The sequence below is a fragment of the Streptomyces sp. NPDC088350 genome (genome assembly GCF_044753545.1).
GTDB lineage: Bacteria > Actinomycetota > Actinomycetes > Streptomycetales > Streptomycetaceae > Streptomyces.
The window spans coordinates 57672-249190 of the sequence record NZ_JBIVNL010000002.1 but is presented as its reverse complement, the minus strand read 5'-3'; the positions used below and the strand labels follow the sequence as shown (position 1 = coordinate 249190).

Sequence of the window (191519 nt, the reverse complement as noted above, 5' to 3'; positions counted from 1 at the left end):
CCTCGGGAAATGTGACACTCAGGGCCGCGAGTGTCACATTTCCCGAGGAACACCCCCGCCCCGGCCCGGCTTGTTCAGCCGGCCTGCACCAGCGGCTCCTTCGTGAACAGCGCGCCCAGCCGCGGCGCGTTGACCTTGCGGTCCGCCAGTCGCAGGGCCTCCCAGACCGTGACCTGGTTGGCCGTGAGGACCGGCTTGCCCAGTTCCTTCTCCAGGTCCGTGAGGTGGGCCGCCGTGTGCAGGGACGTGTCGGGCAGGAGGACCGCCTCGATGTCCGGGCCGTCCACGGACCGGGCCAGCGCCAGCACCTCGTCCCGACCCCACGTGCCGACCTCCGCCGCGGTGAGGACGCCGGAGGCGCGCACCACGGCCGGTTCCACTCCCCCGGCCCGCAGGAAGTCGGCGAAGAGTGCCGCCACGTCGTCCGGATACGTCGCTCCTACGGCCACCCGGCGCACCCCGAGCTCCTTCGCCGCGTGGACGAAGGCGAAGGACGTCGACGAGGCGGGCAGACCGGCCGCCCGCGCCAGGGCGCGCACCTGGTCGCGGGCGCCCTCCCAGCCGTGGACGAAGCCGCCGCTGGCGCAGGCCCAGACCACCGCGTCCGCGCCGGACAGGCGCAGCTGCTCGACGCCCGCCGCGAGCCGCTCGGGGGAGCCCATCTCGCGCAGGGCGTCGACCCGGTGCGCGTCCTCGCCGATGTCCGTGTGGACGAGGTCGAGGCGGACGTCGCTGCCGAGGAGCTGTTCGATGCGCGGGTAGTCGTCCTCGGCGGAGTGGCCCGGGTAGAGGAATCCGAGTGCGGTCATGACCAGCCTTCCTGGTGTTCTTCCGGCGGTACCGGTCCCCGGCGGCGCGCCGATTCGTCGAGCGGCGCCTGCCAGGGGCCTCACGGCACGCGTACCCGGCCTGCGCGGCGCCTCCCACATCGTGACCTGGTTGGCCGATACCACCGGCATGCGCGGTTCCGCCGCCGGCCGGGGGGCGGGGGCTGTCGCGTTCAGCGTGCGGGCCGCGTCGTGCGGGCATCCGTGTTGACGGAGGTGGGTTCGAGTGCGAGCGTGGTCAATCCGCGCATGTCAGACGGCCGTACCCCTGTTGTTTCCCGCGAGAAACGGCTCCGCATGACCGCAACTCCCGCTGCCCTGCCCACCGTTCTCGTCCTGGACGCCGACCCGCTCCCCCGGCTCGGGAAGCTCACCGGGCGGATACGGATCGCGCACGCCGACGAGACGACACTCGCGGATCAACTGCCTTTCGCCGACGTCCTGTTGGTGTGGGACTTCACCTCGCACGCGGTACGCGCCGCCTGGCCCGGCGCGGGCCCGCGCCCGCGCTGGGTGCACACGGCCAGCGCGGGTGTGGACCACCTGCTGTGCCCCGAACTCGCCGCCTGCGACACGGTGGTGACGAACGCGCGCGGTGTCTTCGACCAGCCGGTCGCGGAGTACGTCGCCGCCCTCGTCCTCGCGATGGCCAAGGACCTGCCTAGGACGCTGGACCTCCAGCGGGAGCGGACCTGGCGGCACCGCGAGGCACAGCGCGTGGCCGGAACCCGCGCCTGTGTCGTCGGCTCCGGGCCGATCGGGCGGGCGATCGTCCGTACCCTCAAGGCACTTGGCGTGACGACCGCGCTCGTCGGCCGCACCCCGCGCACCGGTATCCACGGCCCCGGCGAACTCGACCGGCTGATGGCCCGCGCCGACTGGGTGATCTCGGCGGCACCGCTCACCGACGACACACGCGGCATGTTCGACGCCCGCCGGTTCGGCTGCATGCAGCCCTCGGCGCGGTTCATCAACGTGGGCCGGGGACAACTCGTCGTGGAGGAGGCACTGGTGGAGGCCCTCACCAAGCACTGGATCGCGGGCGCAGCACTGGACGTCTTCGAGGCCGAACCCCTCACTCCCGACAGCCCGTTGTGGCAGGTTCCGGGGCTGATCGTCTCCCCGCACATGAGCGGTGACACGGTCGGCTGGCGGGACGAACTCGGCGCGCAGTTCGTGGCGGCGTACGAGAGATGGGAGGCGGGCAAACCGCTGCCGAACGTGGTCGACAAGAAGCGCGGGTACGTACCGGGGCACTGAACTCCCCACTCTGGAGGGCCGGATGACGACCGCACTCACCGAGCTGACCGCCGTGGAACTCCTCGACGGCTACCGCAGAAGGGAGTTCGGTCCCGTCGAGGCGACCCGCGCGACCCTGGAACGGGCCGAGGAGATCCAGCCCGCCGTGAACGCGTTCGTACGGCTCGACGCGGACGGCGCGTTGGCGCGGGCGGCCGAGTCCGCGGAACGCTGGCGGCGCGGGGAGCCGGCCGGACTCCTGGACGGGGTGCCGGTCACGGTCAAGGACATCCTGCTCCAGCGCGGCACACCGACCCTGCGCGGCTCCAAGACCATTGCCGAACAGGGCAGTTGGGACGAGGACGCACCCTCCGTGGCCCGACTGCGCGAGCACGGCGCGGTGTTCATCGGCAGGACGACGACCCCGGAGTTCGGCTGGAAGGGCGTCACGGACTCCCCGCTGTCCGGGATCACCCGCAACCCGCACGATCCCGCGCGCACGGCGGGCGGTTCAAGTGGCGGCAGCGCGGCGGCCGTTGCCCTGGGCGCGGGCCCGTTGTCGCTCGGCACCGACGGCGGCGGCAGTGTCCGTATCCCCGCGTCCTTCTGCGGGATCTTCGGACTGAAGCCGACGTACGGCAGGGTGCCCGTGTACCCGGCCAGCGCGTTCGGCACGCTGTCGCACGTGGGCCCGATGACCCGGGACGCGGCGGACGCGGCGCTGCTGCTGGACGTGATCGGCGTACCGGACGCCCGCGACTGGTCGGCCCTCGACCGCCCGCCGGTCTCCTTCACGGAGGAGCTCAGAAAAGGCGTGCGGGGCCTGCGCGTCGCGTACTCGCCCTCCCTCGGCGGGCAGGTCGCCGTACGTCCGGCCGTCGCGGCGGCGGTACGGCGGGGCGTGGAACGGCTGGCCGCACTCGGCGCGTACGTCGAGGAGACCGACCCCGACTTCACGGACCCGGTGGAGGCCTTCCACACCCTGTGGTTCAGCGGAGCCGCCCACGTGACGCGGAAACTCGCGCCGCAGCAACGGGAGTTGCTCGACCCGGGGCTGCGGGAGATCCGCGCGACGGGGGCGGGTTTCTCGGCGCTGGACTATCTGGCGGCGGTGGACGTCCGCGCGGAACTCGGCCGCAGGATGGGCCTGTTCCACGAGCGCTACGACCTCCTCGTCACGCCGACCCTCCCGATCACCGCGTTCGAGGCGGGAGTCGAGGTACCGAAGGGCTCCGGGCTCCGCCGCTGGACCGGCTGGACCCCGTTCACGTACCCCTTCAACCTGACCCAGCAGCCCGCCGCCACCGTCCCGGTGGGGAACGACGGGGACGGCCTGCCGATCGGGATGCAGATCGTGGGGGCGCGACACCGGGACGATCTGGTGCTGCGGGCGGCGCACGCGCTGTTCGGGGCCGAGACCTCGATCTGAACCTGCCGGTGCGCCGGACCTGAGCCCGCCGGAGCGGATCTTCGGCGATCCTGAACATCAACGGACCCGGGAATTTCTCGGCGCAATTCTTTGACATTTATTCAACTACGGCAAGTGAACGGTCGAACACCCAAGGTCCACGTCCCGTGACATGTCATTGGCATATGCCAAAGGGTCGGCGTCGCAGCTGGGAGGGCATCGGGCGGGCCACAATCTCGCCAACAGCCGCTCCACATCGGCCGTTTGCCGGTTATCGTGGAGGGGATTCGCTGTCCGGTATCACGGCCCAAAAAGCGAGCGCAGGGAGAAACACCGTGGCGCTGATGCACGAGCCGACCGCTCCCCACCATTCGGCACAGGACGCCCTCCGTGTCCTGGAGACAGTGTCAGCCCACTCCACCGGTGTGACCGACACCGAACTCGCCCGCCGCACCGGCGTCGGCGCCGAGCGCCTCACCGCACTGCTGCGGATGCTGCGCCGCGAGGGCTACGTCGAGCAGCTCGCCGACGGCGCCTACGTCACCGGCGAGGCCCTGAGCCGCCTCGGCTCCGCGGTCGGCCGCGAGCTGGCGGTGCGCGAGCAGATCCAGCGGACCCTCGACCGGCTGCGCGACTCCCTGGGCGCGGCGGTCTACGTCAGCCGGTACGTCGACGGCGAGGTCACGATCACCCAGTACGCGGCCGGGCCCGCCACCCCGGCGGTCAACGAGTGGGTCGACTTCCGCGTCTCCGCGCACGCCACCGCGCTCGGCAAGAGCCTGCTGGGCCAGCTCGACCACGACGGCCGGCGCGACCATCTCTCCCGGCACAAGATGGCCCGCCTCACCTCGCGCACCATCACCAGTGACAAGGTGCTCCTCACCCGTCTGGAGACCCAGCCGCCGACCGTCCCCCACCTCGACCTCCAGGAGTACGCGGTGGGTACGGTCTGCGCGGCCGTCCCGATCACGGCCGGTTCCTCGGTGGGCTGCCTGGCCCTCTCCCTCCCGGTCGAACACGCCCACCGGCTCCGCCAAGCGGCGGACACACTGAACCGCGGAGCGGGACCCGTGCTTCTCTCACTGGCCATCTGAAGGCTGGTTCGAAGCACCCCTCCGGACCAGGTAGTATTTTCTCGTCGCCCTCCGCGAGACACCGATCCAGCGGAAGGCGTGAGTCATGCGCCGCTAGCTCAGTTGGTTAGAGCAGCTGACTCTTAATCAGCGGGTCCGGGGTTCGAGTCCCTGGCGGCGCACAGTTGACGACCAAGGGCACCCTTCTCTTCGGGAGGGTGCCCTTGGTCGTTTTCCGGGCCGGATGCTAGCGAGGGGCTAACGGCGTCGTCATCCGGCTGCACGGCGGGTGGTTGGGGAACGAGCGCGGCAGCGGCTTCAGCAGCCTGGCGGGCGATCTCCGGCAGTACCGAGGTGTAGGTGTCGGCCGTGATCTGGATCGTCGAGTGTCTGAGCATGGCGGAGACCACTTTCATTTCGGCTCCGGCGGCGAGCGCCAGGGTGGCTGCCAGATGCCGCAGGTCTTGCAGACGGACCGGCGGCAGATAACCGGGGTGCGGATACGGCCGGAGCGGATGCTCGGGAAAGAGTTGGTACCAGACGTGTGGGTCGACGGTGCCGTTGGCCTTGAGCCCGCGTACGCGCTGGAAGCCGGTTACCGCCCGCCGTGTCAGCGGCCCGAAGAACCCGTCCACTGGGAGTCCGAGCGTTGCCTGCACATCCTCAACGGCCGGGCCGGTGTCTCCTTCGCGAAGAGTGTTGGCCCGCTTGATCGTCCGGACGAAGTGGCGGCTGACGTAATCGGGATGCAGCGGCTTGCCGATCTCGGTGGTAAACACAAAGTGGCTGTCGGTCCAAGCGGGCCCCAGCAACTCCCGTTCCTCCAGCTGCCGTTGCCGGTGCGCCCGCAGCACCGTGACGGTCATCGAATCCAGCGCGACGATGCCGTCGCTGTCGTCCTTGGGCCGGGTGACGGCGGTCTCCCAGCCCACCTGCACGATCTGCTGGACGATGGCGAGCGCACCTGCGTCCAAGTCCACGTCCGGCCACCGCAGCCCGATGCCCTCACCCCGGCGCGGCCCTCGGAAGACCAACAGGTGGTAATAGGCGTAGAGCCGGTCGGCCGTCATGAGGCCGAGAAAGGAGCCGGTCTGCTCGGGCGTCCAGACGGCGACCTTCGGGCGCCTGCCGGAGGCCATCCAGTCGATGACGCGTGGAGCGGTCCAGACGACGGCCTTCGGTCGCGACGCATTCTCGACCTCGACCGCCAGTGCGGGGTTGTCGATGATGCGGCGCTGGCGGACGGCTACGTTGAGCGCTGCCCGGAGCGTGGCATGGATGCGTTGAAGTGTTGCCGGGCCGATCGGTCGTGGAGTGGTGGCGGCACTGGCCACGATGGCGTCGCACGCGGTCCGAATCTGGGCCGGCCGGAGCTTCTCCAGGGGGATGTCGCCGAGCTGAGGCTTGAGATAGCGCCGGATGAAACCCTCATACGAACGGCGGGTGTTGGCCGCCAACTTGCGCTTGCCACCCATCCATTCATCCAGCCACTCGCCGGTGGTCTGCTCCATCGTGAGCGAGACGCCTGCGCCGAAACGTCGGCGTACGTCGGCGTAGTCCGGCAGCTGCTGATAGCGGCGGTAGTGGTCACGGATGGAGGAAACGATCTCCAGCCGACCCGCGTCGTCGTCCGTGCTGGGTATCTCCAGGAGCTGGATAGCCTGCCGCAATTCGGCGACCGCGAGGGTCTGGCTGGCAAAGCCACCACGGGTGATCTGTTGTCGTCCATGTTCCCGGCGGCCCGCGTCGGACAGTGGCACATCGACGACGTAGGACCAGGTGCCGTGCTTCTTCGGACAGGCCAGGCGCTTACCGGCCCCGTTGTAGCGGGCCGGACACTTGCAGCGCTTGTAGGTGGTGCCTTGCATGACGCACGCCTTACCTTGCGGTCTGCTCGTCGTCGGGATGAGCCGCACGCAGATCGTGTTCCAGCTCGGTCAGCAACTCCCGGGTGATGTGGCCTCGCAGGGTGGCCAGTTGCCCCTTGGCTGCCTCGGGCCGACGCTTGTGGAGTCGTAGGTCTCGCTCTTGCGACAAGGTCCGGTCCCACCGTTGCAACGCCACGAGATTGACCCACTCTGGCGACGTTCCGATCTTGCGGGCTACATGCCGTTCGGCCTCGCCGACGCTGGCCACCGCCCGTTCCACCAGGGCACGGTCTGCCCGCCCAGACAGCTGAACCTCCGCCAGGAAGTCAGCCGTCCGATTGGCCAGCGCCAGCGACTCGGTGATCTCAACCGCCCGTGCGGGCACGGCCTGTACGGCAGTCGTATCGCCGGACAGCAACACCTTCACCGCGCCGACCGTGAGCCGCACGCCAGGTGACAGCTCGACGAGGTCATCCGGCGCTCCGGCTACAAAGTCGGCCGGCGGCACCTCGAACGCGAGGGCCAGCAACAGCACTTCCTCCAGCGCTATACGGCGAGCCCCCACTTCCGCCTGCGCGACAGTCCCTCGAATCCAGGTCGTCAGACCATGCTGCTGAAGCAGCGCGGCAGCCTCTTCCTGCTTCAGGCCACGGGCTTTCCTGATGTCTCGCAGCCCAGCTCCGAGTACCTGCCGCAGCGTGTGTGGCGTCTGTTCCATGAGGTCACCTCTGGGAGGAAGATGCCTCAACGGTACGTCCTGGTCTGCTCATGAACAAGAGCGGTTGAATTGTAACAAACTAGGGCAGATCATCTGCTCTCAGAACAGAGCACACCACCGCAGGTGAGGTGAGCCGCATGGTCGGCATGACCCGGGCCGAGCTGCTGGAACTACCGGTCGTCATCGACCTCGTCACTGCGGCCCGCGCCTTGGGCATCGGCCGCACACGGGCCTTTGAGCTGGTTCGCCGCGGCGAGTTTCCGGTGCCCGTACTGCGCTTCGGGACGACTTGGCGGGTACCGACTGCGCCGCTCTTGCATCTTCTCGGGCTCACCGCGGCCGAGGCATGAAAGATCAAATGGAGTGGAGCATCACCCTGACTCGGATGGGCCTAAGGTGTGTGGCCTATGGGCGGGAGTAGATTTGCGGGGCCTTCGAGGTCTCGCCTTACCCTCAGCCTTATCAAACTCAAGTATGTACCAACGGTCTGTCCTCACGGGGAAAATACGCAACTCCCTACCAACCGGCCCAGAAAGGGTCTTGAGCGATGCCGAATTCCACCTAGTCAGCGCTGGCTGACTTGCTCTCACCCGGGCCCATCCACACCGATAAGCTGCGGCCCTGACTCTATCTGAATTAAGGGCAACAGTTTCATCATCCCAAGTCAGCCTAAATTTCAGTGACGCGAAGGGACTCCAGCAGAACGTCCGCGGATCTTGGCTGATATAGGGTTGATAGCCACCCGGCAGCTCTCGAAATTCAAGCTGCACCCCTACCTTCCGCTTGCGAAACCACCCCACAGGAGGCAGAAGCTTGAAGACGATATCAACCGCACCATCGCCACCGGGCTCCTGGTTGCTAATCTCCGATATCTCATAGGTCCCATCTTGCGGGTTGAGCTTGGAGCAGTTCGCCAGCGCGATGCGGCTTGCCCCTGTCCACTGCATCGGGATTTCACAGGCAGTCAGACTCTTCGTGCGACTCCGAATAGTGAACTCAACCGTGTAACGCTGTCGGGTCCCTCGGCTATAGATATAGAGATGATTAACTCGCTTAACGATCGTGAAACCCTCGTGCCAGTTTTCGAGCAAGGCGACAACGAAGCCCGCCCCCAAGGTTACGACGGCAATGGCGCCAGCACCGAATAGAAAACCATCTATCGAGCGATCGGCGAGCCATTTTCCCGCTACGGCTAGCGTTAGCGCCCAAAGTGCGACTTGCGTAGCGAGCTGCGATGTGGCGGACGCAAGCAGGAACTTGAGCAGTCGCATAGCCCAGCGCAGCATGACGGCACTCTCCCTCTAGAGGGTTCAGAAGACCCCAAAAAAAAGGGGCCACTAGGCCCCCATGATTTCGCTAAAATTAGCCGTCCTTCATTCGCCGAGCCCTCCTTTCTTTAGACTTTAACAAGTCCCAGGAGATTAGCCAAGGTTACTTGCGAGCTATGAGGCTCCTTGAGAGATAAGGAGGGTCATGGCGCGGCCTGCTTGGGTCAAGCGCGTCAGAAATAATTCTGCTCCGGTTCACTGCCGGACGCGACTCGGGGCACTGGCAAGCAAGGCCGGGAGCCTACGTACTTCCGGCCCCCGTCCTGTTGGCGCGCTCTTGCGGGCCAGATGAGGAGTACGTAGACAAGGACCTGGAAGAGATGGGTTCAGCCGCAGACCACGAGTCTGGCTGACCGAACCCATCTCGACGAACCTCCAGCCGCGTCTCTATGCGCTGCACGGCCTCCACTCGTCGGCGTACTCAGGACACCAGCGGTAGTAGCTGTCATCGAAGTTGCGGCTGGTCGTCGCCCGGCCGTGTTGAGGCTGCCATCCCCTCCAGTGGCGGGTGTTGCACCGGTTACAGAGTGGTGCGCGAACAAAGCCGTGCGTGTGGCAGTGATCCCAGACGCTGGCCCGCGCGGTCATGCAACTCGCACACATGAACTGCGCCGCAGTCGGCCAGTTTCGTCGGCCAGCGCGGTCAACGCGGTACCGGACGCCGACGAGCTTGCCGTCGTAGACCACCGCGTTCGCATCGCTGCCTCTCGGGCCGTAAACGACCGCGGTACGAGTGCACTCACCATGATCGGCCACCACCACATCTCCGACCCGCTCGAACCAGCCGGCGGCATCCTGTCCGTGGTGGGCTCCCAAGCACGAGCACTGGCATTCAACGCCGGTGGCCTCCAGGCAGGCCCTCGTACACTGCGACAGCTTCGACATGTCGCGCCAGAGCACGACGTACCCGTATCGATCGATCACCGCTGTCACCAACCGCACCAGACAGCTCCGGGGCAGAGTCCACCGGTCATCTTCGAACTTGGGCGAGCGGATGCCCACCGTCACATGCAGCCAGCTGCGATTGCCCTTTCGAGGCGGGATCTTCGCGATGACCTCGCCATGCAACGGGAGCCACACCATCGCCACTGGCCCGATGCCAGGGTCGGTGACGACGTGTCCATCGACGATTCGAACCGGTAAGTCGGCCCTCATGGATCTACGGTGACATGGACATTGACACTCGGGAAGCCCTCCTCCGAGCAACAGAGCATCGGTCTAGACCCAGACCTCGTGCTCGTTGCGGTAGTGCGGCCAGGGCTGCCCAACCCGACGAGCGGCGAGCAGGTGCTTCATGCCGGCGATCCACGAGCCCGGCTGGATGAGCTCGATCATGTAGCGATCCAGTTCGGAGTGGCCCATCTGCAACGTCCAGCCCGGAGTCATCGTCAGGCCTCCGCGCAGGGGCACGGCGCGGAGCTGCTCCTGGTGATGAATCTCCATGACCACGCCGCCCGGCTTCAGGTCGGCTTTCCCCGGCGGACGAGTCCAATGAGCATCGAGGCCGGCGACCTGGAGCAGGTCGGCCAGGGCTGGCCCGGAGGTCTCAACGGTCATCACCGCGTAGTCGCCGATCAACCGGGCACAGGCCACAGGGTGCAACGGATAGTTCGCCCACGGCACCCGCAGCGGATTGCGAGCCGTGTCGTCCATGGTGGTGAAGTGGACGTTGTGGTCCTCTCGGCCAGTCGCGATGCCAGTGCTCGCTAGCACTGCACCCACAGCCTGTTGAAGTCGCTCGTTGAACTGTGCGGAGGATAGGCCCTGTTGAACACATCCGTATTGGTCAATGACGTACAGGGCTCGCCTGCCGGGCACAGCAGTGGCATGGACGCCTTCAGCCGCGGCTCGCTCCAAGGCGTCACGCATTACATCGAGGTGTGTCCGCAGTGTCAGGTCCAGGTCGTACAGAAGCTCTGAGGCGTTGTTCCCCGGCAGCGGACCACCCTCCAGCACCGCGGCCATGGCCTGGTTGACCCGCCGGATCTGGGCGCTCTTGCGCGCCGCAGGGTTCGTCTTGATCTCTTCGGTTCGTGGAGGATTGACGCCATCCCAGACCGTGATGTCGCCGATGCGTAGGCAGTTGGTCAGGTCATGCAGGAGCACGAAGGAGCCGTTCTTCTTGAAAACCTCCGCAACACGATCAAGCTCAGCCTGCAACCCAACCTTGCCGACCATCGGACCGGCCGGATCGTTGCGGCACAGGGCGAGAATGAATGGGCGGTGGAAGCCGAAGACCCGCCAGGCCAACGCATCGCCCACTGAACGCAGTTGGCGACCCAGCCGCTCGCATACGTCATGCTCGAACCGCCACGTCGCCACGTCACCAAGGTCACGGCCCGACCGAGGCTCAGGGGCCTCTGGGTGCGGCGACTTCCTCCTCTGCACCCGGTCCGCTGCACGCTTGAACTCCTTACGGTCCTTCTCCACCTCCAGCAGACGGTCGAGCAAGTCCTGCTGGAAGGCGACACCAGCCTCCTCCGTCGTGCAGTCCCGCAGCTGCTGGATGAGCATGGCCAGGACAGGTTGCATCTCCTAGTGCCGCGGGTGCGCCAACATGTCGTCGGGATCGTAGAAGTCGGCGCCGAACAGGCTTCTCATGCCACAAGTGTGGCGACCAGCGAGCCTTTGCGCTCCGATTTTTCTGGCTTCAGCGGAAGTGCCCTCTACCCGGTCCGGCAAGATCAAGAAAGATCACGCTCTACCAGAGCTTCACCACTGCTCCACCACTACAAGCGCCTGGCCGTGCGCTGGGAACGTCGAACCGAACTCCACGACGCCTTCCTTTCATTGGCCTATAGTCTCATCTGCTGGAGGCACCTGAAGAAGACCCGCTCGTGATCCTTTTACGAGCCTATACTGAGCTGCCGCTTGTCAAGCTGGAAGAAACCCTCGCCGGTCGATGAGCACGCGGCACTCATGAGTCGCTTGCGTCCTCACGTCCTCGATCTCGTGACTCACGCGGAAGAGCCTGCTCTGCTGGCGTGGAATCCCGCTGGCGATGCTGTAGCGCCCACAGTGCTGTGCCCACAGTGAATGCCGCCACGAATGCATTGCCCACCGCAGGAATCCCCAACGACAGAACTCCCGATGACACACCCAGAAGAATTGCCGCATATTTGGCCCACATCCTGCGATCTCGCCGCCTGCTCATCCACGCCCCCTGATCGGACACCACCACCGGAGCAGGTCTGCCGCCGGTGCGGTGATTGTCGCGCCAGGACGGTACAGGGTGTCAAAATTCGAACTGTACAGTTGGGTCTCGGAATCGTACGGTCGCGCATCGACATGAAGCTGTCCAACTGTCGCAAGGCGACGCTTCGGCAGGTGGGACGCGCTAGCCTCACCTCATGAGCGATGAGTCAGAAAACTCTGATAGCCCAGACACGGTCGAAGTTGGGCGGGAAGAATTCAGGGCTAATCACAAAGAATTCTTCGACAGGGTTCAGCGCACTAGTGAAATTCTGCATGTAACGTATCGTGGCAAGCGAGTTAACGCTGTAATCAGTGCAAGTGAAGCCGAGTTGCTCGCCACGTTCAAGGGTCCCGCGCCCATGCCTCGGCCTGGCGATGTCAAGGCGGCTGCACTGCTTCTTACTGGTGCGCTTGAGGGCAACGAATCAGTGATTGATGGATTCAGCGAAATGAATCCGAGCGGAAATAATCTTGCGGGGGGAATCGCTACGCTGCTGGGAGTGCTCTATTATCCTATTGCGGCGCAAGATCTTGGCGGACGATTCATGATCGTAAAGAAGAGAGGAAAGCGTACACCCAGCTTGGCAACGATTACAGACCTAGTGATGTCGCAGCTCACGAGCGAAACCAGCGAGGTCTACGCGCTTCCTTTCATCGCGGGCGGAATGTGGGCCCTGCAAACCGGGGACGAAAATGAACCGGCACAATGGCGCAATAGTCTTGGTGTCCCCCTCCTGCCGGGCGAAATCAAACTCTGGTTCTCTGTGCTTTATCGTGTGGCCGGCATTGTTCGTGATGGCCTCGCCGCCGAACTTGGTCCTGACCATGTACTCAATGTGATCAGCGATGCAGGTGAGCATTTCGGGAATATGCCTCGGGAGTCGTAGCTTGCCGTCCCTGTCCTACTTTCGTGGTTGATGGCGCTTGAGGTCTTTTTGTGATCAGTGGCGTCTTGACCACCACAAGATCCTGTTACGAGCTCTAATAGGTGGGCGGATCCATTGCCCAGCAGTTTCGGATTCGGGATGGCAACTGGCAGTCCACCGCTATCCCTGCTTGGCCAACTCCACGAATGCAGTCCAGGCGGCTGGCTGAACAGCCAAGATTCCGCGGTTGCGTGCCTTCGTGTCCCGCACCATCACCTTCGTCGGACTGTTGTCGGCCACTTCAATGCAGTTCTCGGTCCCGGTGTAGGTGCTGGTACGCCAGTTCGGGGCTACAGGCTGCATGGTGCTCTCCTAGTCGCTCGGCATCTGATCGAAGTGTTGGCTGGCGGTGAGGATGAGGTCGCGGACGGCGGTGCCGTAGACCGCTGACTGCTTCAAAAGAGCGAAGGCCTTGGTGTACAGCTCGATCTCTCGGGGCTGCGTGACCGAGAACTCCGCCGAGTAGGTCTCAACGAGGACGAGCTTGTCGTCGAACATCGAGAAGGAGTTGCCGGGCCAGATACCGATGGAGGCGGAGCGCGGGATGATGCCCAGGCTCAGCCGGGGCAGTCGCATCACCGCGAGCAGCCGGTCGAGCTGCCCCTTCATCACCTCTGGTCCTCCGAAGTTCGTGTAGAGCGCCTGTTCGCCGAGCACGACGTTGAAGATTCGGTTGCCTCGGTACAGGTACTGCTGTCGTTCCAGCCGCTTGGCGGTGGCGGCTTCCGCGTCGTCGGGAATCTCGTAGTAGTCGACGACCTGGCGGAAGGTCTCGGCCGCGTACTCCGCGGTCTGGAGGGTTCCCCACACCAGCGTTGGATGCCAGATGCGGAAGACCCTGGTCTTGGCGTAGACCGGCAGGGCTTTCTTCTGTCGCTGCTCCGCGCCGGTCTGAAGCTGCCGGCGCCACTCAAGCCATAGCTCATCGATGTGCCGCACCGTGGCGATCAGGTCGGCCATGTGCTCTTGCCGGTTGGTCGTGGTGCACCAGGTGCGGATGTCGTCTTCGCTGGGGTTCTGCTTGCCGTTCTCCAGGCGGGAGACCTTGGACTCCGCCCACCCGGTGGCCACGGCGAATGCCCGGCCGCTCGCGAATCCCGCGTCCTTGCGGAATCCGCGCAGCCGGGCACCCAGTGCCTCTCGTGCTTCTTGTGCTTGGTTGCTCACTGATGGGTCAGGGCTTGTACTCGGCGTGTGGGATGGCGTCGGCCCAGAGGAGGTCGCGCACCCGGATGCATGCCGCCACGGTGTCAGGGTCCTCGACGATCTCTGACCCGAGGACACGGCCCTCCGGATCGAAGTGGCCGACCGCAAGGAGACGATCGTCGTACAGCCACCAGTCGTTGCCGTCCAGGGGGAAGGCGATGGCCTCGGGCACCTGGTGTCGCGGTAGCCATCGGATGTCCTCGCCGGCCTCGATGTTGAGGTGGGTCAGTGAGTGCTCCCATCCGACGTACTCGGAGTGCGGCTCCGTGATCACTCGGACCCGTCGCACCGTCTTGCCTTCAGCCATGACGCGCTTCATCAGCGTCATCCACGGATCGAGCCACACGTAGTCGTCGGGCTCGCCTCGCTGCCACCTGGCGTACGGCGTGTCTTCGACGGGAGACCCGTAGTCGTCCCGCAGCTCCAGGTGGAAGGCATCACGCTCGAAGCTGCGGAACAGCTCGTCACGCTGTGCGGGGGTGATCAGGTCCACTGCTCTCCTCCAGTAGGGCCATGATCGAGGACTTGGGGACCTCGATGCAGGTCTCATAGTCGGGCATGCGCATCTGGCTCAGGGCTTCAGGATCGTGCATTTCCGGGCCTTGGAGTACGCATGTTCCCTGTTCCGTGACGAGCATGATCGGGGCGGTGAACTTCCTGATCTCGCCGGACAGTTGGCCGTCCTTGGTCAGGTGCTCGAACAGCTCGGTCGGCACCTCTACCGCGGTCTGTCCTTCCGGCACGTCGAGCTGCATGAGCAGGTCGTTGGCGAAGACCTTCCAGCCTTGGATGACGTAGCTGTCCTGGTCACTGGCGTACAGGGTGGGGCTGTCTCCGGGGGTGGAGTTCTTACCAAGGAACCGTAGCTTCATGGTTGCTCTCCCGTCCGCTGTCTTGCGCAGGTTTGCGCGACACGTCGATCGTCGAGGAGCCGTTCGAGCCCGTCAATCGACTTGCTGCAAACTCGCGCAATCTCCTTGGGAGTTGGGTGCTGGTCGCTCTACGTTCGTTCTCGAACCCAAGTCCGTGCAGGCGGCATCGAGGGGAGAAGCGTGGTGGCGAGCGTGACCGAGGAACCCGAGGCCGGCGTCGACAACTTGCCCATCGATGTCGAGCTGATCTCGGACATAACCGATGGCGTGCTGAAGATGGAGCTGAACACGTCGACCCGTGAGGACATCGACTTCAAGACGACCAGAGTCGTCGGTCTCCTGAGCCTGCTCCTGGCCGAAGACCTGGGCGCCGATGACGATGACGAAGTCATGGACCTGTTCCGCCAGGCGTACAAGCTGCTGGAGCTGACCAACCGTCCCGGCAGACGGGCGCCGAGCTTCACGGCCTTCTTCTTCATGCGCGACGTAGCCAACCTCACCCGGCGCCTGCTGTGGGTCTACGTCGAGAAGAACGGCGGGGTACCCCACCGTGACTGACAACAAGCGGCCTGGCGTCGGAGACGAGGTCGAGTACAAACCCGGATGCCGAGCGATCGTGACGGACGTCAGCCGTGGTGTACCCGTCCTCCGGGCCCCTGCTCGTTCCGAGTGGCTGGCCGACAATCCCGACCAGCTCGTTGTAACGCGGACTCGGCAGGAGCGCATCGAGGCCGGAGCATGACCTGTCGCCAGTGGGTCAGGGGCACCTGTCTGCTCTGTCGTCGCTCCGATCAGCCCGTCATTTTCATCGGCCCGGTCGAGGTAGGCGGCCTATCGGCCCCGGTATTCGCTTGCGGTGACTGCTGCGAGTGGTGTCGCCACGTCGTCCGCTCCTACCACCAGCGGTTGGACGCGCGTCCTGCCATGTAGCTCCCACCCCAGCTCGGTTCCCCCGTGCGAGCTGGGGTGGGGCTCAACCCCAGGAGGTATCGGATGCACCAGCTGATCGTCAGCCCGTTCCTGGATGGCCACCTGGCCGTCCGACCGGGAAGCCCCACTTGCGTGCGGCTGCCGGCCGAGCACTACGAGGAGGTACGGCGGAGCACCAGTTCCAACACCTGTGTGCCGGACTGGCTGGTGGAAACCGCAGCCGAAGCCTGGGGTCTCGATCTCGACGGTCAGGCTGCCGGACAGGTTCTCCTGGTACGTGAGCCGACCAAACTCGGGTTCGCGCGGGCGAGTTGGGAAATCAACCTCTACTGCAACTTCGGCTGCAAGCACTGCTACCTGGGCGAACGCCCGCTGGCCGGACTGAGCTGGGACGAGAAGGTCAAGCTCATCGACATCTTCCGCGACTCAGGGGTCCTTTGGCTCCAGATCACGGGTGGCGAGCCAACGGTCGATCCCGACTTCGAGGGTGCCTACCGATACGCATACCGCCAGGGCATGATGCTCACGGTTTCCACCAACGCCTCGCGTCTGTGGAAACCCGAGGTGTTGCGGCTGTTCCGGGACTGCCCGCCGTATCGCGTCGTCGTCAGCATGTACGGCGCGACGGAGGAGTCCTTCGACGAACTGACCCAGCGCAAGGGCGCGTGGAAGAACTTCCAGCGAGGCATGGCCGCCGCTCGAAATGCCGGCCTGCCGCTGCGAGTGTCCGTCGTGGTCACAGAGGACAACGCCCACGAGGTCGACGCCATGGTGGACCTGGTGAAGAGCTGGGGCCTGGACCATCACGTCTACACCAACATGCAGCCGACCTTCTCGGGCACGGGTGAGCCGCTGCTCGTCCAGTCGACGGAATTCCTTCGCAAGCGGCCGGTCTTCCAGGGCTGCAACGCGGGCGTGACCTTCTTCCACGCCGACCCTCACGCCATGGTCTCGATCTGCAAGATCGGCCGCGACGACCAGATCAACCTCATGACCGAGGGGATCGACGGCCTTCGCCGACTCGGAGGGATCTCCGATCGGCTCATGCTTCGCACCGGTGGCTGCACGGGCTGCTCGATCTCCGGCTCATGCCGGGTATGTCGACCGCTCGCCAAGGTCTACCAGGAGGCGAAGGCACCGCTGAACACCTACTGCCAGCACGGAGACACCAAGGAGATGGTGCACTCATGAGTCCCGTACCCGTCACGATACAGACCAGCCGCCCACCGGCTATCCGCCCGGCTCTGCCCACCACCCTCGTCGCCACCACGGCACTCGCCATCGAGCCCGACGCCGACGCCCTGATGGAGGGCAGCGCCTGCTCCTGCGCGGCCGGCGACGACAACCCGAACTGACCGAACGTATCGGGTCACAGGTGCTCAGGCCTCGGCGAATCTGCGTCGGGGCCTGAGCCTTCGAGCACGAGATGAGTACCCTGAGCACATGCGATTCCGCTGGGACTGGCTACGTCCAGTGGTGTCGGCGCCCTACGTGCCGACGATCGGACCGGTACACCCGTCCGTCCTCACCGAAGACCTGTTCACGGACACCCTGATCGCGGCCTCCACCGACCGCTGGTTCCTGCGCTACGACAAGGACATCCGCTGGTCCGACAGCAAAGACGAGACCGTTCTCGTCGAGGGCATCGCTCACCGGCCTGGTGAGACGTTGATTCCCACGCTGTCCCGGCGAGGCTCTGGCATGGTCAAGGTCCACCTCTACGGCATCGAGCCTGACAGCGCCTTTTCCGCCACCGAGCTGGCTCAGAAACTGGCCGCCGAGCACGGCATAGGCAAGGCACGGATCGTGCGTTTCCTCGGCCCCGAAGCACCAGATGGGCGCGGTACGCGCATCCAACTCCAGGACTTCAGGGCGACCATCCGGCCAGCACCCAACGGCCCCGTACGCCCTTTCAATGAGTGGCCGGCGGAGGTACGAGGCACCTTCGCCGCCTTCGCCGAGCAGATGATCGCTGACGGCTTCGCCTTCCTCTACGAGCAGATGCAGGCCGGGACCGTCGGTCCAGTTCTCACCACTGTCCTGGACGGCAAGGTGGCCGGCGCCATCGGCCCTATGGAGATCCGGCCTGACGCGATCGGCACCCCTCAGTTGATGCCGCAGTACTTCGGCGTCCTCCAGGAGTATCGCGGCAAGGGACTGGGACGGCTGCTGTGGCGAGCCGCAATGCACTGGGGCCAGAGCAACGGAGCCGCCTACCAACTCCTTCAAACGGAGGTCGGCGGCGCTTCAGACCGCCTCTGCCAGTCCGAAAGACTAACGTCGCTCGGCTTCACCTACTGGCAGACGGCTTGACCTTGCTATCGCGGTCTCCTGCCCTACAGTGGAACAGGAATGACCACCTACGTGTCGAATTAAGTTCCACCGACTCGCTGGAAAGTCCTAGCGCATCCTTGCGCGCCTTGATTTTCTGGAAATTTTCAACTGCTTCCTCAAGTATGGCCGGATTAGAAGATCCGCGCGCCAGCCCGTACTTTTGGTCGAGAAGTTCACCATAAATTCTGCCATACTCTCCACAGAGGGCTAGCATTTCTCCATTTCGTTGACGCCAATCCAGTATGCTCGGCACCGACACGAGAAGCGCCGAGATCAAGGAGACGACCGAAACCATTATCTGGGCCACGAGCTCAGGACTCTGAGAAATTACAGCCCATGCAGACATGGCTGTAATCGCGCTCAGAACTCCGGACGCCACATTGAAGAGGCGTATCTTCCTGGTGAGCCTTGCTGTTTCCCTTGACATTCGAGTAGCCCAGCGACTGGCACTCTCTATGCACTGCTCAAGACGCTCTGGCGTGACTGGCATGACATAATCCCGCGATAGGGCTCAACACCTCAGAGAGGGACATGATTCTGCACGCTAGAGCGGCAGGTGGAGCGGGCCGTCATGTTCGGCCAGCTGCTTCCCATAGAAAGAGAAACGCTGGTGCGTTCCATCGGAGAACACCAGGTCTAGGAAATAGTTAAAGCGCCAGGTGTCATCCCCATTCGCCTGGATCTTCACCGTGGTCGTGGCACCTGGTATCTGTGATTTCAGCACCCCTCCCTGCACACTCAGGCCGAACGGCCCATTGTCTGTGTGGTCGTCGAACTTCCCAATGATGTTATCGACCTTGGCGAACTCGTCCGGCAGCTTTTCGATCGTGATCGTCAGTATCGTGTCGTGATCCTTGTCGTCATCGTTCGTATGGAACGAACCCAAGGCGCTCACGAGGAAAGGCTCCGTGCCCTGCGACATTTCTTTCGCCAACCTCTCAACTTGCGGCGATCTTTTCGATAGTCGATACGCCGGATGCCTCCGTAGTATCGCTCAGCCGAGCCCTAGTCAAGCAGGTATGCCTGGCTCCGCTTACAGGGGCAAGCGAGGACCCAGCAAGGGATCGCGGCACAGTACAGAAGACCCCAATACCAGCATGTTCACCGGCAAAGAAAGTCACCGAAGCAGGGAGCTCGGCGATCTATCCATCCGCGACAGATCGCTATTGGATTTGGAACGTAATCGAAAATATTCAGTCGAGAATGCAGCCGAAATGCGCAGAAAGTTTCGAAACTTCTATGTGCGGTTTCTCATCCGCACCAAATGCGACTCGGGACCCAACCGCCGCTGCGGGCCCGCAGCGCCTGAGGCAGTCCATCTCCCCATGTCTGGCACCAATGGTTCCCCGCGCGGAAGAAGCAACACTCGATCTCGGCCTTCCGTCCCCGAGCGCAGCGGCCCACTCCCTCCTTGCTGTCGCGGCTCCAAGATCACCTGCTCTTGACGCCTCGTCACAAACGCTCGTGATCGCGGTGGCCGGTTCTCTTGCAGGTACCCGGCGCCCTGTTGACCATGGTCAGCGCATCAAACGATCAAGAAGTGCAGCTGGCATGACCGGGTTGCTTGCTGAGCGGCACGCGTCGGATATGTACCGCTACAACTCTCTAGTCGCGCAGCTTGAAGCGCCTTCCTGGCACGACACCTCGGAAGACGCTGGCCAATTTCGAGTCAGCCGATCCAATCCGCAGTCTTGACGGCAAGGCAAGCCCCCTGCGGTGGCAAAGTAAGCTCCTTCAAACTATTAGACTCATCACAGCCCAGCTGGAAAGAGGAAATTTATATGGTCCAGCGCACCGTAACCATCTTCACTGACGATCTGACGGACACCGAGGGTGAGGACATCGCTACGCACACTTTCAGCCTCGATGGTGTCAGCTACGAAATCGACCTCAATCCTGACAGCCACCAGCTGCTGCTGGACGCTCTGGCACCCTTCCTCAAGGTCGGTCGCAAGTCGGGCAGCGCACCGCGTCGCCGCGCCGGCAGCAAGCGGGCCGATGGCCCGGACCCCATTAAGGTGCGCGAATGGGCCAAGAGCCAGGGTCTTGAGGTCAACGCCCGCGGCCGAGTGCCGCGGGACGTGATCGAGAAGTACGAAGCTGCCCACTGATCGCGGGACTGTATCTAGCGAGCCGACCTTATCTTCGAGGCACACCCGAAGGCCTGTAAGTACTTCGTGCTTCAAAATGGTTGTCGGCGTCAGCAGTTGTGGCTGCCGCCGACTCCGCGGTTCTTCGTTCGGACACATAGGACATCTTTGGTTACGGCGCCTCCCGAGAGGCTATGACCGTGCTACTGCCGACAGTCGCCTCACTACCCAAGTAAGCGATGGCGGCGGTCATCCCGCTTCCACGGAAGGCGGGACTAAGCGCCGGTGGCCTTCCTGCTCTGCGGACCGCGAGTCCTTGATCAACATGTCGTAGTCAAAGTGCCCAGCGAGCCGGTCCATGCTGCGGTTGCGACGAATCAATAGCTGAAGGCTACCGGAATTCCGAAAAAGGAAATATGACCTGTTAGGTCACAGGTGATTCGGCATATTTCCCAGAACTTCGCGCCTCGGATTCGATTACATCAAACCATGCAACGAAATGCTGCACCCGTTCCGCATTATGCTCCCCAGAATCGACGCTGATCACCTCCACTCCCCCTTGCGGTGAAGCAAACTCCAGATTCGATGGCATGCACGTCGAGTAGAATAGCGTGTCCTCGTCCACTAGCAGCGCATGCCAAGTGGGTCTATGATCATAGAGATAAAGCGCCAGAGAGCTGTCATGCTCAGCGAGTTCAGCCGCTTGGCTGGAACCAAATCGCGAAATCTTCTCTTTCGTGGATCTTATTTGATCGCGATCTGGACTGTTGGGTCGTTGGCATATATCACCATCTGGATCGAGAAGCGCAAGCTCCACACTCAGCGCCCCTTTTTCGCCGAGCCTGCCGCCTAGCATACTCAGAAGAATATTTTGCGAGAATGGCCAGCCAGCTTCATGCGTGACGCCAATCCATCTGATCTTTACTTTCTTTCCGCGACGGAGCCTCATTTCAATTTCCTCGGATATGTGAGGAAGCGCTCGCTGGAATGTCGGGTACCAAGTCGGCGTTTTTCTGGCGCTAATCTTCTCGTCAATTTCAAAGAGTACTTGTAGAACCAGGGCAATCAGCGCCAACACGGCAGTAAGCTGAATTGCGGAATAGCCCACTACACTTGCCACCGTTATTACTATGAACAGAACCCACGCGACAGGCCTACGCCGCTGAAAATAGAGGAAACGTACCTGAGCTGGAATCCGCTTCATCATAGAGTCCCTTCCACACCGCTGCTGGGGCTACACGTTGATTCTGTCGCATCTACAGGCCGTCGGCGATCCCAGAGAGCAATGATTCTACTCCGGGGCGCTGCCTCCAATCACGCCAACTGGCGGTCCCGAGCGCACAGGGACGACATGACTCACGGCACGCTTATGCTCGATTTGATGCAACAAGATCGATGCGGGCTCCTCTACGTAGGCTCCTATACTGCGGGTGCCGAGATCAAGGAATACCTGTTGGAACGTGCTCGGAGCAGCCCTAACAATGCTCCCAGCGAACGTCGTAGTCATAGTTCGATGCAGATAACCGATGAGGATGCGAACCAAGGGGGGGGACGCAACAAGACCTCAGCCAAGGCATCGGCATCAGAAAGCATGACCTGATCCGTAACCGCAATGCCGCTTGCGACAGGACGATGACCCGCGGCTTCGGTGGTGGCGCCGGAGGAGGTGGCGGAGGCGCTGTCTCTACGTTGATACGGACCGGCACCACCACTACGAGATCATCAACCATGATCCGGAGCCGATCGCTGCGGAGACCAAGCGCATCGTGAGCTGACAGCGGTCGGACTCGAAGCCGCAGCCTCACTGCTGAGACGTCGCGATACGGCTGCGGCTCATCCCACCTGCCAGCAGTCGCCGCAGTCCTTCAGCACCCATGCGTAACGGATGGTCGAGTTGTCGCTGAGCTTCACTGTGACGACCTGGTCGCGCGTCTCGCCGACGGCGACGGACCCAAAGTCCACAACCTCGGGATCGAGGACGATGACTCGCGGCTGCGGAGTCGGCGGTGGAGTCGGCTCGTGGTGTTGCTCGTCCTTCGCGTTGCCTGCCGTCCGGCGGTCGAGGGCGTAGGCAGCCCGCTCGCCGGGGTCCCTCAGCGTCTCGTACGCCAGGTGGAGCAGGACCATCTCCTCGTGGGCCGCCAGCGCATCTTCGGGCGGACGACCGTCAGGGTGGGTCTGTCGCATGCGGGCGCGGAAGGCCTTGCGGATGGCGGCCGGGTTCGCATCATGGAAAGCCCAAGCACGGCGTACAGGTCAATCGACGAGGTCTCCATTACGACACTCGTGCCTGCCGTGCTAGCGCCGGGCTAACGGCGCCGCCGGACGATCCTGAACTGCCCCGAATGAAGCCGGTAGCGGCAGATACCTGCTGACCTGCGAGAACGAACGATTCCGAACTCATTCGGCATCATCCGGCTCATCGTCCGGCTGACTCTTAATCAGCGGGTCCGGGGTTCGAGTCCCTGGCGGCGCACAGTTGACGACCAAGGGCACCCTTCTCTTCGGGAGGGTGCCCTTGGTCGTTTCATGTCCGCCGGTGCTTGGCGGTGAGGACGTGCAGGTGGCCCTCGCCGAGGAAGCACAGAACGGCTCTTGACGTAAATTTGTCGTATTCAGCGCGTCAACGATGAATCGCCGGATATTCGATCATTTGACCTCGTACTGTGGCGCCATGCCGAACGACATCAGCGACAAAGGGTCGGCACGAGGCGTGCCGCCGCTCCGGCTCAATCCTCTGGACGGCTCTCTCGGCGGGGTACTGCATCAGTACCCGCAGCTCGCCGAGGGCATGGCGGCGAGCCGCATGGCGGCCGCCACGCATTTCGGGGACAGACTGCTCGGCCTGGTCAAGGACCCGTCCTTCGACATCGCGACGTTGCTCGTGCCAGGCCTTCCGGGGCAGTTGACGGGGGCCCTGGTGCAGCCGAACGGGCGGCCCGCAGCGCAGGTGCAGGTGACGATCAGCAAACCGTTCGCCAGCGGTCCGGGGCCGGGCACCTGCGTCACCGGCGCTGACGGCGCGTTCACCGTGTCGGTCCCCGCACAGGTCCGCACCGGGCAGGCGACCGGGTCGCTCACCCTCGCCGTCACCGGGGCCACCCGGACGGTGCCGGTGACGGTGGAACTCGCCGCCCTGACCGCGTCGGGCGCGGCCGGCGCGCTGACGCTCCCGGAGCGCGTCGATCCGCTGCCGATGTCGGTCATCTCGCAACTCGGCCAGATCGTGAGCCGGCTCGACATGCCGGCCGCCGGCACGGCCGGCCACGATGACGCCGCGTCAGCGCCGACAGTGACCCTCGGTGCCGATGTGTGCCAGCAGATCTTCCGCAGCGACCTGTCGATGGACCGCTTCCCGTACGCGATGCTCGTCCGGCTGGTCGAGCCGCGTCCCAGCATGGGCTCGACCGGCATCCGGCTGGAGCTCGGGGGCCGCACGGTGGAGATCTCGGCCGCGTTCCTGGAAGCGATGGGCGATACCAGCCACCCGTACCGGTTCGCCGAGCGCCTGCCCGTGGACCAGCCGATCAGCGTGGACGCCTTCCGTGGCGGCGCGGCCGGAATCGCCCAGGACACCGGCACCTTCGCCTGCACCGTGCCGGTCGCCGGATCGCTGGGCCTCGGCTACATGGTGCACCTGGCGCAGCGGTGGACGCCCAAGGGCCTGGCCCTCGGTGACCTCGTGTACTCCCTTCCGCTGGCCCCGGGCGAGCAGCAGCGCGTCGCGGTCGTGGACCGGCGGGCGACCACCTCGGTGTTCGAGTCGGAGCGGCTGGACGTCGCGGAGCAGCAGACCTTCAACGAGCGCGACGATTCGTCCACCCGCGCCACGTTCGCCTCCGGCATGAACGAGAGCGCGTCGGGCGGCAGCCACTTCAGCACTGAGGCGCACTCGTCCTCGTGGGGCGCGGCGGGCGGCATCGGCTTCGCGCTCGGGCCCGTGGTGATCGGCGGCGGCGCAGCGGGCGGCGGCGGCAGTGCGACCACCTCAGGGGACGCCAACAACTGGATGAGCGGGGTGCGCAGCTATACCTCCGACGCCGCTCAGTGCTCGCACGCGGCGGTGGAGCGCTCGGCCGCCGCCCGGCGCAGCGCACAGCGGACGAGCATGCGGCTGGCGTCGGCCGCCGAACGCACCGAAGTCGTCACCAAGGTGGTCACCAACCACAACAAGACGCGGGCGCTGACCATGCAGTACTGGGAAGTGCTGCGGATGTTCGACGTCCGGTCCACGGTGGACGGCGTCACGCTGGTCTGCTTCGTGCCGCTCGACCCGGTCCGGTTCCTGCCGCCGGGCGAGCCGGTCACGCTGGCCGACGCGGCCGTGGACCGGGCCTCGGTGCTGCGCCGCTACAGTCGGCTGCTGGCCCACGTCGACACGCTGCGGCGCGTCGTCGACACGCCGTACCGCAAGGGTCTGGCGCTGCTGGAGGAGTTCGCGTCCGACCCGCGGGCGACGGTGCAGTCCCCGGCCGATGTCGCCGCCGACGTGGTGACCGTGTTCGTCGACGGCACCTTCCTGCCCAACGAGGACGTCTGGGTGACCCTGCTCGCCACCGGCGGCCGGCGGATCGGTCCCTACCCGATGCCCACCGGAGCGCCGATCGAGCCGATCCCGACCCGCCAGAGCGATCCGGCGCACGCCCTGGCCTCCGAGGCGGAGCTGCTCGGATACCTGCGGGAGCGGCGCGCCGGGCAGCCCGCCGTGATCGAGCGGGGCATCGTGCTGCCCGACTGGCTGCCCCGCACCGACCTGGTCGGGGTGGAACTGAGCCGGCAGTTCCGCCCGTTGCACTACCGCTTCCCGGGCGAGGCGACGGTGGAAGCCACCACGCTGAGCGGTCTCTTCGGCGCAGCCGCCGCTGCCACGATGATCGACAAGCTCGGCGAAGGACTGCCGTCCCGGGACGTGACGTTCAGCGCGGAACAGCTCGAACAGGAGGTCGGCGGGCCGCGGCTGCGCCGGGTCAAGGCCGCCCTGGTCGACCCGTCCGAGAACATCGGCAACGTGGTGCCGGCCGAGAAGCTGTATCTGAACGACTACCTCGGCGACCTGGTGCTGTCCACCGCGCCGGAGCCGTTCGCCGCCCGCCAACTCCCGCCGGAGCTGCGGTACTCGGCCCTGCTCGAAATCGAGAAGGTGCTCCAGCACGTCATCCCGCGGACGGTCACCTACTCCAAGGCGGTGTGGATGTCGCTCACCCCGGAGGAGCGGGTGATGATGCTGGAGGGATACACCGTGGGCGTGGCCGGCGGGGTCGAGGACGACACCGGATCCATCCCGCTGCTGGCCTGTGTCGCCAACCAGGTGCTCGGCTTCTACGGCAACTGCATGGTGCTGCCGTTCATGATCCCGGCGGAGCTGGTGGCCAAGCGTGCGGCGGTCGACGGGGTCGCGTTCACCACCGCGACGGTCCAGGAGGCGCTGACGAGGTACCACACCACCGGCTTCGCCCCGCCGGTGTCGACGATCGCGCTGCCCACGCACGGCGTGCTCGGCGAAGCGGTACTCGGCCACTGCCCGTCCGCGGAGCGGATCGACCTGACCCGCTTCTGGAACTGGCAGGACTCGCCAGCCGACACCGCGCCGGTGATCGCCGACACCCCCGTACCGTCGTCGTCGCTGACCGCCGGACTGCAGGCCCCGAACACACTGACCGGGCTGAACCCGATCATCACCAACTTCAGCAACGCCGGCCCCACCACGGACACCAGCCTGCTGCAGGCCCTGATCAAGGCCGGCGCGGACGCCAAGGGCTTCGACGTCAACGCCCTGACCGGCTCGACCGCGCTGGCGGGCCTGCTCAAGGACACCCTGACCACGGCGGAATCGGCCCGCAAGGACGCGCTCGCCGGAGCGCAGGCGATGGCCGGCAAGGCGATGGACAAGGCCACGGAGCTCGCCAAGGCCAAGCTGGAGGCCGGGAAGGAGAAGACGGCCGAGGGGAAGAGCGGCGGCGGGAAGGGCGGCGGCACAGGCGGCGGCGCCGTGACGGTCACCGCCGTGGCCCCCGCGCACGGCAAGGCCGGCACGGCCATCGCCATCACCGGCACCGGATTCACCGGCGCCACCGGGGTGCAGGTCGGCACCGGCGCGCTGGTCGACCTCAAGGTCGTCGACGCCACCCGGATCGAAGGCAAGGTCCCGGCGATCACGCCGGGAGCCGTCGACGTCATCGTCACCACGCCCGCGGGCAGCAGCGCCGCGTCGCCCAAATCCCGCTTCACCGTGGACGCCTGAGAGGATCCGCATGTCCCAGCCCACCCCCGCCACGCCGGCGGCCACCGCCGAGGACCGGGCGCTGGACGCGCTGGTCAACGTCATCCAGACAGCGGCGAGCCCGGCCGCACAGGAGGCCCAGCTGCTCCTGTTGCGCCGGCTCGCGTTGGAGGGCGACGTGATCCCGTCCCGCGCGCCGGCGCCACTGAACATCACCCAGACCGCCGGGCTGTTCAACCTCCTGGAGGACCTGGGTCAACGCACCACCGCGCTACAGGCGTTGAGCTCGGTCCTCGGCGTCGCGGGCCCCGCGGTGGCGCCGCCCCAGGGCAGCCGCCTGCTCACCTTCACCGCGCTGGCCAACGACCGGCCGGCCGGCGCCGCCGGGCCGACCGCGCCGACGACGGTACCGGTGCGCGCGGACCTGGTCGCGGGTCTGCAGACGGTGCTGGCCGCGGTGCACCAGGTCGGCGCGGTCCTGCCGCTGTGGGCCAGCCCCGCCCTGCCGGCGCTTTCCGACGCGACCGATCCGCTGGAGGCCTGCGGTCGGCAGCTGCGGGTCCTGCCGACCGCGGCACTGGCCGACCCGACCACCGACTCGATCGTGCTCGGCCGGGAGATCGGCGGCGTGGCAACCGGGTACGACCTGTTCGCCCGGCCCGACCCCGGCAACCCGGCGACCGCCGCGCTGCCCGAGCGGGACATGGAGGGCGCGGTGCTGGCGCCGGGTCCGACGCCGATGACGGTCCACCTCGGCCTGGTCCGGCTGCTGCCGCTGCGCCCGCTCCTCGGCGCGGCCGGCTGGGTCACCACACCTGCCGCGGCGCTGCCGACCGGGCCGGCCGACCTGGGCTGGAGCCGTATGGTGAACCTCTCCGGACTGCTGCCGGGCGTCAGCCGGCTCGGGGCCGAACTGGACCTGGTGCGGTATCCCGGCGAGGTGGACGGCACCCCGTTCGCCGCGAAGACCGACTGGGTCTGGAACGGCACCGAGTTCACCGCGCCCGGGGCCTGAGCGTGGACCGCACCAAGGCCACCGACTACGCGAAGAGCTTCTGGTTCCGGCCGACGGACGACCACCTCGTGTGGACGAAGAGCGAGGCGATCGACGTCCGGCAGCGCAAGACCGAACTGTTGGCGCGTCATGTGATCAAGCCGGACTGGGAACCGGTGTTCCTGCGCAACGTGGTCACCGACGTGAGTACCGGCACCAGCGGCCCGGCCGACGGGCTGTACTACGTCGCGCCCGCCCACGTCGGTCTGCACTTCCGCGAGTCCGACGTCCCGCCGAGCGATCGGTTCCTCGCGCAGAACTGGTTCGGCACCGCCGGGGTGCCCGGCAGCCCCGGCGGGCTCAACGACTGCACCACCTATATCTCGCACTGCCTCGCGGCCGGCGGCGTGTCGGGACTCGGCCCGGCCCACCCCGGTGGGGTGTGGCCCACCCGCGACCCGGCCCAGCTGTACCGGCTGAAGGACCGGCCCGCCACCGAGGTGAAGCTCATCGTCGACATGGCCCCGAAGGCGGCGACCGAGGCCGTCTTCGCCGCCCTGTCCCACGTCATCAAGCCCGGTGACGTACTGACCTTCGCCGCCGCTGGCCGCCAGGAACACGCCGGGATGCTCGTCACGGTCGACACGGCGACCGGGGACGCCAGGATGACCTGCCACTCCACCATGGACCACCCGGACCTCGGCGCCGGCGAGGGCACCTGGCAGGTCCGCACCGTCGGCTCCGAGCACCCGTTCGTCAGCCTGCTGCACTTCAGCGCGGACGACCCGCCGCCTGGCACGCTCACCGGCCTGGCCGGCTGGTGGACCGTCATCTGGCGGGGCGCCACCTTCTTCTACTTCCTGACCGCGGCCGGCACCTGCTTCTGGGCCCGCACCAAACCCACCTCGTCGGCGGCTCCGACGAAGTCCGACGGCTGGGGCCACTGGTACGCAGGAAAGGGTCCGGGCGAGGTCGTGATCGTCTGGACCACCGGCACGGTCGACCAGTTCACCCTGGACGCGGCCGGCACCGGTTTCGCCGGCACCGAGTCCGGCGACGGACTCACCGGCACGAAAGGTCTGTGACCAGGATCCCGGCAAGGCGGGACAGGTGCCGTTGCGCCGGGACTCCAGAACCGCGGGACAAGGAACACATGGCTGCCCGAGATGCAGAACAGCCGCAGCCCGGCACAGCGGTAGCGGTAGGCACTGCCCTTCGTGACGATCCGTGACGTCTTTCAGGGCTCGGCGTCCTCCGGAGTCAGTCGTCGGTAGGCGGCCTCGCCCGGTGGCCGCCACCACACCGGATCGGCGCAGCGCACCCCCTCCCGCCTCAGCCCCGCCCGGTGGATCTTGTTCGTCGCCGTCACCGGCATCCGCTGCGCCACCCGTACGAACCGGGGTGCCATCTTCGTTCCCAGGTCCGGCTGGGCCAGCAGGAACTCCGCGAAGGTGAGCGGGTCGAAGTGTCCGGCGATCGTCGCCATGACCTGGTCGCCGGTCACCGGGTCCGGTACCGCGTACACCGCCACCGCGTCGGCGCCCTCGTAGCGGGCGAGGATGTTCTCGATCATCGCGGCGGCCAGGTTCTCGCTGTCGACGCGGAGGCGGTCGTCGGTGCGGCCGGCGAAGTAGAGGTAGCCGTCGGTGTCGCGGTAGAAGAGGTCGCCGGTCCAGTACCAGCCCGCCCTGAGCCGCTCGGCGTCCGCCTCCGGGTTGCGCCAGTAGCCCTCGAAGGGGTTGGCGCCGCGGTTCACCAACTCCCCTATCGCCTCTTCCCCGTTGAGCAGCCGCCCGGCCGAGTCGAAGGCCGCCGCCGGGCACTCCGCGCACGTCTCGGGATCGACTACGGCGAGACCGGGCGCCGCCCGTCCGACCGCCCCGGCCGGTGTCCCCGGCGACCACTGCACCGCCGCCCCGCCCTCCGAGGACCCGTACCCCTCCACCAGCCGCACCCCGAACCGCCGCTCGAACGCCGCCGCGTCCACCGCCCCCGCCTCCGTGCCGAAGCCCATGCGCAGCGGGTTGTCCCGGTCGCCGGCGCGCTCCTCGGTGGCCAGGATGTACTGCACGGCACGGCCGACGTAGGTGAAGTACGTGGCGCCGTAGGTCCTTACGTCGTCCAGGAAGCGTGAGGCCGAGAACCTGCGGCGCAGTGCCACCCCCGCGCCGGCCGCCAGCGCCGGTGCCCAGTCGGCGATCACCGCGTTGCCGTGGAACATCGGCATGCAGATGTAGTGCACGTCGTCGCGCAGGACACCGAAGCTGCCGGCCAGTGAGTCGCCGGCGGCGGCCAGGCGGCCCTGGGTGCAGATCGCGGCCTTCGGGGCGCCGGTGGAACCGGAGGTGAAGTAGAGCAGGATGCGGTCGTCGGGGGTGGCGTGGGTGAAGGCGGAAGGGTGCGCGTCCGCGTAGGGGGCGAGGAGGTCGTCGTAGGCCTGGGTGTCCGTCACCAGGAGGCGTACGCCGGGGAGTTGGAGGTCGTCGAGGAGGGGGAGGTGGGTGCGTTCGGTGACGAGGATCCGGCACTCGGTGTGCAGGATGTCGCGGGCCAGTTCGGGGCCGCGGCGGGTGGGGTTGATACCGGCGACGGCCGCGCCGGCGAGGGCCGCCGCGCTCAACCACAGGGGATATTCAGAGGTGTTGTCGAGCAGGACGCCGACGTGAGGTGCGGTGCCGGGTGGTAACAGGTCGGTCAGCAGGGCCGCCCTGGCCGCGGCACCGGCCGCCACCTCGTGGTGGGTGAGCACCCGGTGCTCGCACCACAGGCCGGGGCGGTGGTCGCCCCACCGTGCCCGCACGAGTTCCGCGACGGTCGTACGCCTCCTGGACTCCATGGAGGCGCACGGTAGTTGACGTACCGTCAGATGGGGAGCCTACGGGCTCATGAAGTCGCCCGCAGTCGAGAACGCCTCGTGGGTCACGACGATGAACCCGACGCAGAAGGCGATGAACACGCCGAAGAAAGCCAGCGCGGCGCCGGTCCTCGCCAGGAGCTTCCCGCGCGCCGGGGCCTCGGCGGTGGCCCGCTCGGGGTGGTCCGCCGTGTAGTACACGGTGACGATGTCGCCCTCCAGGACCGTCCCCGGCCCGCCCCGCTCCTCGAAGCGGACGGTACGGCCCTCGCGCGTCGTGAACTCGTAGACGTGGTTCAGCCGCGTCGTCACCGACGTGTCCCCGCTGCCGCCGCTGGTCGTCGTGTACGTCCGCAGACAGCGGGCCTCGGCCGTGAGCCCGCTGCTCCAGGCCCTGTTCGCCGCCCGCGCGCGGCGGATCACCCCGACCGCGGCGAACAGCAGCACGGCGATGATGAGCACAGGTATGACGTAGAACAGCGCATCCATGGTGTCCCCCGAGGTCAAGTACCGCTTGGTGGGGGGAACCTACCCCCGGGGGACGCCGGACTGTCTCAAGAAAGGCTCAGAAAGTGACGTCCGAGCAGGCGTAGAACGCGTTGGCCGTGTCCGCGATCGTCCACACCGCGACGATCACGTGGTGGCCGGTGAGGCCGGACGGGAGGGTGCCGCTGTGGGAGAGGGTGGCCGGGGGGCGCTGACCGTTGTAGGGGACGGTGAGGAACGGGGTGGTGTTGAGGTCCGAGCGGGCGAGGTTGTGGGTCTGGTTCCAACCCGGCTTGGTGACGTAGTACTTGAAGTCCGTGGTGGCGTGCATGGCCGTGAACTGCCAGCGGAAGGTGTACGACTGACCACCCGTCACCTTCGTCGTCGGCCACGCGGCGCCGGACGGGGTCTTCGGTGCGCCGAGTGGGGCGAAGCGGCTGATCCCGCCGTTGCAGATCTGGCCGTCGGCGGGGCCGGCCCCCGGGAAGCCCTTGGGGCCCTCGACGCTCTGCGGCTCGTACTGGATGTCGCCGCAGTTGGTCACCGTGCCGTTGGCGCAGAGCTTCTGCCTGCTGATGGGGAGGTCGGTGTAGCCGTGGCCGCTCGCGGCGCCGGACGAGAGCACGAGGGCCCCGGCCGTGGTGAGCCCGAGCACGGCGGCGTACCACTTGGTCTTTTTGCGCATGCTGCCGCTCCTGGAGAACGTGTGGGGAGTTCCGTGAGCCGTGCAGGTCTAGACCAAGTCCCAGATTATTGCCCCTACTTGACTGTGTCCATACCGGTCACGGACCTCGTCACGGCGCGGCCTCTCCCCGTCCCGAGCAGAACGCGACCGTCAAGTCCTTCACCAGTACCTTGCGTTCGTAGTCGTCCAGTTCCACCAGCCCCCGCATGGTCAGCCGCGTCACCGTGTCCTCCACGGAGTCGACCACCGACGTGAGCATCGTCGCCCGCTGCTGCGCGTCCAGCGTGGCGATACGGCGGCGGGTCATCGCGGCGGCGACCTCCGGGGCGTACTCGACGCGCACCGGCCGTACCGAGAACACCTCGATGCCGACCGGCGCCGCGTCCGCCGCGACCAGCCGGCTCAGCGCGTCGACGGCCAGGTCGGCCGCGCCCTTCACGCCGCCGCCCGGCTGCTCCACCGGCACCCGGGCCAGCGCCGCCTCCACGCACTCGCGCAGATACGTCTCGTGGTCCTCGACCCCGAGCGTGGCCCGCGCGGTGTCCCGCACCCGCCACACCACCAGGACGACGACCCGCAGCGCGACCCCGTTCGCGTCCGCCGCCGGCATCGGCTCGCTGCGCCAGTGCCGCAGCCGTACGTCGACGCGGCGGCGCAGCAGCAGCGGGTTGACCCACATCAGCCCGGTGCGCCGGACGGTCCCCCGGTAGCGGCCGAACAGGCCGAGCACCCAGGCCCGTCCGGTACGGCCCCGGGCAAGACCGCCGAAGCCGAACAGCCCGAGCGTGCCCGCCCCCGCGTACGCGGCCCACTGCGCGGGACCGAGTCCGGCACCGGCGTAGAACGGCAGTCGTAGCGCATGGGTCGCGAGCGGGGGCAGGAGGCCCGCCCACCACGAGGTGGCGAGGCAGCCGGCCAGGCCGCAGGTGCCGGCGAGCACGCCCGCCGTGCCGGGCAGCACCCGGGCGGGCCGCTCGACGAGGTCGGGGTCGACCTCCGGTGCCGGGCGCGGCTTGGCCGGGACCGGGCGGCGGAAGCGGGGCTGTTCGCCGGTGCCCTGGCGGCGCGCGACGACGGCGGGCTTCAGCGGCACCGACACCGGGTCCGGGTCGTCGCGGAACAGCAGGTGGACGGGGATCTCGGTGGTCGCCTCGTTCTGGATGAGCCGCGCGGGACGGGTCTGCCCCTCGGGCGGCCCGACGGGTTCCTCGTTCTCGGGCGTCTGTGATGTGGTCGTCGTACTCATGGTTGCCTCCAGCCTCCGCGCCAGATGCGTCACAACGGGTGGGGACGAGCGGGGTGACGAGCGGGGTGACGAGCGGGGTTACGAGAAGAGGCGGCGCCAGGTCTCCGGGCCCGGGTAGCCGTCCGCCGCGCCGCCCCGCCAGCCCTGGGCGCGCTGGAAGGCCTCGACGTTGCGCCGGTCCGGCTCGCCCCAGCGGGGTCCGGGGCCGGTCGTGTAGTGCGTGCCGAAACCCTTCTTGACCAGCTGCTTTCCCAGCTGGGTGACGTACTCGTTGGTCTCGCCGGGGCGGAACACGCCCCGGCCCGGGTAGCCGGGGACGCCGTGCGAGGCGGGGGCGGGCGGGCCCGCCGCTCCCACGACCGGGCCGCCGATGTTCTTGCCCTTGCCGGTGACGAGCAGTTCCCAGGTCCGCGGTCCCGGCAGGCCGTCCGCGTCCGGGCCGGTCCAGCCCTGGGCCAGCTGGAACGCCTGGGTGGCCCGGCGGTCCGTGTCCGACCAGACCGGGCCCGGACCCGCGGTGTAGTAGGCGCCCGCGCCCCGGGCGACGAGCATGGTGCCGAGCTGGGTGACGTACTTGTTGTCGGCGCCGGGGCCGAAAGACGCCGCTCCCGGATACGGCGTCTTCGCCGTGACCGCGCCGGCCGGGGTCACCGGCCGCACCGGGTCGGCCGTCGGCGGCAGCTGCGCCGCGCTCTCGGTCAGGCCCTTGTAGCGGTAGGGGACGTAGTTGTCGGAGTGGCTCCAGTACGCGTACGGCGTGGACTGGCGGCGGGCGTGCGAGGGGGTCTCCTCCAGGGCGATGTAGTAGGTGTGCGTGTAGTCGGCCCAGCCGCCGAAAATGACGACGTGCGAGCCTTTCTCGGGGTTCGCGGGATTGTGGAACAGCAGAATGTCGCCGGGCTCCAGTTCCTCCTTGGGAATACGCACCCCGTACTGGTCGAGACTTCCGGTCCATTCGTTCCCCGGCAGGCCCCAGGCCATCGAGACGAACCCCGAGCAGTCCTGCCGGTAACCGTCGGACCAGTACGCGTCCATGCTGTACGGCACCTGCGCCGCGATCCAGGTCTTGGCCCGGTTGATGATCTGGGCGCGGGTGGTCGCGGGCGCCTTGAGCGCGCCGGCCGGCTTCGCCGGTTTCCCGGCCGGGCCGTGCAGCGGGGCCTTGCCGCCCTGCGGGGTGGCGGGCTCGTCACCCGTGTCACCTGCGGGGACGCCGGGGCGGGCCGGGGCGTGGGGGGTGGCCGCGGCCGGTACGGCGTGCCCGGCGGCGAGGGCGGCGGACGCGGCGGCGGCCACGACGACGACCCGCTGGGCGGTGGGGTGGCCGCCGGTGCGGCCGGTCGGGGAATGGGTCGGGGAGCGCCGCCGGTAAACGCATCCCGGGCAGTCGCAATCGCTCGCGGGATCGAATTCCTCGAATACCGGAGTCTCCATGCGACGCCCCTCACACTCCAGGTGGAAATATCCGCGTTCGTGCACGTCCGCCAGTTTCTCAACTGTCTTCCGGACTCGCATGTTGACGGTCCGAATGATGTACACCGGGCCACCGGGGCCCGTCCGGGGGTGGTCAGGAGCACCCCTCCGCGTCCGGTAGAGTTGTGCAGGTCAGCAGGCGCCGCTAGCTCAGTTGGTTAGAGCAGCTGACTCTTAATCAGCGGGTCCGGGGTTCGAGTCCCTGGCGGCGCACGCTAGCGATGGCGAGGCATGTTCGCGGAAAGCGCGAACCGGCCTCGCCATCGTCGTTCTACGCGGCTTCGCCGCGCGCAGTGGGGGCTCCGCCACCCACACCCCCTTGCCCCGGCACCTCAGCAACGGTGAGCGGGGGCTTTTTGCGTGGGCGGAACACAGCTCTCCCCCGTTTGGCCGGATACCCTCTGGCCATGGCAGCCCGTGACCTCCAGGAGCGGATCAAGAAGCTCATCCTCGACCGTCGGCTGCCCTCCGGGGCCCCGCTGCCGACCGAGCCCGAGCTGATGGTGTTCCTCGGCGCCAGCCGGAACTCGGTGCGCGAGGCCCTCAAGGCGCTGCAGGCGATGGGGATCGTCGAGATCCGGCACGGGTTCGGGACGTACGTCGGCCCGATGTCGCTCGCGCCGATGGTCGAGGGGCTCGCGTTCCGTACCGTCGTCGGGCACTACCGGGGCGAGGACAGCCTGCTGCAGCTGCTCGAACTGCGGGAGGCGGTGGAGTCGGGGCTCGTCGCCCGGCTCGCGGGGCGGCTGCCCGAGCGGGACCTCGTCGAACTGGACGCACTGGTGGGCCGGATGGAGCGGGAGGCCGCCGAGGGTGCCGGACTCGCGGCCACCGACCGGGCCTTCCACGCCACCCTGTACCGGGGGCTGGACAACGCACTGCTGAGCGAGGTCCTGGAAGCCTTCTGGGACGCCTTCCACCGCGTCCGCGCCGACCTCGCGGCCGGCCCGCAGGACCCCGGGGTCACCTGCCGCCAGCACCGGGAGATCCTCGACGCGGTCCGGTCCGGGGACGCGAAACGCGCCGAGAGCGCCATAAGGGAACACTTCGACAACGTGCGCACAAGGTTGTCCACAACGACTCCACATGATCCCCACACGCGCCCCAATGAACGCGTATGACCGGTAAACAGCGCGTTTCGTGTCTTGCGATCAAGCTGAACGCCGTAGAACCCTGGTTTTGAAGATGCTGCCGATACACGGCAGTTGAGGGGGTACGGAACCGGTTGCACCGTTTCGCGGGGAGGAGGGGCCCCGCCGGGAAACGGATGTCGAGGGGGGCATCCTGCAACCGGACGGTCGCAGTCGCATGTCTCTGTGAGTGGACTGTGCGGTGACTGTGGCCACCACTGACACGCCCGTCGTGAGTCGAGGGGGACCCTGACGGGCGGCCGAGACAAACAGACACGCGCTCTTCCTGCGTGTGGGGGGATGACTCATGACGTCGACGCCGACGGGCGCCCGACAGGGCTTCGACCCGTCACAAACCACCGAACTCAGAGTCCCGGGCCACCGGACCGGCGGTTTCCGCCGGATCAAGAACTCGCTTCCGAGATACGACTACGAGCACTACAGCCGCCTGGCGGGACCCCTCACACAGCCCGACCCGGACAAGCCGTACAAGGTCCAGTACCGGTCGCTGCTGTCGCAGGAGACGCACCGCGTACGCGCCGCGCTCATGCTGAGTGCGGCGCCGCTGCTGTCCCTGGTGCTGCTGGGCTGGCTGATGCAGCCCGAGCACTGGACCCAACGCGACTATCCCGCCTACCCGTTCCTGCCGGCGCTGGACATCGTGATGCTGGTCTCGATCGGGCTGATCGAGTTCTTCCGCTGCATGAACGTGCTGTCCAACGCGCACGCCACGCTGGTCGCCCGCGACCCGATCCCGGTGGTGCCCGAGACCGGCACGAGAGTCGCGTTCATCACGACGTTCGTGCCCGGCAAGGAACCCCTGGAGATGGTCACCAAGACCCTGGAGGCGGCCGTACGGCTGCGGCACCGGGGTCTTCTGCACGTGTGGCTCCTGGACGAGGGCGACGACCCCGAGGTCAAGGCCGTGTGCGGGCGGCTCGGCGTGCACCACTTCACCCGCAAGGGAGTCGAGAAGTGGAACCGGCCCAAGGGACCGAACCGCGCGAAGACCAAGCACGGCAACTACAACGCCTGGCTGGAGGCGCACGGCGGCGAGTACGACTACTTCGCCTCCGTCGACACCGACCACGTGCCGCTGCCCAACTACCTGGAGCGGATGCTCGGTTACTTCCGCGACCCGGACGTCGGCTTCGTCATCGGCCCACAGGTGTACGGCAATTACGACACCCCGGTCACCAAGGCCGCCGAGTCGCAGCAGTTCCTCTTCCACGCCCTGATCCAGCGCGCCGGCAACCGCTACGGCTCACCGATGTTCGTCGGCACGTCGAACGCCGTACGGATCAAGGCACTTCAGCAGATCGGCGGCCTGTACGACTCGATCACCGAGGACATGGCCACCGGCTTCGAGATGCACCGGGCGAAGAACCCGGCCACGGGGAGGAAGTGGCGGTCGGTCTACACGCCGGACGTGCTCGCGGTCGGCGAAGGACCCAGCGCCTGGACGGACTTCTTCACGCAGCAACTCCGGTGGTCGCGCGGGACGTACGAGACCATCCTCAAGCAGTACTGGAAGGGCTTCTTCTCCATGCCGCCGGGGAAGTTCTTCAACTACACGATGATGATCATCTTCTACCCGATGTCCGCGCTCAACTGGATACTGGCCGCGCTGAGTTGCTCGTTGTTCCTGGGCCTGGGCGCCTCGGGTGTGAACATCGACCCGACGGTGTGGCTGATGCTCTACGGCAACGCGTCCGCGCTGCAGATCGGGCTCTACATCTGGAACCGGCGGCACAACGTCTCCCCGCACGAGCCGGAGGGGTCGGGCGGGGTCGCCGGCATGGTGATGTCGGCGCTGTCGGCGCCGATCTACGCCCGCTCGCTGATGGACGCCGTACTGCGGCGCAAGAGCAAGTTCGTGGTCACGCCCAAGGGCGACTCGACCAGCCCCGACACGCTGTTCGGGACGTTCCGGGTGCACTGGTTCTTCATCCTGATCTTCGGCGGCTCGCTGCTGGCCGGGTTCGAGAACGGGCACTCCCATCCGGCGATGATCACCTGGGCCGCGTTCGCCCTGCTGATCACCGCGTCGCCGATCTTCGCCTGGCGGTACATGCTGCGGCAGGAGCGGAAGAAGCCTCCCGTCGTCCCCACCGTCCCGCAGCAGAAGCCCAGTTGGACGCCGGGCAGTGGCGAACAGACCATGCAGATCGCGCTGGGCGGGACGGGGGGTCGTAAGGAATGAAGGAAGCCGGCCGGCGCCGTGCCCGTCGACTCGCGATCAGCACGGTGGTCGTACTGGCCCTGGCCGGGATGAACGGGCCCTGGCTGTACAGATTCGGGACCGAGAGATACCACCAGTACGTCATCAACAAGCCCGAGTACAAAGCCGAGAACGGGCACTGGGACATCATCAGCTTCCCGAAGGAGTACCGGCAGGACACCATCCACGCGGTACTTCTGCACACCGGGAAAGTGCTGCTCGTGGCGGGTTCGGGGAACAACCAGGACAACTTCAACGCCAAGAGGTTCGAGTCGCGGATCTGGGACCCCGTCAAGGGCACCATCAAGAAGATCCCCACCCCGGCCGACCTGTTCTGCACCGGCCACACCCAGCTCGCCAACGGCAACATCCTCATCGCGGGCGGCACCAAGAAGTACGAGAAACTGAAGGGTGACGTCAAGAAGGCCGGCGGCGTCATGATCCTGTACAACGAGAACCCCGACAAGCCGATGACACTGCCCCAGGGCACGAGGTTCACCGGCAAGGCGAACGGCAAGACCTTCGTGTCCACCGACTCGGCGCTGATCCCGCGCGCGACCAAGGTGTTCGACACGAAGACCGGCAGGTTCCTGCGGAACAACCCCGGTTACGCCCGGGTCGTCGTCGAGGCGCCGAAGGAGGGCACCACGTACGAGACCGGCACGCAGGACAACTACAGCATCCAGGGGTTGACCGGCGCCGACGAGCGCAACACCTACGGCATCGGCAACAAGTTCGGCCTGGACAAGCGGGACTTCGAGGGGATCAAGAACGCGTACGAGTTCGATCCGGTCGCCGGGAAGTACATCAAGGTCGATCCGATGAACGAGGCCCGCTGGTATCCGACCCTGACGACGCTGAGCGATGGGAAGGTGCTCAGTGTTTCCGGGCTCGACGACATCGGGCAGTTGGTGCCGGGGAAGAACGAGATCTTCGACCCGGCGACCAAGAAGTGGACGTACACGAAGACGAAGCGGCAGTTCCCGACGTATCCGGCGCTGTTCCTGATGGAGAACGGGAAGCTGTTCTACTCGGGGTCCAACGCGGGGTACGGGCCGGACAACGTGGGGCGTGATCCTGGTATCTGGGACGTCGACACCAATCAGTTCACCAAGGTGCCGGGGCTCAGTGATCCGAACATGCTGGAGACCTCGGCGACCGTGCTGTTGCCTCCGGCGCAGGACGAGAAGTACATGGTGATCGGGGGTGGCGGGGTCGGTGAGTCGAAGCTGTCGACCGCCAGGACCCGGCTGGTCGATCTGAAGGACGCCGACCCCAAGTTCGTGGACGGGCCCTCGTTGGAGAAGGGGACGCGGTATCCGCAGACGTCGATCCTGCCCGATGACACGGTGCTGGTGTCGGGTGGGTCCGAGGACTATCGGGGGCGCGGTGACTCCGACATCCTTCAGGCTCGGCTCTATCACCCGGACACGAACAGTTTTGAGGAGGTCGCCGATCCGCTGGTGGGGCGGAACTATCACTCCGGGTCGATTCTGTTGCCGGACGGGCGGGTGATGTTCTTCGGGTCCAATCCGTTGTACGCGGACAGGGCGAACACGAAGCCGGGGGTTTTTGAGCAGCGGATCGAGATTTATACGCCGCCGTATCTGTACCGGGATTCTCGTCCGGATCTTTCCGGGGGGCCGGAGTCGATTGCCCGGGGGGCTTCGGGGACGTTCATCTCGCAGCACGCTTCTTCTGTCAAGAAGGTGCGGCTGATTCGGCCCAGTGCGTCCACGCATGTCACGGATGTTGATCAGCGGTCCATTGCGCTGGACTTCACGACGGCCGGGAACAAGATCACGGTAACTGTGCCGAAGGATCGGAATCTGGTGCAGTCGGGGTGGTACATGCTGTTTGTGGATGACGATCAGGGGACGCCTAGTAAGGCGGTGTGGGTGAAGGTGCCGTAGCGGTTGTGTTTTGACCGCGGGTGCGTGGGGGCTGGTCGCGCAGTTCCCCGCGCCCCTAAAAGAAGGGCGTTGGGGTGAGCGCTAGTTGGAAGATTTGGCCAGCTTCAGTGCGTAACTCGCCCACCACTGGCCCGCCTTCGGGCCGCCCTTGCACTCGCCGTCTGATTCTCCTGGGCGTTTGATCCAGAGGTAGGCATCCACCAAGGGGTCTGCCGTTTTTGTGGTCGGGGTTTCGCCCAGGGACCTGCCCGGGGGGTTGCACCAGTTCTCGTTGGCGGCTCCGGCCGTATACGGTCCGTTGCCGTTGCGGCTGGTGTCGATGACGAAGTGTTTGTTGCCGACCTTCGACGAGAGCTGTTTGCCGTAGGCGATGGAGTCCTGGGTGGAGTAGAAGTTGGAGACGTTCACCGCGAAGCCGTCGGCCTTGGCGATGCCCGCTCGCTGGAGGGGCTGGTAGATCTCATCGGGGTGGCCCCAGCCGGCGTTTCCGGCGTCGAGGTAGACCTTCGTGTTCTTGAGGGACTTGAGCTTGCCGATGGCGTAGTTCAGGAGGTCGTAGCGCTCGGCCTGGTACTGGGCGGGGGTGCAGCCGTCCACGAGGTGGAGCAGGGCGTCGGGTTCGAGGATCACCGTGGCGGAGCGGTCGGCGATGCCCTGCGCCACGGCGTCGATCCAGGTGCGGTAGGAGTCGCCGTCGCCCGCGCCGCCCTGGGAGTACTGGCCGCAGTCGCGGTGCGGGATGTCGTAGAGGACCAGGAGGGCGGTGCGGCCGGCCTGGTCGGCGGCCTCGGTGAAGCCCTGGGCCTCCGCCTTCGGGTTCTCGGCGCCGATCCACTCGCCGGTGGGCTGCTCGGCGATCTTTCGGATCTGTTCCGCGTCGGCGGTCCTGCCCGCCTTGGCGTAGGCGGCGACCTGCCGGGCCGCGTTGGTGTCGGGATTGACCCAGATCGGGTCGGCGCCCTTGGACTGCTGGGTGATCTTCGCGTTCACGTCGGGCTTCTTGCCCCCGCCCCCCGAGGAGGAGCACCCCGCGACGAGCAGTGCCGCCCCCACGACCAGCGCCGACGCCCGTGTGCCGAAGGGAACCGGGGTCCCCTGGCTGCCGTACATCCAACTCCCCCTTGGCTGTACCGATCCAAGGCTCAATCGTGACATACGTGGCGTGCCGCCCACGAGGACACCCGGGGTGTTGTCGGCGGGCTGTTACACCCACGGCCGGCGGGGGACGTGGACGATGCCGAACCGAGGACTTCATAGAACCGTTAACTACCAGGGCATATGACAGGGAGCTACCACATCGGGACATGGCGTCATTCGCCCTCTAGGCCGGGGCGCTCATCCGTTCTACAGTCGTCTCCGATGGGCCCCAGTCTCCGGCCGGTCACACCCTTCACCACTGGGATTCCCATGCCTCCCGCGCCGTCCGCCGGGCTACTCCCGCAGCCCGTGCGCGCGCGGTCGAGGACCAGCCCGGTCGGCGGCTTCCGGGGGGAGCGGGTCGTCGGCCGGGCAAGGTGGTGTCAGAGACCGGTTCCGGTGAGGTAGGCGGACACGACGACGTTCGCCGTGTAGCTGCGGCTGGCGCGGTCGAAGGTGCCGCCGCAGGTGATGAGGCGCAGTTCGGCGCGGCCCGACTGCCGGACGCCGTAGGCCTGTTGGGCGTCGAAGTGGTCGCGGGTCAGGACGCGTACGTCGTCGACGGTGAACTCGGCGACCTTGCCGTCGTCGCGGATGACGCGGATGGTCTGGCCGGGGCGCAGCGTGCTGAGCTTGTAGAAGACGGCGGGGCGGGTCTCGGTGTCGACGTGCCCTACCATCAGCGCGGTTCCGGCCGCTCCCGGGCGCACCCCGCTTCCGTACCAGCCGACGACGCCGGCCTGGTCGAACGGCGGGGGGTCGATCGCGCCCTGCGCGTCGAGCGGGCGGGCCACCACCGGTGCCTGGACGGCCAGTTGGGGGATGTCGACGCGCTGGGGCAGCGCGTTCCCCAACGGCTTGGCGGCGGGCGGCAGTTCGGCCTCCGGGGGCCGTCCCACGGCCGCCACGTCGCCGGTCGTCGGCGCGGACATGCCCTGCCGTATGTCGGTCAGGTCCTGCCCCCACAGCCAGAGCCCGAGCAGCAGCACGGCCCAGGCCACCCCGGTCAGCAGCCGTCCGGTGCCGGAGGCGCGCTCGTGCTCGGCGGGCCGGTCGTGATCGAACATGGGCGGTCAGTCCGCCCTGCGGCTCCGGCGGGCGCCGCGCAGCGCCACGGCCGCCGCGGCGACACCGGCCAGCAACAGCCCGACGACCGCGTGCCCGGTACCGGGCCCGGCCGCACGGGCGTCCACGGCCGCGAGGTGCGCGGTGCCGCCACCGCCCGCGTGGACGGGGGCGACGGGCGAGGCGGGGGCGGCGGGAGCGGTGGGGGCGGTGGGGGACTCCGACGGCGACTGGGACGCGTTTCCTACGACCTTGATCGCGCCCTTCACCGTCACGCTCCCGCAGGTGATCCTCACGTCGTAGTCGCCCGGTTCCAGCGTGCCGCGGACCCGGGTCTCGCCGGCGAGGGTGCCGGCCGCGCCGGCCAGTCTGGCGTCAGCGACGAACGCGTCCGACGCCGCCGTGCCCGTCGTACCGGCGCAGCCGCTGATCCGCAGGGCGACATCGGCGCCGGGGGCCGGGGAGGCGGGGGTCACCGAGACTTCGCCTCCGTCCGCCGCGTACGCCGTCGGGGTGAGCGCCGCGAAGATCGCCGCGGTCGCACAGAGAGTGACTTTCAGTGAGCCCATCGTGAACCTCCAGATATCTGGAGACTCCTCCTCGCGGCGGACGCCCGCATCCTCAGCCGGGGCCGACTGCTCCGTATGGGGGAGGTGAAACCCGATGTGCATAGCATGGTGGCCTCACATGCCCGCGTACCGCAGGAGTGCCCACCCATGACCGAGCGCAAGCCCATCGAATCGTGGCTCACCGACATGGACGGGGTGCTGATGCACGAGGGCGTCCCGGTGCCCGGCGCGGACGCGTTCATCAAGAAGCTCCGCGAAACGGGACGTCCGTTCCTGGTCCTCACCAACAACTCGATCTACACCGCACGCGACCTCCACGCCCGGCTGAGCCGGATCGGCCTGGACGTGCCGGTGGAGAACATCTGGACCTCGGCCCTGGCCACCGCCGCCTTCCTGGACAACCAGCACCCGGGCGGCACCGCCTACGTGATCGGCGAGGCCGGCCTGACGACGGCACTGCACGACGCCGGTTACGTGCTGACCGACTCCGACCCCGACTTCGTGATCCTGGGCGAGACCCGGACCTACTCCTTCGAGGCCCTGACGAAGGCGATCCGGCTGATCAACGACGGGGCCCGGTTCATCGCCACCAACCCCGACAACACCGGCCCCTCCCCCGAGGGCGCCCTCCCCGCGACCGGCTCGGTCGCCGCCCTGATCACCAAGGCCACCGGCAAGGAGCCGTACTTCGTCGGCAAGCCGAACCCCCTGATGATGCGCAGCGCGCTGAACACCATCGGGGCGCACTCGGAGACGAGCGCCATGATCGGCGACCGCATGGACACCGACGTACTGGCCGGGCTGGAGGCGGGCATGACGACCTTCCTCGTGCTGACCGGCCTGACGGCCAAGGCCGACCTCGACCGCTATCCCTACCGGCCGACGAAGGTCGTGGACTCCATCGCGGACATCGTCGACCTCGTCTGAGGCGTCGACTCCGCGAGCAGCACGGGTAGTTCGGCGACCGAGGCGAGGACGTGTGTCGCGCCCGCGCCACTCAGCGCGTCGCGCCGGTGTGCCCCCGTGAGCACACCGGCGACCAGGCCCGCCCCGGCGCGGACGCCGCTGAGCATGTCGTACGAGGTGTCTCCGACGACGGCCATCTGTCCTACGGCGTCCGCGGCACCCGTCCGCAGGAACGCGGTGAGCGCCATGTCCGGGTACGGGCGTCCCCGGCCGCCGGCGTCGGCGGGGCAGAGGGTGAGGTGGGCGAGGTCCTGCCAGCCGAGGGCGGCCAGGATCGCGTCCTGGGTGGTGCGGGCGAAGCCCGTCGTCAACACCACTGTGCGGCCTTGGGACTTGAGGGTCTCGATGGTTTCGCGGGCGCCGGGGAGGGCGGTGACCCGGCCACCGTCGACGAGGTCCGCGTAGGCCGACTCGAAGGCCCTGTTGGCCTGTTGGGCCTTCGCTTCCCCGCCGAACAGGTGGCGGAAGACGGAGATCTTGGACTCGCCCATGGTGGCGCGGACGTGGTCGAGCATCGCGTCGGGGTCCGCGCCCAGGTGTCGGGCGGCAGCCCTGAACGCCTCCTCGACGAGGCCGTCGTCGGCGACGGTGGTGCCTGCCATGTCCAGAACGACGAGGCGGATCTGCTGGTTCATCGATTGCTCACCAATTCAGTTCGTTCGCGGTGGTTTCGGCGATCGCCGGGGAGCAGGTCATGCCGCGTCCGCCGGGCCCGGTGACCAACCACACGCCGTCGCGCACCTGTTGGCGGTGGACGACGTGGGCGGGGTCGGCGCACTGCGCGTACACGCCGGCCCAGCGGCGGCGGATCCTCGGGAGGAGGCGGCCGAGGAGCGACTCGACGACCTCGGTGAGGTGGTCGTAGGGGTCCTCGTCGGTGTCGAAGGCGAAGGGGTGCTCGTACTCGTGGGTGTCGCCGATGGTCAGGCAGCCGTCGGCGCGCTGCACCATGAGGAGTTGCATGGCGTGGGCGGCGGCTGTCGGCAACTGCGGCTGGTGTGCGTCGAGTTGGTCGAGGGCGGGGCCGCGGTAGGCGGGGTAGTAGCGGAAGCTGTCCGCGTCGGCGACCGAGGTGGGGAGCGGTTCGCCGAGGGGGTCGGTCTGCATCATCTGCAACCGGACGCGGCGGACGGGCAGTTCGGGCCCGGCGAGTTCGCGGACGAGTCCCCCGAGCCAGGCGCCCGTGCACAGGATCACCGTGTCGGACGCGTGCACGTCCCCGTGGTCGTCGCGTACCGCGCGCTCGCCGACGACCTCGCGGACCTCGCGCCCCGGCAGGAAGGTGTAGCGCGGGGACCTCGACAGCTCGGCGCGCAGGGCGAGTTGGGCGGTGCGGGGTTCGACGGCCGCGTCCCGTTCGCAGTACAGGGCGGCGGTGAAGTCGCCGCGCAGGGCGGGGTTGACGGCGCGGGTCTCGGCGGGGGTGAGGAGTTCGTAGCCCCGGGCGGCGGAGTCCTCGCGGGCCACGGCGGCCTCGGCGACGGCGAGTTCGCGCGGCCCGCGCACGGGGGTCAGCGAGCCGTTGGCCCGGAAGCCGAGCCCGGGGACACGGGTGCCGATCTCCTCCCACAACTCCCTTGCCCGCAGGGCGGTTTGGAGTTCCTCTCCGCCCGCGCGGCCACTCACCCAGATCTGCCCGAAGTTGCGCAGCGACGCGCCGCGGGCCTCCGTCTCGCGCTCGATCTGTACGACCTCGTGGCCGCGTTCCACTGCCTGCCAGGCGTGCATGGTGCCCACCACGCCGCCTCCGACGACTGTCACTCTCACGACCCGAGCCTGACCGGCGGGCACACGTTTGGGCTAGACCCGTTATTGATTCGTTATATGACTAAGGACTCTTCAGGTGGCTGGTGAACGAGAAGCGGTCGCCCCGGTACAGGCCCCGCACCCGTTCCAGCGGGCGCCCCTCCGTGTCCCGCGAGACGCGGTGGATCAGCAGCATCGGCAGGGCGGGCGGGGTGCCGATGAGGAGGGCCTCGCGCGGGGTGGCGAGCACCGTCTCGATGCGCTCGTCGGCGTCGCCGAAGCGGATGCCCCGGGCGTCGAGGTAGCCGTAGAAGGAGGAGTCGGGCTCGAAGTCCGTGTCCAGGTGCGGGAGTCGGGCGACGGAGACGTAGGTGCTTTCGAGGCCGACCCGCTCGTCGTCGGCGAGCAGGACGCGCTCCAGGTGCCAGACGGGTTCGCCGCGGGTCAGTCCGGTCTCGGCGGCGAGCGCGTCGGAGCAGGGCACGCGGTCGAGGGTGACGAGGCTGCGGCCCGGGGTGCGCCCCTGCCGTCGTACGCCCTCGGTGTAACTGGCCAGGGACAGCGGCTGCTCCAGCTTGGGCCCCGCGACGACCGTGCCCCGCCCCTGCCGACGCAGCCTGCCCTCCAGCACGAGTTCGCGCAGCGCCTGCCGTACGGTCTCGCGGGCGACCTCGTACCGCTCGGAGAGGTCGCGCTCGGTGGGGATCGGGCTGCCCTCCCCCAACTCGTCGACGAGCGCGGCGATTTGGGCCTTCACCGCGTAGTACTTGGGGATACGGCCGTGCTCCGGGATGCCGGAGCGGACGGGGGCGCCGGGGGCCTGGTCGTCGGGATGGTCCACGCGGAGATCGTCGCAGAAACGGCGGCCCGGCGTTATCGGCGCCTCCGGGCCACCAGCAGGGCGCCGGTGGTGACGAGCAGGGCGGACGCGGCGGCGAGGACGAGGTGTTCGGAGCCGATTCCGGTGCGGGCGAGTTCGTCGGTGAACGAGAGGTCCTCGGTGGGCGCGGTGGCGGCGGGAGCGGGGGCCGTAGGGGAGGTGGCGGGGGTGGTGTCTCCCGGGTCGGCCGGTTCGACGTCGAAGCGGTAGTCGTTCGACTGGCCGACCCAGTCCCCGTCGTCGGCATGGCGTTGTACGACGGCGGCGTCGGCGGTGATCTCGTTCGCCACGGCGTCCGGGGCGAGCGCGAGGCGCACCTTCACCGTGAGGGTCCTGCCGGGGTCGACGGTGAAGCCCGGGAAGCCGTCGTCGAAGGCGCCGACGAGTTCGGCCTCGTCGGTCCTGTCGAACCGGACGGGGTGCGGGCGCGGGCGGGTGCCGTCGTAGAAGTCGAGTCTGGGCTGGGACGGTTTCAGGGTGCGCTGCCGGTCGACGAGGACGACGACCGGGTGGATCGCGGTGCAGCGGCGGGCGGTGGTGTTGGTGAGGTCGAGATACCAGGTGCCGTAGCCGCCGCCGGCCTGGTAGGAGTCGGGGCCGTCGTGGATGCGGGTGGTGAGGGGGAAGGTGCGGGCGTCGGGGGCGGCGCAGGTGGGGGTGGTGTCCGCCGCGTGGGCCGGTGTCGTCGCCATGAGGAGGAGGAGGGGGGCGGCTGCGGCGAGGCAGAGGGACTGGGGCGTCAGGGGCGTACGCGGTCGGATGCGCGGTCTCAGGTGCAGTCGCATAAGCACATGAGCGTGCCGGAGGTGGGGGCCGTGGGCGGGTGACGTGGCCGGAGGGGTGCCTCGAACGGGCGCGGGACCGACCCCCTTCGGCGGAAATGTGACACATCGGGGTGCGAGTGTCACATTTCTCCCGACGCCTACCCGTCCGCCCTCCCGAACAGCGGCCCCAGCAGCAGCTGCGCCGCCCCCTCCGCGACGCCCCGCGCCCCGCCGGAGGCGACCCGTACGGGTACGGCGGCCTCGCGGGCGCCCTCGCGCCGCGCGCGTTCGCCGAGGACGGCGGCGACTCCGTGCACGAAGGGTTCCGGGTCGGCGGCGACGGTACGGCCGCCCAGCAGCACGAGGTCGATGTCGAGCAGGCCCACGAGGTTCGCGGCGCCCGCACCGAGCACCCGCGCCGCCTCGTCCAGATCACCACGCGCCACGGCGGCCAGGCACAGGGCCTCGATACAGCCCCGGTTCCCGCAGTCGCAGGGCGGCCCGTCCAGCTGGATCACCTGATGCCCGAACTCACCGGCCCCGGTCCGCGCGCCCCGGTGCACACCCCCACCGATCACCAGCCCGGCACCGAGCCCCGTCCCCAGATGCAGATAGGCGAACGACCCGCCCTCCCCGCCGACAGCCAGCCCGAGCGCGGCGGCGTTCGTGTCCTTGTCGACGACGACGGGCACCCCGAGCCGCCGCGCGAGCGCGTCCCGCAGCGGGAACCCGTCCCACTCGGGGAAGCCTGTGACGCGGTGCAGGACGCCGTGGGCGTGGTCGAGGGGGCCGGGGAGGGCTACGCCCACGCCGAGGAAGCCCCCGGCCACCATCCCCTCGACCTCCCGGGCCACCGCCTCCACCACCACGCCCGCCCCCGCCCCTAGATCCAGCGCAGCGCCCCGCTCCCCCACCACCGCCCCCGTGAGGTCCACCAGCACCACCCGCAACTCGTCCCGGTCCAGGTGCACCCCCACCGCGTGCCCCGCCTCCGGTACCAGGCGCAGTACCGTGCGCGGTTTGCCGCCGGTGGAGGCGCGGCGGCCGGCCTCCGCGGCGAGGCCGGACTCCCGCAGCCGGGCGGTGATCTTGCTGACGGCCTGGGGGGTGAGGCCGGTGCGGTCCGCGAGTTCGAGGCGGCTGATCCCGTCCGCGCCGGCCGTCCGCAGCAGGTCGAGGACCAGCGCGGTGTTGTGACTGCGCAGGGCGAGCAGATTCACGCCCACCACACCCGCCGCACCCACCGCCGCACCCGCCGTAGTTCCGTTCCCGGTCCCGCCCCGCGCATTGTTCACACCCCCATTGTCCCCACCACTTGCACTTTGGCAACAGCGTTGCGAAAGTGGACGGCATGACTGGACGCACCACTCGCACACCCCTCCGCGTCGGCCTCGTCGGCTACGGCCTCGCAGGCTCCGTCTTCCACGCCCCGCTGATCACCGCGACCGAGGGCCTCGCGCTCGACACGGTCGTCACCTCGAACCCGGAGCGGCGGGAACAGGCCCGCGCCGAGTTCCCCGACGTCCGTATCGCCGCGTCCCCGGACGAGCTCTTCGACCGGGCCGCCACCGACAAGGACGGCCTGGACCTGATCGTCATCGCGTCCCCGAACAGGACACACGTCCCGCTCGCGACCACCGCCCTGAAGGCCGGCCTCCCGGTCGTCGTGGACAAGCCGATCGCCGGCACCGCCGCCGAGGCCCGTGACCTCGCCGCGCTCGCCGAGGAGCACTCCCTCCTCCTCTCGGTCTTCCAGAACCGCCGCTGGGACAACGACTTCCTGACCCTCCGCAAGCTCATCGCCGAGGGCGAGCTGGGCGACGTATGGCGTTTCGAGTCCCGGTTCGAGCGCTGGCGTCCGCAGCCCAAGGGCGGCTGGCGCGAGTCCGGCGACCCGGCGGAGATCGGAGGTCTGCTCTACGACCTCGGCAGCCACGTCGTGGACCAGGCGCTCACCCTCTTCGGCCCCGCGGCCTCCGTGTACGCCGAGTCGGACATCCGCCGCCCGGGCGCGGAGACGGACGACGACACGTTCTTCGCGATCACCCACACGAACGGCGTCCGCTCGCACCTGTACGTCTCCGCGACCACCGCCCAACTCGGCCCGCGCTTCCGCGTGTTGGGCTCCAAGGCGGGCTATGTGAAGTACGGCCTCGACCCCCAGGAGGCGGACCTGCGCGACGGCAGGCGCCCCGGCACGGAGAAGGAGTGGGGCCAGGAGCCCGAATCCCTCTACGGCCGGATCGGCTCCGGAGAGTCCCCCCTCACCGGCGCCGGCCGTCCCGAACCGACCCTCCCCGGCGACTACCCCGCGTACTACGCGGCCGTCGCCGCCGCCCTCCGTGACGGCGCCCCCAACCCGGTGACCGCCCTGGAGGCAGCCGCCACCCTCGACGTACTGGAAGCCGCGCGCCGCAGCGCCCGCGACGGAGTGACGGTGACCCTGTGACCCAGCACAAGCCCTCGATCACGCAGCGGATCGCCCCGGAGATCACCCCGACGGTGGAGGAACTGGAGGCGCAGGAACGCCACTTGGTGTTCCAGCACTTCACCTACGACGACGCCTGGGAGCTGGGTTCGCTCCTCGTGGAGATGGCCCGCGAACGCCAGGCGCCGGTCGCCATCGACATCCGCCGCGCCGGTCAGCAGCTGTTCCACGCGGCACTGCCGGGCTCCTCCCCCGACAACGACGCGTGGATCGACCGCAAGCGCAAGGTCGTCGAGCGTTTCGGCGCGGCCTCCTACCTGGTCGGCACCCGCTTCCGCGCGAAGGGCAGCACCTTCGAGGACTCCTCCCGGCTCGACCCGGACGAGTACGCGGCGCACGGCGGCTCGTTCCCGATCAGGGTCGAGGGTGTGGGGGTGATCGGCACGGTGACGGTGAGCGGGCTGCCGCAGTTGCAGGACCACCGGTTCGTGGTCGAGGCGCTGGAGCAGTTCCTGGGCGACGACCGGAAGTGACCGGCACCCGGAATCAACCCGGAACTCCGGCCGGTTGAGACTGCCGACACGTCCGACACCGGAGGGATCGGGATCGATGAGCAGTGCCCTGAAAGAGACGGTCGGCCGGTACGGCATCTGGAGCGTGGGTCTGCGCTCGGAAGATCCGTCCCGGCGCGGCGAGTTGGCGGAGGCGGCGGCCGAGCTGGAGCAACTCGGTTACGGCGCGGTCTGGTTGGGCGGCAGCACCACCGTCCGCCACGCCGTACCGCTCGTCGGCGCGACCTCGCGGCTCGCCGTCGGGACCAGCATCCAGAGCATCTGGCAGTACCCGGCGGCCGAGACCGCGGCGGCATTCGCGGAGCTGGAGGCGGCCCACCCCGGCCGCTTCCTGCTGGGTCTCGGGGTGGCCCACGCCCAGAACACGGCCGAGTACCGCCGCCCGTACTCCGCCCTGGCCGCCTACCTGAACGCCCTGGACACGGCCGGAGTACCCGCCGGACGCCGTCTCCTCGCCGCGCTGGGCCCGAGGACGCTGGAACTGGCCCGGGACCACGCGGCGGGCTCGGTCCCGTACCTGGTCACCCCGGAACACACGGCCCAGTCCCGCGAAGTCCTCGGCGAAACCCCTTTGCTGGCCCCGGAGTTGAAGGTGGTCCTGGAAACGGACCCCGCCCGCGCCCGCACCCTGGCCCGCGCGGCCCTCGCCCCCTACCTCGCCCTCCCGAACTACACCAACAACTTCCTGCGCACCGGCTTCACCGAGACCGACCTCACGGACGGCGGCAGCGACCGGCTGGTCGACGCGGTGTTCGCGTGGGGCGAGGAGAAGCGGATCCGGTCCAGGATCGACGAGTTCCTCACCGCGGGCGCGGACCACGTGGCGCTCCAGGTGATCGACGGCGCCTCCCTCGACACGCTGCCGCGCGAGGCGTGGCGTCGGCTGGCGTCCCTACTGGCCCTGGACGCCCCCGCCCAGTAGCCATTCCCGGAGGCTCGGGGCACTGTCCAGGAGCCGGCCGGCGCGCATGCCCTCGTCACGCGAGGTCACGCGCGCCAGCGCGGCGAAGTCGTCCGGCGTCACGTCCAGCAGGCTCCTCACACGGTCTCCCGCACACAGCGTGAGGAGCAGCTCGCACCGCAACTGGCGTGGGGCGACGGGGTGTTCGTGCAGGCGGTGCCACAGGGCCGGCCACAGGTAGTGGGTCCCGTCGGGTGCCGCGTTGGCCCGCACCCACCCCGGGTCCAGCCGCTGGCTGAAGCCGAACCCGCAGGCCCGTTCCTCCAGCCCGAGCAGCATGGCCGTGTCGAGGACCTTCAGCTCCCGGAGTACCGGCTCGTCCGAGTTCATCGGCCCATGCTCCCCGACAAACGGTCCTAGGCGTCCTTCAACTCCTGTCGCTGACGCCCCAGTCCGGAGATCTCCAGCTCCACGACGTCCCCGGCCCGCAGGAACGGCTTCGGCTCGGGCTGCCCCATCGCGACACCCGCCGGCGTACCGGTGTTGATGACGTCCCCGGGGTACAGCGTCATGAACTGGCTGACGTAGCGCACCACTTCGGCCACCGGGAAGATCTGCTCGGCGGTGGTCCCGTCCTGCTTCAACTCGCCGTTCACCCACAGCTTCAACGACAGGCCCTGCGGATCCGGCACCTCGTCCGCCGTCACCAGCCACGGCCCCAGCGGGTTGAACGTCTCGCAGTTCTTCCCCTTGTCCCAGGTCCCGCCCCGCTCGATCTGGAACTCCCGCTCGGACACGTCGTGCGCGACCGCGTATCCGGCGACATGCGCGAGCGCCTCCTCGTGGGAGGACAGGTAACGGGCGGTACGTCCGATGACCACCGCCAGTTCGACCTCCCAGTCGGTCTTCACGGAGGCGCGCGGCACCAGCACGGTGTCGTACGGCCCGACGACCGTGTCCGCGGCCTTGAAGAAGATGACCGGCTCGGCGGGCGGCTCGGCGCCGGTCTCGCGGGCGTGGTCGTGGTAGTTCAGCCCGATGCACACGATCTTGCCGATCCGTGCCAGCGGCGGCCCGACCCGCAGCCCGTCGGCGTCCAGCGCGGGCAGTTCCCCGGCATCGGCCGCGGCGCGGATCCGGCCGAGCGCGGCGGTGTCGGCGAGCAGCGGCCCGTCGATGTCCGGGACGATCCCGGACAGGTCCCGCAGGGTTCCCTCGGCGTCGAGCAGCGCGGGCCGCTCCGCCCCCGCCGTACCGACTCGCAGCAGCTTCATCTTCACCATCTCCATCGATCGCGCGGGCCGTCGACCGATGGGTGCAGCCATCGGAGGACTGGTCGATCCTCCAAGCTCAAGGTCCAGTCCGCAATACCCGGTTCACGGACTGGACCGTGAACTCACCGACCCTTACCGACCCCTACCGTCCCCTACCGCACCGGCGGCGACGCCTGCTCGATCTCGATCGGCCGCAGCAGTCGCTTCGGCTTGAGCAGGGCCCGGCTGACCGGGTCCGCCGGGTCCGGGTCGGCGCCGGGGCCCGGTTCCATGAGGACGTCCGCGACGGGGACGACGAACGAGCAGGCGGGGCACTCGCCGTACGGCCCGAGTTCGGTGCCGCAGTCGGCGTGCCGGAAGTAGCGCAGCTGGGGTTCGCCGAACTGTTCGCGGCCCCAGCGGCCGAGGGAGCGCAGCGTCGGAAACAGGGCGACGGCGCGGTCCGTCGGCACGTACTCCTCGCGCGGCGGCGACTCCTGGTACCGGCGCTTTTCCAGGATGCCCTCGGCGGTGAGCGCCTGGAGGCGGGCGGCGAGGACCGCGCGCGGGATGCCGAGGTGGACGAGGAAGTCGTTGTAGCGCCGTACGCCGTAGAGGGCGTCCCGGACGACGAGCAGCGTCCAGCGCTCGCCGACCACCTCCAGCGCGCGGGCGATCGAGCACTCCTGTGTCGCGTAGTCCTTGCCCAGTGCCATGCCGTCCACCTTAGCCATTTCCCGACCCAAGGTTCAATGAACGAACCTACGGTGTTACAGTACTCCCCATGACTAGGTTCAGTGAACGAACCCTCGCCGGGGTTCCCGGGAAACACGAGGTCACCGTGGCGGGCGCGGCGCACCCCCGCGCCACCCTCGCCCTGACCAGCGCGGCCACCGCCGTGGCGCTGATGACGTACACCGCGCCGATGGTCACGCTGCCCGACATCGCCGCCGCCCTGCACACCCCGCTCTCCGCCCAGGCCTGGCTCCTGAACGGCACCCCGCTGGGCCTCGCCGCGCTGCTCCTGGTCGCCGGCAGCCTCGCCGACGACTACGGCCGCCGCCGCATCTTCCTGGCCGGCACCTTCGCCCTCGGCATCACCACGGCGCTCTCCGCGCTCACCTCCTCGACCCTGCTGTTCACCCTGACCCGCATCGCGCAGGGCGCGGCCAGCGCGGCGCTCCTCGCCAGCAGCCTGGGCCTGATCGTGCACGCGTTCCCGACCCCGCGCGGACGCCTGCACGCGACCGGCGTCTGGGGCGCGTTCGTCAGCGGTGGCATAGCGCTCGGCCCGCTGGTGGCGGGCGCGATGCCCGACTGGCGGGTGGCCTACGGCGTGCTCGGCGCCGCCGCGATCGTCGTGGCCGCCCTCGGCGTCCGTACGTTGTCCGAGTCCCGCGCGCCACGAGGCGGACGCCCCGACCTGGCCGGAGCGGTCACCTTCGGGCTGGCCCTGGTCGCCCTCGTGGCCGCCCTCACGCTGGGCCGCGACGGCTGGCTGCGCGCCCCGGTGGGCCTGCTGTTGCTGGCGGCCGTGCTGCTCGTCGGCGTCTTCGCGCTGGTGGAGCGCCGGGGCGCGACCCCGATGATCGACCTCGGCCTGCTGCGCCACCGCCCCTTCCTGGCCTCCTCGGCGGGCGGCCTGTTCACGGGCCTCGCGGTGATCGGCCTGTTCAGCTTCCTGCCGGCGCTGTTGCAGAAGACGCTGGGCCTGTCCGCGATGGACACGGCGTGGCTGTTCCTCCTCTGGTCGGGCCTGTCCTTCGCGGTCGCCCTCCAGGCCCGCCGCCTCGCCGGCCGCGTCCCGCCCCGGCACCAACTCGCCCTGGGATTCCTGCTGCACGCGGCCGGCGTCCTGACCATGCTCGGCGCGCTGGACTCCGGTTCCTGGCCACGACTGCTGCCGGGACTGGTGATCGCGGGCGTGGGCAGCGGTCTGCTGAACGCCGCGCTGCCGCTGCTGTCCGTGGAGTCGGTACCGGCGGCGCGGGCCGCGATGGGCTCCGGCGCGCAGCAGACCTTCCGCTACATCGGCTCGTGCGCCGGGGTCGCGCTGACGATCGCGATCGCCACGTCGGCCGGGAGCGGTCCGGCACACGGCGCGGACATCGCGATGGTGGTGTCGGCGGCCCTCGCGGTGCTGGCCGCGGTGAGTGTGGTGGTGCTGCGGGAGCGGGCGTGAGCGTTCACCGGGGGTGAGTGGAGGTCAGGGTGCCCCACACCGCCATGCGGTACCTGGACGTGAACTCCGGGGTGCAGGTGGTGAGGGTGATGTAGTAGCCGGGTCGGCTGTAGCCGTAGGCGGGCCTGACGATCGACCGCGGGATCGGCCGGATGACACCCGAGTCCGCGGCGGAGGTCCGTGGCAGGATCTTGTCGATCGTGTACGTGAAGGTGGCCGTGCTCGTCTCGACCTGGACGGTGTCCTTGAGGCGTAGCCGCGGGAGATACCGGAACGGCTCGCCGTGGGTGTTGCGGTGCCCGGCGAGCGCGAAGTTCCCTTCCTGGCCCGGCTGTTGGGTGCCCGGGTAGTGGCCGACGTACCCCTTGTTGAGCACGTTCCGCTTGCTGACGCCTTCCGCGATGGGGACGCGGAGGTGGAGGCGGGGGATGGTGAGGATGGCGTAGGCCTGGGAGAGGTTGGGGCTGACGGTGTTCGCGGTCGTGTTCCGGCCCACTGAACTGCCGCCGCTGGTCCCCGCGTTGGCCGATGGAGCATCGCCGGTATCCCCGCTCGCGACCCCCGGTGTGGGTGTCGATGTCGCCCATTGCCGTTCCAGGGCCTGTACTTGATGCTCGGCGCCTCGACGGGCCTCACGGTTGGTCCACCACAGTTGCTGGACGACGAGGAGCAGCAGGACGACCCCGGCGGTGACGAGGAACTCGCCGCCGGTCCACAGGGCGCGTCGGCGCAGCGCACGGCGCCGACGGCTGCGGTGCTGCACGACGGGGACCCGCATGGGCCGCACGATAGGGGCCGGTTCCTCAAGTCACCAGAGCCATGACTGCGAGCCATGACTCCCGTTGGCGGCGGGGGCGCCCGTTCGATCCTTCGTACACGGGTTTTAGAAAGGGGTGTCACAACCCTCGACAACCTCACGTACCACACCCGATGCTTCCTCATGGCACGAGCCGGGGGGGATGGCCGACGCCGGTGGGACGACCGGCGGTTGAGCGAATCGGGAGTAGAGATGATCCGACGCAGAACCCTGCTGGCCGCGGCGGGCGGTGGTCTCCTCGGCACCGCCCTGGCGACCGGCACCGCACGGGCCGACGCGACGATCGCGGTCACCCCGGGGACGACGTACGGCACATGGGAGGGCTGGGGCACCTCGCTGGCCTGGTGGGCGAACGTCTTCGGCGCCCGGGACGACTTCGCCGACATCTTCTTCACCACCAAGTCGACGACGTACAACGGCACTTCGCTTCCCGGCCTGGGCCTGAACATCGCCCGCTACAACCTCGGCGCGTGCAGCTGGAACACGGTGAGCGGCGAGTCGATGGTCGCCTCCGCCAACATCCCCGCGTTCAAGCAGATCGAGGGCTACTGGCAGGACTGGAACAACGAGGACCCCACGTCCTCGGCGTGGAAGTGGACGGCGGACGCGACCCAGCGCGCGATGCTGGTGAAGGCGACGGCACGCGGGGCCACGACCGAGCTCTTCGCCAACTCCCCGATGTGGTGGATGTGCCTGAACCACAACCCGTCGGGCGCGTCGGGCGGCGGCAACAACCTCCAGTCCTGGAACTACCGCCAGCACGCCTCCCACTTGGCCTCCGTCGCCCTCTACGCGAAGAACAACTGGGGAGTGAACTTCGCGACGGTCGAGGCCTTCAACGAACCCTCGTCGAGCTGGTGGACGGCGACCGGCACGCAGGAGGGCTGCCACATGGACTCGACGGTCCAGGCGGCCGTACTCCCGTACGTACGCAGCGAGTTGGACACCCGAGGCCTGACAAGCACGAAGATCTCGGCCTCGGACGAGACGAGTTACGACCTCGCGCGGACGACCTGGAGCGCCTTCTCGTCCACGACGAAGGGCTACGTCAACCGCGTCAACGTCCACGGCTACCAGGGCTCGGGCGGCCGTAGGGACCTGCTCTACACGGACGTGGTGACAACGGCGGGCAAGGCCCTCTGGAACTCCGAGACGGGCGACAGCGACGCCACGGGCCTCACGATGGCGAGCAACCTGCTCTACGACTTCCGCTGGCTGCACCCCACGGCGTGGACGTACTGGCAGGTCATGGACCCGAGTTCGGGCTGGGCGATGATCGCGTACGACCAGAGCACGCTCACCGCCGGCGCGGTGCAGACGAAGTACTACGTGATGGCCCAGTTCAGCCGCCACATCCGCCCCGGCATGACGATCCTCGACACCGGCGTGAGCTACGCGGCGGCGGGCTACGACGCGTCGGCGAAGCGGCTGGTGATCGTGGCGGCGAACACGGGCTCGTCCTCCACGAAACTCACCTTCGACCTCTCCAAGTTCACGACGGTGGCGGGCGGCACGAGCGGCCTGGTCCCGCGCTGGAACACGGTGACGGGCGGCGGGGGCGACCTGTACACCGCCCACTCGGACACGTACCTGAGCGGCAAGACGGTGAGCGCGACGTTCGCGGCGGGGGCGGTGCAGACGTTGCAGATCGACGGAGTGGTGATCTGACCGCTCAACTCGGAGGCAGCGGTGGGCGGTTGGGCCTACTCGCGCTGGCGCTCGGCGGTTTCGGAATCGGTCTGACCGAGTTCGTGATCGCCGGGCTGTTGCCGCAGGTGAGCCGCGGCCTGGACGTGTCCACGGCCGCGGCGGGCTGGCTGATCTCCGGCTACGCGCTGACGGTCGCGGTGGGCGCGACAGGGGTGACGGCGGCGACGGCGGCGCTGCCTCAAAAGCCGGTCCTGGTAGGCCTGTTGGCCCTGTTCGTGGCCGGCAACCTGCTGTCCGCGATCGCACCGAACTACCCGACGATGCTCCTGGGCCGCGTCGAGGCGGCCCTCTGCCACGGCTCGTTCTTCGGCATCGGCTCCCTAGTCGCCCGGGCAGTGGCTGTGATGTTCGCCGGTTAGACGGTGGCGAACGTGCTGGGAGTCCCCTTCGGCGCACTCGTAGGCGAACGGTGGGGCTGGCGCGCGACGTTCTGGTCGATCACGGCGATCGGTTCGGTGGCGCTGGTGGCCGTCGCCGTACTGGTGCCCGGGTGGGCGGGAGAGGCGGGAGAGGCGGGAGACAGGGCGGCCGACCTCCGCTCGCAACTGCGCGGGGGGGCGTACCGCTGGCGGCCAGCGCGAATGTCTCCGGGTAGAGGTGAGGCGGCCGTAGAGGCGAGGCGGCCGTAAAAGAGAGGCGGCCGTAAAAGAGAGGCGGCCGTAGAGGTGAGGCGGCCGTAGAACTGCGGGAATCCGGAAAGCCACCCGGTGTTTTCCACGCGGCGGCCCTCCGGAAGCCCCCGCGCCGCTCCCCCACCGCACTCTCACCGGCCGACCTGCGCTTATCTCTCCCCTTGCCTCCATCTGCGTCGGCATCGGCAGTACCGTGTCGTTCATGCGCCCCGACACGCCCGCCGAGAACGTCGACCACGCCGCCGAAGCGGCCCGCCTGGAGCGGACCGCCGCCCTGTACCCCGAGGACGCCGAGGCCCTGCTCCTCCAGGCCGCGGCCCACCTGGAGCTGGCCGGCGACCGCCCCGCCGCCACCGCGCTCTACGACCGCCTGCTGTCGTCACCGGACGACCTGGAAACTCCTCACCTGGTACGAGCCCTCAAGGCCTCGAACCTCTGGGAGTACGGCCACGAGGCGGAAGCCAGGGCCATCATCGACGGGGTACGGACGGAGTCCCCTCGCGATCCCGCGCCCTGGGTGATCGTCGCGGAGTCCCTGGAGTCCCACGACGAGTTGGAGGCGGCGCAGGAGACGTTCACGGAGGGGGTGACTCTGCTCCTGACGGACGTACCCGAACCCCCTTACTCCACCCACCCGTTGCTGTTCGGCCGACACCGGGTACGGCGCATGCTGGGCGTGTCGCACGACGAGTGGGACACGCTGGCGGACACGTTGCACTCGTCCCACTCATCCCCTTCGTCGCCGGTGTCGTTGGACGAACTGCACGACCCGAAGAGGGTGTGGTCACTCGGGTCCGACAACCCGGCGGAACTCGAGGCCGAGATCTCGCGGCTGCGGGCGGAACTGGGCGCGTATCGGGAGGCGTTGTCCCGGCCGTTCCCGGTGGCTGTACTGCACTGGCCGGAGGGAGAGTTGGCCGAACTGGTGGGGGCGTATCCCTCGCTGGCCGTGGAATACCCCTCGCACGAGGAGCACCTGGCGACGATAGAGGGGTCGCTTCGGGAGCTGGCGGCCAGCGGTACGCCGAACCTTGGGATCGTTACCGGGACTGTGCCGTCTTATGAGGCGTTCGCTGCGTCGGAGGGGGCTTCGCCGGGGGATGTTGATTTGTTGCCGCAGTATGCGACGACACTTGCGGCTCGGGGGCGGGCTGTGGTGTGGCCGCCGCAGCGGGGGGCTAGTTGTTGGTGTGGGTCGGGGCGGGCTTATGGGGAGTGTCACGGGGGCTGACGATGTTCGGCGGGCGAGCTACCTCGGCGACGACAGCGAGCGGGTTGATCTGGCCGGTGCACCTTCAGGACGACTTGCTGGCCGAGATGTGGAGCTATCACGCCAGCTGAAGAGCCGGAAGACAGCCCAGCAGGACGTCAGTCAGTGCCCGAGCCACGGCCACCGGAACCTGAGTATCAGCGTCAATGTCAGTGCCTCTTGATAGAACTGCTGCATCATCCATCTGCATGTTCAACGGGGGAACAGGGGTCATGTCTCCGAGTCAAAGCAATGCGTCCGCTCCATCCACTGGGCTCTACGAACAGCTCATCACGCTGCGCTTTGAACAACGGCTGAAGGAGCTCGCCCGTCTCGGATGGCACCCCGTGAGCGACCTGGTGGGTCCAGAATCCGTGCCTCACGTCCTTGCTCGGCACGTTTCGGGAACCGTACGACACGTCCTGCAAAACCTGCCAGCCGAGGAGCGGGTATACGCGGCGAACCACATCCTGGAGTCCATCAGCACTCTTGAAGGCGCCCAGGAGTGGGTGGACCTAGTGGCTGATGGCCCTCGACAACTCCTCGCGCTGACTCGGCAAGAGGCGCCCGGCGTCTTCGCTGTGCGCCCTGGTATCCCCCTCTCGGACACCGCTCTCATCACCAACTCGCCGGAGGACCCAAGCCTCGGCTTCGAGTTGCGCGCTGAGCTCGCCACCGCTGACCATGTCGACCTGCTCTGCGCCTTCGTGAAGTGGCACGGCCTGCGCATCATCGAACAGTCCCTGCAAGCGGCTCGCAACAGGGACGTACCGATACGTGTCATCACGACGACCTACATCGGCGCCACCGAGCGGCGCGCACTTGACCGGCTGGTGCGGGAGTTCAACGCCGAGGTCAAGGTCAACTACGAGACGCGATCGACGCGACTGCACGCCAAAGCATGGCTGTTCCGCCGCAAGAGCGGCTACGACACCGCATACGTCGGCAGTTCCAACCTCTCCAAGGCCGCGCTTCTCGATGGCTTGGAGTGGAATGTCCGACTGTCTTCCATTGCCACACCAGACGTCTTGCGGAAGTTCGAGGCAACCTTCGAGGCGTACTGGAACGACCCGTCCTTCGAAACGTACGACCCCGACGCTGATGGAGAACGACTCCAGGAAGCCCTGGCCATCGCAGGAGGCACCTCTTCAACGGCCACTACAGACCGCGGGATCACGCTGTCCGGCCTTGAGGTACGTCCGTATCCACATCAACGCGACATGCTGGAGCGGCTGGAAGTCAAGCGGGAAGTGCATGGCATACACCGGAATCTACTGGTCGCGGCGACAGGTACCGGCAAGACGGTGATGGCTGCACTCGACTACAAGCAGCTGCGGAAAAAACACGGCCGCGACTTGCGGCTGCTGTTCGTCGCGCACCGCAAGGAGATCTTGCAGCAGTCGTTGCGGACCTACCAAGACGTCTTGATGGACGCGAACTTCGGGGAGTCACTACACAGCGGTGAGATCCCGGAGCGCTGGACGCATGTGTTCGCCAGCGTCCAGTCGCTGAACGCACGAGCACTCGACCGTCTCGCCCGTGATCATTTCGACGTGATCGTGATCGACGAGTTCCATCACGGAACCTCACCGACGTACCGGAAGATCCTTGACCACTTCCAGCCGCTTGAGTTGCTCGGGCTCACCGCGACTCCCGAGCGCATGGATGGCAAGAACATCCAGGACGAGTTCTTCGACGGTCGTATCGCCGCCGAGATGCGACTGTGGGAAGCACTGGAGAACGAACTCCTGAGCCCCTTCCACTACTTCGGGATCAGCGACACCACTGACCTGAGCACAGTGGAGTGGAAGCGCGGGGCGTATGACGCAAGCGCTTTGAGTAACGTACTGACGGGGAACACGGCACGAGCGCTGCTGGTCGTGAAGGCCGTCCGGGACAAGGTCACTGATCCTGGGACCATGCGGGCACTGGGTTTCTGCGTCTCGGTTGCGCACGCGCACTTCATGGCCGACTCCTTCAGAACGGCCGGCCTGAATGCCGTTGCCCTATCCGGGGAGTCTTCCGCCCAAGAGCGCGGACAGGCCCTGGCAGACCTCAGGTCGGGGGTACTGCAAGTGATCTTCTCGGTCGACCTCTTCAACGAAGGGCTCGACATCCCCGACGTGGATACGTTGCTCCTCTTGCGCCCTACCTCCAGCGCCACCGTCTTCCTTCAGCAACTCGGCCGAGGCCTTCGCCGCACCGAGGACAAGGCCGTGCTTACCGTGCTGGACTTCATCGGTCAGCACCGGAAGGAGTTCCGCTTCGAGAACCAGTTCCGGGCACTCACGAACCTCACCCGAAAGCGGCTCCTGGACAACATCGAGCATGACTTCCCGCGGCTGCCGTCCGGCTGCGAGATCCTCCTTGAGGAGAAGGCAAAGAAAACCATCATCGCCAACATCAAGGACCAGATCGGCGTCAACGTCACGGCACTGGCCCGTGAGGTCGCCGACTACGCCGAGCCGAAGCTCAGCCGGTACCTGCACGAGAGCGGTCGCGAGCTGAAGGAGCTCTACCGAGGCAACGGCAACTCCTGGACCGGATTGCTGCGCCGCTCCGGCCTTCTGCAGGGTGAGCCGCCGGAAGGCGAAGCGGCCCTCCTCAAGCGCGTGTCCGCCTTCCTCCACGTAGACGATCCGCTGCGGGTAGCCGCATACACGCGGATGCTGACGGACGACGCTCCTTCTTACGGCGAACTCAACGAGCAGGGCCAGGCCTACGCCCGCATGCTCTTCTTCCAGTTGTGGCCGCTAGGTGGCGTCACCCGAAAGGGCTTCGCAGACTACGACGCCGGATTCACAACTCTGCGTGAGCAGCACGCGGTTCGCAGCGAGGTGCGCCAGGTTCTGGAGTACAACTTTGCCCACACGGAACACGTCCCGATCCCGCTGCTGGGCGTTGGCGGACAGAGCGGCATTCCACTGACCGTGCATGCCTCGTACAGCCGCGAAGAGATCCTCCCTGCCCTTGGCCAGTCCTACATCGGTGGCTTCATGCCAGGCGACTTCCGCGAGGGCGTGAAGTGGTGTGAGTCGATCAAGACCGACGCACTCCTCATCACTCTGGAGAAGGACGAGAAGGACTTCTCTCCGCAAACCCGCTACCACGACTACGCGTTGAGCGAGGCTCTCTTCCACTGGGAGTCCCAGAATCAGACGTCGGAAACGTCTCCCACAGGCCTGCGCTATCAGAATCACGTAGCCGAGGGCAGTCACGTCCTGCTCTTCGTGCGCCGCTACAAGAGCACTGACATCGGGGGCGCCCAACCGTGGATGCTGCTCGGCCCTGCCGAGTTCGACGACCACACCGGGAGCAAGCCGATGGCGATCAAGTGGAAGTTGAAGCACGGGCTCCCGGCGGACGTCTGGACGTACTCCGCGATTGCTGCTGGGTGACGGCGCTCAGCTAATCGCCCACGAGACCGAGCTCAGCCTCGAAACGCATCTGAGCTCGATCCAGGGCCTCTTCCGGGTCATGGCCATGCACCCGAAGCCAGTGCAGAAGATCAGAGATGGCATCGATCGCCACTGCCTCCGTCGCTGCCAACCCAAGCCGGCTTGCGCGTCCACTACTGCAGTGCCCGTCGGATGCGTTCAGACCAGTGGCGAACTCGCACCACGTCACCTTCCGGTCAGCGAGGAGCTGAACACCCCAACGGTCAGTGACGGCCGTTACGAGAGCCATACCCCGCCCAGTTTCCGCATCGTCGGTCGCGCCCACGAGCGTCGGCAGGGCGCGCGTATCAGGGTCGTGGACCTCGATGCGCAGGCGAGTGCCGTTCATAGAGACGCCGAGGGTGGTCGGGGTACCTGCGCCCACGTGAGTGATCACATTGGAGACGAGCTCGCTGACGCAGAGCTGGACCTCGACGGTCAGTTCTTGCAGCCCCCAGATCCTCAGGTGGATCCGTAACACCCGCCGCAGCGCTGCCACTTCCTCAGGCTCCGCCAGAAACGGGAGTTCCCAGGCCTTCCTCGGCGTGCACGTAGTGCAGTCCATGTCCCAACCCCTCCACCTGCACGGCAGGTCTCGATGGGTAACTACCTTCACACTGAGGATTGCACTGGAACTCTCAAAATGGAACTCTCATTTTGCGTGAGAAGGAGCGCGCATCGGCATCGCGCGCCCCCGGCGCGCGCTGTCTTGCCGCCAGACTCGAACAACCAGCACGATCTGATAGATCGACATGAAGGGTTGGAAGCATGACAGTTGGACCCACCACGCGAAGGCGCCAGTTGGGCGCAGACCTGCGCCGACTCCGCGAATCCAAAGGCCTGACCCTGGAGGAGGCAGGTGCTCGCGTCGGCATCTCAAAGGCAACGCTGAGTCGCTATGAGACGAAGGAGGGGACGGTCAAGTGGCCGGCCGTTGACGCCCTTTCCCGCGTATACGGAGCCTCCGACGCAGAACGCCTCGCCCTCGTCGAGCTGGCCAAGGGCGCCAAGATCCAAGGCTGGTGGCGATCACTCGCCGACCCCATCCCTGACTCCATGAACCTCATGCTCACACTTGAGGACGAGGTCGTGCGCGAAGATCACTACGCGTGCATGTACATTCCCGGGCTTCTCCAGACGCGCGCCTACGCCGAAGCAGTGCACCGAGCCTCAGAAGTGGAGTGCCCGGAGCGCGAAGTGCAGCATATGGTCGACATCCGCATGAAGCGCCAGGAGCTACTCGACCGAGACGAACCACCGCGCATCTGGTGCGTGATCGACGAAGCGGCGCTCCGTCGCCAGGTCGGCGGGCGCGAGGTCATGCGAGAACAACTCGGACACCTACTTACCCTGGCTGAGCGCCCTCATGTCACTGTTCAAGTACTCCCCTTCTCAAAGGGCGCACACGCAGCGGCAGTCGGCAGCTTCGCCATCCTGCGAGGTCCAACACCGGATCTGGACGTGGCGTACGTGGACCTGCTCAGCGGCGGCCTCTTCATGGAGAAGCCCCAGGAGTTGGGGCGTTATAGGTTGGCGTTCGAGTACCTCAGCGCACAGGCACTCGATTTTGAGTCCTCCACGGACATCGTCCACCGCATAAGCAAGGAGTCCTGATGTCAGTGCCCTCGACGCACCAGTGGTTCAAGTCCTCGTACAGCGGGGGCACCGGGACGGAGTGCGTCGAGTGCGCGCGCACAAGAGGTGGGGCTCTGATACGTGACTCGAAGAACAAGAGCGGTTCTTCGCTCACCGTCCGGAGACAGGCCTGGCGTGCGTTCACTACCGCCCTGCAGGACGGCCGGATGTCACAACTCTGAGGAACACGGCTTCAAACCGGCCTGAAGACTCACCGACTCGATCAAGGAATCCCCATGCAACCTCCGACGCAATGAGAGCCGCGCCGAAGATCGTGTCCCGACTACCCTAGTCAATTACCATTGTCAGAGAACGATCCAGAAGGTCTCGGAGCTCCGAAAGGGAATCCCTGACCGCGATCCATCTCTCCCAGGCGTCCCCGACGGACATCTGCTGATAGATCGGGCTGGGGAGGCTTTGATAAGGATACTTTCCAGCAGTCGTGGATCGGTGTGCTGCTTCACCTCGTCCCGCAGCCAAGCTTCGAAGCGCCGCAACCAAGCTTGAGCACTCCTCCCGCACCAATGCCTTACTGAATCCCAGGGGCTCAAGCAGGCGACACAGATCTTTGTCAGATATCCCATGACTGGCACCAACAACATCATCTCGGTACCAGTTACTCACTCGCCCGATCAGGGTCTTCCTGTTCAAGATGGGAACATCGTCGACGTCGGTCTGCTTCATCTTTCCGCCACCCGGTCTCATTTTCTTCACCTGAGCTGGAGAGGCATAGAAGTCGACGAAGTATCCTTGCCCTTCCAGCAGGTTTCCGATATTTCTCCGAAAATGAATGGTGAGAGCGTGCAGACAATGATGCTGCATCGCCTTATCATCATCTCTCGCCCAGCGGGCCAGATATTCCAAGCACTGGGTCTCTATGAACTCCTCCAGTTCGGAGCTACAGAGAATGAGAAATGCTCTAACTCGAACGCGGACATCGTCAAAGTACTCGTCTGACATGTCGACTGGATCGGGTGCGATTCCACCCTCGCTGGTCAACATACGCAGCTCCCGAGCAACGGCTTTGACGTTCGACTCAAGCGAGGAAACAGCTTTCCACTGAGTCACCTCAAGACACCTCAGACAGTGCGATTACACTATCCGGAAGATCTGCCTGAATTCCCGACATAACCTGGAGCCGCTGCCCCCAGGCGGTGAATCGGGTCTTCACAGCGAGCGGCGTCTTCGTCGTACTACTGACAGCGTCAATGAAGTTGCGATCCTCTTCGCAGAGGAGCTGAAACTCGGCCTTCACGTCGTCCGCGTGTTCCAACTGCCACTGCCTGATCTGCGGATTGACCAAGAAGTGAATCTGCACGTCAAAGATCGCCCTATTGAAGGAGCGCTCAAATCGGCCACGAGCGAACTTCCTGCATGCATCATCGCCAAAGATTTCACGGGCTGCTTCAATTGCGGAATCCAGTGCATCGGCCGCCTTTCGGGCCTTCGCTCCAGAATCAGAATCCCAAGTTGCCGTTTGAACCTTTGCCGTCCCATCCAGGAAATTCTTAAGATTCCCTTCGTAGGGTTGAACGCCAAAGTGAAATGCTAGGAACCTTAGAAGGAGTTCCGCATCCACCATACGGCGGTCCGGCTTACTCTTGTTCAAAAGCGCCCGCAGCGCAAGGCTAGAACCAGACCGTTCATCCACGAAGTCCATAAACTTCCCAGGGAAGAGCGCCTGCCTCAACTCTTGCGGGGAAAGCTTCAGACTACCTGAATTGAGACGATAGAAAACGGTGTACAGGAAATCCTGACTGTGCCACTTACGCAGCAAGACCGCCCGGATCGTGGCATTTTCGAACCTGACAGCCTCGACCGCGTACCCTTCCTGCATCTCGTCATAAGTTATTCCATTTAGCTTCTTGGTTTCCGTCAGACCAGTGAGCTTCAGCCGCTCCGGCAGCCACTCAATGTCGCGTGATTCAGTCGGATCCGCACAGAACTGCCGAATCGCGAGAAGGCGCTGCTTACCATCGATAACCATATATCGACCGGGCGTATTCTGATCTTCAGCTAGAACAATCTGGGGCACCGGGTAGCGTTGAACCAGTGACTCGATGTACCGGGACTTGGCGACCTTGGTCCACGCGTCTCGGCGCTGGAAGCTCGGATTGAGGTCAATGCGGCCTTTGCGCATTTGACTCACGACGGTCTCAACTGTCCAGTCAACCGTCGTCGTTGCGGCTTCGTCATCATCCCAAGTCGAGAGGTCCTGCTCGTCCTCGCCGGACTCATCGACGTATTCGTCCAAGTCAGTCATACCGGAGAGTGTATCCGCCACAGGTTTGATGTTGCCGGTGGATGATATGAAAACGCTACGCCTGCCGACCTGCAGCTCTCACCCGAGCCAACGCAACGCTCCCAGACCCTTCGGCTGGCTTCCTCTCAAGCGTGCCGCCCCCACTGCCCCCGATGAACGACATCCTCCACACCCCGCCGCCGCTCCGCGACCCGCCCACTCTGCTCGGGAACATCCTCAGCCCGGTACCCCACCGTGATCCCGCCGATCGGGTCGTACTCGTCCGGCACCCCGAACTCCGCCCGGAACGGCTGCAGATGCTCCGGCATGATGCCGAAGAAGCAGGCGCCGAGGCCTTCGTCGACCGCGGTCAGGAGCATCAGCAGGGAGGCCATTCCCGTGTCGATGTACCAGTACGGCGCGGGCCAGCGGGCCTCGGCGCGGTCCTCCCAGCCCTTGTCGGGTTCGGCGTAGCGCTCCAGGTACGCCGACTTGTGGGCCAGGGGTACTACGACCAGCGGGGCGTCCTGCATCGTCGGGGTGTTCTCGACCCTGGTGGGGACGAACGGCCAGAAGCGGGCGCGGTCGGCCGGGTCGGTCAGGGCCAGGAACGCCCAGCCCTGGGAGAAGCCGGCCGAGGGGGCTCGTAGCGCGGAGGTGAGGATGCGCTCGATCACCTCCGAGGTCAGCGGCTTGTCGGAGTAGTGGCGGATCATGCGCCTGCGACGGACCACCTCGGAGAACTCCATGTCGGCAGATCCTGCCACTAACTCCCAGAGCGCCGCGTGCTGTTGAGCTACAGGGCAGCCGTCGGCGCGCCTTCCGCCTCGCCCGACCCAGCATCGACATCACCGCCAAATGCGGCGCCCGCGAAGCGGTAGAGCAAGGTGAGTTCCTGGACGTGACAGATCTGTACGACGCCATCCGCCCGGCGCTGTCGGGATTACGCAAGCTCGGTATCCGCGTCGTCATCGCCGACAACCAGAGGCGTCGAGCACCTCCGCCCCACCACTGCTACGGTCGCGTCCATGGCGCTCTCGGTCTCCACGGGTCAGGCTGTCGACCTACGCGTACAACCGGTTGACGAGGTTCTTGCTCGCATCGAGCGGTCTCTCCAAGTGGGGCTGCTCCCGGGCACGATGGTGCGCAAGCGCCGATCTGTGGGGGCCAGAACAGACCGCGACACATGGGTGCGGATCGAGCGGCGCCTGCTCGACAAGATCTCCAACCAGGGCTGGAACGGGACGGAAAGTGCCGCCCCTCTGAAGGGCATCGCCCAGCCCGAATGGCACGGATGTGTCGTCTGGCGGGCCACGGACGAGCCGGTGTTGTGGCGAGCCGACGAAACCGAGCTCCTGCCAGGGGCTCCTGTCGGAAACGCCATCCTGAGCGAAGCCCCGGAGCTGCCGGATGACTGGTGGGAGGCGTTGAACGCGTCATTGGACGCGCTGGCGGCCCAGAGCACGAGGCGGATCGCCACACCGGACACCGACACCATCACCCAGGCCCGGGTCACCGAGTCCATCCGCGATGTTTTCTCCGACGATTTCGATACGACCATCGAGCAGTGGGTGCCGGCCCACGCGGACCTGAACTGGGCCAACATGACCGCTCCGGCGTTCAGTCTCTTCGACTGGGAGGACTGGGGTAACGCGCCGCTGGGGCTGGACTCGGCCTCGCTGTGGGCGAGTTCCCTTGCTGTCCCGGCTCTGGCCGATCGCGTATGGCACGAGCGCCGGTCCGACTTCGAGAGCCGGGACGGCAAGGTGATGACGTTGTTCGCCTGCTCGAAGATCCTCGGGCCGTACGCGCATCCGGAAGACCCTCGGCTGGAACCCGCCCGGCGTATGGCCGAACAGGTCATCAAGGAGCTTCAGACCGGCTGATCGCGTGAACGGTCCCGCAGGAGACTCCGGTACTCCTGGACCGTTCGTTCCTCGACCTCGCCGACCAGGGCGCCGACGAGTTCGCCCAGATGGGCGGGCTCATCAGTGCCCACAACCACAGTGCCGGCCCTCGGGAGGTGATAGGCGGCTATGAACGCCGCCTGCACGCGCGAGAGTTGACGGCTGTCACCGAGGAAGACACGGGGGTCGATCCTGGCCCACACCGAGTCGCTGGTACTGCCACCGAAGGGGCTCATGCCCCATACCTCGCTGTGGTCCAGGTCCCACGCCTTGATGAGGGCGTCCGCGGCGTCCAGCGTTCCGACTGCGACGAGTAGGCCGGGCGCGGACCATGAGGGTCGCTGGCCTCGGTACGGTCGAGCCCGGCTCGTTCACCGTCAGCAACCGAAGGGAACGTGCAGTGACCAGGTCGATCCCATGGCAACAACGCCTCTCCACCGGCACGGAAGACATCCAGAACGAGGTGATCGGCTGGTATCAGCGGACTCGGCACGGCAAGGCATACGTCCCCCACATGATCTGGGGCACGCTCCAGACCGAGGCGTACGCGACCGTGATCCTGCGTCGCGTCGTCGACTTCCTCGGAGTTCCGGACGACGTGGCGGCGGGAGTGGCCAAGCGCATGGAGCGACAGCAGGTGCTGTACGACGGTGAGCATCGCTATGACGTGGTCCTCGGGGAACAGGCCCTGTACACGAACGTGGGGGGCGGTCAGGTCATGCGCGAGCAACTGGAGCGGCTCCTCCGCGAGATCGACCTCCCCTCGCTCGAACTCGGGATCCTCCCTGCCACCGCCGACTTCGGCATCGTGCCCATGCCCGGGTTCAACATGCGTGAGGACCGCGTCGACTACGAACTCGTGTCCTGCGGCGTGGACATCACCGATGCCGGTGAACTGGCCCTTCACCACAAGGCGTTCGATGCCCTCGGCGGCGCGGCGCACTACGGCGACTCGGCAAGGAGTCTGATCGGCAAGGCCCTTGCCTTCTGGAGCAACGACTGATCGGCAGCGGCGCCGGCGACAGGGGGGCGGCTACCAACTCCCCGAACCCCACTGCCCGTTACGCACTTATTGCACAAGAGATCTTCACCATTTCCGACCTGGGTTCATATGATGCGGAGATCAACAGGCCCGGCCAAGGGGAGACTTGGGCGGGCCTCTCAGGTTCCTGTGGGGGTTTCATGCGTATACGCGTTGCGGCTGCTGCCGTGTCCGGTGCCGTCGTCCTGTCCGTGCTCGCGCTTCCGGTGGCCGCCCAGGCGGCGGAGCGTACAGGGGCGGCGGCGGAGATAACGTCCTTCGCCGCGAAGGCCGTTCAGCCGAGAGACTCGCTCGGCAACACCAAGTTCTCGCACGCGGTCATCAACGGCGGCAAGGACATCGTCCTCGGTACCACCGGCACGAAGACCGTCACCGTCACGTACACCGCCACCGACCAGAACGGTGTCGCGCTCACCGAGGCGTTCCTGTGGCAGGGCACGGACAGTTCGACCACGGACGGGATCACCGGTGGGCTGGGGACGGACGACGACCCCAACTGCACGGAGACGGCGACCCAGGGCACGTACACCTGCAAGGCCGTCTTCAACATCCACCCCGCCACCGACATGAAGGACAACGGGGTGGCCGGGACCTGGAAGCTGTTCCTGGGGGCCTGGGACCTGTACGCGAACGCCAGTTACAACGACGACGTCGCCACCGCCTCGATCAAGAAGGCCTCCACGCTGACCGCCGACGCGACGCCCGAGCCGGTCAAGAAGGGGAAGACCATCACGGTCACGGGCAAGCTGGCCCGCGCGAACTGGTCGACGGGCAAGTACGCGGGTTACGCGTCCCAGCCCGCGAAGCTGCAGTTCCGCAAGAAGGGCAGCAGCACCTACACCACCCTCAAGACGGTCAAGACCAACAGCACCGGCGTCCTGACGACCACCACCAAGGCCACGGTGGACGGTTACTACCGTTACGTCTTCGCCGGCACCGCGACCACCGCCGCGGCGACAGCGCCCGGCGACTTCGTCGACGTCAGGTAAGCAGTCCGGTAACGCCCCGCGTTCACGATCCGGTGCCGGGCCGCCATGCGTCACTGCGCCCGGCACCGCGCCGTTTCCTCCCGCCCGCACCGCCGAGTAAGAGATCTACGTGAACCGCCGGGAGGCCCTCCCGCCGTTCCCGATCCCATGTGTACCGTCCTCCCTTGTGTCGACCGGTGATCTTTCAACTGCCGTTCTACGCGCGAAGATTCACCCGAAGATTCACCACAATCAGCACATCGACACGTGTACACACCCGCACCCGCACCCCCTGTTCACTCCACCCCCCACTCATGGAATCCCCCACTCACGGAGGTTCACCGGATGCTCAGCCTTGTCAAGTCCACGTCACGCCGTAAACTCACCACCGCCCTCACCGTGCTCGGTCTGCTCGCCGCCGGCGCCGCCGTGCAGGCGTCCACCGTCACCCCCGCCGCCGCGGCCACCACGCACCGCGTCCTGTTCGACGACGGGCACGCCGAGGAGGCGGGCAACGCCGACTGGATCATCTCCACGAGCAAACCCGACCCGCTGGCCCAGAACTCCTCGCCGTCCTCCGACAAGGACTGGACCGGGGCGCTGTCATCGTGGGGCATCGCGCTGCAGAAGACCGGCGACTACAGCCTCAAGACCGCCACCAGCGCGCTGACCTACGGGGGTTCGTCGGCGAACGACCTGTCGAACTTCGACACGCTCGTGCTGCCCGAGCCGAACACCAAGTTCACGACCGCCGAGAAGACGGCCATCATGAAGTTCGTCCAGAACGGCGGCGGGCTGTTCATGATCTCCGACCACACCGGCGCCGACCGCAACAACGACGGCTACGACGCGGTCGAGATCCTCAACGACCTGATGACCAACAACAGCGTGGACAGCGCCGACCCGTTCGGGTTCTCGATCGACTCGCTCAACATCAGCTCGGGCTACCCGAAGGCGATCACCGACAGCAGCGACCCCGTACTGCACGGCTCCTTCGGCACCGTCACCAAGAGCCTGATCGCCAACGGCACGACGGCCACCCTCACGCCCGCCGACAACTCCGCCGTCAAGGGCCTTGTCTACCGCAGCGGTTACTCGGGCAACACCGGCGCGTTCTTCCTGACCAGCACCTACGGCAGCGGCAAGGTCGCGTTCTGGGGCGACAGTTCGCCGATCGACGACGGCACCGGCCAGTCCGGCAACACGCTCTACGACGGCTGGAACGACACCGGCGCCACCAACGCCGCCCTCGCCCTCAACGCCACGGAGTGGCTGTCCTCGTGAGGCGCTGACGTCCCACAGAACAGACGAAACGGGCGGAACATACAGAACAACAGGCGGAACAGAGCGGGTGCGGCCCCGGAACGGCGTCTCGGGTCCGCACCCGCTCTCGTCCACCGGCCCGGCCGGAGGCGACCGCCTTCCGCCACCCGCAGGCCAGTCAGAGATGCGCCCCTGCCACCAGCAGGAGAACCACCGCCGCCGCTGCCTGGACCCAGGCAGTACGGCGCAGGCCGAGCAGAGACGCGGTCGCCGCGCAGAGCGCGGCTCCGAGGGCGAGGCCGAAGCCCCAGTGGGCGAGGGTCAGGCTCGCGCGGGCGACTTCCCCGGGGTCGCCGCTGAAGCCGGACATCGCGTAGTCGAACCAGTGGAGGAACAGAAGGAAGCCCTCGGTGAGAGCCAACAGGGCGGCGGCAGTAGTGTCCGTGGCGCGCGGGACGGACACGTGCACTCGGTGGATCCGCAGGGCGGTCATGGCATCAGCCTGCGCCGCAGGGCGCATCCCGCGCATGAGTACGGATACTCAAAAGACAGGAGGCACGTCATGGCCAAGGTCCCGAGCGTTCCCAGCGCGGTGGTCGCCGCGAGCGGGCTCGTCGGTGGGTACGGCGTGGCCCGCTGGACCAGGAAGCGGCAGCTCGGCGGGGTCGTACTGGCCGTGGCCGGGGCCGCCGCCGCGCAGCAGTGGCGGCAGCAGGCGGGCGGGAAGGCCGCCGGGGCCCTCACCGCCGCGTACGTCGCCGCCTTCGCCGGGTCCCACCCGCTGGCCAAGAAGGTGGGCGCCTGGCCCGCCGTCCTCGGTGTCGCCGGCGCCGTCGCCCTCGCGTCCTGGGCGGTCGCCGACCGGCACGCGTGACTCCGTCGGTCGCGAGGGCGTCCGACTCACCCCGCGCCGGTGGCCGGGTGACGCACTCACCACCCCCCGGCACTCCCCCGGACGGTCATCGGGTACGGCTCCTCACGATCGGTGGGCGGCGCACAGCAAGCCGTCCGTCGGGTCCTCCCGGCGGGGCCTGAAGCAGCGTCCCACCGTCGCCGCGACCAGCGCCCCCGCCGCGATCACCAGCGTCGCGAAGGCCCACTCCAGTGGCTGTGCCGACTCGAACGACATGTACATCAGCACCGCCGGCGGCACCGCCACCAGCAGCAACGGCCAGGCCAGGTCGTCCCGCCGGCCGAAGTAGCCCGCCAGGCACACCAGGATCACCGCGAGCGGCACCCCACCACCGGGCGCGTCCTCCGACGCGGGCACCGTCCCCGACGGGACACACACCACGTACGCCGCCGTCGCGACCCCGGCACCGAGCACGCGGGTCAGCCAGCGCTCCGGCCAGGGGCGCGTCCGCAGGGGGCTCAGCAACTTCTCGGTCATGTGTACGAGGGTTCCCGCACCAGCAGGGGCGCGACAGAGTACGCGTACTCAGATACCCAGCCTCAACCCGAAGCCCCCGCCGAGGACCCCATCGGAAACCTCACCGGAAACCCCACCGGAAACCTCACCGAAGAACTCGCCCTACACCCCCACCACCCGCGACACCGTATAGATCAACAACCCCGCCAACGACCCCACCACCGTGCCGTTGATCCGGATGAACTGCAGGTCACGGCCGATGTTCGCCTCGATCTTCCGGGTCGTGTGCTCCGCGTCCCAGCCGGCCACCGTGTCCGTGATGAGGGAGGTGATCTCCTTGCGGTACGTCGTGACCACGTACACCGCCGCGCCCTCGACCCAGCCGTCGACCTTCGCCTGGAGCTTCGGTTCGACGGCCATCCGCGCGCCCAGCGACAGCAGCGAGGCCCGCACCCGCAGCCGTAGCTCACTGCGTTCGTCCTCGGCGGCCGACACGATCATCGAGCGTACGGACGTCCAGGCGCTGGCGATCAGGTCCTGGACCTCGCCGCGGCCCAGGACCTCGCCCTTGAGGCGCTCCACGCGCGCGCGGGTCTCCGTGTCGGACTGGAGGTCGGCGGCGAAGTCGGCGAGGAAGCGGTCCAGGGCGCCGCGGGCCGGGTGGGAGGGCATGTCGCGCATCTCGGTGACGAAGCGGAGCAGCTCCTTGTAGACGCGCTCGCCGATCCGCTTGTCGACGAACCTCGGGGTCCAGCCGGGCGCGCCGCCCTCGACCGCGTCCATGACCTGCTCGTCGTGCAGGACCAGCCAGTCGTGCGCGCGGGCGACGATCAGGTCGACGACCCGCTTGTGACCGCCGTCGGCGACGATCTTCTCGAGCGTCTTCCCTATGCCGGGCGCGATCTCCTGGGCGTCGGCACGGCGGGTGATCGCCTCGCCGACGACCGCCTGGACGTCGGAGTCCCGCAGCACCGTGAGGGCGCCCCGCAGAGCCGCCGACAGCTCGGCCGTCACCCGGTCCGCGTGGTCCGGTACGGCCAGCCAGGCGCCGAGGCGGCTGCCGATGCCGACCGCGCGCAGACGTTGCCGTACGACCTCCTCGGAGAGGAAGTTCTCGCCGACGAACTCGCCGAGCGAGACGCCCAGTTGGTCCTTCTTGGTGGGGATGATCGCGGTGTGCGGGATGGGCAGGCCGAGCGGGCGGCGGAAGAGGGCCGTGACCGCGAACCAGTCGGCCATCGCGCCGACCATGCCGGCCTCGGCCGCCGCGGCGACATAGCCCGCCCAGGGGCCGGCGCCCGAGTGCGACGCCCACTTCGCGAGGACGTACACAACCGCCACGAAGAGCAACAGGGCCAGTGCCGTCAGTTTCATCCGGCGGACGCCGCGCTGTCTCTCCTCGTCGGCCGCGCTGAACGTGGTCATCGTGCGACGGGACCCGTCACTCTCGGTCCCCGCCCCCGCTGCTGTCCGATCCATCCGCTCCACCCGTTCGCCGGTACCGTGCATATTGTCCCTTCCTGACCGACTCCCGGAACGGAACAGGAGTTCCCGCCGTCACCCGAACGGGCAAAATGGCAGGGCCCTGCCACTCACCCGAGGAGATCCGTACCGCGTGACCGAGCGACCCGCCGGGGGCACGGGGGCGTCCCCTGCCAAGCAGCGTGCCCTGCTGACCGCGATCATCACCCTGATCGCGGTCCTTTCCGCCTGCATCTACGTCGGGGCCGCCGCGGGCGACGGAAGCGGCGGCGACGACGGGAGGAACTCCTCCGGAGCACGCTCCCCGCACAACTCCGCCGCCCCCGCCTCCGCCGGTACCTGGGTCGACTCCTGGGCCGCCGCCCCGGTGGCCGGCGAGGACGGCACGGAGGAGACCGGCATGGCGGGCCGCTCGGTGCGCAACATCGTCCGCACGAGCGCCGGCGGCACGGCCGCCCGGATCACCCTGTCCAACCTCTACGGCCAAACCCCGCTCACCCTCACCCACGCCTCGATCGCCGTCGCCGCCGCCGACAACAGCTCGGCCGCGGCCGAGGGCACCATGCGCCGGCTGACCTTCGGCGGCGCGACCTCCGTCACGATCCCGGCCGGGAAGCAGGTGCTCAGCGACGCCGTCCGCCTCCAAGTCCCGCAGGGCGCCGACATGTTGGTGACCACCTACTCCCCCACCGCGTCGGGACCGGCCACCTACCACCCGTACGCACGGCAGATCTCCTACCTCGCCGACGGCGACCGCACCGAGGACGCCACCGGCACGCCGTACCGCCAACGCACCGCGATCTGGCGCTACTTGACCGCACTGGACGTCCTGAGCGACCAGGCGGACGGCACGGTCGTCGCGTTCGGCGACTCGATCACCGACGGGTCCACCTCGACGGAGAGCGCCAACCGCCGCTGGCCGGACGCCTTTTCGCAACGGCTGCGGGCGGCCGTGACCGCCGGGCAGGGCGTGCCCCGCTACAGCGTCGTCAACGAGGGCATCAGCGGCAACCAGACCCTCGCGAGCCGGTCGGGCCGCCCCGCCGAGAACCAGAGCGGCCTCGTCCGCTTCACCCGTGACGTCCTCGGCCGCCCGAACGTCAAGGTCGTCGTCATCGACCTCGGTGTCAACGACGTCCTGCACAGCGCCGACGCCGACCGCGTCCTCGCCGGCCTGCGCACCCTGGTCCGCCGGGCCCACGCCCACGGCATCAAGGTCGTCGGCGCCACCCTGATGCCCTTCGGCGGCCACCCCCGCTACTCGGCGGCCCGGGACGCCGTACGCCAGGAGATCAACGCGGGGATCAGGAGCGGCACGGTCTACGACGCCGTCGTCGACATGGACAAGGCCCTGCGCGACCCGTACGACCCGCGCAGGCTGGCCCCCGAGTACGACTGCGGCGACCACCTCCACCCCAACGACCGGGGGTACCGGACGATGGCGCACACCATCGACCTGGCGGACCTCAAGGGCGCGGTTCCGGCCCAGCTGTGATCCGGCGGAGCTGTCATCCGGCCCAGCTGTTTTCCGGCGGAGCTGTGAGCAGCCGCCGACCGCAAACCCTCAGTCCCAGTCCCGGTGTCGCCGCTCCCGCCGCTCCCGGTGCCGCTCGCGCCGCTCCTCGTGCCGTTCCCTGCGCTCCTCGTGCCGACGGCGTGTCGCCTCGCGGTGGATGTCCATGGCGTCGCGGTGGATGTCCATGGCGTCGCGATGGGCGTCGTCCAGGTCGGACAGGGCGTCGTGGCGGGAGCCGTAGAGCTCCTTCGCCGAGGAGCCGCGCTCCAGTTTCTCCTGGCGCCGCTCCTCCTTGAGGCGCTGCCGTTCCGCCCGGGTGACCTTGCGTTCCACGCCGACCCCGCCCCAGAAGGCGAAGCCCTTGACGATCACGCGCGGGGCGCCCGGGTCGCCCGGCACGCCTTCCTGGCTGTGGTCGAAGCCGCCCATGACGCCGATGCCCCGGACGACGACCTCGACGCCCGGCGGCACGACGACCTGCACACCGCCCATGATCGCGATGCAGTTGATCTCGACCTCGCGGTCCGCGAAGTTCGCCTCGCGCAGGTCGATCTCGCCGCCGCCCCAGAAGGCGAAGCCGGTGAACCGCTTCGGGACCGTCCAGCGGCCCTTGCGCTGGAACCCGGACATGATGGCCACCGCGCCGGTCGAGGACCCCTCGCCGCCGACGATCCGCCCGGCCCAACTCCCGCTGCCCACCGGCTCCTTGACCATGTTCACCGGCGGCGGGGTCACGCCGGCGGCCGGCAGGTCGCGGGTGATGGGCGTCAGTTCGCCGTACGTCCGCGCGCTGTACGTCGCCTCCAGCCGCTCCTCGAACTCCTCCATGTCGAGGCGGCCCTCCGCGAGGGCGTCGCGCAGGACCTCGGCGACTCGCTCACGGTCGGCGTCGGATGCGCGGAGCTCCGGGACTGCGTCGTCGGTCATACGGAGCAGCCTACGAGGTCGCTCCGCGCAGGGCCATGAGGGTCACTTCACGAAGAGCCATGAAGAGCCGCGAAGAACCGCGAAGAACCGCGAGCGGCTAGGAGGCCGCTTTCTCCGCCTGCTCGGCGTACATCTTCGCGATGACCGCCTCGATGTCCGGCTCGCGTACCGACAGGTCCACCATCGGGTACTCCGCCGCGATCCGCGCGACCAGCGGCGCCGCCGACTCCGACGCCGGGAACGCCAGCCACTGGCGCGGCCCCTCCACCCTCACCACCCGCGCGTCCGGCACCTCGATCGGCGGCAACTCCCGTTCCAGGTCCACCACCAGGGTCCGCTCGCTCTCCCCCGCCTCGTGCAGCCCGGTGAGCGGGCCGTCGTACATCAGGCGCCCGTGGTCGATGACCATCACACGGGAGCACAACTGCTCGATGTCCTGGAGGTCATGGGTGGTGAGGAGGACCGTGGTACCGCGCTCGGCGTTCAACTCCCGCAGGAACTCCCGTACTTTGGCCTTGGAGATGACGTCCAGGCCGATGGTCGGCTCGTCGAGGTAGAGCACCTCGGGGTCGTGCAGCAGGGCCGCCGCGATGTCGCCGCGCATCCGCTGGCCCAGGGAGAGCTGACGTACGGGGACGTCCAACAGGGCGCCCAGTTCGAGGAGTTCGACACAGCGGTCGAGGTTCTCGGCGTAACGGGCGTCGGGGATGCGGTACATGCGGTGCATCAGCTTGTACGAGTCGATCAGCGGGAGGTCCCACCACAGGGTCGTGCGCTGCCCGAACACCACGCCGATGCGGTGCGCGAGCCGGGTGCGCTCGCGGGACGGGTCGATGCCGGCCACCCGCAGCCGGCCCCCGGACGGGGTGAGGATGCCGGTGAGCATCTTGATGGTGGTCGACTTCCCGGCGCCGTTCGGACCGATGTAGCCGACCATCTCACCGCGCGCCACACCGAAGGAGATCGAGTCGACGGCGCGCACCTGCCGCCGCTCCCGTTTCATGAACCCGGTCTTCTTGCGCACGTCGAAGACCTTCTCGACGCGGTCCAGCTCGATGAACGCCTGCTCTGTCACCCTCAACTCCCAGTACTTCGGTACGACTTGAGCCCGGCGCGCCAGGCCAGCCCGGCCAGCGCGCAGCAGGCGAGCGCCACCAGCGGCGAGGCGAACTCCGCGCCCGGCGGCAGATCCAGCGGGTACGGCCGCCCCAACACATAGGACGCCGGCACCCAGTTGACGAAGGCGAGCGGCAGCATGAAGGTCACGCCCCGCACGAAGTCCTTGCCGAACACGACCGGCGGATACGACAGCAGGGTGTTGCCGCCGTAGGTGAACGCGTTCTGCACCTCGGCCGCGTCCTGCGCCAGGATCTGGAAGGCCGCGCCCGCCACGAACAGCGCCCCGAAGATCACCGCACCGCAGACCAGCATCACCGGCACCAACAGCACTTTGCCGAAAGTCCAGTTGACGTCGACGTGGAGCAGCGCGTAGCCCAGCACCAGGCCGCCCTGGGTGATCCGGCCCAGGCGGCGCAGCGCGAACCGGTCCGCGCCGATCTGGGCCAGCACCGGTGCCGGGCGGACGAGCAGGGTGTCGAAGGAGCCGTCGCGGATGCGGGCGCCGAGCACGTCCATCGAGCCGAGCACCAGGTCGGAGATGCCGAACGCGGTCGCCGACAGGCCGTACAGGAAGGCGACTTCGGGCAGTGACCAGCCGCCCAGCGAGTGGACCTGCGAGAACATCAGCAGGATCGTGACGAAGTCCAGGCCGGTCACCAGGAGGTTGCCGACCACGGTGATGACGAAGGACGTGCGGTAGGCCATGCTCGACCGGATCCACATCGCGGCGATCATGCGGTAGGCGCGCAGGCCCTCGCGCCAGCGCGGCAACTCCCCGGTGTCCACGTGCCGGTGAGGTGGCTCCCCGCCGCGACGCGACGTCTCCTCACTCCTTCGGGTCGTCTCAGCCACCCTGCACCACCACCCTCCGTGTCGCCGCCGACTGCGTCAGCCGCCCCGCCGCGAGCAGCGCCACCGCCCACACCGCCTGGAAGGCGTACGCGGGGAGCGGATCGGTCTTCCCCATCAGCACGTCCGCCGGCACCTGGATCTGCGCCGCCCACGGCAGCGCGCGCACGATGTCGCCGAGCGCGCCGGGGAACGCGTTCAGCGGGAGCACCATGCCCGAGCAGAAGATCCCCAGGATCATCATGGCCTGGTTGACGCCCGTGCCGTCCATCAGCCAGAACACGCTCATCGCCGCCAGATAGCGGATGCCGAAACTGACCAGCACCGCCAGCAGCAGCGCGACCAGGAGGGCCGCCCAGGAGGTGACGTCCGTGGGCAGCGCCATCGGGAAGAACAGCGAGCCGAAGAGGAACGGGATCACGCCCCGCCCCACCATCTGGAACAGCGCCCGCCCGAAGTCGCTTGCCAGCCACCACAGTTGGAGATCGGCCGGCCGGTACAGGTCGACGGCGATGTCGCCCGTGCGGATCCGCTCCATCAGGTCCTTCTCGAACCCGCCGCCCTGGATCGCCAGCGTCGCGTACAGACACTGCCCCAGCCACACATAGGTCACCGCCTGCGCCTGGTCGTACCCCCCGAGATGCGGCCGCTCGTCCCACAGCGCCAGATACGTGTAGACGAGGACCACACCGAACACGGTGTTGGTGAACACCCCCGCGAGCGTCGCCGCCCGATACGTCGCGTACCGTCTGAAACCCGCCGCCGCGACGGCCGCGTACAACCGCCCAGCGCCCACAGAAACCACCCTCCGCCACCTCTTGACACCGAAGCGCAGGAGCCTAGTCCGCAGGTGGTGACGCACGCCACGCATTTTCCGGGCAAGTGCGTGCCGATCGGCGGGAACGGAACGCATGGTGCGAGAGTCTTCGTCTGGGGGCGCAGAAGCGCACATGGCCGTACAGGAACGTACGCGAGGGCGTACGCGACCGTACGACGCGAAACAGGAGTCCGTGCACGACATGAGCGACCAGCCGCAGCCGCAGCAGCCGAACCAGGGCTGGGCACCGAGAGAGCCGGAAGCGGCCGCCGCACCCGAGGCGCCCAGCGGCAAGAAGCCCAAGCGGCCCAAGCGCACCGGGTGGCGCAGGATCATCCCGACCTGGCGCATGACGCTCGCCGGGGTCGTCACGCTCGTGGCGCTGCTGATCGGCGCGTTCTACCTCGGCTACTCGATGGTCAAGATCCCGCCCGCCAACGCGCTCGCCACCAAGCAGTCCAACGTGTACCTCTACGCGGACGGCTCCCAGCTCGCCCGCGACGGCGAGGTCAACCGGGAGAACGTCGGCCTCGACCAGGTCTCCTCGAACGCCCAGCACGCCGTACTGGCCGCCGAGGACCGCGACTTCTACTCCGAGTCCGCCGTCGACCCCAAGGCGATGGTCCGCGCCGGGTGGAACACCGCCACCGGCAAGGGCACCCAGTCCGGCTCCACGATCACCCAGCAGTACGTCAAGAACTACTACCTGGGCCAGGAACAGACCGTCACCCGCAAGGTGAAGGAGTTCTTCATCTCGATCAAGCTGGACCGCACGGAGTCCAAGTCCGAGATCCTGGAGGGCTACCTCAACACCAGCTACTTCGGCCGCAACGCCTACGGCATCCAGGCCGCCGCCCAGGCCTACTACGGCAAGGACGCCACCCAGCTCGACGCCGGCCGCGGCGCCTACCTCGCCGCGCTGCTGAACGCGCCGAGCGAGTACGACGTCGTGGCGCACCCGGAGAACAAGTCCGCCGCGGTGGCCCGGTGGAACTACGTCCTCGACGGCATGGTCAAGAAGGGCTGGCTCACCCAGGCGGCGCGCGCCGGCATGAAGTTCCCGATGCCGAAGGAGGCCACGGCCTCGACGAGCATGTCCGGGCAGCGCGGCTACATCGTCGGCGCGATCAAGGACTACCTCGCCACCAACAAGATCATCGACGCGGACACCCTCGAAGCCGGCGGCTACCGCATCACCACCACCCTGCAGAAGAGCAAGCAGGACGCCTTCGTGAAGGCGGTCAACGACCAGGTGATGTCCAAGCTCGACAAGAAGAACCGCAAGGTCGACAACTACGTCCGCGCGGGCGGCGCCTCGGTCGACCCCAAGACCGGCCAGATCGTCGCGATGTACGGCGGCATCGACTACGTCAAGCAGTACACGAACGGCGCCACCCGCGGCGACTTCCAGGTCGGCTCCACCTTCAAGCCCTTCGTCCTCACCTCGGCCGTCCAGAACGGCTCCCAGACCCAGGACGGCCAGACCATCACGCCCAACACCTACTACGACGGCACCAACAAGCGCCCCGTGGAAGGCTGGAGCGGCGGCTCCTACGCCCCCGAGAACGAGGACGAGGTCTCCTACGGCGACATCACCGTCCGTACGGCGACCGACAAGTCCGTCAACTCGGTGTACGCGCAGATGGCGGTGGACGTGGGCCCCGACAAGGTGAAGCAGACCGCCATCGGCCTCGGCATCCCCTCCGACACCCCCGACCTGACCGCCACCCCGTCCATCGCGCTCGGCCCGTCCACCGCGAGCGTCCTCGACATGGCGGAGGCCTACGCCACCCTCGCCAACCACGGTGAGCGGCACACGTACACGATGATCTCGAAGATCACCAAGGACGGCACGGACGAGGTCAAGCTGCCCGACCGGAAGACCACCCAGGCCGTGACCCGCGAGGCCGCCGACACCACGACCAACGTCCTGCAGAGCGTCGTCGACAACGGCACGGCGACCGCCGCCCAGGGCGCCGACCGCCCGGCCGCCGGCAAGACCGGCACGGCGGAGAAGGACACGGCGGCCTGGTTCGCCGGCTACACCCCCGACCTCGCCACGGTCGTCTCCGTCATGGGCCAGAACCCGACCACCGCCGCCCACGAGCCGCTCTACGGCGCGATGGGCCTCGCCCGCGTCAACGGCGGCGGCGCGCCCGCCGAGATCTGGGCCCAGTTCACCAAGTCCGCCCTCAAGGGCACCGAGGCGAGCGACTTCGACCTCCAGCTCCAGGACGGCGCGGAGACCGTGGCGCCCCCGAGCCTGCAGCCCAGCCGGCCGGCGACGACGAACGGCCAGAACAACGGCGGCACGACCACCACCGGCGGCCCGAACACCCAGGGCCAGACACAGGGCGGCCAGACGGGCGGCGGTACGACCACCACCGGCGGCACCACGACCACGACCGGCGGCACCACGGGCACCACGACGACCGGCGGCACGACGGGCACCACCACGACGACCGGCGGAACCACGACGACCGGCGGCACCACGGGCACGACCACGGACGGCACGACGACGACCGGCGGCACCACAGGAACCACGACCGACGGCACCACCGGCGGCACGACGACCGCGGGGACGACGGCGGGCCCGCAGAGCACGGCACGAAAGAAGGAGTGACCGGGATACACGGAAAAAAAGGGGCTGGTGACCATGGTCACCAGCCCCTTTGAGGCTTCGTAAGTGCTACTTGACGCTTCGTCCTACAGGTACAGACCCGTCGAGTCCTCGGACCCCTCGAACCGGTCGGCGGCCACCGCGTGCAGATCGCGCTCACGCATGAGGACGTAGGCGGTCCCCCGCACCTCGACCTCGGCGCGGTCCTCCGGGTCGTAGAGGACCCGGTCGCCGGGCTCCACGGTCCGCACGTTCTGCCCCACCGCAACCACGTCGGCCCAGGCCAGCCGGCGCCCCACCGCCGCCGTCGCGGGAATCAGGATCCCGCCGCCCGAACGCCGCTCGCCCTCGCTCTTGTCCTGCCGCACGAGCACACGGTCGTGCAGCATCCGGATGGGCAGCTTGTCGTGCTGGGTGCTCTGCTCGTCTCTCTTGGCGCTCACGCCACGAACCTACCTGTCCTGGACACGCCCGTACGCGGGCGGGTCGTCCACGGTTTCAGCCCTTACGGCCGTTCCGACGCCGGGACCCGAGAACGAGCAGCCCCACAACGCCGACGGCGACGAGAGCGACAGGAACGATCCGCTCGATCCTCGGCGCGCCCTCGTCGTCCACGAACTGCCCCTTGACGTCACTCACGACGCGGTTGACGGCGACGTACGCCTTCCCGAGGGTGTGATCGACACTGGACGCGACCTTGGCCTTCGCGTCACCCACGATGGTCTTCGGGTGCACCCGCACCCCGATCTCGTCGAGCGTGTCGGCCAGGACATCGCGGCGGCGCTTGATGTCCGCCTCGATCTGCGCCGGCGTTCTGGTGTCCGGCGTGTTCGACGTGTCCGCCACCGTACGGCCTCCGAAGTCTGCTGGTACTTGTGCCGCACAGTCTGTCAGCTCTCGCGCGGAGTGCACTGTCAGCACCCCCGGTTACGCTAGCGCGATGAGTGAACGACTCCAGCCCGGGGACGTTGCCCCCGCCTTCACGCTCCCCGACGCCGACGGCAACGAGGTGTCCCTCGCCGCCCACCAGGGCCGCAAGGTCATCGTCTACTTCTACCCGGCGGCCCTGACCCCCGGCTGCACCAAGCAGGCCTGCGACTTCACGGACAACCTGGAGGTGCTGGCCGGCGCGGGTTACGACGTCATCGGCATCTCCCCCGACAAGCCGGAGAAGCTCGCCAAGTTCCGCGAGAAGGAGAACCTCAAGGTCACCCTCCTCGCGGACCCCGACAAGCAGGTCCTCGACGCCTACGGGGCCTTCGGCGAGAAGAAGAACTACGGCAAGACCTACATGGGCGTGATCCGCTCCACGATCATCGTCGACGAGACCGGCAAGGTCGAACACGCGCTGTACAACGTACGGGCGACGGGCCACGTGGCGAAGATCATCAAGGACCTGGGGATCTAGGCCTCCCCTGCCCCCGTCCCCTGCCTGAACGAGATCCACACGTCAGGAGGCAGGCCGGCCCGCCCCGGCACCGGCCTGCGCTCCTCGCTCCACTCCCCCGGGGCAAGATCCTCACCGACGCGCCGCCAGAACGCGACGGCCCCCGGATTGGCGTCGACACCTCCCACTTTCTGGGACAGGCGCACCAGCGAGGACGACCAGGCAGCGTGCCTCTTCGGCGTGCCGAGAACATCCTCGTCCAGCACGACGGGAGCCGTCGGACACGAACCCATCTGTTGCGTCGGGCACTCCTGGAGGTGGGTGCACCAGAGGTGTGCGCCGAATGCGGGATCGGCCCCGAGTGGCTCGGCAAGCCCATGACGCTGGAGGTCGATCACATCAACGGGGACTGGAGTGACGACAGACGGGAGAACCTGCGGTTGCTGTGCCCAAACTGCCACGCGATCACCACCACATGGTGCAGAGGTGGGAGCCGCGATCGTAGGCATCCCCGGTAGCATGTGGTCGGGTACGCGGCCGTGGCGAAATCAGGCAGCACGCGAGGGTTTTAGGTGCCCTTGGGCGAAAGCCCGTGTGGGTTCGAATCCCACCGGCCGCACACTCGGAGGGGCTGTCCGTAAGGACAGCCCCTCCGTCGTCTCAGCCCAACAACTCCCGCACCACCGGCACCAACCCCCGAAACGCCTTCCCCCGATGAGAGATCGCGTTCTTTTCCTCCGCCGTGAGTTCCGCGCAGGTCCGTGTGTCGCCGTCCGGCTGGAGGATCGGGTCGTAGCCGAAGCCGTTCGTGCCCGTCGGGGTGTGGCGGAGGACGCCCCGCAGCTGGCCCTCGACCACGCGTTCCGTGCCGTCCGGCAGGGCCAGGGCTGCCGCGCATGCGAAGTGGGCGCCCCTGTGTTCGTCCGCGATGTCCGTGAGCTGGGCGAGGAGGAGGTCCAGGTTGGCCTTGTCGTCGCCGTGGCGGCCGGCCCAGCGGGCGGAGAAGATGCCGGGGGCGCCGTTCAGGACGTCGACGCAGAGGCCGGAGTCGTCGGCGACCGCCGGGAGGCCGGTCGCCCGGGCGAGGGCGTGGGCCTTCAGGAGCGCGTTCTCGGCGAAGGTGACGCCCGTTTCCTTGACGTCGGGGATCTCGGGGTACGACTCGGCGCCGATCAGTTCGTGGGGCAGTCCCGCGTCGGCGAGGATCGACCTCAGTTCGGTGATTTTCCCGGCGTTGCGGGTGGCGAGGATCAGGCGTGTCATGGCGTCCAGTATTCCAACCTCCGCCGCACGCCTACGAGACGTCTACGACGTGCACACCTTCGTCAACTCGCCCGCCGCGTCCGTCACCGGACTGATGTCGGGGGTGTTGTCGCCGTTCTTGACCGCCGTACGGACGTTGTCGACGGCCTTGTTCAGGTCGTCCACCGCTTTGTTGACGTCGGCGTTGTCGGTCTTGTCGCCGATCTTGTCGAGGTCCTTCTCGATGGAGTTGAGGGACTCGTCGGTCCGGGTGGGGTCGTTGGCCGCGTTCTCCACCGCCTGTTGGAGGCCGGTGACGCTGTCGGCGATGGTGTCGGCGGTCTGGACGCAGTCGATGGCCTTGTTGACGGCGTCGCAGCCGGTCGCGAGTCCGGCCGTCAGGCCGACCACCGCCACGGTGGCGGCGATGGCGGTACGGCGACGACGACTGCGTCGGCTTGCGGCCATGGTTGGGTTTCCTCCCCGTGGGGGTGGGCCTCGGCGGCCTCTCCCCGTTCCGTTTCGTATGCGTAGGGACGCGGGGGCGGGCCGCCGGGTTGCCCCTGCGGCCCGCTCCTCTTGGTGCGTCCTTGATGCGTCCTTTACCTGGCCGGACAAGCCTCTTACTTCTCCAGCGCGGCCTCAAGTGCTTTGCGCTGTACGGCGGTCAGCTCACCGCAGCCGGCGACCGCGAGGTCGAGGAGGGCGTTGAGCTCGTCGCGGGCGAAGGGCTCGGCCTCGGCGGTGCCCTGGACCTCGACGAAGCGGCCGTCGCCGGTGCAGACGACGTTCATGTCGGTCTCGGCGCGGACGTCCTCCTCGTAGCAGAGGTCCAGCAGAGGGACTCCGCCGACGATGCCGACCGAGACCGCCGACACCGTGCCGGTGAGCGGCTGGCGGCCGGCCTTGATCAGCTTCTTGCCCTGGGCCCAGGCGACGGCGTCCGCCAACGCGACGTACGCGCCGGTGATGGCCGCCGTACGGGTGCCGCCGTCGGCCTGGAGGACGTCGCAGTCGAGGACGATGGTGTTCTCGCCGAGGGCCTTGTAGTCGATGACCGCGCGGAGCGAGCGGCCGATGAGGCGGCTGATCTCGTGGGTGCGGCCACCGATCTTGCCGCGTACGGATTCGCGGTCGCCGCGGGTGTTGGTGGCGCGGGGCAGCATGGAGTACTCCGCGGTGACCCAGCCCTCGCCGCTGCCCTTGCGCCAGCGGGGGACGCCTTCGGTGACGGAGGCGGTGCAGAAGACCTTGGTGTCGCCGAAGGAGACGAGGACGGAGCCCTCGGCGTGCTTGCTCCAGCCGCGTTCGATGGTGACGGGGCGGAGCTGTTCGGGGGTTCGGCCGTCGATGCGAGACATGGCGAAGAGCCTAGTCGTAAGGCCTGCCCGCACATGGAGGAAGGGGCTCCTCCCGCCTCGGGAGGAGCCCCTTCTCCTAGCTGCGAAGCCCGTGCCTCACATCATGTCCTCGATGTCCGCCGCGATCGGGTCGGCGTCGGTGCCGATGACGACCTGGATGGCGGTGCCCATCTTGACGACGCCGTGGGCGCCGGCGGCCTTCAGGGCGGCTTCGTCGACCTTGGAGGGGTCGTGGACCTCGGTGCGCAGGCGGGTGATGCAGCCCTCGACCTCTTCGATGTTGTCGATGCCGCCCAGCCCGGCAACGATCTTCTCAGCCTTGGTGGCCATGTTCTTTCTCCCTGATCCGAACCGGTTTGTCGCAGTAACCCACAGTTGGCCCAGCTTCGCGAGCGGTCATGCCGCCCCTGTCGAATGATGAGGGGAACCACGTCGCCAACTGGTCTACACCACATTACCGAGGGGCGTCCATGAGTGCCGACAGTGCCGCCGTCAGTCCTGGGCGCACCCGCTGGGGCAACCTGTTCCAGGGGTTGCAGAAGATGGGCCGCAGTCTCCAACTCCCCATCGCCGTACTGCCGGCCGCCGGCATCCTCAACCGGCTCGGGCAGCCGGACGTGTTCGGGGCCGACGGGCTGGGGTGGACCGATGTCTCGAAGGTGATGGCGGGGGCGGGCGGCGCGCTGCTCGACGGGCAGCTCGGTCTGCCGCTGCTGTTCTGTGTGGGTGTCTCGATCGGCATGGCGAAGAAGTCGGACGGGTCGACGGCGCTGGCCGGGCTGGTCGGCTTCCTCGTGTACTACAACGTGCTGCGCCAGTTCCCGAAGGACTGCGCGGGCGGCGCGAACGCGGTGCCGGGGATCGGGTGCCAGGCCGCCGATCACACAGTCTCGGCGTTCACTTACCAGAATCCCGGGGTGTTCGGCGGGATCGTGCTGGGGCTGCTGACCGCGTTCTTCTGGGTGCGGTTCCACCGTACGAAGCTGGTGGACTGGCTCGGCTTCTTCAACGGGCGGCGACTGGTGCCGATCATCATGTCGTTCGTGGCGATCGCGGTCGCGGCGGTGGCGCTGTGGATCTGGCCGCCGATCGGCAGCGGGCTCGAGCACTTCAGCGACTGGCTGAGCGCCCGGGGTGCCGTGGGCGCGGGGGTGTTCGGTCTCGCCAACCGGGCGCTGCTGGTCGTGGGGCTGCATCAGTTCCTGAACGTGCCCATCTGGTTCCAGTTCGGCAGCTACACCAAGCCGGACGGGACGGTGGTGCACGGTGACATCAACATGTTCCTGGCGGGCGACCCGAACGCGGGGCAGTTCACCTCGGGCTTCTTCCCCATCATGATGTTCGCGCTGCCGGCGGCGGCGCTCGCGATCGCACACTGCGCGAAGCCGAGCCGCCGCAAGGAGGTCGGCGGCCTGATGCTGTCGGTCGCGCTCACGTCCTTCGTGACCGGCATCACCGAGCCCATCGAGTACTCGTTCCTGTTCATCGCGCCTCTCCTCTACGCCGTCCACGCGGTGCTGACCGGTGTGTCGATGGCGGTGACCTGGGGGCTCGGGGTGCACGACGGCTTCAGCTTCTCGGCGGGGCTCATCGACTACGCGATCAACTGGAACCTGGCGACGAAACCCTGGGCGATCATCCCGATCGGGCTGTGCTTCGCGGCGGTGTACTACGTCGTCTTCCGGTTCGCGATCACGAAGTTCGACCTGAAGACGCCGGGGCGGGAGCCGGAGGAGGAGCAGGAGGACGTCACCAAGGCCTAGGAACAGCCCGACAGCGCGGGCGAGTTGGGCCCCCGGACCATCGGTCCGGGGGCCCTTCGCGCTGCTGTTCGCCGTGTACGTCGCGTAGCGGTCCGGTCGCAGGATTCGCGGGTTCCTTTATGCGGACTTCATCTGCTACAACAGGTCTACACCACTGAGTGGTGTAGACCACCACCCGATGGAGGAAGTCTATGAGCACCGCCACCGAGCCAATGGCGGCCCCCGCAAAGAAGCGGGGATCCGGCCTTTTCCAGGGCCTCCAGAAGATCGGCCGCAGCCTCCAGCTCCCGATCGCCGTGCTTCCGGCGGCGGGCATCCTGCTCCGGTTCGGACAGACCGACATCCACGACAAGCTGCATCTGCCGGACAAGGTGACGGCGGTCTTCGCCACCGCCGGCGGCGCGATCTTCGACAACCTGCCGCTGCTGTTCTGTATAGGTGTCGCGATCGGCTTCGCCAAGAAGTCCGACGGCTCCACCGCCCTCGCGGCGCTTGTCGGCTTCCTCGTCTACAGCAATGTGCTCAAGGCCTTCCCGGTCACCGACGCGCAGATCCTGAAGGGCGCCGACGTACCGGCGACCTACAACAACCCCGGTGTCCTCGGCGGCATCATCATGGGTCTGCTCTCCGCGGTGCTGTGGCAGAAGTTCCACCGGACCAAGCTGGTGGACTGGCTCGGCTTCTTCAACGGCCGCCGACTGGTGCCGATCATCATGGCGTTCGTCGGCACGCTCATGGGTGTCTTCTTCGGCCTGATCTGGAAGCCGATCGGTGAGGGCATCTCGAACTTCGGCGAGTGGATCACCGGTCTCGGTGCCTTCGGTGCCGGTCTGTTCGGTCTGATCAACCGCGGGCTGATCCCGGTCGGCATGCACCAGTTCGTCAACTCCGTGGCCTGGTTCCAGATCGGCGACTACAAGAACTCCGCCGGTACGGTCGTCCACGGCGACCTCACCCGCTTCTTCGCCCACGACCCGACCGCCGGGCAGTTCATGTCGGGCTTCTTCCCCATCATGATGTTCGGCCTGCCGGCCGCCGCGCTCGCCATCGCGCACACCGCCCGCCCCGAGCGCCGCAAGGCCGTGACCGGCATGATGATCTCGCTCGCGCTGACGTCCTTCGTGACCGGCGTGACCGAGCCGATCGAGTTCTCGTTCATGTTCATCGCCCCGGTGCTCTACGCGATCCACGCGGTGCTGACCGCGCTGTCCATGGCGATCACCTGGGCGCTCGGCGTCCACGCGGGCTTCACCTTCTCCGCGGGCTTCATCGACTACGCCCTCAACTGGAACCTCGCCACCAAGCCCTGGCTGATCATCCCGATCGGCCTGGTGTTCGCTGCGATCTACTACACCGTCTTCCGCTTCGCGATCATCAAGTGGAACCTGCCCACCCCGGGCCGCGAGCCCGAGGAGGAACTCGAGGACCTCACCAAGGCGTGAGTCCCGTACGGCCATGACGACGGCCCCGGCACCGAGTTGGTGCCGGGGCCGTCGCGTACGTACGCCTAGATCTCGTACGACGCCCTCGGCGCCGCCAGTTCCACCGGTCCGGCGTAGACCTCGCGTGCGTCGGCGAGGTTGGTCTGGGGGTCGGTCCACGGTGGGATGTGGGTCAGCACCAGCCGCCTGACCGCCGCCCTGGTCGCCGTCTCGCCCGCCTCGCGGCCGTTGAGGTGGAGGTCGGGGATGTTCTCCTTGCCGTGCGTGAACGCGGCTTCGCAGAGGAACAGGTCGGTGTCGCGGGCGAGTTCGTCGAGGGACTCGCTGACGCCCGTGTCGCCGGAGTAGGTGAGGGACCGCCCGCCGTGCTCGACGCGGATGCCGTACGCCTCGACGGGGTGGCGGACCCGCTCGGTGTGCACGGTGAAGGGGCCGATGTCGAACGTGGACGGCTTCACCGTGTGGAAGTCGAAGACCTCGCTCATGGAGGAGGCGGTGGGGGTGTCGGCGTAGGCCGTGGTGAGGCGGTGCTCGGTGCCCTCGGGGCCGTAGACCGGGATGGGGTCGCAACGGCCGCCGTCGTGGCGGTAGTAGCGCGCGACGAAGTACGCGCACATGTCGATGCAGTGGTCGGCGTGCAGATGACTGAGGAAGATCGCGTCGAGGTCGTAGAGACCGCAGTGGCGCTGCAGCTCGCCAAGGGCGCCGTTGCCCATGTCGAGGAGCAGCCGGAAGCCGTCGGCCTCTACGAGGTAGCTCGAACAGGCCGATTCCGCGGACGGGAACGACCCCGAGCAGCCGACGACGGTGAGCTTCATAAAGCAGAAACCTCCGCTGGCGGGTAACTTCTGGAGTGGGGACACGGGGGTCGTGCGGTCCGTCGAGCGTAAGGCGCGAAAGGGCCGGTCGCTCCTCCGCCAAGGGCTGTTGTGGGGGAACTCACCTGTGGTGTCACCGGTTCGGCTGGAACCGGGGCGCGTGGGGTATGCGAGAGGGCGCGCGGCTTGGATTGCGCGCCGGTACCGTCGTCCTCATGAACACGACCTGGTGGCTCGCGCTCGCGGCGGTGATACTGCTGGCGCTCGTCGCCACGCTTGTCGACGGGTGGGGGCGGGGGTCGTCCCGACGGGTTCAGGGGGATCGGCCTCGGCCCGCTGAGATCTGGTGGGCGAACGTTCCCTACGAGGATCAGCCCGGGGCCGCCAAGGATCGGCCTTGTCTGGTGCTTGCCGTGCGCGGGCGGAAGGTGACCGTCGCGAAGATCACCAGCAAGTATCACGATGGGCGGGGCGGGGTGATTCCGTTGCCGCCGGGGGCCGTTGGCGATGCGCGGGGTCGGGCGAGCTATCTGGAGACCGACGAGTTGCGTGCGGTGCCGGTGTCTGACTTCAGGCGGCGGGTGGGGGTGGTGGACCCGGTCCTATGGGATCAGGTCCGTCACCTCACCGGCTAACGGTCGTACGTCGGGTGCGGGTCGCTGGGCGCGCGCACGCGGCGGAGCCGCAAATCGACACAACCCCGCGCCCCTAAAACCTCACCTCACGCCCAGAGTTGGCCCTGAAGGGTCTTGATCGCTTCCTCTGTTGTCGCCGCCGTGTACACGCCCGTCGACAGGTACTTCCAGCCGCCGTCCGCGACGACGAACGCGATGTCCGCGGTCTCGCCCGCCGCTACGGCCTTCTTGCCGACCCCGATTGCCGCGTGCAGGGCCGCACCCGTGGAGACGCCGGCGAAGATGCCCTCCTGCTGGAGGAGTTCGCGGGTGCGGGTGACCGCGTCGGCCGAGCCGACCGAGAAGCGGGTGGTGAGGACGGAGGCGTCGTACAGCTCGGGGACGAAGCCCTCGTCGAGGTTGCGCAGGCCGTAGACGAGGTCGTCGTAGCGCGGCTCGGCGGCGACGATCTTGACGTCCGGCTTGTGTTCGCGGAGGTAGCGGCCGACGCCCATGAGCGTGCCCGTCGTTCCCAGTCCCGCGACGAAGTGGGTGATGGACGGGAGGTCGGTGAGGATCTCCGGGCCGGTGGTGGCGTAGTGGGCGCCGGCGTTGTCCGGGTTGCCGTACTGGTAGAGCATCACCCAGTCGGGGTGTTCGGCGGACAGCTCCTTGGCCACGCGTACGGCGGTGTTGGAGCCGCCGGCCGCGGGGCTGGGGATGATCTCGGCGCCCCACATGCCGAGCAGGTCACGGCGTTCCTGCGAGGTGTTCTCGGGCATCACGCAGACCATGCGGTAGCCCTTGAGCTTCGCCGCCATGGCCAACGAGATACCCGTGTTGCCGGAGGTCGGCTCCAGGATCGTGCAGCCGGGCGTCAGGCGGCCGTCCTTCTCCGCCTGTTCGATCATGTGCAGGGCCGGGCGGTCCTTGACCGAGCCGGTCGGGTTGCGGTCCTCCAGCTTGGCCCAGATGCGGACGTCGGTGGACGGCGAGAGCCGCGGCAGGCGCACCAGAGGGGTGTTGCCCACCGCGGCCAGCGGAGAGTCGTAACGCATCGACGATCAGGCCATGCCGCCGGCCACGGCCGGCAGGATCGTGACGTTGTCGCCGTCGGTCAGCTTGGTGTTGATGCCGTCGAGGAAGCGGACGTCCTCGTCGTTCAGGTACACGTTGACGAAGCGGCGCAGTTCGCCGCCGTCCACGATGCGGGCCTGGATGCCCGCGTGCCGGGTCTCGAGGTCGGCGAAGAGCGCGGCGAGGTTCTCACCGGCACCCTCGACGGCCTTCTGGCCGTCGGTGTAGGTGCGGAGGATGGTGGGGATGCGGACCTCGATGGCCATGGCAAGGGGCTCCTGTCGGAAGCGGGAGGGGTCTGGTCTCGGTGGGCACATGCCTGACTGCCGCGGCGCACGGCCGTGCGGCGACAGCGCGCTGTCAACAGATGGCGCTGTTCAGCCTGCACAGGTCGACGTGCAGCCGCGCCACGAGCAGCATGCCCGGCGCCTTGTCGCTCACGTCGAGAAGAACCATGGGCTCATCGTATCGATTCCCGGTCCGGACCTCGGTAGGTGATCTCACATTTCGGACGAAATTCGGTCGGGGGGTGAGACGGCGCAGCTCAGGCGGACTTCACCAGCACGGTGCGTACGCGGTCAGTATGCCGCTCAGTACGCCTCTACGACCTTGACGTCCTCCTCGGTGACCTCGCCCTCCAGGATCTGGTACGAGCGGAACTGGAAGGGGCCCGCCTCGTCGCTGTCGGCGGTGGAGACGAGGACGTAGTGGGCGCCGGGTTCGTTGGCGTAGGCGATGTCGGTGCGGGAGGGGTAGGCCTCGGTCGCGGTGTGGGAGTGGTAGATGATCACCGGCTCCTCGTCGCGGTCGTCCATGTCGCGGTAGAGCTTCAGGAGGTCCTGCGAGTCGAACTCGTAGAACGTGGGCGAGCGGGCCGCGTTCAGCATCGGGACGAAGCGCTCGGGGCGGCCCTGGCCCACCGGGCCCGCGACGACTCCGCACGCCTCGTCGGGGTGGTCCGCGCGCGCGTGGGCGACGATCCGGTCGAACAGGGCCTGGGTGATGGTCAAGGTCGGCATGGTCGTCAGGATAAGCAGAAGGGCGGCCTCGTACCGAGTGGTGGTACGGGGCCGCCCGTATGCCGGGACCGCTCGGTCAGAGGACCTTCTCCAGCGCCGGTTCGCGGCGCTCCGTGACCTGCGGGTTGCGTGACTTCAGGACCAGCCAGCCGATCCACAGGGCGAAGGCCCAGCCCGCCATCACGTAGAGGCAGATGCGGGAGTCGGCGTCGTAGGCGATGAGGCCGGTGACGAAGAGGAGGAACGCGATGGCCACGTACGAGAACTTCGCGCCGCCGGGGGCCGGGAAGGACGAGGCCGGGAGGCGGCCCGCGTCGACCGCGCGGCGGTAGAGGACGTGACTGACCAGGATCATCAGCCAGGTCCAGATGCCGGCGGCGGTGGCCACCGAGGTGACGTAGCCGAAGGCCTTCTCCGGGACGACGTAGTTGAGGACGACGCCGATGCCCATGAAGGCGACGGAGATCGTGATGCCGAGTGCCGGGGTCTTCGAGGCGGACAGCCTGCTGAAGGTGCGCGGGGCCTCGCCGTTGTCCGCGAGGGTGCGGAGCATGCGGCCGGTGGAGTACATGCCGGAGTTGCAGGAGGAGAGGGCGGCCGTCAACACCACGAAGTTGACGATGCCGGCGCCCGCCGGGATGCCGATCTTCGCGAACGCCTCGACGAACGGGCTGACGCCCGGGGCGAATTCGGTCCACTTCACGACGCAGAGGATGACGGTGAGGGCGCCGACGTAGAAGAGGGCGATGCGCCACGGGAGGGTGTTGATCGCCTTGGGGAGGGTCTTCTCCGGGTTCTCGGACTCGCCCGCGGTGACGCCGACCAGTTCGACGGCGAGGTAGGCGAACATGACGCCCTGGAGGGTCATCAGGGAGGAGCCGATGCCCTTGGGGAAGAAGCCGTCGAACTGCCAGAGGTTGGCGACGGAGGCGGTGTCACCGGCGCTGCTGAAGCCGAAGGTGAGGACGCCGAGGCCGATCACGATCATGCCGATGAGGGCGGTGACCTTGACCATCGAGAACCAGAACTCGATCTCGCCGAAGAGCTTCACCGAGATCAGGTTGGCGACGAAGAGGATCACCAGGAAGGCGAGTGCTGTCACCCATTGGGAGACGGCGGGGAACCAGTAGTTGACGTAGATGGCGGCGGCCGTGAGTTCGGCCATGCCGGTGACCACCCACATCAGCCAGTACGTCCAGGCGGTGAAGTAGCCGAAGAACGGGCCGAGGAACTCGCGGGAGTACTCCGCGAAGGAACCCGACACCGGGCGGTACAGGAGCAGTTCGCCCAGTGCCCGCATGATGAAGAAGATGATGACGCCGGCCAGGGCGTACATGAAGATGAGGCTGGGACCGGCCTTGGCGATGTTCGCCCCGGCTCCCAGGAACAGCCCGACGCCGACGGCGCCGCCGATCGCGATCATCTGGACCTGACGGCTGCCGAGCCCGCGCTCGTACCCCTCCTCGGGGGCCCCGTCCGTCTCGACCTGAGCGGAGGTCATGTGTGGTGCGCCTTTCTCCGAAACCCCCCGGTGTACTGGAGCTGCCCGGCCGAGGTCCGTCGGCCGTAAGGCACACCCGGCGGGACATGGGTGGCGTCCGCCGGGTGGCCGTGAAGATCTATCACGGCGGAATGGGCGATCGACGGGGGCTTTTGTGGCGCACACCACAGGAAGAAGCGGACAAAAAGGCGCGACGGTCGGCATTCCCGACCGTCGCGGTGATGTGATCGTTATCCGGATTTGAGCGTCCTCTGAGCGAACTCCGGGCGTACTCCGAGCCAACGGAGCGGGCTCGTCGCGGTCAGCGCATCAGGGTCGTGACCAGCGTCTCCTGGAGGCCGCCCAGCCAGAGGTACGCCATCACCAGCGGCTTGCGCGAGTCCTCGTCCGGGAGGCGGTAGAGGTCGTCGGTGTCGTCCTCGTCGGTGATGTCGAGGCGGGAACCGATCGCCAGGCGCAGGTCGTTGAGCGAGCCGAGCCACTGCCGGGACTCCTCGGTGGTCAGCTTGAGGATCGCGCCGCCGTCGCCGCCGGGGGTCAGCGAGTCCAGGGTGCGGACCACCGCGAGGGCGTTCTCGCGCTTGCCGGCCCGCAGGTCGTTCTCGGTGAAGCGGCGGAACTCGGCGGAGTGCGCGAGCTTCTCCTCGGCGTCGTGCGGGGAGTCGGGTGCCTGCTCCGGGTCGGTGTACGCGTCCGGGAACAGACGCCGCAGCACCGGGTCGGAGGGCGGCTCGCTCGGGCCCTCGGCGAAGAGTTCCGCGAGGGGGTCGTCGGGGGCGTCCTCGCCCGGACCGGGGCCGATCAGCTCCAGGAGCTGGACGGCCAGCGACCGGATGATGGAGATCTCGACGTCGTCGAGGGCGACGGCGGCACCGCCGCCGCGAAGTGGTTCGAAGTGTCCTGGCATCGGGATGGGTCGCTACTTCCGGTCCTGCTGGAGGGTGGCCCACAGACCGTAGCCGTGCATGGCCTGCACGTCGCGTTCCATCTCCTCGCGGCTTCCGCTGGAGACGACGGCGCGGCCCTTGTGGTGGACGTCCATCATGAGTTTGGTGGCCTTGTCCTTGGAGTAGCCGAAGTACGTCTGGAAGACGTACGTCACATAGCTCATGAGGTTGACCGGGTCGTTGTGCACGATCGTGACCCAGGGGACGTCGGGCTCGGGTACGGCGAAGACCTCCTCCGCCGACTCGGTGCGTTCGATCTCCAGGGGTGCGGGTGACGTCACAGCGCCCATGCTGCCACCACAAGGGGGTGCCCGCACAAATGGACCCCACAAATCGTCAGAGTGACGAGATGGGAGTACGATCCATCGTCATGAACACAGCGGACCTTGGGCTGCCGGTGGACGTTCCCTCGACGGCGCTCTTCACCGACCACTACGAGCTGACGATGCTGCAGGCCGCCCTCAAGGCGGGTACGGCAGACCGGCGTTCGGTCTTCGAGTGCTTCACCCGGAGGCTGCCCGAGGGGCGTCGCTACGGCGTCGTCGCGGGCACCGGACGTGTCCTGGACGCGGTGGAGAACTTCCGTTTCGACGCGGACGTCCTCGGCTTCCTGCGCGAGCGGAACGTCGTCAACGAGGAGACCCTGGAGTGGCTCGCCGCCTACCGCTTCAGCGGTGACGTGTGGGGCTACCCGGAGGGCGAGGTGTACTTCCCGGGCTCGCCGATCATGCGGGTCGAGGGCTCCTTCGCCGAGTGCGTCCTCCTGGAGACCGTGATCCTCTCCATCCTCAACCACGACTCCGCGATCGCCGCCGCCGCCTCCCGCATGGCCTCCGCCGCCGGGGACCGCCCGCTGATCGAGATGGGCGCCCGCCGCACCCACGAACTCGCCGCCGTCGCCGCCTCCCGCGCCGCCTACGTCGGCGGTTTCGCCACCACCTCCGACCTCGCGGCCGGCTTCCGCTACGGCATCCCCACCGTCGGCACCTCCGCGCACGCCTTCACCCTGCTCCACGACAGCGAACGCGCCGCGTTCCAGGCCCAGGTGGACTCGCTGGGCCGCAACACCACGCTGCTCGTCGACACGTACGACGTCACCGAGGCCGTCCGTACGGCGGTGGAGGTCGCCGGGCCCGAACTGGGCGCCGTCCGCATCGACTCCGGCGATCTGCTGCTCGTCGCGCACCGGGTGCGGCAGCAGCTGGACGAGCTGGGCGCCGGCGACACGAAGATCATCGTGACCTCCGACCTCGACGAGTACGCCATCGCCTCGCTCGCGGCGGCGCCCGTGGACGCGTACGGCGTCGGCACCCAGCTGGTGACCGGGTCCGGGCACCCGACCTGCTCGATGGTCTACAAGCTGGTCGCCCGCGCCGAGTCCGCCGACCCGAAGGCGCCGCTGGTGCCGGTCGCGAAGAAGTCCAGCGGCGGCAAGACGTCGATCGGCGGGCGCAAGTGGGCGGCACGGCGACTGGACGGCGACGGGATCGCGGAGGCCGAGGTGATCGGCACCGGGCCGGTCCCCGCCGAACTGGCCGACCGGCAGCTGCTGGTGGAGCTGGTCAAGGGCGGAGAGGTCGTCGCCCGCGAACCGCTGGACGTCGTACGGGACCGGCATGCCGTCGCGCGGGCCAACCTGCCGTTGTCGGCGACCCAGTTGTCGCGCGGCGAGGCCGTCATTCCCACGGAGTACGTCCAGCTGCGGTCGGGTAGCTAAGTCCCGCCGGCTCAGACCCCCTAGTTAAGACCCGTACGAAAATCAGGGGTGCGCCCTCCCGCGGTGGCGCCGAAGTCCCTAGGCTCGAATCTCACTCTCCGCGAAGGAAACCACCATGCGCCGCGCCTTGATCGTCGTAGACGTGCAGAACGACTTCTGCGAGGGAGGCAGTCTCGCGGTGTCCGGGGGCGCGGATGTCGCCGCCGCCGTAACCGAGCTGATCGGGCAGGCGCCCGCCGGCTACCGGCATGTCGTGGCCACCCGCGACCACCACATCGCGCCCGGCGGGCACTTCGCCGACAACCCCGACTACGCCCACTCCTGGCCCGCGCACTGTGTCGCGGGCACGGAGGGGGTCGGGTTCCACCCCAACTTCGCGCCCGCGGTCGCCTCCGGTGCGATCGACGCGGTTTTCGACAAGGGGGCTTACGCGGCGGCGTACAGCGGGTTCGAGGGGCGGGACGAGAACGGGGTGTCGCTCGGGGACTGGTTGCGGGCGCGGGAGATCGACGAGGTGGACGTGGTCGGGATCGCCACGGACCACTGCGTGAAGGCGACCGCGTTGGACTCTGTGCGGGAGGGGTTTCGTACGCAGGTGTTGCTTGACCTCACGGCCGGGGTGGCGAAGGAGACCACCGATCGGGCGTTGGAGGAACTGCGGGCGGCGGGGGTGGAGTTGACCGGGAAGCCGGTCGTCTGAAGTAGTTCTATTTCCGCGGGCCGGTGGGGGCTGGTCGCGCAGTTCCCCGCGCCCCTTCAGGGGCGCTCTCGCTCACCGGGTGTTGCCTGCTCAGGCTCTCGCCCTCGATGTCCACGTTCGGGAGGAGCCGGTCCAGCCAAGCCGGGAGCCAGGAGATGCGGTCGCCGAGGATGGCCAGGACGGCCGGGACGAAGGCCATGCGGACGATGAACGCGTCGAAGAGGACGGCGATCGCGAGGCCGAAGCCGATCATCTTGATCATGGAGTCGCCGGCCGTGATGAAGCCCGCGAAGACCGCGATCATGATGAGGGCGGCGGCCGTCACGACCCGGGCGCTGTAGCGGAACCCGGTCGCGATCGAGGCGTGCACCGCGCTGCCGTGGACGTAGGCCTCGCGGATGCGGGAGACGAGGAAGACCTCGTAGTCCATGGCGAGGCCGAACACGATGCCCACCAGGAAGATCGGCATCAGGCTCATGATCGGGCCGGTGGTCTCCACTCCCAACAGGCTTGCGCCCCAGCCCCATTGGAAGACCGCCACCACGCAGCCGAGCGCGGCCAGCACCGAGAGCAGGAAGCCGACGGCCGCCTTGACCGGGATGACGATCGAGCGGAAGACGAGCAGGAGGAGGAGTACCGCCAGGCCCACGACCACGATCAGGTACGGGACGAGGGCGCCGCTGACCTTCTGCGCCACGTCGATGTTCAGGGCCGTGGTGCCGGTGACCTCGAAGGTCGCGCCGGGGGCCGCCGCCACGATCGCGGGACGGTCGTCACGAATGGTGTGGACGAGGTCGACGGTCTTCTGGCTGGTGGGTGCGTTCGCCGGTACGGCGGTGAACAGGGCCGCGTTTCCCGCCGGGTTGAAGCGGATCGGCGAGACGGAGACCACGCCGGGCACGGCGGCGATCCGGCGCTCGACCGTGGCCGCGGCGGCCTTGGGGTCGGTGGCCTTGGTGAGGTCGGTCACGACGGTCAGCGGGCCGTTGAAGCCGGGGCCGAAGGCCTTGGCCAGGTCGTCGTAGGCGCGGCGTTCCGTGGTCGCGGTGGACTTGGCCTCGTCGCCGGTCTGGCCCAGTTGCAGGCCCATCACGGGGAGCGCGAGGACCACCAGGCCGACGACCGTGCCGAGCAGCACCGGCCAGGGGTGGCGCAGCACGAACCCGGCCCAGCGGCTGCCCATGTTGCCGGCCACGCCCTGGATGCGCCGTCCGGTCGTCTTGTAACGGTGGGAGAGGACGGCCCGGGGCCAGAATCCGATCAGGGCGGGGACGAGGGTCAGCGCGATGAGGACGGCGATCACGACCGCGCCGGCGGCGCACAGGCCCATCTTGGTGAGGAGTGGGATGCCTACGACCGAGAGGCCGGCCAGGGCGATGACGACGGTGAGGCCCGCGAAGACCACCGCGGAACCGGCCGTGCCGACGGCGAGGCCCGCCGCCTCGTCGGTGGTGTGCCCGTTGGCCCGTTCCTCGCGGTAGCGGAAGACGACGAACACCGCGTAGTCGATGCCGCAGGCCAGACCGAGCATGGTGGCGAGCGTGCCGGTCGTCGAGGACAGGCCGAAGGCACTGGCCAGGGCCGTGATCGCGGTCATGGAGATGCCGACGCCGAAGATCGCGGTCAGCAGCGGCAGTCCGGCCGCGGCCAGCGATCCGAAGGTGATCAGCAGGACGACGGCGGCGATGCCGACGCCGATGATCTCGCCCACCCCGCCGGCCGAGGGCTGGGCGGCCAGCGCGGTGCCGCCGATCTCGACGGTCAGGCCGGCGTCGCGGGCCTGCCGGGCGGCGTTCCTGAGGTTGTTCTTGGCGGCGTCGGTGAGGTGGTTGGCCTGCACCGTGTAGGTGATCGTCGAGTACGCCGTCGACGCGTCCTTGCTGACCGCGCCCGCCTGGAAGGGGTTGACCGCGCTCGCGACCTGCGGTCCGCCGGAGACCTCGTCGACGAGCCGGACCACGGCCGCCCGGTCCTTGCCCGTGGTGACCTTCTGTCCGCCGGGGGCGACGAAGACCACGCGGGCCACGGCGCCGTCCGCCTGCGCCCCGGGGAAGCGCTGCTGGATCAGGTCGAAGGCCCGCTGGGACTCGACGCCCGGGGTGGAGAAGGTGGTGGCGGGGGCTTCGGCCGCCTTGGAGGAGGCAAAGCCGAGGGCCACGAGGATCACCACCCAGAGGATGGTCACGTACCAGCGCCGGCGGAAGGCCAGGCGCCCCAGGCGGTAGAGGACGGTAGCCACGAGGGCCTCCGGCGGTTCTAGGGTGCCCCGAGCCATCCCAGGATGGGGTGCGTCGCGGCGTACCGCCTGTCGGGGGTGCGTCGTCGGTTGTCTGCGGGCCAGGTGGGGGCTGGTCGCGCAGTTCCCCGCGCCCCTACGCAGGCGCCGCGGGCCTTCGCAACAGTGCCCTGAGCGTTGTCAGGGGCCTCGTGCCCCGTTAGGGGCGCGGGGCGTAACAATGTGCGGCTACCGCCGCGTGGGCGCGACCAGCCCCTACCGGGCCCGCAGACAAACTCACGCAGCCGCCGGGGGCCTCCGCATCAGCGACCGGATCGGATGCCACAGCTCCTGCGGCAGCTCCGGGCCGGGGATCACGACAGCGTTGTCAGGAGCAGGGGCCGTACGCCATATCAGGCCATCGGGATGGTGCAGGACAGCCGTGATCTCGTCCGGGGTCGGCGGCTCCGCGTTGCCGCGCAGGTAGACGGCCCGCATACCGAGGTTGCGGAGCCTGGTCAGGGCCCGGGCGCGGTTGCGGGCGTGGACGAGCACACGGACGCAGCCGTCGCCCTGGGCGGTGGGTCTTGGCAGGTTCAACGCCACCACGACGCTGCCTGTGGGCAGCTTGCAGAAACCTCCTGCGGACAATGCGGTCACACCCCCGGGCGGGTCGGTATCGAGGTCGGTGTCAATAAGGGAAGCACAGGACGCACCTAAACACGGATCGGCGGCGACCCGCCAGGGGGTCGCCGCCGATCCGTTTCTGACCTGCGGTTTTACCGACTACTTCACCGAAGGGCCGACCTGGAGCGTGACCGTCGAGCCGTCCAGCGGCTCCTTGACGATCTTGATCCGGGTGTTGGTGTCAGTGATCTTGACGCCGGCCGTCGGGTTCGACGTGTCGTAGTAGGTCGACTTCCCGTCGTCGAAGACGGGGACCCCGCGCTGCGACTTGATCCTGGTGGCGACGTCGGCCTTGTGCAGCGTGACCGAGTCCGTCGGGTACCAGCTGAACGGGGAGTCGTAGGCCTGGACGCGGTTGCGCATCAGCGTGCCGTCGGACCACTTCAGCTGCTTCGGGTGCGAGTCGATCGGCAGGATCAGACCCTCACCGGGGTGCTCGCTGGTGTTGTCGTCCGCCTGCGAGGTGTCCCACTTCCAGATCAACAGGCCGTTCTGGTAGGCGTAGTGCTCCACCCAGTCCGGACGGGTCGTCGAGAAGCCGAAGTTGTACGGGCCGACCTTCAACACCTTGTCGTACGACACGTATTGACGGTTCTCGGCGATGTAGTACTGCGCGTAGTCGTCCGTGAAGGACGAGCCGATGCGCGAGAAGCCCTTCGCCGTCCAGGCGGCGTCGGCGGACTCGGCGTTGTCGGAGAAGAGGGTGGCGCCGTCGGCGGTCACCGTGATCTCGTCGGCCGCGAAGCCCTTCTGCGCCACACCGCTGTCCGTCTGGTAACGGAAGCGGACGTCGATCTTCTGGCCCGCGTAGGCGTCCAGCGGGTACGTCAGCTTCTGGTACGCCGCCGCCGTGCCGGTGAGGGCCGGGTTGCCGCTGCCGTCACGCGGGATGGCGGAGCCGTCGGCCAGCGAGCCGTCGACCGGGGTCCAGCTCGTGCCGCCGTTCGTGGACACCTCGGTGTAGAGGTAGTCGAAGTCGGCCTCGATGTCGTAGTAGCCGTCCAGCGTGAGGGACGCGGCCGACTTCCCCGTCAAGTCCACTGTCCGGGAAAGGGTGTTGCTCAGGCTGTTGCCGCTGCCGCTCCACCACTGCGTGGCACCCTGCGCCGGGGTGACCACCTCGGTGGTGACCGCCTTCTGGGGCAACTGCACCACCAGCGCCTGCGCGTTCCTGGTGTTGTACTCCGCGACGCCCAGCGTGTGCTTCGACTTGGTGCCGGCCTTGGCCACGTCGTAGTCCAGCCAGCCCAGTTGGAGCTTGTCCCAGGCGTTCATGTCGCCGGGCAGGTCGCCGATGGCCTCCTTGCCGGTGCCGAGCCAGGAACCGGACGACATCAGCGTCCAGAAGCCGGTGGAGTTCTCGCCGCCCGCGGTGTCGTACTCGTCGGGCAGGCCGAGGTCGTGGCCGTACTCGTGGGCGTAGACGCCGAGTCCGCCGTTCTCCGGCTGGATGGTGTAGTCGCCGACCCAGATGCCGGTGTCGCCGACCTGGGTGCCGCCGAGCCTGTTGGTGTCCGGGCCTGTGGAGCCGGCGTCGGTGCCGAAGGCGTACCAGCGGTGGGCCCAGATCGCGTCCTCGCCCTGCGCGCCGCCGCCGGCGGACTCGTCCTCACCGGCGTGCACGATCTGGAAGTGGTCGATGTAGCCGTCGGGCTCGTTGAAGTTGCCGTCGCCGTCGTAGTCGTAGCGGTCCCACTGGTCGAACTGGGCCAGCTCCGTCTTGATCTCGGCGGCCGTGTCACCGGCGGCCTCGCGCTGGGCGACCCAGGCGTTGACGCCGTCCTGCACCGCGTACCAGGCACCGGTGGAGGCCTTGTTGGAGCCGTAACGGGCCTCGTTGTAGGGGACCTTGACCCAGTCGGTGACCTCGCCGTCGACCGAGTAGCGGCCCGAGGACTGCTTCTCGTAGTACTTCTTGAGCGACTCGGTGTTCTTGCCGGTGCCGAAGTACAGGTCCTGGAAGTGCGCCTGGTTGTAATCCGCCTGCCAGGCAGTGGAGTTGTCCGTCTTGCGGTCGGGCGCGACTATCTGGTTGTGCAGCGGGCCGACGGTGCCGCCGTAGCGGCTGTCGACCTTGTCGCCGAACTCGACCAGGATCGTGAAGATCTTGTCGGTCTTCTCCCGGCCCAGCTCGACGTACTTGCTCCTGCCGCCCTTGCTCTTGAGCTGGACGACCTGCGAGCCGTTGCGGTCCTTGACCGACGCCTTGCCGGATATGACCTGGTTCAGGGCCTCTTGGCGCTGCGCGTCCCGCGTCTTGCTCAGCGGGCCGTCGAGGTCGTGCTCCTTCTGTGCGACCGGCGCCGGGTCGTGCCGGTCCACACGGGCGGAGTTGGCCGCGGTACCGGCCTCCGCCACGGCGAACGTCGAGAACGTGGCGGTTGCCGCCGCGAGGGCCACGCCCACCGCGGCTGCTCTGAACGTCCAGGGTCTGCTGGTCACTTGAGGTCCTCCCCTGCGCACCCGACCGCGCGGAAGGGGGGTCCTGGAAGTCATGGAAGGTCCGCGCGCGGTGTACGCGTGATAGTCAAGTGACGTTATTTGACTAGAGGTTTACGAGAAAAGACAGATCTTGACTTGAGCAGGACAAGTGCACTATGTGAATCGGGGGTCCGCTTTACGGACACCCTCGGCCGACTCGGACCTCGCTCAACAGGCGCGTGCATCCGTCCACTTCGTGGACGGTATGACTCCGTGCGCCCCCCATGCTCCGGAGCCGTGTGTTAGGTCACGCTTACTGCGCGTTCCACTCGGGCATGCAGGCGAATAGAGTCGATTGGCGGAACGCCAGGAAGCGGCGGAAAGCCAGGCCGACATCCTTGTCGCACCCCCCTTTCACAGCTCCCCTCCACCTCCTAACGAGGACTCGATTGCCATGCCTCGTCCGACCGCCGCACAGCTCGCCTACGGTTCGTTCACCGTGATCTTCTCGACGCTCGCCATGCTGCTGCTGTCACAGACGAATTCGGGTCTGGGCATCGCGGTCATCGCATGCGCGGCACTCGCCCTCGGGCTGCTCGTCTCACTGACGGTGCCGCAGCCTAAGACCCGCGCCGCCGCGACGGCAGCGGCCCAGGCCGCCGTCCACACCGCACCACAGGCCGCTCCGCGGCTGGAGCGGGTGCCGGTACGGCGGGAGACCGTCTCCGCCGCCGCGGCGTCCGCGCAGCCGGTACGGGAGCGGAGCACTCCCTAGACCAAGCACAAGCCCGGGTTCGGGTTCGGGTTCAAGCTCAAGCTCAGCCACGCGAATCGGCGGGTCCGTTGACTACGGACCCGCCGATCGCTGTATGCGCCCCGGGTGATGCCCCCGGTCCCCGGTCACGTCAACGCGTGCTGACCACCACGGTCTTGGCCGCCTTGTCGTGCAGCCCCTGCTTGTACGGCTTGTCGAAGAAGCTCCAGCCGCCGCTGATCGCCGTCCAGATGCAGGCGCAGCAGAACGCGAACGGGATCCACAGCACCGCCGCGCGGATCAGGTTGGTCTGCACGGAGGGCGTCGAGCCGTTGTCGAGGTCGGCGACGCGCAGGCCCAGCCACTTCTTGCCCAGCGTCTGGCCCGACTTGGCGAGCATCACGGTGTCGTAGCCGATGTAGAGCACGGCCGCGGTGAGCGACTGCCCGAGCGACTTGGCGTAGGACATGTTGTCGGAGTTCACGTCGTACTCGTGCACCCCGAAGGCCCAGGTGAGCAGCCACACGACGATGCCGACGAGGATCATGTCGATGATCCGGGCGAGCGTGCGCCGGCCGCTGTCGGCGAGCGGGGGCATACCGGCGAGGGGGTCGGTGGGGTAGGAGCCGCCGCCGTAGGGCGGGGGCTCGCTGCCGTACGGCGGGTCGTACGGTGAGCCCGATCCCTGGCCAGGAGGGGGCTGCTTCCTGAACGGGTCGTCTTCCGGCGGCTGCTGGCCGGAGCCCGGAGGCGGTTCGGTGCTCATGGCCCGAGTCGACCGCGAACCCCGCGGCTCCGCATCCGGCGAGCGGCCGTCCGGGGTACGGAATCAGGTACCCCGGATGCCCTACACCCCTATCCCGCGACGAACGTATGTGCTGCCTTGTCGTGCCAGCACTGGCGCCACGGCCGGTCGAACAGGCACCAGGCGACCCCCACGACCCCGATACCGAGCAGTCCCGGAACGCAGTAGACCAGCCAGCGGCGCAGCGCCCCGCCGAAGCCGGGCGGCTCGTGGCTCTCGATGCCGCGCACCTCCAGACCGCACAGCTTCTTGCCCAGCGTGCGGCCCCACTTGGCGGTGGGCAGCACCTCGTAGAGAACGCCGAAGAGGAGGAGTACGGCGAGGACGATGCCCAGATAGGCGGCCGTGGTGCCGTCCAGCAGCCACACCGTCTCGGTACGGCCGGAGAGCTTGGCCGCGTCGATCTTCTCGTTGATGTGGTCGGCCGCCCTGGTGCCGAGCGGTACGGCCACCGCGCCGGTGACCGCGCCGAGCACGGCGGTGTCGACGAGCCGCGCGACCAGCCGCTTGCCGAGACCCGCGGGCCGCGCCGCCGACTGCCGCCGGGCCGCCGCCTGGAACACGTCCTCCACGGGCGGCTTCCAGGGCGCTACGGGCCCGTCCTCGTCCCCCGCCAGCCGATGCACCTGCTGCGCCCACGAGGGCTGTCCGCCGCCGGTTCCGGTGGCCATGGGCAGGGGCGCGGGCGTGGCCACGGACGCCTGCGGCGGGCCCGGCTGCGAGGGCACGCCGGGGGCGGACTGCTGAACACCGGAGAGGGCGGAGGCGGGTGCTCCGGTGCCGGTGCCCGCCTGGGCCTGTACGGCGGCACGGGCGGCTGCCGCCTTGCCGGCACCGAAGCCGGGGCCGGGGGGGTCGCTCAAGGGGGCGTTCCCGACGGGCGTTTGGCCTCCGGCACGGGAGGACTGGTCACCGGCGGAGGGCGAGGCACCGAAGCCGCCTGCGGCGGAGCCGGTTCCTACGGGGCCCTGCGCGCCGAAGCGACCGGCACCCGATCCCGATCCCGCCGATCCCGCCGAACCCTGCGAGCCGAAGCGGCCGGCAGCCGAGTCGGCTCCCCCCTGAACCTGGGAGCCGAAGCCGCCGGCGCCCGTGCCCGAACCCGCCCCGCCCTGCGCACCGAAACCCCCGGCACCTGAGCCCGAACCCGTCGAGCCCTGTGCGTCGAAGGCGCCCGCGGGCCCCGCGCCCCCGCCCTGCGCCCCCGGCGCCCCGCCCTGTTGCGGTGTGCGCGGGGGCGGGCGGCGGAAAGTCGTCGTGCCCTCGTCCGGGGTGTCCGTACCCGGGGGCGTCGGGCGGCGGAAGACGAAGGTGCCGGGGGTGGAGGGTTCGTCGGGGGAGGCGGGGGTGTCGGTGGGCACTCTCGGGTCCGGGGCGCCCCAGGAGACGCGGCGGTCCTGGTCGCCGCCGAAGCCGCTCTGGTGGGCGCGGTCCGCGCCCCAGGCCGTCGCCGGTTCGGGGCGGCTGCCGTGCTGGGCGCGCGCCGGATCCGCCCGGTTCTCCGGGGCGGGGTCCTCGTCGAAGAAGTGCGGCCCGGTCTCCTCGACGGACGGTCCCGCGCCGGGCGGCAGCCCGTCCGACGGCGCCGGGCGGCTGGTGCCCGGCACCCAGGACGCGCCGTTCCAGTACCGGACATAGCCAGGAATGGACGGGTCCGGGTAGTACCCCTCGCGGGGTCTGTCGTCACCGGGTGCCGGGGTTGGGGCGCTCATGTCCGTCGTCCCGTATCTGCTCGGAGGTCGAATGAGGGTGTCCACATCTACCAGACCCGTGCGACCACCACTGCCCGTCCCGCCGTACCCACCCCATTCCGGGCAACCTCATGCACGGATTTCACACCGTCCGAAGCCCCGCGAAGCCTCGCGGAAAAAAAGATTCCCGAACTCGCGTAATGCTTGGCGCCGCACGCCCTCTCCACTCGTACGGGCTCACCACAGGGTCCGTCGCACGAGAGGAGACACACGTCATGCACACAGTGGTAGAGCGGGAGTTGGAGCTGAAGCTCATCCTGTCGCCGGAGCGGAGCATTCCGGTGCCGGCCCGGCTCAGCTACCGCACCGACGACCCGTACGCCGTCCACATCTCCTTCCACATCAACTCCGAGCACCCCGTGCACTGGACGTTCGCCCGCGAACTGCTCGTCGAGGGCGTGTTCCGGCCGTGCGGGCACGGGGACGTGCGGGTGTGGCCGACGAAGGTGGAGGGGCGCGGTGTCATCCTGATGGCGCTGAGTTCACCCGACGGGGACGCCCTGCTCCAGGCCCCGGCGGCCCAGGTGTCGGCGTGGCTGGAACGCACCCTCCGGGTGGTCCCCCCGGGCTCTGAGGCGGAGCAGCTCGGCATCGACGACGGCCTGGCCGAGCTGCTCGCACCGACCGCGGCCGACGACCTGTGGCTGCGCGACCCGTGGCCGTCGGACGAGTCGAGGGACAGGGAGTGAGTTCCAGAAATGTGACACCGACCCCCTCAAGTGTCACATTTCTACGGGAAGGGTCTCCCGCGCCCGCGTCAGAACAGCTTGCCCGGGTTGAGGATCCCCAGCGGGTCGAAGCTCGCCTTCACCGCCCGCTGCATCTCCACGCCCACCGGGCCGATCTCGCGGGCCAGCCACTCCTTCTTCAGGACGCCGACGCCGTGTTCGCCGGTGATGGTGCCGCCGAGTTCGAGGCCGAGGGCCATGATCTCGTCGAAGGACTCGCGGGCGCGCCGGGACTCGTCGGGGTCCTGCGCGTCGAAGCAGACGGTAGGGTGCGTGTTGCCGTCGCCGGCGTGCGCGCAGACGCCGATCGTCAACCGGTACTTCTCCGCGATCCGTTCCACCCCTTCGAGCATCTCGCCGAGCCGCGACCGGGGCACGCACACGTCGTCGATCATCGTCGTGCCCTTGACCGCCTCCAGCGCCGTGAGCGACAACCGCCGCGCCTGGAGCAGCAGTTCGGACTCGGCCGCGTCCTCGGCGGGCACCACCTGCGTGGCCCCCGCGGCCTCACAGAGGGCTCCTACGGCGGCCAGGTCGGCGGCGGGGTCCAAGGTGTCGAAGGCCGCCAGCAGCAGCGCCTCCGTGCTCTCCGGCAGTCCCATGTGCGCCAGGTCGTTGACGGCCTTGACGGTCGTACGGTCCATCAGTTCGAGGAGGGACGGGACGTGCCCCTCCGCCATGATCCGGCACACGGCGTCGCAGGCCGCCGCCGCGGACCCGAACTCGGCGGCCAGGACGAGCTGTTGGGGCGGCTTCGGCTTCAGCGCCAGGATCGCCTTCACGACGATCCCGAGCGAGCCCTCGGAGCCGACGAACAGCCGGGTCAGGTCGTACCCGGCGACTCCCTTGGCCGTACGCCGGCCGGTGCTCATCAGCCGGCCGTCGGCGAGGACGACGTCCAGGCCGAGGACGTACTCGGCCGTCACCCCGTACTTCACACAGCACAGCCCGCCGGACGCCGTGCCGATGTTGCCGCCGATCGTGCACATCTCCCAGCTGGAGGGGTCGGGCGGGTAGTACAGGCCGTGTTCGTCGACCGCTCGGGAGAGGGCCGCGTTGACGACGCCCGGCTCGACGACGGCGATGCGGTCGACCGGGCTGATCTCCAGGATGCGGTCCATCTTGGTGAGGGACAGGACGATGCAGCCCTCAGAAGCGTTCGCCGCGCCCGACAGGCCGGTGCGGGCGCCCTGCGGGACGACCGGGACGCGCAGTGCGGTGGCGACGCGCATGACGTGCTGGACCTGTTCGACCGTGCGCGGCAGCACGACGACGGCGGGGGTGCCGGACGGGCAGAAGCTCGCCATGTCGTTGGCGTACGAGACGGTGACGTCCGGGTCGGTGAGGACGGCCTCGGCGGGCAGACCGGTCAGCAGCCGGTCGACGAGGGTTCCGGTGTCGTGGTCGCGAGGCGCTTCGATACGGCTCATGATCACAGCGTCGCACCCACGGCCATCGGTGTGAACCCCGTCCGCACGCGGCTTTCGGTGCCGGGATGTGGTCGTCGTACTGACGCACAGTGAGCGCCATGGAGAACGAACAGCGGAGCCCGGGCACCTCCCTGGTGGCGGAGCCGCGCAGGCGCCGCTCCCCCGTTCTGCGGCGGGTACTGATCGCCGCGGTCGCCGCGGGTGCCGTGGTCGGCGGGCTGCTGTGGCTGCTGCCCGAGGAGCCGCGCCCCGCGCCGCCGCCCGCGCCGGGACCCAAGACGCAGGCGCTGACCGCGGTGACCGCCGGGGTGCCGGCCGCGCTGCCCGACCTGGCCGCGCTGATCGGCGACCGCGAGGCCCGGGTGCGGGCCCGTCCGACGGACGCGCGGTCGTGGGCGGTGCTCGGCGTGGCCTATGTGGAGCAGGGGCGGCGGACCGGTGACGCCCTGTACTACCCGAAGGCCGACCAGGCCCTCCACACCTCGCTGAAGGTCCGCGCGAAGGGCAACGACGCGAGCGCCGTGGCGATGGACGGTCTTACGGCCCTCGCGAACGAGCGGCGGGACTTCCGGGCGGCGCGCGGCTGGGGCGAGGCCGCGGTGAAGCTGGCGCCGAAGCGGTGGACGACGTATCCGCTGCTGATCGACGCGTACACCGGACTCGGCGACTACAAGGCGACCAAGCGGACCCTGGACAAGCTGCTGGAGCTGCACTCCGGGCCCGCCGTGATGGCACGCGCCGCCGCCGTCTACCGCGACCGGGGCTGGCGCGAGGACGCCGCCGCCCAGCTCGCCGACGCGGCGGCGAAGGCCACCGCGCCCGCCGAACAGGCGGCCTGGTGGCAGCGGGCCGGTGAGCTGGCCTGGGAACGCGGGGACCGTGAGGTCGCGCTACGGCACTTCGAGGCGGCCGTACGGATCGACCCCGACCAGCGGGAGGCACTCGCCGGTGAGGGACGGGTACTGGCCGCGCTGGGCCGGACCTCCGAGGCGCTGAACGCCTACCAGGTCGCCCTCGCCAAGCAGCCGACCCCTCAATACGCCCTGGAACTCGGCGAGTTGTACGAGTCGCTGGGGCTCGGGCAGGCGGCCCGGGTGCAGTACGACACGCTGCGCGCCCTGGTGGCCAAGGACGCGGCGGGCGGGGTCGACGACGAGTTGGTGCTCGGCGCGTTCGAGGCGGACCACGGGGACGCTCGGGACGCCGTACGGCGGCTGCGGGGCGAGTGGACGCGGCAGCCGGGGATCGCGGTGGCCGACGCGCTGGGGTGGGCGCTGCACCGGGCCGGGCAGGACGAGGAGGCGCTGAAGTTCGCGTCGGTGGCGACGGACAGGGTGCACGGGGGCGGGGTGCGGGACGCGCGGTACGCGTACCACCGGGGCATGATCGAGCGGGAGTTGGAGAAGTTCGCGTCCGCGCGCCGGCATCTCCAGGAGGCGCTGCAGATCAACCCGTACTTCTCGCCACTCCAAGTGCCGCTGGCCCAGGCCGCGTTGGGGGCGCTGGGCGAGCCGCCGGACGAGCCCCTGCCCACGGACAAGGAACCTCAGGACAAGGAGCCGCAGGAGAAGGCGGGTTGAGCCTCCGTGTCACACGGCCGCCGTGCCGATCAGCGCGTTGCGGGTGACCAGTGCGGCGAGTTCGTCCTCCGTGAGTGACTCCGTGCCCTCGGGCCTGCGCGGCAGGACCATGTAGCGGGTCTCCGCGCTGGAGTCCCACACGGTGATGTCCGTGGCCGTGGGCAGTTGGAGCCCGAACTCGGCCAGCACGGACCGGGGTTCGCGCACCACGCGGGAGCGGTAGGCCTCCGACTTGTACCAGCCAGGGGACGGGCCGAGGAGCGCGAGGGGGTAGCAGGAGCAGAGGGTGCAGACGATGACGTTGTGCGTCGCGCCGGTGTTCTCGACGACCCGCAGCCGCTGGAACGAGCCGTCCATGAAGCCGAGTTCCTGAACGGCCGCCGTGCCGTCCGTCAACAGCCGCTCCCGGTAGGCCCGGTCGGTCCAGGCGCGGGCCACGACCCGTGCCCCGTTCGCCGGTGACGCGCCCGCGAGGAACGCGTCGAGCACCTCGTCGACCGCCCCGCCCGCGACGACCCCCTTCTCCTCCAGCAGGGTCTCCAGGCGCCGCACCCGCCGGGAGATCGAGGCGTCCTCGTGGTCACCGCTCATCGTCACGATCCTCTTCGCACGCTTCCAAGTAGCTTTCCCACAGGTCCAGTACGACCTGGTGGTCGCCCTCGCCCCACAGGTCCCGGGCCGCGAACCGCACCGCGTACACCTGCTCCACCGGCGCGTCCCCGCTCCCCCGCGCACTGACGTCGGCCAATTCCGCCCGCCCCTCCGGCTCGACGACGACACCGGACTTGCCGCGTGCGTAACGGGGCAGGCGGGTGTGGTGCGGCGGGTCGTGCCGGAAGGTCCGGACGCGGGTGCCGGGCGGGAAGCGGTCAGTCATCCAACTCACCCGGTGCGAGCACGCCCTTGCGTTCCAGCAGCGTGGTGAGCGCGGTGAACCAGCGTTCGTAGTACGACATCGACAGGTACGCGGCGGGCGGGATCGCCTCGATCGCGTCCCGGAACTCGTTGGTGTTGAAGATCCCCTGCCCGCGCAGGGCGTTGAACAGCCCGACGACCCGCGCCTCCCAGTCGGCGTGGAAGGGCTCCGGGTCGTCGGTGGTGTCGATGGCACCGAAGCCCTGGGTGCCGCCCACGTCGTTGATCCTGGCCATGGACGCAGCCTACGGCCGTATCCGCGGCTACGGCTTGTTACAGGTTGCCCCGCTTCTCCTGCTCCCGCTCGATCGCCTCGAACAGGGCCTTGAAGTTGCCCTTGCCGAAGCCCATGGAGCCGTGCCGCTCGATGAGTTCGAAGAACACCGTGGGACGGTCCTGGACCGGCTTGGTGAAGATCTGGAGCAGGTAGCCGTCCTCGTCGCGGTCGGCGAGGATCTTCATTTCGCGCAGGGTCTCGACGGGGACGCGGGTGTCGCCGACCCACTCGCCGAGGGTGTCGTAGTACGAGTCGGGGGTGTCGAGGAAGCGGACACCGGCCGCGCGCATGGTCCGTACCGTCCGCACGATGTCGTTGGTGTTGAGCGCGATGTGCTGGACGCCGGCGCCGCCGTAGAACTCCAGGTACTCGTCGATCTGGGACTTCTTCTTGGCGACGGCCGGCTCGTTGATCGGGAACTTGACCTTCAGGGTGCCGTCGGCGACGACCTTCGACATCAGGGCGCTGTACTCGGTCGCGATGTCGTCGCCCACGAACTCCTTCATGTTCGTGAAGCCCATGACCTTGTTGTAGAAGCCGACCCACTCGTTCATGTGGCCGAGTTCGACGTTGCCGACGCAGTGGTCGATGGCCTGGAAGGTGCGGTGGGCGGGCGCCTCGACGAGCGGGTCGGCCGGGTCGAAGCCGGGGAGGTAGGGGCCGTCGTAGTCCACGCGCTCGACGAGCGTGTGGCGGGTCTCGCCGTAGGTGGCGATCGCGGCGAGGACGACCGTGCCGTGCTCGTCCTTCAGCTCGTACGGCTCGGCGAGCGAGCGGGCGCCGTGCGCGACGGCGTAGGCGTGCGCGGCGCGCGCGTCCGGCACCTCGATGGCGAGGTCGACGACACCGTCGCCGTGCTCGGCCACATGGCGGGTGAGGAACTCGCCCCAGGGGGTGCCGGCCCTGATGACGGAGGTGAACACGAAGCGGGCGGAGCCGTTGGTGAGGACGTACGAGGCGGTCTCGCGGCTGCCGTTCTCCGGTCCGGAGTAGGCGGCCAGCGTCATGCCGAAGGCCGTGGAGTAGTAGTGCGCCGCCTGCTTGGCGTTGCCCACGGCGAAGACGACCGCGTCCATTCCCTTGACCGGGAAGGGGTCGGCCTGCCGGGCGGTGTCGGGAGTGTGGTGAGTGGTCTGCGTCATGGCCGAAGGCTCTCCCCCGCTGGCAAGGTGCGCAATAGTTCGCGTATTCGCTGGGCATTGTGTTCAGTGGTACGACCGTTTCGGCGGGCTTTCTGTACAGGATGACCACCCTCGGAGGCGGACCATGGGGATCGATCGACTCGACGGCCGGATCATCGTGCTGTTGGCCGAGGAGCCGCGGATCGGGGTGCTGGAGATGTCCCGGCGGCTCGGGGTGGCCCGGGGGACGGTGCAGGCGCGGCTGGACCGGCTTCAGTCGAATGGAGTCATCCGGGGATTCGGGCCGCAGGTCGATCCGGCGGCGCTCGGCTACCCGGTCACGGCGTTCGCGACGCTGGAGATCCGGCAGGGGCAAGGCACGGACGTACGGGCGCACTTGGCGACAGTCCCCGAGGTCCTGGAACTGCACACCACCACCGGCAGCGGGGACATGCTGTGCCGGCTGGTGGCCCGGTCGAACGCCGATCTCCAGCGGGTCATCGACCGGGTTGTCGGTTTTGATGGCATTGTCCGGGCCGCCACCGCGATCGTGATGGAGAACCCCGTTCCACTGCGGGTCATCCCGTTGGTGAAGCAGGCGGCGGAGGACCCGGAAGGGACGACGACCTGGCCGACGTAGGGGTGTGGGCATGTGAGCTTCTGGGAGTACGTGGGCAACCGGCACCAGCAGCTGCTCACCGACGCCTATCAGCACGCCAGCGCGGTCTTCCAGTGCATGGTCGTGGCCACGCTGATCGGGGTGCTGATCGGCGTCGTGACCTATCGGAGCGAGTGGGCGGGCAGCCTGGCCACCACGGCCACTTCGACCGTTCTGACCATTCCGTCGCTCGCCATGATCGGTCTGCTCATTCCGATCGTCGGTCTCGGCGTTCCGCCCACGGTGATCGCTCTGACCCTGTACGGCCTGCTGCCGATCGTCCGTAACGCGATCGTGGGCCTGCGCGGGGTCGACCCGTCCCTGGTGGACGCGGCGAAGGGCATCGGGATGTCCCGGCTGATGCGGCTGGCGCGGGTCGAACTGCCGCTGGCCTGGCCGCCGATCCTGACCGGGATCCGGGTCTCCACGCAGATGCTGATGGGCATCGCGGCCATCGCGGCGTACGCGTCCGGGCCCGGTCTCGGCAACGAGATCTTCCGCGGTATCGGCTCGCTGGGCAGCAGGAACGCCCTCAACCAGGTGCTCGCGGGCACGCTCGGGATCATCGTCCTGGCGCTGCTGTTCGACGCCGCGTACGTCCTTCTGGGACGGCTGACCATTCCCAGGGGGATCCGTGTCTGAGCCGGCCACGACGACCTCCGGTGCCTCCATCGAGCTGGAGAACCTGACCAAGAGGTATCCCGGCAGCCCGCAGCCGGCCGTCGACAGCGTCAACATGGAGATCAAGGCGGGCGAGTTGGTCGTCTTCGTCGGGCCCTCCGGCTGCGGCAAGTCCACCACGCTCAAGATGATCAACCGGCTGATCGAACCGACCGGCGGCCGGATCCGCATCGGCGGCGAGGACGTCACCGACATCGACCCGGTGAAGCTGCGCCGCAAGGTCGGCTACGCGATCCAGTCGAGCGGTCTCTTCCCGCACATGACCGTCGCCCAGAACATCGCGCTGGTGCCGAGGATGATCGGCTGGCCGAAGTCCCGGATCAGGGACCGGGTGGAGGAGATGCTCGACCTGGTCGGGCTCGACGCCGGCGAGTTCCAGGGCCGCTATCCGCGCCAGCTCTCCGGCGGGCAACAGCAACGCGTGGGCGTGGCACGGGCGTTGGCGGCGGATCCGCCGGTGCTGCTGATGGACGAGCCGTTCGGCGCGGTCGACCCGATCACCCGCGACCATCTCCAGGACGAGTTGATCAGGCTCCAGCACGAACTGCACAAGACGATCGTGTTCGTCACCCACGACTTCGACGAGGCGATCAAACTGGGCGACCGGATCGCCGTGCTGCGCGAACGCTCGCACATCGCGCAGTTCGACACCCCGGAGGCGATCCTCACCAACCCGGCGGACGACTTCGTGTCCGGGTTCGTGGGCGCCGGGGCCGCCCTCAAGCGGCTGAACCTCACCCGCGTACGGGACGTGGAGATCACCGACTATCCGACGGTGACCGTGGACGACCCGCTCCAGAACATCTTCGACAGGCTCCGGGACAGCGGCACCAACGAGATCCTGCTCCTCGACAAGCGCGGCCGGCCGTACAAGTGGCTGCGGCGCGGCGACATGATGCGCGCCAAGGGCTCGCTGGCCCGCGCGGGCACCCTGGTCAGCGACACCGTGACCCGGGACGCGACACTCCGGGACGCGTTGGAGGCCGTGCTGACGGACAACGCGGGGCGGGTCGCGGTCACCGGGCGGCGCGGCGAGTACATCGGGGTCGTCGACATGGAGACGCTGATGAACTCCGTGCACGAACTGCTGGAGGCCGACCGGCTGGAGGCGATGGAGGCACAGCACGAGCTGGTGGAGGCGCGGGCCCTCCAGACGCACGCCGAGCAGGAAGGCGCCGGAGGGGAGAAAAAGGCGTGACCACTCCCGAGCTGGACGAAGAGACGGAAGTCGAGGCACCGCCGCCCGCGACTCCCCCGAAGCGCCGGATCACCTGGCAGAAGCTGACCTTCCTGCCCGCCGCGCTGGTGGCGATCCTGCTCGCGACCTGGCTGTGGTTCGAACAGGCGCACCTGGACGCCATCTCGGAGAACGCCCTGTCCAACGGGCAGGTCTCCAAGGCCCTTTGGCAGCACGTCCAACTGACCGTGATCTCCACGTTCTTCGTGCTGGTCATCGCGATCCCGCTGGGCATCCTCCTGACCCGGGGCGCGTTCCGGAAGGCCGCCCCGGTGGCGATGACCTTCGCCAACATGGGCCAGGCGACCCCGGCGATCGGCCTGCTGGCCCTCCTGGTGATCTGGCTCGGCACCGGCGAGAGGGCGGCCCTGATCGGCATCATCATCTACGCCGTCCTGCCTGTCCTCTCCAACACCATCGCGGGCCTGGAGGCCAACGACCCCACGCTCCTCGAAGCGGCCCGAGGCATCGGCATGTCCCCACTGGGCGTCCTGGCAAGGGTGGAGCTGCCCCTCGCGGTCCCGTTGATCCTGGCCGGCGTCCGCACGGCCCTCGTCCTCAACGTCGGTACGGCGACCCTGGCGACCTTCGGCGGGGGCGGCGGCCTGGGCGTCCTGATCACCACCGGCATCACCACCCAGCGGATGCCCGTCCTGGTCCTCGGCTCGATCCTCACGGTCAGCCTCGCCCTGCTCGTGGACTGGCTGGCCTCGCTGGCCGAACTGCTGCTGCGGCCAAGGGGATTGGAGGCGGGCGCATGAGACACATCCGTCTGCCGCTGCGGCCACGGGGACGGGAGGCGGGCACGTGAAGCGGACCTGTCTGGTGACGGTCGGCGCGCTGATCGCCGTGTCCGGCTGCGGACTGACCAGCGGCTCCCCGATGGTCGACGACGTCGGCCCCGGCACGATCGGACGGGGCGAGCCCCTCAAGGGCGCCCATCTCACCGTCACCTCCAAGGAGTTCACCGAGCAGCTGATCCTCGGCGCGATGATGGGCATCGCCTTCCAGGCGGCCGGCGCGGACGTCCTCGACCGGACCGGCATCCAGGGTTCGATCGGCGCGCGGGAGGCCGTCAAGTCCGGTGACGCGGACGGGATGTACGAGTACACCGGCACCGCGTGGATCACCTACCTCGGCAACAGCAGGCCGATCACCGACCCGATGAAGCAGTGGCAGGCGGTCCGGGACGCGGACCTGAAGAACGGCCTGACCTGGCTGCCGCCCTCGGCCCTCAACAACACCTACGCCCTCGCCATGAACCAGGCCAACTTCAAGAAGTACGGCACGAAGACGCTCTCGGACGTGGCCGCGCTGACCAAGAAGGACCCGGGCGCGGTGTCGGTGTGCGTGGAGAGCGAGTTCGCCAACCGCGCGGACGGACTGCCGGGCATGGAGAAGGCGTACGGCATGGACATCCCGGCGAAGAACATCACGCAGATGGACACCGGGATCATCTACACCCAGGTGAAGAAGGGGAGTTGCACGTACGGCGAGGTCTTCACCACCGACGGGCGCATCAAGTCCATGAACCTCGCGGTGATGGCCGACGACAAGAAGTTCTTCCCCAACTACAACGCGGCGCCGGAGATCAACACGAAGGCCCTGAAGAAGTGGCCGGCGATCGCGGAGGTCCTCGACCCGGTCACGAAGAGGCTGAACAACACGGTGGCGCAGGCGCTGAACGCCAAGGTGGATGTCGACGGGGAGGATCCGCATCAGGTGGCGTTGGACTGGATGAAGGCGGAGGGGTTGGTCAAGTAACCCCGGGGGGCGGCGACTTGCCGAGCGGAAGTTGCAAAGAACCTCTTGCAACAACTTCTTTGCAACGCTATCTTTGTACGCATGCCGGAACAGCCCAACTTGCGAAAGCTCGACGCCCGCTCACTGCGTGGCATCGCGCATCCGCTGCGCATGCAGCTGCTGGACGCGCTGCGGCGCGGAGGTCCCGCCACCGCCTCCCAACTGGCCGCGAAGCTGGGCGAGTCCAGCGGAGCGACCAGCTATCACCTGCGCCAGCTCGCCGTTCACGGCTTCGTCGAAGACGCACCGGAACACGGGAAAGGGCGGGAACGCTGGTGGCGGGCGGTCGATCAGGGGCTGGTGTTCGACAGCGAGCACTTCAAGGACGCCGCCCCAGAAGTACGCGGTGCGGCTGAGCTGTTCCTGCACGAAGTCGCCAACACCCACACCCGCGAGCTGTCGACCTGGCTCGGCACCCGCGAGGACTGGCCGGACGACTGGTTCCGCTCCTCCGACATGAGCGACATGTCGCTACGGCTGACGCCCGATCTGGCCCGCGAGCTCATCGGCAAGATGCACGAACTGATCGACGGCTACCGGGACCTCGACCTCGACAAGGCCACCCCCGGTTCCGAGCAAGTGCGCATCCACACCCACCTGTTCCCCATCGAGACGGATTGAGAGGCACCACCATGAACGGCAACACCGCGCAGCTCGCCGCCTGCCACATCGCCGGCCTTCACGCCCAGGCCGACGCCCACCGCCTCGCCCTTGCCGCCAAGCCTCCGCGGGAACTCCGTACCCGCGTCGGCTGGACCCTCGTAGAACTGGGCCTGCGTCTCGCCGCGACCGCGCCGAAGCCCGCCGTCGCCTAGCAGTTCGGTACGGAACCCTTACCCGTCTCCAGCGCCTCCAGCGCACTCACCGCGCCCTTCAGCGAGGTCACCGGAACCAGTCGTAGGCCCTTGGGCAGTTCCGACTTGGCGTCCGTGCACTCGGCCTTCGGCACCAGGAACACCGTCGCACCGTCACGTCGCGCGGCCTGGGTCTTGAGGGCCACTCCCCCGACCGCGCCCACCGTGCCGTCGGTGCCGATCGTCCCCGTACCGGCGATGACGCGACCGCCCGTGAGGTCGCCCCCGTCGCCGTCGCCCTTCAGCTTGTCGATGATCCCCAGGGTGAACAGCAGCCCGGCGCTGGGGCCGCCGACATCCGCGAGCCTGAGCGTGACCTTCACCTTCTTGTCGCTGAGGTTCAGGTAGTTGAGCGCGGCGATCGTCGCGTCGTCCTGCGACTCCTGCATCTGTTCCGTGTTGTGCTGCTCGATCTCCTTGACGCTGTTGCCGCTCGGGTAGACCGAGTCGCGCGGCATGACCGCACGGTCGGTACGGAACCAGCTGTCGATCACATCGCTCAACGAGACACGCTGATCGGGTCCGGTCGCCTCGATCGTCGTCATGCGCAACTGACCGCTCGTCGTGCGCACCGGCGCCCCGGAGATCGTGATGACCGGGGTGCCCTTGTTCTCGCCGAGCACGTTCGCGGTCAGACCGGGCTGCGCCAGCGAGAACGGCAGCGGCGCGAAGCCCGCCGTGGCGAGCAGTGCCACGACGGGCAGGGCGCAGACGGCTACGGCCTGGGGGCGCGTGAGGCGAGAGAGGAGCACGGGATCAATCTAACGCGACGGTCACTTCCGGCCGGCGCCGGTCACCTCACGAACACGTCTCGCCGTGAGCGGAGCCACGAACGGAACTACGAACGGAACTGCGAACAGGACTACGAACAGGACTGCGGCCCGAACAGCGGACGGAACCACGAGCGGAGCCGTCGGTGGAACTGACGGTGAGCTGACGACGGAGCCGTCAGCGCAGCGCCTCCGCGACCTCGCGCGCCGCGTCCACGACCCTCGGCCCCACCCGCTCGGGCACCGCGTCGGCCAGCATCACGACGCCGACGCTCCCCTCGACCCCCGTGACCCCGAGCAGCGGTGCCGCGGCACCGCTCGCCCCCGCCTCCAACTCGCCCTGCGTCAAGGTGTACCCGGGCTCGTCCGCCACCCGGTGCCGGGCGGCGAGGATCGCCCGGCCCGCGGCTCCGCGGTCCAGGGGATGGCGGAAGCCGGCCCGGTAGGCCACGTGGTAGTCCGTCCAGGTCGGCTCGACCACCGCGACGGCGAGGGCGTCCGACCCGTCGACCAGGGTGAGATGAGCGGTCGCCCCGATGTCCTCGGCCAGCGACCGCAGCGCGGGCAGCGCTGCCTCCCGTACCAGCGGATGCACTTGGCGGCCGAGCCGCAGCACCCCGAGCCCGACCCGGGCCCGGCCGCCCAGATCACGGCGTACGAGTGCGTGCTGTTCGAGTGTCGCCAGCAACCGGTACACGACGGTCCGGTTGACGCCCAGTTTGTTGGATAGCTCGGTGACGGTCAGCCCGTGGTCCGTATCGGCCAGCAGTTTGAGGACGCGCAGTCCCCGGTCGAGCGTCTGAGAGGTCTCCGCGGTCACGACGCCCACTCCTTAGGTGGTGAGGTCGGCGGCCCCCTCGCGGCGGTTGCGTCACCGAGTCCCGTCAGTGACGCGCTTCAGAGGCCGCCGATCGGCAGGACGGCTCGGTGAGTCCGGGCCCAGTCGCTTCACGGCTGCGCTCCGCGGCGGCGCTGCCACGGGGCGTGTGCGTAGCGGGACAGTAGCGAAGGCGGTTCGCTGAGCGGAAGTCTCCGTCCAGAATCCGGTCACCGACTGGTATGGACCGGTCCATTTGATGCCGATATGCCCCGACCTGGGGATCACTTCATGCGGGTGGCCCACTCCTGGACCTTGGCGATGCGCTGCCGCAGCTGCCCGGCCGTGGCCTCGGCGCTCGGCGGGCCGCCACAGGTGCGGCGCAGCTCGGTGTGGATGACGCCGTGCGGTTTGCCGGTCTGGTGGACGTACGCGGAGACCATGGTGTTGAGCGACTTCCGCAGCTCCATCATCTCCTTGTGGGAGACGACGGGCCGCCGTTCGGCGGGCAGTTCCAGCAGGTCGGCCTGGTCGTCCGGCTTCTTGCGGCTGTGCGCGATCTGCCGGGCCTGCCGCTTCTGGAGCAGCATCTGCACCTGGTCGGGTTCGAGGAGCCCGGGGATGCCGAGGTAGTCCTGCTCCTCCTCGCTCCCCGGGTGCGCCTGCATGCCGAACTCGGCGCCGTCGTAGAGGACCCGGTCGAAGACGGCCTCGGACTCCAGGGCCTCGAAGGCGAACTGCTCCTGCTCGCCGGTGTCCTCGTCCTGCTCCTTGTTCGCCTCGTCCATCTCCTTCTCGGACTCGGCGTACGGGTCCTCCTCGCCCTCCTTCTTCGGCTTGTCGAGGGCGTGGTCGCGCTCGACCTCCATCTCGTTGGCGAAGGTGAGGAGGTCGGGGACGGTGGGAAGGAAGACGGAGGCGGTCTCGCCCCGGCGCCGGGACCGCACGAAACGCCCGACGGCCTGGGCGAAGAAGAGGGGGGTGGAGATGGTGGTGGCGTACACCCCGACGGCGAGCCGGGGCACGTCGACGCCCTCGGACACCATCCGCACGGCGACCATCCACCGGTCGTTGCTCGCCGCGAAGTCGTCGATGCGCTGGGAGGCACCGGTGTCGTCCGACAGGACGACGGTCGCCTTGGAGCCGGTGATCTCGCGGATCAGCTTGGCGTAGGCGCGCGCGGAGTCCTGGTCGGTGGCGATGACGAGCGCGCCGGCGTCCGGGATGCCCTTCCTGACCTCGGTGAGCCGCTGGTCGGCGGCGCGCAGCACGCTCGGCATCCACTCACCGCGCGCGTCCAGCGCCGTACGCCAGGCCTGGCTGATCGCGTCCTTGGTCATGGGCTCGCCGAGCCGCGCGGCGATCTCGTCGCCCGCCTTGGTCCGCCACCGCATGTTGCCGCTGTAGGAGAGGAAGATGACGGGCCGCACGACTCCGTCGCTGAGCGCGGAGCCGTAACCGTAGGTGTAGTCGGCGGACGACCGCCGGATCCCGTCGTTCCCTTCCTCGTACGTCACGAAGGGAATGGGATTGGTGTCGGACCGGAACGGCGTACCGGTCAGCGCGAGCCGCCGGGTGGCCGGCTCGAACGCCTCCAGACACGCCTCGCCCCACGACTTCGAGTCACCGGCATGGTGGATCTCGTCAAGAATGACCAGCGTCTTGCGCTGCTCGACGCGGTTGCGGTGCAGCATGGGCCGCACGCCGACACCGGCGTAGGTGACGGCGACACCGTCGTAGTCCTTGCCGAGCGGCCCCGCGCTGTACTCCGGGTCGAGCTTGATCCCTATGCGCGCGGCGGCTTCCGCCCACTGCTTCTTCAGGTGCTCGGTCGGCGCCACCACGGTCACCTGCTGCACGACATGGTGGTGCAGCAGCCAGGAGGCGAGGGTGAGCGCGAAGGTCGTCTTGCCGGCCCCGGGGGTCGCGACCGCGAGGAAGTCCCGCGGCTGCTCCTGGACATACCTCTCCATCGCCCCTTGCTGCCAGGCCCGCAGCTTGCTCGCGGTGCCCCAGGGGGCGCGGCCGGGGAAGGCCGGGGAGAGGTGGTGGGAGGACGTCCCGGAAGGGGCGGCTGAGGCGGAGGAGGCGGCGGTGGTAGTCACGGTCTCCGTTTGTTCGGTCGGGCGGCTCGGCTATGTCTGGTGCAGCTGTTACGTCTATGTCTGCTGCAGCTGTTACGTCGGCTACGTGGGCTACGTATGACAACCGGGCCACCCTACCGGCGGGCCGGTGGTGTCAACGTGCGGACGACGCCGGGGTGGCGGGGGATGGGACTGAGGTCACATCGCCTCGTACAGAGCCCGCAAACGCAGGGCGATCAGCCCTGCGTCCTCCAAACTGCCCGCCGCCACTTCGATGACGAGTTTGTACGCCTCATCCTGATCGACGCCCAGCATCTCCGTACCGTTGAAGTCGAGGAAGACGACTGTGGACATCCACGCCATGCGCTTGTTGCCGTCCACCAGGGGATGGTTTACGGCAAGCGACTGGAGTAGCGCCGCGGCCTTCTCGAAGAGGTCCGTGTACGCCTCGACGCCGAACATCTGAGACTGGGGACGGTGGACGGCCGAACTGAGCAGTCCCAGGTCACGAACGGCAACCTGGGTCCGCTCCCCGCAAGCCAGCTCCGCCAGGTCCAGGACCTCCTGGACCGTGAGGTACTTCACTCCTACTCCCCCAGCCTCCGCAGCAGGTCAGCGTGGCCTGCCGCGTACTTGGCCCCGAGCCGACGAACCGTAGCCCGGTCCGCCTCCTGCTCCAGATATCGGTCGATCGCCTGAAGCACTATGGCGTGCATGCTGCGCCCCTCCTCCTCGGCACGCAGCTTGAGCGCCTCCTGCTGGTCGTCGCGCAGACGAAGGTTCATAGCCATACCACGACGGTACCACCCATGGGGTCACTATGGTACCGAGATCAAGTGGCCCGCACCCGAGTACTCACCCACGCCCCCACCAACGCCACCCCCGCCATAGGCACGAACACGGCGGCGAACGCCCCCGGATGCGCCCCGCCACTCCCCGAGCCGACGGCATGCCCCACCGTGCCCCCACCCAGCGCACCGAACGCGGCCCCGCCGACGGAGAGCAGAACGACGTTGGACAGCCCGTCGGAGATCTGCAGCGCGGCGGAGTTGGAGCCGGCCTCTTCCGGCGCGGAGAGCTGAAGCAGCAGCACACTGGTGGAGGAGATCACCAGCCCCATCCCGAAACACCCGAACCCCCACGCGACGGCGACGATCCACACGGGCACGGCATGGATGAGGACACTCGGCGCCCCGGCGACGGCGGCGGCCACCAGCACCATCCCCACCGTCATCAACCGCTCCCGGTACGGCTCCACCCGCGCCCGCGCCTGCACCCACGACCCGAGCGCCCATGTCCCGCCCCCCGCCGCGAGCGAGAACCCGGCCAAGGTCGGCGACAGCCCCCGCTGGGTCACCAACATCAACGGCACGAAGGACTCGGCCGAGATGAACGACCCGGCGGCCACCCCGCGCAGCAGCACGACCGAGGGCAGCCCCCGCGCCGCCCGGTACGTCCCGCGCGGCAACAGCCCGAGCACGGCGGGCACGAGCAGGGCGACGCCCGCGGCGGCAGGGAGTACGGAGAACCACGTCAGATCCTGAGCGGCGTACTGAAAGAGCCCGGCACCGAGCGAGATCCCGAGGGCGAGCCGGATACGCCGCCGGTCGAACGACCCGGACGACTGCCGCCCCTGCCCGGACACGGGCCCGGCGGCCCGGCGCCGTATCTGCGGCAGGGCGAGCGCGAGCGGAAAGACGACAAGCACCGGAATCCCGAGGAACACCCAGCGCCATCCCAGGTGTTCGGTCACCGCCCCGGAGGCAAGCGGCCCGACGACGGACGGCACGACCCAGCTCGCGGCGAACGCGGCCATGATGGCGGGCCGCAACCGCTCGGGGTAGGCCCGCCCGACGACGACGTACAGAGCGACGATGACCAGCCCGCCCCCGAGCCCCTGCACGGCCCGCCCGACGATGAACACCCACATGACCTGAGCGGTCCCGGCCACGACCAGCCCGGCGGCGAACGCCCCGATCCCGGTGGTCAACGCCCCGAGCGGCCCCCGCCGATCCGACCACTGCCCGGCGAACACCATCCCGAACAAGCTGGTGGTGAAGTACCCGGAGAAGGCGAACGCGTACAACGCCACTCCGCCCAGCTCCCGAGCGGCGACGGGCATGGCCGTTCCAACGGCGGTGGCCTCAAAGGCGATCAGCAGAACCACGGACACGATCCCGACACTGAGCGCCCGGTGCGACCGCCCCAACACGGTGTCGCCACACTCGTCGGCCAGGTCAGGGGCGGTGTCCGTGACGCCGGTGTCACGAGGTTCGAGGACGGTCATGGAGGCCAGCGTAAGGCCCATATACCGGGTTGACCCCTGTCGGAGGTCCGTCCACCTCTGAGACCTTGGTCGTACGACCAGGGCGACGGGGGGGGTAGCGCTCCGCGTTCGTGAACGGCGTATGGCAGTCCCGTTGCATCACCCCCGGCCCCCTTGTTCCGAGCCATCGCCCGGCCCTACGGTCAACTCACCAAACACGGCCGTGTGCCCGAGTGGTTCAGGGACTCGCCTGCAAAGCGAGTTACGCGGGTTCGATTCCCGCCACGGCCTCCAAGCGCCTTGACCAGGCAAAACGAAACGGCGGCACCCCAGAGGGGGTACCGCCGTTTTGGCCGTTCGTCTCAGTTCCCGTCTCAGTTCGCCGGTACGAGAGCGCCGACCGTGCCGTCGTCATCGTCCGGCCGTTCCGTCTCGGGTTTCCAGATCAGACCGTCGACCTGTCGCGCCACGTCGGCGCGTACCGCGTCCACCATGTGCTGGTACCGCGCGGCCATGGCGGTGGTCGACCATCCCATGAGGCCCATGACGGCGCGCTCAGGTACCCCGAGGATGAGCAGAACCGTGGCGGCCGTGTGACGAGCATCGTGCAGACGCCCGTCCCGGATGTTCGCCTCTGACAGCAGATCCTTCCACTCGGTCCAGTCCCTCCGGTGGGAGGGACTGCGTCCGTGCTTGTCAGGGAACACCCAGCCGCCTTCCACCCAGTACTTTCCGGCTTCCTGCTTCTCCGCCTCTTGGGCCTTGCGGTGTGCCCGCAGTAGGTCGACGAGTTGTTCCGGGAGACCGACCGCGCGACGGCCGGCGCGCGACTTGGTGGTCGACGTCTCCGGGTTCTTGCGGCGCTTCTCCGGGCAGTACCCGGCCTTGCGTCCGCAGGGTTCCGCGCATCCGTGCGCGAACTGTGGCCGGTGCCGACTACGGCGGACCATCAGGAACCCGCCGTCAAGGTCTACGTCGTCCCACTTCAGGCCCAGCACTTCCCCCTGACGTAGTCCGAGGGCGAGCGCCACAGCCCAGCGTGCAGAGTTACGGTGCAGGTCAGCGGCCTTGAGCAAACGCTGCACCTCTTGCACACTGTAGGGCTCCACCTCGTACTCACCCACCTTCGGAGCCTTGGCCAACAGGACCGGGTTCTTCCCGAGATGGCCGCGCCGCACCGCCTCATTGAGCGCGGCGCGGAACGTGCGGTGGACCTGGTGAGCAGTCGCGGGCTTCCTGCCGCTGGCCTGCATCTTCGCGTAGAACACCTCGATGTGTTCGGGCTTGAGCCTGTCGAGCCGGTGAGCGCCCAGGCCAGGGATGAGGTGCTTCCGCACGGCCACGCCGTACCCGACCATCGTGTTGTCGTTGACCGCTAGGGGCGCCACGTTCTCGATCCAGTGCGTCAGCCACGCCTTGACCGTCCAGGGCTTGCCGGGCTTGCGCACGGTCTTGGCGTCGCGCTGCTTCTCCAACTCCCGTACGGCTTCGGTGACTTCCGGGCGGGTCTTGCGCTCGACATGGCGACGATCCGGGGTGCCGTCGTCACGTACGCCTACGGTGACGCGACCGTGCCATTTCCCGTCGTTGCCCTGGTAGATGGACGATCGGCCGTTGGACTGTCGGGTGCGCTTCTTCTCTTCCGCCACAGCGGACTCCTTCAGGTCAGGGTGAAACAGCCGGAGCACCACCCCGTGGTGGGGTGGTGCTCCGGTGAGGGATGCTTCAGGCCGCGCGCTGTTCGACGCGTCGGCGGGCGAGATAGGCGGCCGGGGCGTCGGCGGGAACTCGCCGGAGTCCACCGACCATCAGGGACTCCAGCGCTCCGGTGCGAATGAGGGCGAAGCAGGTGGTTCGGCCGATACGGAGGCACTTGGCAGCCTCTTTGACGGTCAGGAGAACGGGGACCGGGGTGTCGACCTCAACAAGCCGGACGGTGTCCACACTGGCGATGCTCATGCGGGATCTCCCTGAGACAGAAGGAGGGTGCTCGGGGGGGCTCTGAGGGGCGCTACTTCCGCTACCGCCGCTACCGCGCAGGTCAGGGGCCTGTTCGAGGTAGCGGGAAGGGGTAGCGGTAGCGGATGGGTAGCGGGGAGGTAGCGGCAACCAGGGCGGGTTGCCGCTACCTCGTTATCGCTGGTCAGGCCGCGTTTCCCATGCCGGGTAGCGGCGGTAGCGGACTTTCCGGGGGTGGGGGGCAGTAGCGGGCCCACGCGTCCCAGAGATCGGCGGCGTAGTAGCCCTTAAGGACGCTCCCGGCGGTCTTGATGTTGCGGGAGGCGATCGGCTCGTTGTCGCCGGTCATGTACTCCGAGAGCGTCTTCGACAGGCGCCGGTTGTCGAGCGGTTTGCCCTGGAGATCGGCCCACGGGGCGTCATCAAGGGCGTTGAGCCGGTCGAGGATGGCGATGGTGGGCAGGCGGTCGATGCCGACCATGACGTGATCGCGCAGGTCGGTCAGCAGCCGGACGCCAAGACTGCCCTTGTCGTTGGACTGGGACGCCGTCACCAGCGTCACGCACGCCTCGCGTGCCCGGTCGGGCCAGTCACCGCCGACCGCGTCCGCGATGGCGAGCAGAGGTTCCCACACGTCCGCCGGCCGGTCGGTGACGCCATCCGGCATGTCCGGCCACGCACCCATGACGAACCCCCGGGCATGTTCGGCCCATTGTGCGAGGCGGTCACGGAGCTTGTGCCCCTCCGCTTCGTGCAGGCGCGCCCGGAAGGCTTCCACCTTCTCGTTGCGGGCCCGCCGGCGCATGCGGATGATGACGGACCGGGTCATGATCGTGTCCGGCAGTGAGCCAAGTCCGGCGACCGCGACCCCGCAGTACGAGGGGAACGCCTGGACGGTCTGGTTGCCGCCATCTCCGATGCACCGATAGGTGACCCCGGTCCGGCGGTGTCCGGCATTGAGGAACCCGCGCAATTCCTCGTTGTCGCCGGCCTTGGGTCCGAAGACCGTGTCGATCTCGTCGAACAGGATCGTGGGCCGCCCGTTGGGGTTGGACACGGAGCGGAACAGGGCGGCGGCGGACGCGTTGACGGCCGTCATCGGTGCGGGAACGAGGGTTTCCACGACTTCCAGGGCCCGCGACTTCCCCGACCCCGGCTCCGGGGAGAGGAACGCCAGGCGGGGTGTGGAGTCGAAGCAGTCGAGCAGGTGAGCGTGTGCGTCCCACAGGGCGACGGCGACGTAGGCGGCTTCGGTGGGGAAGACGTTGAAGCGGCGGTGGAAGGCTTCCACCTCGTCCAACAGTGCGGCCCCGTCGATGGGTTGGGTCATGCGGCGGCCCTTCCTTCCTGGGGGGTGCGGAGCGGGCAGGTGTCGCGGTGGGCGGTGTGGTCGGCGATGAGCGCGTGGACGCGGGCATGGCCCACGGCGCTGCGGTCCCTGCCGCACAGGCACGTCGACCGGGCGGTCGGGGTGGCGCCGCGCGGGGCGTTGATGTGCAGCCACGCGATGGGGTACCGGCCGTCTCCGCGTGGCGGGTCAGGGCGAACAGCGGTGGGGACGCCTTCGGCGACGCCCTGCGGGGCGCCCAAGTCCGCCTGTGGCGGGGTGAGTTCGGCGGGGCGGGGGCCGGTCGGGGTGGTGGTTGTGCCTTTACCTGCGGGGCGGGGTCGGGGGGTGGTCATGCCGTTTCCCGGGGCCAGGCTGTGCGGATGGAGTAGTCCAGGGCCTTGCGGATGGTGTTGCGGCACTCGGCCGGCGAGAGTCCCGCCGACTCGCCCCCGCAGGTAAAGGCCGCTTCTACGGTGGTGCGGTCGAGGTCTCCCCAGGCCACGAACCGGCCTACGGCCCGTACGGCGCGCAGGAGTTCGGCCTGGCGTCCGCCCTGGGGCGTGGTCGCCACGGCGGTTACTTCGCGTTCCAGGGCCGTTGCCGCGTACCGGCCGGTGTCGCGGGCCGGTGTGGGCATGACAGGGGGTGTGGCGGGCTTCTGTGGGGCCGTCAGAGCCTTTTGGAGCCATTCGGGAAGGTTTGTAACGGGTGTGTCGTCCAGGACCGTGTACGGGCCGTGTGGCGTCTCGCTGCCGGGGGCGACCACCTGTCCGCCCCACGCGCGGGTGTCGATGTGGTGGGCGAGCGTGCCCGTGGTGTTGGCGAACCGGGCGGTGGGCGGGGCGGTGAAGTACAGGTGCTGTCCGCCGCTGGGGGTCCGGATGCGGCGGGTGGCGGGGACGGCTTGCCCGGCGCGCTCGCAGAGCGCCAGGAAGTTCGTCGCGCCGTCAGGCGTGCCCTCATCGTCTGTGGGTTTGAGGGTGTCGAGGTCGACGACGAGCAGGCCGGCGGGTCCGGTGGCGATGCCGACGTTGAAGGGGCCCGCACTCCAGCAGCGTTCGATGCGGGCGGGGTCGGTGGTGGCCCGCTGCTCGAACGTGCGGTGTCCGCCGGCGCAGTCGCCGGTACGGGGGCAGCGGCGCTCTCCGTGCAGGGCGGGGACCTTGCTGCGGGGACGGAGCGGGATGACGGGCCAGCCGCGTTCGGCGGCTTTCAGGGCCGCGCGCAGCAGCGCGGATCGGGCGTGGTGGGTCATGCTGGATGCCTCCAACAGGTCTGTTGTGGACTGGCTGGACAGGGGCGGCCCCGGATCTTTGGCGAGACGAGGGGGCCGCCCTTGGCACAGCTAGAAGGGCGGTTCGCTGCTGTAGCCGTCGCGGCCCCACGGGTCACGGCCGTGACGGCGGAGACGCAGCAGGCGGGGACGTCGCGGCAGGGGCAGCAGGCGCCAGCGGTGGTTCTCGTTCCAGCACCCGCAGGGCTCCCAGTCGCTTCCGGCGTACTCGCCGTCGTCGTCGCCGTAGGGGTGCTCGATGCCGCCGTCGCCCTCGCAGTTGAGGCAGTCGGGGCGGGGCGTGTCCATCAGGGCCAGTACCCGGCGGGGGTAGCCGATGACCTGAAGTCGCAGTCGCATCACAGGTGCTCCTACCGGTTGCGGTGGTCGTTGTGGGTGCGGGCGATGAGTCCGCGTGTGTGGGTGGTGGTGTGTTCCTGCCGGATCGGGCCGGTGTAGTGGTGGTGGTGCGTGTCGGGGGCGGCCTCACCCGCGCTGCGGATCAGGCGGGCGATGGCGAGGATGGGCACGGCGATCGCGGCGGGGGCGGCGCAGATCATGCCGATCACGGTGGGGTCGGCGTGCCGGGAGGCGATGAGCACGCCGATCGCGATGAGTCCGGGCGGCACGGTGGACAGTCCGGCGGTGAGCATGAGCCGGGAGGCGTCGACGGCGCGCTGGGACATGGGCGGGGTGCCGGGCTGGGTGACCGGGGGTGTGCTGCCGTAGGCGGGGAGGGGGCTGGGGTCGCGGTAGGAAGTCGGCGTCTCGGGCACGGGCCGGTAGGCGTCGGCGATGATCCGCGCGGCCTCAACGGCCGCTTCGTCGTCGGTCATCGCGGTGTCGGTCCGGCGGTGGCCGGGGGTGGTGTCGGGGTGCATGCGGAATCCCTTCCGAACACGGGTTGGGGAGGCGGACACACCCCCTTGCGGGGGTGCTGTGGAGGGGGTTTTCAGGGGCTGGCCTGGGGTGCCTCCCCGCCTCCCCGGAACGATGTTTCCGCTGATCAACGCGGGGGAGGCGGGGCGGGGAGGCGGTTGGGGAGTTCTCCCCGCCTCCCCGGCGCGGGAGGGTTCGCCTCCCCGCGATCAGGAGGCGGAAGCGGAAGCGTCTGTGTCGCGCTCTTGGAGGGCGGCGGTGATGTCGTCGCGGCGCACGACCATCCGCCCGTGCGACTTGTAGGCCTCGATGCCGTAGGACTCCAGCACGCGGCTGAGGTCACCGAACGACCAGGCGCCGTAGGCGTCCTCGCTCAGCGCGGACAGCCGCTTGATGATGTCCTGCGTGAACGCGCGCTTCCCGTCGCCGGCCACCGCGTCGATGTCGGCGAGCGGGTCACGCGTCTCGCCCCGGTCGACGGCGCGCAGGGTGGTGACTCCGTCGCGCAGGGCCTTGGCGCGGTCGGTGATGGCGTCGGCTCCGGCGTCGTCGATGAAGTGGGTGCGGACCGTGAGGGAGGACTGTCCCTTGGGGATGGCGATCCCGTCGGAGGCGACGACGAGGGTTCCCTTGTCGAGGCCCTGGCGGAGCAGGTGCGGGGCGGCGCCGCCGTTGACGGCCTTCTCCCCGAGTGCCATGACGGCCTGCGATTCGGTGCCCAGGGCGAGCGAGGCGCGGGTGTGGGCGCCCTCGCGGACCAGTTTGGGGAGGTTCTGGTCGGTGGGGTCCTGGGTGCCTTCCCACATCAGCACGTCGACCACACGGCCCTGGTTGTGGACCTTGCGCACGGCCATGAAGTAGCGGGAGGTGGCCTTGGAGCCGCCGTAGGGGCGCTTCTCGTCGTCCTTGGCCGGGCACATGAACGCCACCTGCGCCTCGTCGACGATGCCGATCAGCGGCTCGAACACTGTGGAGGGGTCGCGGCGGCGCTGTTCCAGGCGCTGTTCCATCTCCTCGACCAGGCCCTCGACCATCTCGGTCGCCGCGATCACGTCCTCGTCGGTCGGGCCCTGGATCAGGATGGTTGCCAGGCCCTCGAACATGGCCCAGTCCCCGGCACCCTTCAGGTCGGCGATCCGGAACTCGACACTCTTGTCGAGCGCGGCCCACAGAGCCAGCGCCCGCAGGGCGGCGGTCTTGCCCTGGTTGGACAGACCGGTGATGAGCAGGTGGCGCTGATACAGCGACAGCGCGGCCCCGTCCCCGCGCAGATCCTGCCCCCACGGGGCCTTGCCCTTCCTGTAGTCGGCGGTCATCGTCTCGTCGGTGACCAGCGGCGACGGCCCGATCGGCTCGTCGAGCGCCCCGGAGTCGGCGACCCACAGGCGGACGGTGCGGGCGGCTTCGGGGATGGTGATGAACACCTCGTGCTCGTGCCGGGTCAGGTTCTCGGCAAGCTTGCGGCGGCGCTGCTGCACCTCGTTCGTCGACACCCCGGAGGGCAGGGTCACGTCGACCTCGACCCCGCATCCGGCGATCCGGATCGGACCGAGCATGGACGCGCCGGCGTCGCCCATGTCCTTGATGGCGTTGCGCAGCGCGGGTACGCCGAGGTCGCGCAGGGCCTTGACGACGATGGACGGGGTGATCGGCTCCCCCTCACCCGTGCGGACGTTGGCCGGGAGTGCCCACTGGGGTGCGGCCTGTTGCTTGCTGCCCACGCTCCACAGGGCCAGCAGGGCGAACAGGGGACCGAGGACGATCGCGGTGGGCCAGACGACCTGGACGATCCGGATCAGGGTGGCGATGAACTCGATCGTGGCTTTCAGCGGGGTGATGACGTCGCGGATGTCGTGGTTGTTGAGGGCCATCACGATCCCGAGTGCGACCAGCGCCCCGACGCTCATGGCGGCGCCGACCCCGACGCCCTTGGCCGCCTCCACGGGGGAGTGGAGGAGGTCCATGCGGCGGTGGTGGCGGGCCTGGCGGAAGCGCGTGAGCCGCTCCTCCCACTCCTCCGCCGCTTCCAGGTTCCCCGCGACCTCGGCGGCGCGGATCATGCGTTCGTAGCGGGCGCCGGTCTTGCCGTCCCAGGTGCGGCGGGCCACGATCCGCCCGCCGTTGAAGGTGTAGAGGCTGTGCCGGGCCACCGCGCGGGCAGCGGAGCGGGTGGTCTCGTGGGCGGCAGCGGTCTTCACGGCCCGCCCGGAACGCACCCACAACGGGACCAGGGGCGTCGGCGGCGCGTCGGGGACCACGGTCAGGACCGTGGGCGTGACCTCCGGCTCAGCACCGGTGGGCGGGGTTTTGACGAGGTGTACGACGTTCTCGGACATGCGGGAATGGCTCCTGACTGCCCTGTGTGGGGGCGGGAGTTCGGGGAAAGGCGCGGGGGGTCAGCGCTGGTGGAGGGCGCGGTTCTCGGCACGGCTGAGCTGGGACGGCTGGGTGCGGGGGCCGTCGAGCCAGCAGAACGGGCGGATCGTGTCGGCGGCCTTGAACACGCGGATCGCCGCACCCTCGGGGGCGCCGGGCAGGGGGTGGACGCGGCCCCCTTTCAGGGAGGCGAGGATGCGGGCGCCGTGGTGCTCGCATCCGTCCGCGCCGGCGCCCGCCGTGTCCCGCACGGTCACGGCGGGCGGGCCGTCACAGGGGGTGGGGTCCTGCGGGTGGGCGGCGGGGCAACGCTGCCGGTCCACGCTCACCACCACCCCGATGCCTTCTTCGCGGCCTTTTCGCGGGCCGCTTCGGTGATCAGGCGCTGCTTCTCGCCGTGCAGGGCGGTCAGCTCCGCGTTCAGCCGGGCCGTGACCGAGGACTCGATGGAGTCCATCCGGCTCTCGGCTCCGCCCGTGCTGCGCCCCTGGTGGACGCTGCGGGCACCACTGGCCAGCGCACGCGTCATCGAGAGACGCTCACGGCCGGTCAGCGGCCACCACTCGCCGCGCCGCACTGCTTCCAGCTTGTTCGCGGTCTTCTGGATCTCTCGGTCCAGGCGGCGGATCTCGGACTTGGACACGGTCAACTCGCCTTCGGGGTAGGTGTGTTGGGGTAGGCGGACATCACGGCGTCCCGACAGCGGCGACGCGTTCGGCCAGCAGCGCATCCCGCAGCATGCGGGCGTTGGCCGGCGACGTGCGGATCGCCAGGCGGATGCCCTCGGCAGTCACCTTCGCGTCCGGCAGACCGGCCGTCGCGGTGCGCGCCGCATCGAGCAACTGCGCCGGGGTCCGCTTCGGGCGGGGCGACCGGGCGACGACGGGAACGCGACCGGTCGCCGCACGCGGGCGGGGCGACGTAGCCGCAACCGTCGTGCGCTTCGGAGTCGACCCGACCGGGTTGACCGGGGTCGATCCGATGGCGGGTACGGGCTTGAGCGGGAGAGTCGACTTCAGGAAGCCGAGCGGCACCGGATCGGGCGTCCGTACCGGGTTCACCACGGCGGAGGTGATGATCGGCGCGGGGGTCGATTCCGGCAGGTCAGCCGTAGACCGTTTCATTGCGGTCTCGGTCGATTCCTCCGCATTCGCGGCCGGGGCCGGAATCGGGTCGATGGCCGGGGCGGGCTGGTGGTGCAGGACCTTCGCGACGAGATCGGATCCGAAGTAGATCGACCCGACCGGAAGCGACGTCGCCAGCAGCACCAGGGCCCAGTTGGCGGGGTCCCAGTCGGCCAGCCGTCCCCAGTCGACCGTGGTCCCGTGCAGCGCGGGAACGAGTCCGTGGACGTAGTTGAGGACGAGGGAGGCGGCGGTGTAGGTGCCCAGCACCTTCAGCGCGAACCTGCGGTCGTCGTCGACGAGGACGAGGGCGGCGACCAGGGCCAGCGCCATCAGGCCGTCGACCACGAACGGATACAGGGTGGCGGCGGTGTGGTCCGCGCCGATCGCGTTCGCGATATCCCTGAGCGCGTTCCACGAGACGCGGAACGCCATGGCGACCACTACGACCAGCGCGAGGACGAGGGCGATACGGCCTGTGCGGTTGAGGCTCACCACAGCCACCCCCGCTTCTTCTTCGGCTGCGGGGCGGAGCCTTCCGCCTCCAGCCGCTCCCACTCGCGGGCGTCGTCCTCGCGTCCGTCGCTGCGGGCCAGCTCCGCCGCTTTCTGGTGCGGGGTCATGGCCCGCCACTGGGTGTCGGTGGCGGGACGGTAGGGCCGCGCCGGTACCGGGGCGGCGCTGCGGTCGGTCTGCTGTGCGGCCCACTGCTGTTCGGGGGTGGGCATGTCCTTGAAGCGGCGGGCCATCACGCACCGCCCCGGAACGGGGAGCCGGCCAGGACGGCCGGGGACGTGCCGGCGGTGCGGTTGGCCAGCTCCCGGCGGGCGGTGAGCAGACGGCGCTGGGCACGGCGGATGCGCTGAGAGTCCAGCTCGCTGGGGGTGCGGTCAAGGGTGATGATCTGTGCGTCGAGCAGGTCGACGTCCGCCAGGATCACGGGCATCTCGGCGTCGATCGCGTCCAGTTCCGCGTCCGTGGGCTCACGCCATTCGGCGAACGCGGTAACAACGTGCTGAACTGTGACGATGTGGTCCATTGGGTCGTGGTTCCTCTCGCAGGGTGAACGGCCCGAACAGCACCCCCGGAGGGCCAACTCCGGGGGTGCGCGCCGTTGGGGGGAAGAGCCGCACGCAGACGTGCGGCAGGGCCGCTGAGCAGCGGCCTGAGTGCCCCGGGCGGGATGCGGTCCCGCGCCCTCACGGCATGGATGCCGGGGCGGTGGTGCAAGAACGGGGTGGGCCCGGCAGCGGACGGCCGGGCCCCGTGCGACGTAGTACGGGCTGATGCCGCTGTTCAGTGGCCGCGCCCGGACGCCTCGTGTTCGGCCTCGGTCTCACTCAGCCAGGCCTTGAACGCCCTGTCCTCGCGCCCCCGGAAGAGCCGGGCGCGCTCCGTGAACCCCAGCTTCTCCGCCTGCTTCCGCTCCGCGCGAGCCGTCTCGTGCTCCTCAAGAAAACGGTCACTGCTCTTGCCGCTGCCGAACCAGGCCATGGCTGTCTCCCTCTGTGTCAGTGGTCTTCGGGTGGGTGCGGTGCGTGCCCCCGCCTGCACTTGCGGCATACGTCCGGGAACCGGACGGGGGCTGGGCCGTGGTGCCGGGGTCAGGCGTAGACGTGCCGGGCGCCGGCGGTACGCAGCGCGGTGTGCGCCACCCGGGCCCGCAGACCCGCCAACTCCAACTCGGCCTCCGGGGCGTCCCCGAGGGCCATCGCGGCATCCACCGCTTCCTGCGCCAGGGCGAGCAGCTCACGATCGGCCGTGGCCATGTGGAGCGTGTCCACCGCGCTGGTCACGGCGGAGCGGGCCGCGTAGCGGGCCTGCCGCGCCTCAGGGGTGTCGGCCAGACCGTCGCTGCGGGCGACGATCTTCAGGTACTGCTGTTCGCGGTGGCGGACCAGCGCCGCCAGCAGCTCCGGTATCGCACCGGCCAACGCCCTACGACGCTGTTCGGCCGTCGCGGCACGGGTCGTACGGGTCGTCGTCAGATGCTGCATCAGACCGGCCACGACGGTTCCCGCGAGCGTGCCCAGCACGGCAACGAGCGTTGCGAACATGCGAACTCCAAAAGAGTGAAGGTGTTCCGGCTCCCTGCCACCCCGCCCGTACGGCCGGCGCATCCAGGTGCGGGCCGGACGGGCAGGGCGGCTTGTCGGGGTGATCGGTTCAGGGGTCGGTCACCCCCACAGGTAGGGGTGCGGACCACGGGGCCGCTGAGGGAGCGGCTCCTTCGGCTTCTCGTGCTCGCCGCCGGCCATCAACGGCCACCACGCGCACGGGCGTTGTCCTCGCTGCGCTTGTTCGCCTCAGCGGCCTTGCGCGCCAGTTCGGCACGCTCCGCATCTGTCAGACTGGTGATCACAGGTGCCTCCCAATCAGGTGCCTGCGCTGCGGGTCCCGGGTCGCACCCCGGGGCCCGCTCTTGGGTTTCGGAATCAGCGGTTGCGACTCCCCGCACTCCCGGCCGTACGACCACCACGCGAAACGCGGGGCCGGACGGACGGAAGAGGCAGCCGACCGCGGCGTTGAACGCCGCGAAGCCGAGAACGGACCGGAACAAGAGGTGGTGCGGTGCCGCCGGCCAGTCCGTCACAGCGGCACCCTGGTATCTCGTCGGCTCATGCCGACCTCCCGCCAGTAGCAGGGACACGGCTTTCACCTGCGCGCCGTTGCCACGGAGCGCAGATCCCGAGCCGGTGAATCGGGTGCGTCATCGTCACTGCTCTGACGCCAGCAGGCGGCTTGCACGAAACGGTGCAGGGTGGCGTGCCGCCGACGACGTCACCCGGTCGTCTCGGGGGCGGTCTTCTCATCCCGCCACGTGCGTTGGAGCCCCGCTGTATCTCCCCACACCCGTCACCGGGTGGCGCCTGCCAGGCGCGTAGGGGGAGAGCTGCGTCCATCACGACGGTTTGCCCCCGGACCCTCGCCCTGGGCACCTGCCATGACCGCCGCTCCCGCGTCAGCCCCGCACGATCACTGTTCAGTTCTCAACCAAATCGCGCTTCCTTCGTACTCACCCCTGCGGGCTTTCCTCCGGGCGCTTCGTGGTGCAGTACCTGTTTTACAGATACTGCATAGGGGTCCGTCAAGTGCAGCGACGGGCTTTCTTGGTTTCGCACCGGGGACTTCTTGGTGCACCATCAGAATCGGTGCAGGTCGGGGGAGTTGGTTACCCCGTACGTGGACACCTCGGGGACTTCTAGCTACGGTCAAGAAGTCCCAGACGTCCCACCGGGAGAGCAGATGTCCAACGAGCGTTTGCGATCAGCCCTGTTGGCCCGTGGCATGACCGTTCAGGGGTTGGCCGAAGAGATCGACGTCAACCCGAAGACCGTGGAACGGTGGATCACCCAGGGGAAGGTGCCTTACCGGCGACACCAGTACGCCACGGCGTCGGTGCTCAAGATGGACGTGACGGCCCTGTGGGATGACACCCGGGCAGTGGACAGTGCGGCGGATCTCAGCAAGGCGGAGATCGTCACCGTCTACCCGCACCGCCACTTGGTCCCGTCCGGTCTCTGGCGCGAGATGTACGAGCGCGCTGAGAGGTACCTCGATGTCCTCGTGTACTCGGGACTGTTCCTGTCCGAGGACCCCCAGTTCCTCAGTCTCCTCCGGAAGAAGGTGGAACTCGGGGGACACATGGGGCAGACGCAGGTACGCATCCTGCTCGGAGATCCCAAGTGCGCGGCAGTGAAGCAGCGCGGTATCGACGAGGGGCACGGGATCATGGACGGCAAGATCCGCAACGCCCTGATCAATTACCGCCCACTCTTCGAGAGTCACCCGGAGATACGGTTCCGGTTGCACGAAGCCACGCTCTACAACTCCCTGTTCCGGGCGGATGACGAGATCCTGGTGAATACCCATGTCTACGGCGTCGCCGCATACATGGCACCCGTCCTCCACCTGCGGCGAATGCCCGGCGGCGGTTTGTTCGACACCTACGCCAATAGCATCGAACAGACCTGGGGAGGAGCACGCCAGGCAACAGAAGCCGACTTCAAGGGAGCCTGACCATGGGACGCATTGACCACTTCCACAACCCCGACGCCCCGCCCGCCAACTCGGTTGTGCCGTCTGTCGTGGCGTTCGCGCAGAACGCTGCGGGGGAAGTGCTACTGATCAAACGGTCCGACAACGGCCGCTGGGCACTTCCCGGCGGGGGCCACGACGCGGGCGAGTTCATCAGCGACACCGTGGTACGTGAGGTCTGGGAAGAGACCGGGATCAAGGTTGAGGTCCTCGAACTGACCGGGATCTACACCGATCCGGGGCACGTGCTCCAGTACGACGACGGCGAGGTTCGACAGCAGTTCAGCATGTGCTTCCGCGCGCGGCCGGTGGGCGGCGACGTTCGTACGAGCAGCGAAACGACTCAGGTCCGTTGGGTCGACCCAACGGACCTGTCTCAGTACGACATCCACCCCACCATGCGACTCAGGATCGAGCACGCGATGGACCGGACGCGAACCGTGCCCTACATCGGCTGACGCTTGGCGGCGGCGACGTGTTCGAGCACGCGCGACGTACTCGCCAGGATCTCCGGCTCTGCCCGGCGGATGAACGTACCGATCAAGCTGTCCGGCCCATAGCGACCGGTAATCTCGTTGATCCGGTCCACAGGGTTCGTGGGCGTGCCGTCCGGAGTCGTGTTCATGTCGCAGTAGCAGAGCGCATCGTTGAGCTGGGCACTTTCACGCGGGAACTCGCCCTCAAGTTCCTCGCGGAAGCCCCGTGCCTCCGCCTCCATCCACGCACAGGAATGGTGGGCCACCAGGTTGACGACGCGCTCGTCGGCGCCCGCGACGTCGCGGAGATATCGGGCGCCATCGAGCGGGTGAAAGCCCGTCTTGGCAAGGTCCGGTGCGTATCCGATGTCGTGCAGGACCGCAGCCGCCTCCAACAGTTCCGCGTCCGCACCGACGATGAGTGCGATGGTGCGCGCACGCTCAGCAACTCCGAGCGAATGCTTCCAACGACGCGGCAGCGGCTCGGCAAGCAGCGATTCGGCGAGCGGGTACGCCCACTCCGTCAGTCCCGTCAAAGTGAGGAACTCTCCTCTCGACTTGGCAGGGCACGCACGGTCCGGATCTTGCCCTGTCCACCTTCGGACAGCCATCCCGCAGCTTCCAGCTTCTCCAGTGCCTTGGTCGCCGTCGGACGCGAGACATCGAATCTCTCGCACAGCGCGGAGGCGCTCGGGAAGGTTGCCCCGACTTCAAGGCCGTCATCCGCGAAGACGTCAACGAGCCGTTCCGCCAGCGGCCGGCGGTCGGTCCGCTGTCCGTCCCGGATCACGCGCCAGCGTCCACCGGGAACCGGCTCCGCAGCGCCCGTCTTCGCAAGCGCTGCGAACGCCCGGAGTACCACGCCGCGCGACACCCCGTGATCACGCATGAGTTCCGCGATCGACGGCAGTTCCACCATCTTCGGGTCTGCGTCAACCTGAGCCTTGAGCGCATCCGCGATCTTCTCAAACGTCCCGCGCGGGCTCGCCTGCTGCGACACTCACCCTCCCTCGCCGTGCCCCGTCGTCACGGTCAAGCCTGCCACGTCGCGCCTCCCGCCGGGACCCGTCCCCACGGCTGAGACTTCTGGCCCATCGTTCGGTTCCTGAGCAGGCAGAATCTCCACCCCCTCCGTCTCAGTTTCCGTCTCGTTCATCGCCGTACGCGGCCGTTCAGAGCCGTTCACTCTGCCCCTCCGAATACAGGCTCCGTACGGGATTGAACGCCAGCGAACGGGTTCGGATCACGCTCTGACCAGCACGGACAAACCTGCAAAGCGAGTTACGCGGGTTCGATTCCCGCCACGGCCTCCACAGCTTGCTTGCCGACCGCACCGGCAGCTCAAGCAACCTCACCGACCCCCAAGGCGTCTTGCCGGCCATGGAGATGACGCCATGGAGATGACGAGGCTGGACGCCACGGTGACGTGGGTCGCCGTGCGCGACGCGTTGCCTTCGAGTGGTACGCCGGTCGCGGCGGCGATCACGGGGCGGTATCCGGCCGACAGCGACACCAAGTCCGGCACCTCACTGGGTGAGGAATTCTGGCTGGTCAGGCCCATGTACTTCACGACTCTGCATTTCGGTGAGGACGGGACGGAGCACCGGAACTGCTTCGTCGACTCCGACGGGATCGTCCGGCTGCCCTACGGACTCGGCGGTGCCGAGACCGTGACCCACTGGGCCGAACTGCCCACCCTGCCGGGCGGGTTGACGACGCGCGCGGTTCTCGGGGCCGACGTGCCGGCGGCTCTCCGGAGCGCCTGGAGTGCTCGGCCCGGTGCCTGAGTCATGAGCGGCTTACAGCCCACTCGCATCCCGCGTCCGCCACAGGTCCCGCAGCAGCGCTGTCTCCGCCATGTGGTGGATGAATTCCAGGTTGGCCCCCGCCAGCACAGCCACGTACGGGTCGTCGGGGTCGGAGCCGTACGGGTACTGGGAGAAGCCGACGACATCCAGCTGGTCCTCCGTCACCGTGCCGACCGCTGCTCGCCAGCGGTCGATCACCGGCCAGAAGTGTTCGAGGGTCAGGGCAGCGGAGGGGCTGAAGTCGACCATCCGCTTGGGATCGTGCCGGCGGTCGCCGAACGTCCACTCCCACGCGCCCGCGAACTGGAAGTGCAGGTGTCCCAGGCGCCACGCGATGGTCGTGATCGGGGTGTTGTCGGGTTCCGGCTCGCCGGTGTGGGCCAGGATCTGCTCGACGCGTTCGACGCTCACGCTCCAGTCGTCGGCGATCTTGGTGACGGTCATGCCGTCGGCAGCCTGGCGGGCGACCTCGGCGTACTCGCTCGCCGGGATGTCCGCCGCGCCCAGGTCGAGCACCCACTCACCCGGTCCGAACGCCCTCGGTGTCACCGCCTCGCTCCGGCGTCGGAGCGACCAGCAGTCAGGGGCCGGCTCCCACAGGTACTCCTCGTCACCGAGTCCCGTCAGCCGTACCTGGGCCATCTCCCGGGCCTTGTCGAACTGGTCCAGCAGCAGGCCCAGTCGGCCGGTCCGTGCGCCGCGCTCGGTCTCCATGTCCGGTCCCCCTCGCTCGGTGCGGTCAGGCGGACCGTAACGGCTCACCTCACTCGACGCGACCGAATTCCTCTGCGGACCGCGACCGGCCGCGTACGCGTCAGAGCACCCCGCCCGCCTCGTCCTGGAACGCCTCCGTCCAGTAGTGACGGCCGGTCATCCGGGCATCCGTCCCCGTCGGGTCCACCGTCGACAGGGTCTGGAGCATCGTGGTGGCCAACTGGTCGTACGCCTCTGCCGTCAGCTCGCCCGACAGGTCCGCGTCGATCGCCTTCTCACGGTGCAGCAGCCAGAGGGTGAAGGCGAGGGTCGAGACGTCGGTGTTGAGGGGAGCCAGGGTCGCCTCCGGCTCGCTCCAGGTCAGGATCTCGCCCGTCGCGCCGTCCACCACCAGGCTGTTGTCCTCTATCAGGTAGCCGAGGCGGATCAAGTGGTCGGCCCGGGGCGGGAGTTCCTCGGCGGGCTCGTCCTCGTAGAACTCGGAGAGCGTCGGGAGCGGGACGTCCGTGTCGAGCTGGAACAGGAACGCGTCCTCGGGCAGGCCCGTCTCGCGCAGGAAGCGGCGGGTCGGTTCGTGGGTGAGGGTCGCGGGGAAGTCGACCTCCTCGAAGCGGGCGACCGTGCCCTGGCCGAACTCCTGGTCCAGCAGGCGGGCCGGGATGTCGAGGGTCAGTCCCGAGGTCGTGCCGGGACCGGCGACCAGGGCCAGGGGGCGGATCAGTGCCGCCGCCTTCCAGAACGGGGGCACCTCGCCGGGCGTCTCCGACTCGAACACCGCGAGCAGCTGGCGTGATGCCTCCGCCGCCGTCTTCGTGCCGTGGCGGCCCTTGTAGGACGCGAACTGGCCGCGCAGGCCCTTCAGTTCGTCGGTGGTTGTGGTGAAGCGGGCAAGTGTTTCGACCGACGGGGCCAGCGGGTCGGCCTCCATCAGGTCCGGGCGGTCGTGGAAGAAGTACGTCGTCGCGATCTCGCCCGTCTCGCCGTCCAGCAGGATCGACTCCGCCTCGGCGCCGTCGGGACCCCACAGCGCGCCTATCACCAGCTGGTCCCGGAGCTCCTCCGCCAGCGGGTCGGGATCGCCCAGCGAGTCCGCCACCGTCCGCAGGCCCTCGCGACGCAGCTCCTCGAACGTCAACAGGGCGCTGTCGCCCGGCAGTCCGGGGCCGGTCAGCCAGCGGCGCGTGGACGCGTGCGTGATGTACGGATCCAGGTCGTCCTCGGTCAAGGTGATCGTGGTCGCCGTAGAACCGGCGTCGGTCCTGCTCATCGTTCCCCCGTGCATGGTTCCCCCGTGCGTGAATCATCCCCGTGCGGCACCGGTGTTCCGCTGTCGTCCCCACTGCCCAGAACACTACGCGGCACCACTGACAATGGCTCTGACCAGCGAAAACGCGGTGGAAGCGCAGCGAAAACGCCTCGCAGGGCGCGGACGGACGCGAAACGTCCGAAACATCCTCACCCCATCAGACGCTCAGACCACCCGTGAACGTTCCCGCGCCTCGGCAACCGCTCTGCCGGCGTCGCCTACTGCCCGTACTGCCCGTTCGTGACCACCGCCGCCTGCGGGCGGATCGGGAGGCGGTTCACGGGGCGGCCCGTCGCGGCGCGTACGGCGGACGCGATGGCCGCCGGGGAGGTGACCACCGGTACCGCGCTGACCGCCTTCGCCCCGAAGGGGGCGACCACGTCGCGTTCCTCGACGAGTTTCACGATGCGGATGTCGGGGGTGTCCAGGGCGGTGGGCAGGGCGTAGCCGGTGAGGTCGGGGTGGCGGATCAACCCGCGCGCGGTGCGCAGGTTTTCCGTCAACGCGATGCCCACGCCCTGGGTGACGCCGGCCTCGATGCGGGCTACCAGTTGGGTGGGGTTGAGGATGCGGCCGACGTCCTGGGCGAGGGCCAGTTCGACGACCCTCACCGAGCCCAGTTCGATGTCCACGTCGACCACCGCGCGGATCGCGCAGAACGCGAGGCCTACGAAGGCGTCGCCCTGGCCCGCCTCGTCCAGGGGTTCGGTCGGGTGCGGGCGGCACTGGGCGGTGGCCCACAGTTCCTTGCCGTCCAGGGCCTCCGTGACGGTCGTCGAGAGGACGCCGTCGTAGGAGGTGATCTTGCCGTCGGTGATCTGGAGGAGTTCGGTGGACATGCCGAACTTGTGCGCCAGGGGCTGGAGAAGTTGGGTGCGGACCATCTTGGCGGCTCGTTCGACCGCGCCGCCCGAGACCCACGTGTGGCGGCCCCGGCAGCCGGGGCCGGCCGGCGGCTGATCGGTGTCCACGGGGGCGACGTGCACCTCGTCGATGCCCAGGGTCTCCTGGACGATCTGCCGGGCCAGCGTGGTGAAGCCCTGGCCGGTCTCGACGGCCGCGCACAGCACGGTCGCGATGCCGTCGTGGACCTTCACCGTGGCCGTGGAGACCTCGTCCGCGCCCTCCGCGCCGAGCATGTGCACCATGCCGAGGCCGTAGCCGACGCCGCGGCGCACCGCGCCCGGTTCGCCCGCGCCCTCGGGGCCGCCGGGCAGCAGCCACTCGTCCTCGGGGGTGTCCTTGGGGAGCTGCGGCAGCGGGAAGTCCCGTACGGCCTGGAGGAGTTCGGCGACCGGCGCCGGGCAGGTCACCGTCTGGCCGGTCGGGAGGACGTCACCGGTGGCCATGGCGTTGCGCAGGCGCAGCTCTGCCGGGTCCATGGCGAGCTTCTTGGCGAGCTTGTCCATCTGCGCCTCGTAGGCGGCGCAGACCTGCATGGCGCCCTCGCCGCGCACGTGTCCGGAGGGCGGGTTGTTGGTGCGGACGGCCCAGCCCTCGATGAAGGCGTTCGGGACGACGTAGGGGCCGCAGGCGAAGGAGACGGCGGCGGCCAGGGCCTCCGAGGAGGTGTCGGCGTAGGCGCCCGCGTCCAGGAGCACCTGGGCCTCGACCTTGACCAGGCGGCCGTCCTCGTCGGCGTGGTGGCGGTAGCGCAGGAGCGTGGGGTGGCGGTGGGTGTGGCCGAGGAAGGACTCCTCGCGCGTGGCGGTGAGTTTGACCGGGCAGCCGGTCTTCAACGCGAGCAGTCCGAGCGGGAGTTGGAAGCCCTGGTCCTCGCGGTCGGCGGTGGCCCCGGGGACGCCGGTGACGACGACCTTGACGCGGTCGGGCTCCAGGCCGTAGCAGGCGGCTGCCGTGTCGCGGTCGGCGTGCGGGTCCGTGGAGGCGATGTACAGCTCGACGCCGCCGTCGGGGCGGGGCACGGCGAGGCCGGCCTCGGCGCCGATGGGGGCGGGGTCCTGGCGGCCGATGCGGTACAGGCCTTCCACGACGATCTCGCCGGCCGCGTCCGGGTCGCCGTGGCGCAGCGGGATGTGCCGGATCAGGTTGCCGTCGGGGTGCAGCGGCTCGGCCTCGAAGGCCTGCTCGGGGTCGGTCACCGGGTCGAGTACTTCGTACTCGACCATGATGGCGGCGGCGGCCATGCGCGCGGTGTCGGGGTGGTCGGCGGCGACCGCGGCGATGGGCTCCCCGTGGTGGCGTACGACCTCGGAGGCGAACACCGGGCGGTCGGCCTTGCCCCGTCCGTAACTGTCCCTGCCCGGCACGTCCTCGTGGGTGATGACGGCCCGTACACCCGGCATGTCGCGCGCGTGGGACGTGTCGACGGACACGATGCGCGCGTGCGGGTGCGGCGAGCGCAGGACGGCCGCCCACAGGAGGCCCTCGGCCCACAGGTCGGCCGCGTACGGGAAGGTGCCCTCGGTCTTCGCGCGGGCGTCGGCGGCCGGGAGCGAGGCGCCCAGGCCGTGGCCCGGCAGCTCCGGGGCGGGCGCGGCCTCCGTGGTCGCGGTGGCGGCTTCGTTGCTCACGCCTGACCTCCGTCCTGGCCGTACACCTGGTCCTGCGTGCGCGGCGACTCGAACGCCGACTGGTGGACACCACCGGCTCCGGGTCCCGCCTGGTGGGGAATACGCGCCTCGTCGCCGTCCGACTCAGGTTCGGCCGCGGCGGCGTACGCCTCGCGTTCGGCGACGACTTCCTGGACGGCGTCCAGGACTCCCCGGTAGCCGGAGCAGCGGCACAGGTTGCCGCACAGGGCCTGGCGCGCCTCCAGTTCGGTGGGGGCGGGGTTGCCCTCCAGGAGGTCGTGCACGGTCATCGCCATGCCGGGGACGCAGAAACCGCACTGCACGGCACCGCACTTGGCGAGCGCCCGCTGCACGTCCGAGGGCTGCCCCTCGACGGCGAGGCCCTCGACCGTACGGACCTCGGAGCCGGCGGCGGTGACGGCGGGCACCAGGCAGGAGGCGACGAGCCGTCCGTCGACCTGGACGTTGCAGGCGCCGCACTCGCCCTGCGAGCAGCCGTCCTTGGCGCCCGCGAGGCCGAGCCGCTCGCGCAGCACGTACAGCAGCGACTCGCCGATCCAGGCGTCGGTGACGGGCCGGTCGGCGCCGTTGACGCGCAACACGTAGGAGGCGAGCGGGTGTTCCTCGCCGGGGATCTTCGGGGCCGGTTCGGCGGCCTCGTCCGGCGCGTCGGGCCCGACGGCCGTCACGGGCGCCTCGGCGGCCTCCGGGGCGGCTTCGGCGCCGTCGGACGCGTCGGCCGCCGCGGACGGCTCGGCGGGGCCCTCAGCGGCCTCCTCGGCCCCTTCGACATCGCGGCCCGCCGCGCCGTTCTCGTCGGCCGACTGCGCGTCGGCCGGGGCGGGTTCGGCGGAGGCGTCGTCGTGGCGGTCGCCGCGCGCGTCGCCGTAGGGGTCGGCGGCGGCCTCGGTGCGGGAGTGGGCGTACGGGTCGGCGCCCTGGGGTTCGTCGTACGGCCGGCGGGGCGCCTCGGCGGACGGGTGCGCCTCGAAACGGCCGGCCGGGTGTGCCGCACCGCGCCCGTCGGTGTCCGTCGCCGGGTACGCCGTACCCCGGCCGTCGGTGCCGTTGGCCGGGTAGGTCGCGCCCCGCCCGTCGGTGCCCGTCGCCGGGTAGGCCGCGCCTCGGCCGTCGGTGTGCGTGTCGGGCTGTCCCGGCCGCTCGGTCACGCCCGTGCCGGACGCCTGCTGTGCCCAGTTCTGGCCCGCGCCCTCCGTCGCCCAGGGCGCGGGCGCGCCGCCGGGGAGGGTGGCCGGAGGTGTGCCGCCCCACTGCTCGACCAGGGCCGACGTGGTGAACTCGCCCGATTCGTCCGGGAGATCACCACCGGCGACCGGGATCGACCACTCCCCGGTCACGTCGCGCCCGGAAGCGGCGCCCCCGTCCGGGGCGTTGGTGTCCTGGAAGGTCCACTGGCCGGTTGCCCCGGGGCGGTACGAGAACTGCTCGCCCCCGGCCGTCCCCTGCTGCGGTACGGCGTTCGGGTCGGGCCACTGGACGCCCTCGGCGGGCACGGCCCAGGAGCCCGTGTCCGAGGGGTCGGCGTCCGGGGCGGGCGTGGCCGTGATGGGCGGCGGCACATAGCCGTGGCCCGGGGCGGCCAGAAGGGCGTCGATGCCGCCTTCGGGGAGTTTCACGAAGGCCGTGGCGCCGTCGTCGTAGTCGCCCTGGGGCAGCGGGTCCCAGCGTCCGCCGCCCTGAGGGGCGCCCTCTCCGTGCTGGTCGTCGGTCACGACAGCGCCCTCCCGAGTGCTCGTCGGGCCAGTGCGGCGACGGTGCGCCGCAGGTGCAGTACGGCGGGCGGAAGTTGTTCCACGGACCCGTCCTCGGCCGGTACCGGGTCGGGGATGCAGGCCGCGGCGACGTACTCCCCGAACGCGCTCAGCGCCTCGGGGACGATCGTGCGGCTGTTGTCCCAGTCGATCAGCCGGGCCACCCACTGCTCGGCGTCCAGCGGTCTCAGCGGCATCGGCGCTATGGCGCCGACGGCGCACCTGACCCCGCGCCGGGCGGGGTCGAGGACGACCGCGACGGACGCCATCGAGCGCCCCGGGCCGGTCCGGCCGGTCGCCTTCAGGAAGACCTGCGGGGCGTGCAGCAGCGGCACGCGCACGAAGCCGATGAGTTCGCCGCCGCGCAGCATCTCCACGCCGGCCAGCAGGTGCGACACCGGGATCTCACGGCGGGCTCCGCCCGGGCCCGCGATGATCAGCGTCGCCTCGAGGGCGGCCAGTACGGGCAGCGCGTCACCGGTGGGCGCGGCCGAGGCGATGTTGCCGCCCAGGGTGCCCGCGTTGCGGATCTGCGGCGGGCCCGCGGCACGCGCGGAGGCCGCGAGCGCCGGGATGAGGGCGGCGAAGTCGGGGCGGCCCATGCGGGCGTGCGTGAGGCCCGCGCCGAGCAGCGCGTGCCCGTCCTGGTACTGCCAGCCGCGGATCTCGCTGATCCGGCCGAGACCGACCAGCGCGCTGGGCCTGAGCTGCCCCGAGTTGACGGCCGCCATGAGGTCGGTGCCGCCGGCCACGGGAACGGCCGTGGGCAGGGCCGTGAGCGCCGCCACGGCCTCGTCCAGCGTCGTGGGCAGCGTGACGGACTGCCCCGCCTGCGGTGCGTGCGTGGTCAAACCGGCTGCCCCTTCCCGCTGCCCCACCTGGTCCCACCTGTTGCTGCCGTACGGTACGTGCTGACAGGGCGGACGTGGCAACTCTGGCACATCTTCGCAAGACCCGAACGCGGGGGTCCGCTAGGAGGCATTCGCCCGCCCCCTCAGGGAGATGGTCCGTTTTCGTACGGCATCACCGGTACGCGCGAATTGCCACTCATCGGTGACTCCTGGGGCTTTTCTCTCCTCTGTGTTCTACGCGTTCGGGGGCGGGCCGTCCTTGGGTCGTCCGAGCACTCCGGGGCGCCGCTGCCACGGCAGGGGGCCCGTGGGCGGCCGGTAGGCGACGCCCAGGGCGTCGAGTCGCGGACAGTGGGCGGCCATCCGGCGCTCGAAGTCGGCGAAGTCCCGTTCCGCGGGCGCCGGAAGCGCGCTCCAGGCGACCTCGGCGAACGCCGCGAGCCGGGGGAACGTCTGGTAGTCCACGCGCGCGTGGTCCTCCATCACCTCGGTCCACACGTTGGCCTGCGCGCCCAGCACATGACGGGCCTCGGCCTCGGTGAGCCGCTCGGGAACGGGCTCGAAGCGGTAGACGTCCTCCAGGGTGCGCACATGGGCGATCGGCACCGGCTCGTCCTCGCCGGGGGCCTGCCGCCAGTCCAAGTACACATGTTGTTCAGGGCACATGACGACGTCGTGGCCCGCGCGGGCGGCCGCGATCCCGCCCTCGTAGCCGCGCCAGGACGACACGACCGCGCCGTCCGCGAGACCGCCCTCCAGGATCTCGTCCCAGCCGACGAGCCTTCTCCCGCGCGCGGAGAGCCACTTGTCGAAGTGTCCGATGAACCACGACTGCAACTCGTCCTCGTCCGCGAGCCCGAGTTCCTCGATGCGGGCCTGCGCGGCCGGCGACCGCTTCCACTGGTCCTTGGGGCATTCGTCGCCGCCGACGTGAATGAACTCCGAGGGAAACAGGTCGAGCAGTTCCTCGAACACCCCCTCGTAGAAGCGCAGGGTGTTGTCAGTGGGGGCGAGTACGTTCGGGTTGATCCCCCAGGTGTCCCAGACGGAGAGGGATGTGGTGTCGATGACGTCGGTGTTGCCGAGTTCCGGATACGCGGCGATGGCCGCCTGCGAGTGTCCCGGTACGTCGATTTCGGGGACCACGGTGATATGCCGCTCGGCGGCGTAGGCGACGATCTCCCGGATGTCGTCCTGTGTGTAGTAGCCGCCGTGGGGCTTGTCGTCCCACAGCGGTGAGGCGCGGTGGCCGAATTTCGTGCGCGCCCGCCAGGAGCCGATCTCGGTCAGCTTCGGGTACCGCTTGATCTGTACGCGCCAGCCCTGGTCGTCCGTCAAGTGGAAGTGGAAGACGTTGAGTTTGTGCGCCGCCATCAGATCCAGGTAGCGCAGGACGCCTTCCTTGGGCATGAAGTGCCGGGCGACGTCGAGCATGAGGCCGCGCCAGCGGAAGCGGGGGGAGTCCTGGATCGTGAGGTGCGGCACGGCCCAGGTGCGGTCCCGGTCCAGCGGAGCCCTGCGATACGTGTCGGGGCCGAGGAGTTGACGCAGCGTCTGGGCGCCCCAGAAGACACCGGCCGCGCTGCCGCCCTCGATGAAGACCCCGTTCGAGTCGCTGACGAGGCGGTACTCCTCGGGGCCGAGGGCGGGGTCGAGTTGGAGCCCGATGCCGTCGTCGCAGGCGTCGTCGAGTTCCCGTCCCTCGTGCAGGGGCAGACCGGTGGCCTGCTGGAGGACGGTGCGCAGCCAGTTGCCGACGCCCTCCGTCGCGTCGCCGGCGTAGAGCTGGGAGCGCTTCGTCAGCCGCACCTCGCCGGAACCGGCGGCAACACTGCCGGGCTGAGGAATCAGTTCGGTCACGTCAGTCCTTAACCGCTCCGCCCAGTCCCGAGACCAGGCGTCGCTGTACGAGTACGAAGAACACCAGCACCGGAATCGTCATCACCGTGGAGGCCGCCACGACCCCGCCCCAGTCAGGATCGTCGGGCTTGTAGAAGACCAACAGGGCCATCGGCAGGGTCGACTGGGAAGTGTCGCTGATGATGAAGGACTTGGCGAAGAGGAAGTCGTTCCAGGCGGAGATGAAGGAAAACACGCTCGTGGCGACCAACCCCGGGAAGACGAGCGGGAAAAGGATCTGCCACAGGAATCTCGTCCGGCTCGCCCGTCGATGTACGCGGCCTCCTCCAGCGCGTCCGGTACGGCTTTCACGAACCCCCGCAGCGTCCAGATCGCGAACGGCAGCGAGAACGCGATCTGGGGCAGGATCAGCGACCCCAGGGTGTTCAGCGGGCCGAGCCCCCGCATGGTGAAGAACAGCGGGATCGTCAGCGCTTCCACGGGCACCGTCCGGGCCACCAGGAACATGATCAGGAGGGGGGTCCGGAAGCGGAACCGGAATCGGGTCACGGCGGTCGCGGCGAGAAAGGCGATCAGCGCCGAGACGATGACCACCGTGCCCGCCACGACAAGGCCGTTGACGAAGTAACGGCCGAATTCCTGCTGCCCGAAGACCCGTCGGAAGGAGTCCAGGGAGGGCGCCAGCGTCCACGGCCGGGGCTCGCTCGACTCGATTTCCCCGGCCGGTTTGAAGGCGCTGAGCACCATCCAATAGGGGGAACGCGACCACGACCGCGATCAGCAGCGCCGAGGCCTCGGCCGCGAGCCGCCAGGGCCGTCGTACGAAACCGCGGAGCGTGCTCACAGCTCCTCCCCCTGCCTGCGGAGTTTCGAGGACGCGAACGCCTGTTGGTAGGCGTACACGTTGAGGACGAGGTTCTGGCGCGCGATGCCGCCGCCGTTGGTCATGACGTAGATCTGGGTGAACACCGTCAACTGCCCGTCGCCGAGGCAACAGGGCGTGCGGTACGAGCATCACTGGCTGTGATGCGTCGCCCGCGTCCAGCCACCCCGGTTTCCGGGATGGTAGAGGCCGTTGATGGCCTTCACCTCGTTGTACACCGCCACCTGAAGCGACTTCCTACCGAACACCTGCCGCTCGAACGCCACCGAGGAGACCCATCGCGTGGCCTCGTCGCACATGCGCAGGGTCGCTTCCAGCGCCACCGCCTGCTCAGGCGTGGGCAGGAGCTTCACCTGCACAACAAGCTTCATGCCGCCACACCAAGTGGCCATAATGCGCGCGTCAGATAAATTCGATAAATATGAAGATTTGTTCCCCCTGACGAGGCCACAGGAGTCGGGCTCGACAGAGCGGCCCCTGCGGGCCGCCGTCGTGGACGTAGCCGGCCGTGCCGGTGCTGCCGTACTCCATGACGTCGGGCGCTGACTTCGGGTCGTTGCCGACCTCCTTCATGGGGCGTTCCTCCGGGAATCCGGGCGTGCGTTGCAACATGCGCAATGAGCATTTCGCTCTGCACAACACCACGGAGATTAGGGAGTAGATGAACGCGCCCACAAGAGGTCTCAACCACTTCGTGACACACGAAAGGCCCTCGGGGCGTGCCGAAGCGCGCCCCGAGGGCCTCAAACAGTCAGCTGGACCGAACGGCTACTTGTCGCCGCCCTTGCCCTTGTCGCCGTCCCCGCCGGCGCCCATGGACTCGTAGATCTCCTTGCACATGGGACACACCGGGTACTTCTTCGGGTCGCGGCCCGGCACCCAGACCTTTCCGCACAACGCCACCACGGGAGTGCCGTCGAGGGCGCTCGCCATGATCTTGTCCTTCTGGACGTAATGGGCGAAGCGCTCATGGTCCCCGTCACCGTGCGACACCTGGGGCGTCGGCTCTACGAGGGTCCCCGTACCAGTCCCGCGCTCGGGCTCAAGAGTGCTCATAGTGCCAAGGGTACTGAAGCTCACCGGCATCAGTTCCGCGAAGGGGCCCTCAGTTCGGGGATCGGTTCAGGCATCAGTTCAGGGAAGGGTCGTCCGGATACGTCGCCACCATCGCCAGCTCGCTGCGCTGGCGGCGCAGCACCTCGCGCCAGAGCCGCTCCGGGGACGGCGAGGAGACGTCACCGGGCTCCGACTCGACGACGTACCAGGCGCCCTCGACCAGTTCGTCCTCCAACTGACCGGGCCCCCAGCCGGCGTAACCGGCGAAGATTCTCAGCGAGCCGAGCGCCGCGGCCAGCAGCTCCGGCGGGGCCTCCAGGTCGACGAGTCCGATCGCGCCGTGCACGCGCCGCCAGCCGAGCGGGGCGCGCTCGCCGGCCGCGCCGCCCGGGATGACGGCGACGCCGAGGGCCGAGTCGAGCTGGACCGGGCCGCCTTGGAACACGACTCCCGGTTCGCCGGCGAGATCCGCCCAGCCCTCCAGGATGTCGCCGACGTCCACCGGGGTCGGCCGGTTGAGGACGACACCGAGGGAGCCCTCCTCGTCGTGGTCGAGAAGGAGCACCACCGCGCGGTCGAAGTTCGGGTCCGCCAGGGCGGGTGTTGCCACGAGCAACCGCCCTGTGAGCGAGGACACCTCGGTCATGCCAGACATGATCCCGCATCTTCCCCGTGATGGGGGAGGCAATGCGGGTACCTGAGTGAACGCAGCTCAGGGCGCACCGAAGCGTCCTCCGCGCACAGACCCCTCCGGTGACCCCATGTGCCCGATAGGGAACGGTTCGTGTTGTGACACAGCTATGACGTGGCTGAGCGGTCCTCGGGCTTTCTGAAGGGGGGTGGGCGGCCATTACGCTTACGTCTTCGGCCCCTGACCAACTCCACGGAACGCGAGATTCATGACCGTCAACGGCTCAGACGACGTACTGCTTGTCCACGGCGGAACCCCGCTGGAGGGCGAGATCCGTGTCCGCGGTGCGAAGAACCTCGTACCCAAGGCCATGGTCGCCGCCCTGCTGGGCAGTGAGCCAAGTCGACTGCGCAACGTACCGGACATCCGAGACGTTCGGGTCGTACGCGGACTGCTGCAACTGCACGGGGTGACGGTCCGTCCGGGTGAGGAGCCGGGCGAGCTGGTGCTCGATCCGTCGCACGTCGAGAGCGCCAACGTCGCCGACATCGATGCCCACGCGGGCTCGTCGCGCATCCCGATCCTGTTCTGCGGTCCGCTGCTGCACCGGCTCGGGCACGCGTTCATCCCGGGACTCGGCGGCTGTGACATCGGCGGCCGGCCGATCGACTTCCACTTCGAGGTGCTGCGGCAGTTCGGCGCGAAGATCGAGAAGCGGGCGGACGGCCAGTACCTGGAGGCCCCGCAGCGGCTGCGCGGTACGAAGATCCAGCTGCCGTACCCGTCCGTCGGCGCGACCGAACAGGTGCTGCTGACCGCGGTGTTGGCGGAGGGCGTCACCGAACTCGCCAACGCGGCCGTGGAACCGGAGATCGAGGACCTCATCTGCGTGCTGCAGAAGATGGGCGCGATCATCGCCATGGACACCGACCGCACGATCCGCATCACCGGTGTGGACTCGCTCGGCGGCTACACCCACGCGGCCCTCCCGGACCGTCTGGAGGCCGCTTCCTGGGCGTCGGCGGCGCTGGCGACCGAGGGCAACATCTACGTCCGGGGCGCGCAGCAGCGCTCGATGATGACGTTCCTCAACACCTACCGGAAGGTGGGCGGTGCCTTCGCGATCGACGACGAGGGCATCCGCTTCTGGCACCCCGGTGGCCAGTTGAAGTCCATCGCGCTCGAAACGGACGTGCACCCGGGCTTCCAGACGGACTGGCAGCAGCCGCTGGTCGTCGCCCTCACGCAGGCGACCGGCCTCTCCATCGTCCACGAGACGGTCTACGAGTCCCGGCTGGGCTTCACCTCCGCGCTCAACCAGATGGGCGCTCACATCCAGCTCTACCGCGAGTGCCTCGGCGGCTCCCACTGCCGCTTCGGCCAGCGCAACTTCCTGCACTCGGCGGTCGTCTCGGGCCCGACCCGCCTCCAGGGCGCCGACCTGGTCATCCCCGACCTCCGCGGCGGCTTCTCCTACCTCATCGCGGCCCTGGCGGCCCAGGGCACGTCCCGGGTCCACGGCATCGACCTCATCAACCGCGGCTACGAGAACTTCATGGAGAAGCTCGTGGAGCTGGGCGCGAAGGTGGAGTTGCCGGGCAAGGCCCTGGGGTAGGCGTCTGTACGACGATGGGGCGGCCACCCTGACCGGGTGGCCGCCCCATTCGCGTTACTGAGCCTCGTACGCAATCCCGTCGCGTACGCGAAGGACTACTTGCCCTTGGCCGCTTCCTTGAGCTTGCTGCCCGCGGACACCTTGACGCTGTAACCGGCGGGGATGTTGATCGGGTCGCCGGTCTGCGGGTTGCGCGCGGTGCGAGCGGCACGGTGGGTGCGCTCGAAGGTCAGGAAGCCGGGGATGGTGACCTTCTCGTCGCCCTTGGAGACGATCTCGCCGACGGTCTCGGCGAACGCGGCCAGAACGGCGTCGGCGTCCTTGCGGGTCACCTCGGCACGGTCGGCCAGCGCGGCCACCAGCTCACTGCGGTTCATGTTGTTACTCCCGTGTTCTTCTTGCCGTTTGAGGCGTGCCACGCGGCGGAGCCGCATATCGGGCACGGTGATGCCGATGCTGCCAGGGTCCTCGGTGAGTCCCCGGACCCGGGTCCGTCGTCCAGACCCTCGCGCCCGAAGACGCATCCTGCCCCTACCTGCGGCGGGAAAGCCAATCCGGCACCCGTAGGAGTCGCGAGAACACCCCTGGGAGTCACACGAAAAGCGCCACCGTCTCAGTGTGGTGACGTTCCGTCCGCTCCCGGCAGTGTCGGGCCGGGCCTGGAAGGCCCGAAACCTGGCCGCCACGATAAACGGCCGCCGAAGGCCCCGGGTTCCGCGACGCGCCGATGTGCGGGCGGCCGTGGCGATCCTCACAGCCACCACACACACCCGGCCGGACGGGCTACGACGCGGAGGGCGCCGCCGCCGCTCCCGCCGCCTTCGCGGCGTCGCGCACCGCGCCCGCGACCGCGCCGGCGACCTTGTCGTTGAAGACGCTCGGGATGATGTAGTTCGCGTTCAGCTCGTCCTCGGACACCACGTTCGCGAGTGCGCTCGCGGCGGCGAGCATCATCTCGGTGTTGACGGTGCGGGACTGCGCGTCCAGCAGACCGCGGAAGACACCCGGGAAGACCAGCACGTTGTTGATCTGGTTCGGGAAGTCCGAGCGGCCGGTGGCCACGACAGCCGCCGTCTGACGGGCGATCGCGGGGTCGACCTCGGGGTCGGGGTTCGCGAGCGCGAACACGATCGCGCCCTCGGCCATCGCGGCCACGTCGTCGCCGTCGAGGACGTTCGGGGCGGAGACGCCGATGAAGACGTCGGCGCCGCGCACGGCCTCCTTCAGCGTGCCCGTGAGGCTCTCCGGGTTGGTGTTGTCGGCGATCCAGCGCAGCGGCGAGTCGGCCTTGGCGTCCACAAGGTCCTCGCGGTCGGCGTGCACGACACCGTGGATGTCGGCGACCACCGCGTTCTTCACGCCGGCGGCGAGCAGCAGCTTGAGGATGGCCGTACCGGCCGCGCCCGCGCCGGACATGACGACCCGGATGTCACCGATGCCCTTGCCGGCGACCCGCAGCGCGTTCGTCAACGCGGCGAGCACCACGATCGCGGTGCCGTGCTGGTCGTCGTGGAAGACGGGGATGTCGAGGGCCTCGCGCAGCCGGGCCTCGATCTCGAAGCAGCGCGGCGCGGAGATGTCCTCCAGGTTGATGCCGGCGAAGCCGGGGGCGATCGCCTTGACGATCGCGACGATCTCGTCGGTGTCCTGGGTGTCCAGGCACAGCGGCCAGGCGTCGATGCCGGCGAACCGCTTGAACAGGGCCGCCTTGCCCTCCATGACCGGCAGCGCGGCCTTGGGGCCGATGTTGCCGAGGCCGAGCACGGCCGAGCCGTCCGTGACGACCGCGACGGAGTTGCGCTTGATGGTGAGGCGGCGCGCGTCCTCGGGGTTCTCCGCGATCGCCATGCACACGCGGGCGACACCCGGGGTGTAGATCATGGAGAGGTCGTCACGGTTGCGGATCGGGTGCTTGGACTGCATCTCGATCTTGCCGCCGAGGTGCATGAGGAACGTACGGTCGGAGACCTTGCCGAGGGTGACGCCCTCGATGCCGCGCAGCTGCTGGACGATCTCGTCGGCGTGGGCCGTGGAGGACGCCGCGATGGTGACGTCGATCCGGAGCTTCTCGTGGCCGGAGGCGGTCACGTCGAGGCCGGTCACCGAGCCTCCGTGGGACTCCACGGCCGTGGTGATCTGGGAGACCGCGGTTCCGCTCGCGGGCACCTCCAGACGGACCGTGATCGAGTAGGAGACGCTGGGCGCCGTAGCCATGGCCGACTTCCTCTGCTTTCACCGTTGAGCTGAGTACGCGTTCCGATCGTCGCACCTACTGCCGGGTAGGCGTTAGCCGCCCCCGATTGCGAACGTTTTGTTCGCAAGAAAAAGAGGCCCCCGTCACGGAGGCCTCTTTCACGGTCAATGACACCGACCCGCCATGCTCGCCTCGCGGCAAGTGGTCGCTCTAAGCGACGAAGGTTGGGCCCGGGGGCTTGGATCGGGCCGGTGTCACACCCAGGCTAACAAACAGATCCCGTAAGGCCATTCCCATCCCGAGAGTTCATAGGAAGCACCCTTCGATCAGTCCCTTCAGTCCCTGAGCAGATCGGGCACCCCGTTCGCGTCCGGCTCGTCGCGCTCGGCGGAGACGACCGTCAGCTGCTGGGTCGCGCGGGTGAGGGCGACGTACAGGACGCGCAGGCCGGCGGGCGACTCGTCGGCGATCTCCGCGGGCGAGACGACGACGGTCGCGTCGTATTCGAGCCCCTTGGCCTCCAGGCTGCCGAGCGCCACCACGCGGTCCCCGAGCCCGGTGAGCCAGCGGCGGGCCTCCTCGCGGCGGTTCATGGCGACGACGACGCCGACGGTGCCGTCGACGCGGTCGAGCAGGTGTGCGGCCTCCGCGCGGACCGACTCGGACAACGAGTTCCGTACGACGGCGAAGTGGGGCTTCACGCCCGTCGAACGGACCGCCGACGGGGACTCGGAGCCGGGCATCGCGAGGGCCAGGACCTTCGCCGCCAGCTCCGCGATCTCGGCCGGGTTGCGGTAGTTGACCGTGAGGGTGAAGCGGCGGCGGGGGCGGGAGCCGAGGGCCTCGTCGCGGGCCTCGGCGGCCTCGTCGGGGTCGGACCAGGAGGACTGGGCCGGGTCTCCTACGACCGTCCAGGTGGCGTGCCGGCCGCGGCGGCCGACCATGCGCCACTGCATCGGGGTGAGGTCCTGGGCCTCGTCGACGATGACGTGCGCGTACTCGGTGCGCTCCTGGGCGAGCCGCTCGGCGCGTTCGCGCTGCGACTCCTCGCGTACGGGCATCAGCTCTTCGAGTCCCGTGAGCTGGTCCAGCGGGTCCAGGTCGCGCCGCTTGCGGGGGCGGGCCGGGGTGCCGAGGATCGCCTGGAGTTCGTCGAGGATCGCCACGTCGTGGACCGAGAGGCCGTCCCGCTTCAGGGCGCGGGCGACCCTGCGGACCTCGCCGGGGTTGAGGATGCGGCGGGCCCAGCGGCCGAGCTTGCGCTCGTCGGACATGGACTCCAGGACGGCGCGCGGGGTGAGTTCGGGCCACCAGGCGTCGAGGAACGCGATGAACTCGTCCTCGCTCGCGACGTCCTCGTCGAAGGACGAGCGCAGTTCGGCGGCGAGTTCGGGGTCGGTGTGCCGGCCTGCCGAGCCGGAGCGCTCCCACAGAGCGTCCAGGAGGAGCTTGCGGGCGCGCGGGCGCAGCATGTTGACGGGAGCGGTACCGCTGAGCGCGCTCTGCCGGACCCGCTCCAGGTCGGCGGCCTCCAACTCCAGCCGTCGGCCGAAGGCGACGACCCGCAGCCGGGTCGGCGAATCGTTCAGCTCCAGGGCTCCGCGCGCGGCCTTCCGCAAGACCCTGAGCATGCGGTACGAGCCCTTGGCGCGGGCCACGGCCGGGGAGTCGTACAGGGTGGCCTCGGCGCCGTCGACGAGCGAGCCGATGGCCCGGATGGCGACCTGGCCCTCCTCGCCGAGGGACGGCAGGACGCCCTCGGTGTACGCCACCAGCAGCGGGGTGGGCGAGACGATGAGGATGCCGCCCGCGTACCGGCGCCGGTCCTGGTAGAGCAGGTAGGCGGCGCGGTGCAGCGCGACGGCCGTCTTGCCGGTCCCCGGGCCGCCCTCGACGTAGGTCACCGAGGCGGCGGGGGCGCGGATCACCAGGTCCTGCTCGGCCTGGATCGACGCCACGATGTCGCGCATGGTGTGGCTGCGGGCCTGGCCGAGCGCGGCCATCAGGGCGCCGTCGCCGATGACGGCGAGCTGGTCGCCGTCGAGGAACGCGGTCAGCTCGGGCCGCATCAGGTCGTCCTCGACACCGAGCACCCGCCGCCCCTTGGAGCGGATGACCCGGCGCCGTACGACACGCCCGGGGTCGACCGGCGTCGACCGGTAGAAGGGCGCCGCGGCGGGCGCCCGCCAGTCGATGACCAGCGGCGCGTACTCGGAGTCCAGGACCCCGATGCGGCCGATGTGCAGGGTCTCGGCGATGTCGGCGGTCCGGTCGTCCCGCACGGCGCCTTCGGCGGGTTCTACGGCGGTGTAGGCGCCGTCGGGCCCTTTCTTGCCGTCCTTCCCGAGCAGCAGATCGATCCGCCCGAAGAGAAAGTCCTCGAACTCGTTGTTGAGCCGGTTGAGGTGGATACCGGCGCGGAACACCTGTGCGTCCCGTTCGGCGAGCGCGCCGGGCGTGCCGACCTGGCCGCGCTTGGCCGCGTCGTTCATGAGGAACTCGGCCTCGTGGATCTTCTCTTCGAGCCGCCGGTACACCCGGTCCAGGTGTGCCTGTTCGACGCTGATCTCCCGGTCCCGTAGCGAATCCTGGGCGGATTTTTCGGACACCGTGTCGAGCGCGGTCTCCTGTTGAGCCTGTGCGGCCACCGGGCCCCCTTCTGACGTGCTGGGCAGCCGTCAACCGTACGCGAAAGTAAGCCTCTGTAGCGAGGGGCCCGCCCGGTGGATCTTGACAAAGACGCGGGGCCCGGTACGCGAACGTGCCGCGTTCCGGGCCCCAGCGGGCAAGTCGACCAGGTGCTACGCGTTCACTTCCACGAGCTTCTTGCCGTCGAAGGTCATGACCTCGAAGTGGTCGATCTCGTTCGGCGAGAGGGCCGCTCCGCCCTGGGCGTAGAGCGGCGCCTTGGCCTCGGCCTTCGTGGCGTTCGCGATGCCGTAACCCCAGGCCGGGACCGACCAGGAGCTCATCGTCTCGCGCTCGCCGTTCTTGCCGACCGCGATCAGGGAGCACTTCAGGGGCCCCTTGACGTTGCTCAGCTCCACGATCCCGAGGGTGCCCCAGTCCTTCTTGGACATCGCCACGGTCGCGGTGACCTTGGTGGTCTTGTCCGTCGCGGAGACCTTGTCGGACAGAGTTTCGAAGGTGTCCTTGGCGGTGGCCGCGGCCACCGTGCCCTTCTGACCCGTGTTGTCGCCGCCGTTGGCCGCGATGACGGCCAGCGGGCCCGCGATGATCAGCGCGGCAGCCGCGGCGATCATGTAGAAGCTGCGCCGCCGCTTCAGGGCCCGGCGTTCTCCGACGTCGTCGACCAGCCGCTCCACCAGCCGTGGGCTGGGTTTCGCGGACAGGGACTCGCCGATCGCGGGAGTGCCGGAGCCCGGCAGATCCGCGAGCGCCGCCAGCATCGGTTCCATCCCGGCCAGCTCGTCGAGCTGCTGGGCGCACCATTCGCAGGTGGCGAGATGGGCCTCGAAAGCGGTTGCTTCGGCGTCGTCGAGAATCCCGAGGGCGTAGGCGCCGACGGTCTCGTGTTCGTTCGAGCCCTGAGAACCCTGCATGGAACCAGGACTACCCGTTCCGTATCCCCCGTAAATGCTCATGCCGTCACCCCCCGCTCCTCCAGAGCAAGCTTCATCGATCGAAGGGCGTAGAACACCCTTGAGCGCACCGTGCCACTGGGGATGCCAAGCGTCTCGGCCGCCTCATTGACGGTACGCCCCTTGAAGTACGTCTCGACGAGCACCTCCCGGTGGGCCGGGGTCAGGTCGTCCAGCGCGTCCGACAGTGTCATCAGCCACAACGCCTTGTCGATCTCGTCCTCCGCGGGGATGACCTCCAGCGGCGACGGGTCCACCTCCTGCGGCCGGGCCTGCCGGCTGCGGTGACCGTCGATGACGATGCGCCGTGCCACCGTCACAAGCCAGGGTCGTACCGATCCGGTCGCCCGATTGAGCTGGCCGGCGTTCTTCCAGGCCCGGATGAGCGTCTCCTGCACCACGTCCTCGGCACGCTGCCGGTCCCCGGCGACGAGCCGCAACACATAGGCGAGCAAGGGTCCGGCGTGCTCCCGGTACAGGGCACGCATCAGCTCCTCATCAGGTTCCGAGGACTGGGACATGCGATGTCGGGCCCTCGGTGCGTGTTCATTGGCCACGACGGAATCCTTGCGCACGCCCACCTCCGGTGTCCGGGGGATCCCCCAGTCGGTCGCTCGCCAAGAGGTACGCGGACGGGTGGTCGAGTGTTCAACGTGAGGCGACAGTTTTCTTCGGAGTGACGTGACGAGCGGGACATGAGTGCACATTCCCACCCTACGATCTTTACATTTCCACCACATCAGCAAGATCGCGCGGACTGCCCGGACCGTGGCGGAGCGAAACGCACTGTTGTCGAAATCACTTCGCCAAGTGACGTCCCGTCACCTCACAGAAGCCGCATAAGGGACTCTCAGGCTCGGGCGAGCGCCGCGCGCCGACGATGCCGGGCCACTCTCTCGCGGTTCCCGCACACCTCGCTGGAGCACCAGCGCCGCCGACGCCCACGGGACGTATCGAGATAGACGATCGGGCAGTTGTCCCCCTCGCACTCCCTCAGCGAGGCCCGCGCGACCGGATCGGTGAGCAGCTCCACGGCGTCCCGCGCGATCACCGCGAGCAGCGCGTCGCACCCCGGCGGCCCGTCCAACTGCCGCACCAGCGCCCCGTCCTCACCGCGTACGGCACGGGGTGCCGGGGGCGCGGCGCGGGCGAGGTCGTTGACGCGGGCGAGGGCGAGGTCGTAGGGCGGGGTGTCGCCGGCCACGCCGCTGCGGACCAACTGACTGATCTGCCCGCGCAGTTCGCGAAACCCGACAAGCCAGACGGAATCGACGTGCGCGAGCGGAGTGGCCGCCGGAACGAGCCCCGCGCGGACGATCCACGCGCGCAGGGGCTCCGGCGAGTCGAGCCGTTCCTCGGGATGCGTGGTCGCGAGGAGATCCAGGCAGATCCGCCCGGCGTCGAAGCGCAGCTCGTACGGGGCCATGGTCGTACCCAGTGCCATGTGCCTGTCACCGCCTAGGGATTACCCCGGTGGGGAAACCGTCGTCTCTACAGTGCCTGTCCGCCGCCGTGGCCGGAACCCCTTGTGCGGGGTGCGCGTAGACGGCCCCGGTGCTGAGCGCGGTGGCCGCGTGGCAGGTGCGCGGGAGGCCGTACCGGGGGTGGCTGTGGGACCTCAGCGCGGGGTTGCTTCTGAGCGCGGGCCGGCACGATCCAGCCCGTTGGGGGTCCCCCCTCTGGGGGAGTTTGAGGACGAGGCCCCTTCAGGGCCGAAGGGGGGTCTGGGGGCGCAGCCCCCAGCAACGCCCGCACCAACGCCGGTTCACGTGTCGGAATACTTCGCGTCCGCCGCCGGGTCCAACGCCAACCTGTACCCCCGCTTCACCACCGTCTGGATCAGCTTCGGAGACCCCAGTGCCGTACGCAGCCGGGCCATCGCCGTCTCCACCGCGTGCTCATCGCGCCCGGCACCCGGAAGCGCCCGCAGGAGTTCCGCGCGGGCGACGACCCAGCCGGGCCGCCGGGACAGCGCCCGGAGCAGGGACATACCGGCCGGCGGGACGGGTCGTAGCGTGCCGTCGACGAGGACCGCGTGGCCGCGGATCTCCACCCGGTGGCCCGCGACGGGCAGGGTGCGGGCGCGGCCGGGGAGTTCCTGGCAGAGGAGCTGGACCAGGGGACCGAGACGGAAGCGTTCGGGCTGGACGGTGGTGATGCCGTGGTTCTGGAGCGGGAGGGCGGTGACGGGGCCGACGCAGGCGGGGAGGACGTCGTGGTGCAGGGCGGCGAGGAGTTCGGGCAGCAGGCCACGGGACTCGGCGCGGGACAGGAGCGACGCGGCGGCCGGTGCGCTGGTGAAGGTCAGCGCGTCCAGGCCGCGCGAGACGGTGGCGTCCAGGAGCCGGTCCAGCGGGGCGATGTCCTCGGGCGGCATCCACCGGTACACGGGGACGACGACGACGTCCGCGCCGCCCGCCCGCAACGACTCCACGAACCCGGGCAGCGGTTCGCCGTGCAGCTGGATACCGACCCGGCGCCCCTCGACACCCTCGTCAAGGAGCCGTTCGAGCACTTCCGCCATGGACTCGGACGACGGCGACCACTCCTCCGTGAGCCCGGCGGCCCGCACCGCCCCCTTCACCTTGGGCCCGCGCGCGAGCAGTTCCACCCCCTGCAGCCGGTCGATGAGCGCCTCCCCGAGCCCCCACCCGTCGGCGGCCTCGATCCACCCCCGGAACCCGATCGCGGTCGTGGCGACCACCACGTCGGGCGCCTGGTCGATCAACTCCTTGGTCGCGGCGAGCAGTTCGCTGTCGTCGGCGAGGGGCACGATGCGCAGCGCGGGCGCGTGCAGGACCGCCGCGCCGCGCCGCTGGAGCAGTGTCCCTAGCTCGTCGGCGCGGCGCGCGGCGGTGACGCCCACGGTGAACCCGGAGAGGGGCCCGTGCTGTGCGCGTTCCGGTCGCTGCTGTTGGTCCTCGTGCATGGCTCTCGTCCCGAACGTAGTCGTACATGCGGTCATACGTGGAATGACCCGGTGCCTACATGCGAACGAGCCTGTCAACGGTGCGTGACAGGCTCGGTTCCGCTTTATGTCGCCGGTGTTACGTCACACCTCGGCATAGCTGAGCTGCGACTTCGCCTCCGATGCGGAAGCTTTGGCCTGCGCCTGGGCGGTCGGGCGGCGAAGGTATACGGCCCAGGTGGCCGCGAAGCAGAGGCCGTAGAAGGCGAGGAAGGCGAGGAACGCGCCGGTGCCGGAGCCGTAGGAGAGGAACGACTGGCGGAAGGCGAGGTTGATGCCGACCCCGCCGAGTGCGCCGACGGCCCCGATGAGCCCCATGGCGGCACCGGAGAGCCGCCGCCCGTAGGCCGCCGCCTCGTCACCGGTGAGTCCCTTGGCGACGGCCTTGGTCTGGAAGATGCCGGGGATCATCTTGTACGTCGACCCGTTGCCGAGCCCGCTGAGCACGAACAGGACGATGAACACGGTGACGAACAGGGGCAGCGACTTCTGCATGCTGGCGACGACGAGTACGGCGGTGGCGGCGGCCATGGCGACGAAGTTCCACAGGGTGATCTTCGCGCCGCCGAAGCGGTCGGCGAGCCGGCCGCCCACCGGGCGGATCAGCGAGCCGAGCAGCGGGCCGATGAAGGTGAGGTACGCGGCCTGCAGCGGCGTACGGCCGAACTGGACCTGAAGCACCTGCCCGAAGGCGAACGCGTATCCGATGAACGACCCGAACGTGCCGATGTACAGGAACGCCATGATCCAGGTGTGCCAGTCGCGGGCGGCGTCCTTGGCGGCGCCGGTGTCGTTCTTCACGGAGGTGAGGTTGTCCATGAAGAGGGCGGCGAGGACGGCGGCGACGATGATCAGCGGGATGTAGATCCCCAGCAGCACGCGCGGCCCGCCGCCGGCCCCGATGATCGCGAGGGCGATCAACTGGATCACAGGAACCCCGATGTTGCCGCCACCGGCGTTGAGCCCGAGGGCCCACCCCTTCTTCCGCAGCGGGAAGAAGGCGTTGATGTTGGTCATGGAGGAGGCGAAGTTGCCGCCGCCGATGCCGGCCAGCAGGCCGATCCACAGGAAGGTGTCGAAGGAGGTCCCCGGCTTCATCACGGCGAACGCGGCGATGGTCGGGATGAGGAGGAGGCTCGCGGAGACGATCGTCCAGTTCCGCCCGCCGAAGATCGCGACCGCGAAGGTGTACGGCACCCGGACGACCGCGCCGACGAGCGTGACCATCGACGTCAGCAGGAACTTGTCGGCCGGGGTCAGCCCGTACTCCGGGCCCATGAAGAGCACCAGGACGGACCACAGGGTCCAGATCGAGAAGCCGATGTGCTCGGAGAGCACGGAGAAGACGAGATTGCGACGGGCGACCTTCTCACCGGTCTGCCGCCAGAAGGTCTCGTCCTCGGGATCCCAGTGCTCGATCCACTTGCCAGGGGCGGGAGGGGGCTCGGTGGCGGGGGCTGGGACTGGGGCTGTCATGACGCCTCCACGGTGGTCCGGGGCTCGGGGGTGCCGTTATGGGGTAACGAGCGGTGATGCATCCCGAAGGTAGGGAGGGCGCGTTTCGGTGCTGTGGCTGTGAGTGACTGGAAGGGAACGTTGCTCTCACGGGCGGGGGGGTGGGCGCGGTGAGGTGGGGGCCACGGTCGGCGCGGGGACTCTCGGTGTCGGAGGGGATGGGCCGCGATACGGTCGCGCACGTGACGACAGGGCTGTGGCAGTCGGGGTTGCGCGACTGGTACGGGCCCGGGACCCCGATCGTCCAGCGGGTACGGGGTTACCGGCCGAACCGGCGCGGAGAGATCAAACTGGTGCGCTGGCTGCGTGTCGGCATCCTCAGGGGTCTGTCCTGCGGCGCCGTCGGTTTCGCCTTGGAGTTCCAGTTGGACGCGGTGGGCGTGGCACGGGACCGGGCCGTGATCTGTGCCATGGCGCTGGCAATGGCGTCGTTCATGTGGCGGGGCTCGCTGATCAGGGTGGTGCTCCGGCCCGGCGAGATCGTGCGCTTCGGTATGTGGCGGCAGGTGGTGGTGCCCTGCTCGGAGGTGCGGAGGCTGCACCTCGACACGTGGCGGGGTCACCTGGCCCTGGAGACCCGCGGCGGGGAGAACATCGACTTCGCGTTGTTCGACGGTTCGTTCTGGGACCTGTACTACGACTTCTCCGGCGTCTGCGGCGATGCCATGCGGGCTCATGTGCGGGCCGAGTCGGAGGCCGGGGTGGTGCCGGCGCCGGCCGGGCTTCGGCGGTACGTCAACTGGTCGGTCGTTGCTGATCCGTTGGCTGTCGGCGCGGTGTTCTGTGCCGGCATCGGCTTGTACCTGACGATGCGCGGTTGACGGACCCACCCGGCCCCACCCGGACCCACCGGCCCCGGACTGTCAGCCGGCGCAACGGCCGCCCACTTCGAACCACAGCAGCTTTCCGGCTCCCCGGTCGAGGAGCCCGCCGTCTCCGATGGGCCAGCCGCCCCAGGAAGTGGCGTACGCCTGTACGAGGTGGAGGCCGCGCCCGTTGTCGGCGTCGAGTGAGGCCGGCTGGAGTCGCTCGCCGGGCCGCTTGTCGAAGGGGGCGGGGATGTGGGGGTTCGAGTCCCAGACACCGACGCGGAGCCGTCCGTCGCCGAGGGCGGTGAGCCGCAGGGACGCGGGGCCGTGGGTGTGCCGGTAGGCGTTGGTGACGAGTTCGGACGTCAACAGCTCGACCACGTCCAGGACTTCGGGCATGCCGTGGCCGTCGAGGGCGGCCCGTACGGTCATACGTGCGACGCGTGCGGCTCGGGGGTCATGGGGTAGGCGGAGGGCGTACACCCAGGTGGCGGGCGGGGATACGGTGACCATGAAGGCTCCGGGAGGGGGTGGTTGGACTCGGGTTCGCTCAACGGCTGCGCCGGGCGGTGGCAGTGCCGAGAGTGCGGTGCGCTTCCGGCTTATGGGTGGGGGCAGTTGGGCGGTACGGGACTACCGTAGAGCGGTTGGTTAGATGGTTCTAACCTTTTGAGCAAGAAGGCTCCAACCTTCACTCGTGTGAGGGAAGGCGGTGCCGTGTGACGGCCGGAAGGGAATTGCTGTGCCGCCCACCAACAACCCGACGTTGCGCCAGCGGCGACTCGGCAGTGAGCTGCGCAAGCTCCGTGAGCGGGCCGGGCTCACCGCCACGGGGGCCGCCGAGTTCCTGGGCGTCAACCAGGCGCGGGTAAGCATGATCGAGACCGGTCGTACGCCTGTGAGCGCCGACAAGATCCGCTCCATGGCCGGCGTGTACGACTGCACGGACGATCAACTCGTCGACGCCTTGGCCGCGATGACCGGACGGCGAACCCGCGGCTGGTGGGAGGAGTATCGCGAACACCTGCCCGTCGCTCTGAACGACCTCGCCGAGCTGGAACACCACGCTGTCACCCTGCGCGTGGCACTCATCGTCCACATCCCGGCGCTGCTCCAGACCACGGACCACGCCCGCGCCCTGTTCCAACAAGTGGCGCCGCCCATGCGGCAGTACGAGATCGAGTACCGGCTCACCCACCGCATCAAGCGGCAGGGCCTACTGCACCGGGAGAGCCCGCCCCCGTACACCGCGATCATTCACGAGGCAGCGCTCCGCATGGGATTTGGTGGCCCTGTCGTCAATCGCGGCCAACTCAAGCACTTGACCGACATGAGCGAACTGCCCCACGTCACCGTCAAGGTCGTCCCCTTCGGCGCGCCGCACTTTCCCACGACGGGCCAGTCCATCGACTACGTCACAGGCCCCGTCCCGCAGCTCGACACCGTCCAACTGGACACCCACTACGGGGCCTGCGAATTCCTGGACGCGGAAGCACAGTTGAGTAAGTACCGTGCCGTGCTGGACAGCATGGAGGCCTGCGCGCTCGGCCCGGTCGAGTCACGGGACTTCATCCACCGCCTCATCCGGGACATCTGAAAGAGACGACCGTGCACAGCACCGAATGGCAGAAGTCCATCTACAGCGGCGACGGCTCGAACTGCGTCTACGTGTCCGCCACCAGCACAGGCACGATCCACCTCCGCGAAAGCGACACCCCCGACACCATCCTCACCACAACCGCCGAAGGCCTACGGCACCTGATACGCGCCCTCAAGTCCTGCACCCCCACATAGTCACCCACGGGTGTACCGAGCCACCGTGTATGCCGTGGGGCCGGCAAGTCCCCCGCCCGGGCTGTCGAACATGTCCAGGACCTCGAAGCCGGCGCCTCCCACGTAGTGATCCAGCTCGCGGGGGAACAGGACGCGTCTGCGGATCTCGTCCCGGGCCTCGTCGCCCGAGGGGAGTTCCCAGTGCCGGTACATGGTGTTGATCTGGGTCCGCAGATCCCACTCGTGGCGGATCGTGACCGTAGCGGGTCCCATCGGGGTGTCCACCGTCGCGGAGATCGGCTCGGTCCGGGTGATCGGGGCGACAGGGGAGCACAGCACGAGCAGCGCGCCCGGCCCGGCGTGGGCCGCGAACGTGGCGAAGGCCAGGTCGATCCCCTCGTTGTCGTGCACATAAGCCAGGCTGTTGCCCAGGCAGGTCACGACGTCCATGCGCTTTCGGAGTCGCACGGAGCGCATGTCGCCGATCCGGATGTCCAGTTCCGGACGAGCCCGGCGGGCGTGGTCGACCATTCCGGGCTGCAGGTCCACGCCGACGCACTCGAAACGCTCGGCCAGGATCTCCAGGTCCCGGCCGGTGCCACAGCCGAAGTCGACCACCGTCCGGGCGTCGGGTCGGTACGCCTCGATCAGGGTCCGGCACACCCCGGCACTCGCGCCGTCGGACTGAACCGCGTCGTACAGCGCCGGGTCTCTGTAAAGGAGGTTGCTGGCTTCCACGTACTCGGCTTCCGTGTTCAGGCTGGTCACATGAGGCTTCGCAGACCGACTTCCAGAGCGAGCGCATCACACAGCAGATCGGACACGACCGAGGACGCGTCGGCAGCGTCCCGCGCCCGGGCGAGTGCCCGGGGGTCAAGGTATCCGAGATCCACCAGGACGGACTCCCTCAGCATGTCGTCCAGGACAGGCAGACCATAGGTGCGCAGTCCTTTCTCCAGGACGGCGAGGAAGTTCTCCGGCTCGACCGGCGCCGCCACCCGATTCGGCAGGCCGGCTCGCCTGATGCGTTCCCGGAACAGCGCCTTTCCTCTTTTGTACTCATGGGGTAGCTGCTCCATGAACCGGCCGATCCGGGGGTGTACGAGCGGACTCACCGGCCAGACTCCGGCCCTGACGAATCCAGGGTTGTGCATTCCGAACGCCATCAGAGTCGGCACGGGCAGCACCGCGATGGGCGCGAGGCACTCGTTCACCTCGGCGAGCGCTCGGGCCGCCTTGCGGCCGAGCCATGGCACGGGTTCCGGCGTCGGTAGTTCGGCCCGCGTCCTGGAGTGGTGGGCGTTGATCTCGTCCCCGCCGCTTCCCGTGTACACGACCTCGCACCGTCGAGCGGCTGCCTGCTCGCGTACGGCGTCGAACGCCTCCTGGTAGAAGGCGCCCGCCGGATCGTGCGGCTTGCCCAGGGCACGCACGCCTCCAGGACAGAAGGGTGGGTGCCGCATGGCGGAGATGGCCGTGTCATGAAAGCCGCAGTGCTCCACAAAGGCCCGGCGCCGCTCGCGCTGCCGTCGGCCGGTGCTTCCTCCCACGAGCAGGCCGAAGCTGTGCGCTTCGGGGAAGCCGACAGCCATCACCGCCAGGGCGACGTTCCCGGAGTCCGCTCCGCCGGACAGCTCGACCCCCACGCACCCTGTGGCGGTCGGCGCCTCGCGGATCACATAGGTCAGCAACTCGTCCAAGGCGCCGAGTGGATCAACTCCGGACTTCAACATACGCGGCTCAAGTACGTGTTCGGCGGGTTCCGGGTAGCGGATGCCGAGCCCCGCGCTCGTGAACACGGCTGACGCCCGCTCAGTAAGGCGGTGAACTCCTTCGAACAGCGTCTCGGACGTATAGCGGTGCTGTCTCGTCAGCGTTCGGGCGACGACCCTCGGCACCAAGCGGTCGGTCCGCACCTGCGGTCGCAGCACCGTCAGATCCCATGACGCGTGCAACTCGCCGCCCTTTTCCGTCAGGTAGAGCGGGGCCGTGCCGAAAACGCCCGCTGACAGGCGGGCTTCCCCGGGCTTCATGGTGAGTGTGACGAAGTCGGCCTCGTACCGCTTGTCCTCCCTCACGCGGACTCGTACGCGCGGCGCCCGGTCGTCGTCGAACTCCGTCACCAACGTGGACACGTTCGCCGGCTCGATCCAACTCTCACCGGTGACCCAACGGCCGCCCTGTGATCTCCAGTTGGGCTCCTGGAGATCGGCCAGGCGCAGACGCATCGACAACATGCCGTCCCTCTCCGGTGTCGCGCGGCGGGGCGGGGCCGCGAACGACCCCGCCCCCTCCTGCCGTCAGCCCTGGATCACTTGCTGCAGTGGTCGCCGTTGTTGTCTCCGCCGCCCGGCATCTTGTCGAGCAGCGTGGCCTCCACGGCCGGTACACCGATGACCAGATCTCCGGTGAACAGCTCGTCCACATTCATCGCTTTCTCCCTTACGGTTTTCAGTGAACTCAGCGCCGGATGCCGCCGAGTTGGAGCCGCCCGGCTGTCGGACCCTTGCGAAGAAGACAGCCGTCCACGCCCCATTCCTTGCTGCCTCTACGCAACCGTGCGACCACGCTCAGCGGTAGCGTTGTCGCGGCGGCAGGACTTGAAAGCCTTGAAAGTTCGTCAGGGCACGGGGAGTTGATGGCATGGCCAAGCGTGAACCGAACGTGATGCTCACGCGCCTGCTGGCCGAAAGCCGTTGGACTCACCGCCAGTTCGCGCGGGCGGTGAACCGGGTCGGCACGGAGACCGGAATCCCGCTGCGCTACGACGAGTCGGCGGTGAGCCACTGGCTCCACGGAACCGTCCCTCGCGATGCGGTGCGCGCATGCATCCTCGAAGCCCTCTCCCGCCGCCTCGGCCGCCCCGTAACCCACGCAGAGGCCGGGCTGCCCGTTCCCCGCGATCACTCCTCCGCAGCTGCGGATACCGTGGAGGCGGTGATCGACCTGGGGAGGCTGGACATGGACCCGTCCCGCCGCAGCGTCCTGGGGGCCGGCCTGTTCTCCGTGGCCGTCACCATTCCCGGCTGGCCTGACGTGATCGGACGCGCCGAAGCTGTTCAGTCCGGCCGTACGACACATATCGGTATGAACGAAGTGGACATGGTCATCGCCATGACCGAGCGGGTCTCGGAACTGGACGACGAGTTCGGCGGCCGTCACGCACGCCCCATGGCAGCCTCGTTCATGGTCAACACTGTGGCCGCGTACCTGCGAGCGGACTCGCCCGAAGCCGTACGCAAAGCGATGCTGTCCGCCGCCTCGGACCTGCTCTACCTGACCGGCTACATGGCAGTGGACGAAGGTCGGCACGGTCTCGCGCAGCGCTACTACGTCAAGGCCCTGGAGCTGGCAGGCGCTGCCGAGGACCACCTGACGTACTGCACCACTCTGCGAGGGATGAGCGTCCAGGCGGTCGACCTCCGCCACGGGGCGAAAGCCATGGAACTGGCCGACGCCGCTGCCGCGGCCTCCCCGCAGGCCGGCCCCCGGATGCTGGCCTTTCTCGTCGGCCAGCAGGCGCATGCCGCCGCACAAACCGGCGACCGTACGGGCGCGCTGCGCCACATCCGGGAGGCCGAGGCGGCAATGGACCGGGCCGAGTCACGCGGCAAGGCGTTCGGCTCGTACGACCCCTCTTCACTCAACTACCACGTCAGCCAGGTGCGTTACGAACTCGGCGACAAGGCCGGAGCCGTCGAGGCCATGCAGCGGGCGGATCTGCTCCGCCCCGGCGCCTACCAGCGCACGCGAGTACACCGCCGTGGCCTGCTGGCCGAACGGCAACTGGAACTCGGGCACTTGGAAGCGGCCTGCGCCACCTGGCACCAGGCCCTCGACGACTACCCCAAGGTGCAGTCCGGCCGCGCGGACGACCGCGTGAAGTCCATGTTCGGTCTCTTGCGCCCTCACCTGAAGAACCCCACGGCCCGCGACCTGTACGACCGAGCACGGACGGTTGCGCCACCGGCACTGACCGCCTGACGCCTCAGCCTCTCCGCCGAGACCGACTCCCCCCACCACCAACCCCGTTGGGCCACAACCGCGGCCTCCGCTTCGCGGCGATGTCCTCGATCCACCCGAACGCCAGGATCGCCACCGCGATGAGCGGCCAGATCAGCAGGAACATCAGGAACGTGTCCGCCTTGTCGAGCAGGGCGGTCGCGCTGTCGCTCTCCATGAACGGCAGGTTGTACAGCTGGTCGATGATCGGGACCGTGGCCATGATGAGGAGGTTGTGCCACAGGTAGATCGTCACGGCACGGTTGTTGGACAGGGTCACCAGCTTGTCCCAGCGGGCCAGGCGCCCCGGCAACTGCTGCCAGGACGGCGCGTACTGGAGCAGGATCACCACGATGCCGAAGGACCAGGTCGCCTGGGCCAGTGGGATGTCGTTCAAGTCCCAGCCGTCCGGGCCGAGATGACCCGACGCCCACCACAGGCCGAAGGCCATGATCAGGGCCGCGCCGGACACCGCGAGGTAACGCGGGACCTTCTTCAGTACTCCCTCGTGGTGCGCGAACCCCAGTACCCAACAGCCCCCGTACACCGCGAAGTCGGACACCGCGTTGCCCGTCTCACCGGGGATGGTCACAAGACCTGTGCCCACGACCGCCGTCAATGCCAGGGGCGCCAGCAGGGTCGCCCACGGAACCCTGCGGAACGCCCACAGCAGCAGCGGTGACGCGATCACGAACCACAGATACGCCCGCAAGTACCACAACGGGCCCGCCGCCTGCTCCGCCCACGTGCTCTCCAACAGGCCGGAATCCGAGCCCAGATGCTCGGGGTACGGCGGCGCGCCGATCGGCACGACGTAGTCGAGCACCTTCGCCGCGCCCGACCAAGTGCCGCCCAGATCAGGGTCCTTGAGCAGATTCCAGCCGCTCGCGAACATCATCGTCAGCACCACCGCGCTGAACGCCCAGAGCGGGGGCAGCAGTCGTCGTAGCCGACCCCTGATCACACCCGGCGCGGGACGGTTCAGGGAGCGGGCCATCAGTGAGCCCGCCAGCGCGAACATCACGCCCATGGACGGGAACAGGACCGACAGCCACGCCCAGCCGAAGAGGTGGTAGATGACGACCCGGACGAGGGCGATCGAGCGGAGGAGGTCGAGGTAGCGGTCCCGGCCACCGCCTTTCGCCTTCTTCGGTTGCGGTGCCGACTCCGGTTCCGGTGCCAACTGCGGTTCCTGATGCCGCTGTTGGGGAATCCCGAACGCCGGCGTCGACTCGGGATCCGGGCTCGTACCCGTCCCCGCCGTGTATCCGTGCGTCATGCCACCGGCCTCCGTTCACTGCCACTACGGCTTCGCTGGGTCGGCACCGGACCGCCGGGCGCCTCCACGACACCTGTGCGCCGCAGCTTCTGCCAGCGCAGCCGGCCGCCGGTGAGTGCCGTGATCCAGGACTGGAGCAGCACGACGTACATGAGTTGGCGGTAGAGGATCTGCTGAAGGGGCAGCGAGACGAGGTGGGTCATCCGCTCGCGGTCGAGGCGGAAGGCGTACGCCGCGCAGAACGCCTGGATCGCGAGGACGCCCAGCCAGGCGAGGAGTGTCTTCTCGGTGGGGCCGAAGACCAGGCCGTAGAGGAGGAAGACGTCGATCAGGGGGGCCAGGATCGGGGCCACCACCATGAACAGGGCCACCCACGGGAGGCCTACGCGGCCGAAGCGGCCGGACGGGCCGCGGTCCAGGACGGCGCCCCGGTGTTTCCAGATCGCCTGCATCGTGCCGTAGGACCAGCGGTAGCGCTGGGACCAGAGTTGCTGGACCGTTTCCGGGGCTTCCGTCCAGGCGCGGGCCCTCTCGGCGTAGACGACGCGCCAGCCGTCCCGGTGGATCGCCATCGTGATGTCGGTGTCCTCGGCGAGGGTGTCGTCGCTCATGCCGCCGACCCGCTCCAGCGCGCTTCTCCTGAAGGCCCCCACGGCGCCCGGGATCGTCGGCATGCAGCGGAGGATGTCGTACATACGGCGGTCGAGGTTGAAGCCCATCACGTACTCGATGTGCTGCCAGGCGCCGATGAGGGAGTCCCGGTTGCCGACCTTGGCGTTGCCGGCGACGGCGCCGACACGCGGGTCGCCGAAGGGCTGGACCAACTCCCGTACGGTGGCCGGTTCGAAGACCGTGTCGCCGTCCATCATGACGACGAGGTCGTGACTGGCGTTCGCCAGGCCGCGGTTGAGGGCGGCCGGTTTGCCGGCGTTGAGCTGGCGTACGACGCGGACGTTGGGCAGGGCCATCGCCTCGACGATTCTCGCCGTGCCGTCGGCCGAGCCGTCGTCGACGACGATCACCTCGACGGGGTGTTCGCTCGCCATGAGTGAACGGACCGTGTTCTCAATGCACTTGGCCTCGTTGTACGCCGGGACGAGGACCGTGACCGGTTCGGTGACCGGCGGGCCCCAGGCGAAGTCCTCGCGGCGCACCCGGCGCGCGTGGATGCCGGAGAGCAGGAGCATCAGCGCGAAGCGGGCGATGACGAGGGAGCCGGTGATCGCCAGGCCGACGACGAGGACGTCGGTGACGTCGTCCGAGGCCTGGACCAGGAAGATCCACGCCTTGCCCTTCCAGAGGTCGACGCCGGTCACCGGGGTGAGTGCGCTGGGCGCGCCGAGGGCCTCGGTGAGGTTGTCGAACGTGTAGCCCTTGGCCTGCATCTCCGGCACGAACCTGTCGAGCGCCTGCACGGTCTGATGGCGGTCGCCGCCGGAGTCGTGCATCAGGACGATCGCGCCCTTGCCACCGCGCGGGGTGGCGTTGCTGATGATCTTCGCGACACCGGGCTTCTGCCAGTCCTCGCTGTCCGTGTCGTTGACGGCGGTGAGGTAGCCGCGGGTGCCGATGTACTCGGTCACCGGCCACGACAGGTTGTCCATCGCGTCGGCGGAGGACGAGTACGGCGGCCGGAACAGCGATGTACGGATGCCGGCCGCGCCGGTGATCGCGAGCTGGGTCTGCGACAGCTCCCAGTCGATGCGCTTCTCGGACTGGAAGGAGAGGTCGGGGTGGCTGAAGGTGTGCACGCCGACCTCGTTGCCCTCGTCCACGATGCGTTTGACCAGGTCCGGGTAGCGCGAGGTCATCGTGCCGGTGACGAAGAAGACGGCGTGCGCGTGGTGCTTCTTGAGCACGTCCAGGACCTTGGGCGTCCAGGTCGGGTCGGGGCCGTCGTCGAAGGTGAGGACGATGTCGTGGTCCGGCACGTCCAGACTCGTCGTACGGCCGCTACGGGTGTCGATGACCGGGCCGCCGTCGAGGATCTTCTCCGGCACCTTGTCCGTCGCGGCCTCGGGCCGGATGCGGTGGTCGGCGAGGATCTCGCTGTGCACGTAGCCGCGCAGCATCAGCATCGCCAGCATGGCGACGAGGAGCAGCATCGGCAGCAGGAACCGCATGGGCAGACGGCGGCGCCGGGGACCGCGCGGGGACCGGGGACCGCGCGGGGACCGGGGACCGCGCGAGGCCCAGGGACCGCGCGAGGTGCGCGACCCGGCTCCGCTCCGGGCGCTGGGTCCAACTCCGTTCAACGCGGCCGGAGTTGGGCCGTGACGGCCGCCCGGAGCCGGGTTCACGGCCTCGGGGCGGCGGTTGCGCGATGCCATCAGAGGGTGTGCTCCGGGGTCTGGGACGGTGCCGGTGCGGAGGCCGGTTCGGAGGCGGCCGGCTCCTGCGCCACGGGCGACGGCGTGCTCGGGGCGTCGGCCACCGTGCCGGTGCCGGTGGTCGCGCTCGGCGTCGGCGTCGGATCGGGCGTGGTGACCGGGCTGTTCGACGGCGTCGGGTCGGCGGGCGGCGAGGACGACGCCCGCGTGGGTTGTACGACGGGATTGCTCGCGCCCCCGCCCACCGGCACCGAGGCGCTCCTGCTCGCGGACGGCTTGGCGGACGCGGACGCGCTCGCCTTGCCCGGGGCCTTGGACGCGCCGGGCGCGCCGTGGCTCGCGCTGGCGCCCGGCGACGGTGTCGTACCGTCGCTCGCCGTCGGGATGTTCCCCGGCACCACACCGCCACCGCCGGCGGACGGCCGCCCCGACTCGGCGGGCAGCGGCTTGGTGTCGACCTTGCCCGCGGGCGGCTCGTTCTTCTGCCCCGGCACCGGAAGCCACGGCGCGTCCGAACTGCCGGACAGCAGGGTGACGACGATGACGACGGCGTAGGCCGCGCAGGCGATGCCGACGGCCATACCGATCCGGCGGTACCTACGGCTGCGGCGGCCGGACTCGTCGACGAAGACGGGCCCGTCGGAGTCGTCGTGACCGGCGCCCTTCTTGCGCGGATCGTCCAACTCCGGTGCCGGTCCGTCGAGTTGGACGGTCACCTCGTCGGGGTCGGCCGTCCCCACCCCCGTCCCCGTCCCCGTTCCCATCCCCGTCTCCGCGGACGCGCCCCAGGGGTCGGCGAGGATCCCGGCACCGACGCCCGCGACGGGTGCGACAGGTGCCAGGGGCGCCACGGGTGCGCGCCTGCCTGCCGGCGGCTCGGGCCACCCGCTCCGTATACGACGGCCGTCCCTGGCCGTACGCCGCCCGTCCTCGGCGGCATCCCGGCCGCCCTCCAGGATCTCCGGTCCTCGCGGCCCTCTCGGTGCCGCCGGTCCTCCCGGCACTGCCGATCCTCCCAGCGCCACCGATCCTCCGGTTGCTCCGGTTGCTCCGGTCTCCGAGAACTCCTGGACCTCTCCGCCTATGACCGGTACATCTCTGGTCGCGGATGCGGCCTGGGGCCATTCCGGTTGGGCGTCTTCCCGCCACTTTTCCATGCGCACGCACATCCCCCCACGGAACTGTTCCGGGCGCGCAGACGACCCTGAGCACACGCCGCCGAACCGGGCCCCCACCCGGTGCACGCGCCCCCCTTACCACACCGCGCTCAGGCCCCCGAAGGTAGCGCAACGCAACCGCGCATGTACGGGGATGTGTAATTTCTACGTCTTTAGCATGTCCACGTCGATGTCCGGAATCCATCCATCGTCCGGCCGGCGAAGCCACCCTTCGGCGCTTCCGATCTCCGCCGCAGCCCGTCGAAGCGCGTCGAATCCGGGGTGCACCAGCCCCTTTCGCCACACGAGCGACACGGCGGACAACGGCACCGGGCGCACCAGTGGCCTCAGCACCGTCCGGGGCATGGCCGGAAAGTCCACCACGGCGAGGATCGGGGTCCGTGTCTTCGCCATGACCCGTTCGAACTCCTCTTCGCCTACGGCCATGGGCGCGGGCGCCGCAACCTCGATGTCACGCCCCTCGAACAGACGACGCGCGAGATCCGTCCACTCCGGAGTACGCGGATTCCCGGCGCCCGCGTACACCGCCTCCCCCGCCAGCGCGTCCACCGGCACCGCCGCGAGCGGCGCCAGCCGATGGTCCTCGGGCAGCACGACCGCCATCGGCTCGTACCGCACCAGCTGATGACCGAGCCCGGCCCGCAGCACCGGCTCAAGCCCGGCGAACCGCCCGAACGACACGTCGAGCCGCCCCGCCAGCAACTCCCCCGCGGCCCCCGTCAGTCCGCTCTCGTAGCGGGCCATCAGCTCCTGCTCCGAGGCGAGTTCACGCGCCCGACGCAGCACCCGGCGCCCGGTGACCAGCCCCGGCGAGTTCAGGTCCACGAGCAGCGGCCGGACCTGCCGGAACGCGGCGGCCAACTCGTCCTGCGCGGCGAGCACCCGCCGGGCGTACGGCAGCAGCCGCTCACCGTCCGCCGTCAGGGTCACCTGCCGGGTGGTCCGCACGAACAGCTCGGCCCCCAACTCCCGCTCCAGCCGCCGCACATCACGGCTGAGCGCCTGCTGAGCGAGGTACAGCCGGGCGGCGGCACGGGTGAAGTGCAGCTCTTCGGCCACGGCGAGAAAGGCACGGAGGAGCCGGGGATCGAGAGAGGAGGGCATCGAGGGCATCCGGCGAACTTACAACGCAGGTGCGTGAATCGGCGCGGAGCAGGTGTTGGACCCCATGATCCACACGGGGTGACGGTGTACCCATGCCGCAATCGACCACCGACCGCAGGACCACCGACCCCAGGCCCATCGACCGCCGGACCACCTACCGCCGCCTCTTCACCCTCCCCGGCACCCGCGCCTTCACCGCCGGGAACCTCATCGCCCGCCTCCCCGCAGGCATGTTCAGCGTGAGCGCGGTCGTGATGATCGCCGGTTCACGGGGTTCGTACGCCCTCGCCGGCGCCGTCACCGCGACCGGCCTCGCGGCGACGGCAGTCGCGGGCCCCTGGATAGCGCGCCTGACCGACCGCTACGGCCAGTCCCGAACAGCCGTACCGGCAACGGCGGTTGCGACCCTCGGCTCCCTCGCGCTGCTGTTGTGCGTTCACTACGGCGCCCCGGACTGGACCCTGTTCGCCGCGTACGCGGCCACCGCGACGACCCCCAACACCGGCGGCATGTCCCGCGCCCGCTGGGCCCACCTGCTCGCCGAGGACGCCGAAGCCCTGCACACGGCGAACTCCTTCGAACAGGCCGCCGACGAACTGTGCTTCATGCTGGGCCCGGCCCTCGCGGCCTTCCTCTGCGGCACGTTCTTCCCGGAGGCGGGCACGCTGGCCGGGGCGGTGCTGCTGATGACCGGCATCCTGATCTTCGCGGCCCAGCGTTCGACGGAACCACCGCCGAGCCCGACCCCGAAGGGCAGGTCCCCCCTCCGCACCCCCGGCATCCCTCCCCTCCTCGCCGGCTTCGTCGCGACCGGCGCGGTGTTCGGCTCACTGGAGGTCGCCACCCTCGCGTACGCGAACGCGTCCGGCCACCGCGCGGCGGGCGGCGCGGTGCTGGCGCTCCAGGCGGCCGGTTCCTGCGCGGCGGGCCTCCTCTACGGCAAGCTGAAACCGACGACCTCACCGGAACGCCGCCTGTCGTGGTGCCTGTTGGCGATGACGACCCTGATGACCCTGCCCCTGCTCGCGACCCACACGCCCGGTTCCCTCCCGGCACTGGCAGCGGCCCTGTTGGTGGCAGGCATGGCAACGGCCCCGACGATGGTCACCGCGATGACCCTCCTCCAACACCGCACGCCGGAGGGAAGGTTGAACGAGGGCATGAGCCTGGCGGTGACGGGTCTGCTGCTGGGGATCGCATGCGGTTCGTCGGCAGGCGGCTGGACAGCGGACCACACGTCACCCACGGCCGGCTTCGCAGTGCCGATAGCGGCAGCAGCAACGGCGTTCCTGATCGGCGTACTGAGCAAGGCAACTCCCTAAGGGCAGCTCACCCAGGGGCGCGGGGCTGTATCTATTTGCGGCTCCGCCGCGTGGGCGCGACCAGCCCCCACCGGGCCCGCACCCAACCGACAACTCATCGAACCGCTTGCCCCAATCCCTGCCGCACCCATTGACGCCCTCACAGCCCCTACATACCTTCCTCCATCGAAGCGCTTCGACGCCCCTCGTCGAATCGATTCGACACCCCATCCGACTCCCCCGGAGGCACTGGATGTTGACGGCACAACGGCGCGCGATGACCGCCGCACTGATCCTGAGTGGATCCCTGCTCCTCTCCTCCTGCGGCGGCAGCTCGGACGGCGGCTCCTCCGACGGCAAAACGCTCAGACTCTGGCACTACGAGGGCCCGGACAGCGCGATGGGCGTGGCCTGGAACGAGGCCATCAAGGAGTTCGAGGCCGGGCACCCGGGCGTGAAGGTGAAGTTCGAGGAAAAGGGCTTCGAGCAGATCCAGAAAACGGCCCCCATGGTCCTCAACTCCTCCGACGCCCCGGACATCCTGGAGTACAACAAGGGCAACGCGACGGCAGGCCTGCTCTCCAAACAGGGCCTGCTCACCGACCTCACCGCCGAAGCAAAGGCGCGCGGCTGGGACAAGAAGATCCCGGCGAGCGTAGGCACAACAGACCTCTACAACCCCAACGGAGTGATGGGCTCCGGCAAGTGGTACGGCGTCACGGACTACGGCGAGTACACGATGGTCTACTACAACAAGGCCCTCTTCAAGAAGTACAGGATCGCCGAGCCGAAGACGTTCGACGAACTGACCACCGCCATGGCCCAGTTCACCGCGAAGGGCATCACCCCCCTCGCGAACGCCGGCGCCGAGTACCCGGCCCAGCAGTACCTCTACCAACTCGCGCTCTCGAAGGCCGACCGCGCCTGGGTCGACAAGTACGAGCTGTACAAGGGCAAGACGGACTTCCACGACCCGGCATGGACGTACGCGGCGACCACCTTCGCCGACTGGGTGAAGAAGGGCTACATCGCCAAGACCTCCAGCGGCACCAAGGCCGAGGACGCCGGTGTCTCCTGGATCCAGGGCAAGGCGCCCATCCTGTTCTCCGGCAGCTGGTGGTACGGCCGCTTCCAGACGGAGGCCAAGTTCGACTGGGACACGGCCCTTTGGCCCGGCTCGAACCTCACCCTCGGCTCCGGCGGCAACATCTGGGTCGTCCCCAAGGGCGCCAAGAACAAGCAACTCGCCTACGACTTCATCGACATCACCCTGTCGAAGAAGATCCAGAACCTGATGGGCAACAAGGGCGGCATCCCGGTCGCGGCCGACACCTCCGCGATCACCGACCCCAAGTCCAAGGAACTCATCGCCAACTTCAACACCGTCACGGCCCGCGACGGCCTGGCCTTCTACCCCGACTGGCCGGTCCCCGGCTTCTACGACGTCCTCGTCTCCGAGACCCAGAAGCTGATCACGGACAGCGAGAACCCGGACGCCTATCTCAGCAACCTGCAGAAGGCGTACGACAAGGGCGTCCCGTCGACATGACGGTCACGACCGAGAAGGGCGCGCGGGCCGAGGGCAAGCACCCATCCACCGGTGCGCGCGCCCCTCGTAACCCCCGACTCCGTTCCTCCTACGCCCTGTTCCTGCTCCCCGGCGCCCTCGCCGCCCTCGCCGTGATCATCGTCCCGTTCCTGATGAACACGGCCGTGAGCTTCACGAGTTGGCAGGGCGTCGGCGACCCCAAGTGGACGGGCCTCGCCAACTACCGTGACCTGCTGGACGATTCCGAGTTCTGGGCGTCCTTCCGGCACAGCCTGTTCATGGTCGTGGCGATGGCGGCCGTACCGACACTGGTCGGACTGGTCCTCGCCGCCGCCCTGTTCGACTACATCGGCAAGCACTTCGGCACCCGTGTCGCCACGATCCTCCGCGCCTGCTTCTATCTCCCGCAGGTGCTGCCGATCGCGGTCGCCGGCATCGTCTGGAGCTGGATCCTCGCCCCCGACAACGGCTCCCTCAACGCGCTGCTGAAAGCGATCGGCCTCGGTTCCTGGCAACAGGACTGGCTGGGCGACCCCGACATCGCGCTCTACAGCGTCATGGGCGTCATGGTCTGGGTCCAACTCGGCTTCCCGCTCGTGGTGTTCATGGCCGGGCTGCAACGCGTCGACCCCCAGCTCTACGAGGCGGCCGAACTGGACGGCGCCGGCTGGTGGCGCCGCTTCTGGCACATCACGCTGCAACAGATCCGACCGGAGATCTATGTCGTCCTCACCTGGTGCACGATCGCCGCGCTCAAGGTGTTCGGCGCGGTGTACGTACTGACGAAGGGCGGCCCGGGCGGCGCGACGGACGTGCCCTCCTACTTCTCCTTCACCACGTTCTTCGAGAAGACCCAGGTCGGCTACGGCGCCGCGATCTCCACGGTGCTGACCGTGATCATCCTGGCCCTCTCCCTGATCGGCCTGAAACTCCAGACCCGCGCCGAGGACGCCGAGGAAGGGGCCCGAGCATGACGACCGCCCTGCGCCGCTGTCCGGTGCTGATCGCCCTGTGCGTCGCGGCCCTGTTCATGGTGCTGCCGTTCCTGATCGTCGCCGTCAACGCGGTCAAGTCGCCCACGGAGTACTCCCAGCACGGCCCGCTGAGCCTCCCCAAGGGCCTCTACCTGAACGGCCTCAAGGACTTCTGGCAGCGCGTCGACTACGGCCGGAAACTCTTCAACTCGGTACTGATCAGCGGCTCGGTGGCGATCCTGGCCGCCGTCCTCTCCGTCCTCAACGCCTACGCGATCGGCATCGGCCGTATCAGGGGCCGCACTTGGGTCCTGGCCTTCTTCGTCCTGGCGAACATGCTGCCGCAGGAGGCGCTGGTCTACCCGATCTACTACCTCAGCAAGCAGGCCGGCCTCTACGACACCCGGCTCAGCGTCATCATCGTGTTCACCGTGATCCAGGCGGCGTTCGGCACGTATCTCCTCTCCTCCGTGCTCGGCCAGTTCCCCCGCGAGATCCTCGAAGCCGCCCGCATCGACGGCGCCAACAAGTGGCAGGTGCTGTGGCGGATCGTGGTGCCGGTCAGCCGCCCCACGATCGGCGTGCTCCTGGTCTTCTTCTTCATCTGGACCTGGAACGAGTTCCTGCTCCCCCTGGTCATGCTGATCTCCAACGACAACCAGACCGTGTCGGTGGCCCTCGGTGTCCTCCAGGGCCAGCGCCTGATGGACGCCACGATGACCAACGCGGCTGCCCTGCTGGGTGTGTTGCCCGCCATCGTCTTCTTCCTCGTCTTCCAGCGGACCCTCACGCGCGGCATCGCCGTGGGTGCCGTCAAGTAGTAAGGGGCCCCCACGTGAAGTTCACCGACGGCTACTGGCTGCTGCGCGAGGGCGTCACCGCCGCCCACCCGGTCGAGGTCCTCGACGTCACCGCCACGGACGGCGCGTTGGAGATCCACGCGCCGACCGTCCCCATCCGCCACCGCGGCGACCTGCTGAAGGGACCGGTCGTGACGATCAGCGCCCACGCCCCGATGCCCGACGTCATCGGCGTCACCTTCACCCACTTCGAGGGCGAACAGCCGCGCGGCCCCCAATTCGACGTCCAGAAGCATGACTTCGCGGTCCACACGTCCTACGACGACGAGCGCGCGACCCTCACCTCCGGCGCGCTCTCCGTCCAGGTCGCCCGCACCGGCCCCTGGCACGTCGACTTCCTCGCCCACGGCCGTGTCCTCACCGGCAGCGGCCCCAAGGGCATGGGCATCATGCGGGACGCGACCGGCGCGCACTACCTGCGCGAGCAACTCGGCCTGGGAGTAGGCACATCGGTCTACGGACTCGGCGAACGCTTCGGCCCGCTCGTCAAGAACGGCCAGGTCGTCGACATGTGGAACGCCGACGGCGGCACCGCCACCGAACAGGCCTACAAGAACATCCCCTTCTATCTCACCGACGCGGGCTACGGCGTCTTCGTCGACCACCCCGGCCACGTCTCCTTCGAGGTCGGCTCGGAGGCGGTGTCACGCGTTCAATTCAGCGTGGAGAGCCAGCAGTTGACGTACTACGTCATCTACGGCCCGACCCCCAAGGACATCCTCCGCAAGTACTCCGCCCTCACCGGCCGCCCGGCGCTCCCGCCCGCCTGGTCGTTCGGCCTGTGGCTGTCGACGTCGTTCACCACCTCCTACGACGAGGAGACGGTGACGTCGTTCATCGAGGGCATGCGGGAGCGTGAACTCCCGCTCTCCGTCTTCCACTTCGACTGCTTCTGGATGCGCGAGTTCAACTGGTGCGACTTCCAGTGGGATCCGCGGGTCTTCCCCGACCCGGAGGGCATGCTCGCCCGGCTGAAGGACCGGGGCCTGCACATCTCCGTCTGGATCAACCCGTACATCGCGCAACGCTCGCCGCTCTTCGCCGAGGGCAAGGCACTCGGTCACCTCCTGCGCCGGCCGGACGGCAGTGTCTGGCAGTGGGACCTGTGGCAACCCGGCATGGCCCTGGTCGACTTCACCGGCCCGGCCGCCCGCGACTGGTACGCGGCCAAGCTGGAGGCACTGCTCGCGCAGGGCGTCGACTGCTTCAAGACCGACTTCGGCGAACGGGTCCCCGTCGACGTCGCCTACGCGGACGGCGCGGACCCCGAGCGCATGCACAACTACTACAGCTACCTCTACAACCGCACGGTCTTCGACGTCCTGCGCAAACACCGCGGCGAGGGCGAGGCAGTCGTCTTCGCCCGCTCGGCCACAACCGGCAGCCAGAAGTACCCCGTTCACTGGGGCGGCGACTGCGAGGCGACGTACGAGTCGATGGCCGAGTCGCTGCGCGGCGGCCTCTCCCTCGGCCTGTCCGGCTTCGGCTACTGGAGCCACGACATCGGCGGCTTCGAGGGCACCCCGACCCCCGCCCTCTTCAAACGCTGGCTGGCCTTCGGCCTGTTGTCCTCCCACAGCCGTCTGCACGGCAGCTCCTCGTACCGCGTCCCGTGGCTCTTCGACGAGGAATCCGTGGACGTACTACGGCAGTTCACCCGCCTGAAGCTGAGCCTCATGCCGTACCTCTACGAGACCGCCCGCACCGCCTCCGCCGAGGGCGTGCCGATGATGCGGGCGATGGTCCTGGAGTTCCCGGACGACCCCGGGTGCGCGCACCTGGAACGGCAGTACATGCTCGGGAGCGATCTGCTGGTGGCGCCCGTCTTCAGCGACGACGGGGACGTCTCGTACTACGTCCCCGACGGCACCTGGACCCACTACCTCACGGGGCGCACGGTCACCGGACCGCGCTGGGTGCGCGAGAGGCACGGCTTCGACAGCGTGCCGCTCCTCGTCCGGCCGGGCGCGGTGATCCCGGTCGGCGCGGTGTCCGACCGCCCCGACTACGACTTCGCGGACGGCGTCACCCTGCGCGCGTACGGCCTGGCGCGGGGCGCGCAGGTGACGGTGCCGGTCGGCGACGTGACCTTCACCGTCGTACGCGAAGGGGACACGCTCCGGGCGTCCTGCAGTGATCCCGCCCTCCCCTGGGGACTGGCCGCCGGGGAACGGTCGAAGTCGGGCACCGGGTTCCTGACCCTGGAGCTGGGCTGATGGTGAAGATCACCGATGTGGCCCGGCACGCCGGGGTCTCCCCCAGCACCGTGTCGTACGCGCTGAGCGGCAAGCGTCCGATCTCCGAGGAGACCCGGCAGCGCGTCGAGGCGTCCATCCGCGAGCTGGGCTACCGGCCGCACGCCGGTGCCCGCGCCCTGGCCAGCAGCCGGTCCAAGGTGCTGGCGCTGGTGATCCCCTTACGGACCGGCATCCATGTCCCGGTCGTCATGCGGTTCGCGGTGTCCGTGGTGACCACGGCCCGCCGCCACGACCACGACGTGCTGCTGCTCACCCAGGAGGAGGGCGAGGAGGGTCTCCGGCGGGTCGCGGACTCGGCGCTCGTGGACGCGATGATCGTGATGGACGTCCAACTGGACGACCCCCGGCTGCCGTTGCTCCGCTCCCTGGACCGGCCCTCCGTGATGATCGGCTTCCCGGCCGAGGCGGACGGACTGACCTGCATCGACCTCGACTTCAAGGCGGCCGGCGAGCTGTGCGTGGAACGGCTCGCGGGCCTCGGGCACCGGGTCGTCGCCCTCGTCGGCTCACCGCCCGAGGTGTACGTCCGCGGAACCGCCTTCGCCCAGCGGGTGGTTCAGGGTTTCACGGCCGCCGCCGACCGCAACAGGCTCGCCTCCTCGGTCCACCCCTGCGAGGCGGAACCCGCGGCGGCGGCGGCCGTGGCGGAGCAACTGCTGCGCGAACAGCCCGCGTTGACCGGAGTCGTCGTCCACAACGAACCCCTCCTGGAGCCCCTCATCGACGCCTTCGAGCAGCTCGGGCTGCGCGTCCCCGGCGATCTGTCGGTCACCGCGATCTGCCCCGACGAACTCGCCGAGTCCGTACGGGTCCCCGTCACCTCGGTCGCCCTGCCCGCCGCCGAACTGGGCTCCCGCGCAGTCGAGTTGCTGATGAAGAAGCTGGGCGGCACGCCCGTACCCGACGCGACCCTGCTGGCCCCCCGGCTCACGGAACGCGCGAGCACGGCACCGCGCAACGCGCCCTGACCTCACGACCGCTGGTGCAAGGCCCTACTCGAAGGAGCCGTGACATGAAAGGCAAGAGAAGAAGACACAGAACCACGCTCGTCGTGGCGTTCGCCCTGATCGCAGGGCTGGGAGCGACGGTCCCGGCGACCGCCGACACCCCCTACCCCTTCCGCGACCCAACTCTCCCGGTGAGCACACGCGTTGACGACCTCCTGGGCCGCCTCACCCTCGACGAGAAGATCTCCCTCCTCCACCAGTACGAGCCCGCGATCCCCCGCCTCGGCATCCAGTCCTTCCGCACCGGCACCGAGGCCCTGCACGGCGTCGCCTGGCTCGGCAGGGCCACCGTCTTCCCACAGGCCGTCGGACTCGCCTCGACCTGGGACCCGGCCCTGATGGAGCAGGTCGGCTCGGCGGTCGGCGACGAGGCCCGCGGCCTCCAGCAACAGCGCCCGGACGGCTGGGGGTTGAATCTCTGGGCCCCGGTGGTCAACCTCCTCCGCGACCCGCGCTGGGGCCGCAACGAGGAGGGCTACAGCGAGGACCCGGAACTGACCGGCGCCCTCGCCACGGCCTACGGCGAGGGCCTCACCGGCGGCGACCCCAACCACCTCAAGACCGCCCCCACCCTGAAGCACTACCTCGCCTACAACAACGAGGCCGACCGCGCGACCACCTCCTCCGACCTGCGCCCACGTGTACAGAAGGAGTACGACGAGGCCGCCTTCAAGCCGGCGATCGCGGCGGACGCGGCCACGGGCGTGATGACATCGTACAACCTCGTCAACGGCCGCCCCGCCACGGTGAATCCGGACCTGAACGACGAAGTACGGACGTGGACCGACCAGAACCTGCTGAACGTCACCGACGCCTTCGCCCCCGGCAACCTCGTCTCGCCCCAGCAGTACTACCCCACGATCGCGGAGGGCGACGCGGCGGCGCTGAAGGCCGGCGTCGACAGCTTCACGGACAACAGCGCGGACCCGGGCCCGACGACGACGGCGATCAACTCGGCTCTGCAACAGGGCCCGTTGAAGGTGTCGGACATCGACAGGGCAGCGAGGGACATCCTCTCCGTCCGCGTCCGGCTCGGTGAATTCGACCCGGGCGGCGGTGAGTACGGCTCGATCGACGCGTCGGTCATCAACAGCCCGGCGCACCAGCGGCTGGCACGCAAGGCGGCGGCCGAGGGCACGGTCCTCCTGAAGAACAACGGGACGCTGCCACTGAGGAGTTCGGGCAAGGACGTCGCCGTGGTCGGCCCCCTCGCCGACACCCTCTACACCGACTGGTACTCGGGCACACTCCCCTACGCCGTCACCCCCGCGAAGGGCATCGCCTCGAAACTGAACGCAAGTGTGGCCACCAGCGAGGGAGTGGACCGCATCGCCCTGCGCGACACGGCGACCGGCACATACGTCACGGCGGGCACCGGCGGCACGGGCGCACCCTTGCAGGAGACCACCAACACCCCGACAATCGCGGCCCAGTTCGACGCGTTCGACTGGGGCTCCGGCATCGTGACCCTGCGCTCGGCCGCCAACGGCAAGTACGTCGGCTACAACTGGTCGAACTTCGTCAACGACCAGACACAGCCGAACGGTTGGTACGTCCAGCAGCAGTTCAAGCTGGAGCAGCAGGACGACGGCACATACCTGCTGAAGTACGCGGGCTACGAGACGGCCGAGTCCTGGTGGTCGAGCCCGGTCTACCTCGGTCCGACGGACGCGAACGGCACCCTCGGCCTCGTCTCCAAGGACCGGGCGGCGCACTACACGAAGGACGTGGTCCGCAGCGGAGTCGCCGACGCCGTGGCCGCGGTGAAGGGCAAGGACACGGCGATCGTCGTCATCGGCTCCATGCCGTCGATCAACGGCCGCGAGGCCCACGACCGCACGGACATGTCCCTGGCCCCCTCACAGGAGGCCCTGGTCAAGGCGGTCCACCAGGCCAACCCCAGGACGGTCGTGGTCGTCGAGAACAGCTACCCCACCACGCTGGGTGCTGTGCAGAAGGAGGTCCCGGCCCTCCTCTGGACCTCCCACGCGGGCCAGGAGACGGGCAACGCCCTCGCCGACATCCTCTACGGCGACGAAAACCCGTCCGGCCGCCTCACCCAGACCTGGTACCGCTCCGACGCCGACCTCCCCTCGATCCTCGACTACGACATCATCAAGTCCGACCGCACCTACCAGTACTTCCAGGGCAAGCCGCTCTATCCCTTCGGCTACGGCCTCTCGTACACGACCTTCCACTACGGCACCCTGAAAGCCGTCGCCGGCGGCTACGAGGTCCCGGTCACCAACACGGGCACACGGTCGGGCGACGAGGTCGTACAGCTCTACACCCACCAGCGCACCTCCCGCGACAAGGAGCCGTTGAAACAGCTGAAAGCCTTCCAGCGGGTGTCCCTCAAACCCGGCGAGACAAAAACGGTCCGCCTGAATCTCCAGCGGAAAGACCTCGCCCACTGGGACGTCACCCGCTCGAAATGGGTGGTGGAAAGCGGCACGTACGACGTCATGGCCGGAGCGTCCTCCGCCGACATCCGCACCCGCACGACCTGGCGAATCCACGGCGATACCATCCCACCCCGCGACCTGTCGAGGACGACCCGCGCCGAGAACTTCGACGACTACTCCGGCATCCACCTCGTCGACGAGTCCAAGGCGAGCGGTACGGCGGTGGGCGCGGCGGCGGACGGCGCGTGGCTGAAGTTCACGGACACGCAACTGGGCGCGGGTGCCGGCGAGTTGACCGCCCGTGTCGCCGGGACGTCCCCCGGCACGGTCGAGGTCCGGCTGGGCTCTCCGACGGGCAGGCTCGTGGGGACGGTTCACACGGCGGCGACTTCATCGTCGTACGACTACGAGACGGTGACCGCCGATCTGTCGGATACGGCGAAAGGCCGTACGGACGTGTATCTGGTCCTGAGCGACGGCTTGCGGATATCGACCTTCACTGTTCGGTGAAAGGAAAAGGCCCCCCGCTGCCGAAGCAGCGGGGGGCCTTACCACTGTGCTCAATTACAAACATGGGATGAGTGGAGATGGCGGGAATCGAACCCGCGTCCACCGGTGCAGAATCAGGGCTTCTCCGTGTGCAGTTCGCTGTGATTTTCTCGGCCCCGGTGATCACGCGAACAAGTCGCCGACGGGCCCAGTCACTGTTTGATTTCCCATCGAACCCCGTGACCGGGCTCGATGGTTTAGTTCCCTAGATTATGCCAGGGTCCGGGTCGGGAACACCCCCGGGCTGACACCCTTTTAGGGTCCTTCAGTCGCTGTTATTAGGCAGCGAGGGCGAAGGACTGGGAATCGCTCTTGGAATTGGCGATTATTGGTTGCGACATATGGTTAACGAGATCATTGCCGCTTCCTCGACACGCTTCACCTGCTTCGACATCCGCTGTCGAAACCGATCATCCCCATGTTGTTTTTTCAATGTCCTTCCGAAGAAGGACGTCACACCCGCTGTGGGGTGCAGTAGCCATCGTACGTGACCAACGCACGCCGATGCCACCGTATTCCGCGTGGCTACTCGCCGCGCTGCTTCCGCTTCGCCGCCGCGATCGCGCGGTCCGACTCCCGGCGGTCCTGCTTCTCGCGCAGGGTCTGCCGCTTGTCGTACTCCTTCTTGCCCCGGGCGAGCGCGATCTCGGCCTTGGCCCGGCCGTTGCTGAAGTACAGGGCGAGGGGCACGATCGTGTGACCCGTCTCCTGGGTCTTGGACTCCAGCTTGTCGATCTCCTCCCGGTGCAGGAGCAGCTTGCGCTTGCGGCGCACGGAGTGGTTGGTCCAGGTGCCCTGGTGGTACTCGGGGATGTGGGCGTTGTGCAGCCACGCCTCGCCCCCGTCGATCTGGACGAAGCCGTCGGTCAGCGAGGTCCGGCCCTCACGCAGCGACTTGACCTCGGTGCCGGAGAGGACGATCCCGGCCTCGTAGGTGTCGATGATCGCGTAGTCGTGCCGGGCCTTCTTGTTCTGGGCGACGATCTTGCGCTTGCCACCCTTTTCGCCGTCCCTGGCCTTGCCGGCGGCGGCCCCACCGCCCTGCTTGGGCTGGGACTCCTTGGGTACGTACATTCCCTTGCTCATAGTGCTGCCCATTTTCGCACTACGAGGGGGTGCGAGGGAAAGGCGATTACCGAAGAGCGGAAACGGACGGCCAGGACCGGCTAGGACGCGTCCCCGAGCCCGCTCAGAACGGTCTCGGCGCGCTCTACGGCTGCCTGTCCCTGTGCGGTGACATCGAGGTCGGGGGTGATGCCCCGGCCGTCGACGGTGTGGCCGGAGGGGGTGCGGTAGTGGCCAACGGTGAGTTCGGCGACGACGCCGTCGGGGAGCTTGCTCGGCATCTGGACCGAGCCCTTGCCGAAGGTCCTGGAGCCCACGACGACCGCGCGACCGCGGTCCTGGAGGGCGCCGGTGAGCATCTCGGCCGCGCTCATCGTGCCGCCGTCGACGAGCGCGACCAGGGGTCTGGTGGTGTCGCCGCCGGTGGCCGCGTGCAGGGCGCGATCCTCGCCGTCGACGTCGTAGGTGGCGACGAGACCGCCGTCGAGGAAGGCGGAGGCGGTGGTGACGGCCTCGGTGACCAGTCCGCCGGAGTTGCCGCGCAGGTCGAGGATGAAGCCGGAGTCGGCGGGGGCCTGCCGTACGGCGGTGCGGACGAGGTCGCCGACGCCCTTGGTGAAGGCGGCGATCTTGATGACGGTGACGTCGTCGGTCAGTTTGGTGACGATCACGGAGTCCGTGGAGAGCCGGGCGCGGCGTACGGTCTCGCTCCACGCGTGCGTGCCGCGCTCCAGGCCGAGGGTGACGGTGGTGCCGGCGGCGGCGTCCTGGGCGTCACCGCGCAGTAAGGAGACGACCTCGGTGACGGGCTGCCCGTCGACGTTCTCGCCGTCCACGGTGCGCAGCCGGTCGCCCTTGTGGACACCCGCCGCGGCGGCGGGCGACCCGGACTGCACCTTGGTCACCTCGATGCGGCCGTCGCGCTCGCGCCGGGCCCAGAGCCCGACGCCGGTGTACTGGCCGTCGAGGGCCTCCTCGAACTCCTCGTACTCCCCTTGGGAGTACACGGCCCCCCAGCGGTCCCCGCTGCGACTGACGGCCCTCTCGGCGGCATCCATGGGCGACTTGCCGTCGGCCTTGGCCTCGGCGGCGGCCTTCGCGATGTCCTCGTGCCGGGCGACGGTCGCCGAACGGGCCGTACCGGACGCCGATTTCCGGTCGGACCGGTCGGGTTCGTCGAACGCCCCGGTCGCCGCACCGGCGACCAGCACACTCGCGAACACCAATGTCAGGGCGGCCCCGCGGCGGATGCGGCGGGGCTGACAGAACAGGTCGCGGCCTGACATGGCGGTGAGTCTAGGACAACGCGAAGGGCCGCACGGGCGGTTGCCCGTACGGCCCTCTTGGCATGTGTCACACCTTCAGGTACTTGCGCAGCGCGAAGAACGCCGCAAGCGCGGGCATCAGGAGGCTCGTCGCGAGGATCAGCGGGAGCTTGGTGAGGACGGCGTCCCAGCCGATGAAGTTGATCAGGTTGAGCTTGTGGGACAGGTCGAGGCCGTGGTCGATGATGAAGTACCGGGCGACGACCAGGAATCCGCAGGCGACCGTGCCGCCGATCAGGCCGGCGACGGCGGCCTCCATGATGAACGGCGCCTGGATGTAGAAGCCGGACGCGCCGACCAGCCGCATGATGCCGGTCTCACGGCGACGGCTGAACGCCGAGACGCGCACGGTGTTGACGATCAGCATCAGGGCGACGACGAGCATGAGGGCCATGACCGCGCGCGCGGCCCAGTTCATGCCGTTCAGGAGGCCGAAGAGGTTGTCCAGGATGCCCTTCTGGTCCTGCACCGACTGGACGCCGTCACGGCCGTCGAAGGCGGTCGCGATGACCTGGTACTTCTCCGGGTCCTTGAGCTTGATGCGGTACGACTCCTGCATCTGGTCCGGCGTCAGCGAACTGGCCAGCGGGGAGTCGCCGAACTGCTCCTTGTAGTGCTTGTACGCCTCGTCCTGCGACTCGTAGACGACCTTCTCGACGACCGACATCTTGCCGAGGTCGGACTTGATCTGGGCCTTCTGGTCGTCGGTCACCGCGCCCTTGGCGCAGTGGGCGTCGGACTCGGCGTCGCTCTTGTTGCAGAGGAAGATCGAGACGTTGACCTTGTCGTACCAGTAGCCCTTCATCGTGGTGACCTGGTCGCTCATCAGGAGCGAGCCGCCGAAGAGGGCCAGGGACAGGGCTACGGAGACGACGACCGCGAAGGTCATCGTCAGATTGCGGCGGAGACCGACACCGATCTCGGAGAGTACGAACTGGGCGCGCATGGCGGCTTCTTCAGGCCTTTCCGTGGACGGACATCAGACGGCGGTCGATCGGCGGTCAGTGCTGGTAGCCGTAGACGCCACGTGCCTGGTCACGGACGAGGCGGCCCTTCTCCAGCTCGATGACGCGCTTGCGCATCTGGTCCACGATGTTCTGGTCGTGCGTCGCCATCACCACGGTGGTGCCCGTCCGGTTGATCCGGTCGAGCAGCTTCATGATGCCGACGGAGGTCTGCGGGTCGAGGTTGCCGGTGGGCTCGTCCGCGATGAGGAGCTTGGGGCGGTTCACGAAGGCTCTCGCGATGGCCACGCGCTGCTGCTCACCACCGGACAGCTCGCCGGGCATCCGGTCCTCCTTGCCGCCGAGCCCGACGAGGTCGAGCACCTGGGGCACGGACTTGCGGATCTCGCCCTTGGACTTGCCGATGACCTCCTGGGCGAAGGCGACGTTCTCGGCGACCGTCTTGTTGGGCAGCAGGCGGAAGTCCTGGAAGACGGTCCCCAGCTGGCGGCGCATCTGCGGCACCTTCCAGTTGGAGATGCGGGCGAGGTCCTTGCCCAGCACGTGCACCTGGCCCTGGCTGCACCGCTCCTCGCGGAGGACCAGCCTCAGGAAGGTGGACTTCCCGGAGCCGGAGGACCCCACGAGGAACACGAACTCGCCCTTCTCCACTTCCAGGGAGACGTCCCTGAGGGCGGGGCGGGTCTGCTTGGGGTAGACCTTGGAGACATTGTCGAATCGGATCACGGGTGCACCACGGGTAGCCGGGGGTAGGTGAGCGTGACCATACGCGACCCGGGTGTGCCCGCGCAGTCGGCGTCCGGCGTTGAGCGAGGCTTGCACGTTTTGTCGCGGAATTGAAGGGCTGGAACGGACCGGGTCGGGGCAGGATAAGGCGAGCCGCGCCGAATCCCGCGGAACCTGGCACAGTGGAGGGGAACGTTCGGGAACGTTCTCGTGTCCCGCGGCGTTGTGTCTGTGGAAGCCGGTGCAAGGAGGGCGAGCGCATGACGTACGACCGGTTGGTGTGCGCGAACTGCGCCGCGCCCGTGAACGAGGGCCGCTGTCCCGTCTGCCGTGCGAACCGCGAGCGGCTGCAGCAGGAGAACCCCTGGGGCAATCTCAACCCGATGGCGCTGATCGCCCTGCTCGCGGTACTGATCGCGGCGCTGGCGCTGGTGGCGCACCAGACTGCCTGAGCGACACCAGGAGCGCGTACGAGGGGCCCGGAGCGATTCCCGCTCCGGGCCCTTCGTCACGCGCTGCGTGTACGTTCCGTACGGGTACGGCTACCGTCAGGCAGCCGTGCCGCCGCGGCCGTTCCCGAGGCGCGGGAGGACGCGGAAGGCGATGCCGCCGGCGATCATCGTCGCGGCACCGATCAGCAGGAACGCGGTCTGGCCCGCACCGGTCTCGGCCAGCTCGTCGCCGCTGCCCTGGGCAGAGGTGCCGGAGCCGGTGTCGGTGAGGGCGGAGGTGCCCGCCTCCTGGGCGGAGGAGCCGCCGTCGGGGTCGGTGTTGTTGCCGCCGGTGGAACCGGTGCCGGAGCCGCTGGTGCTGCCGTCCGACGGGGTGGCGGTGGGCTCGTCCGTGGGCTCGGTGGGGTTGCCGGTGGGCTCGGTCGGCTCGTCGGTGGGAGGCGTGGAGGTGGGCGGCTCCGAGGTCGGGGGCTGCGAGGTCGGGGGTTCCTCCGTCGGGGAGTTCGGAGCGGTCGGGAGACCCGTCTCGGTCGGGGTCCCGTCGCCGGGCGTCGGGTCGTCGGCGGTGCCGGTGCTCACGGTCACGCCGAGGTCGAGCGCCGATGCGGCACCCGCGGCGGTCAGCGAGGCGCCGGCGGCGATGACAACGCCGGCCGCTATGCGCGCGACACGGATCCGCGTCTTCTTCGTCATTAGGTTGCTACCCCCATGTAGCTCGTCGTCAGTGGTGCGTCGGCGTCCGGGGCCGTGATCGACGGGGGTGGCGGCTGGCGAAAGCTCAAGTCCCCCGGTTCACATGCGCCCCGGAGACACGCATGCCACGCTTCACCCTTCCCATTTTTCACAGCAGCGTCAAGGCCGTTGCGAGCGCAATGTCCACCTAAGGGTTCTTTGCTGGGAGATGGAATCTGTGAGTGTGATGTAAAACCCAGACACCCGGATACACGAAAGGCAACTGCCGCCCGGTGGACGGCAGTTGCCTTGTCGACAAAACAATGCGCGGAGTTACTTCTCCTGCTGCTTGCGCCAGCGAATTCCGGCTTCCAGGAAACCGTCGATCTCACCGTTGAACACGGCCTCGGGGTTGCCCACTTCGTACTCCGTGCGCAGGTCCTTGACCATCTGGTACGGGTGCAGGACGTACGAACGCATCTGGTTGCCCCAGGAGTTGCCGCCGTCGCCCTTGAGGGCGTCCATCCGGGCCTGCTCCTCCTGGCGGCGGCGCTCCAGCAGCTTGGCCTGGAGCACGTTCATCGCGCTGGCCTTGTTCTGGATCTGCGAGCGCTCGTTCTGGCAGGAGACGACGATGCCGGTGGGGAGGTGGGTGAGGCGGACCGCGGAGTCGGTGGTGTTGACGCCCTGGCCGCCGGGGCCCGAGGAGCGGTACACGTCGACGCGCAGTTCGGACTCGTCGATCTCGATGTGGTCGGTCTGCTCGACGACCGGGAGGATCTCCACGCCGGCGAAGGAGGTCTGGCGGCGCCCCTGGTTGTCGAAGGGCGAGATCCGCACGAGGCGGTGGGTGCCCTGCTCGACGGAGAGCGTGCCGTAGGCGTACGGCACGTGCACGGCGAAGGTGGTCGACTTGATGCCGGCCTCTTCGGCGTACGACGTCTCGTAGAGCTCCGTCTTGTAGCCGTGCCGCTCGGCCCAGCGCAGGTACATGCGCTGGAGCTTCTCGGTGAAGTCGGAGGCGTCGACGCCGCCGGCCTCGGCGCGGATGGTGACGACGGCCTCGCGGGAGTCGTACTCGCCGGAGAGGAGGGTGCGGACCTCCATCTCGTCCAGCGCCTTCTTGACGGCGGTGAGCTCGTTCTCCGCCTCGGCGCGGGTGTCCGGGTCGTCCTCCTCCTCGGCCATCTCGAAGAGGACCGAGAGGTCGTCGATCCGGCCGCGCAGGGTCTCGGTCTTGCGGATCTCGGCCTGGAGGTGACTCAGCTTGCTGGTGACCTTCTGCGCCGCTTCCGGGTCGTCCCACAGGGAGGGCGCTGCCGCCTGCTCCTCAAGGACGACGACATCTGCCCTCAGCTTGTCCAGGTCCAGGACGGCCTCGATCGACTCCATGGTCGAGGAGAGGGACTTGAGCTCTTCGGATACATCGA

Annotated in this window: 183 protein-coding genes, 5 tRNA genes, 1 other RNA gene and 6 pseudogenes (1 of these 195 only partly in view); 72 read left to right on the top strand and 123 right to left on the bottom strand. The window is 68.6% G+C overall.

What is annotated here, in order from left to right; translation table 11 throughout:
* Positions 1–74: 74 nt before the first annotated feature.
* The gene (locus ACIQBL_RS06415) at positions 75–809 is read right to left on the bottom strand and encodes an aspartate/glutamate racemase family protein (protein WP_401937486.1); all 735 of its coding nucleotides are present in this window, start codon (positions 807–809) and stop codon (positions 75–77) included.
* Positions 810–1124: 315 nt separating this feature from the next.
* On the opposite strand from ACIQBL_RS06415, the gene ACIQBL_RS06410 reads away from it, so the two are divergent.
* From ACIQBL_RS06410 to ACIQBL_RS06395, 4 genes are all read left to right on the top strand, one after another.
* On the top strand, positions 1125–2087 hold the full coding sequence (locus ACIQBL_RS06410) for a D-2-hydroxyacid dehydrogenase (RefSeq protein ID WP_401937484.1): 963 nt from the start codon (positions 1125–1127) through the stop codon (positions 2085–2087).
* Positions 2088–2109: 22 nt separating this feature from the next.
* Positions 2110–3495 carry an amidase gene (locus ACIQBL_RS06405; RefSeq protein ID WP_401937481.1) on the top strand — a complete coding sequence of 462 codons (1386 nt, stop codon included), beginning with the start codon at positions 2110–2112 and terminating at the stop codon, positions 3493–3495.
* Positions 3496–3809: 314 nt separating this feature from the next.
* Positions 3810–4568, top strand: a complete 759-nt coding sequence (locus tag ACIQBL_RS06400) for an IclR family transcriptional regulator (protein WP_401937478.1) — start codon at positions 3810–3812, stop codon at positions 4566–4568.
* Between the two features lie 87 nt (positions 4569–4655).
* Positions 4656–4729, top strand: a tRNA-Lys gene (locus ACIQBL_RS06395).
* On the opposite strand, the gene ACIQBL_RS06390 is transcribed toward ACIQBL_RS06395, so the two are convergent.
* On the bottom strand, positions 4691–6022 hold the full coding sequence (locus tag ACIQBL_RS06390) for a peptidoglycan-binding protein (RefSeq protein ID WP_401938891.1): 1332 nt from the start codon (positions 6020–6022) through the stop codon (positions 4691–4693). The two genes, ACIQBL_RS06395 and ACIQBL_RS06390, sit on opposite strands and share 39 nt — an antisense overlap.
* Positions 6023–6425: 403 nt before the next feature.
* Entirely contained in the window at positions 6426–7133 is a 708-nt protein-coding gene (locus ACIQBL_RS06385) for a helix-turn-helix domain-containing protein (RefSeq protein ID WP_401937476.1), read from the bottom strand.
* A 137-nt stretch (positions 7134–7270) separates the two neighbouring features.
* Between ACIQBL_RS06385 and ACIQBL_RS06380 the strand changes: the two genes are divergently transcribed.
* Positions 7271–7483, top strand: coding sequence for a hypothetical protein (locus tag ACIQBL_RS06380; RefSeq protein WP_401937473.1), 213 nt, complete (start codon positions 7271–7273; stop codon positions 7481–7483).
* Positions 7484–8848: 1365 nt separating this feature from the next.
* On the opposite strand, the gene ACIQBL_RS06375 is transcribed toward ACIQBL_RS06380, so the two are convergent.
* Both ACIQBL_RS06375 and ACIQBL_RS06370 read right to left on the bottom strand, forming a co-directional pair.
* Positions 8849–9616 (bottom strand): endonuclease domain-containing protein, encoded by a 768-nt coding sequence (locus tag ACIQBL_RS06375; protein WP_401937471.1) that lies wholly within the window; start codon positions 9614–9616, stop codon positions 8849–8851.
* A gap of 63 nt (positions 9617–9679) precedes the next feature.
* Positions 9680–10975 (bottom strand): hypothetical protein, encoded by a 1296-nt coding sequence (locus ACIQBL_RS06370; protein ID WP_401937468.1) that lies wholly within the window; start codon positions 10973–10975, stop codon positions 9680–9682.
* An 836-nt stretch (positions 10976–11811) separates the two neighbouring features.
* Between ACIQBL_RS06370 and ACIQBL_RS06365 the strand changes: the two genes are divergently transcribed.
* Positions 11812–12543, top strand: a complete 732-nt coding sequence (locus ACIQBL_RS06365) for a hypothetical protein (protein ID WP_401937465.1) — start codon at positions 11812–11814, stop codon at positions 12541–12543.
* 159 nt (positions 12544–12702) lie between these two features.
* On the opposite strand, the gene ACIQBL_RS06360 is transcribed toward ACIQBL_RS06365, so the two are convergent.
* From ACIQBL_RS06360 to ACIQBL_RS06345, 4 genes are read right to left on the bottom strand one after another with little or no spacing between them, the layout of a single operon-like run.
* Positions 12703–12885: a DUF397 domain-containing protein gene (locus ACIQBL_RS06360; protein ID WP_401937463.1), complete on the bottom strand. Its 183-nt coding sequence runs from the start codon at positions 12883–12885 to the stop codon at positions 12703–12705.
* Positions 12886–12894: 9 nt separating this feature from the next.
* A complete protein-coding gene (locus ACIQBL_RS06355) occupies positions 12895–13749 on the bottom strand; it encodes a helix-turn-helix domain-containing protein (RefSeq protein ID WP_401937462.1) in 855 nt (284 codons plus the stop codon).
* A gap of 7 nt (positions 13750–13756) precedes the next feature.
* Complete coding sequence (locus ACIQBL_RS06350; protein ID WP_401937459.1) at positions 13757–14281, bottom strand: DUF6879 family protein; 525 nt, start codon at positions 14279–14281, stop codon at positions 13757–13759.
* A complete protein-coding gene (locus tag ACIQBL_RS06345; protein ID WP_401937457.1) occupies positions 14253–14660 on the bottom strand; it encodes a hypothetical protein in 408 nt (135 codons plus the stop codon). The genes ACIQBL_RS06350 and ACIQBL_RS06345 overlap by 29 nt, the downstream gene beginning before the upstream one ends.
* Positions 14661–14852: 192 nt before the next feature.
* On the opposite strand from ACIQBL_RS06345, the gene ACIQBL_RS06340 reads away from it, so the two are divergent.
* The 4 genes from ACIQBL_RS06340 (at position 14853) to ACIQBL_RS06325 (ending at position 17903) form a co-directional block, all read left to right on the top strand.
* Positions 14853–15218, top strand: coding sequence for a hypothetical protein (locus ACIQBL_RS06340; protein ID WP_401937454.1), 366 nt, complete (start codon positions 14853–14855; stop codon positions 15216–15218).
* Between the two features lie 435 nt (positions 15219–15653).
* The gene (locus ACIQBL_RS06335) at positions 15654–16781 is read left to right on the top strand and encodes a radical SAM protein (RefSeq protein ID WP_401937451.1); all 1128 of its coding nucleotides are present in this window, start codon (positions 15654–15656) and stop codon (positions 16779–16781) included.
* Positions 16778–16945, top strand: a complete 168-nt coding sequence (locus ACIQBL_RS06330; protein WP_401937448.1) for a hypothetical protein — start codon at positions 16778–16780, stop codon at positions 16943–16945. The genes ACIQBL_RS06335 and ACIQBL_RS06330 overlap by 4 nt, the downstream gene beginning before the upstream one ends.
* An 88-nt stretch (positions 16946–17033) precedes the next feature.
* Positions 17034–17903 (top strand): GNAT family N-acetyltransferase, encoded by an 870-nt coding sequence (locus ACIQBL_RS06325; RefSeq protein ID WP_401937445.1) that lies wholly within the window; start codon positions 17034–17036, stop codon positions 17901–17903.
* On the opposite strand, the gene ACIQBL_RS06320 is transcribed toward ACIQBL_RS06325, so the two are convergent.
* Positions 17881–18351: a hypothetical protein gene (locus ACIQBL_RS06320; RefSeq protein WP_401937442.1), complete on the bottom strand. Its 471-nt coding sequence runs from the start codon at positions 18349–18351 to the stop codon at positions 17881–17883. The genes ACIQBL_RS06325 and ACIQBL_RS06320 overlap by 23 nt on opposite strands.
* A gap of 117 nt (positions 18352–18468) precedes the next feature.
* On the bottom strand, positions 18469–18819 hold the full coding sequence (locus ACIQBL_RS06315; protein ID WP_401937440.1) for a hypothetical protein: 351 nt from the start codon (positions 18817–18819) through the stop codon (positions 18469–18471).
* Between the two features lie 886 nt (positions 18820–19705).
* Here ACIQBL_RS06315 and ACIQBL_RS06310 point away from each other — a divergent pair.
* Positions 19706–20035 carry an Lsr2 family protein gene (locus tag ACIQBL_RS06310; RefSeq protein ID WP_401937437.1) on the top strand — a complete coding sequence of 110 codons (330 nt, stop codon included), beginning with the start codon at positions 19706–19708 and terminating at the stop codon, positions 20033–20035.
* A 403-nt stretch (positions 20036–20438) separates the two neighbouring features.
* Here the strand turns inward: ACIQBL_RS06310 and ACIQBL_RS06305 are convergent, their stop codons facing one another.
* Positions 20439–21134, bottom strand: a complete 696-nt coding sequence (locus tag ACIQBL_RS06305; RefSeq protein WP_401937435.1) for a hypothetical protein — start codon at positions 21132–21134, stop codon at positions 20439–20441.
* Positions 21135–21847: 713 nt separating this feature from the next.
* Positions 21848–22231: pseudogene (locus tag ACIQBL_RS06300) on the bottom strand (J domain-containing protein); the annotation flags it as partial.
* Between the two features lie 161 nt (positions 22232–22392).
* Between ACIQBL_RS06300 and ACIQBL_RS06295 the strand changes: the two are divergent.
* The 4 genes from ACIQBL_RS06295 (at position 22393) to ACIQBL_RS06280 (ending at position 28313) form a co-directional block, all read left to right on the top strand.
* A tRNA-Lys gene (locus ACIQBL_RS06295) sits at positions 22393–22490 on the top strand.
* Positions 22491–22688: 198 nt separating this feature from the next.
* Entirely contained in the window at positions 22689–26255 is a 3567-nt protein-coding gene (locus tag ACIQBL_RS06290; protein WP_401937433.1) for an IPT/TIG domain-containing protein, read from the top strand.
* A gap of 10 nt (positions 26256–26265) precedes the next feature.
* On the top strand, positions 26266–27249 hold the full coding sequence (locus ACIQBL_RS06285; protein ID WP_401937430.1) for a hypothetical protein: 984 nt from the start codon (positions 26266–26268) through the stop codon (positions 27247–27249).
* 2 nt (positions 27250–27251) lie between these two features.
* Complete coding sequence (locus ACIQBL_RS06280) at positions 27252–28313, top strand: amidase domain-containing protein (protein WP_401937427.1); 1062 nt, start codon at positions 27252–27254, stop codon at positions 28311–28313.
* Between the two features lie 152 nt (positions 28314–28465).
* Here ACIQBL_RS06280 and ACIQBL_RS06275 read toward each other — a convergent pair whose 3' ends face one another.
* The 5 genes from ACIQBL_RS06275 to ACIQBL_RS06255 all read right to left on the bottom strand — a co-directional run bounded on the left by ACIQBL_RS06275 (position 28466) and on the right by ACIQBL_RS06255 (position 33933).
* Complete coding sequence (locus tag ACIQBL_RS06275) at positions 28466–30064, bottom strand: AMP-binding protein (protein WP_401937425.1); 1599 nt, start codon at positions 30062–30064, stop codon at positions 28466–28468.
* A gap of 39 nt (positions 30065–30103) precedes the next feature.
* The gene (locus tag ACIQBL_RS06270; protein WP_401937422.1) at positions 30104–30571 is read right to left on the bottom strand and encodes a DUF3592 domain-containing protein; all 468 of its coding nucleotides are present in this window, start codon (positions 30569–30571) and stop codon (positions 30104–30106) included.
* A 76-nt stretch (positions 30572–30647) separates the two neighbouring features.
* The gene (locus ACIQBL_RS06265) at positions 30648–31253 is read right to left on the bottom strand and encodes a lytic polysaccharide monooxygenase (RefSeq protein ID WP_401937419.1); all 606 of its coding nucleotides are present in this window, start codon (positions 31251–31253) and stop codon (positions 30648–30650) included.
* Positions 31254–31362: 109 nt separating this feature from the next.
* A complete protein-coding gene (locus tag ACIQBL_RS06260; RefSeq protein WP_401937416.1) occupies positions 31363–32499 on the bottom strand; it encodes an SPFH domain-containing protein in 1137 nt (378 codons plus the stop codon).
* Positions 32500–32577: 78 nt separating this feature from the next.
* Complete coding sequence (locus ACIQBL_RS06255; RefSeq protein ID WP_401937413.1) at positions 32578–33933, bottom strand: peptidoglycan-binding protein; 1356 nt, start codon at positions 33931–33933, stop codon at positions 32578–32580.
* Between the two features lie 178 nt (positions 33934–34111).
* Between ACIQBL_RS06255 and ACIQBL_RS06250 the strand changes: the two genes are divergently transcribed.
* From ACIQBL_RS06250 to ACIQBL_RS06235, 4 genes are all read left to right on the top strand, one after another.
* Positions 34112–34185: transfer RNA gene (locus ACIQBL_RS06250), tRNA-Lys, on the top strand.
* A 194-nt stretch (positions 34186–34379) separates the two neighbouring features.
* Positions 34380–35093, top strand: coding sequence for a FadR/GntR family transcriptional regulator (locus ACIQBL_RS06245; protein ID WP_401937411.1), 714 nt, complete (start codon positions 34380–34382; stop codon positions 35091–35093).
* Between the two features lie 316 nt (positions 35094–35409).
* The gene (locus tag ACIQBL_RS06240) at positions 35410–37305 is read left to right on the top strand and encodes a glycosyltransferase family 2 protein (protein ID WP_401937410.1); all 1896 of its coding nucleotides are present in this window, start codon (positions 35410–35412) and stop codon (positions 37303–37305) included.
* Positions 37302–39236: a galactose oxidase-like domain-containing protein gene (locus ACIQBL_RS06235; protein WP_401937407.1), complete on the top strand. Its 1935-nt coding sequence runs from the start codon at positions 37302–37304 to the stop codon at positions 39234–39236. The genes ACIQBL_RS06240 and ACIQBL_RS06235 overlap by 4 nt, the downstream gene beginning before the upstream one ends.
* Before the next feature lie 81 nt (positions 39237–39317).
* On the opposite strand, the gene ACIQBL_RS06230 is transcribed toward ACIQBL_RS06235, so the two are convergent.
* The 3 genes from ACIQBL_RS06230 to ACIQBL_RS06220 all read right to left on the bottom strand — a co-directional run bounded on the left by ACIQBL_RS06230 (position 39318) and on the right by ACIQBL_RS06220 (position 42007).
* The gene (locus ACIQBL_RS06230) at positions 39318–40346 is read right to left on the bottom strand and encodes a glycoside hydrolase family 6 protein (protein WP_401937404.1); all 1029 of its coding nucleotides are present in this window, start codon (positions 40344–40346) and stop codon (positions 39318–39320) included.
* A 410-nt stretch (positions 40347–40756) separates the two neighbouring features.
* Entirely contained in the window at positions 40757–41440 is a 684-nt protein-coding gene (locus ACIQBL_RS06225) for a class F sortase (RefSeq protein ID WP_401937402.1), read from the bottom strand.
* Between the two features lie 6 nt (positions 41441–41446).
* Positions 41447–42007: a hypothetical protein gene (locus ACIQBL_RS06220; protein ID WP_401937400.1), complete on the bottom strand. Its 561-nt coding sequence runs from the start codon at positions 42005–42007 to the stop codon at positions 41447–41449.
* 147 nt (positions 42008–42154) lie between these two features.
* Between ACIQBL_RS06220 and ACIQBL_RS06215 the strand changes: the two genes are divergently transcribed.
* Positions 42155–42934, top strand: a complete 780-nt coding sequence (locus tag ACIQBL_RS06215) for an HAD-IIA family hydrolase (protein WP_401937398.1) — start codon at positions 42155–42157, stop codon at positions 42932–42934.
* Here the strand turns inward: ACIQBL_RS06215 and ACIQBL_RS06210 are convergent.
* The 5 genes from ACIQBL_RS06210 to ACIQBL_RS06190 all read right to left on the bottom strand — a co-directional run bounded on the left by ACIQBL_RS06210 (position 42880) and on the right by ACIQBL_RS06190 (position 47658).
* A complete protein-coding gene (locus ACIQBL_RS06210; RefSeq protein ID WP_401937396.1) occupies positions 42880–43608 on the bottom strand; it encodes a phosphonatase-like hydrolase in 729 nt (242 codons plus the stop codon). The genes ACIQBL_RS06215 and ACIQBL_RS06210 overlap by 55 nt on opposite strands.
* Positions 43609–43615: 7 nt before the next feature.
* Positions 43616–44740 (bottom strand): TIGR03364 family FAD-dependent oxidoreductase, encoded by a 1125-nt coding sequence (locus ACIQBL_RS06205; RefSeq protein WP_401937395.1) that lies wholly within the window; start codon positions 44738–44740, stop codon positions 43616–43618.
* 61 nt (positions 44741–44801) lie between these two features.
* Positions 44802–45560, bottom strand: a complete 759-nt coding sequence (locus tag ACIQBL_RS06200; protein ID WP_401937392.1) for a GntR family transcriptional regulator — start codon at positions 45558–45560, stop codon at positions 44802–44804.
* Between the two features lie 32 nt (positions 45561–45592).
* Positions 45593–46384 carry an LPXTG cell wall anchor domain-containing protein gene (locus ACIQBL_RS06195; protein ID WP_401937389.1) on the bottom strand — a complete coding sequence of 264 codons (792 nt, stop codon included), beginning with the start codon at positions 46382–46384 and terminating at the stop codon, positions 45593–45595.
* A 137-nt stretch (positions 46385–46521) separates the two neighbouring features.
* A complete protein-coding gene (locus tag ACIQBL_RS06190) occupies positions 46522–47658 on the bottom strand; it encodes an ROK family protein (protein ID WP_401937387.1) in 1137 nt (378 codons plus the stop codon).
* Between the two features lie 56 nt (positions 47659–47714).
* On the opposite strand from ACIQBL_RS06190, the gene ACIQBL_RS06185 reads away from it, so the two are divergent.
* The 3 genes from ACIQBL_RS06185 (at position 47715) to ACIQBL_RS06175 (ending at position 50285) form a co-directional block, all read left to right on the top strand.
* Complete coding sequence (locus tag ACIQBL_RS06185) at positions 47715–48812, top strand: Gfo/Idh/MocA family oxidoreductase (RefSeq protein ID WP_401937384.1); 1098 nt, start codon at positions 47715–47717, stop codon at positions 48810–48812.
* Complete coding sequence (locus ACIQBL_RS06180) at positions 48809–49324, top strand: heme-degrading domain-containing protein (RefSeq protein WP_401937383.1); 516 nt, start codon at positions 48809–48811, stop codon at positions 49322–49324. The genes ACIQBL_RS06185 and ACIQBL_RS06180 overlap by 4 nt, the downstream gene beginning before the upstream one ends.
* Positions 49325–49400: 76 nt before the next feature.
* Positions 49401–50285 carry a TIGR03620 family F420-dependent LLM class oxidoreductase gene (locus tag ACIQBL_RS06175; RefSeq protein WP_401937380.1) on the top strand — a complete coding sequence of 295 codons (885 nt, stop codon included), beginning with the start codon at positions 49401–49403 and terminating at the stop codon, positions 50283–50285.
* Here the strand turns inward: ACIQBL_RS06175 and ACIQBL_RS06170 are convergent.
* From ACIQBL_RS06170 to ACIQBL_RS06160, 3 genes are all read right to left on the bottom strand, one after another.
* On the bottom strand, positions 50256–50654 hold the full coding sequence (locus ACIQBL_RS06170; protein WP_401937379.1) for a hypothetical protein: 399 nt from the start codon (positions 50652–50654) through the stop codon (positions 50256–50258). The two genes, ACIQBL_RS06175 and ACIQBL_RS06170, sit on opposite strands and share 30 nt — an antisense overlap.
* Before the next feature lie 26 nt (positions 50655–50680).
* Positions 50681–51538 carry a fumarylacetoacetate hydrolase family protein gene (locus tag ACIQBL_RS06165; RefSeq protein WP_401937377.1) on the bottom strand — a complete coding sequence of 286 codons (858 nt, stop codon included), beginning with the start codon at positions 51536–51538 and terminating at the stop codon, positions 50681–50683.
* A 152-nt stretch (positions 51539–51690) separates the two neighbouring features.
* On the bottom strand, positions 51691–52233 hold the full coding sequence (locus ACIQBL_RS06160) for a winged helix-turn-helix transcriptional regulator (RefSeq protein ID WP_401937374.1): 543 nt from the start codon (positions 52231–52233) through the stop codon (positions 51691–51693).
* Positions 52234–52301: 68 nt separating this feature from the next.
* On the opposite strand from ACIQBL_RS06160, the gene ACIQBL_RS06155 reads away from it, so the two are divergent.
* Positions 52302–53699: an MFS transporter gene (locus ACIQBL_RS06155; protein ID WP_401937371.1), complete on the top strand. Its 1398-nt coding sequence runs from the start codon at positions 52302–52304 to the stop codon at positions 53697–53699.
* Between the two features lie 4 nt (positions 53700–53703).
* Here the strand turns inward: ACIQBL_RS06155 and ACIQBL_RS06150 are convergent, their stop codons facing one another.
* Positions 53704–54477 (bottom strand): class E sortase, encoded by a 774-nt coding sequence (locus ACIQBL_RS06150; protein WP_401937369.1) that lies wholly within the window; start codon positions 54475–54477, stop codon positions 53704–53706.
* A 231-nt stretch (positions 54478–54708) separates the two neighbouring features.
* On the opposite strand from ACIQBL_RS06150, the gene ACIQBL_RS06145 reads away from it, so the two are divergent.
* From ACIQBL_RS06145 to ACIQBL_RS06130, 4 genes and pseudogenes are all read left to right on the top strand, one after another.
* Positions 54709–56184, top strand: coding sequence for a beta-1,6-galactanase (locus ACIQBL_RS06145; protein ID WP_401937367.1), 1476 nt, complete (start codon positions 54709–54711; stop codon positions 56182–56184).
* Positions 56185–56213: 29 nt separating this feature from the next.
* Positions 56214–56777 (top strand): annotated as a pseudogene (locus tag ACIQBL_RS06140) (MFS transporter); the annotation flags it as partial.
* Positions 56778–57060: 283 nt separating this feature from the next.
* Positions 57061–58089, top strand: a complete 1029-nt coding sequence (locus ACIQBL_RS06135; protein ID WP_401937366.1) for an SEC-C domain-containing protein — start codon at positions 57061–57063, stop codon at positions 58087–58089.
* Positions 58090–58340: 251 nt separating this feature from the next.
* Positions 58341–61505, top strand: a complete 3165-nt coding sequence (locus tag ACIQBL_RS06130) for a DUF3427 domain-containing protein (protein ID WP_401937363.1) — start codon at positions 58341–58343, stop codon at positions 61503–61505.
* A 10-nt stretch (positions 61506–61515) separates the two neighbouring features.
* On the opposite strand, the gene ACIQBL_RS06125 is transcribed toward ACIQBL_RS06130, so the two are convergent.
* Positions 61516–62109: an ATP-binding protein gene (locus ACIQBL_RS06125; protein WP_401937361.1), complete on the bottom strand. Its 594-nt coding sequence runs from the start codon at positions 62107–62109 to the stop codon at positions 61516–61518.
* A gap of 203 nt (positions 62110–62312) precedes the next feature.
* Here ACIQBL_RS06125 and ACIQBL_RS06120 point away from each other — a divergent pair, with 203 nt between their 5' ends.
* Together ACIQBL_RS06120 and ACIQBL_RS06115 are read left to right on the top strand one after the other, a co-directional pair.
* Complete coding sequence (locus ACIQBL_RS06120) at positions 62313–63158, top strand: helix-turn-helix domain-containing protein (RefSeq protein ID WP_401937358.1); 846 nt, start codon at positions 62313–62315, stop codon at positions 63156–63158.
* A complete protein-coding gene (locus tag ACIQBL_RS06115; protein ID WP_401937355.1) occupies positions 63158–63361 on the top strand; it encodes a DUF397 domain-containing protein in 204 nt (67 codons plus the stop codon). The genes ACIQBL_RS06120 and ACIQBL_RS06115 overlap by 1 nt, the downstream gene beginning before the upstream one ends.
* Before the next feature lie 106 nt (positions 63362–63467).
* On the opposite strand, the gene ACIQBL_RS06110 is transcribed toward ACIQBL_RS06115, so the two are convergent.
* The 3 genes from ACIQBL_RS06110 to ACIQBL_RS06100 all read right to left on the bottom strand — a co-directional run bounded on the left by ACIQBL_RS06110 (position 63468) and on the right by ACIQBL_RS06100 (position 66170).
* Positions 63468–64181 carry a hypothetical protein gene (locus ACIQBL_RS06110; RefSeq protein WP_401937353.1) on the bottom strand — a complete coding sequence of 238 codons (714 nt, stop codon included), beginning with the start codon at positions 64179–64181 and terminating at the stop codon, positions 63468–63470.
* A 67-nt stretch (positions 64182–64248) separates the two neighbouring features.
* Positions 64249–65442 carry a DUF262 domain-containing protein gene (locus ACIQBL_RS06105; protein ID WP_401937351.1) on the bottom strand — a complete coding sequence of 398 codons (1194 nt, stop codon included), beginning with the start codon at positions 65440–65442 and terminating at the stop codon, positions 64249–64251.
* Positions 65443–65567: 125 nt separating this feature from the next.
* Positions 65568–66170, bottom strand: coding sequence for a nitroreductase family protein (locus ACIQBL_RS06100; protein ID WP_401937349.1), 603 nt, complete (start codon positions 66168–66170; stop codon positions 65568–65570).
* 279 nt (positions 66171–66449) lie between these two features.
* Between ACIQBL_RS06100 and ACIQBL_RS06095 the strand changes: the two genes are divergently transcribed.
* On the top strand, positions 66450–67307 hold the full coding sequence (locus ACIQBL_RS06095; RefSeq protein ID WP_401937347.1) for a hypothetical protein: 858 nt from the start codon (positions 66450–66452) through the stop codon (positions 67305–67307).
* Here the strand turns inward: ACIQBL_RS06095 and ACIQBL_RS06090 are convergent.
* Positions 67295–67564: a hypothetical protein gene (locus ACIQBL_RS06090; protein WP_401937345.1), complete on the bottom strand. Its 270-nt coding sequence runs from the start codon at positions 67562–67564 to the stop codon at positions 67295–67297. The two genes, ACIQBL_RS06095 and ACIQBL_RS06090, sit on opposite strands and share 13 nt — an antisense overlap.
* Before the next feature lie 164 nt (positions 67565–67728).
* On the opposite strand from ACIQBL_RS06090, the gene ACIQBL_RS06085 reads away from it, so the two are divergent.
* The 3 genes and pseudogenes from ACIQBL_RS06085 to ACIQBL_RS06075 form a co-directional block, all read left to right on the top strand.
* Complete coding sequence (locus tag ACIQBL_RS06085; protein ID WP_401937343.1) at positions 67729–68331, top strand: DUF5753 domain-containing protein; 603 nt, start codon at positions 67729–67731, stop codon at positions 68329–68331.
* A 179-nt stretch (positions 68332–68510) separates the two neighbouring features.
* On the top strand, positions 68511–69359 hold the full coding sequence (locus tag ACIQBL_RS06080) for a hypothetical protein (protein WP_401937341.1): 849 nt from the start codon (positions 68511–68513) through the stop codon (positions 69357–69359).
* A 324-nt stretch (positions 69360–69683) separates the two neighbouring features.
* A pseudogene (locus tag ACIQBL_RS06075) lies at positions 69684–70616 on the top strand (hydrolase); the annotation flags it as partial.
* Positions 70617–70779: 163 nt separating this feature from the next.
* Here ACIQBL_RS06075 and ACIQBL_RS06070 read toward each other — a convergent pair.
* Complete coding sequence (locus ACIQBL_RS06070; RefSeq protein WP_401937339.1) at positions 70780–71094, bottom strand: hypothetical protein; 315 nt, start codon at positions 71092–71094, stop codon at positions 70780–70782.
* A gap of 69 nt (positions 71095–71163) precedes the next feature.
* Here ACIQBL_RS06070 and ACIQBL_RS06065 point away from each other — a divergent pair, with 69 nt between their 5' ends.
* On the top strand, positions 71164–71475 hold the full coding sequence (locus ACIQBL_RS06065; RefSeq protein WP_401937337.1) for a hypothetical protein: 312 nt from the start codon (positions 71164–71166) through the stop codon (positions 71473–71475).
* Between the two features lie 102 nt (positions 71476–71577).
* Here the strand turns inward: ACIQBL_RS06065 and ACIQBL_RS06060 are convergent, their stop codons facing one another.
* Together ACIQBL_RS06060 and ACIQBL_RS06055 are read right to left on the bottom strand one after the other, a co-directional pair.
* The gene (locus ACIQBL_RS06060; protein ID WP_401937336.1) at positions 71578–71991 is read right to left on the bottom strand and encodes a hypothetical protein; all 414 of its coding nucleotides are present in this window, start codon (positions 71989–71991) and stop codon (positions 71578–71580) included.
* A 141-nt stretch (positions 71992–72132) separates the two neighbouring features.
* Positions 72133–73479, bottom strand: coding sequence for a DUF445 domain-containing protein (locus ACIQBL_RS06055; RefSeq protein ID WP_401937334.1), 1347 nt, complete (start codon positions 73477–73479; stop codon positions 72133–72135).
* Between the two features lie 106 nt (positions 73480–73585).
* On the opposite strand from ACIQBL_RS06055, the gene ACIQBL_RS06050 reads away from it, so the two are divergent.
* On the top strand, positions 73586–74947 hold the full coding sequence (locus ACIQBL_RS06050; RefSeq protein ID WP_401937333.1) for an SGNH/GDSL hydrolase family protein: 1362 nt from the start codon (positions 73586–73588) through the stop codon (positions 74945–74947).
* Between the two features lie 69 nt (positions 74948–75016).
* Here ACIQBL_RS06050 and ACIQBL_RS06045 read toward each other — a convergent pair whose 3' ends face one another.
* The 4 genes from ACIQBL_RS06045 to ACIQBL_RS06030 form a co-directional block, all read right to left on the bottom strand.
* A complete protein-coding gene (locus tag ACIQBL_RS06045; protein WP_401937330.1) occupies positions 75017–75895 on the bottom strand; it encodes a DUF1707 domain-containing protein in 879 nt (292 codons plus the stop codon).
* A 97-nt stretch (positions 75896–75992) separates the two neighbouring features.
* A complete protein-coding gene (locus ACIQBL_RS06040) occupies positions 75993–76970 on the bottom strand; it encodes an ATP-binding cassette domain-containing protein (protein ID WP_401937329.1) in 978 nt (325 codons plus the stop codon).
* 2 nt (positions 76971–76972) lie between these two features.
* On the bottom strand, positions 76973–77749 hold the full coding sequence (locus ACIQBL_RS06035) for an ABC transporter permease (protein WP_401938889.1): 777 nt from the start codon (positions 77747–77749) through the stop codon (positions 76973–76975).
* A gap of 109 nt (positions 77750–77858) precedes the next feature.
* Positions 77859–78659 (bottom strand): ABC transporter permease, encoded by an 801-nt coding sequence (locus ACIQBL_RS06030; protein ID WP_401938887.1) that lies wholly within the window; start codon positions 78657–78659, stop codon positions 77859–77861.
* A gap of 223 nt (positions 78660–78882) precedes the next feature.
* On the opposite strand from ACIQBL_RS06030, the gene ACIQBL_RS06025 reads away from it, so the two are divergent.
* The gene (locus ACIQBL_RS06025) at positions 78883–81303 is read left to right on the top strand and encodes a transglycosylase domain-containing protein (RefSeq protein WP_401937327.1); all 2421 of its coding nucleotides are present in this window, start codon (positions 78883–78885) and stop codon (positions 81301–81303) included.
* An 83-nt stretch (positions 81304–81386) separates the two neighbouring features.
* Here ACIQBL_RS06025 and ACIQBL_RS06020 read toward each other — a convergent pair whose 3' ends face one another.
* The gene (locus ACIQBL_RS06020; RefSeq protein WP_401937325.1) at positions 81387–81743 is read right to left on the bottom strand and encodes a GroES family chaperonin; all 357 of its coding nucleotides are present in this window, start codon (positions 81741–81743) and stop codon (positions 81387–81389) included.
* A 55-nt stretch (positions 81744–81798) separates the two neighbouring features.
* A complete protein-coding gene (locus tag ACIQBL_RS06015) occupies positions 81799–82146 on the bottom strand; it encodes a DUF3618 domain-containing protein (protein WP_401937322.1) in 348 nt (115 codons plus the stop codon).
* A gap of 94 nt (positions 82147–82240) precedes the next feature.
* Here ACIQBL_RS06015 and bcp point away from each other — a divergent pair, with 94 nt between their 5' ends.
* The 3 genes and pseudogenes from bcp to ACIQBL_RS06000 all read left to right on the top strand — a co-directional run bounded on the left by bcp (position 82241) and on the right by ACIQBL_RS06000 (position 83306).
* On the top strand, positions 82241–82708 hold the full coding sequence (gene bcp, locus ACIQBL_RS06010) for a thioredoxin-dependent thiol peroxidase (protein WP_401937321.1): 468 nt from the start codon (positions 82241–82243) through the stop codon (positions 82706–82708).
* 149 nt (positions 82709–82857) lie between these two features.
* Positions 82858–83205, top strand: a pseudogene (locus ACIQBL_RS06005) (HNH endonuclease); the annotation flags it as partial.
* 15 nt (positions 83206–83220) lie between these two features.
* Positions 83221–83306 (top strand) — tRNA-Leu (locus tag ACIQBL_RS06000).
* A 41-nt stretch (positions 83307–83347) separates the two neighbouring features.
* Here the strand turns inward: ACIQBL_RS06000 and rdgB are convergent.
* From rdgB to ACIQBL_RS05980, 4 genes are all read right to left on the bottom strand, one after another.
* Positions 83348–83950 carry an RdgB/HAM1 family non-canonical purine NTP pyrophosphatase gene (gene rdgB, locus ACIQBL_RS05995; RefSeq protein ID WP_401937319.1) on the bottom strand — a complete coding sequence of 201 codons (603 nt, stop codon included), beginning with the start codon at positions 83948–83950 and terminating at the stop codon, positions 83348–83350.
* Positions 83951–83992: 42 nt separating this feature from the next.
* The gene (locus ACIQBL_RS05990; RefSeq protein WP_401937317.1) at positions 83993–84397 is read right to left on the bottom strand and encodes a hypothetical protein; all 405 of its coding nucleotides are present in this window, start codon (positions 84395–84397) and stop codon (positions 83993–83995) included.
* Positions 84398–84552: 155 nt separating this feature from the next.
* Entirely contained in the window at positions 84553–85290 is a 738-nt protein-coding gene (rph, locus tag ACIQBL_RS05985) for a ribonuclease PH (protein ID WP_356062808.1), read from the bottom strand.
* A gap of 96 nt (positions 85291–85386) precedes the next feature.
* Positions 85387–85620 (bottom strand): glucose PTS transporter subunit EIIB, encoded by a 234-nt coding sequence (locus tag ACIQBL_RS05980; RefSeq protein ID WP_043679504.1) that lies wholly within the window; start codon positions 85618–85620, stop codon positions 85387–85389.
* Positions 85621–85760: 140 nt separating this feature from the next.
* Here ACIQBL_RS05980 and ACIQBL_RS05975 point away from each other — a divergent pair, with 140 nt between their 5' ends.
* The gene (locus ACIQBL_RS05975) at positions 85761–87053 is read left to right on the top strand and encodes a PTS transporter subunit EIIC (RefSeq protein WP_401937315.1); all 1293 of its coding nucleotides are present in this window, start codon (positions 85761–85763) and stop codon (positions 87051–87053) included.
* 191 nt (positions 87054–87244) lie between these two features.
* Positions 87245–88495, top strand: coding sequence for a PTS transporter subunit EIIC (locus ACIQBL_RS05970; protein WP_401937313.1), 1251 nt, complete (start codon positions 87245–87247; stop codon positions 88493–88495).
* A gap of 65 nt (positions 88496–88560) precedes the next feature.
* On the opposite strand, the gene ACIQBL_RS05965 is transcribed toward ACIQBL_RS05970, so the two are convergent.
* Positions 88561–89313: an MBL fold metallo-hydrolase gene (locus ACIQBL_RS05965; RefSeq protein ID WP_401937311.1), complete on the bottom strand. Its 753-nt coding sequence runs from the start codon at positions 89311–89313 to the stop codon at positions 88561–88563.
* Positions 89314–89528: 215 nt separating this feature from the next.
* Here ACIQBL_RS05965 and ACIQBL_RS05960 point away from each other — a divergent pair, with 215 nt between their 5' ends.
* Complete coding sequence (locus ACIQBL_RS05960) at positions 89529–89948, top strand: type II toxin-antitoxin system PemK/MazF family toxin (RefSeq protein ID WP_401937310.1); 420 nt, start codon at positions 89529–89531, stop codon at positions 89946–89948.
* An 86-nt stretch (positions 89949–90034) separates the two neighbouring features.
* Here the strand turns inward: ACIQBL_RS05960 and ACIQBL_RS05955 are convergent, their stop codons facing one another.
* From ACIQBL_RS05955 to clpS, 7 genes are all read right to left on the bottom strand, one after another.
* Positions 90035–90985 carry a PLP-dependent cysteine synthase family protein gene (locus tag ACIQBL_RS05955; protein ID WP_399117912.1) on the bottom strand — a complete coding sequence of 317 codons (951 nt, stop codon included), beginning with the start codon at positions 90983–90985 and terminating at the stop codon, positions 90035–90037.
* 6 nt (positions 90986–90991) lie between these two features.
* Positions 90992–91270 (bottom strand): MoaD/ThiS family protein, encoded by a 279-nt coding sequence (locus ACIQBL_RS05950; RefSeq protein ID WP_019056720.1) that lies wholly within the window; start codon positions 91268–91270, stop codon positions 90992–90994.
* 94 nt (positions 91271–91364) lie between these two features.
* Positions 91365–91460 (bottom strand): putative leader peptide, encoded by a 96-nt coding sequence (locus tag ACIQBL_RS05945; protein WP_317774922.1) that lies wholly within the window; start codon positions 91458–91460, stop codon positions 91365–91367.
* Positions 91461–91594: 134 nt separating this feature from the next.
* Positions 91595–92023 (bottom strand): Mov34/MPN/PAD-1 family protein, encoded by a 429-nt coding sequence (locus tag ACIQBL_RS05940; RefSeq protein ID WP_401937307.1) that lies wholly within the window; start codon positions 92021–92023, stop codon positions 91595–91597.
* Positions 92024–92099: 76 nt separating this feature from the next.
* On the bottom strand, positions 92100–93524 hold the full coding sequence (locus tag ACIQBL_RS05935) for an amino acid permease (protein ID WP_401937306.1): 1425 nt from the start codon (positions 93522–93524) through the stop codon (positions 92100–92102).
* Between the two features lie 301 nt (positions 93525–93825).
* Complete coding sequence (locus tag ACIQBL_RS05930; protein ID WP_401937304.1) at positions 93826–94431, bottom strand: DUF2017 domain-containing protein; 606 nt, start codon at positions 94429–94431, stop codon at positions 93826–93828.
* 12 nt (positions 94432–94443) lie between these two features.
* Complete coding sequence (gene clpS, locus ACIQBL_RS05925; protein WP_043679478.1) at positions 94444–94761, bottom strand: ATP-dependent Clp protease adapter ClpS; 318 nt, start codon at positions 94759–94761, stop codon at positions 94444–94446.
* 80 nt (positions 94762–94841) lie between these two features.
* On the opposite strand from clpS, the gene ACIQBL_RS05920 reads away from it, so the two are divergent.
* The gene (locus ACIQBL_RS05920; RefSeq protein ID WP_401937302.1) at positions 94842–96188 is read left to right on the top strand and encodes a nicotinate phosphoribosyltransferase; all 1347 of its coding nucleotides are present in this window, start codon (positions 94842–94844) and stop codon (positions 96186–96188) included.
* 115 nt (positions 96189–96303) lie between these two features.
* Positions 96304–96888, top strand: coding sequence for a nicotinamidase (locus ACIQBL_RS05915; protein ID WP_401937301.1), 585 nt, complete (start codon positions 96304–96306; stop codon positions 96886–96888).
* A 7-nt stretch (positions 96889–96895) separates the two neighbouring features.
* Here the strand turns inward: ACIQBL_RS05915 and ACIQBL_RS05910 are convergent, their stop codons facing one another.
* The 3 genes from ACIQBL_RS05910 to ACIQBL_RS05900 all read right to left on the bottom strand — a co-directional run bounded on the left by ACIQBL_RS05910 (position 96896) and on the right by ACIQBL_RS05900 (position 102232).
* On the bottom strand, positions 96896–99127 hold the full coding sequence (locus ACIQBL_RS05910; protein ID WP_401937299.1) for an MMPL family transporter: 2232 nt from the start codon (positions 99125–99127) through the stop codon (positions 96896–96898).
* Between the two features lie 273 nt (positions 99128–99400).
* A complete protein-coding gene (locus ACIQBL_RS05905) occupies positions 99401–99754 on the bottom strand; it encodes a hypothetical protein (RefSeq protein ID WP_401937297.1) in 354 nt (117 codons plus the stop codon).
* 135 nt (positions 99755–99889) lie between these two features.
* Positions 99890–102232, bottom strand: coding sequence for an immune inhibitor A domain-containing protein (locus tag ACIQBL_RS05900; RefSeq protein ID WP_401937295.1), 2343 nt, complete (start codon positions 102230–102232; stop codon positions 99890–99892).
* A gap of 433 nt (positions 102233–102665) precedes the next feature.
* Between ACIQBL_RS05900 and ACIQBL_RS05895 the strand changes: the two genes are divergently transcribed.
* On the top strand, positions 102666–102986 hold the full coding sequence (locus ACIQBL_RS05895; protein WP_401937292.1) for a hypothetical protein: 321 nt from the start codon (positions 102666–102668) through the stop codon (positions 102984–102986).
* Positions 102987–103116: 130 nt separating this feature from the next.
* Here ACIQBL_RS05895 and ACIQBL_RS05890 read toward each other — a convergent pair whose 3' ends face one another.
* Positions 103117–103731 carry an RDD family protein gene (locus ACIQBL_RS05890; protein ID WP_401937291.1) on the bottom strand — a complete coding sequence of 205 codons (615 nt, stop codon included), beginning with the start codon at positions 103729–103731 and terminating at the stop codon, positions 103117–103119.
* 89 nt (positions 103732–103820) lie between these two features.
* The gene (locus ACIQBL_RS05885; RefSeq protein WP_401937289.1) at positions 103821–105482 is read right to left on the bottom strand and encodes an RDD family protein; all 1662 of its coding nucleotides are present in this window, start codon (positions 105480–105482) and stop codon (positions 103821–103823) included.
* Between the two features lie 254 nt (positions 105483–105736).
* On the opposite strand from ACIQBL_RS05885, the gene ACIQBL_RS05880 reads away from it, so the two are divergent.
* Complete coding sequence (locus ACIQBL_RS05880; protein WP_401937287.1) at positions 105737–106210, top strand: SsgA family sporulation/cell division regulator; 474 nt, start codon at positions 105737–105739, stop codon at positions 106208–106210.
* Positions 106211–106278: 68 nt separating this feature from the next.
* Here ACIQBL_RS05880 and ACIQBL_RS05875 read toward each other — a convergent pair whose 3' ends face one another.
* Complete coding sequence (locus ACIQBL_RS05875) at positions 106279–107685, bottom strand: FAD-binding oxidoreductase (protein WP_401937286.1); 1407 nt, start codon at positions 107683–107685, stop codon at positions 106279–106281.
* A 92-nt stretch (positions 107686–107777) separates the two neighbouring features.
* Here ACIQBL_RS05875 and ACIQBL_RS05870 point away from each other — a divergent pair, with 92 nt between their 5' ends.
* Entirely contained in the window at positions 107778–109259 is a 1482-nt protein-coding gene (locus ACIQBL_RS05870) for a tetratricopeptide repeat protein (protein ID WP_401937284.1), read from the top strand.
* A gap of 9 nt (positions 109260–109268) precedes the next feature.
* Here ACIQBL_RS05870 and nthA read toward each other — a convergent pair whose 3' ends face one another.
* The 4 genes from nthA to hppD are packed head-to-tail and all read right to left on the bottom strand — an operon-like array spanning position 109269 to position 111593.
* Complete coding sequence (gene nthA / locus ACIQBL_RS05865; RefSeq protein ID WP_401937282.1) at positions 109269–109850, bottom strand: nitrile hydratase subunit alpha; 582 nt, start codon at positions 109848–109850, stop codon at positions 109269–109271.
* The gene (locus ACIQBL_RS05860; RefSeq protein ID WP_401937279.1) at positions 109840–110136 is read right to left on the bottom strand and encodes an SH3-like domain-containing protein; all 297 of its coding nucleotides are present in this window, start codon (positions 110134–110136) and stop codon (positions 109840–109842) included. The genes nthA and ACIQBL_RS05860 overlap by 11 nt, the downstream gene beginning before the upstream one ends.
* The gene (locus ACIQBL_RS05855) at positions 110129–110410 is read right to left on the bottom strand and encodes a hypothetical protein (protein ID WP_401937277.1); all 282 of its coding nucleotides are present in this window, start codon (positions 110408–110410) and stop codon (positions 110129–110131) included. The genes ACIQBL_RS05860 and ACIQBL_RS05855 overlap by 8 nt, the downstream gene beginning before the upstream one ends.
* Positions 110411–110447: 37 nt before the next feature.
* Complete coding sequence (gene hppD / locus ACIQBL_RS05850) at positions 110448–111593, bottom strand: 4-hydroxyphenylpyruvate dioxygenase (RefSeq protein WP_401937276.1); 1146 nt, start codon at positions 111591–111593, stop codon at positions 110448–110450.
* Between the two features lie 124 nt (positions 111594–111717).
* Between hppD and ACIQBL_RS05845 the strand changes: the two genes are divergently transcribed.
* From ACIQBL_RS05845 to ACIQBL_RS05815, 7 genes are all read left to right on the top strand, one after another.
* On the top strand, positions 111718–112212 hold the full coding sequence (locus ACIQBL_RS05845) for an Lrp/AsnC family transcriptional regulator (protein ID WP_401937274.1): 495 nt from the start codon (positions 111718–111720) through the stop codon (positions 112210–112212).
* A gap of 12 nt (positions 112213–112224) precedes the next feature.
* The gene (locus ACIQBL_RS05840) at positions 112225–112872 is read left to right on the top strand and encodes an ABC transporter permease (protein WP_401937272.1); all 648 of its coding nucleotides are present in this window, start codon (positions 112225–112227) and stop codon (positions 112870–112872) included.
* A complete protein-coding gene (locus ACIQBL_RS05835; RefSeq protein ID WP_401937270.1) occupies positions 112865–114109 on the top strand; it encodes a betaine/proline/choline family ABC transporter ATP-binding protein in 1245 nt (414 codons plus the stop codon). The genes ACIQBL_RS05840 and ACIQBL_RS05835 overlap by 8 nt, the downstream gene beginning before the upstream one ends.
* Positions 114106–114909, top strand: a complete 804-nt coding sequence (locus tag ACIQBL_RS05830; protein ID WP_401937268.1) for an ABC transporter permease — start codon at positions 114106–114108, stop codon at positions 114907–114909. The genes ACIQBL_RS05835 and ACIQBL_RS05830 overlap by 4 nt, the downstream gene beginning before the upstream one ends.
* Before the next feature lie 46 nt (positions 114910–114955).
* The gene (locus ACIQBL_RS05825; RefSeq protein WP_401937266.1) at positions 114956–115912 is read left to right on the top strand and encodes a glycine betaine ABC transporter substrate-binding protein; all 957 of its coding nucleotides are present in this window, start codon (positions 114956–114958) and stop codon (positions 115910–115912) included.
* A gap of 81 nt (positions 115913–115993) precedes the next feature.
* Positions 115994–116572, top strand: coding sequence for an ArsR/SmtB family transcription factor (locus ACIQBL_RS05820; protein ID WP_401937264.1), 579 nt, complete (start codon positions 115994–115996; stop codon positions 116570–116572).
* 11 nt (positions 116573–116583) lie between these two features.
* A complete protein-coding gene (locus ACIQBL_RS05815) occupies positions 116584–116766 on the top strand; it encodes a hypothetical protein (protein ID WP_401937263.1) in 183 nt (60 codons plus the stop codon).
* On the opposite strand, the gene ACIQBL_RS05810 is transcribed toward ACIQBL_RS05815, so the two are convergent.
* The 6 genes from ACIQBL_RS05810 to ACIQBL_RS05785 form a co-directional block, all read right to left on the bottom strand.
* The gene (locus tag ACIQBL_RS05810) at positions 116763–117557 is read right to left on the bottom strand and encodes a S16 family serine protease (RefSeq protein ID WP_401937261.1); all 795 of its coding nucleotides are present in this window, start codon (positions 117555–117557) and stop codon (positions 116763–116765) included. The two genes, ACIQBL_RS05815 and ACIQBL_RS05810, sit on opposite strands and share 4 nt — an antisense overlap.
* Positions 117558–117753: 196 nt before the next feature.
* Positions 117754–118395, bottom strand: coding sequence for an IclR family transcriptional regulator (locus ACIQBL_RS05805; RefSeq protein ID WP_401937259.1), 642 nt, complete (start codon positions 118393–118395; stop codon positions 117754–117756).
* A gap of 281 nt (positions 118396–118676) precedes the next feature.
* Positions 118677–120497, bottom strand: a complete 1821-nt coding sequence (locus ACIQBL_RS05800; RefSeq protein WP_401937257.1) for a DEAD/DEAH box helicase — start codon at positions 120495–120497, stop codon at positions 118677–118679.
* A gap of 177 nt (positions 120498–120674) precedes the next feature.
* Positions 120675–121061, bottom strand: coding sequence for a type II toxin-antitoxin system death-on-curing family toxin (locus ACIQBL_RS05795; protein WP_401937254.1), 387 nt, complete (start codon positions 121059–121061; stop codon positions 120675–120677).
* 2 nt (positions 121062–121063) lie between these two features.
* The gene (locus ACIQBL_RS05790) at positions 121064–121261 is read right to left on the bottom strand and encodes an Arc family DNA-binding protein (protein ID WP_013003224.1); all 198 of its coding nucleotides are present in this window, start codon (positions 121259–121261) and stop codon (positions 121064–121066) included.
* Positions 121262–121308: 47 nt separating this feature from the next.
* Positions 121309–122763 carry an MFS transporter gene (locus ACIQBL_RS05785; protein WP_401937252.1) on the bottom strand — a complete coding sequence of 485 codons (1455 nt, stop codon included), beginning with the start codon at positions 122761–122763 and terminating at the stop codon, positions 121309–121311.
* A 198-nt stretch (positions 122764–122961) separates the two neighbouring features.
* On the opposite strand from ACIQBL_RS05785, the gene ACIQBL_RS05780 reads away from it, so the two are divergent.
* A tRNA-Cys gene (locus ACIQBL_RS05780) sits at positions 122962–123036 on the top strand.
* 80 nt (positions 123037–123116) lie between these two features.
* Here ACIQBL_RS05780 and ACIQBL_RS05775 read toward each other — a convergent pair.
* The 15 genes from ACIQBL_RS05775 to ACIQBL_RS05705 form a co-directional block, all read right to left on the bottom strand.
* Complete coding sequence (locus ACIQBL_RS05775) at positions 123117–124391, bottom strand: tyrosine-type recombinase/integrase (protein ID WP_401937250.1); 1275 nt, start codon at positions 124389–124391, stop codon at positions 123117–123119.
* Positions 124392–124467: 76 nt separating this feature from the next.
* On the bottom strand, positions 124468–124701 hold the full coding sequence (locus ACIQBL_RS05770; RefSeq protein WP_401937249.1) for a helix-turn-helix domain-containing protein: 234 nt from the start codon (positions 124699–124701) through the stop codon (positions 124468–124470).
* Positions 124702–124885: 184 nt separating this feature from the next.
* Complete coding sequence (locus ACIQBL_RS05765) at positions 124886–126031, bottom strand: DUF3631 domain-containing protein (protein WP_401937247.1); 1146 nt, start codon at positions 126029–126031, stop codon at positions 124886–124888.
* A complete protein-coding gene (locus ACIQBL_RS05760) occupies positions 126028–126384 on the bottom strand; it encodes a hypothetical protein (RefSeq protein WP_401937245.1) in 357 nt (118 codons plus the stop codon). The genes ACIQBL_RS05765 and ACIQBL_RS05760 overlap by 4 nt, the downstream gene beginning before the upstream one ends.
* The gene (locus ACIQBL_RS05755) at positions 126381–127286 is read right to left on the bottom strand and encodes a bifunctional DNA primase/polymerase (RefSeq protein WP_401937243.1); all 906 of its coding nucleotides are present in this window, start codon (positions 127284–127286) and stop codon (positions 126381–126383) included. The genes ACIQBL_RS05760 and ACIQBL_RS05755 overlap by 4 nt, the downstream gene beginning before the upstream one ends.
* 90 nt (positions 127287–127376) lie before the next feature.
* Positions 127377–127667 (bottom strand): hypothetical protein, encoded by a 291-nt coding sequence (locus ACIQBL_RS05750; protein ID WP_401937241.1) that lies wholly within the window; start codon positions 127665–127667, stop codon positions 127377–127379.
* An 8-nt stretch (positions 127668–127675) separates the two neighbouring features.
* Positions 127676–128185 carry a hypothetical protein gene (locus tag ACIQBL_RS05745; protein WP_401937239.1) on the bottom strand — a complete coding sequence of 170 codons (510 nt, stop codon included), beginning with the start codon at positions 128183–128185 and terminating at the stop codon, positions 127676–127678.
* A 207-nt stretch (positions 128186–128392) separates the two neighbouring features.
* Positions 128393–130519, bottom strand: coding sequence for an FtsK/SpoIIIE domain-containing protein (locus ACIQBL_RS05740; RefSeq protein ID WP_401937237.1), 2127 nt, complete (start codon positions 130517–130519; stop codon positions 128393–128395).
* A gap of 60 nt (positions 130520–130579) precedes the next feature.
* A complete protein-coding gene (locus tag ACIQBL_RS05735; RefSeq protein WP_401937235.1) occupies positions 130580–130882 on the bottom strand; it encodes a hypothetical protein in 303 nt (100 codons plus the stop codon).
* Positions 130883–130884: 2 nt separating this feature from the next.
* Entirely contained in the window at positions 130885–131202 is a 318-nt protein-coding gene (locus tag ACIQBL_RS05730; protein ID WP_401937233.1) for a hypothetical protein, read from the bottom strand.
* Between the two features lie 43 nt (positions 131203–131245).
* The gene (locus tag ACIQBL_RS05725; protein WP_401938884.1) at positions 131246–132178 is read right to left on the bottom strand and encodes a DUF2637 domain-containing protein; all 933 of its coding nucleotides are present in this window, start codon (positions 132176–132178) and stop codon (positions 131246–131248) included.
* On the bottom strand, positions 132175–132432 hold the full coding sequence (locus tag ACIQBL_RS05720; RefSeq protein ID WP_401937231.1) for a hypothetical protein: 258 nt from the start codon (positions 132430–132432) through the stop codon (positions 132175–132177). Before ACIQBL_RS05720 ends, ACIQBL_RS05725 begins: the two co-directional genes overlap by 4 nt.
* A complete protein-coding gene (locus ACIQBL_RS05715) occupies positions 132432–132722 on the bottom strand; it encodes a DUF6284 family protein (RefSeq protein ID WP_401937229.1) in 291 nt (96 codons plus the stop codon). Before ACIQBL_RS05715 ends, ACIQBL_RS05720 begins: the two co-directional genes overlap by 1 nt.
* A gap of 257 nt (positions 132723–132979) precedes the next feature.
* The gene (locus ACIQBL_RS05710; protein WP_401937228.1) at positions 132980–133177 is read right to left on the bottom strand and encodes a hypothetical protein; all 198 of its coding nucleotides are present in this window, start codon (positions 133175–133177) and stop codon (positions 132980–132982) included.
* Between the two features lie 110 nt (positions 133178–133287).
* Positions 133288–133740: a hypothetical protein gene (locus ACIQBL_RS05705; protein WP_401937226.1), complete on the bottom strand. Its 453-nt coding sequence runs from the start codon at positions 133738–133740 to the stop codon at positions 133288–133290.
* Between the two features lie 1189 nt (positions 133741–134929).
* Between ACIQBL_RS05705 and ACIQBL_RS05700 the strand changes: the two genes are divergently transcribed.
* Positions 134930–135703 (top strand): helix-turn-helix domain-containing protein, encoded by a 774-nt coding sequence (locus tag ACIQBL_RS05700; RefSeq protein WP_401937224.1) that lies wholly within the window; start codon positions 134930–134932, stop codon positions 135701–135703.
* A gap of 2 nt (positions 135704–135705) precedes the next feature.
* Positions 135706–136179 (top strand): NUDIX domain-containing protein, encoded by a 474-nt coding sequence (locus tag ACIQBL_RS05695; protein WP_401937223.1) that lies wholly within the window; start codon positions 135706–135708, stop codon positions 136177–136179.
* On the opposite strand, the gene ACIQBL_RS05690 is transcribed toward ACIQBL_RS05695, so the two are convergent.
* Both ACIQBL_RS05690 and ACIQBL_RS05685 read right to left on the bottom strand, forming a co-directional pair.
* A complete protein-coding gene (locus ACIQBL_RS05690) occupies positions 136167–136733 on the bottom strand; it encodes an HD domain-containing protein (protein ID WP_401937221.1) in 567 nt (188 codons plus the stop codon). The genes ACIQBL_RS05695 and ACIQBL_RS05690 overlap by 13 nt on opposite strands.
* The gene (locus ACIQBL_RS05685) at positions 136730–137197 is read right to left on the bottom strand and encodes a GntR family transcriptional regulator (protein ID WP_401937219.1); all 468 of its coding nucleotides are present in this window, start codon (positions 137195–137197) and stop codon (positions 136730–136732) included. Before ACIQBL_RS05685 ends, ACIQBL_RS05690 begins: the two co-directional genes overlap by 4 nt.
* A 400-nt stretch (positions 137198–137597) precedes the next feature.
* Between ACIQBL_RS05685 and ACIQBL_RS05680 the strand changes: the two genes are divergently transcribed.
* On the top strand, positions 137598–137984 hold the full coding sequence (locus tag ACIQBL_RS05680; protein WP_401938883.1) for an AQJ64_40280 family protein: 387 nt from the start codon (positions 137598–137600) through the stop codon (positions 137982–137984).
* Between the two features lie 12 nt (positions 137985–137996).
* On the opposite strand, the gene ACIQBL_RS05675 is transcribed toward ACIQBL_RS05680, so the two are convergent.
* The 12 genes and pseudogenes from ACIQBL_RS05675 to ACIQBL_RS05620 all read right to left on the bottom strand — a co-directional run bounded on the left by ACIQBL_RS05675 (position 137997) and on the right by ACIQBL_RS05620 (position 149627).
* The gene (locus tag ACIQBL_RS05675; protein WP_401937218.1) at positions 137997–138719 is read right to left on the bottom strand and encodes a DinB family protein; all 723 of its coding nucleotides are present in this window, start codon (positions 138717–138719) and stop codon (positions 137997–137999) included.
* A gap of 100 nt (positions 138720–138819) precedes the next feature.
* Positions 138820–139986 (bottom strand): SUKH-4 family immunity protein, encoded by a 1167-nt coding sequence (locus ACIQBL_RS05670; protein ID WP_401937216.1) that lies wholly within the window; start codon positions 139984–139986, stop codon positions 138820–138822.
* 257 nt (positions 139987–140243) lie between these two features.
* A complete protein-coding gene (locus ACIQBL_RS05665) occupies positions 140244–142559 on the bottom strand; it encodes a xanthine dehydrogenase family protein molybdopterin-binding subunit (RefSeq protein ID WP_401937215.1) in 2316 nt (771 codons plus the stop codon).
* On the bottom strand, positions 142556–144292 hold the full coding sequence (locus ACIQBL_RS05660; RefSeq protein ID WP_401937214.1) for a 2Fe-2S iron-sulfur cluster-binding protein: 1737 nt from the start codon (positions 144290–144292) through the stop codon (positions 142556–142558). The genes ACIQBL_RS05665 and ACIQBL_RS05660 overlap by 4 nt, the downstream gene beginning before the upstream one ends.
* Positions 144289–145182 (bottom strand): FAD binding domain-containing protein, encoded by an 894-nt coding sequence (locus ACIQBL_RS05655; protein WP_401937212.1) that lies wholly within the window; start codon positions 145180–145182, stop codon positions 144289–144291. Before ACIQBL_RS05655 ends, ACIQBL_RS05660 begins: the two co-directional genes overlap by 4 nt.
* Before the next feature lie 234 nt (positions 145183–145416).
* Positions 145417–147042, bottom strand: a complete 1626-nt coding sequence (locus tag ACIQBL_RS05650) for a beta-N-acetylhexosaminidase (protein WP_401937210.1) — start codon at positions 147040–147042, stop codon at positions 145417–145419.
* Position 147043: 1 nt separating this feature from the next.
* A pseudogene (locus tag ACIQBL_RS05645) lies at positions 147044–147886 on the bottom strand (carbohydrate ABC transporter permease).
* Positions 147883–148011, bottom strand: a pseudogene (locus ACIQBL_RS05640) (sugar ABC transporter permease); the annotation flags it as partial. The pseudogenes ACIQBL_RS05640 and ACIQBL_RS05645, both read right to left, overlap by 4 nt.
* A 45-nt stretch (positions 148012–148056) precedes the next feature.
* Positions 148057–148284, bottom strand: a complete 228-nt coding sequence (locus tag ACIQBL_RS05635) for a hypothetical protein (protein ID WP_401937208.1) — start codon at positions 148282–148284, stop codon at positions 148057–148059.
* A gap of 43 nt (positions 148285–148327) precedes the next feature.
* The gene (locus tag ACIQBL_RS05630) at positions 148328–148498 is read right to left on the bottom strand and encodes a hypothetical protein (protein ID WP_401938964.1); all 171 of its coding nucleotides are present in this window, start codon (positions 148496–148498) and stop codon (positions 148328–148330) included.
* A gap of 195 nt (positions 148499–148693) precedes the next feature.
* Positions 148694–148981, bottom strand: a complete 288-nt coding sequence (locus ACIQBL_RS05625) for a DUF3039 domain-containing protein (protein WP_078632165.1) — start codon at positions 148979–148981, stop codon at positions 148694–148696.
* A 73-nt stretch (positions 148982–149054) separates the two neighbouring features.
* Positions 149055–149627, bottom strand: a complete 573-nt coding sequence (locus tag ACIQBL_RS05620) for a YqgE/AlgH family protein (RefSeq protein WP_401938880.1) — start codon at positions 149625–149627, stop codon at positions 149055–149057.
* Positions 149628–149880: 253 nt separating this feature from the next.
* On the opposite strand from ACIQBL_RS05620, the gene murA reads away from it, so the two are divergent.
* Positions 149881–151227, top strand: coding sequence for a UDP-N-acetylglucosamine 1-carboxyvinyltransferase (murA, locus tag ACIQBL_RS05615; protein ID WP_043679363.1), 1347 nt, complete (start codon positions 149881–149883; stop codon positions 151225–151227).
* A 95-nt stretch (positions 151228–151322) separates the two neighbouring features.
* Here the strand turns inward: murA and ACIQBL_RS05610 are convergent, their stop codons facing one another.
* The 8 genes from ACIQBL_RS05610 to ACIQBL_RS05575 form a co-directional block, all read right to left on the bottom strand.
* On the bottom strand, positions 151323–151604 hold the full coding sequence (locus ACIQBL_RS05610; protein ID WP_019056394.1) for an HU family DNA-binding protein: 282 nt from the start codon (positions 151602–151604) through the stop codon (positions 151323–151325).
* Positions 151605–152010: 406 nt separating this feature from the next.
* Positions 152011–153441, bottom strand: a complete 1431-nt coding sequence (locus tag ACIQBL_RS05605) for an NAD-dependent malic enzyme (protein WP_401937206.1) — start codon at positions 153439–153441, stop codon at positions 152011–152013.
* A 315-nt stretch (positions 153442–153756) separates the two neighbouring features.
* Positions 153757–156069: a HelD family protein gene (locus tag ACIQBL_RS05600; protein WP_401937205.1), complete on the bottom strand. Its 2313-nt coding sequence runs from the start codon at positions 156067–156069 to the stop codon at positions 153757–153759.
* 153 nt (positions 156070–156222) lie between these two features.
* A complete protein-coding gene (locus tag ACIQBL_RS05595; protein WP_401937203.1) occupies positions 156223–156984 on the bottom strand; it encodes an anti-sigma factor family protein in 762 nt (253 codons plus the stop codon).
* A 38-nt stretch (positions 156985–157022) separates the two neighbouring features.
* The gene (locus ACIQBL_RS05590; protein ID WP_019056398.1) at positions 157023–157544 is read right to left on the bottom strand and encodes a sigma-70 family RNA polymerase sigma factor; all 522 of its coding nucleotides are present in this window, start codon (positions 157542–157544) and stop codon (positions 157023–157025) included.
* A gap of 329 nt (positions 157545–157873) precedes the next feature.
* Entirely contained in the window at positions 157874–158467 is a 594-nt protein-coding gene (locus tag ACIQBL_RS05585; RefSeq protein WP_401937201.1) for a CGNR zinc finger domain-containing protein, read from the bottom strand.
* A 321-nt stretch (positions 158468–158788) separates the two neighbouring features.
* Complete coding sequence (locus tag ACIQBL_RS05580; RefSeq protein ID WP_401937199.1) at positions 158789–159952, bottom strand: uroporphyrinogen-III synthase; 1164 nt, start codon at positions 159950–159952, stop codon at positions 158789–158791.
* A 123-nt stretch (positions 159953–160075) separates the two neighbouring features.
* On the bottom strand, positions 160076–161467 hold the full coding sequence (locus ACIQBL_RS05575; RefSeq protein WP_401937197.1) for a nitrate/nitrite transporter: 1392 nt from the start codon (positions 161465–161467) through the stop codon (positions 160076–160078).
* Between the two features lie 221 nt (positions 161468–161688).
* Here ACIQBL_RS05575 and ACIQBL_RS05570 point away from each other — a divergent pair, with 221 nt between their 5' ends.
* A complete protein-coding gene (locus tag ACIQBL_RS05570) occupies positions 161689–162327 on the top strand; it encodes a hypothetical protein (RefSeq protein WP_401937196.1) in 639 nt (212 codons plus the stop codon).
* Between the two features lie 42 nt (positions 162328–162369).
* On the opposite strand, the gene ACIQBL_RS05565 is transcribed toward ACIQBL_RS05570, so the two are convergent.
* Entirely contained in the window at positions 162370–162828 is a 459-nt protein-coding gene (locus ACIQBL_RS05565) for an ATP-binding protein (RefSeq protein WP_401937194.1), read from the bottom strand.
* A 229-nt stretch (positions 162829–163057) separates the two neighbouring features.
* Between ACIQBL_RS05565 and ACIQBL_RS05560 the strand changes: the two genes are divergently transcribed.
* Both ACIQBL_RS05560 and ACIQBL_RS05555 read left to right on the top strand, forming a co-directional pair.
* Complete coding sequence (locus tag ACIQBL_RS05560; protein WP_401937192.1) at positions 163058–163912, top strand: helix-turn-helix domain-containing protein; 855 nt, start codon at positions 163058–163060, stop codon at positions 163910–163912.
* An 11-nt stretch (positions 163913–163923) separates the two neighbouring features.
* Entirely contained in the window at positions 163924–164109 is a 186-nt protein-coding gene (locus ACIQBL_RS05555; protein WP_401937190.1) for a DUF397 domain-containing protein, read from the top strand.
* Here the strand turns inward: ACIQBL_RS05555 and ACIQBL_RS05550 are convergent, their stop codons facing one another.
* Together ACIQBL_RS05550 and ACIQBL_RS05545 are read right to left on the bottom strand one after the other, a co-directional pair.
* On the bottom strand, positions 164110–164856 hold the full coding sequence (locus ACIQBL_RS05550; protein ID WP_401937187.1) for a class I SAM-dependent methyltransferase: 747 nt from the start codon (positions 164854–164856) through the stop codon (positions 164110–164112).
* On the bottom strand, positions 164853–166325 hold the full coding sequence (locus ACIQBL_RS05545; protein WP_401937185.1) for an asparagine synthase: 1473 nt from the start codon (positions 166323–166325) through the stop codon (positions 164853–164855). Before ACIQBL_RS05545 ends, ACIQBL_RS05550 begins: the two co-directional genes overlap by 4 nt.
* A gap of 406 nt (positions 166326–166731) precedes the next feature.
* On the opposite strand from ACIQBL_RS05545, the gene ACIQBL_RS05540 reads away from it, so the two are divergent.
* Positions 166732–168072, top strand: a complete 1341-nt coding sequence (locus tag ACIQBL_RS05540; protein WP_401937183.1) for a tol-pal system YbgF family protein — start codon at positions 166732–166734, stop codon at positions 168070–168072.
* 4 nt (positions 168073–168076) lie between these two features.
* Here ACIQBL_RS05540 and ACIQBL_RS05535 read toward each other — a convergent pair whose 3' ends face one another.
* The 4 genes from ACIQBL_RS05535 to ACIQBL_RS05520 form a co-directional block, all read right to left on the bottom strand.
* The gene (locus ACIQBL_RS05535; protein WP_401937181.1) at positions 168077–169369 is read right to left on the bottom strand and encodes an acyltransferase; all 1293 of its coding nucleotides are present in this window, start codon (positions 169367–169369) and stop codon (positions 168077–168079) included.
* On the bottom strand, positions 169366–171492 hold the full coding sequence (locus tag ACIQBL_RS05530) for a glycosyltransferase (RefSeq protein ID WP_401937178.1): 2127 nt from the start codon (positions 171490–171492) through the stop codon (positions 169366–169368). The genes ACIQBL_RS05535 and ACIQBL_RS05530 overlap by 4 nt, the downstream gene beginning before the upstream one ends.
* 206 nt (positions 171493–171698) lie before the next feature.
* Positions 171699–172550 (bottom strand): hypothetical protein, encoded by an 852-nt coding sequence (locus tag ACIQBL_RS05525; RefSeq protein ID WP_401937177.1) that lies wholly within the window; start codon positions 172548–172550, stop codon positions 171699–171701.
* 471 nt (positions 172551–173021) lie between these two features.
* Positions 173022–173981 (bottom strand): LysR family transcriptional regulator, encoded by a 960-nt coding sequence (locus tag ACIQBL_RS05520; protein ID WP_401938877.1) that lies wholly within the window; start codon positions 173979–173981, stop codon positions 173022–173024.
* Between the two features lie 92 nt (positions 173982–174073).
* On the opposite strand from ACIQBL_RS05520, the gene ACIQBL_RS05515 reads away from it, so the two are divergent.
* From ACIQBL_RS05515 to ACIQBL_RS05485, 7 genes are all read left to right on the top strand, one after another.
* A complete protein-coding gene (locus ACIQBL_RS05515) occupies positions 174074–175303 on the top strand; it encodes an MFS transporter (RefSeq protein WP_401937174.1) in 1230 nt (409 codons plus the stop codon).
* A gap of 232 nt (positions 175304–175535) precedes the next feature.
* Entirely contained in the window at positions 175536–176831 is a 1296-nt protein-coding gene (locus tag ACIQBL_RS05510) for an extracellular solute-binding protein (protein ID WP_401937172.1), read from the top strand.
* Positions 176828–177805, top strand: a complete 978-nt coding sequence (locus ACIQBL_RS05505; protein ID WP_401937171.1) for a carbohydrate ABC transporter permease — start codon at positions 176828–176830, stop codon at positions 177803–177805. The genes ACIQBL_RS05510 and ACIQBL_RS05505 overlap by 4 nt, the downstream gene beginning before the upstream one ends.
* Positions 177802–178626, top strand: coding sequence for a carbohydrate ABC transporter permease (locus ACIQBL_RS05500; protein ID WP_401937170.1), 825 nt, complete (start codon positions 177802–177804; stop codon positions 178624–178626). The genes ACIQBL_RS05505 and ACIQBL_RS05500 overlap by 4 nt, the downstream gene beginning before the upstream one ends.
* Positions 178627–178640: 14 nt before the next feature.
* Positions 178641–180881, top strand: coding sequence for an alpha-xylosidase (gene yicI / locus ACIQBL_RS05495; RefSeq protein ID WP_401937168.1), 2241 nt, complete (start codon positions 178641–178643; stop codon positions 180879–180881).
* A complete protein-coding gene (locus ACIQBL_RS05490) occupies positions 180881–181891 on the top strand; it encodes a LacI family DNA-binding transcriptional regulator (RefSeq protein ID WP_401937166.1) in 1011 nt (336 codons plus the stop codon). The genes yicI and ACIQBL_RS05490 overlap by 1 nt, the downstream gene beginning before the upstream one ends.
* Positions 181892–181935: 44 nt before the next feature.
* Entirely contained in the window at positions 181936–184845 is a 2910-nt protein-coding gene (locus tag ACIQBL_RS05485; RefSeq protein WP_401937164.1) for a glycoside hydrolase family 3 C-terminal domain-containing protein, read from the top strand.
* A 69-nt stretch (positions 184846–184914) separates the two neighbouring features.
* Here ACIQBL_RS05485 and ssrA read toward each other — a convergent pair.
* The 5 genes from ssrA to ftsE form a co-directional block, all read right to left on the bottom strand.
* Positions 184915–185302: a transfer-messenger RNA gene (ssrA, locus tag ACIQBL_RS05480) on the bottom strand.
* A 107-nt stretch (positions 185303–185409) separates the two neighbouring features.
* A complete protein-coding gene (gene smpB, locus ACIQBL_RS05475) occupies positions 185410–185958 on the bottom strand; it encodes an SsrA-binding protein SmpB (protein ID WP_043679314.1) in 549 nt (182 codons plus the stop codon).
* Positions 185959–186050: 92 nt separating this feature from the next.
* On the bottom strand, positions 186051–187235 hold the full coding sequence (locus ACIQBL_RS05470) for a S41 family peptidase (RefSeq protein WP_401937162.1): 1185 nt from the start codon (positions 187233–187235) through the stop codon (positions 186051–186053).
* Between the two features lie 67 nt (positions 187236–187302).
* Positions 187303–188220 (bottom strand): permease-like cell division protein FtsX, encoded by a 918-nt coding sequence (gene ftsX, locus ACIQBL_RS05465; RefSeq protein ID WP_401937160.1) that lies wholly within the window; start codon positions 188218–188220, stop codon positions 187303–187305.
* A gap of 55 nt (positions 188221–188275) precedes the next feature.
* Positions 188276–188965 (bottom strand): cell division ATP-binding protein FtsE, encoded by a 690-nt coding sequence (gene ftsE / locus ACIQBL_RS05460; protein ID WP_033286714.1) that lies wholly within the window; start codon positions 188963–188965, stop codon positions 188276–188278.
* A gap of 260 nt (positions 188966–189225) precedes the next feature.
* Here ftsE and ACIQBL_RS05455 point away from each other — a divergent pair, with 260 nt between their 5' ends.
* Positions 189226–189417, top strand: coding sequence for a hypothetical protein (locus tag ACIQBL_RS05455; RefSeq protein WP_043679302.1), 192 nt, complete (start codon positions 189226–189228; stop codon positions 189415–189417).
* A 96-nt stretch (positions 189418–189513) separates the two neighbouring features.
* Here ACIQBL_RS05455 and ACIQBL_RS05450 read toward each other — a convergent pair whose 3' ends face one another.
* Both ACIQBL_RS05450 and prfB read right to left on the bottom strand, forming a co-directional pair.
* The gene (locus ACIQBL_RS05450) at positions 189514–190110 is read right to left on the bottom strand and encodes a hypothetical protein (RefSeq protein WP_401937158.1); all 597 of its coding nucleotides are present in this window, start codon (positions 190108–190110) and stop codon (positions 189514–189516) included.
* A gap of 312 nt (positions 190111–190422) precedes the next feature.
* Positions 190423–191519, bottom strand: the 3' portion of a protein-coding gene (gene prfB / locus ACIQBL_RS05445) for a peptide chain release factor 2 (protein ID WP_401937155.1). The gene runs 10 nt beyond the window's last position; only the last 1097 of its 1107 coding nucleotides appear in the window; the start codon falls outside the window, past its right edge; it ends in the stop codon at positions 190423–190425.

What these genes read in the sequence shown, in the direction of transcription:
- ACIQBL_RS05720 (WP_401937231.1), bottom strand. Translation starts at nt 132,432, where the DNA reads ATGGCCCGCCGCTTCAAGGACATGCCCACCCCCGAACAGCAGTGGGCC.
- ACIQBL_RS05670 (WP_401937216.1), bottom strand. Translation starts at nt 139,986, where the DNA reads ATGAGCAGGACCGACGCCGGTTCTACGGCGACCACGATCACCTTGACC.
- ACIQBL_RS05540 (WP_401937183.1), top strand. Translation starts at nt 166,732, where the DNA reads ATGGCCAAGCGTGAACCGAACGTGATGCTCACGCGCCTGCTGGCCGAA.
- rph (WP_356062808.1), bottom strand. Translation starts at nt 85,290, where the DNA reads ATGTCTCGCATCGACGGCCGAACCCCCGAACAGCTCCGCCCCGTCACC.
- ACIQBL_RS06310 (WP_401937437.1), top strand. Translation starts at nt 19,706, where the DNA reads ATGGTCCAGCGCACCGTAACCATCTTCACTGACGATCTGACGGACACC.
- ACIQBL_RS06080 (WP_401937341.1), top strand. Translation starts at nt 68,511, where the DNA reads ATGCGTATACGCGTTGCGGCTGCTGCCGTGTCCGGTGCCGTCGTCCTG.
- ACIQBL_RS06225 (WP_401937402.1), bottom strand. Translation starts at nt 41,440, where the DNA reads ATGTTCGATCACGACCGGCCCGCCGAGCACGAGCGCGCCTCCGGCACC.
- ACIQBL_RS05575 (WP_401937197.1), bottom strand. Translation starts at nt 161,467, where the DNA reads ATGACAGCCCCAGTCCCAGCCCCCGCCACCGAGCCCCCTCCCGCCCCT.
- ACIQBL_RS05520 (WP_401938877.1), bottom strand. Translation starts at nt 173,981, where the DNA reads ATGCCCTCCTCTCTCGATCCCCGGCTCCTCCGTGCCTTTCTCGCCGTG.
- ACIQBL_RS06290 (WP_401937433.1), top strand. Translation starts at nt 22,689, where the DNA reads ATGCCGAACGACATCAGCGACAAAGGGTCGGCACGAGGCGTGCCGCCG.
- ACIQBL_RS06170 (WP_401937379.1), bottom strand. Translation starts at nt 50,654, where the DNA reads ATGAACTCGGACGAGCCGGTACTCCGGGAGCTGAAGGTCCTCGACACG.
- ACIQBL_RS05505 (WP_401937171.1), top strand. Translation starts at nt 176,828, where the DNA reads ATGACGGTCACGACCGAGAAGGGCGCGCGGGCCGAGGGCAAGCACCCA.
- ACIQBL_RS05485 (WP_401937164.1), top strand. Translation starts at nt 181,936, where the DNA reads ATGAAAGGCAAGAGAAGAAGACACAGAACCACGCTCGTCGTGGCGTTC.
- ACIQBL_RS06245 (WP_401937411.1), top strand. Translation starts at nt 34,380, where the DNA reads ATGGCAGCCCGTGACCTCCAGGAGCGGATCAAGAAGCTCATCCTCGAC.
- ACIQBL_RS05955 (WP_399117912.1), bottom strand. Translation starts at nt 90,985, where the DNA reads ATGCGTTACGACTCTCCGCTGGCCGCGGTGGGCAACACCCCTCTGGTG.
- ACIQBL_RS05785 (WP_401937252.1), bottom strand. Translation starts at nt 122,763, where the DNA reads ATGACCGTCCTCGAACCTCGTGACACCGGCGTCACGGACACCGCCCCT.
- ACIQBL_RS05590 (WP_019056398.1), bottom strand. Translation starts at nt 157,544, where the DNA reads ATGTCCCAGTCCTCGGAACCTGATGAGGAGCTGATGCGTGCCCTGTAC.
- ACIQBL_RS05885 (WP_401937289.1), bottom strand. Translation starts at nt 105,482, where the DNA reads ATGAGCGCCCCAACCCCGGCACCCGGTGACGACAGACCCCGCGAGGGG.
- ACIQBL_RS06230 (WP_401937404.1), bottom strand. Translation starts at nt 40,346, where the DNA reads ATGTACGGCAGCCAGGGGACCCCGGTTCCCTTCGGCACACGGGCGTCG.
- ACIQBL_RS05530 (WP_401937178.1), bottom strand. Translation starts at nt 171,492, where the DNA reads ATGCGGTTCCTGCTGCCGATGCTGCTCCTCGTCGCCATGCTGGCGATG.
- ACIQBL_RS05630 (WP_401938964.1), bottom strand. Translation starts at nt 148,498, where the DNA reads ATGAAGGAGGTCGGCAACGACCCGAAGTCAGCGCCCGACGTCATGGAG.
- ACIQBL_RS06175 (WP_401937380.1), top strand. Translation starts at nt 49,401, where the DNA reads ATGAGCAGTGCCCTGAAAGAGACGGTCGGCCGGTACGGCATCTGGAGC.
- ACIQBL_RS06095 (WP_401937347.1), top strand. Translation starts at nt 66,450, where the DNA reads ATGGCGCTCTCGGTCTCCACGGGTCAGGCTGTCGACCTACGCGTACAA.
- ACIQBL_RS06065 (WP_401937337.1), top strand. Translation starts at nt 71,164, where the DNA reads ATGGCCAAGGTCCCGAGCGTTCCCAGCGCGGTGGTCGCCGCGAGCGGG.
- ACIQBL_RS05765 (WP_401937247.1), bottom strand. Translation starts at nt 126,031, where the DNA reads ATGACCCAACCCATCGACGGGGCCGCACTGTTGGACGAGGTGGAAGCC.
- ACIQBL_RS05930 (WP_401937304.1), bottom strand. Translation starts at nt 94,431, where the DNA reads ATGCCAGGACACTTCGAACCACTTCGCGGCGGCGGTGCCGCCGTCGCC.
- ACIQBL_RS06270 (WP_401937422.1), bottom strand. Translation starts at nt 30,571, where the DNA reads ATGGATGCGCTGTTCTACGTCATACCTGTGCTCATCATCGCCGTGCTG.
- ACIQBL_RS06255 (WP_401937413.1), bottom strand. Translation starts at nt 33,933, where the DNA reads ATGGAGACTCCGGTATTCGAGGAATTCGATCCCGCGAGCGATTGCGAC.
- ACIQBL_RS05625 (WP_078632165.1), bottom strand. Translation starts at nt 148,981, where the DNA reads ATGAGCACTCTTGAGCCCGAGCGCGGGACTGGTACGGGGACCCTCGTA.
- ACIQBL_RS06100 (WP_401937349.1), bottom strand. Translation starts at nt 66,170, where the DNA reads ATGGAGTTCTCCGAGGTGGTCCGTCGCAGGCGCATGATCCGCCACTAC.
- ACIQBL_RS06195 (WP_401937389.1), bottom strand. Translation starts at nt 46,384, where the DNA reads ATGCGACTGCACCTGAGACCGCGCATCCGACCGCGTACGCCCCTGACG.
- ACIQBL_RS06160 (WP_401937374.1), bottom strand. Translation starts at nt 52,233, where the DNA reads ATGGCACTGGGCAAGGACTACGCGACACAGGAGTGCTCGATCGCCCGC.
- ACIQBL_RS05695 (WP_401937223.1), top strand. Translation starts at nt 135,706, where the DNA reads ATGGGACGCATTGACCACTTCCACAACCCCGACGCCCCGCCCGCCAAC.
- ACIQBL_RS06415 (WP_401937486.1), bottom strand. Translation starts at nt 809, where the DNA reads ATGACCGCACTCGGATTCCTCTACCCGGGCCACTCCGCCGAGGACGAC.
- ACIQBL_RS06130 (WP_401937363.1), top strand. Translation starts at nt 58,341, where the DNA reads ATGTCTCCGAGTCAAAGCAATGCGTCCGCTCCATCCACTGGGCTCTAC.
- ACIQBL_RS06235 (WP_401937407.1), top strand. Translation starts at nt 37,302, where the DNA reads ATGAAGGAAGCCGGCCGGCGCCGTGCCCGTCGACTCGCGATCAGCACG.
- ACIQBL_RS05605 (WP_401937206.1), bottom strand. Translation starts at nt 153,441, where the DNA reads ATGGCTACGGCGCCCAGCGTCTCCTACTCGATCACGGTCCGTCTGGAG.
- ACIQBL_RS06240 (WP_401937410.1), top strand. Translation starts at nt 35,410, where the DNA reads ATGACGTCGACGCCGACGGGCGCCCGACAGGGCTTCGACCCGTCACAA.
- ACIQBL_RS05915 (WP_401937301.1), top strand. Translation starts at nt 96,304, where the DNA reads ATGCGCCGCGCCTTGATCGTCGTAGACGTGCAGAACGACTTCTGCGAG.
- ACIQBL_RS06410 (WP_401937484.1), top strand. Translation starts at nt 1,125, where the DNA reads ATGACCGCAACTCCCGCTGCCCTGCCCACCGTTCTCGTCCTGGACGCC.
- ACIQBL_RS06045 (WP_401937330.1), bottom strand. Translation starts at nt 75,895, where the DNA reads ATGACCGACGACGCAGTCCCGGAGCTCCGCGCATCCGACGCCGACCGT.
- ACIQBL_RS05760 (WP_401937245.1), bottom strand. Translation starts at nt 126,384, where the DNA reads ATGACCACCCCCCGACCCCGCCCCGCAGGTAAAGGCACAACCACCACC.
- ACIQBL_RS05950 (WP_019056720.1), bottom strand. Translation starts at nt 91,270, where the DNA reads ATGGCCATCGAGGTCCGCATCCCCACCATCCTCCGCACCTACACCGAC.
- ACIQBL_RS06105 (WP_401937351.1), bottom strand. Translation starts at nt 65,442, where the DNA reads ATGACTGACTTGGACGAATACGTCGATGAGTCCGGCGAGGACGAGCAG.
- ACIQBL_RS06330 (WP_401937448.1), top strand. Translation starts at nt 16,778, where the DNA reads ATGAGTCCCGTACCCGTCACGATACAGACCAGCCGCCCACCGGCTATC.
- ACIQBL_RS05860 (WP_401937279.1), bottom strand. Translation starts at nt 110,136, where the DNA reads ATGACTGACCGCTTCCCGCCCGGCACCCGCGTCCGGACCTTCCGGCAC.
- ACIQBL_RS06185 (WP_401937384.1), top strand. Translation starts at nt 47,715, where the DNA reads ATGACTGGACGCACCACTCGCACACCCCTCCGCGTCGGCCTCGTCGGC.
- ACIQBL_RS05745 (WP_401937239.1), bottom strand. Translation starts at nt 128,185, where the DNA reads ATGCACCCCGACACCACCCCCGGCCACCGCCGGACCGACACCGCGATG.
- smpB (WP_043679314.1), bottom strand. Translation starts at nt 185,958, where the DNA reads ATGTACGTACCCAAGGAGTCCCAGCCCAAGCAGGGCGGTGGGGCCGCC.
- ACIQBL_RS05490 (WP_401937166.1), top strand. Translation starts at nt 180,881, where the DNA reads ATGGTGAAGATCACCGATGTGGCCCGGCACGCCGGGGTCTCCCCCAGC.
- ACIQBL_RS05940 (WP_401937307.1), bottom strand. Translation starts at nt 92,023, where the DNA reads ATGCCGACCTTGACCATCACCCAGGCCCTGTTCGACCGGATCGTCGCC.
- ACIQBL_RS06060 (WP_401937336.1), bottom strand. Translation starts at nt 71,991, where the DNA reads ATGACCGAGAAGTTGCTGAGCCCCCTGCGGACGCGCCCCTGGCCGGAG.
- ACIQBL_RS05545 (WP_401937185.1), bottom strand. Translation starts at nt 166,325, where the DNA reads ATGTTGTCGATGCGTCTGCGCCTGGCCGATCTCCAGGAGCCCAACTGG.
- ACIQBL_RS05895 (WP_401937292.1), top strand. Translation starts at nt 102,666, where the DNA reads ATGCCTCGTCCGACCGCCGCACAGCTCGCCTACGGTTCGTTCACCGTG.
- ACIQBL_RS05515 (WP_401937174.1), top strand. Translation starts at nt 174,074, where the DNA reads ATGCCGCAATCGACCACCGACCGCAGGACCACCGACCCCAGGCCCATC.
- ACIQBL_RS05700 (WP_401937224.1), top strand. Translation starts at nt 134,930, where the DNA reads ATGTCCAACGAGCGTTTGCGATCAGCCCTGTTGGCCCGTGGCATGACC.
- ACIQBL_RS06370 (WP_401937468.1), bottom strand. Translation starts at nt 10,975, where the DNA reads ATGCTCATCCAGCAGCTGCGGGACTGCACGACGGAGGAGGCTGGTGTC.
- ACIQBL_RS06385 (WP_401937476.1), bottom strand. Translation starts at nt 7,133, where the DNA reads ATGGAACAGACGCCACACACGCTGCGGCAGGTACTCGGAGCTGGGCTG.
- ACIQBL_RS06365 (WP_401937465.1), top strand. Translation starts at nt 11,812, where the DNA reads ATGAGCGATGAGTCAGAAAACTCTGATAGCCCAGACACGGTCGAAGTT.
- ACIQBL_RS05960 (WP_401937310.1), top strand. Translation starts at nt 89,529, where the DNA reads ATGAACACGACCTGGTGGCTCGCGCTCGCGGCGGTGATACTGCTGGCG.
- ACIQBL_RS06215 (WP_401937398.1), top strand. Translation starts at nt 42,155, where the DNA reads ATGACCGAGCGCAAGCCCATCGAATCGTGGCTCACCGACATGGACGGG.
- ACIQBL_RS05855 (WP_401937277.1), bottom strand. Translation starts at nt 110,410, where the DNA reads ATGGCCAGGATCAACGACGTGGGCGGCACCCAGGGCTTCGGTGCCATC.
- ACIQBL_RS06360 (WP_401937463.1), bottom strand. Translation starts at nt 12,885, where the DNA reads ATGCAGCCTGTAGCCCCGAACTGGCGTACCAGCACCTACACCGGGACC.
- ACIQBL_RS05595 (WP_401937203.1), bottom strand. Translation starts at nt 156,984, where the DNA reads ATGCAGGGTTCTCAGGGCTCGAACGAACACGAGACCGTCGGCGCCTAC.
- ACIQBL_RS06070 (WP_401937339.1), bottom strand. Translation starts at nt 71,094, where the DNA reads ATGACCGCCCTGCGGATCCACCGAGTGCACGTGTCCGTCCCGCGCGCC.
- ACIQBL_RS06135 (WP_401937366.1), top strand. Translation starts at nt 57,061, where the DNA reads ATGCGCCCCGACACGCCCGCCGAGAACGTCGACCACGCCGCCGAAGCG.
- ACIQBL_RS06275 (WP_401937425.1), bottom strand. Translation starts at nt 30,064, where the DNA reads ATGGAGTCCAGGAGGCGTACGACCGTCGCGGAACTCGTGCGGGCACGG.
- ACIQBL_RS05845 (WP_401937274.1), top strand. Translation starts at nt 111,718, where the DNA reads ATGGGGATCGATCGACTCGACGGCCGGATCATCGTGCTGTTGGCCGAG.
- ACIQBL_RS06125 (WP_401937361.1), bottom strand. Translation starts at nt 62,109, where the DNA reads ATGGACTGCACTACGTGCACGCCGAGGAAGGCCTGGGAACTCCCGTTT.
- ACIQBL_RS06055 (WP_401937334.1), bottom strand. Translation starts at nt 73,479, where the DNA reads ATGCACGGTACCGGCGAACGGGTGGAGCGGATGGATCGGACAGCAGCG.
- ACIQBL_RS05880 (WP_401937287.1), top strand. Translation starts at nt 105,737, where the DNA reads ATGCACACAGTGGTAGAGCGGGAGTTGGAGCTGAAGCTCATCCTGTCG.
- ACIQBL_RS05990 (WP_401937317.1), bottom strand. Translation starts at nt 84,397, where the DNA reads ATGGCCGCAAGCCGACGCAGTCGTCGTCGCCGTACCGCCATCGCCGCC.
- ACIQBL_RS05770 (WP_401937249.1), bottom strand. Translation starts at nt 124,701, where the DNA reads ATGAGCATCGCCAGTGTGGACACCGTCCGGCTTGTTGAGGTCGACACC.
- bcp (WP_401937321.1), top strand. Translation starts at nt 82,241, where the DNA reads ATGAGTGAACGACTCCAGCCCGGGGACGTTGCCCCCGCCTTCACGCTC.
- nthA (WP_401937282.1), bottom strand. Translation starts at nt 109,850, where the DNA reads ATGAGCGGTGACCACGAGGACGCCTCGATCTCCCGGCGGGTGCGGCGC.
- ACIQBL_RS05815 (WP_401937263.1), top strand. Translation starts at nt 116,584, where the DNA reads ATGAACGGCAACACCGCGCAGCTCGCCGCCTGCCACATCGCCGGCCTT.
- ACIQBL_RS06165 (WP_401937377.1), bottom strand. Translation starts at nt 51,538, where the DNA reads ATGAAGCTGCTGCGAGTCGGTACGGCGGGGGCGGAGCGGCCCGCGCTG.
- ACIQBL_RS05740 (WP_401937237.1), bottom strand. Translation starts at nt 130,519, where the DNA reads ATGTCCGAGAACGTCGTACACCTCGTCAAAACCCCGCCCACCGGTGCT.
- ACIQBL_RS05450 (WP_401937158.1), bottom strand. Translation starts at nt 190,110, where the DNA reads ATGACGAAGAAGACGCGGATCCGTGTCGCGCGCATAGCGGCCGGCGTT.
- ACIQBL_RS06335 (WP_401937451.1), top strand. Translation starts at nt 15,654, where the DNA reads ATGCACCAGCTGATCGTCAGCCCGTTCCTGGATGGCCACCTGGCCGTC.
- ACIQBL_RS05970 (WP_401937313.1), top strand. Translation starts at nt 87,245, where the DNA reads ATGAGCACCGCCACCGAGCCAATGGCGGCCCCCGCAAAGAAGCGGGGA.
- ACIQBL_RS06405 (WP_401937481.1), top strand. Translation starts at nt 2,110, where the DNA reads ATGACGACCGCACTCACCGAGCTGACCGCCGTGGAACTCCTCGACGGC.
- ACIQBL_RS05890 (WP_401937291.1), bottom strand. Translation starts at nt 103,731, where the DNA reads ATGAGCACCGAACCGCCTCCGGGCTCCGGCCAGCAGCCGCCGGAAGAC.
- ACIQBL_RS05580 (WP_401937199.1), bottom strand. Translation starts at nt 159,952, where the DNA reads ATGCACGAGGACCAACAGCAGCGACCGGAACGCGCACAGCACGGGCCC.
- ACIQBL_RS05790 (WP_013003224.1), bottom strand. Translation starts at nt 121,261, where the DNA reads ATGAACCTTCGTCTGCGCGACGACCAGCAGGAGGCGCTCAAGCTGCGT.
- ACIQBL_RS05565 (WP_401937194.1), bottom strand. Translation starts at nt 162,828, where the DNA reads ATGGTCACCGTATCCCCGCCCGCCACCTGGGTGTACGCCCTCCGCCTA.
- ACIQBL_RS06035 (WP_401938889.1), bottom strand. Translation starts at nt 77,749, where the DNA reads ATGATCGCCGCGATGTGGATCCGGTCGAGCATGGCCTACCGCACGTCC.
- ftsX (WP_401937160.1), bottom strand. Translation starts at nt 188,220, where the DNA reads ATGCGCGCCCAGTTCGTACTCTCCGAGATCGGTGTCGGTCTCCGCCGC.
- ACIQBL_RS05680 (WP_401938883.1), top strand. Translation starts at nt 137,598, where the DNA reads ATGACGAGGCTGGACGCCACGGTGACGTGGGTCGCCGTGCGCGACGCG.
- ACIQBL_RS06115 (WP_401937355.1), top strand. Translation starts at nt 63,158, where the DNA reads ATGTCAGTGCCCTCGACGCACCAGTGGTTCAAGTCCTCGTACAGCGGG.
- ACIQBL_RS06345 (WP_401937457.1), bottom strand. Translation starts at nt 14,660, where the DNA reads ATGAAGCTACGGTTCCTTGGTAAGAACTCCACCCCCGGAGACAGCCCC.
- ACIQBL_RS06090 (WP_401937345.1), bottom strand. Translation starts at nt 67,564, where the DNA reads ATGAGCCCCTTCGGTGGCAGTACCAGCGACTCGGTGTGGGCCAGGATC.
- ACIQBL_RS05920 (WP_401937302.1), top strand. Translation starts at nt 94,842, where the DNA reads ATGAACACAGCGGACCTTGGGCTGCCGGTGGACGTTCCCTCGACGGCG.
- ACIQBL_RS05755 (WP_401937243.1), bottom strand. Translation starts at nt 127,286, where the DNA reads ATGACCCACCACGCCCGATCCGCGCTGCTGCGCGCGGCCCTGAAAGCC.
- ACIQBL_RS05535 (WP_401937181.1), bottom strand. Translation starts at nt 169,369, where the DNA reads ATGACGCACGGATACACGGCGGGGACGGGTACGAGCCCGGATCCCGAG.
- clpS (WP_043679478.1), bottom strand. Translation starts at nt 94,761, where the DNA reads ATGGGCGCTGTGACGTCACCCGCACCCCTGGAGATCGAACGCACCGAG.
- ACIQBL_RS06110 (WP_401937353.1), bottom strand. Translation starts at nt 64,181, where the DNA reads ATGTTGACCAGCGAGGGTGGAATCGCACCCGATCCAGTCGACATGTCA.
- ACIQBL_RS05710 (WP_401937228.1), bottom strand. Translation starts at nt 133,177, where the DNA reads ATGGCCTGGTTCGGCAGCGGCAAGAGCAGTGACCGTTTTCTTGAGGAG.
- ACIQBL_RS05705 (WP_401937226.1), bottom strand. Translation starts at nt 133,740, where the DNA reads ATGTTCGCAACGCTCGTTGCCGTGCTGGGCACGCTCGCGGGAACCGTC.
- ACIQBL_RS05675 (WP_401937218.1), bottom strand. Translation starts at nt 138,719, where the DNA reads ATGGAGACCGAGCGCGGCGCACGGACCGGCCGACTGGGCCTGCTGCTG.
- ACIQBL_RS06025 (WP_401937327.1), top strand. Translation starts at nt 78,883, where the DNA reads ATGAGCGACCAGCCGCAGCCGCAGCAGCCGAACCAGGGCTGGGCACCG.
- ACIQBL_RS06285 (WP_401937430.1), top strand. Translation starts at nt 26,266, where the DNA reads ATGTCCCAGCCCACCCCCGCCACGCCGGCGGCCACCGCCGAGGACCGG.
- ACIQBL_RS05935 (WP_401937306.1), bottom strand. Translation starts at nt 93,524, where the DNA reads ATGACCTCCGCTCAGGTCGAGACGGACGGGGCCCCCGAGGAGGGGTAC.
- rdgB (WP_401937319.1), bottom strand. Translation starts at nt 83,950, where the DNA reads ATGACACGCCTGATCCTCGCCACCCGCAACGCCGGGAAAATCACCGAA.
- ACIQBL_RS06155 (WP_401937371.1), top strand. Translation starts at nt 52,302, where the DNA reads ATGACTAGGTTCAGTGAACGAACCCTCGCCGGGGTTCCCGGGAAACAC.
- murA (WP_043679363.1), top strand. Translation starts at nt 149,881, where the DNA reads ATGACCGTCAACGGCTCAGACGACGTACTGCTTGTCCACGGCGGAACC.
- ACIQBL_RS05945 (WP_317774922.1), bottom strand. Translation starts at nt 91,460, where the DNA reads ATGGTTCTTCTCGACGTGAGCGACAAGGCGCCGGGCATGCTGCTCGTG.
- ACIQBL_RS06210 (WP_401937396.1), bottom strand. Translation starts at nt 43,608, where the DNA reads ATGAACCAGCAGATCCGCCTCGTCGTTCTGGACATGGCAGGCACCACC.
- ACIQBL_RS06380 (WP_401937473.1), top strand. Translation starts at nt 7,271, where the DNA reads ATGGTCGGCATGACCCGGGCCGAGCTGCTGGAACTACCGGTCGTCATC.
- ACIQBL_RS06260 (WP_401937416.1), bottom strand. Translation starts at nt 32,499, where the DNA reads ATGAGTACGACGACCACATCACAGACGCCCGAGAACGAGGAACCCGTC.
- ACIQBL_RS05610 (WP_019056394.1), bottom strand. Translation starts at nt 151,604, where the DNA reads ATGAACCGCAGTGAGCTGGTGGCCGCGCTGGCCGACCGTGCCGAGGTG.
- ACIQBL_RS05965 (WP_401937311.1), bottom strand. Translation starts at nt 89,313, where the DNA reads ATGAAGCTCACCGTCGTCGGCTGCTCGGGGTCGTTCCCGTCCGCGGAA.
- ACIQBL_RS05980 (WP_043679504.1), bottom strand. Translation starts at nt 85,620, where the DNA reads ATGGCCACCAAGGCTGAGAAGATCGTTGCCGGGCTGGGCGGCATCGAC.
- ACIQBL_RS05500 (WP_401937170.1), top strand. Translation starts at nt 177,802, where the DNA reads ATGACGACCGCCCTGCGCCGCTGTCCGGTGCTGATCGCCCTGTGCGTC.
- ACIQBL_RS05470 (WP_401937162.1), bottom strand. Translation starts at nt 187,235, where the DNA reads ATGTCAGGCCGCGACCTGTTCTGTCAGCCCCGCCGCATCCGCCGCGGG.
- ACIQBL_RS05585 (WP_401937201.1), bottom strand. Translation starts at nt 158,467, where the DNA reads ATGGCACTGGGTACGACCATGGCCCCGTACGAGCTGCGCTTCGACGCC.
- ACIQBL_RS05510 (WP_401937172.1), top strand. Translation starts at nt 175,536, where the DNA reads ATGTTGACGGCACAACGGCGCGCGATGACCGCCGCACTGATCCTGAGT.
- ACIQBL_RS05820 (WP_401937264.1), top strand. Translation starts at nt 115,994, where the DNA reads ATGCCGGAACAGCCCAACTTGCGAAAGCTCGACGCCCGCTCACTGCGT.
- ACIQBL_RS06120 (WP_401937358.1), top strand. Translation starts at nt 62,313, where the DNA reads ATGACAGTTGGACCCACCACGCGAAGGCGCCAGTTGGGCGCAGACCTG.
- ACIQBL_RS06320 (WP_401937442.1), bottom strand. Translation starts at nt 18,351, where the DNA reads ATGTCAAGGGAAACAGCAAGGCTCACCAGGAAGATACGCCTCTTCAAT.
- ACIQBL_RS06390 (WP_401938891.1), bottom strand. Translation starts at nt 6,022, where the DNA reads ATGGGTGGCAAGCGCAAGTTGGCGGCCAACACCCGCCGTTCGTATGAG.
- ACIQBL_RS05975 (WP_401937315.1), top strand. Translation starts at nt 85,761, where the DNA reads ATGAGTGCCGACAGTGCCGCCGTCAGTCCTGGGCGCACCCGCTGGGGC.
- hppD (WP_401937276.1), bottom strand. Translation starts at nt 111,593, where the DNA reads ATGACGCAGACCACTCACCACACTCCCGACACCGCCCGGCAGGCCGAC.
- ACIQBL_RS06265 (WP_401937419.1), bottom strand. Translation starts at nt 31,253, where the DNA reads ATGCGCAAAAAGACCAAGTGGTACGCCGCCGTGCTCGGGCTCACCACG.
- ACIQBL_RS05715 (WP_401937229.1), bottom strand. Translation starts at nt 132,722, where the DNA reads ATGGACCACATCGTCACAGTTCAGCACGTTGTTACCGCGTTCGCCGAA.
- ACIQBL_RS06375 (WP_401937471.1), bottom strand. Translation starts at nt 9,616, where the DNA reads ATGAGGGCCGACTTACCGGTTCGAATCGTCGATGGACACGTCGTCACC.
- ACIQBL_RS05870 (WP_401937284.1), top strand. Translation starts at nt 107,778, where the DNA reads ATGGAGAACGAACAGCGGAGCCCGGGCACCTCCCTGGTGGCGGAGCCG.
- ACIQBL_RS06325 (WP_401937445.1), top strand. Translation starts at nt 17,034, where the DNA reads ATGCGATTCCGCTGGGACTGGCTACGTCCAGTGGTGTCGGCGCCCTAC.
- ACIQBL_RS05455 (WP_043679302.1), top strand. Translation starts at nt 189,226, where the DNA reads ATGACGTACGACCGGTTGGTGTGCGCGAACTGCGCCGCGCCCGTGAAC.
- ACIQBL_RS05620 (WP_401938880.1), bottom strand. Translation starts at nt 149,627, where the DNA reads ATGACCGAGGTGTCCTCGCTCACAGGGCGGTTGCTCGTGGCAACACCC.
- ACIQBL_RS06220 (WP_401937400.1), bottom strand. Translation starts at nt 42,007, where the DNA reads ATGGGCTCACTGAAAGTCACTCTCTGTGCGACCGCGGCGATCTTCGCG.
- ACIQBL_RS06150 (WP_401937369.1), bottom strand. Translation starts at nt 54,477, where the DNA reads ATGCGGGTCCCCGTCGTGCAGCACCGCAGCCGTCGGCGCCGTGCGCTG.
- ACIQBL_RS06145 (WP_401937367.1), top strand. Translation starts at nt 54,709, where the DNA reads ATGATCCGACGCAGAACCCTGCTGGCCGCGGCGGGCGGTGGTCTCCTC.